Origin of the sequence: Kribbella sandramycini (genome assembly GCF_013131805.1) — a bacterium.
Taxonomy (GTDB): domain Bacteria; phylum Actinomycetota; class Actinomycetes; order Propionibacteriales; family Kribbellaceae; genus Kribbella; species Kribbella sandramycini.
Genome location: NZ_JABJRC010000006.1, coordinates 230687 through 461372 on the forward strand (window position 1 = coordinate 230687; position 230686 = coordinate 461372).

Consider the following 230686-nt stretch of genomic DNA (forward strand, 5'->3'; position numbering starts at 1 on the left):
GGACACTGGAGCGGGGCGTTCAACTTAGGTTAGGCTACCCATATGAATCGAATTGCTGTGGTGGGGTCCGCCGGGCGCATGGGCGTGGCGTCGGTCCGTGCCATTGAGGCCAGCTCCGATTTGACCGTCGTCGCCGAGATCGACATCGACGACGACGTCCAGGACATCGTCGACGCCAATGCCGATGTCGTGCTCGTGTTCTCGCCGCCGGATGTCGCCCACGAGCAGGTGCAGTGGTGCATCAAGCAGGGCAAGCACGTCGTGGTCGGGTCGTCCGGTTTCGACGAGCGGTCGGTGGAGCAGATCGGCGCCGCGCTGGTCGACCACCCCGAGGTCAGCGTGTTCGTCGTGCCGAACTTCTCCGTCAGCGCGGTGCTGATGGCCAAGTTCGCCGCTCAGGCCGCGCCGTACTTCGAGTCCGTCGAGATCATCGAGATGCATCACCCCGGCAAGGTCGACGCGCCGTCGGGGACGGCGCAGCACACGGCCGAGATGATCGGCCGGGCGCGGGCCGAAGCGGGGTGCGCCCAGTCGCCCGATGCCACCTACCTCGACCCGCACGGCGTGCGCGGCGGGCGGATCGAGGGCGTGTCCGTACACGCGGTCCGCGTTCGTGGGTTCATGTCGTCCCAAGAGGTGCTGTTCGGCGTCGACGGCGAGATCCTGCGGCTGCGCTACGACTCGGTCACCCGGGAGTCGCTGATGCCCGGCGTGCTCACTTCGCTGCGCGCCGTCCCGACTCTCACCGGCGTGACGGTCGGCCTCGATGCGGTGCTGAAGCTGGGCTGATGCCGGTCCTGGCACTGGCCGACCTGGAGTTGCGATACGACGTCGCCGGCGACGGTGACCTCGTCGTCCTCGTGATGGGGACCGGCGCGAAGGGCAACGTCTGGACCTTGCATCAGGTCCCGGCCCTGGTCCGCGCCGGTTACCGGGTGGCGACCTTCGATGCCCGCGGGATCAGCCCGATGCAGGTGACCGAAGGCTTTCCCCGGATGACGATCGACGACCTGGTCGACGATCTCGCCCAACTCATCGAGCACCTCGGCGCCCCCGCGCATGTGGTCGGTACGTCGCTGGGCGCCCGCGTCGTCCAGGAGTTGGCGTTGGGCCGCCCAGAGCTCGTTCGGCGCGTGGTCGCGATGGCTGCGCACGGGCGACTCGACGAGGTGAACCGGCGGCTGACGGCCGGAGAGCGGCTGCTCTTCGATACGTCCGTGGTGTTGCCGATCGAGTACAAGGCCGCGCTCGACGCGATCCTGAACCTGTCGCCCGCGACCTTGAACGATGCGGGCAAAGCGCGGGACTGGCTCGACATCCTCGCCTACTCGTCAGGTCCGATGGACGCCGGTCGGCGCGGTCAGCTGGAGCTCTCCGCCCAGCTGGAGAACCGGCTGCCGGCGTACGGCGCGATCGCGAAGCCGTTGCTGGTCATCGGGTTCGCGGACGACCGAGTCATTCCGACCTATCTGGCCCGTGAGGTCGCCGACGTCGTACCGGGCGCGCAGTACGTCGAGATTCCCGATGCCGGCCATTTCGGCTACTTGGAGCAGCCGGCGAAGGTCAATCAGGTTGTCATCGACTTCCTGGCTGATGAACCGCCGTCAGCACATGGCCACCCGTGACCGACCAGCGCCCGTCGAACCCGGCGATCGCCGTACCGGGGAGCAGGATCCGCCCGGTGAAGGTGCCGTGCTCCGGGTCGATGACGAGCTCGCAGTCGGTGAAGTCCAACCACGCCTGCGTCAGCGGATACCAGGCCTTGTAGATGCTCTCCTTGGCGCTGAACAACACCCGTCCCCAGTGGATCGCGGGGTACTCGGCCGCGAGCCGGCGCAACATCGGGACCTCCGCGGCCACGGTGACGCCCTGGTCGACCCCATCGGGGAGTGGCTGGTGGACTTCGGCGTCGATGCCGATCGACGCGATCCGCGGAGAGCTCGTGACCGCCGCGGCGCGATACCCCTCGCAGTGTGTGAGGCTGCCCACCACACCGTCGGGCCAGAGCGGCTCGCGGTCTTTCCCGTTGCCGATCGGTGCCGCCGGATGACCGAGCCGGGCCAGGGCTTCGCGGGCGCAATGGCGGACCGTCGCGAACTCCGCACGCCGCTTCGGTACGGCGCGCGCGATCGCCGCGTACTCCGCCGGTAACAGCGTGTGGAGGGGGACGTCGCTGGTCTGCTCGACGACCTCGACGTCGTCCGGTAGCAGCGCCGAGATCCCAGTGCGGCCGCGCATTTCGTTAGGGTAGCCTACCCTTTGCGGGTTGGGAGGCAGCCCGTCGAAGGGAATCCCATGAGCATCGAACCGCTGGCCCTTGACGGGGTCGTTCCGTTCCCGCCGGAGACGGCAGCCGAGTACGTCGCCGCCGGGCACTGGCGCGATCAGACGCTGCCGGAGCTCCTGTTCGCGACCGCGGAGCGCCTTCCCGACAAGCTCGCCGTCATCGACCGCAAGGCCGAGCTGACCTACGCGCAGCTCACCGAGGAGGTGCTGCGCCTCGCGGCCGGTCTGCAGGAGCTGGGGCTGCAGCGCGGTGATCGCGTCGTGGTGCACCTGCCGAACATCTACGAGTACATCGCCTTCGTCTTCGCGCTGTGGGAGATCGGGGCGGTGCCCATCGTCGCTCCCGTCGCGCACCGCCGGGCCGAGATCGAGCACTTCATCGAGATCGGCGAGGCGCGCGCCTACATCACGGTCGCGTCGGACAGCGGCACCGACCTCGGCGCGATGGCTGCCGAGCTGAAGGAGCGGTGGCCGCACCTGGAGCACACCGTCGTCCTCGAACGGGACGGCGGCGGCGCCGAGTACGAGGCGCTGCAGTCGAAGGGATCGCTGCCGCACGCGCGCCGGGGCAACCCGCAGGACGTCGCGCTGTTGCAGATGTCCGGCGGTACGACGGGCGTGCCGAAGCTGATGCCGCACACCCACCAGACCTACGGCTACGCGCTGCGCCGCAGCGTCGGCGAACGCGGTATCACCGAGCGCACCGTGCATCTGCTGGTGATCCCGATCTGCCACAGCATGTCGACGCGGTCGCCCGGCTTCCTCGGTGCGTTCAGCGTCGGCGCGACCATCGTGATCGCGCCGAACGGCAGCCCCGACACGGCGTTCCCGCTGATCGCGAAACACGGCGTGACCCGCGTCTCGCTGGTCCCGCCGATCCTGCTGGCCTGGCTGAACTCCTCGCTGCGCAAGTCCTACGACCTGTCCAGCCTGCAGGTGCTCATGTGCGGCGGCGCGAAGCTGGTCGAAGCGGTGGCGAGCCGGGTCGAGCCGGAGTTCGGCGTCCAGCTGTCGCAGAGCTTCGGGATGGGGGAGGGCCTGGTGGTCAGCAACCCGGCCGACGTCGACCGGGCCACCAGCGTGCGCTACCAGGGCCGGCCGGCCTCGGCGGCCGACGAGATCCAGGTGATCGATGACGAAGGCAACGAAGTGCCGCCCGGCGCGCCCGGCCACCTGCTGACTCGCGGACCGTCGGTGATCCGCGGCTACTACCGCAACCCCGAGCAGAACGCGCTGGCGTTCACCAGCGACGGTTTCTACCGCACCGGCGACATCGTCGAGCGCGACGAGCGCGGCTTCATCCGGGTCGTCGGCCGGTCGAAGGACCAGATCAACCGGGGCGGGGAGAAGATCGCGCCCGAGGAGCTGGAGAACGCGCTGCTCACCCATGACGGCGTCCACAACGTCTCCGTCGTCGGTATCGACGACGACGTACTCGGCGAGCGCGTCAAGGCGTACCTGATTCCCCGGACGCCGGAGAGCGCGGCCGACCTCACATTGGGCAAGCTGCGCCAGTTCCTGCGCGACAAGGGCCTCGCGACGTTCAAGCTCCCGGATGTCGTGGAGGTCGTCGACGAGTTCCCGTACACGGCGGTCGGCAAGGTCAGCAAGCGGCTGCAGCGCGAGCTGAACCAGGCGCATGGCGGCTGAGACCCGTCGTGTTGTCATCGCGGGCGCCGGCCCGGTGGGAATGGTCTGCGCGCTGGCGCTGAATCGGTGCGGTGTGCCGGTGACCGTCTTCGAATCGGAGGCGGCGCCGGTACCGGACCAGCGCGCGGCGACCATCCATCCGAGCACGCTGGAGATGCTCGACGAGTTGGGCGTCACCGAGCAGATCCGGGAGCACAGCCTGCTCTCGAGCACCTACCGCTTCCACGACCGGCCGACCGGAGAGGTCGTGGCGGAGTTCGATCTCGGCCGGCTGAAGGACGAGATCCGGTTCCCGTACGTCCTGCAGTACGAGCAGTACAAGCTGACCGCCGCCATCGCCGCGGCCTACGCGAACGAATCCGACTTCGATGTCCGGTTCTCGCACACGCTGACCGGTCTGACCGATACCGCGAGCGGTATCGAAGTGGAGTACACCTCGCCGGCCGGCCCCGAACGCATCGCGGCCGCCTATGTGGTCGGTTGCGACGGCGGCCGCTCGACCGTCCGCAAGCTCGCCGGGATCGAGTTCGAGGGATTCACCTATCCCGAGCGGTTCATCAAGATCGCGACCAGCTTCGACCTGCAGACCATCAAGCCGGAGCTGTCGTACCGCAACTACTTCTCCGACCCCAACGAGTGGGCCAACGTGTTCAAGGTGCGCGGAGAGGCGCCGGAAGGGCTCTGGCGGGTGATCCTGCCGATCGGCCCCGAGGAGGACGACACCACGGCGTTGTCACCGGCGCGCGTCGAGCAGCGGCTGCAGAAGTTCCTGCCGCAGGACGGCGAGTACCACGTCGAGTACCGCAACGTGTACGGCGTCAATCAGCGCGTGGCCGCGACCTTCCGCCGCGGGCGCATCCTGCTGGCCGGTGACAGCGCGCACGTCAACAACCCGATCGGCGGCATGGGGATGAACGGCGGTATCCATGACGCGATCAACCTGACGGAGAAGCTCGCGAAGGTGCTCGCCGGTGCGAGTGCCGACCTGCTCGACCTCTACAGCCGGCAGCGCCGGCACGCCGCGGTGAACTACGTGCAGGCTCAGACGATCGCGAACAAGCGGTTACTGGAGGAGCGCGACCCCGAGGTCCGCCGGCGCAACTTCGACCAGCTGCGCCGGACGGCGGAGAAATTCGAGACCGCGCGCGCATACATGCGACGCGCGGCCCTCTTCGACAGCCTTCAGGACGCCGCTGCCATCACCTGAGCAGGAGCTCGGTGAGCAGCGGGCCCCACTTCGGGATCCCGGAATCGGGCTCGAGGATGGACTGGTGGTCTTCGTCCGCGGCGACGAAGAACGAGTAGTTCGTCAGGTAACCCTCCCAGCCCAGCGCGTCCTCGCGACCCAGCTCCGCCACTCGGGCCCCGTGCGTCGCGGACGACGCGACCACGAGGGTCCGGATGGCGAGCGTGCCCCGCGTGGGCTCCGCGGTCAGCACGTCGCACCGGAGACCGGCCGTCTCGACCGCCTTGAGCTGCCGCGCGTCGGCGAGCAAGGCGTCGTACGCCTCCTGGCCGAAGGCCTTCAGCATCTCGTCGCGCATCGACTCGGCGGTGCCCGGCCGTTCGAGGCGCTCCGCCTCGTTCTCCGCGCCGGCGGGCATGGCGTCCACGATCACCAGGGATTCGACGCGCTCGCCCCGGCCGAGGAGCTGACGGGCCACGGCGTACATGATGTGCGCGCCGTACGACCAGCCCACCAGCTCGTACGGGCCGTCCGGCTGCAACCCCTGGATGACGTCGGCGTAGGTCGACGCGAGGTCGTCGAGGTCGTCGAACTCGATCTCCAGGCCGGCGATCGCCGGATCGTCGATCCCGACCAGGCCGACACCGTCCGGGAGGTACTTCGCCAGTTCCCCGTACATGAACGAGGCGCCGAACTTCGGGTGGGCGCAGAACACCGTCCGGCCGTTCAGGGACGGGACCAGCCGGGTCGCGATCGCGGAGATGGCGACGTCCGGATCCGCATCCGGGTGCAGCTTCCGGTCGATGACCGAGCTCAGCTCGCCGATCGTGGAGGCGGTGATGACGTCGCGCATCGCGATATTCGCCGGGAAGGTGCGGTTCAGCTGGGAAGCGAGCCGCATGGCCGCGAGCGAATGGCCGCCGAGCCGGAAGAAGTCGTTCCCGGCTCCGAGCTCCAGGCCCTCGTCCAGGTCGAGTACGGCCCGGAAGATCGCGGCCACCGCGAGCTCGGTCTCCGACTCGAGCGCCCGGCCCGCGCTGACTCCGGACGCGGCCACATCCGGCGCCGGCAACGCCCGGCGATCCAGCTTGCCGGTCGGCGTGAGCGGGAAGGAGTCCACGACGACCAGCGCGGCCGGGACCATGTAATCCGGCAGGAACTTGGCCAGGTGGTTCCGCAACGGCTCGGTGAGATCGGCGTCCGTGGCGGTGCTGTAGTAGGCCGCCAGTTGCAGACCGGTCGAATGCTCGAAGGCGACCACCTCGGCCCGCGTGACCCCGGGGAACTCCTGGACGACGTCCCGGATCTCGTCCGGCTCGATGCGGTACCCGCGGATCTTGATCTGCTCGTCGGCGCGACCGAGGTAGTCGATCATGCCGTCGTCGTTCCACCGGGCGAGATCCCCGGTGCGGTACATCCGTTCCGCCGGCTCCCACGGGCAGGCGACGAACCGCTCGGCGGTCATCGCTGCCTGCCCCCAGTAACCGCGCGCGGTTCCCTCACCGGCCAGGTAGAGCTCGCCGGCGACTCCGGGGAGAGCGGGCTGCAGGTTCTCGTCGAGGATGTAGGCCCGGGTGTTGAAGATCGGCGTACCGACACTCGACGCCGTGCTGTCGGCCAGGTCGGCGCCGAGGGCGTTGATCGTGTACTCGGTCGGTCCGTAGAGGTTGTACGACTCGACGCCGGGGGCGTCGCGCAGCTGTTGCCAGAGCCGGTCGGGGACGGCCTCGCCGCCGAGGGAGACGAAGACGACCCCAGGCGCGTCCGAGGCCACCGACCGCCCGGCCGGCCGATCGCGGTCCAGGAGCCCTTCTTCGACGAGCAGTTGCCCGTACGACGGGGTCACGTCGAACCCGTCCATACAGACCTCGTCGTAGTGCGCCAGCAGCCGCTGGTGGTCGCGCCGCATCTCCTCGTCGATGACATGCACCTCGTGCCCGTTCAGCAGCCAGAACAGCTGCTCCCAGGAGGCGTCGAAGGAGAACGACGTCGTGTGCGCGATCTTCATCCGGCGGCCGAGCTGGTGATCCACCACCCGATCGAAGATCTTCTCGACGTGGTTGACGTACATGTTCGTCAGCCCGCGGTAGCCGACGGCGACGCCCTTGGGCCGTCCCGTGGTGCCCGAGGTGAAGATGATGTACGCGAGATTGTCGAGCGCGACCGGCCCGCCGCGTTCGGCGTCCGTGATCGGATCCGCAGCGGTCTGCGCCAGGCGATCCAGGATGGTCGCGGTGTCCAGGTTGAGCACCTGGCCGGCTGCGCCGGTGATCCGGTCGACGTCACGGTCGGTCGTCAGCGTGACCGTCGGTTCGGCGACCTCGACCATGTAGTTGATCCGCTCGTCCGGCAGTTCGCAGTCCACCGGGACGTAGGCTGCGCCGAGGGCGAACACCGCGAACATCGCGATGACCGTGCGCTCGTCGCGCGGTAGCAGCAGGGCGACCCGGTGCTCGGGGCGCACGCCCTCCTCCAGAAGCAGGCGAGCGTAGCGGTTCACCTCGGCGGCGAACTCGCTGAAGGTGAACCGGCGGTCTCCGGCGACCAGCGCCGTCTCCGACGCGGACACCTGCACCTGCCGGTGCAGCAACTCGGCAACCGTGACCGGTTCGATCTCGCGGACGAGATCAGCGGGGATACCCGTGTGCGGATCGGTCTCGTCCGGCAACAGTGCCGACAGCATGCCGACCGGCTCGTCGAGCCGGCCGGTGAGACCGACCAGCACCTGCACGTACCGCTGGAGCAGCAGTTCCGCGGCCGACGGCTCGAACACGTCGCGGCGATAGGACAAGCGCACATGCACGGTTGCCGCGCCGTCGCGCTCCTCGGGGTCGACGGCGAACGTCACGGGGTAGTGAGTCGCGTCGTCGACCTTGGCGCCGACGACCTCCAACCCGCCCGTCTCCTTACCGCCGGTCTTGGCCAACGGCATGTTCTGCACCACGAACAGCGTGTCGAACAGCACCGGAACGCCCGCGTTGGTCTGGATCTGGGTCAGTGTGGCCTGCGGATGATCGATGACGCCCAAGAGCTCGGACTGGACCTGGGCGAGCAGCTCCCGATTCGTGGCGAACGGCGGCAGGCTCACCCGCATCGGGACGGTGTTGAACAGCAGCCCGATGATGCGGTCGGCGTCGGCCAACGCCGGCGGGCGGCCGGAGACGGTGTTGCCGAAGACCACGTCATTGCTACCGACGAGCCGGCTGAGTGTGATCCCCCAGGCGGTCTGCAGCAGGGTGCCCGCTGTCACCTTGGCGTCGCGGGCGGCCTGGAACACCGTCGCGGCCTCGGCCGGGGTGAGATCGAGGGTGAGCTCACCCATCGCACCCTGGGCGTCACCGCGGTCGACGAAGTCCGGGCACAGCAATGTCGGGCCGGTCAGCTCGGCCAGGTAGTCGTCCCAGGCCCGATAGGCGGCCCGCGGATCCTGGTCGTCGACCCAGTCCAGGTAGGAGCGGAAGGAGGCCGGTGGCACCCGATCGCCGTACCCCGGATCGCCGTAGCTGTTGAGGATCTCGGCGAGCAGCGAGTTGATGGACCAGCCGTCCAGCAAGATGTGCTCGAAACTCATCACCAGCGTCCACGTTTCGTGGCCGTGTTCGAGCAGCGTGAAGCGGATCAGCGGCGGGGTCTCGAAGTCGAACGGCTCGCCTCGCTCGGCCGCCAGGAACTGCTCCGTGTCCCCGCCCCACTCGTCACTGCGGACGACCCGCACCGGGACCACGACGCCGGCCGGGATCACCTGCACGTCCCCAGGCGGGACGAACGCGGCCCGGAGGTTGGGGTACCTGTTCATCACGCCGGTGATGGCGGCTGTCATCCGCTCGGGGTCGAGAGCTCCCGCAAGCCGCCGGGTGATCTGCGAGACGTAGGTGTTGTGGTCGTCGGACTCCTGGGAGCGCAGCAGGTGATAGAACAATCCGCGCTGCAGCGGAGCCAGCGGGAGGATCTGGGCATCGCGCCCGTACCGGGCCCGGATGGACTCTTCTTCGCCGGGCGTCAGCGTGACGCGGTCGGCGCGCCGCAGCGTGAACGCGGCGCGCCGCTCGCGGCCGGGCGCCGGGACGCCGGCCTCGCTGATCTCCTCGGCGATCGCGGCGGCCAGCGCGCTCGCGTCGACGTCGACAGTGGACGCCGATGCCACCCCGACGCGGACGGCGTTCGCGGCGATGAGGACCTGGACGTCGAGCCCGTCGTCAGCAGGTTCAGGGAGCAGCTCAGCTTCGCTCCGGAAGATGCCGACGCGGATCCGGGGCGCCGGAACGTCATCGAAGAAGCGGCTGAACCGGGCGTGTCCGGCCAGTACGGCGTACTCGGTCGCGCGCTCCGGGCTCAGCCCGAGGACGTCGCCATCGTCAAGCAGGACAGGGAATCCGGGACTGTCGGACTCGTAGAGCTCGACCAGCAGATCACCGTCGGCGATCTCGGCCAAAGCCTTGGCCACGGCTGTCAGTACGACGGAGCGCAGCGAAGTTCCGGCCACGGTCGCAGCGGCTCGGTCGGCCGTACCACTCGAAGCAGCCGCGTCGCCGCGCTGCCGCAGTACCGTGTCGGTCGCGTCCGCGAGCTCGTCGACCCAGTCCTCCCAGAACGGGTCGTCGACGATGGCGGTCAGTTCGTCGTCGCTGTACTCGGTCGCGGTCCGGGCTGCGGTGACGACCATCGGGATGTTCGCCTGATAGGCCGTGACCAGCTCGGTGAGCTTCTCCCGGACCGCGTCCAGCAGTTCCGGATTGCTGGTCTCGCCGACCAGTTCACCGGTGCCGTCGTCGCGGATTGCCAGCTGCAAGTTGCCTGACAGGGCGCGGCTGACGTGGTCGATCGCGGCTCGCCAGACCGGCGCTGCGCTGATGTCGAAATCTGCGAGCGGGAGCTGGAAACGGCGGCCCCCACCTGCGTGGTCGAGACCGTCCCCGGCCCGAACGATCTGAGCGAGCTGCTTGACCGTCACGTCCGGGTGCTGGGCGCCGAGGACCAGGAAGCGTGCGGTGTTCCGCAGCAACCGTGTGGTGGTCTCCGCCGAGAACAGTTCGCGGGCCGCGTTCAGGTTCATCCCGAAGGCGCCGCTGCCCAGTCGCTCGATACTCGACACGAGATCGAACAGTGCGGGCTGAGCCGCGAGCGGCCCGCCCGCGGTGGTCGAAACGTAGTTGCTGAGCGGCGATGCCGCGTCGCCACCGCGATCGACGTACGCGGCCATCACCTGGAACAACGGACTGATCCCCACCTGTCGCGGCGGGTTCACCGCCTCGACGACGTGCTCGAACGGAACGAGCTTGTGGTCAGCGGCTTCGAGCATCCGATCGCGGCAGCGGAGCAGCGTCTGGGCGAACCCGGCGTCGGCGTCGATGTCGGCGCGCACCACGACCGTGTTCACGAAGTAGCCGATCAGGTCCTGCAGTTCGGGCACGTCGCGCAGACTGGCCGGCGTGCCGATCGGCACGGCATCGCCCGCGCCTTCGTCCCAGAGCGCCAAGGAGAACGCCGCAATCAAGGCCTGCAGCGGGGTGGCCTTGTGTTCGACCAGGAACTCGTCGACCGCGGCGGTCTCATCGCTGGTGAGGGACGTCGCAGCGGGCCGGATGGTTCGCTCGTCGGTCCGGTCCCGGGGCTGGTCGAGCGGCAGGACGGTCTCCGTCGGGAGCTCCGACAGCGTGTCCCGCCAGTACCGCAGGTCCGACTGGTAGCGAGATTCGGGATCTTTGCGGCTGCCCAGCACGTGGCGCTGCCAGAGCGCGAAGTCGGCGTACTGCGTCGGCAATGGCGCGAGCGCACTGGGATTGCCGGTGGCCGCTTCGACGTAGAACTTGTTCAGCTCCTGAATCAACGTCCCGAAGGAGTCCGCGTCGGTCACGATGTGATGCCCGTAGGCGATCAGCACATCGCCATCGGCGTGGCGCAGCAGGTGAAACTTCAGCCCGAACTCGGAGGTGAAGTCCAGGGGCAGCGCGGCGACCTGGGCGATCTTGTCGGTGAGGGTCCCGGACTCGACGTTCTCGACTTCCAGCACCTTGGCGTCGGCGTCGGGTTCCGGATGGATGACCTGGCGGAGTGACGAGCTCTCCTCGTCCGGGACGAGGATCGTGCGCAGGATCTCGTGCCGGGTGACGACCCGGCGGACCGCGGTGGCCAGTGCATCCAGGTCGAGCTGCTCGGCTGCTTGCAACACGATCTCGGTCCGGTAGATCGACCGTCCGGCGATCTGCTCGGTGAACCAGAGCGATTGCTGGCCGTAGGAGACCGGGAGGACGCCGGGGCGCGGCAGCTCGCCGATCCGGGGGCCGGAAACCTCGGCGGCTCCGGAGCCGGTGTCGGCGATGCGGGCGAGTGCGCTGATCCGGGGATGGTCGAAGACGTCGCGCAAGGTCAGCGCGGAGCCAAGTAGGGCGTTGGCGCGGGCGACCACGCGGGCGGCCAGCAGGGAGTGTCCGCCGAGACGGAAGAAGTCGCTGTCGACGCTGAGGTCGGCGTCGAGGTGGAGGACGTCGCGGAAGATGCCGGCGAGGGTGAGCTCGGCCTGGGTTTGCGGTGCCCGGCCGGCGGTGATGCCTGCGGTGAGATCCGGTTCCGGGAGTGCGCGGCGGTCCAGTTTTCCGTTGGGGGTAACGGGGAATCGGTCCAGCTGGGTGTAGGTGGTCGGGACCATGTAGTCCGGCAGCGACTGGGCGACGTGCGTCCGCAGCTCGTCGGTCGGCACGGCGTCGCCGGTCACGTAGGCGGCGAGGAACTTGCCGCCGGCCGGGTGCTCCAACGCGACGACTGCCGCGCCCGATACCGCTCGGTGCTGTTCGAGGACGGCGCGGATCTCGGCGGGCTCGATGCGGTAGCCGCGGATCTTCACCTGATCGTCGCTGCGGCCGAGGTACTCGAGTTGTCCTTCGGAGCCCCAGCGCGCGAGGTCGCCGGTGCGGTAGAGCCGCATTCCGTTGTCATTGGCAACGAAGCGCTGGGCGGTGAGGGCCGGGTCGGCGACGTATCCGTCGGCGAGCTGGACGCCGCCGAGGTAGAGCTCTCCGGTGGTTCCGGCCGGTACTGGGCGCAGCCAGCTGTCGAGGACGTGCGCCGTGGTGTTGGCGACCGGTGCGCCGATCTGAAGCTGCCCGGCGGTGGCGTCGCCGGTGACTTCGGTGGAGCCGTAGAAGTTGTGCAATTCTGCTTGTGGTGCAGCCGATTGCATGCTGTTCGCGGTGGCCGGTGTGAGCGGTTCGCCGGAGGAGATCCAATGCTTGAGCGTCGGCAACGGAGCGTCGTGCCGGACGAGGACGTCGGCGAGGCTGGGCACGGTGAGCAGGTGGGTGACGCCATGCCGGCTGATGGTCTCGAGGAGGTCGGCCGGATCCTGGGCGGTTTCGGTCGGGACCACGACGATTCGGGTGCCGGCGATGAGCGGGCCGAAGAGTTCGGTGACGGCGTCGACGAAGCCGAGGCCGCTCTTGGCGAGCGCGACGTCGTCCGGTCCGTAGCCGAGTAGTTGCCGGCCCCAGGTGAGGCGGTTGACGAGGGCGCGATGAGAGAGGGTGACACCTTTGGGGTTGCCGGTGGTGCCGGAGGTGAAGATGACGACGGCTGCGTCGAGGTCGTTCAGTGGCCGCTTCAGCATCGGTGCCGTTTCCGCGCTGGCGTCCGGTACTTCGGTGATCACGACGGCGGGTGCGGCGACGTCGAGGATGTGCTGGATGCGATCTGCGGGGTAGGCCGGATCGATCGGCACGTAGGCCGCTCCGGCGCGCAGGACGCCGGCCAGCGCGACGACCAGGTCGGCCGAACGCGGCATGGTGATCGCGACCCGGTCCCCGACCTGAACGCCCCGCTCGACGAGGTCGGTGGCGAACGCGTTGACCCGGGCGTCGAACTCGGCGTACGTGAGAGCGCCGTCCGCGGTGACGATCGCGACCGCGTCCGGGCTTGCCGCAATCTGTCGGCGGAGCAACTCGTCAACAGTCGCTCTGGGCACCTCGACGGTTTCGCCTTGAGGCTGCGACGAGGTGTCCGGGGTGATCAGCTCGTACAGGGTTTTGGAGCCGTCGAGGACGGTGTCGAGGAAGCGGCCGAACTGATCTGCATGGACGGCGGGCTCGCCGGTGGCCGATCCCGTGGACAGCTCCAGCCGGATTCCGGTGGACGGGGTGCGGTAGATCGCGAGGTCGAGCGAACCGACGGGCCCGGTGCTGATCGTCTCGCTGGCGCCGAGGCTCGCGGTCGAGTCGAAGAGCCGGATGTTGATCGTCGGCAAGGTGAGGTACGACGCCTGGCCGCCCGGCCAGGATCGGGCGATCTGGTGGTCTTCGACCGCGGTGTGCCGCCGCGAAGTCTTCAGCTGGTCTGCGACCACCCGGAGCACGCCTTCGACGGTGTCGTACGGACTGATCGTGGTGACGACGGGGATCGCGCGAGAGATCGCGCTGGGCGTCTTCAGCGCTTCGCGATCGTCACGCAGCATCAGCGGAACCCGGACCGCGACATAGTCACGGCTCTCGGCGAGCGCGGTGTAGACGCCCCACAAGGCGATCAGGGCATCGGTCCAGGTGACGCGGGCGGTGCGGGCGAGCTGCTGGATCCGCGGATAGGCGTCGTCCGGGATCGGGACGGCGACCGGCCGGCTGGACGAGACGAAGACCTCGGACAGGTCGTCGGCCGGGCCGGCGGTTTCGATGCCGAGAATCTCGTTCCAGTACGTGAGATCTGCTGCGGTGCCGGCTTCGTGGGTGAGGTCCTGCAGGCTGCCGAACCAGCGGTCCGGCGCGGGGTCGCCGGAGTAGAGCTCGGCGACCCGGCGGATGAACAGGGAAATGCTGTAGCCGTCGACGAGCAGGATGTTGGTGATCAGGATCCAGGCCCAGCCCTCGTCGCTGCGGCGGACCAGCGTCGATGACGTGGCCGGCTCCGCGGTGGTGGCCGGTGCGGTCACGAGTTGACCGCGGGCCAGGGCCCGGATCCGGTCGTCGCCGTAGCTGGTGTCGACGATCTCGGTCGCGAGCGTCGCCGCCGGATCGACGTACTGGAACGGGACGCCGTCCTCGTCGCCGAAGCGGACCCGCAGGGCGTCGGTCTCGGCGAACGCGGCGCTGACGGCGGCGGCGAACGCGACCGGGTCGATCGGGCCGTTCAGCCAGATCAGCTGGCCCGCGCAGAAGACCGAAGACTCGGGCGCGAGGTTTCGTGCCACCCAGTTGCCCCGCTGGCTCGTACTCAACTGCACACGATCAAAAGCCGTCAACGGACGCACACCCACTTCTCTTGGGACGAGGTGACGATCACTGCCACAGCAATGAAGGTTAGGCTAACCTTGCGCCGTGCCGCCATCCATCCCTGCGATCCCGTGGGCGCCCGCCGATCCACCCGCCGTCCAGCCGTTCGCGGCCGATCCGGGGACCACAGCCGGCCGCTTTCTGCTGCGCGTAATCCTCTCCGTACGGCGGGTGACCGTCCCGGCCGCGCTGGCCGCGACCCTGTGGCAGGTCGGTGAGGCGGCGGTCCCGGTAGTGATGGGACTCGCAATCGACCGAGCGCTGTCCACCGGGGACGCGGGGCAGTTGGTGTTGTGGATCGGCGCATTGGTGGCCTTGTACGTCGGGCTGACGACAGCTGCGAAGTTCGCCGTCCAACTGACCGCGTACGCGATTCAGCTGCTGCAGCACCGCCTTCGGAGCACTCTGTCGACCGGCGTCCTGCATCCGGTCGCCGGCGGTGCCCACGCGCCGGACGGCGGCGTCGTCTCGCTGATGACCAACGACGTCGGCCGCATGGCCAACGGGGTCCAGTTGGTGATCATGCCGATCGCACGCGTTGTGACGATCGGATTCATCGCCGTCTCGCTGCTGACGACGCACTGGGTGCTCGGCCTTGCGGTGCTGGTCGGTGCGCCGGTGGCGGTGTGGTTGATGGGCGTGCTGAGTGAGCGGCTGTCGCGGGACACCCGCGAGTACCAGGGATTGCTGGCCACCACGGTCGGGATGGCCACGGATGTCGTGGCCGGCTATCGGGTGGTCAAGGGGATTCGCGCCGAGACGGAGGCGACCCGCAGGTACCAGCAGGCCAGCCAGGAGACGCTCGTCGGGGCCAAGCGCAACGCGGGTCTGCTGGGGCGGTTTCTGATGGGCTCCGGGGTGGTCACCGGCGTCTTCGTCGCAGCGGTGATGGGGCTGGCGGGCTGGTTCGCCGTGGACGGGCAGTTGAGTATCGGTGAGCTGATTGCCGCCGTCGGGCTGGCGCAGGCGTTGCTGCCGCAGATCCAGTCGATCGCGAACGACTCCATCCCCAACCTCGCCGGTTCGCGCGCGTCGTCCGCACGCATCCTGGATGCGCTACAGACGGAGGTTGTCGTGGCGCCTGAGGGGGACGACACGCCATCGGTGACGCAGCGGCCGGTGCTGGAGGTTTCCACGTCGAGCACGACGATTCGGGTCGAGCCCGGTGAGCTGGTCGGAGTGCGCACCGACGACGTGACCGCGGCCCGTGTCGCGGAGGCGCTGCTCGATCCGCGCGAATCCGGCAGCGAGGTCGTGGTGCGGCTGGATGGCATCGCGGCAGGTGACTTGAGTGCGCGGGACTATCGCGCCCGGGTCACCTTCACACCGCATCGGGTGACGCTGTTCAGCGGAACGATTCGCGACAATCTCACCGTCACCGCGGCCGCACCCGAGCTGGTGACCGCGGCGGTACGAGCGGCGGCCTGCGACGACTTCGCCGCCGATCTCGACCTCCCGGTCGGCGAGGACGGCAACCGTTTCTCCGGCGGTCAGCTCCAACGACTTGCGCTTGCCCGCGCCTTGGCGAGTGATGCACCGGTGCTGGTGCTGCACGACCCGACCACGGCGGTCGACTCGGTCACCGAGCACACGATCGCGGAGCGGCTGCGCGCCGTCCGCACAGGTCGCTCGACTTTGCTGATCACCTCGTCCCCGGCCTTGCTGAACAGCTGCGATCGGGTTGTCGACGTACCGGTCCGGGTTGGGGGAGTCGCGTGAGCCAGGTATCAGCAGCCCTGCCGGTCGCGAGCGGCCGGGAGACGGCCAGAGAGGTCTGGCGGCTCAGCCGTGGGCATCGCCTCCGGCTCGTCACCGTCGGAGTGCTGGGAGTCGCCAGCACTGCCGTCAACCTGATCCCGCCGATCATCATCGGATTCCTCGTCGACCGGGTGCGGGCCGGGACCGCCGACGCCGGCACCGTCCTGGTGGTCGCGGCCGCGATGGTGCTCTCGGCGATTCTCGGTGCGGCCGGGACCGCGGTGACGATCGTGCTCGCCACCCGCGTCTACCACACCATCCTGGCCGGGCTCCGCGAACAACTCGTCCGTCGCGCGATGACGCTCCCGCAGCATCTCGTCGAACGTGCCGGGACGGGCGATCTGATCTCCCGGACCAGCGACGACGTGACCGCCGTCGCCGATGCCGCGCCCGCGGTGATCCCCGCACTCACCGTCACGGCGTTCACCATCGTCGTGTCGCTGGGCGGGCTCGCGGCGCTGGAATGGCCGTACGCCGTCGCGTTCGCCGTCGTCCTGCCCGTCTACGTCCTCGTCATGCGCTGGTATCTGCGTATCGGCCCGCGGGTCTACGGCGCCGAGCGGGCGGCGATGAGCGCCCGCGCCCAGCAGATCCTCGAATCCCAGCGGGGCTACGCGACCGTGCTCGGGCTGGGGCTCACCGAGCAGCGGCACCGCAGCGTGCTGGACGCATCCTGGGGGGTCGCGGTGTGGACGCTTCGGGCGCGCGTCGTCCAGGCGATGCTCAGCCTGCGCCTGAACTTCGGCGAGTGTCTGAGCCTGGCCACCGTTCTCGTCATCGGCTTCGTCCTGATCGATTCCGGTGCATCCACCGTCGGCGCCGCGACCGCCGCGATGCTGCTCGTCCTGCGTCTGCTCGGTCCGATCAACGAACTGGTGTTCGTCGTCGACGACCTGCAGTCGGCCCTGGCATCGCTCAGCCGGATGATCGGAGTCGCCACGATTCCGGCGGAAGCAGACGAGCCGGCAGCGACCGCGGGGGCGGGCGTCGCGGTGCGGCTCAACGACGTCGCCTTCCGCTACGGCGACGGCCCCCGCCTGTTCGACAACCTCGTCCTCGACATTCCGGCCGGTCAGCGCACTGCTGTGGTCGGTTCGTCCGGGGCCGGTAAGACGACGCTGGCCGCCGTCATCGCCGGCATCCATCTCCCCGAGGACGGGACGGTGGCCCGGCCCGGCCGGACGACGTTGATCACCCAGGAGACGCACGTGTTCGCGGGCTCCCTGCGGGACAACCTCACGCTCGGCGCCCCGGCGGCCAGCGACGACGACATCCAGGCCGCGCTGGACGCGACCGGGGCGGCCGGTCTGCTCGACCTGCTGCCGGACGGCCTGAACACGACGATCGGTACCGGCGGATATCCGCTGACCGATGCGCAGGCTCAACAGCTTGCCCTCACCCGGCTCCTGCTCGCCGACCCGGAACTGGCGATCCTCGACGAGGCGACCGCCGAGGCGGGCTCCACCCACGCCGGGTTGCTGGACCGGGCCGCCGACGCGGTGCTCGACGGGCGCACCGGGCTGGTGATCGCACACCGCCTCTCCCAAGCCGCGACCTGCGACCGGATCGTCGTCATGGAGCACGGCCGGATCATCGAGAACGGCACCCATGACGAGTTGGTCGCCGCCGGTGGCGTGTACGGCGAGCTGTGGAGCGCCTGGGAAGCCGGACGAAACATGAACAACAAGGCAGGAAGGACTGGCTCATGACCGCAGACGTTGTCGGTACGCCGGACAACACGGCAGTACGGACCGCGTTGTGGCGCGCCCTGCACACGCAGGTGGACGAGCCGCCGCACGTCCTCGAAGACGTGCTGGGCGCGCGGCTGGCGCAGGACGACGACGGCTGGCGGGAGCGCGGGGACATGGTCCCCGGCGACTCACGGGGTAAGCGAGCCACGATCGTCGGCCGGGCGCGGCTGACCGAGGACCTGGTGGCGGAGGCCGCGAGCCGCGGCGTGGATCAGTACGTCGTCCTGGGCGCGGGTCTGGACACCTACGCGCAGCGGCACCCTGATTCGGGTGTGACGGTCTTCGAGATCGACCAGCCGGAGACGCAGGAGTGGAAGCGCGGCCGGTTGGTCGAACTCGGCTACGGGATCCCGGAGTCGCTGCGCCTGGTCCCGGTCGACTTCGAGGCGCACGACGACTGGTGGGAGCGGCTGCAGGCGGCGGGTTTCGACGCCTCCCGTCCCGCGGTGGTGTCCTGGCTGGGCGTCACGATGTACCTGACCGAAGAGGCTACGTCGGCGACGCTCAAGCAGGTGGCGAGTCTGCCGTCCGGTTCCGCGCTGATCCTGACGTACTTCCGGCATCTCGAGGATCTCCGGCCCGAGGACGTCCACATCCGCCGGATCTCCCGGGAGGGTGCTCGGCGGGCCGGTACGCCGTTCGTCAGCTTCTACAAGCCCGACGCGATGGCCGAGCTCGCGCGTCAGGCGGGTTTCGCGGACACCGAACACGTCTCGGCCGCCGGGCTGGCCGACCGCTACTTCGCCGGCCGCTCCGACGGCCTGCGGCCGTACAGCGGCGAGGAAATCCTGATCGCCACCGTTTGACAGTCATCGACACAGCAAGGAAACAAGGAGTTCTGATGAGTCTCACCACCGAGCAGTTGATCGCCGACGTCGCCGACGTGCTGTACATCCAGCCCACGGAGCTCGACTACGAGCTGAGCCTCCGCGACCAGGGGATGGACTCGGTCCGGCTGATGGACCTGGTGGAGCGGTGGCGGACCGCGGGCGTGGACCGGATCGACTTCATCACCCTGGCCGAGGACTCGCGCCTGGGGCACTGGATCGAGGTCATCGAGAAGCTCCAGACGGGCGAAGAAGTAGCTTCCTGACCCGGGGACAGGTGGGTGGTGCGGTCCCGAGGACCGCACCACACCCTCACGGGGCCAGTACGCGCAACGTGTTGCCCCAGCCCACGAGCGATGTCTCGACCACGGTCAGGCCGGCGTCGGCGATGACTGCCTCGAGTTCGTCCTTGGTGCGGTAGCCGGATCCGTGCAGTGTCAGCCGCAGGAGGTCGAGCTCCGCGTCGTGTTCGTCCAGCTCGCTGGGATCGAAGGTCGCCTCCACCAGCAGGAGCCGGCCTTCGGGGCCCAGGCTCGCGGCGGCCCGCTGCAGAATCAGCCGCGCCTCGGCGTCCGGGTGCTGTCCGAGCGTCTCGACGATCAGTACGGCGTCCGCGGGCTCGGTCTGCTCGAACACCGACTGCTCGACGATGCGGATCCGGTCGCGCCGGGTCTCGTCCGCGATGCTGGTCGGCAGGTCCTTGCGGAACCACGCCGCCGCGGTGGGGAGCGCCACGATCGTGACCGTTGCCTCGGGATGTGTCGCGGTCAGGTTGTCGGCGTGGATCCCGGCGCCGGTCGCATGGACGACGACCGTGCGGACGCCCGTGAGCGCGGGTGACTTCGCGAGCGGTTCGGCGAGGATCTGCACGAATTGGGACTTGTTCTCCAGCCGTTTGTGCTCGAACGACTGGTCGCGGCGGAGGGCGTCCCAGTCCTGGCCGGTCACCGACGCCAGCACCGGACGGTCGTGGCGAACGGCTTCTTCGAGGCCGTGGAAGGCCTGCGACATCCGGAAGTCGACGCCGTCGGCGACCAGGTGATCGAGGACGGCCTCGTTGGTGAGGAACTCGCCGGTCTCGGTCAGCTTGAATTCGTCGCCGTCGCGGTCCACGAGATCGATCGCCTGCAGGTACCGCAGGAACTTCGCGAGCGAACGCTCGTTCGCGCCGGTGTGCTCGGCGAGCGCCGCGACGGTGCGGACACCGCGGCTGATGCAGTCGCCGATGCCGAGGTTCGCGGCTGCCCGGATCGCCAGCGGCGGCAGCAACTCCGACATCTCGTGGAACTTGTCGAAGGCCTTTTCGTTGCGTTCCGGGTCCGGCAGGGCGGGGTCCTCGTCCAGCGCCACGACCTCGGCGCGCCGCCAGTAGCCGGTGAAGTCGATATCGGCCTTGTCGACACCGCGCTCCTCGATGAGGTACCGCCGCAGATCACGGACGATCGACTGTTCCCCGGCGAGCCAGGCGAACATCGAGCCGTCGCGCTGGGCACCCGCGCGGACCGCCTGCAGCAGCAGGGGCTCGGTACCCGCCGGGGCGCCGTTCCGCGCCACCCAGGTCACCTGGACGCCGGGGCGGGCCGGGAAGTCGAGCCGGTGCGCCTCCTCGGCCACCTCGATGTAGACCTCGGCCTGCGCCTCGCCGGGCAGCTCCGCGAGTAACCGGTCGATCGCCGGGATGGCCGTGTCGTCACCGACGACGAGGTGCCAGTCGTACCCTTCGGCCGAACCGTTCGAGACCGATGGCCCACCGACGTGCAGACGATCACCCGGGTTCGCCCGGTACGCCCAGGTCGTGGCGACGCCGACGCCGTGTTTCACGAAATCGATGTCGAGCTCCCGCATCTGCGCGTCGTACCGCCGGACCGTGTAGACCCGCCAGAGCGCCGGCGGGTCGGACGGCCACCGGTACTTGCCGTCCTGGTACGCCGGGAGTACCGGCTCGCTCTCGCCGGGGTACGGGAAGATCAAGCGGACGTTGTCGTCGAACCCGTCGCTCGCGAACGCGGGGAACGCCGTACCGTCGGCTGCGGTGAACGCGCCCAGCTGATCACCGGTCAGCGTGATCCGGCGCAGCCCGGGAGTGACGTCGACGACCCGGGCCACCTCCAGCTCGCGCAGGACGATGGCGTGGACGACGGTTGGGCGGGCGCGACGCGGCACGGCGACTCCTCAGACCTGAACTTGAGATTGGCGACCTAGAGCGTCGCACAGAGCGGTGGCTGCTTCTTCCGCGAAGCCCAGAAGGGTGATCGTCGTCGCTTCCGGGGTGAGGTGATATCGGATCACCGCGCGATACAGCTGCTCGGTGCCCTCGGGGCTTGGTGAGCCGGCCGGTCCGTAGATCCGCGTGACCAGGGCCGCGGGAGAGGGTGCCCGGCGCAAGGCTCGGCGTCCGGCCTTGTTGTGGTAGCGCAGTAGCGCCAGCTCGGTGGTTCGGGTCGGCTCCGCCGCGTCGAGCGCGACGGTGGCGGCCGCGGTGAACGGACCCACCGGACTGTCGAGAGCCAGCGGCACATCTTCATCGACCACCCCGCCGATCCGCTCGGCAATCCCGGTCGAGTGGAGCGCCACGCGGATCGCTGTGGTGATGGCTTCTTCGGTCCGGTAGCTGTCGCACTGGAAGGAAGAGATGTTGCCCGAAGCAAAGACGTCTTCGTCGACCGCCTGTGCTCGGGTGAGCAAGCTCTTCCACTGGTCGAGGCCGTCGGTGGTGGTCGCCTCGCCGGCTGCTTCGAGGGCTTCGAGCGCGGGAACGAGCCGCAGTGGGGGAGACCCGGGGTGTTGCAGCGCCGTCGCCAGTTGGTGCAGCGATGACCGGTCGACGACGGCCGCGTGGACGGCGAGTACGGCGACCGTCCGCGTGTGCGCGAGCGCTACCGGCTGACCGGCCGTGAGGTCGATGAGCTCGACGGCGGCCGGCCTGAGGGCGTCGATGTCCGCCAACTCCACGATCTGAGGCTGGACTGTCTCGGCGGGGAGGAGATGGGTGAACCACAGCCGCCGGCTGGACGCGTCCACCGAGAGCCGCAGCGCGTCCGTGATGGCGACGAGTGCGCGGAAGGCCGCGTCGATCGACTCACTCGTCGAATCCGGCGGCAGGTCGATGAACTCGGTGAAGACGTACTCGGCGGGCGCCGGGTCGGCTTCGCGAAGACGCTCCAGAGCAGCGGAGGTCGGAACCAGCACCGGCTCAGCCGGCCCGGCGTCGAGCGTCAAGAGCGCAGCGAGGGCGCCGATGGTGCGCTGCGCGAAGACGTCGGACAGTTTCAGCGTCAGATCGTGCTCCCGCGCGGCGGCGACGATCCGGGCCGCGGAGATACTGTCGCCGCCCAGGCGGAAGAAGTCGTCGTCCACGCCGAACTCGGTGTCGAGGTGGAGTACCTCGCGGAAGACCCCGGCGAGAGCGATCTCGGTGTCGGTTTCGGGTGGCCGGCCGGCGGTTGCCCCGGCTGCCAGGTTCGGTTCCGGTAACGCGCGACGGTCCAGCTTTCCGTTGGCGGTCACGGGGAATCGGTCCAGCGGCGTGAAGGTGGTGGGGACCATGTACTCCGGCAGCGACTGGGCGACGTAGTCACGCAGTGCTTCGGTGTCTTCGGTGCCGGTGATGTAGGCCGCGAGGTACTTGCCGCCGGCTGGGTTGTCCAGCGCGACGACGGCCGCACCTGATACGGCGGAATGCTGTTCGAGGACGGCGCGGATCTCGTCGAGCTCGATCCGGTTGCCGCGGATCTTCACCTGGTCGTCGCTCCGACCGAGGTACTCCAGCTGTCCCTGGGCGTTCCACTGCACGACGTCGCCGGTGCGATACAGCCGGGCGCCGTCGGCGCTGAACGGGTCAGCCACGAATCGGTCCGCGGTCAGGCCCGCACGGGCGACGTACCCATCGGCGAGTTGGACGCCGCCCAGGTAGAGCTCACCGGCCACACCGACCGGCACCGGACGCAACCAGCTGTCCAGGACCTGCGTGGTCGTGTTCGCGACCGGTACGCCGATCGGCACTCCGGTCGCATCAGCAAGCTGAACCGCCTGGTGCGCCGTCACGTCCACGGCAGCTTCGGTCGGTCCGTAGAGGTTGTGCAGTTCGGCGTTGTCGAACAGCTCAACGGCGCCGGCAGCGGTCGACCCGGGCAGCGCCTCGCCGGAGCAGAACACCCGGCGGACCGAACGCACCGACGTCCGGTCCGGGGCGGAGGCGAGGAAGGCAGCCAACATCGAGGGCACGAAGTGCGTGACGGTCACGGCGCGCCGAGCGATCACTTCGAGCAGGTACTGCGGATCCTTGTGGCCGCCGTCCTGCGCCACGACCAGGACCGCGCCGGTGATCAGCGGGAGGAAGAACTCCCACACCGACACGTCGAAGGTGAACGGGGTCTTCAGCAGCACGCGATCCGTCGCGCCGATCTGGTAGTCGTCGCGCATCCAGTGCAGGCGATTGACGATGGCCTGGTGGTTGACCTGAACGCCTTTGGGGCGGCCGGTGGTGCCGGAGGTGAAGATCACGTACGCGGCGTCCGTCGGGAGCAGCGGACGGGTGAGCTGTGGTGGGTCGACCAGCTCGGCGCCGAATTCGTCGAGGTGCTGGTCGGTGAGCACCACGCGTGGCTCGGCGTCCGCAAGGATGTGCTTGACACGCTCGGCGGGATAGTCGGGGTCGATCGGCACGTACGCGGCGCCGGCCCGAATCACCCCGGCCAGCGCGATCACCAACTCGGGCGAGCGTGGCAAGGCGACCGCGACCCGATCCCCGACCTGCACGCCCTGCTCGATGAGCCGGTGGGCGAGCGCGTTGACCCGCGCGTCGAACTGGCGGAACGTGAGATCGGCGCCGTCGTCGGCCAGGACCGCGACGGCGTCCGGGCTCGCTGCGGCTTGCCGGCGGACCAGCTCGTCGAGTGTCGCGGCCGGGACCTTGACCGGCGCACCGTGTGACCAGCCGTCGATCTGCTGCGATTCCTCGGCAGGTAGCAGATCCAGCTCGCCGACGCGCTGCGCCGGATCCGAAGTGATTGCCGCCAGCACCGACTTGAAGACGGCGACGAACCGCTCCGCGGTGGTGTCGTCGAACAGGTCGGTCGCGTACGCGAGCCGCCCGCTCAGCCCGGCGTCCGCATCGAAGATATCGAGGTCGAGATCGGTCTTGACCGCGCCCACCGACACCGGAGTCGAGGTGGTCTCGATCCCGGCGAGGCGCAGGCCGCTCGCCCGGCCGCCGCTGACGACGCGGTGGGTGAGCATCGTCTGGAACAGCGGGTTCCGGCCGACGGAACGGCCGGTGCCCAGCGTGCGGGTGATCTCCTCGAAAGGCGCGGCCTGGTGCTCGAACCCGCCGAGCACCGATCGTCTGGTGTGCTGCAGGACGTCGGCGATCGTGTCCCCGGCCTGGAATCGATGGCGGATCGGCAGCGTGTTCACGAAGTACCCGACCAGCGCCTCCAGGCCGTCCTCGGTGCGTCCGCCGACCGGTGAGCCGATCAGCACATCCGGACCGGCGCCCAGCGCCGAGACGGTCAACGCGGTCGCGGCCTGGAGCGTCATGAACATGCTCACGCCCTGCGCATCCGCAACCTGGCGCAAACCGGTCGCCACCTGCGGATCGATGCTGAAGCGCAGATCCGTACCGCGGTAGGTCGGATTGACCGGCCGGGGCCGGTCCAGCGTGATCGTCGACTCCTCGGGCGCATCCGCGAGGACTTCACGCCAATAGGCGAGATGTCCGGAAAGTGGCGACTGCGGATCCGAGGCCGCACCCAGGACATCGCGTTGCCAGATCGCGTAGTCCGCGTACTGCGCCGGGAGCGGCGTCCAGCCCGGCTCGTGCCCGGCGGCCCGCGCCTGGTACGCAGTCGACAGATCGCCCAGCAGGGACGGGAACGACCATTCGTCCACCGCGTGGTGATGGACCGCGACCACGAACACCCATTCGTCATCGCCTGCGCGGAGCAGCGCGACCCGGATCGGGAGGTCGACCGCCAGATCGAAACCGGCGCGCACCACCGCGCGCACTCGGGCCTCAACGCCCGTGGCGTCGTCCTCGACCAGCAGCGAGAGCCGGTCGGCCGCTTCCTGTGCCGGTACGACGACCTGGGTGAGCGTGCCGCCGTTCTCGACCAGGAGCGTGCGCAGCGCCTCGTGCCGAGCCACCACGTCGCGGGCCGCCAGGACCAGGGCGTCAGGATCCAGTTCGCCGCGCAAGCGCAGGACCACCGGCACGACGTACCGCGCACCCGCTGCACCCAGCTGATCGATCAGCCAGAGTGCCTGTTGCCCGTAGGAGACCGGAAGGACGGCTGGGCGGGGTAGCTCGCCGACTCGCGTTGAGGGTGTCGCGGTGCTGGTGTCGGCGAGCTGGGCGAGTTCGCTGATCCGCGGGTGATCGAAGACGTCGCGCAAGGTCAGTGCGGTGCCCAGGACCGCGTTGGCGCGGGCGACTACTCGGGCGGCGAGTAGTGAGTGCCCGCCGATGCGGAAGAAGTCGGTGCCGACGCCGAGTTCGGTGTCGAGGCGCAGGACGTCGCGGAAGATGTCGGCGAGGGCGAGCTCGGTGGCGGTCTCCGGTGCGCGGCTGTCGGTGGCTCCCGCGGTCAGGTCCGGTTGCGGGAGTGCGCGGCGGTCCAGTTTTCCGTTGGGGGTAACGGGGAATCGGTCCAGGTGGGTGTAGGTCGTGGGGACCATGTAGTCCGGGAGCGATTGTTCGAGGTGCGCGCGCAGTTCGTCGGTCGGCACGGCGTCGCCGGTCACGTAGGCGGCGAGGTACTTGCCGCCCGCGGGGTGGTCGAGGGCGACGACTGCCGCGCCCGATACCGCTCGGTGTTGTTCGAGGGTGGCGCGGATCTCGGCGGGCTCGATGCGGTTTCCGCGGATCTTGACCTGGTCGTCGCTGCGGCCGAGGCATTCGAGCTGTCCTTCAGCGTTCCAGCGCGCGAGGTCACCGGTGCGGTAGAGCCGGGTTCCGTTGTCGCCGGCAACGAACCGTTGCGCGGTGAGGGCTGGGTTGCCCAGGTATCCGTCGGCGAGCTGGACGCCGCCGAGGTAGAGCTCTCCGGTCACTCCGGCAGGCACCGGGCGCAACCAGGCGTCGAGGATGTGCGCGGTGGTGTTGGCGACCGGGGCGCCGATCTCGAGGCGTCCGGTGGTGGCGTCGCCGGTGACTTCGGTGGAGCCGTAGAAGTTGTGCAGCTCGGCTTGTGGTGCGGCGAGGTGCATGGCGTCGGCGCTGGCTCGGGTGAGTGCTTCGCCGGAGGAGATCCAATGCTTGAGCGTCGGCAACGGAGCGTCGTGCCGGACGAGGACGTCGGCGAGGCTGGGCACGGTGAGCAGGTGGGTGACGCCGTGCCGGCCGATGGTGTCGAGCAGCGCAGTCGGGTCCTGCGCGGTCTCGGTCGGTACGACGATGACCTGGGAGCCGGCGGTCAGCGGGCCGAAGAGTTCGGTGACGGCGTCGACGAAGCCGAGGCCGCTCTTGGCGAGGGCGACGTCGTCCGGTCCGTAGCCGAGTAGTTGCCGGCCCCAGGTGAGGCGGTTGACGAGGGCGCGGTGGGAGAGCGTGGCGCCTTTGGGGTTGCCGGTGGTGCCGGAGGTGAAGATGACGACGGCTGCGTCGAGGTCGTTCAGTGGCCGCTTCAGCATCGGTGCCGTTTCCGCGCTGGCGTCCGGTACTTCGGTGATGACTGCTGCGGGTGCGGCGACGTCGAGGATGTGTTCGATGCGATCTGCGGGGTACTCCGGATCGATCGGCACGTAGGCCGCTCCGGCGCGCAGGACGCCGGCCAGCGCGACGACCAGATCGACCGAGCGGGTCATCGCGACGGCGACCCGGTCCCCGACCTGCACGCCCTGATCGACCAGGAGGTGGGCCATCGCGTTCACGCGGGAGTCGAACTCGCCGTACGTCAGCCGAATGCTGTCATCAGCGGCGACGAGAGCGATCCGGTCCAGGTTCGCCGCGCTCTGTCGGCGCAGCAGCTCATCGACGGTGGTGCCGGAAACCTCGAGCGCTTCGCCGCGCGTCCAGGACGGATCCGGGCCTTCGGCGTCCGGCGCGAATTCGGCGCGCACTTGGTACAGGGTTCGGGTGGGAGAGCCGTCGACGACTGCGTCGAGGAAGCGGCCGAGTCGGTCGGCGTGCACGAGCGGATCGCCGGCGGCGGCGCCGGAGGACAGCTCCAGCCGGATCCCCGCGTCGCGGTTGCGGTGGATGACGAGGTCGAGGGATCCGACCGGGCCGCTGCTGACTCGTTCGGTGATCACGCCGGTTTCGCCCAGGCGCGGCGCCGACTCGAAGAGTTTGATGTTGATCGTCGGCAGCGCGAGATAGGAGGCCTGGCCGCCGGGCCAGGAGCGGGCGATCTGGTGGTCCTCGGCCGCGATGTGCCGGCGGGAGGTCTTCAGCTGCCCGGCGACGATCTCGAGCACGTCCGCGACCGTGTGGTGTGGGCTGAGCTCGGTGACGATCGGCATCGATCGGGAGATCGCGCTCGGCGTTTTCAGCGCCTCGCGATCGTCGCGCAGCATCAGCGGGACCCGGACCGCGACGAAGTCCCGGCCGTCGGCGAGGGCGGTGTAGACGCCCCACAGCGCGATCAGGGCGTCGGTCCAGGAAACCCGCGCGGCGCGGGCGAACTGCTGAACTCGCGGATAGAGGTCGTCCGGGACCGGGACGGACACCGGCCGGCTGGAGGAGGCGAAGAGATCGGCGACGTCCTCCGCCGCCAGGCTCTCGTGGCCGGCGCTCTCGATCTCCAGGACGCCGCTCCAGTAGGCGACGTCGGCCGCGGCCGCCTCCTGCTGTTCGGCGCCCAGGACGTTCTTCAACTCGCCGAACCAGCGCACCGGGACCGGCTCACCGGCTTGGGCGGCAGAGTAGACGTCGGCGACGCGGCGGATGAAGAGAAAGATGCTGTAGCCGTCGACGAGCAGAATGCTGGTGACCAGGATCCAGGCCCAGGTCCCGTCCGCGCGGCGGACCAGCGTCGAGCTCGTCGCGGGCTCCCCGGCAGCCGCCGTCCCAGCGAGCTGTTCGCGGGCCAGCGCCCGGACCTGATCGTCGTCCTGACCGGCGTCGACGATCTCGGTCGAGAGCGTCGCGGTGGCGTCGACGTACTGGAACGGGACGCCGTCGTCGGCGCCGAACCGGGCCCGGAGGGTGTCGGTCTCGGCGAAGACGGTGCTGATCGAGGACGCGAGCAGAACCGGGTCGATCGGGCCGTCCAGCCAGACCAGACGGCCCGCACAGAACACCGAGGACTCCGGAGCGAGGCTGCGCGCTCCCCAGTTGCCGCGCTGGCTCGCGGTCAGCGGCAGACGATCAAGAGCCGTCAACGGAAGCACCCTCACCCTTCTTGAGCTTCGCCGGGCGGTCCCGGCCCAGCGGTACGACGGACGGCGTACCGGCGACCGGATCGGGGACGACGAGGCAACGCAGTCCGAAGACCTCGTGGACGAGGTCGGCGGTGACGATCTCGGCCGGCGCGCCTTCGGCGACGACCTGGCCGTCCTTCATCGCGATCAGGTGCGTGGCGTAGCGAGCGGCGTGGTTCAGGTCGTGCAGGACGGCTACCAGGGTGTGGCCGACGTGGTGCAGGTCGGTGAACAGCTCCATCAGCTCGATCTGATGGGTGATGTCGAGGAAGGTGGTCGGCTCGTCGAGCAGCATGATGTCGGTGTGCTGCGCGAGCGCCATGGCCACCCAGACCCGCTGGCGCTGGCCGCCGGACAACTCGTCCACCAGCCGGGCGGACAGGTCGGTGACCGAGGTTTGGCGCATCGCCCTCAGCACGGCCTGCTCGTCGGCCTCGGTCCACTGCCGCACGAACCCCTGATGCGGATACCGGCCCCGCGCCACCAGATCGCCCACGGTGATGCCGTCGGGGGCGATCGAGCTCTGCGGCAACAGCCCGACCCGCCGCGCCACCTCCTTGGTCTTGAAGGAGTTGATGTCGGCGCCGTCCAGAACGACCTGCCCGGCCGAGGGTTTCAGCAGCCGGGACAGGCCGCGGAGCAGGGTGGACTTACCGCACGCGTTCGGGCCGACGATCACCGTGAACGACTCGTCGGGGATCGCCACCGACAGCTCCCGGGAGATGACGCGTTTGTCGTAGCCGATCGTCGCCGACTCCACGTGCAGCCGGGAGTCGCTCGGGGACGGAGTTGACATGGCTGTGTCTCCCGCTGCCGCAAGGCCGTTGATGCTGGTGGGGGTGCTCACAGGCGTCTCCTGGCTTCGGTGATCAGCAACCAGCCGAGGTAGCCGCCGCCGAGTATGACGGTGACGATGCCGACCGGCAACGGAGTTGGTGCGACGTGCTGGGCGAGGTAGTCCGCTGCCAGACAGAGCAGTGCGCCGATCAGGGCGGCCGGAGCGAGCGTGATTCCGGCGCTGCGGGTGAGCCGGCGTCCGATCTGCGGGGCGACCAGCGAGATGAACGCGATCGGGCCGGACGCGGCGGTCACCGTCGCCATCAGCGCCACTCCCAGCACCATCAGCCCGAGCCGAACCGCGGAGACCCGGATGCCGTGGGCGGCGGCCGCGTCGTCCCCCAGCTCCAGTTGCCGCATCGGCCGGCTCGACAGCGCGGCCAGCAGCAGGAGGACGGCGATACAAGCGCCGCCGAAGGCGACCTGGCCCCAGGAGACGCCGTTCAGCGACCCGGCGCCCCAGGTCGCGGCGGCCATCGCCTGATCCAGGTCGGCTTTGAGGATCAGCCAGGTGTTGGCCGAGGCGAGCATCGCCGAGATGGCGATGCCGACGACGATCAGGCGGAACCCCTGCACACCCCGCCGGTAGGCGAGCAGATACACGGCGAGGGCGGTCGCGACACCGCCGATCAGCGCGCCGCCGACCAGCTGCCAGTAGGTGCCGTTGACAACGAGGATCACGATCAGGGCGCCGGTGTAGGAGCCCTGGGAGAACCCGATGACGCCGGGGTCGGCGAGCGGGTTGCGCAGCGTCGACTGGAAGACTGCCCCGCTCACGCCCAGCGCGGCGCCGAACACCAGCGCCGCGGCTACTCGCGGGAGCCGCCACTCGACCACGATGTCCCGGACGAGCCCGGTCGTCTCGCCGGTCAGCGCGGAGATCACCTGGCCCGGACCGAGCTGGAACGATCCGGTCATCAGAGCGAGCACCGCCGTACCGGCGATTGCCAGCACGAGGACGGCGCAGACGACGACTGAGCGCCACTCGACCCGTACGGCGACGTTGCGGCGCCGCAGCACCATGACCCGCCGTCCGAAGTCCACCCGCGTGCTCATAGCCCGCTCGCTTTCTTCTGCCGCACGAGCGCGATGAGCACCGGGGCGCCGACGAAGGCGGTGACGATGCCGACGGGGAGCTCGCCGGGCCGCATCACGACCCGCCCGAGAATGTCGGAGACGAGCAGCAGGCTCGGGGCGAGCAGCACGCTGTAGGCGAAGATCCAGCGCTGGTGCGGGCCGACGATCCAGCGGGCGACGTGCGGGACCATCAGCCCGATGAAGCTGATCGGACCGGCGATCGCGGTGGCGCCGCCGGAGAGCAGGGTCAGTGCGATGATCGCGAGGATTCGGGTGCGCACCAGCTGGACGCCCTGAGCGGCGGCCACCTCGTCGCCGAGGGCCATCGCGTTCAGCGGGCCGGACACCAGGAAGGCCAGGACGAGCCCGATCGCGAAGAACGGCAGGATCGGCCAGATCAGCTCGAGTGGGCGGCTGACGACCGAACCGGCGTTCCAGGAGCGCATTGCGTCGAAGGCATCCGGATTGGTCAGCTCGAGGGCCGAACCGGCGCCGCCGAGCACCGAGCCGACGCAGAGACCGGCAAGCACCATCATGACCGGTGATTGGCCGCGCCGGGTCGACCCGAGCGCGAGCACCATCAGCGTGACGATCAGCGTCCCGCCGAACGCGAACCACATGTAGCTCTGGATGTCGCGGATGCCGAGCAGCGCGATGGCGACCGACACCGCGAAGGAGGCGCCCGCGTTCAGCCCCAGGATGCCCGGATCGGCCAGCGGGTTCCGGGTCAGTGCCTGGATCAGCGCCCCGGCGACACCGAGCGCGATCCCGACGACCAGCCCGGCGACGGTGCGCGGCAGCCGGAAGTCCCGGATCGCGAACTGATCGATGTCGGCCGTCGGATCGAACAGCGCCTTCCACACCACGGCGGGGCTGATGGAGGTCGACCCGATCAGCACGCTAGCCACCAGCAACACCAGGAGCAGCACGAGCGCGAGGAGCAGGCCGATCAGCCGACGCCGCGATCCGGACACCGTGACGGCGCCCGGATCGACGGGTCGGCGCAGGGTGAGAGCTGTCACTTCTTGGCGGGCAGGGTCGCCAGCGCCTTGTCGAGCGAGTCGAGGTACCGCAGAACGGCGCCGTAGGAGTTGTTACCCGGGCAGAAGACGCCGAGCGCGCGACCCGACGTCACGGTCGGCAGCGCCTTCCAGGTGTTCGTCGCGACCACCGGCGCGAAGACCTGGGTCGCCTGGCCCTTGTCGTCGGCGGGGTAGGTGATCACGTCGTACTGCGACAGCTTCGAGAGCTGCTCGAACGGCAGCGACTCGTAGGCCAGCGGGTCCTTGCCGGCCGGCGCCTTGGGGAAGTTCAGGCCGACGTCGTCCTGGGCGATCTCGACACAGCCGATGTCCCCGATGACGTACGTCCCGGGGTCGGAGTTCGAGTAGCGGTCCAGGTTGACGAACTTGGTGTTCTTGATGACGTCGGCGTACGTCTGCTTCATCTTGGCGACGTCACCCTCGAACTCCGCCTTCTGCTTGCCTAGGGCATCCTTCACGTTCCCGGCTTCGCCGAGCCCCTCGGCGAGTGCCTTCCACTCGGTGTCGAGCCCCCAGAAGACGGTCGGCGCGATCGTGGTGAGCTGCTTCTCCATCTTCTTGAACTCGGCGTCGGGGATCTGCACCAGGATCAGGTCCGGCTTCAGCGCAGCCACCTTCTCCAGGTCGACCTCGTCGCCGAGGTTCTCGGCCTTCTCCCAGGTCGCGCGCTGCTCCGGCGGCAACAGGGCGAGATCCGAGTCGGGCACCCCGGTGACGCCCACCGGCTTGCCGCCCATGTCGATGAACGGCAGGTCCGTGTTGCCGATCGTGACGACGCGCTGCGGCGCGGCGGGGATCGTGACGGCGCCGTTGGCGGCCGTGACGGTTCGGGTCTCGGCGGCCTTGTCGCCGGTCGCGGCGCCGGACTTGTCGTCGCCTCCGCCGCAGGCCGTCAGGACGAGCGCGAGGCTCAGGACCGCGGCGGCCGCGGCTGCGCCGCGTCGCTTCAGGGGTGTCGTGGTCATGGGTGTGCTCTTTCTTTCTGTTTCAGGGGATCGGGAGCTCAGCGGATGCCGGCGGGTACGAGTTCGTGGACTGTGGTGCCCCACCCGACGGTGTGGGTGGTGGTGCGGACCAGACCGGCGCGGGTGATCACCGCGCCGAGTTCGGCCGCGGTGCGCAGGCCGGAGCCGTGCACGGTCAGGCCGATCAGGTCGGCTTCGCCGTCGTGCTCGTCCAGGTCGTCGGTGTTGAGGACCTCCTCGATCAACAGCACCCGGCCGTCCGGGAGCAGGTTCTCGGCTGCCCGGCGCAGTGCGTGGGCGGCGTCCGGGTCGGGCAGAGCCTTGAGCGCGCGGCTGATGAACACCACATCGGCGGCCGGGCCGGCCTCGAAGACGGATTGCTCGACGACGCCGACTCGCGCACGCTGCTGGTCGTCGGGGATGCTGTCGGGCAGATCCCGGCGCAGCCAGTCGGCCTGGGCGGGCAGCGCGCAGATCGTCACGCGCAGATCGTTGTGGACGGCAACGAACTCACGGGCCTGGGCGGCCGCTCCACCAGAGTGGATCACCACGTGCCGCACGCCGGCGAGCAGCTCGGACTCGGCGATCGACATGGCCAGCGCGGACTGGAACTTCGCCAGGCGCTCCAGATAGCGGTCCTCGTAGCCCTGCTCGGCTCGCACGTCCGCAAAGGTCCGGCCGGTCACAGCCGCGTAGGAGGCGCGGCCTGTACGGATCGACTCGGTCAGGCCCTGGATGCCGAGCATCTCCCGGCCGGCCACTCCAGCCGGGTGCAGAGTGTCGGCCACGAACTCGTTGGTCAGGACCTCGCCGACCGCCGTCAGCCCGTAGTGGCCCGGCTCGGGCGTAGTCACGATGCCGACGGCGTCCAGATAGCGCAGCAGCTTGCCCAAGGCCCGCTCGTCGCTTCCGCTCTTGGCTGCCAGCTCCGCGACGCTGGTGACGCCACGGGAGATCAGCTCCGGCACATCCAGTTCGACGGCGGTGCGGATCGCGATCGGCCGAATCAGCTCGGTCAGCTCATGGAGCTGCTCGAACGGCGTCTTGGACTTCTCCGGGTCGGGTATCGCTCCATCGCTGTCCAGGACGACGACCTCGCCGCGACGCCAGTACCCGGTGAACTCGATGTCCGCCTTCGGCACTGCCCGGTCTTCGACCAGATGGCGGCGTAGGTTCCGTACTGTCGTCTGCTCGCCGGCAACCCAGGCGAACGCGCGACCCGACCACCAGTCGGCCTTGCCGACCGCATCGCGCAGCAGGGTGCTCGTACCTGCCTCGGCGCCGTCGCGGACCAGCCAGGTCACCTCGACATTCGGCAGCGCCCGCAGCTCCAGCCGGTGCGCCTCCTCGGCGACCTCGACGAACACCTGTGCCCGCGTGTCCTCTGCCAGTTCATCGAGCAGCCGGGCGATCGCGGGGATCGCTGTGTCGTCACCGGCGACCAGCAACCAGTCCGCGTCGTTCGGGAGCGCACGAGACGCACTCGGGCCGTAGAAGGAGATGCGGTCGCCGACCTGCGCGCGGTACGCCCACGTGGTGCCGACGCCGACGCCGTGCCGGACGAAGTCCACATCCAGCTCGCCTGCGTCGGCGTCCCACCGACGCACGGTGTAGATCTTCGACAGCGGGCGCGGGCTCCTCGGCAGATCCAAGCCCTTCTCCTGCTGCACCGGCAGCACCGGCTCGGTCTGGCCCGGGTAACAGAACAGCAGCCGGATGTCGTCGTCGAAGCCGGCAGACTCGAAGGCCGGCTGCGCGAACCCGTTCGCCGAAGTGAACTCCCGCAGCTGCGCGCCGCTCAGCGTGACCCTGCGCATACCCGGCGTCAGGTCCAGTACCCGAACGACCTCGACTTCCCGCAGGGTCAGGGGATGCACCGTGAGCCGGCGCGAGGTCTTCGGCATGCTGAGAGCGGGCCTTTCCGATCTTCCAGGATCCAACCGGGTGCAATATTAGGTAACCCTTACCTTAAAAGCCAGTGGTGAACACCACTCGCCCGCCCCCTGCGGCCGGATTTGGTTGCGCACCGGCCATCCCCTAGACTTACCGGCGTAAGACAGCGGCGCGGGGTGGAGCAGCTCGGTAGCTCGCTGGGCTCATAACCCAGAGGTCGCAGGTTCAAATCCTGCCCCCGCTACTGAAGAAGGCCCGGACCATAACGGTCCGGGCCTTCGTCGTTGGCGGGGCGCGGTAAAGCGGTCGCGGTGGGTGGGTTTCGGGTGGTGGAGTGGTGCGGTGACCAGCCGTGCGGTGCGACCGCGGACACTGCAGTGGGTTCGGGAGTTCTTGAGCGACGGTGAGTGGGTCGCCGGCGTCGAGGTTCTGCATGGTGGGCTGACCGCGGAGATGCGCCGGCTGGTCATCGGCTCGCCGGAGGGTGGTCGTTCGCTCGTACTGCGCACTGTGGTCGGCGTGGAGCACGCCGAGGAGTGGCTGACTGCTGAGGCCGGCACGATGCGGTTGCTGACGTCGACCGGCGTACCGGCGCCTGAGCTGGTCGCTTTCGATGCCACCGGCAAGTACTGCGAGTACCCGTCGCTGTTGATGACGCATCTGCCCGGTCGGACGGTTCTGGGCGATGAGGGGTTGGCTGAGCGGGTTCCGTTGCTGGCGCGCCAGTTGGTGGAGATCAACGCGCTGCGTCCCGCGGAGCCGATCCGGGACTTTGTGACGGAGTCGACTGCTGACAGTGCTGTGGTGCCGCCCGGCGCTGATCCTTCGGTTTGGGCTGCGGCGATCGAGGTCCTCCGCAAGCCGCCGGCGTACGAGGGCCGGTTCCTGCACCGGGACTTCCAGCCAGGCAACGTGCTGTTCGACGACGGTCGGTTGACCGGGGTGGTGGACTGGGCGGGTACTTGTTGGGGGCCGACGGACCTCGATGTTGCGCACTGCTCCACCAACCTCGCGCTACTACACGGCCCGGAGTGGGGGCTGCGGTTTGCTGACGCGTATCAGGAGGCGGGTGGCGTGCTGGCCGCCACCGCAGCAGAGCAGCTCTACTGGCGGCTGCGGGACGCCTGCGCGTTGTCGGAGGAGTTGGAGGCGATCCCGCAGCCGTGGCGCGAGGCAGGCCGGTCTGACCTGACGACGGCAGTAGTGCAGCGCCGGATGCACGCTTACGTCACTTTGCTACTGGAGACGTTCGGCGGAGGGCGAGCGTGAACGCGAGCCCGTTCGGAGTGCCGAGGCCGGTGCTGGTGTCGTAGCCCTTGGCGGTGCGTTGAGTGGTTTGGGTGGGGTCGTAGGAGTCGAAGACGTCGAAGCCTGCGGAGTAGGTGTCGTCGGGCGGAATGTAGGCGGCTCGGTTCTGCGGGGGAGTCGACGCCGGGAGCGGCAGTACGTCGTGGAACGCGCGGCTGCCGTGCAGTCGGTAGAGGATTGGGTTGATGAAGCCGTAGCTGGTTTGTTTGCCTTGCTGGGCGCCGGCGATGAGGCCTGCGACCAGTGGGGCCGAAAGGCTGGTCCCCGCGGTGGACTGCGTCCGGTACTGCAGTTTGCCGTTGTCGTCGGCTTCCAGGTGGCCTACGAGCATTCCGGTGTCCGGGTCGCCGACCGCGGCGATGTCGGGGACTGCACGGTTGACGAGCGTTTTGTCGCCGACTCGGATGTGTGACATCGACGGCGGTACGACGCCCTTCTGGTACGCCGGTTGGGCGTCGACCTCGCTGGTGCCGCCACCGCCGCTGCTGATACCTGTGTAGTTCCACTTGCCGTCTTCGAGTGATGCACTGGCGCTGGACCAGCCGGTCTCGAAGATGCGTTGGCCGCGTTTGCCGAGGCCCAGTGTCGTGCCGCCGACTGCCACCACGAAGGGGTCTTGCGCAGTCGCTGTGACACCAGGGGTGTCGCCGGACGAGAAGTACAGGCCAACGCCCTCTGCCGCAGCCCGGACGGTCAGTGCACGGATGATCTTCGGGGCGACGGTGCCGATCGGGATCTGCCAGGAGTTGGAGATGATCGAGGCGCTCGGCCGGTGGCCATCGCCGACCAGCACGGTGTGGACGGCGTTCAGCAGCGCCTGGTCCTCGTCACAGCCGGCGCCGACCACCATCAGCTGGTTCGCATGCGGAGCCATCGCGTAGACGGCCTCGGAGTCCATTTCCGCTTCGTCGTCGTACCGGCTCGCGCTGCGCAGGCTCGCTCGGGCGCAGGGCCGGCCGGCGGTGATCTCGCGGTACTGGCTCGGCTTCGGTGCGGGGAGCTGGTTCTGCTTGGCGTACTCGCGCAGCGCCTGGAACATGTTCGTCGGCGCGAGGGCCTCGGTCAGCGCAACGGTCTGGCCCTTGCCGGTGAATGCCCAGGATGCGCCGTACGCCGCGCGCAACTGCCGGGCGGAGTACCCGCAGATCGGTAGTGAGCCCTTGGTGAGCCCTCGGAACGCCGGCTTGATGGTCTGAACGTGTTCTGCCCAATGGTTGGAGCACGTCGGTCGTTTGGCTGTTTCGACCGCTGCTGATCCAGAGCTCCCCAGCCCGGTCACGCCGAGGATGTCATCGCGACTGCGCAGCGACCGCACTGTCGACTCCGGGCCGGTGGCGGCGATGTAGTCGCGGCCCTTGCCGATCTGGACGTCGGACAGCCCACGTCCGGTCAGCCACTTGGACACCGCCGCGGCTTGGGCAGCTGTCGGACCGAAGCGAGCTGTGTAGGCATCTGGGCTCAGGTAGCGGTGGAACTGCGGATTGCCCGGTGTGGCGACCGCAGTCGCGTACGCCGCCGCCCCGGCCAGGTCCGGCGTCAGCCAGACCTGGACCGACACCTCCTCCACCGCCTCGCTCGGTGTCGCACCGGCGACCATCAGGAACGCACAGCTCGACAGTGCGACCGCAGTCCTGAACACAAGCCCTCCACGCACACTCGGTGACAAAAGGTGGCGGTTCGCTCACCCTACGCTGTCAACGTGGATGCGAACCTCTAACCCGAGATGGTCCGACGGAAGGCTTTGGTTGAGTCGCGCGACGTCCACGGTCATTGAGCTCGTCACGAATGCGTAGTCGATGCAGTGCGGCGTCCGGCCCGGTGGGAGGTACGCCGCATGGAACGTCGGCGGACAGTCGGCTCCGAAGGCGTCGACGAGCCCGACTGCGCGTACTAGCTGGCCGTACAGCGAGCTGTCTCGGGCGAGGTTGAAATCACCGGACAGGACCAGGGGTGGCTCGAGAGCCGGCAGTACTCGACTGAGCGCGGCCAGCTGTGCCTGGTGCTTGGAGTAGTAGCGGTTGCTCTCGGACCAGTCGCCGTCCCGGTTCGCGAGCAGGTGCGTGTTGGCCACCGTGACTCCGGGCAGAGCGGTCGCCAGCACGCCCTTCAGAGCTGACAGGCGGTGGTAGCGAGTCCGGACGACCGGCAGCCGGGACAGCGTGAGGAGGCCGCCGGCCGGCCCGGCCAGCGACCGGCGGAAGCTGGTGAAGCGGTACGACGGCATCGCCCGGATCAGCTGCCAGAGGTGGTAGTGGGTCCACACCTCTTGGAGATTGACGACGTCGACCTCAGCGGCCTCGAAGGCCGCGCCGAGAGCGGCGTACCGGCTGCTCAGCTGTGAGCTGAGCAGCGGCGTCCCGCGAGTGTTGAGCGATGCGACGGTCAGCCGCACGGGCGACTACTTGACCGCGAGCTCGCCGAGTTCGGACCAGTCGTCCTGCGGGACCTTGAAGTTGACGATGCGGGGTGTCTCGGCCAGGTGCGGCGGGAGATGCGACTGGGCGGTCTTGAAGTGCTCGGAGGTGACATGGGCGACGGCGGCGTCGTCGTCGGCGAAGGCCTCGACGAGGACGTACTCGTTCGGGTCTTCGAGGGAGCGGGACCAGTCGTACCAGAGGCAGCCGGGCTCGGCGCGGGTCGCCGCGGTGAAGTCGGCGGTGATGGCGGGCCAGGTCTCGGCGTACTCGGGCTTCACGCGGAACTTCGCGGTGATGAAGATCATGAGCCGACGTTAGCGCAGGGTGAAGCCGGTGCCGAGGGGGTCGCGGGGGTCGAGGGAGAACGTAGCGGCGCCGGTGCGGTAGGCCATCGCGGAGATCTCGGTGACGACCCCTTCCGGCGTTTCCAGCACGACTCGACCGCCGAAGGTGCTGCCGACGATGGAGTCGTGGCGCAGGGTCTGGTCAGCGGCCAGCAGGCCGTCTGCATGGAGCAATGCGAGCCGCGCGGAGGTGCCGGAGCCGCAGGGGGAGCGGTCCGCCTGACCGTCGGCGAAGATCGCGATGTTGCGCTGGTGCGGCCCGTCGGCGGCCGAACCGAGATCGTCGTACAGGATGGTGCCGTAGAGGCCGTTCAGGCGCGGATCGGTCGGGTGGACGGCGACGTCGTTCAGCGCCCACTTGATCTCGCGGCCGATGGCAACCAAGGCCGAGTAGTGCTCCGGAGTGACGGACAGGCCGACCGAGGCAGCCGGGAGCGATGCGTAGAAGGCGCCGCCGTAACTGATGTCTGCGACCGCACCGGCCACTGGTAGCGAGCGCGCCAGCACGTACGACGGAACGTTCCGGAAGGCGACGTCGGACACGCTGCCGCCGGAGCATCTCACCAGGGCACTCACTCGCCCGGACGGTACGTCGACGACTACCTCTGTCACGCCGTCCGGCGCAGCGGGCACCAGCCCGCTTTCCACGGCCCACACGCCCAGTGCGATTGTTCCGTGCCCGCATGCGGTCGAGTACCCGTCCTTGTGCCAGAACAGCGCACCGAAGTGCGCACCGGCATCGTCCGGCGGTACGACGAAGCACCCGTACATGTCCGCATGTCCGCGCGGCTCGTTCACGAGCAACCGGCGTACGGCGTCGATCGCTGCGCTGGACTGCGCGGCGACCCGTCGGGCGGCCACTGTGGCGCCCGGAATCTCCGGACCGCCCTCGGTGACGATCCGAAACGGCTCACCGGCGGTGTGGTAGTCGACAACACTGACTGGCTGCACGCTCCGACCCTATGCGGCCTGACGAGCCGCCAGCAGCGCACAGCGAAGCTTCGCCTTGTCCGGATAGCCGGCGGCCAGCCCGATCACGTAGACATCGTGACTGCGCATGTTGACCATCGCCGCCACGTACCAGACCGGGTTTCCCTCGGCGAGCATCGTGACGATCATCGTGGTGGTGGCGTTCATCCTGACCCTCTCCTTCGGTCGCTCTTACCCCTACGTCGGATCAGAACCGCCAAAATCGACATTGCGTCAGGACATCAGTGGAGGTTGGGTAAAACGAAGCGCCCCGGTCGATGACCGGGGCGCTTGTCCGTGTGAGTCCCGGGGGGAGTGGGACCTCCACACGTTGGGGGGGACTTAGACAGTAGCGCGCGCAGGGGGTCATGTCCGAACCAGACGGCGCTCAGACCGCAATCTGTCCGCTGAGCGGTGCGTTTCGTGCGATCAACGGCGAGTCCGCTGCCGATACAGCGAACTCGCCAATGCCACCGAGAACACCAGCAGACCGACGCACCAGGCAAGGGCAAAGGTTGCGCTGTTTCCAACCGGCACACCGGTCAGAAACCCGCGCACTGCTTCTACAACGTAAGTGATCGGTTGGTGCGCACTTATCGGTTGTAGCCACGACGGCATCGTGCCGGGCTGGACGAACGCACTGCTCAGATACGGCAGGAACAACATGAAGAAGCTGAGCGTGCTGGCCGATTCGACCGACCGCGCGACGACTCCGAGTCCGGCGGCGAGCCACGACAGCGCAACGACGTACAGCAGCAGGAGACCGATGGCGGCCAGCCAGTCGCCGGCAGTGGCGTTCGGGCGGAAGCCCATCGCGAACGAAGCCAGAATGACCAGCGTCGTCGACAGTGCGTTCCGCGCGACACTGGCCGCGACGTGGCCGGTCAGGACAGCGAAGCTGCGAATCGGCAGCGACCTGAGTCGGTCGATCATTCCGCTGTTCATGTCGTCGGCCACCGCCATCGCGGTCGTTGCAGCGCCGTACCCGGTAGTGAGCAGCAAGATGCCCGGTACGACGTAGTTGATGTACGCCGTGCCGGTGTTGATCGCACCGCCGAAGACGTACACGAACAGTGCCATCATCAGCACCGGGAGCAGAATCGAGACGAACACCGTGTCCACGTTCCGCCGGGCCAGGCGGACGCTGCGGTCGATCATCGTCGCTGTGTCCGACAGCGCGGCGGCAACACTGTGGTGTGACATGAGCAGCCTCCTAAGCCGTCAGTGCGAGGAAGACGTCGTCCAGAGTCGGACGGTGTGCGGATACCCGCTCGGGAACGGTGCCGTTGTCGCGCAGTAGGTCCAACAGGTGATGCAGGTGCACCGCCGTACCGTCTGATGGCACGCTGAGCCGCAGTGGGCCGACGACCGCGACGGCGCCCAGTACGTCGGTCGCTTTGCGCACCTCCGGCTCAGAGGCGAACTGCAGCTCGACGCGCTCGCCACCGACCTGCGCCTTCAGTGCGTCGGCAGTTCCGTCGGCGACGATGCGACCGTGGTCGAGCAGCACGATCCGGTCGGCCAGTCGATCCGCCTCTTCCAGGTACTGCGTGGTGAGCAGAATCGTCGTACCGTCCCGGACCAGCTCCCCGATGGCCTCCCACATCGTCGATCGGCTTGCCGGGTCCAGACCGGTGGTCGGCTCGTCCAGAAAGATCACCTGCGGTCGTGCGACCAGGCTCATCGCCAGATCGAGCCGTCGGCGCATTCCGCCGGAGTACGTCTTCACCCGACGGTGCATCGCATCCGTCAGCCCGAACTGCTCCAGCAGCTCCCCGGTACGCCGATCCGCGCCCCGCCGTCCCAGATGCATCAGCCGGCCGACCATGGCCAGGTTCTCCCGGCCGGTCTGGTTCTCGTCGACCGCGGCGTACTGCCCGGTCAGGCTGATCACCCCGCGCACCTGGGCCGCTTGCCGGACGACGTCATACCCGGCGATGGTCGCCGACCCGGCGTTGGGCCGGATCAGTGTGCTCAGGATGCGCACGGTCGTGGTCTTGCCGGCTCCGTTGGGACCGAGCAGCGCCAGCACCGAGCCCTCCGGCAGAGCCAGGTCGATCCCGCTCAGCACCTCGGTCGCGCCGTACGACTTCCGGAGCGCGGTCGCCTCGACGATCATGATCCTCTCCTTACTGCGTATTGAATACGCTAATTAGCGTAGCAGGTACGCAGTATGGCTGCGCAAGCTCTAAACTGAGGCGATGGACGAGCTGCCGGCCGAAGTGGCCCTGATGTGGCGCCTGCGGGACACTCCGCGGCGTGGGCCGAAGCCGACCCTGACGCTGGACGAGATCGTCCGGGCGGCGATCGAGCTCGCCGATGAGGAGAACGACCTCGCCGCGGTGTCGATGGCCCGGGTCGCCGAGCGGCTCGGCAACTCGACGATGGCGCTCTACCGGCACGTGAAGAGCAAGGACGAGCTGCTCGTGCTGATGTCGGATGCCGCGCTGGAGCAGCCGGAGCCGCTCCCCGCCGACGTCGACTGGCGGACCGGTCTGACGTTCTGGGCCGACGGCGTGCTGGCCGCGATCCGCAAACACCGCTGGTACGCGAAGCTGCCGATCTCCGGCCCGCCGGCCGGGCCGAACAACCTCGCCTGGTTCGACTCCGCCCTCGGCGCGCTGGCCGGCACCGGTCTCCCGGAGGAGGCCAAGGTCGGCATCGTGATGGGCCTGATCACCTACGTCCAGGGCGAGATCCGGATGGCGCTCGACCTGTCGGCCGGCTTCGCCGACAACCCGGATGCCTTCCGGTTGTACGGCGCGACGCTGACGCGCGTCGTCGACCCGCGGCAGCTACCCGCGCTCGCCAAGGTGCTGGACGCCGGCGTCTTCGACGAGGTGAACAATTTCGAGGACGACGCCGAGCAGGACTTCGACTTCGGATTGCAGCTCTACCTGGACGGCGTCGCCGCCTTCATCGAACGGCTCGCTCAGGCCAAATGAACGATCGCGTCGGCCGCCGGCGCGGTCGCGGCGATCAGCCGGGCGTTGCGCTCGTCACTCCCGAACGTCCGCTCGTGCGCCTCTTCGGCCGACCGCCCGAACTGCCGGTGCCGAGCCTCGAGTCGCGTGTGCCGCAGCTCCTCGGGGACGTCGACGTACCAGCACTGGTCGAGTAGCGTCCGGACCGTTGCCCACGGCATCTCGTCGAACAGCAGGTAGTTGCCCTCGGTCACGACCAGGCCGACCTCCGGCGCGACGCCGATACTGGCGGCGATCGAATCTTCGATACCGCGGTCGAAACGCGGCGCCCAGATCGGCTCGCCCGGCGCCTCCTTCAGCCTTCTGAGCAAGGCAACGAACCCGTAGCCGTCAAAGGTGTGCGGGGCGCCTTTCACATCGGCGAGGCCGAGCTCGTCGAGCACCGACTGCGCCAGGTGATATCCGTCCATCGGTACCAGCGCCACCTGGTGCCCGGCCGCGGTCAGCTGAGCGACGAGCTGCTCCGCGAATGTCGACTTCCCGGCCGCCGGCGCGCCGGTGATGCCGAGCATCCGGCGGGCCGGATCGGTCGCGAGGCCGACGGCAACCTCGAAAGCCGCTGCTGAGTCGAGAGTGCGCACCCGGCGATCCTATGCCGCTGGCCTACCAGGCGGCTCAGTCCTCCGGTGGTTCTTCGGCACCGTCTCGTTCATCGCGGGCGGCCCACTCCAGCAGCGGGGTGAGGTCGTGGGACTTGTCGTCGATGGTCTCGTGCAGGTCGCCGAGGTCGGCGTACCGCTGCGGGACGGTGGCGATCGTGAAGGCCTTGGGGTCGACGTCGTCGATCTCGTCCCAGCGGATCGGGGTGGAGACGGTGGCCTCGGGGTTGCCGCGGACGGAGTACGCGCTGGCGATGGTGTGGTCGCGGGCGTTCTGGTTGTAGTCGACGAAGAGTTTCTTCGGGTCGCGGTCCTTGCGCCACCAGGTCGTCGTGACGTCGTCGGGTGCGCGCCGCTCGACCTCACGAGCGAAGGCGAGCGCGGCCCGGCGTACGTCGGCGAACCCGTACGCCGGCTCGACGCGGACATAGATGTGGATCCCGGAGCCGCCCGACGTCTTCGGGTAGCCGGTCATCCCGAGTTCGTCGAGGACTTCGTGGACGACGTGCGCCACCCGGCGGACCCGGTCGAACGGGCAGTCGGGCATCGGGTCGAGGTCGATCCGCCACTCGTCGGGCTGCTCGGTGTCGGCGCGCCGCGAGTTCCACGGGTGGAACTCGACGGTCGACATCTGCACGGCCCAGGCGACCTGGGCGATCTCGGTGACGCACAGCTCGTCGGCGGTCCGGTTGTAGCGCGGGAACTTCACCCGGACGGTCTCCATCCACGACGGCGCGCCGTGCGGCAGCCGCTTCTGGTGGACCTTCTCGCCGGCGACGCCTTCGGGGAAGCGATGCATCATGCACGGCCGCTCGCGCAACGCGCGCACGATGCCCTCGCTCACCGACAGGTAGTACCGCACCAGGTCGAGCTTGGTCTCGCCGCGCGCGGGGAAGTACACCCGGTCCGGGTTCGAGACCCGGACCGTTCGTCCCTCCACGTCCAGCTCAACCGCCGGAGACTTCGCCTTGGAGTCGGCCATAGGTGCAACCTAACCGGCCCCGGCGACAAAAGTCAGGTACTACGCCAGCCTGGTCAGCCAGCCGCGAGTGTCGGGGACGCGGCCGTACTGCAGGTCGAGCAGGGCCGAGCGGATCTGTCGCGTGACCGGACCGACGCCGTGATCGACCGAGTGGTCGCCGATGGTGAGGTCTCCCTCCGGCCAGGCCAGCCGGCCGATCGGGGTGATGACCGCGGCCGTGCCGGAGGCGAACACCTCGGTGATCTCTCCGCTGCGGACGCCGTCCTTCCACTCGTCGGCGGAGATCTGGCGCTCTTCGACCGGATGACCGAGCTCGGCGGCCAGCTCCAGCACGGAGGCGCGGGTGACACCGGCCAGGATCGAGCCGGACAGCTCTGGGGTGACGACGCGACCATCGGCGTACACGAAGAACATGTTCATGCTGCCGATCTCTTCGAGCCACTTGTGCTCGACGGCCTCGACGAACGCCACCTGTTCGCAGCCGTTGGCGACAGCCTCGGCCAGCCCGGCCAGGCTGGCTGCGTAGTTGCCGCCGCACTTGGCTGCGCCTGTCCCGCCCGGGGTGGCGCGGATGGTCGAAGTGGTCAGCCAGATCGACACTGGGCGCGGGCCGGTGTCGAAGTACGGGCCGGCGGGTGAGGCGATCACACCGAAGAGCACCTCATGTGACGGGCGCACGCTGAGAGCTGCTTCGGTGGCGATCATGTAGGGCCGCAGATACAGGCTGGTCTCGCCGTCGGCGGCCGACGGCACCCAGGGCTCATCGGCTGTCACCAGCGCGCGCAGCGCGGCGACGAACGCGCCTTCGGGCAGCTGCGGCAGCGCGAGCCGCTGCGCGCTCGCGGCGAAGCGGGCAGCGTTCCGCTCCGGGCGGAAGGCCCACACCGAACCGTCAGCATGCCGGTAGGCCTTCAAGCCTTCGAAGATCTCCTGCGCGTAGTGCAGTACGGCGGCGGCCGGGCTCACTCGCAGTGGTGCGTAGGCGGTCACCTTCTGGTCGAACCAGCCCTGCTCGACCGACCAGTTGGCCACCACCATGTGATCGGTGAACGCCTGCCCGAAGGCCGGATCGGCCAGGATGGCCGCTCGCGCCTCGGCGCTCGCCGGATCACTCCGTCGTTCTACTGCGAAGCTCCACACGTCACTCGCTGTCGTCTCTGCTGTCACCTTCGGCACGCTACCCCCAACCTCCGCCGGGCGACGAGCTGACGCCCACACTTCGGCCCTGGTAGGCGCGACGCTCCAGCAATGCGTGGAGACTCCAGACCGCGGTCAGCTGTGGCTCTTGGGTGCGGACCGTGCTGAGGACGCGCTCGGCGGCGGCATACAGGGAGGCGGTGTGCCACTCGTCCGGCAGCTCGACCAGCGACCGCATGGCCTGGGCAAGCGCTGCTGCGCCGTCGCCGCTGAGCGCAAGACACTCGGCGATCGACATCTGCAGACCGGCCTGCTCCGCGAGCCAACCGGCCGGGCAGAGTGTCAGCGCGCGCTGCAGGAACAGACAGCCCGCATCCCAGTAGCCGAGCGCTACGCAGGCTCGCCCCTCCACTGCGAGCGCATCGGACGGCGCATGCTCGTCAGTAGTTGCTGACGGCAACGCGCTGCCGGCGCGCAGCGCCGCCTGCAAGCTGAGGTGAGCAGCCGCCGGCCGGCCCATAGCGACCAGCAGCTCGGCCTGGACGGCGTGGGCTCGCAAGAGGAGCTCTGGCCGCGCCGGATCGGCCAGCGTCAGCGCTGCCGCCGTCAGCTCCAGCAAGGCGGCCGGTGGTCGCTGCTCGACGAGACCGCTGATCGCCTCCCGAACCAGCATCAGGCCCTCCAGCCGGCCCGCACCGGACGCCGCGGCCAGGCTGCGCGCGGCCCGCCACCACCGCTGCGTTTCAGTGGCGCGACCGAGGTCGGTCAGCGTCTCGGCGATCAACGCGCACAGCTCGGCCGCATGGGGCTCGGAGCCGCTCGCCGACGGATCGACCCGGCGCAGCTCGCTCAGCAGCTCAGGCAGCAGCCGCGCCGGCGGGATCGTACGCCGGTCGGGGAACGGAACCGGCTCGACGAGGCCGGCCAAGGAACCGGCGACCCACTCCCAAGTGGCCTGCATCAGGTCAGGTGCGCCACCCGGGCGCGGGGCGGGCGCGGGCTTCGCGCGGGACCGGGCGGGGCTGCTCGCGAAGGCCGTCGCCAGCCGGTCGGCCGTGCCGAGCTCGCGATCGCAGCGGCGAGCCAGGTCGGCCGACCCCGGCCGCTGGCCCCGCTCCACCTGAGACAGATAACTGTGGTCGTACCCGACCCGCCCAGCGAGCCGCCGCAAGCTCAGCCCAGCCGCCTGCCGACTCCGCCGCAGCTCGGCGCCGAACCCCCCAGCCGGCTCTCCACCCCCGCCAACTGTTCTGTCGGCAGGTTGGTCGGCGAGGCGGCTGGTCCGGGTCGTGGTTTCGGTCCGGGTCTCGGCCACAGGATCACCCCCGTCGGTGCTGCGAGCCCTCCGGCTCGCTCGCTGGTACGCCTGGTGGTTGCGGTGCGTGGGAAGGAAGTTACAAGGTCCCTCCGACAAAACCGGCGGCACTGACCGGCAGCCGGTGTGGGCTTTTGGGTGGGCAGTTCGGTGGCGGTGTGGGCTGTTCGGGGAGCCCACTGCTCACACCTGGTGGGGCAGGGCGCAGGTGGGCGAATCTTCAACGCATGAACACGATGCGGCGACAGGCCCGGCTCTTCCGGCTGGTGCGCCATGCCGACGCGTCCGGTCTGCGGGGCACCGGCACGCTGGCCGAGGGAGTGGAGTGGGCCGACGGCTCGGTCGCGCTGCGCTGGCGTGGTCCCTGGCCGAGCACCTCCACCTGGGACGGCCTCGACCCGCTGCTGGCCGCTCATGCCGCGGACGGCCGGACTCAGCTGCACTGGTCGGCCGGGCCCGGCCCGGCGCCCGAAGCGCGGCCGGGAGCAGCCGAGCGGCGAGCCGTACCCGCCGCGGTGTGGTTGCCGGCCCCCGGGATCGACGGTTCGTGTGTTCGGTGCGGTCAGGTGTGGCCGTGTCTGAGTTGCGGTCCCTGAGCGCCCGCCGCCGATGGCGGTGATCGGACAGCGGCGGCAATCCGACAGCTGTCACGCATTGACCACCTAGTTACGGAGCCTCTCTACTTAATCCACCCCAACCGCCCCGGAGGTCCACCATGCGTTCCCGGTGCCTTGCTGTCGTCCTCGGCCTGCTGTTACTCGTGGTCGGCGGCGCCCAAACCGCGCAGGCCGCGAACATCCTGACCAACCCGGGTTTCGAGACCGGCTCGCTGAGCGGCTGGAGTTGCTCCGGCGGCTCGGTCGTCACGAGCCCGGTCCGCAGCGGCGGGTACGCGCTCAACGGCGCGGTCTCCAGCTCGGATTTCGCGCAGTGCAGTCAGACCGTGGCCGTCCAGCCGAACACGGCCTACACGCTGTCCGGCTGGGTCCGCGGCTCCTACGTCTACCTGGGCGTCACCGGCGGCTCGTCGACGTGGACGCCGTCCGCCGCGAGTTTCACGCAGCTGAGCGTCTCCTTCACCACCGGCGCCAGTCAGACCTCGGCCCAGATCTTCGTCCACGGCTGGTACGGCCAACCGGCGTACCAGGCCGATGACATCAGTCTGGACGGGCCGGGCGGCAATCCGAACCCGGGGACGCCGGGCGTACCGGGCACGCCGTCCGTGACCGGTACGACGAACAGCGCGATCTCGCTGAGCTGGGGCGCGTCGAGTGGCACGGTCACCGGCTATCGGGTCTACGAAGGAGCGTCCGTTGTCCAGACCGGCACCGGGACGACGGCGACCATCAGCGGGCTGGCCGCGTGCACGAGTCACTCGTACACGGTGGCGGCGTACAACAGCGCCGGGGAGTCGGCCAAGTCGGCTCCGGTGTCAGCGACGACGACCGGCTGCACGAACACCGGGCTGCCGAAACACGCCCTGATCGGGTACCTGCACGCCAGTTTCGCCAACGGCTCCGGGTACGTGCGGATGGCCGATGTGCCGAGTGAGTGGAACATCATCAACCTGTCGTTCGGTGAGCCGACCACGCCGACGTCCGGCGACATCCGGTTCAACCGCTGCCCGGTGGCCGAGTGCCCGAACGTGGAGAGCGATGCGGACTTCCTGGCCGCGATCAAGGCCAAACAGGCCGCCGGTAAGAAGGTGCTGCTCTCGATCGGCGGCCAGAACGGACAGGTCTCGCTGACCACCGCAGCGGCCCGGGACGCGTTCGTGAACTCGGTCGGCGCCATCATCGACCGCTGGGGCCTGGACGGTCTGGATGTCGATTTCGAGGGCCACTCCCTCTACCTGGATCCGAACGACACCGACTTCCGCAACCCGACCACTCCGGTCGTGGTGAACCTGATCTCGGCGCTCAAGTCGCTGAAGACGAAGTACGGGTCGAAGTTCGTGCTGACGATGGCGCCGGAGACGTTCTTCGTCCAGATCGGCTACCAGTTCTACGGCCCGGGGACGAACGGCGGCGACAACCGCCGCGGCTCCTACCTGCCGGTGATCCATGCGATGCGGGACGCGCTGACCGTGCTGCACGTCCAGGACTACAACTCCGGCCCGGTGATGGGGCTGGACAACCAGTACCACACGATGGGCGGCGCGGACTTCCACATCGCGATGACCGACATGATCAAGGCCGGCTTCCCGGTCGGCACCACCGGACACACCTTCCCGGGGCTCCGGGAGGACCAGATCGCGTTCGGCGTCCCGGCCGCGACCAGCGCCGGGAACGGGTACACCCCGCCGGCACAGGTGCAGGCCGCGGTGAACTGCCTGGTCAAGGGCCAGAGCTGCGGCGGCTACACGCTGCGGGGCGGCGTCTCACCGGCGTTCCGCGGCCTGATGACGTGGTCGATCAACTGGGACAAGTACTACAACTGGGAGTTCCGCAACAGTCACGCCCCATTCCTCGCCGCCCTCCCGTAACCAGGCGGTTGCAGGCCCGAGGCCGAGGTTCGGTCCGTACCCGCCCCTGCGGACCGAACCGAGGCCTGTGGACCACCGATCCCTCTTTGTAGGTTTTCGCTGGTATGAAGGAGGCATGACTGCGTCGACTTCCCGCCCGGTGATCCTCACCGTGGACGACGATCCGGGCGTTTCCCGGTCCATCGCCCGTGACCTGCGCCGGCGGTACGCCGAGGACCACCGGATCGTCCGGGCGGAGACCCCGGCCCAGGCGCTGGACGCCCTCAAGGAGCTCAAGCTCCGGGGCGAGCCGGTGGCCCTGCTCCTGGCCGACTACCGCATGCCCCAGATGTCCGGTATCGAGTTCCTCGAGGCCGCGATGGACCTGTACCCGCTCGCCCGGCGCGTGCTGCTGACGGCGTACGCCGACACCGACGCCGCGATCCAGGCGATCAACGTGGTCGACCTCGACCACTACCTGCTCAAACCGTGGAACCCGCCGGAGGAGAAGCTCTACCCGGTGGTCGATTCGATGCTCGACCTCTGGAAGTCGACGCCGGTGGCGCCCTCCGACGAGACCAGGGTGATCGGCCACCGCTGGTCGGCCCCCTCGTTCGCCGCTCGGGACTTCCTCGCCCGGAACGCCGTCCCCTACCAGTGGCTCGGTGTCGACGACGACGAGAGCAAGCGGCTGCTCGAAGCGGCCGGTATCGACGGTGCGACGCTGCCTGTCGTCATCACCCCGGACGGCTCGGTGCTGGTGGCGCCGTCCGAGGCAGAGCTGGCCGACAAGGTCGGTCTGGCGACGCATCCGGCCGAGGAGTTCTACGACCTTGTAGTGGTCGGTGGCGGCCCGGCTGGGCTCGGTGCGGCCGTTTACGGCGCCAGTGAGGGGCTGCGGACGGTTCTGGTCGAGCAGGTTGCGACTGGCGGCCAGGCCGGCCAGTCCAGCCGCATCGAGAACTACCTGGGCTTCCCGGATGGCGTGTCCGGCGCACAGCTCACCGACCGGGCCCGGCGGCAGGCGGTGCGGTTCGGCGCCGAGCTGCTGACGGCCCGGCAGGTAGTAGGGCTGGAGACGCTCGGTTCGGCGCGCAGACTGAAGTTCTCCGACGGGAGCGAGATCTCCGCGCACTCGGTCATCCTGGCGACCGGTGTTGCGTACCGGCAGCTCGATGCGCCCGGCATGGACGACCTGTGCGGCCGCGGGATCTACTACGGCGCCGCCACCACCGAGGGGCCCAGCTGCGCCGGCCAGGAGGTCTACATCGTCGGCGGGGCGAACTCCGCCGGTCAGGCCGCGGTCTATTTCTCGAAACACGCTGCCCGCGTGCATATGCTGGTAAGAGGTCCCTCACTCGAGGCGACCATGTCGTCGTACCTGATCGATCAGATCGCCGGCATCGACAACATCGAGGTGCACACCTGTACGCAGGTGGTCTCCTGCAAGGGTTCGGAACACTTGGAGCGCGTGACGCTGGTGAACAGCGCCTCCGGGGAGAGCCGGGAGGTGGACACGGAGTGGATGTTCGTGTTCATCGGCGCGGCACCGCGGACGGACTGGCTGCCCGGCGACCTGCTCCGCGACGAGCGCGGTTTCGTGCTCACCGGGCCGGATCTGCGCGGGCGGCCGCCGGGCTGGGCCCTGGACCGCGATCCCTACCACCTGGAGACGAGCATGCCCGGCGTCTTCGCCGCGGGGGATGTGCGGGCGGAGTCCGTCAAGCGGGTCGCCTCGGCGGTCGGTGACGGCGCGATGGCCGTGACCTTGGTGCACCGATACCTGGAGATGCTCTGATGACTGTGGCCGATACTGACGCCGGCGAGCTGCGCCGGATGACGCGGGACGAGCTGCGCACGCTCTTCCTGTTCGAGGCGCTGAACGACGAGCAGCTCGACTGGATCGCGCGCGAGGGCTACATCATCCACGTCGAGGAGGGGCGGGTCTTCCAGGAGGGCGCGGAGGCGACCTGCTGCTACATGCTGCTCTCCGGGTCGCTCCGGATGTGCAAGCTGCTGCAGGGTGAGGAGGTCGAGACCAACCGCAGCTCGCAGCGCGGCGTCTACTCCGGCGCTTTCGGCGCCTTCTTCGGGGACGACGACCACAGCAACACCTACAACGCCTCGATGTACGTGCTGGAGCCGTCGGACTTCTACGTGATCGACGCCCGCACCATGGCGACCATGATCAGCACGTGGTTCCCGATGGCGGTGCACCTGATCGAGGGCTTCGTGATGGGCACGCGGCGCAGCAACGAGACCGTCGGTCAGCGGGAACGCCTGCTGGCCCTGGGCTCGCTGTCGGCCGGCCTGACCCACGAGCTGAACAACCCGGCCGCCGCGGCGGTGCGGGCGGCCGCGACGCTGCGACAGCGCGTGGCCGGTATGCGGCACAAGCTGGCGATGCTTGCCGACGGCACCCTCGATGCGACCAAGTTGCACAAGATCGTCGCCATCCAGGAGGACGCCGTCGAACGCGTCGCCAAGGCGCGGGACCTGTCCGCCATGGAGCAGAGCGACGCCGAGGACGAGTTGTCCGACTGGCTCGACGACCACGGCGTCCGCGACAGCTGGGACGTCGCTCCGGTGCTCGCCGCCGTCGGCCTGGATGCCTCCTGGATGGAGGGCGTCCGCGCGGCAGTCGGCGACGAGTACCTCGAAGGCGCCGTCCGCTGGCTGATGTACACGATCGACACCGAGTCGCTGATGAACGAGATCGACGACTCCGTGACCCGCATCTCGACGCTGGTCGGCGCCGCCAAGCAGTACTCGCAGATCGACCGCGCGCCCTACCAGGTCGTCAGCCTGCGCGAGCTGCTGAAGTCGACGCTGGTGATGATGTCGGGCAAACTCGAAGGCCTGACGATCGTCAAGGATTTCGACCCCGACCTGCCGCAGATCCCGGCGTACGCCGCCGAGCTCAACCAGGTCTGGACGAATATCATCGACAACGCCGTCCAGGCCATGCACGGCTCCGGCACCCTCACCCTGCGGACCCGCCGCGACGGCCAGTACGCCGTCGTCGAGATCGGCGACACCGGCCCCGGTATCCCCGCCGAGATCCGCACCCGCATCTTCGAGCCCTTCTTCACCACCAAACCCATCGGCGAAGGCACCGGCCTCGGCCTTGACATCTCCTGGCGCATCGTGGTCAAGAAACACCACGGCGACCTCCGCGTCCACTCCGAACCCGGTAACACGGTCTTCACGATCGTCCTCCCCATCAACCCCGAAGCCGAGATCCAGGCCCAAGCCGACCTCGTCTCCTGATATCGCGTGGACAGCCGGTCCAGCGGGCCGGATGATCGGCGGCATGGGGTCGCAGAGCGTTCGGTTCGTGGGGTTGCCGCCGCCGGTGCTGACCGCCTTGCTGGCGGGTGAGCTGGCGGCGGCTCGGGAGCTGGTTGGGGTCGAGTTGGGGGAGCTGTTCGTCAGCGACGCCGCGAAGTGGCTTTGGGACTTTCGGTTGCGGCAGCTGGCGAGCGATCCCGCGGCTGCCGCCTGGATCGTGCGGGCGGTGGTGGCCGAGCCGCGTGGCGAGGTGATCGGGTACGCCGGGTTCCACGGGCCACCTGATGAGCAGGGGATGGTCGAGGTCGGGTACACCGTCGATCCGGCGTACCGGCGGCGGGGGTTCGCGACGGCGATCCTGGGCGCGCTGCTGGAGCGGGCCGCCGGGGAGCCCGGCGTCCAGGTGGTGCGGGCGTCGATCAGCCCGGAGAACGTGGCCTCACTGGCGACCGTGGCGAAGTACGGGTTCGTGCAGGTTGGCGATCAGTGGGACGACGAGGACGGGCTGGAGCTGTTGTTCGAGCGGCCGGCCGGGTTCACCTTGGCGCAGGTCGAGGAGATCCATGAGCGGTTGGGGAGTGCATCGACGCCGGCGGCGTACTTGGGGGCGTTGCGGGCGGTGGGGGTGTGGAGTAGCGATTCGTATTTGGCTGATGGGCGGACGACGTACTTCGGCGCGGATGGGCTCGCGGTGACGACGGAGCCGGCGCATGAGGTGTTCGAGGTCGCGGCGACGAGTGATCAGGTGGCTGTGGTCGAGTTGCTCGAGCAGGTGGCGGCCGGCGGGGTTTCGTACGTCGACATGTCGCGCGGGCTGGCTGAGCTCGGGGTCGAGAAGTGGACGTTCGACACCGAGGCGTTGACGATCACCTACTACGACCGGGCCGGGCGCGCGTTGTTGGCGGAGCAGGTCTAGCTACCGGACTGGTTGGGTGGCCTCGACGTCGGCGATGGCTGCTCGGGTGGCGTTGGTGAAGGCCCAGAAGATCGCGAGCGTGGTGTTCTTGCGTTCGGGGCGGGTGTTGGTGCCGAACATAGCTTGGCGCAGGGGAGACCGGCCTGGTCGGGTTTGCAGCCGTGCAGGCCGATGGCGTTGAGTGCGCCGGCCGCGAGGGAGCGGGCGGTGTGATCGTCGCAGTTGGTGGACTTGACGTGCAGGTCACCGTTGCCGGAGGCAAGTAAGCCTTCGAACATCCAGTAGTCGTGGAGTGGGCCGCTCGGGGTCAGGTCGGCGGGGTGGTAGCCGGCGATCGCGAGGCAGAGCTCGGAGGTGCCGGTTTCGCTCACGCTGAAGGCGAACGGCAACCAGCTCCCGTCGTACCAGCTGATGCCGCCGCCGTGTGGCGCGAGGATCACCGTGCGCTGCACGCCGTCCACTCTGGAGTCGGTGGCCGTGGTGCGTGCGGTGCGGCGGCGTGTCGGTAGATTGGCGGTGTGAGCTTCGAAGTCGAGGTACGGGCGGCATTTCGGCGTGGCGACAGTGCTGAGGTGATGCGGACGGCCGGCGCGGAGCTGGAGCGCGCGCGGGCCGCGGGGGATGCTGCGGGTGAGGTGGAGGCGCTGTACGCGATGTCGCGGGTTTCGATTCGTGGTGAGGATCTGCCGCGGGCGGCTGAGTTGGCGAGCGAGGCGCTTGCGGTAGCCGAGCGATCTGGCGATCGGCGGCTGGAGGAGCGGCCGCGGCATGTGCTGGCGGGGGTGACCCGGATGGCTGGGGACTTCGAGCGGGCGCGCGAGCTGTACTTGGCGAGCATCGCGCTGAACGAAGAACTTGGGCAGGCGGAGATGGTCAACTCCGAGTACCACAACCTCGCTTTCACCGAGCTGAACCTGGGCAATCTGGCCCGTGCGAGAGAGCTGTTCCTGGCCGGTCGCGAGCGGGTCTTCCGCGAAGGCTATGACTCCTTCGTCCCGTACGTCTGCGTAGCCGCCGCAGCTCTCGCCTCCGCCGAAGGCGACCACCCGTACGCCGCTCGCATGGTCGGCCTCACCGACACCGCGTACGCCGCGATCGGTCAAGTACCCGATCCCGACGACGGGCTCGAGTTGGACGCCGTCCGCACGCGAGCGCTGGCTGCCGTCGGCGAAGTGCAGTTTCAGGCCGAGTACGCCGTCGGCGCCGCCCAGACCCCGGCGCAGGCATTCGGGTAGGCCTAGCGGAGGGCCGTGCCTTGGGCGTGTGTCAGCAGGGTCAGGTCTTGGCGGGTGGGGAGGGACTCCCAGTCGCCTAGGGCGGTGACGCAGAAGGCGCCGGAGGTGGTGGCTCGGTCGAGGCGGGCCTCGGGGGTGAGGTGGTCGAGGGTGGCGGAGAGGTAGCCCGAGACGAAGGCGTCGCCGGCGCCGATGCTGTCGACCACGGTGACGGGGAGGGCCGGGCGGTGGAGGGTGCCGCTGGTGGTATGGGACCAGGCGCCTTTGCCGCCCGCCGTGACGACTACCTCGGCGGCGGTGGTGAGGAGGGCGGCGACAGGGTCTTCGGCGTCGGTGAGGATGTCGAGTTCGTCGTCCGAGGCGAAGACGGTGTGGATGTGGGGGAGGAGTTCGCGGAGGGCGGTGGCGGCGTCGGCGCGGGACCACAGGCGGGCGCGGTAGTTGACGTCGAGTGAGACCTGGACGCCGGCGGCCCGGGCTGCCCGGACGGCGGTGAGCGTTGCGGCTCGGGTCGTCGGGGAGAGGGCGGGGGTGATGCCGGTGACGTGCAGGAGGCGCGGGGTGGTGGTTTCGAGGGCTCGGGTGCAGTCGGCGTCGGTGAGGGTGGAGCCGGCGGAGCCGCGGCGGTGGTAGCTGACCCGGGTGATGTCGTGGGAGGGCTGGTCGAACGCGATGAACCCGGTGAAGTTGTCGTCGTCGAAACGCATCTGGGTGGTGTCGACGCCTTCTGCTCTGAGGGTGCGCTGGATCAGCCGGCCGGGCTCGTCGTTGCCGACCGCGCCCAACCAGGCCGCCTGGTGGCCGAGTCGCGCGACGCCGATCGCGACGTTCGTCTCGGAGCCGGCGATCGACAGGTGCGCGCCGCCGCCCAGCCGCATGGCGCGAGGCGTGCGGAGGGACACCATCGTCTCGCCGATGGTCAGCAGATCAGTCATCGTTCGTCACTCCGGGGTCGCGGTGGTCGGGTCGGTGGAGGCGGCCGGGCCGTTGGGCGGTGGTCGGGTTGGTCGGCGGCCGCGGAGAGGGGCGGGTGTTCGTGTGCGGGGGTTGGGGGCGGGCGGGGTGGGGTTAGAGGCCGAGGGTTTGGCGGAAGGTGGTGGCTCGGGTGGTTAGGTCGGGGAGGGGGCCGCCGGTGGCGGCGGGGCCTAGGAGGGGGGAGCCGACGCCTACGGCTAGGGCGCCGGCTTCCAGGTAGAGGGGGGCGGTGGTGGCGTCTATGCCGCCTACGGCGATGAGGGGGGCTTGGGGGAGGGGGGCGGCCAGTTCGCGGAGGTAGGCGGGGCCGTGGGTTTTGGCGGGGAAGATTTTGACGGCGGTGGCGCCGAGGTCGAGGGCTGCTACTACTTCGGTGGGGGTGAGGGCGCCGCAGAGGAGGGGGAGGCCGAGGTGGACGGCGCGGTGGGCGCCTTGCGTGATGGCGGGGGTGACGGCGAAGGTGGCGCCGGCGGCGGCTACCTGGTCGGCCTGAGCGGGGGTGAGGACGGTGCCGGCGCCGATCAGGATGGTGGGGTTGTGGGTGGCGCGGGCCTGGGCGATGGCGGCTACCGCGTCGGGGGTGGTGAGGGAGATCTCGAGGGCGGTGACGCCGGCTTCGACCAGGGTGTCGACACAGGCCAGCGCGGTGGCGGCGGAGTCGGCGCGGATGATCGCGAGAAGTTTGCGGGTGCGGAGCTCGGCGAGTAGGTCCATGGGTTCTCCTGGGGTTTCACGTTAAGACATAGGACGTCTGATGTTCTCTGGATTACCGGCGGCTCAGGCGATAAGTTACCCACCGAACAGTCCGTGGGGTTGTTCACTTTCCGTTCCCTTGGAGGCATCCGCCCATGCCCACACGACGACTCACGCTGCTGCTGGCCACCACGCTGCTGGTGCCGGCCGTCAGCGCCGAAGCCGATCTGCAACCGGCCGCGATCACCCAGACCGTGCTCTTCAACAAGGGGGACGCCGGCTACGGCTGCTACCGCATCCCCGCGATCGTGAAGACGAAGACCGGCGCGTTGCTCGCGTTCGCCGAGGCCCGGCGGACGTGGTGCGACGACTCGCAGGAGATCGACCTGGTGCTGAAACGCTCCGACGACGACGGCCGCACCTGGTCGGCCGCGAAGACCGTGCTGTCCGGCTCCGACACCGACCCGAACGCTCCGGCCACCCGCGGCAACCCCGCGCCGATCGTCGACCTGGAGACCGGCCGGGTGGTGCTGCTGACCACGATGGATCCCGGCACGACGAGCCGGCCGCGGACGCCGTACGTCCAGTTCAGCGATGACGACGGGAAGACCTGGAGCAAGGCGAAGAACATCGCCGACCAGATCGACGACCCGGCATGGGGCTGGTATGCGACCGGCCCGGTGCACGGCATCCAGCTCACCCGCGGCGCGCACGCCGGCCGGCTGGTCGCCGGGACCAACTACGACGTCGGGGGCAAGGACGCCGCGCAGCTCGTCTACAGCGACGACAGCGGCGAGACCTGGCACAAGGGCGCCACGGATCTGCGGACGGACGGCGCCACGCCCCAGGAGATCAGCGTCGTCGAGAAGGTGAACGGCGGCGTCCTGGCCATGGCCCGGAACAACGCCGGCGGCCCAGGCGCGAACCGGATGACGGCGGTCAGCAACGACGGTGGCCAGACGTACGCCGCGCCGTACGCGACGGTCGCCGGGCTGACCACACCCGTCGTGCAGACGTCGCTCCAGCGGTTGCGGGCGGTCGATCGGGGCGACAAGTACAACCGGATCCTGTTCGCGGGGCCGGCCGATCCGGAGCGCCGCCGGTACCTGACGATCCGCTCCAGTTTCGACGAGGGCAAGACCTGGCAATCCGTTGCCGACGGCACCCGAATCACCAGCGACTGGTCCGGCTACTCCGACATGGCGATCCTCGACACCGGCGAGATCGGCCTGTTGTACGAAGGCGGCTCGGTCGACGCGCGCGATCAGATCCGCTTTGCCCGCTTCACCGAGAACGACATCGGGCACCCGGACGCCCCGCTCGGTACGACGACGCCCGACGTCTCGGGTCTCGGCAACCACAGCTACCTGCGCGGTGGTACGACGTCCGTCGCCGGGAAGTTCGGCCAAGCACGCGATCTCGACGGCGTCGACGACGCGATCCAGCTCCCGTTCGCCGAGCCGCTTGCGGTTGGGGCCGGTGACTTCACGGCGATGACGTGGATCAAGTACGGCGCGAGCACCGGCCCGCAGGCGATCTTCTGGGGCTACAACATCAACGAGTACTCGCAGTTCTGGCTGCGCGCCGAGCCCGGCGACAGCCGCATCCGCGGGCTGATCACGACGGGCGGCAACACGGCCGCCGTCCAGACGACCAAGGCCTACAACGACAACGCCTGGCATCACGTCGCGCTGCAGCGCAAGGCCGGCACGCTCGCGATCTGGGTGGACGGCGCGCAGGCCGCCTCCGTCGCCGCGCCCGCGGGCTCGGTCAGCCCCGGGCGTCCGTTCAAGATGTACGTCGGGCAGCGGATCGACGGCGCGCATCACTTCGACGGCTCGTTCGACGAGGTGCGGCTCTACAAACGGGCGTTGACCGCGGCCGAGATCGGCAGCATCCGGACGACCAACAGCACCACCGTGCCGAACGCCGTCCTGGACCTCCCACTCGGCTGACATCAGACCGGCCTGGCGGTGAGTGTCAGCCGCCAGGCCAGCTCGCCGCTCGGGGGGACGACGGCGGCGTCGCCCGGCCCGGCCTCCGCCAGGTCGAACACCCGCCCCAGCATCGGCTCGACCCCCAAACTCCGGTACGGCGCCGCGGTCGGAAAACCGCCCAGATTGCGCCACAGCGCCGTCGAGATCGGTTGTCCAGGGCAACTCAAGGTCAGTGTGAGCTCCGCCCCGCGGTCGCGGACAGTCGCCGTCGGGCAGTCGACCAGCACCGCCCCGACCGCCGTCCCATCAGTCGGCGCATAGGTGCCGAGATCGATGGAAGTCGGCCAGGGGCTGGAAACCCAAGGCGCTCCCGCGGGCCAGTCGTCCAGTAGTGGCGCCGCTTCGGGGTAGAGGCGGCATTGGGTGCCGTCAGCAACGGAGATGGTTGCGCCCACCTCGCAGTCCAGCAAGGCATGGGCTGCCCAGGTGAATGCGTAGCCAGGTGGGGCCGTCAGGTGGTAGTCGGCGACGACTGTGTCGGTCGTGGTGGTGAAGGTGCGGATGAGCTGCGTGTCTTGATAGGTGACCGACTCCGACCAGGGCTGGTTCCAGAGGCCGCCGTGGTCGGGTGTGCCGCGGACGGTCGGGAAGCACTCGTCGAGACCGCCGGCGTCGGTGAAGACGGTGTGGCCGGTGCGGGGGCCGGCGACCAGGCCGGGACCGGCCCAGAGCCACTCCCGGCCGGCCAGGTGGAGTGAGGTCCACCGGCCGCCGTCGAGGGAGTCGATGGTCACCATTCGGCGAAGGTGCCGTCCGGCTGGGTCCAGACCGGGTTGCGCCAGGTGTGGCCCTGTTTGTCGGCCGCGCGGACGGCGGTCTCGTCGACGGTGATCCCCAGCCCGGGCAACGGGTTGTACTCCGCGTGCCCGTTCACCCAAGTGAACGGCGTGGGGTCGACGACGTACGACGTCAGGTCGTTGGCGATGTTGTAGTGGATCCCGCGGCTCTGCTCCTGGATGAGGAAGTTGGGGGTCGCGAAGGAGACCTGCAGGCTGGCGGCCAGGGAGATCGGGCCGAGCGGGCAGTGCGGCGCGAGCATGGCGCCATGGGTATCGGCCAGCGAGGCGATCCGCCGCAGCTCGGAGATACCCCCGGCGTGCGAGACGTCGGGCTGGACAACGGCGATCCCGGCGTTCAGCGGCCCGGCGAAATCGGTCCGGTGGTAGAGCCGTTCGCCCAGCGCGACCGGGACCGTCGAACTGCTGACGACATCCGCAAGATGCAACATGTGCTCCGGCAGCACCGGCTCCTCGACGAACATCGGCGCCAGCTCCTCGACTGCGTGCAGGATCCGCCGCGCCCCGGCGACACCGACCCGGCCGTGCAGATCGATGGCGACGTCCCTGGTATCGCCGAGCGCCGTGCGCGCCGCGCTCAGCCTGGCGACGATGTCGTTGATCTCGGCAACCGATGGGGACGGCGAGATCCGGCCGCTGCCGTTCATCTTCACCGCGGTCATCCCGGCCGCGACCTGCTCGGCGACCTGGTCGGCCACGGCCGCCGGCTCGTCACCGCCGACCCACGCGTACACCCGCGCCCGGTCCCGGACGCGGCCCCCGAGCAGCGACGACACCGGAGCGCCGTACACCTTGCCGGCGATGTCCCACAGGGCGTGGTCCAGACCCGCGACGGCGCTGCTCAGCACCGGCCCGCCGCGGTAGAAGCCGCCCTTGGTGAGGATCTGCCAGTGCCGCTCGATCTGCAGCGGGTCCTGCCCGATCAGGTACTCCGAGAGCACGTCGATCGCCGTCCGGACCACCTCGGCGCGGCCTTCGACCACCGGCTCGCCCCAGCCGACGACGCCGTCGCTGGTCTCGATCCGGCAGAACAGCCAGCGCGGCGGGACGAGGAACGTCTCGATCCGTTCGATCTTCATCCGCGCCGCCCGCGGCGGGTGCCCCGCACCTCGGTGAGGTCCTCGGCGGCCTTGGCGAGCAGCTCGCGCATCGCCTGCTCGGCGGCGACCGGGTCGTGCGCCCGGATCGCGTCCAGGACCCGGCGGTGGCTCGGCACCGGGTCGTCGGACGGTTTCACCTTGTGCACCAGGCGATCGCGATCGGCCAGGCCGGTCTCCATGATCACTTCCATCTTGGTCAGCAGCTCGTTACCCGTTGCCGCGAGCAACGCGCGATGGAAGGCGAGGTCGGCGGCCACGGCGGCGTGGTCGTCGGACGCCGACTCCATCGCGGCCATCGCCAGGTCGAGCGCTTCCAGGTGCGCGTCCTCGGCGCGCACGGCGGCCAGCCGGGCCGCGGCCGGCTCGACGATCCCGCGCACCTCGTGCAGCTCCTCGAGCAGCTCGGGCCGGACGTCGGAGTCGCTGAAGTGCCAGCGGATCATGTCGGGGTCGAGGAGGTTCCAGTCCGTCCGCGGGCGGACGAATGTGCCGCGCTTCTGGCGCGCGTCGACCAGCCCCTTCGCGGTCAGCACCTTCAGCGCCTCCCGGACCGCGGTCAGGCTGACCCCGAGATCGGCCTGCAGGTCAGGCACGTTGATGGTCGCGCCCTCGGCGATCTGCCCGGAGAGGATGCGCTGCGCCATCACCTCCACGATCTGGCCGTGCAGACCCCGCTGAATCCCCGCCACACTGCTCTCCCTCATGCCGAATCCTTGACCGCGGACCAACCGCCGTCGACCACCAGGCTGGCGGCGGTGACGTACGACGCCTCCGCCGACAACAGGAATGCCACTGCCTGCGCCACTTCGTCCGGCTGCCCGAGCCGGTTCGCGGCGGTCGCCTTCGCGCTCCGCTCCAGATCCTCCGGGCCGTACCGGTCCCAGGCCTGGGTCTTGATCGGGCCGGGCAGCACCGAGTTCACCCGGATCGAGCCGCCGTACTCGACGCCCAGCTCGCGGGCGAGCGCGACCAGCGCGCCCTTGCTCGCCGAGTACGCCGCGTGCCCCGGGATACCGGCCAGCGCGTGCACCGACGACACCAGGACGACGGAGCCCTGCTGGGCGGCGAGATCCTCGTGCAGGGCGCGGAAGCCGAGGAACGCGGCGCTGAGGTTGACGTCGAGCTGTCGCTGCCAGGACTCCGGTGTCATCTCATGAGCCGGCCGGACGTCGGAGACGTAGGCGTTGCTGACGAAACCGTCGATCGGGCCCAGCTCGGCGCGGCCGCGGCCGACCACCTCGGCCCAGGTGCCGGGCGACGTCACGTCGCCGACGACGCTGAGCGCCTGGCCCGGCAGCTCACGGCACGGCTGGATGTCGACCTGCACCACCCCGGCGCCCTCGGTCAGGGCGCGCTCGGCGCAGGCCGCGCCGATCCCCGACGCGGCACCGGTCACCACGATCACCCGCCCAGCCAGCCGCACGCATGCCTCCTTCGAAGTCTCTCCTACCCAAGCACGTGGGCAGGGCCCTTACAACGATTGACCAACCTGCGGCGAACGCCGGATCAGTTGATCGTGATCAGCTGATCACGTCAAGCTATTTGCTCGTAATTTACGAATTAATATTGACACTCGGGATCGCTCGCCGCAAGATCGTCGGCAACACACCACTCACTCGACTGGCACGCTGGTCGAGCAGATCTCAGGAGTTCTGGCATGACGGGTCTGGCAGCGGATCGGCGTACTTTCCTCAAGGGGCTCGGGGTGCTCGGGGCGGCCGCCCTGGTGCCCGGATGCGCCACCTCGACGTCGAGTCCGGGGAGCGGGGGCAGCGCGGCAACTGGTGAGCTCTCGCTGCAGTCGAACCTGTCGGCCGAGCAGGCCAAGGGCGCGATGGAGAAGCTCGTCGCCGCCTACAACAAGACCGGCGGCGCCCAGGTCGAACTCAACACCGTCGCGTCCGAGATCTACCGGACACAGCTGCCGACGTACCTGACCTCGGCCAACCCGCCGGACGTCTACACCTGGTACGCCGGCTCGGTCGCCGACTCGTATGCGAAGAAGGACCTGCTGCTCGACGTGTCGAGCGTGTGGGAGGGCATGGGCAACTACTCGAAGGCGATGCAGACGCTGTCGACGAGCAGCGCCGGGCAGAAGATCTTCGTGCCGACCAGCTACTACTGGTGGGGCATGTTCTACCGCAAGTCGAATTTCGCGAAGTGGGGCGTCACCCCGCCGAAGACCTGGGAGGAGTTCCTCGCGGTCTGCAAGACCATTCAGAGCAAGGGCGTTCCGCCGATCGGTATCGGTCTCGGGGACACCCCGTGGGTGGCGTCGGCCTGGTTCGACTATCTGAACATCCGGATCAACGGCGCGCCGTTCCACCGCGACCTGCTGGCCGGGCGCGGGCGGTTCGACGACCCGAAGGTGAAGGCGGTCTTCACGAAGTGGCAGGAGGTGCTGCCGTACTTCGACCCGAAGGGGAAGTCGTTCCCGTTCCAGGAGGCGACCTCCGCGCTGCTCGGCGGGAAGACCGGCATGTTCCTGATCGGCACGTTCTTCGCCGACTCCGCGCCCAAGGACGCGCTGGACGACATCGACTTCTTCCAGTTCCCGATCATCGACCCCGCGGTGCCGGTCGCCGAGGAGGCGCCGACCGACGGGTACTTCGCGTCGAAGAAGGTCAAGGACCCCGAGGGCGTGAAGAAGTTCATGGCCTGGCTGGCGACCGCCGAGGCGCAGGAGATCTACGTCCAGAGCTCGTCCGGGACGGCGATCCCGGCGAACCCGGACGGCAAGTCCGCGGACACCCCGCTGGTGCAGAAGGGCAAGGCGATGATCGAGAGCGCCGCCGAGCTCACCCAGTTCTTCAACCGCGACTCCAGTGACGCCCTCCAGCCCACCGCCGACGCCGCCCTCACCAAGTTCCTCGACAAGCCCGACCAGATCGACGACATCCTCAAGACCTGGCAGGCGGCCGCCGAAAAGGTCTTCAAGGCGTGAGCAGGTTCGACGCAGCCGTCGCCCGCGCGCCCCGCCTGCGGCGGGACACGCGGGAAGGGAAAGACGGAGGGGGAGCAAGGCGCCCCGCTCCGTGGGCTGGGGTAGCCGCTGAGGAGGTGGTCGTGTGACTTCGACTGTTGTGGAGCCGGCGGCTCCGGCTCGGCGAGGCGGCGCCGGGGGCGCCTCACCTCGTCCCAAGCGTTCGAAGCTCCATCGGGTCTCGCCGCTGATTTTGGTGTTCGTGTTCGTGCCGTTCGTGGTTGAGGCGGTGTGGGTGTTCTGGCCGGCGTTGCAGGGGTTCTGGCTGGCGCTGACGAAGTGGGACGGGTTGTCGGCGCCGACGTTCGTTGGACTGGGCAACTTCCGGGAGATGCTGTCGGACCCGATCTTCGGGACGGCGCTGAAGAACACCGCGATCTGGCTGGTGCTGTTCGGCGGGCTCAGTGTGCTCGGCGGGTTCGGGATGGCGTTGCTGTTGCAGCGCGAGCGGCGCGGGGTCGGGATCTACCGGGCCGCGTTGTTCACGCCGGTGGTGTTCTCGCTGGTGGTGACCGCGCTGATCTGGCGGGTCTTCTACCAGCCGGACGGTCTGGTCGACTCGATCCTGCGGACGATCGGCCTGGGTGAGCTGATCCGGCCCTGGCTGGCCGATCCCGACACCGCCCTGTACGCCGTGATCGTGCCGGCCCTGTGGCGGCAGATCGGGTATGTCATGGTGCTGTACCTGGCCGGTCTGAAGGCGGTCGACCCGGCGCTCTACGAGGCGGCTCGCGTCGACGGCGCCAACGCCTGGCAGCGCACGCTGTACGTGACGATCCCGCAGCTCAAGGGCGTGAACTCCGTCGTCCTGTCGGTGATCGTGATCGACTCGCTCAGATCGTTCGACATCGTCTGGTCGATGACCAAGGGCGGTCCGTACCACTCCAGCGAGCTGCTCAGCACCTACATGTACTCGACGGCGTTCCAGTCCACGCAACTCGGGTACGCCTCCGCGCTGGCCGTGGTGATCTTCCTGCTCGCCCTGGCCGTCATCCTCGGCTACCTGATCCGCGCCTTCCGGGAGGAAGCATGAACCGGCTGAAGACGACCGGGTACCACCTGTCGATGGGGCTGATCTCGTTCCTGTGGATCGCGCCGATCCTCTGGGTGATCGTGATCTCGTTCCGCAGCTTCGACGACGTCGCGGCGAACGGGCTCGGATCGCTGCCGCGTTCGTTCACGTTCTCGACCTACGTGCAGGCCTGGCAGGACGCCGACGAGTTCCGCGCGCTGATCAACAGCCTGCTGGTGACGATCCCGGCGGTGCTGCTGAGTCTCGGGCTCGCGTCGATCGCGGCGTACGGGCTGGCGCGGTACAACATCCCGTTCCGGCGCACGGTGTTGCTGCTGATGCTGATGGGCAACCTGCTGCCGCCGCAGATCCTGCTGATCCCGATCTCGCGGTTCGTCGAGCTGATCGGGTACTACGACACGCTGATCGCGCTGATCGCGGTCCATGTCGGGTTCGGCCTCGGGTTCTACACGTTCGTCCTGCACGGCTTCATGCGGGATCTGCCCAAGGAGATCCAGGAGGCCGCGACGATCGACGGCGCCGGCCCGGGGAAGATCTACGCGAGTGTGATCCTGCCGCTGACCCGGCCGGCGATGGCCGCGCTCGGCGCGCTCTCGTTCACCTGGATCTTCAACGACCTGCTCTGGTCGATCACCGTCATCCGCTCCGGCGAGAAGATGCCGGTGACGCCCGCGCTGCTGGGCCTGCAAGGGCTGTTCGTGTCATCGTGGAACGTGATTGCCGCCGGCACCGTGATCGCCGCGGTCCCGACGGTGGCGGTGTTCCTGCGGTTCCAGAAGCACTTCGTCGGCGGCCTGGCGATCGGAGCGGTCAAGTGAAGACCTGGACGTTGCGTGGCGCAACCACCTCGTACGTCGTCGGCGTCCCCGACCACGGTCAGTGGGCACAGCTCGTTGCCTGGGGCCCACATGCGGTCGCCGGCGGCCCGTCCGTGGTCGCCCCGGTCGGTACCGAGCACTTCCTCCCGCGCGCCGACGTCGAACCCCTCGAGTACGCCGTCCGCGGCGTCCGCTACGCGGCCCCGGTCGACCTGGTCGTCAGCGGCCCCGACGGCTCGGACGAGCTGCGCCCGCTGTTCGTAGCGGCAGTTGAAGAAGCTGGTTTGGAGCTGGTGTTCGCCGATGCGGTGCGGGGTGTGCGGCTCTCGCTTCACTACCGCGTCGAGGGGGACGTGGTGGAGCGGTGGGTTGCTGTCGGCAACGACGGCGCCGATGCGCTGGTGCTGCATCAGCATGACTCGGCTGGGTTCACCGTACCCAGCGGCAACACGGTCAAGTACTTGTGGGGTGAGTGGAACAGCGAGTTCCAGCAGTCGTCGGTCGAGCTGAAGCGCGGGCGGTTCACCGTCAACAGCGCGCAGGGAATCACCGGGCATTCGTACTCACCGTTCCTTGCTGTCGGCGGGTACGGCGTCCAGCTCGCGTGGAGCGGTTCGTGGGAGCTGAGCGCGGACGCGGATACCACCGGCCAGATCCGGATTCAGGCCGGCCGGGTGTCGTCCAGCCAGGGGATCGAGTTGCCGCCGGGCGCGACCTGGACGTCGCCCAAGGCGGTCGGGGCGTGTAGCGCCGAGGGGGCCGACGGGCTGGCGCGGGTGTTCCACGAGTACGAGCGCGCGCGATCGCGGCGGCGGACGCCGAAGGTGCTGTACAACTCCTGGTTCGCGACCGAGTTCGACATCCGGGCCGAGCACCAGCTGGAGCTGGCGAAGCGGGCCGCCGGGATCGGCGTCGAGACCTTCGTGGTCGACGACGGCTGGTTCACCGGGCGGGTGGACGACGCGGGCGGCCTGGGCGACTGGGACGTCGACCCGGCGAAATTCCCGAACGGCCTCGACGGATTCATCGGGCAGCTGAAGGAGCTCGGGCTGGACTTCGGGTTGTGGGTGGAGCCGGAGTCGGTCAACCCCCGGTCGAAGCTGGCCGCCGAGCACCCGGAGTGGATTCTGCGGACGCCGGGCCGCGATCCGATCCTGGTCCGCAACCAGCTCCTGCTCGACCTCAGCCGCGACGACGTCGCCGAGTTCGTCTGGTCGACCCTGGATCGGCTGTTGTCGACGTACGACATCAGCTACCTCAAGTGGGATGCGAACCGGCCGCGCCTCGACGCCGGCGACCAGCGCCGCGATCTCGACGGCCGGGTCGTCACGAATCTGTACGGCGTCCTCGATCGGCTCCGCGCGGAGCACCCCGACGTGATCGTCGAGGGTTGCGCGGGCGGCGGGGCCCGGGTCGATCTCGGGATGGCGCAGCGCGTCGACACCCTCTGGCCGAGTGACAACACGGCGCCGCTCGATCGGCTGCAGATCCAGGAAGGCTTCCGGACCGGGTTCGCGCCGCATCTGATGAGCTCGTGGGTGACGGATGCCGAAGGCACCCATGACGGCCGGGAGCGATCGCTCGACTTCCGCTTCCATGTCGCGATGGCCGGCGTCCTCGGTATCGGCGCGGATCTGTCCCGCTGGACCGATGCTCAGCTGAAGACAGCGGCTCGGCATATCGAGCAGTACAAGGACATCCGCGACCTGGTTGTCAATGGCAAGGTTTACGGGTTGCCGAGCGGCGTCCAGTACGTCGGCGACCGGCGCTCCGTGGTGTTTCGGTGGGAGACCGGTGACGGCAACGTGCGCGGCACGCTGCCGCGCCGGGTACGGCGGCTCCCGCTGGCCGGGCTGGACCCGGCCACGAACTACCGGGTGGGGGCGGAGACCCTCCCGGGCAGCTATCTGCTGCAGGTCGGGGTCGAGCTCGACTCTGCCGACTCGCACTGCCTGGTCGTCGAGGCACTCGACGGACCACCGTTCCGCTCAACGGAAAAGGATGAGAGATGAAGCGACTCATGGGTGGGGTGATCGCGGCGGCCCTGGTGGCCGGCGCGTTCGCGGCCACCACGACGACCGCAGCTGTGGCGGCTCAGGCCACAGCTCCGGTCCTCAGCCCGACGCCCTACCAGGGCTGGAACACCTACTACGGTCTCGGTGGCGACTTCACCGAGGAGTCGATCAAGTCGGTCGCCGACTCGCTGGTCAGCCGTGGGCTGGCCAAGGCGGGGTACGACATCGTCTGGCTGGACGGCGGCTGGCAGGCCGACCAGTCGCGCAGCGCCGCTGGTGACCTGGTGCCGCACCCGGCCAAGTTCCCGAACGGGCTGAAGCCGCTGGTCGACTACATCCACGGCAAGGGCCTGAAGGCCGGGATCTACACCGACGCCGGTCCGTACATCCCGGGTAAGTGCGGTCTCGGCTCCGGCGGCTACTACCAGCGCGACGCGGACCAGTTCGCGGCCTGGGGTTTCGACGCGGTCAAGGTCGACTACCTGTGCGGTATCGCCGCCGACCTGGACCCGAAGACCGTGTTCACCGAGTTCGCCCAGGCGCTGCGCAACAACGCGAGCAAGCGGCCGATGATCTTCAACCTCTGCAACCCGGTCACCTCGCCGGACTGGGGCAACTACCCCGAGTCGCAGCAGTCGATCAACTCCTGGTCGTACGCGCCGGGGATCGCGCAGTCGTGGCGGACCTACACCGATGTCGGTTTCATGGGCGACATCAAGTTCAAGGACGTCCTGCGCAACTACGACGCCAACGCGCGGCACCCGGAGGTCGTGAAGCCGGGCGCGTTCTCCGACCCGGATTACCTGGCCCCCGAGCTCGGCATGTCGGACGAGGAGTTCAAGACCCAGCTGACGCTGTGGGCCGCGGCCGCCGCGCCGCTGGTGATCGGCAGCGACGTGCGCAAGCTGAGCGCGACGACGATCTCGATGCTGACCGACCCCGACGTCCTGGCGATCAACCAGGACAAGGCGGCGGTCCAGGCGGTTCGCGTCGGTGCGGCCGGGACGACGGAGACCTGGGTGAAGCGGCTGGCGGACGGCGGGCGTGCCGTCGTCCTGCTGAACCGGGGTGACAGCGCGAAGACGATCACGACGACCGCGAAGGCGGTCGGGCTGCACGGCGCCCGGTTCACGCTGAAGAACGCTTGGACCAACAAGGTCACCGAGAGCGCGGGCACGATCAGCGCAGCGGTTCCGGCGCACGGTACGGCGCTCATTCGCGTCGAGCCCGCGCGCGGTCTGCCCGGTGTCTCCCACGTCACGGCGGGTATTCCGCAGGTGACCAAGGTCGGCACGGATGCGCAGCCTGAGGGCTCCGCGCCGGTGGTTGCCGGTGGCGACGAGCTCACCGTGCAGGTGAACGTCCGCAACGACGGCCTGCTGCCGGTGCTGAAGCCGGCCGTCACCATTGCTGGTGGCAACGAATGGCGGGTCAAGCCGCTGACGAAGGCGCCGGTGCTGTTGGCCGGCGGCAAGCAGGCGACCTTCGCCTTCACGGTCCAACTGCCCGCCGGAGCCGCTCCGGGTAATGCGAGCCTGACCGCGACGACGGCGTACGAGGCGATCGGGTACGGCGTCCAGAAGCAGGCGACCGTCCTCGCGCCGGTCGTGGTCGCCCCGGCTCCGCCGGACGGGACCGTCCCGCTGTCGCACCACAAGTGGATCACCGCGACCAGCGGCTGGATGACCCCGGCCATCGACGAGAGCGTCGGCGGCGGCAACCCGATCAAGCTGACCGGTACGACGTACGCCACCGGCATCGGCGTCGCCTCGCCGTCCCTCGTCCGCTACTACCTCGGCAAGTCCTGCACCCGTCTGGCCGGCACCGTCGGCATCGACGACGTCGTCAACAACGTCGGCCCTGACGGCGGCACAGCGACCTTCCAGGTCGTCGGCGACGGCAAGGTCCTCTTCGACAGCGGCACCGTCGACCGCCACACCCCCAAGCCCTTCGACGTCGACCTCACCAACGTCCGGGTCCTCGACCTCGTCGTCGGCGACGCCGGCGACGGCGGCTACAACGACCGCGCCGACTGGGCCGCCCCCACCGCAACCTGCTGATTCACCCGAGGTGAAGGGGCGGCCCGTCCAGGGCCGCCCCTTTCTCGTCATGAGCCGGCGTCGCCATCAGCGAGCCAGCCGGTCGAGCAGTTCGGCCAGCAGCGCGTGTTCTCCCGATGTGAGGTCACCTGGGTCGTCGCCGAGCATCGCGCTCAGGGTGAGCGCGGCACTCGCGCGGGTCGCCGGGGCGTCTTGTGCGGTGGAGTTCAGCGCGCCGGCCAGCGCGGCCTCGCGGACGCGTTCGGACAGCCCGAAGTCCGGGACGGGTTGGGTGATCAACATCAGCGTGACGCCGATGTTCGCGGCGAAGAGCTGCTGGGCAGCGTCTTCCGCGGGCACCTTCAGCAGACCTTTCGTCGCCGCTTCGCTGAACCGCTCGCGTAACGCGGCATGGGCCGGAGCGGTGACGGCACAGGGCTTCCCCGGCTCGGCCCGGCCGTAGAGCAGGGCGTAGAACGACGGGTGCTCCAGCCCGAACCGCACATGCTTGTCCCACCCCTCGCGCAGGTCGCCGAGCGGGTCGCCCGAGCTCTCGACGGCCGTGTACTGGGTGAAGCCGTGGTTCGCCACGGCGTCGATCAGGCCCTGCTTACTGCCGAAATGGTGGTACAGCGTCGGCGCCTGCACGCCGGCCCGTTCGCACACGGCCCTGGTGGACACCGTGCCGGTGCTCTGCAGCAACTCCGCTGCGGCGAGGAGGAGTCGATCCCGTGCGTTCTGCATGTTGCTATATTAACTCATGTATCGCTATATTCAATACTATAGCGATACATGAGCATCTATAGCGCAGGGAGTGGTCCATGAAAACTTGGTTCATCACGGGTGGGACGCCGGGCGGATTCGGCCTGACCTACGCCGAGGCCGCGCTGCACCAGGGCGATCAGGTGGTGGTGACCGCGCGCCGGCCGGCTGAGCTGCAGGAGTGGGCTGCTCGCCACGGCGACCGCGCGCTGGTCCTCGAGCTCGACGTGACCGATGCGGAGCAGGTGCGAGCGGCGGTCCGGACGGCGGAGGAGCGGTTCGGCGGGATCGACGTACTCGTCAACAATGCGGGTCGCGGTTGGTTCGGCTCGGTCGAGGGCGCTCAGGACGAGATGATCCGCCGGACCTTCGACCTGAACCTGTTCGGGGTGGTCGAGGTGGTCCGGGCGGTACTGCCCGGGATGCGGGCCCGGGGCAACGGCTGGATCGTGAACATGTCGTCGGTGGCGGGCCTCGTCAGCGCCCCCGGGTTCGGCTACTACGCGGCGGCGAAGTTCGCTCTCGAAGGGCTGTCGGAGACTTTGCGTCACGAGGTCGAGCCGTTCGGGGTGCGGGTGCTCGTCGTGGAGCCGGGAGGGTTCCGTACCAAGGCCTACGCCGGCTTCCGGAGTGAGCCCGTCGACGAAACCGTTGCCGCCTACCTGCCGCTGGTCGAAAGTGTCAAGGCAGCGTTCGTCGGCCTGAACGGCAAGCAGGACGGCGATCCCGTGCGCGGTGTGCAGGCCGTGATCAGCGCGATGAACGCACCTGTTCCGCCGCAGCGACTCGTCCTCGGCAATTCTGGGTACGACGTCGTGGTCGCCATGCACGAGAACGCGCTCACCGAACTGCGCGCGAACGAGAAGCTCTCGCGGAGCGCGGACTTCGACACCGGCCTGAGCGCCGTCGCCGTCCCGAAGGCCGTCGAGAACTTCGTCGAAGCCACCAATTCCCATGACGTGGAGGCGCTGTTCGCGGTCTTCGGAGACGGCGCCGCCGTCCTCGACGACGGGAACACCTACCGCGGCGAGACCGAGATTCGCGCGTGGATCCGAACGCACCTGATCGAGCCCAAGATCGTGATCACGCCGACCTCGTTCGAGAACGACCGGCTGATCGCCTCGAACGCAGGCCGGTTCCCGGGGAGCCCGTTGACGTTCGCGTTCACCTTCGCGACGAAGGACGGCCTGGTCACCGGCCTGTCGATCGAACCCGTCTGATCGCCGCCGGGCTACTTCCAGCCGATCGCCGCGGACTTGAAGTATTCCCAGCCGTGGGCGCGCCAGAGGGGCGCTTGGCGGGCCAGGCGGTCGGCGTAGCCGGGCCAGGTGTCGGGGGTGTGGGACCAGGCCTTCTCCGCGGCGGCCGGGAGGCGGGGGAGCAGTAAGAACTCCAGGTCGGACCGGGTGGTGACGGTTTCGCACCAGATGGCGGCTTCGACCCCGGCCAGTTGGGTGTCGGAGGTTGCGCCGGGAGTTGCGTCGAGGGGATCCCAGTCGTAGCCGTCCTGGATGGTGGTCGGCGGGTAGTGGGGGAGACCGACCCGGCGGCGTTGTTCCTCTTGGCCGGGGTCGGTCGACGAGTCGCCGTGGGGGCGGTCGAAGTACAGCCACTTGTGGGCCGAGACGAGGATGGGGGTTCCTTGGGCGTGGGCCTTGGGGAGGTCTTGCTGGGCCTTCTGCAGGTGCTCCACCAGGATCGGTAGCAGATCTGCGGGGACCTCGACACTGGTGGTTGATGCCAGCAGTTCGGTGGTTTCGATCCAGTACTGGACGACGTCGGCCGGGTCGAGGTCGGCGCGAGCGATCTCCTGCCAGCCGATGACTCGTTTGCCACGGGCGCGGATGCGGGCCGCGGCCTGTTCGACGAAGGCGGCGTGGGCGGCGTCCGGCATCCCCCAAGCCTCGTCGCCGCCGAGGTGGACGTAGGCGCTCTGCGGGAACTGGGCGATCACGGCGTCCAGGACGTCGTCGACGAAGGACCAGGTCGCGGGCCGGTCGGGATCAAGGGTGCCGAGTTGCAGCTGGATGTCGTCGCCGACGTCGATGGTCCGGATCTCGGTCGGGGCGAGCTCGGGGATGCTGCGGAAGACGGCCTGGCTGTGGCCGGGCATGTCGACCTCGGGGACGAGCGTGACGAACCGCTCGGCGGCGTACTGGACGAGGTTCGCGACATCCGCCCGGGTGTAGTGGCCGCCCGGACGATCGCCGATCGCGCCCGTCGAGCCGAACTTGACCAGCTCCGGCCGCGACGGCACCTCGAATCGCCAGCCCTGGTCGTCGGTGAGGTGCAGATGCAGGACGTTCAGCTTGTAGAGCGCGCATATGTCGATCACCCGCCGCACGGTCTCCGGCGGATGGAACGTCCGGACGACGTCGAACGACAACCCCCGCCACGCGAACCGCGGCCCGTCCACGATCCGCTGACACGGCACGGCGTCCCCGTGCAGCGCGACGAGTTGCCGCAACGTCGTCAGCCCGCGGAAGACGGCCTCGTCCGACGGCCCCCACACCCGAACCCCGTCCGCGGTGATCTCCACCCCGTACCGCTCGTCGACGTCCACCCCATCCGCCCGCAACCCCGCCGCGGCCGGCACCCCCTCCAGCCCGCCCGCCTCGATCGTCACCTGCACGGCGTCCAGATCAACCGTCGTCGTGCCATCGCCGAGGCTGACCTCGAACGGCTTGGGAATCATGTCGGGCTCCAACGGCTAGGGGGAAGCGGACCGCCAACACTCACCAACTTAAGCGCGGGAAGGTTCCCCACGCTCAGCCGCGGCGGGATTGGTGCTCCGAATTGGAGTTGGTGAGTGGGGGCGGTCCGGGGCCGTCAGGTAATGCTCCGGCAGTAGAGGGCGTCGGGGGTGCCGGAGGCGCCTACTCGGGTGGTGAAGGCGATGCCGGCGACGTGTTCGTTGTCGGCGCATTGGCCTTTGTAGTGGCCGGAGGCGAAGTCGGCGCCGCGGGCGGCGCCGCGGTTGTCGGAGCGGTCGAACCAGAGGGTGCGGCCGGTGGGGGAGAGGGATTGGGAGGTGGCGGTGCAGAGGAGGGAGGAGACGCGGGCGCCGCGGACGGCGTAGCCGGTGGCGAAGTGGCCGGGTGGGCATTGGAACTTGGTGTAGCCGGAGGCCCAGTCGGGGGAGACGTGGCGTTCGTCCCTGACGACCTCGTAGGTGCTGACGGCAACTGGGCCGCCGGAGGTGCAGAGGCCGCGGTTGCCGGTGTGGGAGAGACCGACGAGGCGGAGGCCGTCGGGGCAGGCGGCTTTGCGGGCGCCGTTGTCCCAGTCGCCGGCGGCGCGCATGCGGAGCGACTGGACGAAATCGCCGTGGTCGGGGCTGAGCATCTTCCAGACCGTCGATGTCGGTACGGCGCCGGTGCGGGACGGCGCGTTGATCAGACGGCTCCAGGCCGAGGCGCGCCAGTCGTCACCGTCGTACAGGCCCATCCGTTGGCCGGCGGAGTCCCAGTGCAGGAGGGCCCAGCCGTTGCCGGTGCGGTTCTGGTGCCAGCCGACGAGCGGCCAGTAGGCGAAGTCGGCGTCGCTGCGGATGAGGTGGTCGACGAACCGCTCGAACCACGCGCGCGGTTTGGCGCCGGTCTCCTCGCGGCCGCCGACGCCGAACTCGCTGATCCAGACCGGCGCGGTGAAGTGGCCCTCCTCGCCGCTGACGAAGAGCGCCTGCCGGTTCACCTCGCTGATCAGCTCCTCCGGGGAGAGGTCCTGGTACCGCGGGTCGCTGGTCTCGCCCGTCCCGGTCGCGCCGCTGTGCCGTGGGCCGGTGTAGCCGTAGAAGTGTGCGGCGTACACGAGTTTGTTGGAGGCGACCAGTGTGTGCGAGAGCGTCCGGGCTGGGGTGAGCGTCGGCCGGTCGTGCGGGAAGCCGTCGACCGGGATGCCGGTCCAGTTGATGCCCTCGACAACGATCAGCAGCTTCGGGTTGGCCTCGGTGAGGATCCGGTCGCCGAGCCGCTGGGTGGCCGCGAACCAGTCGTGATCGTTGCCCCAGCCCCAGTTCGGGTCGTCCAGGATGTTCCGCCGGACCTCGTTGTAGAGATCGGCGCCGACGACCCGCGGATTGGTCCGGTAGCGATTGACCATCAACAGCCAGTCGCTCTCCCAGGTCGCGGCCGACTGACTGGTGTTCCAGCGCTCGTTGCCGTCGACCCCGCAACACCAGCGGGTCGTGTTCGTGTGATTGTTCAGGACGACCGCGAAGCCGGCCGCGGTGAGCTCCTGGACGACGACGTCGTACACCTGGAGCGGTGTCTTGCCGCGCAGGCCCGGGTTGGCCGCGACGGCCGCGTCGGTGACCGGGCGGCTGTCGTGGACCATCTCGTTCGAAAACGGCAGCCGGATGCTGTTCAGGCCGAGCTCGGCGAAACCGCCGATGATCGAGCCCATCGACGCGCGGTCGAGACCGAGCGGGATCCGGTTGCCGTTCTCACCGGCGTGATGGCTGGCGTTGTCGTTCTGATCGCCGGAGCCGTTCCAGGTGCCGCTGGCGCCGTGCCAGTTGCCGGACTTCAGCCGGAAACGATTCCCGTCGGCGTCGACGATCCAGCGGCCGCGGGTGCTGAGTGGCGCACTCCAGGCCGGCACCAGCTCCACCGCCGCGGACGCCGAAGCGGGCGAGGACGGCGCGGCGGCGGCCGGGGTGACGGGGAGGAGTAGAAGGGCGAGAGTGACGAGAGTCCGGACGGCGGTGCTTCCGCGCATGGCTCACCTGTCCCCAGGTCGTGGTGGGCGGGGTGATGGCCGGAAGCTTCGCGGGACCGCCGGCCACCACGCAGTCATTGGACCAGATCCGGCCGGGCGTGGGGAGACCGATGTCCACGGCGAATTCTTTCCATGTTCCTTTGTGTGCGGTTAGATAATTTCCCATGCAGCTACGAACACTGACAGCGCTCCTCGGAATCGCCGTCGCCGGGCTCGTCCCGGCGCCCGCGGCCGCCGCCCCCGACCCGGTCGACGTTCAGCTTCTCTCGATCACCGACTTCCACGGCTACCTCCGCCCGCCGTCCCCCGCGGACGGCGGCACGATCGCCGGCCCCGGTGGCACCCAGGTGGTCGGCGGCGCCGCCTACCTGGCCACCCACCTCAAGAACCTCCGGCAACCGAACTCGATCCGGTTCGCGAACGGCGACAGCTTCTCCGGCTGGCCGTTCGAGGTCGACGCGCACGCCGACGAGCCGACGATCGAGGCGCTGAACGCGCTCGGGATCGAGTTCTCCAGCGTCGGCAACCATGAACTGGACGTCTCGAAGAGCTTCCTCGTCGACCACATGGCGCGCGGCAAGTGCTTCGGCCGGCCCGGCGTCGACAGTTGTTTCACCGACTCCACCGGACGCCGGTTCCACGGCGCGGACTTCGGATTCCAGTCGGCCAACATCGTCGATGCGAAGGGCCGTCCGATCGTGGCGCCGTACACGATTCGCTGGGTGCGCGATCATGGGCGCAGCTACCCGGTCGGCTTCATCGGGCTGACCGTCCCCGACACGCCGGTCGGATCGACGTCGTACCAGCCGGAGCTCAAGGCGCTCGACCCGCTCGATGCGGCGAACCGGGCGGCGGCCGAGCTGACCCGGCGCGGCGTGAAAGCGATCGTGCTGAACATGCACGACGGCGGGACGGACGCGTCGCCGACGTACAACGACTGCGTGAACCCGACCGGCCCGGCGATCGAGCTGGCCCGCAAGGTGACACCGCAGATCGACGCGATCGTCACCGGGCACTGGCACGCCGCGTTCAACTGCAGCATCCCGGACCCGGCCGGCAACCCGCGCCCCGTCGTCGAGGCCGCCAATCACGGCCGGCTGATCAGCGAGATCAACCTGCGCCTCGACCGGCGGACGGGTGAGGTCTTGCGCGATCGGACGACATCCACCAACCACCCGGTCACCCGCGACGTCACACCGGATCCGAAACTGCAGCGGATCGTCGACCACTGGACCGCGGCAGGTGACCGCAAGTACGCCGAACCGGTCGCGACCATCACCGGCGACTTCACCCGGACGCCGAACGCGGTCGGCGAGAGCACCATGGCTGACCTGGCCGCCGACGTCCATCTGTGGACCGCCCGCGGCCAGGCCGACCTGGGGATCGTGGCCGCCAAGCCCGCGGCCGGTAGTACTGCGTTGCGTGGCGACCTGCTGGTTGCCAACAGCGGCAAGCCGGGTGATGTGGACGGACGGGTGCTGCTGGGGGAGTCGTGGGAGGCCTACGGCTATGGCAACCCAGTGCTGACAGTGGGGCTGACCGGCGCGCAGCTGGACGCCGTACTGGAGCAGCAGTGGCAGACGCAGACGAACGGCACAGTGAAGTTCGCACCGCTCGCAGCTTCGGCCAATGTCACCTACAGCTTCGATGCGAGCCGTCCGGTCGGTGATCGGGTCGCACCGGCCGACGTCCGAGTCAATGGCGCGCAGTTGGACCCGACGCGCACCTACCGGGTGGCGGCGCTGGCGTACACGGTGCTCGGCGCTGACGGCTACTCGGCGTTCAAAGCCGCGACCGGCCCCGTACGCACCGACACTGATCACGAGACCTTCGCGGCGTACCTGCGCGCCCACGAGGTCCTCACACCGGCACCTCTGACGAGAGTCACGCAAAAGGGCTGACAACCCTTTCCCCACGCGCTCCGTACTGATCGGTGACGGAACGAGTGAGGGGAAGCGAATGGCAGCACGGGACGAGGAGTTCAGCGAGTACGTCGCCCAGCGGCGTACTCAGCTGCGCCGCATCGCCTATCTGCTCTGCGGCGACGTGCACAAGGCCGAGGATCTGGTCCAGACGGCCCTGATGAAGCTGTACGTCGCCTGGAACCGCGTGCAGCGCAGTGGCAACGTAGATGCCTACGTACGCCGGATCCTGGTCAACTCCGGGATCGACGAGAGCCGCCGTCCGTGGCGCCGTGAGAACGCCGGCCTGGACGGTCTCGACCCGGTGGCCACCGAAGGCCTCGCGTTCGAGGACCGCGGCGCCCTACTAGCGGCGCTGAACACCCTGCCGTCCGGCCAACGCCGTGTCGTCGTACTGCGCTTCTTCGTCGGTCTGACCATCGAAGAGACCGCCACCGACCTGCACTGCTCCACCGGCACGGTGAAGAGCCAGAGCTCCCGTGCCCTCGCTCGACTGAACGAACTACTGACCCCGGACTTCCGGGCCGTAGGAGGCCCCCGATGATCGACGAGAAGACCCTTCAGGAACACCTCCTGGCCACCGCAGCCGAGCAGGACGACCTGCTCCCGCGCGACCTCGCCGACGACCTCGCCGCCGGCCGCCGCCGCCTACTCCGCCACCGCCTCGCCACCGGAGCCGCCGCCCTCCTCACCACAGGCGCGGTCCTCGCCGCAACACTCGGCGTCACCGGTGCCCTGCACCAGGCAAAGCCGGAGGAGGTCGCGCCCGCCAAGCCGCAGCAGGTTCAGGCCACCACTGACCTCGACACGGTCATCACCGGCCTACTGACCAAGCACTTCGACCCGGGTGAGCAACATCTCGGCTACGGCCTGCGCCCCTTCAAGCTCGTGACCCGCACCGGGTACCGCGGCACCCTGCGGGAGGTGCACTGGGGAGCGAAAGGCGACTGGCGGGCGGGAGCCCTGAAGGTCGGTCTGTTCAACTCGACCAAGCCCGACGAGCAGCGCTGCGGCAGCTACTACGAGCGCTTCCCAAAGCCGCTGATCTGCAAGCCGGTCACGCTCCCCAACGGCCGAACGGCGGAGCTGGGCCGCCAGGGCGGCAAGGCCGAGCTCAGGTACGTCCAGCCCAGCGGGGACATCGTCTACGTCGCCGTGGACCCCAGCACCTTCGGCGACGGCTCCAGGATGGGCATCACTGACGCCAAGCTCTTCGCCTTCGCGACCGACCCGGCCCTCGTACTTCCTGAGGTCACTTCCGCCCAGCGCGAAGCCGCTGACCTGCTCACCGGTCACCTGCCCGTGGCGTCCCAGATCGATGCCGCCGCCCTCAAGATCCTCGGCGGCGATCTCCGGCCTCTCGACATCCTTCGTGACTACCCGGGCGAGTGCTCCTTCCGCATGGACTGGCTCAAGGCCGGCGTGAAATCCCGCATCGAGTTCGGCGTGACCCCCCGACCGATCGCCGGAACCTGTTCAGACTTGTTCAGAACCCCGACCTGCACCAAGATCGCCGACGCCGAGCTCTACGAACGCACCACCAGCGCCTTCGGCATCAGATTCACCGAGTACGGCGCCACCCGCCGCACCCCGGACGGTCACCGCGTCTGGGTCCTGGTCACCTACACCGCCGCCAAGCGCCCACCCACCGGAATCACCCAGCAGCAACTCCTGGCCGTACTCGCCCGCCCCGAACTCGAGTTGAGGTAGCCCGTGCGCTACCCCGGAGCGGGCGTGGTGCCGAGCGACCGCGCGCCTAGCCGGGCCTAGCGTCGCAGTATGTGGAAACTCGCGGTGGTGGTGGGTCTGGTGGCGGGTGGGATGACGCCGGTCGTTGCTAAGGGCATCGATTGGGAGCCGTGTCCGGAGTTGCGGGGGATGGAGTGCGCGACGGTTCGGGTGCCGCTGGATCATCTGAAGCCGGACGGCCGGACGGTCGGGATCGCGATCTCGCGGTTACCCGCGGAGCCGGGGCGGCGGCGTGGCGTCCTGCTGACGAATCCGGGCGGGCCGGGCGCTCCGGGGATCGGGTACCCGCGCGACCTCCAGCACCTCCTCGGGGACGTGGCGAAGCAGTACGACGTGATCGGGATCGACCCGCGATTCATGGGGGCGAGCGAGCCGGCGGACTGCGGCCCGGTGCGGATCGCCGACGTTTTCCGGTCCGCGCGGAGCCGGGCCGAGTTCGATCGGGCCGCGCGGCTCGCGAAGGGGTTCGTCGGGCGGTGCCGGGACGACCGCCTGGAGTACGCGGGGATTCGGGACGTCGCGCGGGATCTGGATCTCGTTCGGCAGGCCTTGGGCGTGGCGAAGATCTCGTACTACGGGGTCTCGTGGGGCGCCGATCTCGGCGTCGTCTACAGCCAGCTGTTCCCGGGGCGGGTGGATCGGATGGTTGTCGACAGCGTGACGGATGTCGAGGGCTCGGAGTACCGGCATCTGGCGACCGGGGAGCGGGCCGAGGCAGCGTTCGACGAGTGGGCAGCGTGGGCGGCCTGGCGGGATGACGAGTACCGGCTGGGGCGGACGGGGACGCAGGTGCGGAAGACCGTCACCCGGTTGATCGAGCAGGCGGCGCGGAGGCCGGTCGGGGTTGGCGGGTATCGGCTGGACGGCGCGGCGATGCCCTGGGTGGTGCAGCTGGGAATGGGCGACGAGAGCGAGCGGGAGTTGGCGGCGCGCAACGTGCGCCAGTTGCTCGACGCGGCCCAGGGCAAGCCGGTGACGCCGTCGGCGGAGTTGGCCGGGTGGTTGCGGCAGTACTTCGAGGTCGATCCGGCCGTCTCCCGGTTCGCGGCGGCGTCGGTGGCGTTCACCTGTAACGACAACGGCTGGCCGCGGGGGCCCGCGCAGTACTGGCGGGACGTGCAGCGGACGAAAGAGCGTGAGCCGCTGTTCCACACGACGTTCCTGCCGTGCGCCTACTGGACGCAACGGACGGCGGAGCCGGAGCTGCAGATCGGCACCGACGTACCGATGCTGATCGTGCAGGCCGAGCGGGACAACATTCCGCTGCGCTGGGCCCAGGAGCTGCACGCGAAGCTGCCGAAGTCGACCCTGAAAACAGTCGACCGCCGTGCGCATGGTGTCTATGAACACCTGCGCACGACGGTCAACGAGTACCTCGGCTCTTAGCGGTTCGAGCGGTGCCGCTCGGCGATCTCCTTGAGGTAGAGCGCGCTCTGCTTCGGGGTGCGGACCTGGGTGTCGTAGTCGACGCGGACGATGCCGAAGCGCTTGACGTAGCCGTAGGCCCACTCGAAGTTGTCGAGGAGGGACCAGGCCAGGTAGCCGCGGATGTCGGCGCCCTGGTTGATCGCTTCGGCGACGGCGGCCAGGTGCGAGGTGAAGTACGCCGTCCGGCCCTCGTCGGCGACGAAGCCGTTCTCGTCGGGGGTGTCCTCGAAGGCGGAGCCGTTCTCGGTGATCACCATCGGCAGGCCCGGGTAGTCCTTGGCGATGCTGACCAGGAGGTCGGTGAAGCCTTCGGGGACGATCTCCCAGTCCATCGCGGTGCGCGGCTTGTTCAGCGGGATGGTCCGGCTGACCGGCAGGCCGTCGTCCGTGGTGGTCTTGCCGTCCTCGTCGAACCCGCTGAACTTCTGGCTGAAGTAGTAGTTCACGCCGAGGACGTCGATCGGGGCCGCGATCAGCTCGAGGTCGCCCTTCTGGATCGGGAGCTCGGCGCCTTCGGCGGCGAGGTCGGCGACCACGTCGGCCGGGTAGTGGCCGTGGACGAGCGGGTCGAGGTAGATCCGGCGGCCCATGCCGTCGGCGCGGCGGGCGGCGTCGACGTCCGGCGCGGCGTCACTGGCCGGGTATGCCGTGGCGACGTTCAGCGTGATGCCGATGTCGAGTTTGCGCGGCGAGGCCTCCCGCATCCGGGTGGTGGCCAGACCGTGCCCGAGCAGCAGGTGGTGGACGGCCTCGATCGCGCGCGGGAACTCGCGACGGCCGGGCGCGTGCGCGCCGTAGGCGTAGCCGAGCATCGCCGAGCACCACGGCTCGTTCAGCGTGGTCCAGGTGTTCACCCGGTCCTTGAGCGCGTCGAACACCATCATCGAGTAGTCCGCGAACCGGTACGCCGTGTCCCGGTTCGGCCAGCCGCCGGCGTCCTCGAGCTCCTGCGGCAGGTCCCAGTGGTACAGCGTCACCCAGGGGTCGATGCCCTGGGCAAGCAGCTCGTCGACCAGTTTGTCGTAGAAGGCCAGGCCGGCCGGGTTGACCGGGCCCTTGCCGTGCGGCTGCACCCGCGGCCAGGCCACCGAGAACCGGTAGGTGTCCATGCCGAGGCTCTTGATCAGCGCGACGTCCTCGGGCATCCGGTGGTAGTGGTCGCAGGCGACGTCGCCGACGTCGCCGTTGTCGATCGCGCCCGGGGTGTCGCAGTAGGTGTCCCAGATCGACGGCGTGCGGCCGTCCTCGGCGATCGCGCCCTCGATCTGGTACGCCGAGGTCGCGACGCCCCAGCGGAAGTCGGCCGGCAGACCCGCGATCAGATCAGCCGCCCCCGAGACGGAAGTCGTACTCATATTTGCCTTTCGCAGAACAGTAGGAGGGAGATCAGCCGACCGGCACGCGGCCGGGCAGCCAGCACGCGACGGACCGGCTGGGGTCGTTACGGGCCGACGGGATCCCGAGCAGCGGGACCTCTTCGGAGCAACGGTCGAACGCGTGCGGGCAGCGCGGGTGGAACGAGCAGCCGGTCGGCATCCCGCGCAGGTCGGGCGGCGAGCCGGGGATCCCGGCCAGCTCCTTGCGCGGGCCGCGCAGCGCCGGGAAGGACTTCAGCAGCCCTTCGCTGTAAGGGTGCAGCGAGTCCTTGTACAGATCCGCGGACTTCGCCTCCTCGACGATCCGGCCGCCGTACATGATCGCGATCCGGTCCGAGAACTCGACCAGCAGCGACAGGTCGTGGGTGATGAACAGCACCGAGAAGCCGAGCCGCTCGCGCAGCTCGACCAGCTGCGCCAGGATCTGGCGCTGCATCACCACGTCGAGCGCGGTGGTCGGCTCGTCCATGATCACGATCTGCGGCTCGAGCACGAGCGCCATCCCGATCATCACCCGCTGGCGCATACCGCCGGAGAGCTGATGCGGGTAGGCGTCCATCCGGTCCGCGGAGATGCCGACCAGTTTGAGCATGTCCTTGGCCCGGGCGATCCGCGCCTCCGGCGACAGATCCGGCTCGTGCGCCTTGATCACGTCGAGCATCTGGGTGGAGACCTTGTGCACCGGGTTCAGCGAGTTCATCGCGCCCTGGAACACGATCGACGTCTCGGCCCAGCGGAACGCGCGCAGCTCGGCGTTGGTCAGGCTCATCACGTCGTACGGGTCGCCGCCCGGCGGGTGGTAGATCACCTCGCCGCCGCTGATCACACCCGGCGGCGGGAGCAGCCGGGTGACGCCGTACGCCAGGGTCGACTTCCCACTGCCGCTCTCGCCGGCCAGGCCGAGCACCTCACCGCGGTGCAGGGTCAGCGTGACGTCGCGGACCGCCTGGACGCCCTCGTCGCCGAGACCGTAGTCGACGCTGAAGTCCTTGATCTCGAGGACCGGCTCTTTCCCGCTCATGCGGCCGCCTCCTTCTTCTTGCGGACGACGGGCGTCGCGTTCTGCTCCGGCTTCGGCAGGATCGGCGTGAAGCCGACGCGCATCCGGATCGGCTGGCCGTCCTTGGTCTTGTGGTGGTGACCGCTGCTGCGCAGCCGCGGGCTGACGAACTCGTCGATCCCGAAGTTGATCAGCGACAGCGCCGTGCCGAGGATCGCGATCGCCAGACCGGCCGGGACGAACCACCACCACGCGCCCTGGGCGAGCGCCTGCTGGCTCTGCGCCCAGAACAGGATCGTTCCCCAGTTCCACTCCGAGATCGTCGAGATCCCGATGAAGGCCAGCGTGATCTCGGACATGATCGCGAAGATCACCGTGCCGACGAAGCTGGAGGCGATGATCGCGGTCAGGTTCGGCATGATCTCGGCGGTGATGATCCGCCAGGTGCTCTCACCGGTCGCCCGCGCGGCCTCGACGTAGTCGCGCCGGCGCAGCGACAGGGTCTGCGCGCGCAGCACCCGCGCACCCCAGGCCCACGAGGTGAAACCGATGACGAGGGCAACCATCAGGTCACCCGCGCCCGGGATGGTCGAGGCGACGATGATGATCAGCGGCAGCGCCGGGATGACCAGGAAGACGTTCGACAGCGCGGACAGGCCCTCGTCGGCGGCGCCGCCGAGGAAGCCCGAGCTGACGCCGATCAGGATCGACAGCGCGGTCGCGACCAGGCCGGCCAGCAGGCCGACGAACATCACGCCGCGGGTGCCGACGAGCATCTGGCTGAAGATGTCCTGACCGAGGTGCGTCGTCCCGAACCAGTGCTCGGACGACGGCGGCTGGATCAGGTCGCTGCTGCGCGCCGACGGGTCGTACGGCGCGATCCACGGGCCGATGATCGCGATCAGGCAGAAGAAGCCGAGCACGATCAGGCCGGTGGCGGCCTTGCCGTTGGCAACGAACCGCAACCGGCGGCGTTTGGCCGGCTTGGCCTCGACCGCGGGGCCTTCCGGGCTCACCGTGGTGACGGTGCTGGTGGGTGCGGACATCTCAGCCCTCCTTCCGGGTGCGGGGATCGAGCAACAGGTAGGCGACGTCGGCGATCAGGTTCGCGACCAGGACCGACAGCGTGATGACCAGGAAGACGCCCTGCATCAGCGGGTAGTCCTTGGAACCGACGGCCTGGAACAGGTTGTAGCCGATGCCGGGGTAGGAGAAGACGATCTCGACCAGCAGCGTGCCGCCGACGATGAACCCCAGCGACAGCGCGAAACCGGAGACGTTCGGCAGCAGCGCGTTGCGCGCGGCGTAGCTCATCATCACGCGCTTCTCGGGCAGGCCCTTGGCGTGCGCGACGGTGATGTAGTCCTCGGAGGCGACCGTCACCATCATGTTCCGCATGCTGAGGATCCAGCCGCTGACCGACGAGATCAGGATCGTGATCGCCGGCAGCAGGCTGTGCTGGATCGCGCTGCCGATGAACGCGCCGTCCCAGGACGGCACCAGGCCGGGCTCGTAACCGCCCGACGACGGGAAGATGCTGTCCGGACCGGCCAGCAGCGTGATCGCCAGCAGACCGAGCCAGAAGTACGGGATCGACGACAGGAACGTCGTCACCGGCAACAGGCCGTCGAGCCAGGAGCCGCGCCGCCAGCCGGCCAGGATGCCGAGACCGGTGCCGATCGCGAAGCTGGCCAGGGTGGTCAGGCCGACGAGTGCGATCGTCCACGGCAGGCTCTGGTTCAGGACGTCGGCGACCGGGGTCGGGAAGAACGTGAACGACAACCCGAGGTCGCCGCGGAACACCTGGCCCCAGTAGTCGACGTACTGGCTCCACAGGCTGGCGTCCTTGTCCAGACCGAACAGGACGTACAGCGACTGGATGGCCTCGGTGCTGATCTGCCCCTGGTACTTGTTGATCAGCGAGGTGACCGGGTCGCCCGGGATCAGCCGCGGGATGAAGAAGTTGATCGTCAGCGCGGCCCAGGCGGTGAAGAGGTAGAACGCGACGCGTTGCAGAAGGAACTTCACTTGGCTGCTCCTTCCTCGTAGAGCCAGCAGGCGGCCCAGTGGCTCTGACCGCTCTCGACGATCGGCAACTCGAATCGCGGCGGCAGTTCGGTCGAGCACTTCGGCATCGCGTGCACGCAGCGCGGGTGGAACCGGCAGCCGGTCGGCGGCGCGATCAGGCTCGGCGGCTCACCGCTGCCCTGGTCCTCCGGCGCGCGCAGATCGCCGACGCGGTCCAGCCGGTCGGGGTCGGGCGCGCTCTCGATCAGCAGCCGGGTGTACGGGTGCGCCGGGTGCTGGGTGACGGTCTCGGAGTCGCCGCCCTCGACCATCCGGCCGGCGTACATCACCATCGTCTCGTCGGCGAAGTACCGGGCCGAGGCGATGTCGTGGGTGATGTAGAGGATGGCCAGGTTCAGCCGTTCCTTCAGATCGCGGAGCAGGTTCAGGACGCCGAGCCGGATCGAGACGTCGAGCATCGACACCGGCTCGTCGGCGAGCAGGGCCTGCGGATCGGCGCCGAGGGCGCGGGCGATCGAGACGCGCTGGCGCTGACCGCCGGACAGCTCGTGCGGGAACTTGTCCAGGTAGCGCTCCGGGGGAGTCAGCTGGACGCGCAGCAGCAGGTCGCGCAGGTTGGTCTCGAGCTCGGCCTTGGAGTTGCCGGCCCGGCCGTGGATCTTCAGCGCGCGGGTCAGGTGGTAGCGCACGGTGTGCGTCGGGTTCAGCGACGCGAACGGGTCCTGGAAGATCATCTGCACCTGGCGGCAGTACGCCCGGAACTTCCGGCCGCCGCGGACCGTCACGGACTCGCCGTGCAGGCGGATGTCGCCGTCGGTGCGGTGGTGGAGCTGCGCGAGCAGCCGGGCCACCGTGGACTTGCCCGAGCCGGACTCGCCGACCAGGGCGGTCACGCGGCCGCGGCGTAACGTCAGGTTCAGGTCGTCGACCGCGTGCACGACCTTGCGTTCACGGGTCAACAGGTCCCGGATACCGCGCCGTACCGGGAAGTGCTTGGTGAGGCCGTCGGCCTCGAGAACTACTTCAGGGACCACCGCTGGGGCCACCGCTGGGTCGGTCACCGTCATGGTTGCAAGACTCCTCGAATCGTGGCGCCGCGGCGCCGGGGAAGCACTTGAGAGCACCCTCCCCGGCGCCGCGGCCCGGCCTCACTGCGAGCCGGCGGGCTTCAGCTTCAGGACGATTTCCAGGGCGTTCTGCTGGGTCGGCTGACCCGGCGCGTACGAGTTCTGCTCGTCCGGCCACCCGGTCCAGTTCTTGGTGCTGTACAGACCGCCGACGTTCGAGGCGGACGTCGGGATCACCGGCATCTGCTCGACCATGATCTTCTGCAGGCCGTTCAGCGCCGTGGTCCGGGTCGCGTCGTCGGTGGCGTTGGCGTAGGTGTCGAGCAGCTGGGTCGCCTCCGGGCTGGAGAAGCGCCCGTAGTTACCGCTGATCCCGCCCTTGCCGACCGGCTTCAGGATCTTGCCGTCCATGATGTTCTGGTAGATGTCGTACGGCGTCGCGCCGCCGTTGGTCCAGTGCATCCCGGCCTCGAAGGTGCCCTCGTCGAAGGCCTTGAACCACGCGTCCTGGTTGGCCTTGTCGACGGTCGCCTTGATGCCGATCGTGGACAGGTTGTCCTTGATGATCTCGAGGTCGGTGATGTAGTCCGACCAGCCGGCCGGGTTGGTCAGCGTGATCTCGACCGGCTTACCGGTCTTGTCCTTGAGGACGTCGCCCTCGAGCTTGTACCCGGCGGCGGCGAGGTCGGCCTTGGCGCCCTCGACGTCGACGGCGTGCTTCTTGTCCTTGAACTCCGGCGCGATGAACGACTCACCGGCCGGGGTCGGGATGCCGGTGATGGACTCGACCTTCGGGTAGAAGTAGCCGGCCTCACCCTGCATGAAGATGTCGTCGCGGTTGATCACCTTGTCCATCGCGCGACGCAGCGCCGGGTCGTCGAACGGCTTGTTCGTGGTGTTGATCCACAGGCCGTGGATGCCCAGGTTGGCCGGGAAGTACAGCTTGTGGTTCTTCGGGTCCTTGTCCTGGTAGACGGCCTTCACGTTCGGGACGAAGACGAAGCTCCACTCCGAGGCGCCGTTGGCCAGCGCGGTGGTCTGCGCGTTGTTGTCGTTGTACGACGTGTACCGCAGCTCCTTGACCTTCGGGAGCTCCTGCCAGTACGAGTCGCGCAGCTCCAGCGTGGTGGTCTGCGGGGTGAACGACTTCAGCTTGTACGGGCCGGTGCCGATCGGCTGCTTGAGCGTGTCCTGGCTCGGGTCCTTCAGCGTCGACCACTGGTGCTTCGGGATCACGAAGACCGTCAGCAGCTTGTTCTGGTTGACGAACTGGGACCGCTCGAAGGTCAGGTCGACCTTGTTCCCGGTCTGGGTGATCGTCTTGTACGGGATGGCGTCGGAGTTCAGCCCGTCGTTGTCCTTGCGGAGCTGGAAGGTGTAGGCGACGTCCTCGGCGGTCATCGGCTTGCCGTCGGACCACTTCACGCCGTCGCGGATGGTGAACGACAGCTTGGTGAAGTTCGCCTCCCACTTCCACTCGGTGGCCAGCCACGGCTTACCCGCCTCGGTGGGCTTGATGCCGTTGATCATCACCAGCGGCTCGAAGATCATCCACCGGTACCCGAGCGAGGCGCCCGAGGAGGAGCCGAGGAACGGGTTGTGGTTCTCGGTCTGGGGTCCGTTCGGCATGCCGACGTTCAGCACGGTCGCCCCGCCGGCCGCGCCGGTGTTGGTCTTCCCGTCCCCGTTACTACAGGCAGCCAGTGCAGCTGCCGCGAGCAAGCCCGTCAGGGCCAGCGCGACGCTCCGTCGTGCTCGCATCGGTTCCTCCTGTGTATCTGTGTTTGGCGGATGGTCCACACCTGAGCCGTGTGGGCCAGTGCATGGTGGCGTGAAAGCGCTCTCATGGGAAGAGCGGGCGCCTTAACGGATCGGTATCGAGAGTGTTCACCGGCGGCGGAGCAGGGGCAGCTGCCCCGCCGCCGGAGCCTGTGACAGCGATCCGGTGGGACCGTCAGTGGGACCGGATTCTCGGGGCGGGTTTGGTCCTCGGGGTGGATTTGGGAGCGGTTGAGCTGCGGACGATCAGCGTCGTCGGCAACACTTGGGGTTCGTCCGGTAACGGAGTGCCACCGAAATAGCCCATCAGCATCCGGGCCGCGGCCTGACCCATCTGGCGCATCGGCTGATGCACCGTGGTCAGCGGCGGCTCGGTGTGTTCGGCGTACGGGATGTCGTCGAAACCGACGACCGACACGTCGTTCGGCACGTTCCGCCCGGTCTCCCGGACGGCCTGGACGGCGCCGCCGGCGGACAGATCGTTGTGCGCGAAGATCGCGTCGAAGTCGAGGCGCTGCTCCAGCGCGTGCTGGACGCCGAGGCGCCCGCTCTCGTGGGTGAAATCGCCCTCGAACACGAGTCTCGGGTCGAGCTCGATCCCGGCTTCGGCGTAGGTGTCGCGGAAGCCGTCCAGTCGTTCGTGGGTGCAGCCGAACCGCTCGACGCCGGTGATCACCAGCGGCTGGGTGCGGCCGAGTTCGATCAGGTGCCGGGCTGCGGACTGCCCGCCGGCGTAGTTCGTGGTGGCGACCGAGGGGAACTGCGGACGCTTGTCCCGGTCGTCGATCAGGACCACCGGCAGACCGCGGGCATGCAGCTGCTCGATATAGGTGAGCGTTCCTTCCGGCTCGATCACCAGCAGGCCGTCGAACGACTGCGCCGAGACCTGGGAGGCGAACTGGTGCATGGATTCCTCACCCCGGTTGAAGGTGAAGAGCAGCAGTCCGTAGCCCTCGCTCTCGACGATGTCGACCGCGCCCTGCAGGACCTCGCCCATCCAGGGCCAGGTCAGTGAGGGGACAAGCATCCCGACGACCCTGGTCCGGCCGCGGGCCAGACCGACCGCGCGGGCGCTCGGCACGTAGCCGAGCTCGGCGATCACGGCCCGGACGCGCTCCGCGGTGCGGAGATCGAGCTCGCCCTTGCCGTTCAGGACGCGTGACACGGTCGTCTTGCTGACGCCGGCACGTGCCGCGACATCGGCGATGGTGATCGACACGGTGGAACTCCCCTCGGGCGGTTGGGGGCTTGCGTTGCTGACGTGTTGCGGTGATGTTGCGGAACCGGTTTCGGAAGCGGTTCCGTAGAGTGAAGCCGAGTGAGCCAGGTCTCGTCAATCACGGGTCGGTAACGAATCACGACTTAATTCACGAGTTAGAAAAAGCCAGCTCTTCCTGGGTGACGCTCCGGCGTGATGGACTTCGGGGAGCGGTCTGCGAGGGACCGGGGCAGCTAGGGGCTTGGTTTCATGGAGGTACGCCGGACGACGGTGCGCGACATGCGCCGGTCCAACCGCTCGGTCATTCTGACCGGCATCTACCGCGACGGACCGCTCAGCCGGCAAGAGCTGAGCATGCGGACGTCGCTGAGCCCCGCCAGCGTCAGCAATCTGGTCACCGAGTTGATCGCCGAGGGCGTCGTCGAGGAGGCCGGATCGGTCGAGTCCGAGGGCGGCCGGCCGCGCGTCCTGCTCCGCGTCGCGCGGGAGTTCCGGTATGTCGTCGGCGCCGAAGTCGGTGAGACGCGGGTCCGGGTCGAGCTGTTCGATCTGGCCATGAACGTCCTCGCCACGGTCGACCATTCGATCGACGCGCCCGAGCCCGCGATGGTCGTGAAACACGTGCTGGAAGGGCTTTCGAGTGTCGTCGCGACCTCCGGCGTCCGGTCCGAGCTGATCCTCGGGGTCGGCGTCGCGGTCTTCGGGATCGTCGACGCGGACGGCGTCGTCCATGCCCAGACCTTGGGCTGGGACGCCGTCCCGCTCGGGCAGATGCTTGCCGAGGGCACCGATATTCCGATCCTCGTCGACAACGGCGCGAACACCCTCGGTCAGGCCGAGATGTGGTTCGGCGCGGGCCGCGGCGCGACCGACGCCGTCGTCGCGCTGGTCGGCTCTGGGGTCGGCGCGGCGCTGGTCGCCGGCGGCTCCAGCTACCGCGGGACGCGGAGCAGCGCGGGCGAGTGGGGCCACACGACGATCGTGTACGGCGGGCGCAGCTGCCGCTGCGGCGCGGCCGGCTGTCTGGAGGCGTACGTCGGGGCCGAGGACGTGCTGAATCGGTACCGGGAGACCGGGGCGACGCTGAAGGCGATCGACGAGGAGGCGGCGTTCGCCGAGCTGCTCGAGCTGGCCGTAGCGCCCGGGCCGGCGGCGGCGATCGTGGACGACACGATCGGCTATCTCGCGGCCGGCTTCGCCAATCTGGTCAACCTGGTCAACCCCGAGCGGATCGTGCTCGGCGGCTGGGCCGGTCTGTTGCTGGGGGAGCGCTACCTGCCGCGGTTGCGCGAGGAGGTCGGGCGGCACGCGCTTCGCCAGCCCTATGCTCAGGTTTCGATCGAGGTCTGCGAGCTGGGCCGCGACGCCGTTGCACTCGGCGCCGCGACCCTGCCCGTCCTGCGTCTGCTCCGGGACGGCGGAGCCTTACCTTCTTAGGTGATGGTCCACTTCTGGTTCGCGCCGCCGCCGCAGGTCCAGATCTGGGTCGGGGTGGCGTTCGCCGAATTGTTGCCGGTGACATCGAGACACTTGCCGCGGTTCACGATGTCGTTGTTGCTGTAGCTCCATTGCTGGGCCGCATTGCCGTTACAGGTCGCGATCTGGACCCTGGTCCCGTCGGCGGTGCCGGCGTTGGCGACGTCCAGGCACTTGCCGAGGGCGCGGATCGTGCCGTCACCCGGGCGGCTCCACGACTGCGCCGACGTACCGTTGCAGTCGTACAGCTGGACGGTGGTGCCGTCGGCGGGGTTGGCGCCGGCGATGTCCAGGCACTTACCGGCCAGGCCCTTGATCTGGCCGTTGGTGCTGCCGCCGTCGATCGTCGAGACCCGGACGTAGTCGACCAGCATCTGCTGCGGCATCACGGTGGAGGCGTCCGGGTAGCCCGGCCAGTTTCCGCCGACCGCGACGTTCAGGATCATGAAGTGGTTGCGGTTGAAGACCCACTGGTCGCCGCCGAGGTCGGCCGGCGTCCGGCGCTGGTACTGGACGCCGTCGACGTACCAGACGATCGAGTTCGGGGTCCAGTCGACGCGGTAGGTGTGGAAGTCGTTGCGGAACGGCTGGCCGTTGGGCGACTGGTACGCCGCGCCGATGCCCTCGGCGCCGGAGTAGCCCGGGCCGTGGATCGTGCCGTGCACGGTGTTCGGCTCCCGGCCGATGTTCTCCAGGATGTCGATCTCGCCGTTGTGCGGCCAGTTGCCGCCCTGGCCGAGCATCCAGAAGGCCGGCCAGACGCCTTGGGTGCCGGGGATCTTGATCCGGGCCTCGAAGCGGCCGTAGGTCTGGCTGAAGGTGGCCGCGGTGAGCAGCCGGGCCGAGGTGTACTCGCAGGTGCCGTAGTGGCACTGGAAGCCGCCGCTCTCCCGCCGAGCGGTGATCACCAGGTTTCCGTTGCCGTCCTTGGCCGAGTTGCGGGTGCTGTTGGTGTAGTACTGGCGCTCGTTGTTGCCCCAGCCGCCACCGCCGATGTCGTAGCGCCACTTGTTGGCGTCCGGCGCCTGGCCGGCCGGGCCGTCGAAGTTGTCCTCGAAGGTGACGGCCTGGACGGCCGCCTCGGCCTGCGGGGCCTGCACGGCTTGCGGAACGGCTTGGGCTGGTGCTTGCAGAAGGCTGGCGCCGACAAGGGTGGCGCCGATCGCGAACAGCGCCGCGACACGGGAACGTTGCAGTTTCATACGTGCCTCAAATCTCCACGAGGGGGCGGTCGGGACGAGACAGGGATTTGGTCCCGCAGCGTGCCGTGAGAACGCTTTCACGTCAAGGTCGGGACTAAATAAAAGCCGTGAAAAAAGTCCTGGCCGCGGCGTTGACAAGGCCCGCCACCGATGGTTCCCTCGTGCTGACACACCGTTGCGGCGCGGGCAGACGCCTCGACACGCCCCTGTTGATTTTCCTTTGCGCACAAGGGAGTTCGCCCATGCCCGCGACCGGGTCACTTCGTCATGCCCGCAGGCGACGCCTCCTACCGGCCGCCGTCGCCGCCTTGCTGGTGGCCGCCGCCGGAGTCGGTTACGGCACCGCGACCGCCCCGACGGCCCAGGCCGCCGGTGAGCAGGTCAACATCTTCCTGACCACCACGAACGACGCCGCCGGCCAGAACGTCACCCGCGGTCTGCAGCAGCAGACGCCGATCAACTTCGGCCCGGCCGGCGGTACGGCCAATCAGACGATCACGGTCAACGAGAACACGACGTACCAGAGCTGGGAGGGCGGCGGCGCGTCGTTCGCGGACAGCTCGGCCTGGCTGCTGAACAGCAGCAACACGATCTCGGCCGCGACCCGCAACCAGGTGATGAAGGACCTGTTCGACCCGGTCAACGGGATCGGGCTGTCGTTCATCCGGAACCCGATGGGCGCCTCCGACCTGGCCCGGTTCAACTACTCCTACGACGACACCTGCTGCGACCTGAACGACTTCAGCATCAACCACGACCTGGCGGACGTGGTCCCGCTGACCAAGCAGGCCCGGCAGCTGAACCCGGCCACCAAGGTGATGGGCTCGCCGTGGAGCGCGCCGGCCTGGATGAAGGACAACAACAAGTTCACCAACCGCGGGTGGCTGAAGGCGGAGTACTACCCGATGTACGCGCAGTACTTCGTGAAGTACATCCAGCAGAACGCCGCGCAGGGCAACCCGATCGACTACGTCACCGTGCAGAACGAGCCGACCTGTTGCGGCTCGGACAACACCGGCTACGCGTCGATGAACTGGAACGGAGCGGGGCTGCTGAACTTCACCAAGAACCACCTGTTCCCGGCGTTCCGGGCGGCCGGGATCACCACCAAGGTGATGGTGCTGGACTACAACTGGGGCAACTACAACGACCTCGGCTCGGTCCCGCTGGCCGACGCCGGGCTGCGCAACGACCCGCTGTTCGGCGGGATCGCCTGGCACGGGTACGGCGGGGACGTGAACCTGCAGACGCAGATCCACAACCAGTACCCGTCGGTGAACGCGTACATGACCGAGCACTCGGGCGGCACCTGGATCCCGAACCAGCAGGTCGAGGACATGAACAACCTGATCGACTACACCCGCAACTGGGACAAGTCCTGGGTCAAGTGGGGGATCGCGCTCGACGAGGACCACCTGCCGTTCGTCGGCGCGGGCTGCAACGTGTGCACGGGTCTGGTGACGGTACACCGTAACGACAGCCTCCGCGGGCAGGTCACCAAGAACGTCGAGTACTACACGATGGGCCACCTGACCAAGTACGTCCGGCCGGGCGCGCTGCGGATCGACTCGACCGCGAACACCTCGGTCAAGAACGTCGCCTGGAAGAACCCGGACGGCTCCAAGGCCCTGATCGCCTTCAACAGCACCGGCAGCACGCAGTCCGTCCGGGTCAACTGGGGTTCGCAGTCCTTCACCTACTCGCTGCCGACCAAGACCTCCGCCACCTTCACCTGGAGCGGCACCCAGAGCGGCGGCGGCACGGGCGGCCAGATCACCGGCCTGGCCGGCAAGTGCATCGACGTCGCCGGCGCCAACCCCGCCGACGGCACCGCCGTCCAGCTCTACGACTGCAACGGCTCCAACGCCCAGCAGTGGACCCGCTCCGGCAACACCCTCCAAGCCCTCGGCAAATGCCTCGACGTCACCGGCGGCGGAACCGCCGACGGCACCCGCGTCCAACTCTGGACCTGCTTCCCCGGCAGCCCCAACCAGCAATGGACCTACTCCAACAACACCCTGGTCAACCCCCAGGCCAACAAGTGCCTCGACGTCACCGGCAACAACTCGGCGAACTCCACCCCCCTCCAACTCTGGACCTGCGCCGGTAGCGCCAACCAGCGCTGGACCATTTCCTGAACCAACCGCCCCGCCCAGTGCCCGCCCGGCCGCCCCCGGGCGGGCACAGGCGTCTCCCGCCCCCGACGCCACACGGCTCCCGCCCCGGCAGCACCTCTCCCGCCTAACAGCCGGACGCAGCCACCAGCCGCCGCACCCCATGAGCCTCGCTACCTCGTGTGCCACCTCGCGCCGCCAGCTCCTACCGCCACCTCCTGCTGCCGCCCCCGGGCTCACCTTCCTCGTGCGGCGCCGCCACTCAGCCCGGCTCAAGCAGCCTGGGCGCCGTGCTGGTGGTGGTCGAGCCTGCGACCAGCCAGCGGTTGTTTGGTCGCCTGCCGCCTGCCGCCTGCCGCCTGCCGCCTGCCGCCTGCCGCCTACTGCTGCCGCCTGCCGCCTACTGCTGCCGGCTGCCTGCTGCTCGCCCCGTCCTCCGGTCTCGCCTTGCCCCTGCCGTCCGCCGGGCTCAGGTGTTCGTGCCGCTCCACTCCAGCTAGCAGCTGGTCGGTTGCTTTGGCGGTTTCAGCTGGCTGTTCGTGTGCGGTGGCGGGTGGTGTTGACTCTCCGGTTACCGGAGGGTGGAAGCTCTTCTCATGACGGCAACGGTGTCGGTGGGGGAGTTCTCCCGGATGACGAACCTCAGTGTGAAGACGTTGCACCACTATCACGAGATCGGGTTGCTGGCTCCGGTGGCGGTGGACGCTTCGTCGGGGTATCGGCGGTACGGGACGGAGCAGGTGGGGGTGGCGCTGCTGATCCGGCGGTTGCGGGATCTGCGGATGCCGATCCCGGATGTGCGGGCCGTGGTGCTTGCGGGGGACGAGGGGGCGCGGGAGGAGACGTTGCGCGCGCACCTGGAGCGGATGGAGCGCGAGTTGCAGGTGACGCGCGAGGTGGTCACCTCGTTGCGCGGGCTGCTGACGGATGCGAGCGAGCCGTTGCAGGTCGAGTACCGGTACATCCCGCCGTTCCGGGCGTACGGCGTCCGCGATCACGTCGAACGGGAGCAGATCGGGCCGTGGTGCGTGGATGCGTTCGGCCGGTTGAACGGCGTGGCGGCGGCGTACGACATTCGGGCGACGTCGGGAGCGACGTACGGCGACGAGTTCTTCACCGAGGACGCCGGTGCGGTGGTCGCGTTCCTGCCGGTCGCGCCGACGCAGGAGCCGGCTGACGGGTTCGAGCTGGTCGACCTGCCTGGCGGGTACTTCGCGATCGGCGTCCACGCGGGCCCGATGGCCGACTTCGACCGCACGTACGGCGCCCTCGGCGCCCACGTCGCCGAACACTGCACCGTCGCGCCCGGCCCGATCCGCGAGCTGTACGTCGTCGCCCCGGGAGACACCCCGGACGAGTCGAGCTACCGAACCGAAGTCTGCTGGCCGATCCAGCAACTCCCTGTACCGAAAGGCTGAACCATGTCCATCACCCTCGAGAACATCACCTTCGACTGCGCCGACGCGGCCACCCTGGCCGCCTTCTGGGCCGGCGTCCTCGCAACAGAAGTCGACCCCGACGCCAGCCCCTTCTTCGCCACCGTCAACCGCACCGCCGACACCCCCACCTTCATGTTCCTCCAGGTCCCCGAACCGCGCACCACCAAGAACCGCCTCCACGTAGACCTCGCCACCCCCAACTGGCCCGCCGAAGTAGACCGCCTCATCTCCCTCGGCGCCAAACGCCACGACGAACACAACGAATACGGCACCCACTGGATCACCCTCGCCGACCCCGAAGGCAACCTCTTCGACCTAGCCGAGGTTCACGCCTAGAACCGCTCCTCGATCCAGCCCACCACGTACTCGACCAGCTCCCGCCCTGGAAACAGGTGACACTCGGCGCCGAACGGCTCGAACCGCCGGATCGAACGCCGGCAACCGCCCGAATCGGCGTACCGACGAACGGGTAGTAGCAGCCGCCCACGCCACCATCAGCCCCGCGTCACGAGGCACACCCCGCCACGGCGCCAACCTCTACCCGTTCATCGGCCCGGCGACCCATTTCCTGGGCCGGCCCGCGAACCTGCGCTCGCCCCGCGTCGCCGCGTGGGTGGACCCGGCAACCAATGGGTGGGCCAGCCGCAGGCAGTTGGCCCACCCGCCCGCTGCCTGGCCGGCCCAGCAAACGGTGGTGTGGGCGGGCCCAGGAGACGGTGGTGTGGGCGGGCCCAGGAGACGGTGGTGTGGGCGGGCCCAGGAGACGGTGGTGTGGGCGGGCCCGGCAGACGGTGGTGTGGGTCGGACCAGTAGGCGGTGGCGGCTGCGGACCCGGGGAGGTGGGGTGAGGGTTGTTGGCCGGCTTGAGGGACAGGAGGTGGTCGTCGGGATGGGGGCTGCTGGGTGGCGGTCGACGCTTGGGTGGGTGACTGGAGGGGGAGTACCTCCTGTCCTACGTGCTGGGGCGAGAGGCGACCAGGGACTGGTTGTGGGCGTCGCCGCCTTCGGTGTAAGTCGAGCGCCAGACCGGGGTTTGGTGGTTGGTGGTGTGGAGGTGGGTTAGGGCGGTGGTGAGGAGGGCGTGGAGGGTGAAGGAGTTGAGGATGGTGGAGGCGCCGGCGGTGGGGGTGGGGCCTACTTGGAGGAGGGCGTCGGCGGTGGGGACGTGGGTGTTGATGTGGATGTCGGCGAGGTCGGCCAGGTGGGTGGTGGTGGCTCGGGCGGGGTGGGTGGCGGGGAGGTGGGCGGTTGCGGCGGGGGAGGTCAGGGCGATGACGGTCGCGCCGAGGGAGTGGGCGGTGCGGGCGGCGGTGATGGTTGCCGCGTTGATACCGAAGGCGTTGATGATGATGAGCGGGTCGCCGGGGGAGAGGCCGGAGGCGGTGATGAGGTCGGCGCCGTGGTTGGGGGTGCGTTCGGCGGCGGTGGAGTTGAGGGCGCCGGCGGCGAGGGTGGTGCTGGGGTCGGTGATCGGGACGAGGTTGGCCGGGCAGCCGGCGCGGTAGACGACATCCTGGACGGCGATGGCCGAGTGCGCACCGGGGCCGTAGAGGTAGACCTGGCCGCCGCGGCGGAACTGATCGGCGACGACGGCCGCGGCTCGCTCGATCGCGGCCGCTTCGTCGCGCGCCAGATCGGTGATTGCCTGGGTGAGGCGGACGGCGTACTCGGTCAGTGCGGTCATCGGTGGATCCATTCCCCCGCGCGCAGGGTGGCGGCAACGGTGAGCGCGGGAGTAAGCACGGTGAGATCGGCGTCGTACGCCGCCGCCAGGCGACCCTTGCGATCACCGAGGCCGAGGACTCGGGCCGGGCGGGTGCTGGTGGCGGCGACGGCTTCGGGGAGTGGCCAGCCGAGGGTTTGGTGCAGGTGGCGGAGCATGCCGTCGAGCGGTGTCGTGCTGCCGCCGAAGGCGTCCTGGCCGACGACCATACCGACGCCGGAGGCGACCTCGCAGTCGATGACGCCGAGCCGGTAGCGGTACCCCTCGGGCATCCCCGCGCCGGCGGTGGCGTCGGAGACGACGACGAGCCGATCGCCCAGGCAGCGACGGGCGATCTCGATCAGCGCCGGTGGGAGATGGTGGCCGTCAGCAATGATCTCGCCGATCAAGTGGTTGGAGGCGAGCGACTCCTCAAGCAGGCCAGGGACGCGCCATGGACCTTCCCGAACGAGGGCCGACTGACAGCTCCAGAGATGTGTCAGATGGGACAGCCCGCTGGCGACGGCCGCGGCGAGCTCGGGGCCACGCGCCTCGCTGTGGCCCGCCGCGACGACCACACCGGCGTCGGTGAGTCGGCGGACGAAAGCCGGTATGCCGTCGAGCTCGGGCGCGACGGTGACCATCCGGACCAAGTTGCCACGGGCAAGTAGTCGATCGGCCTCGCCCGCGCTGGGCGGACGGAGGGCGGCCGGATCGTGGGCGCCGCACTGCGAGACGGCCAGGTAGGGCCCTTCGAGGTGGACGCCGAACAGCCCGGCGCCGACGCTGTCGGACAACGCATCCAGCTGTCGATCGAGCTCCTCGGGGTGGGCCGAGACCAGGGAGGCCTGCATCGTGGTGACGCCGTGCCGGGCATGGAAGGCGAGGATCTCCCGGTGCGCGGCGGGGTCGGGGGTGTCGAAGGAGTGGCCGCCGCCACCGTGGACATGCAGGTCGATCAGGCCGGGGACGACGATGTGGCCGGTCAGATCGACGACATCCGCGGCTGGGCGGACGGCGTCCGTCGAGACGATCGCCTCGATCCGGCCATCGCGGACGACGAGCGCGGCGCCGTCGACGAGCTGGTCGTCGACGACGAGGCTCGCGCCGGTGAGGGTCGTCATCCGCGCGGGTCGGATTCGGTGTCGAGGAAGAGGCGGACGCGGGCGTGGGTGCGGAGCGCCGTACCGGGGTGGTGCGGGCCGATCGGTTGGGTCAGCGTGTCCCGGACGGCTTGGCGTTTCGGCGCGCCGGGGACGGAGGCGATCACGTCGCGGGTGTTCAGCAGGCGGGGGATGGTGACGGTGACGGCGTGCGTCGGGACGTCGTCGAAGTGGGCGAAGTGCCCCTCGTCGACCTGCTGGCGACGGCTGGTGTCGTCGAGGGCGACCACCTTCGCGGCGCGCGGGTCGGCGAGGTCGGCGGGCGGGTCGTTGAACGCGAGGTGGCCGTTGACGCCGAGGCCGAGCAGGACGACGTCGAACGGAGCGTCACCCATCAGCTGCTCGTACTTCCGGGCCGCGGTTTCGGGGTCGTTGCCGGGGGCCACGGGGTGGAAGGTTGCCTGGGGCACCTGGTCGAGGAAGGTGCGGTGCAGCCAGGCGCCGAAGGCCTGGGGTGCGGTCGGTGCCAGACCGACGTACTCGTCCATGTGGAAGAACTCGACGCGGCTCCAGTCGAGGTCGGGCTGGGCCGCGAGCGCGGTCAGCGTCTCGGCCTGACTCGGCGCGGCGGCCAGCATCACCCGCGCGCCCGACGTCCATTCGATCGCCTCGCGGATCCGCTCGCCGGCCCAGGCCGCGGCCGCCCGGCCGAGCGCGGCCCGGGTCGGGTAGGTGCTGATCTGCGGGGCGTGGTCGATGCCGACGGTCATGCGTTCTCCTCTGCGGTCTTCGGGCACAGTACGTCGAGGGCCGCGTGGACGGCGGCGTCGGTGACGATCTCGAAGGCGTCCATCGCGGGGACGCTCACCACCCGCTCACCCACATCACCGAAGCTCTCCGCGGCCAGCGTCGAGTTCACCACCACCGCGGCGCACCGCACACCGGCCGTCACCGCGGCCACCTCCTTCCACTGCTGCCCCGCGGACGTCGGGCCCCACCCGAACACCGGAATCACCCGAGCCGCCGGGTGCTCGGCCTGCACCCGCTCCAACAACCCTTCCGCGAGTTGCTCGGTTACCAGCTCCAACCGCAACCCCCGCTCCACCCCAACCGCGTGGATCCGCCTGGCCAACGCCGAATCCCCAACCACCACATACCTCTCGGCTGGCTCCAGCACTGCAGTACCCAAGACATCAACCGTCTTGGCTCGGGCGGGGTCCTGCCACGGGGTGGGGGTGTCGAGGGGGGTGGGGTCTGGTTGGTGCAGGCCTACTGCGGTGCGGGCTTGGAGTAGGCGGCGGGTGGTGGGGGTCAGGGAGGTGGGGGTGAGGGTGGTGAGGAGGGAATTGAGGATGGGTTCCAGGGCGGCGGCGGGGGTTTTGATGTTGGCTACGTCGGCGCCGGCGGCGAGGGCTTGGTGGGCGGCGGCGGTGGGGGTGTGGTGGCGGGCGATGGCTTTCATGTGGAGGGCGTCGGTGATGATGAGGCCGGTGAAGCCCAGGTGGTCGCGGAGCCAGGTGCGGTTGACGAGGGGGGAGAGGCTGGCGGGGGTGTCGACGCCGAGGGTGGGGTAGGCGATGTGGGCGACCATGATGGTGGCGACGCCGGCGGCCACGGCGTCGGCGAACGGGGGGAGGTGGGTGGCGTCGTGGTCGGCTTGGGTGCGGTTGATGACCGGCTGGTCGAGGTGGCTGTCGATGCTGCTGTCGCCGTGGCCGGGGAAGTGCTTGGCCGTGGCCAGTACGCCGTTGTCCTGGTAGCCGCGGATCTGGGCGGCGCCTAGTAAGCCGGTCTCACGCGCCGGGACGCCGTACGCGCGGACGCCGAGAATCGGGTCGTCGGGGACGCTGACCACGTCGATACAGGGGCTGAACGTCCAGTGGTAGCCCGCCGCGCGCGCTTCGAGCGCGGTGGCCGCGGCGACGCGGTAGGCCAGCTCGGAGTCCCCGGAGATGCCGATCCCGCGGGGGTAGGGGAAGTGCGTGCCGCTGCGGCGCAGCGAGTACATGATGCCCGCCTCGAGATTCCCGCTGATCAGCGCGGGCGGGACGCCGGCGTCCGCGCAGATCTCCACCACAGCGTCGTGGTACCGCCGCGCGGCCGAGGCCGTCATCCCGGTGACGCTGTGCAGGGTGCCGACGCCGAGCTCCAGCGCCCGGCGCGTCGCCGCGTCGGGGAGACCGTCCGGACCGACGCCGGGCAGCACCAGCAAGCTCTGCGCGATCTGCTGGGCCGGGGTCAGCCGACCGAGCCAGTCGTCCACCCAGCGGTCGGCGGCGGGATCGCTCAGCGGTGCGGGCATTCGATCACCTCGTGTCAAAGGTTTGCACGGAATCGCGATCACGGAATGAATTCATCAGCAAGTTTCCGTTGACCACCGGGGATCACGAGCCTACTGTACGGCTACGGTTTGTCAAAGGTTTGCACAGACCGGTCGTCCGAGAGGAGCTGCCATGGCAGTGCGGAACATAACCAACCGGTTGGTTGCGAGTGCGCTCGGCGCGGCTCTGCTGCTCACCGGGTGCGGTCTGGGGAGTGGAGCGGCGCCGGAGCAGGCCGATACGTCCGGCGAGGTGAAGGGCGCCATCACCTTCCAGACCGTCCAGCTGTCGCCGACCTTCGACGACTACCTGAAGGGCGTCATCGCCGCCTTCGAGAAGGCGTACCCGGGCACGAAGGTCGAGTGGACCGACATCCCGAGTGACGCCGCCGCCCGCAAGGTCAGCGCGGACTCCGTCACCGGCAAGCTGCCCGACGTGATGGACCTCGACACCGTCACACTCGCACCGCTAGGGCGCCGCGAGCTGGTCGTCGACATGGCCGCCGCCGCGAGCGACGTCAAGAGCAACTACGTCCCCTCCGCCTGGGACTCGTTCGCCTTCACCGGCAGCGCGATCGCGGCGCTCCCGTGGTACCTGAACACTCCGGTCCTGATGTCGAACCAGAGCCTCCTGAAGAAGGCAGGTCTGGACAGTCAGCCCGCTCCGGCGAGCTACGACGAACTGTTCGAGCGAGCAGCCCGGATCGCCGAGAAGGCCAAGGTGGCCGGCTACCAGCCCACTGAAACCGGTCTGACCAGCGCTCTCCTGACAGTCGGCGTCCCGCTGGTGAACGGCGACTCCACCCAGGCAGTGGTCAACACGCCCGACGCACAGAAGTTCGTCACGAAGCTCGCCGAGCTCTACAAGTCCGGCGGCATTCCGCAGGACAGCGTGACCGCCAAGGAGCGCAGCGAGATCGAGACGTTCTCCGACGGCAAGACGGCGTACCTGGAGGCAGGCGGCTCCCGGCTGAAGATCATCAAGCAGAACTCCCCGGCCGTGTACGGCGAGGTCGCCATCGGCAAGCCGCTCGGTGACGCGACCAAACGGACCTGGGTCGTCGCCCACGGCCTGGCGGTGCCGAAGAAGTCCGGCAACGTCGCCACCGCGGTCGCCTTCGCGAAGTTCCTCTCCGCGGCGGAGAACCAGCTTGCGCTCGGCAAGCAGTCCAGCGTCTTCCCGAGCACGCTGGCCTCGCTGAACGACCCGTTCTTCACCACCGGTGACGACAAGGACCTGACCGTCGCGGCACGCAAGATCGCCGCCGCCAGCCTGCACGACGGCCGCACGATGGTGAAGCCGGCAGCTGCCGATTCGGAGTACGCAGCGACGCTCTGGTCGGCGGTGCAGCCCGCGATCCTCGGTAAGACCAGCCCAGCCGACGCACTGGCGGACGCCGAGACGAAACTGACCAAGATCCTCAAGGACCGTCGGCAGTGACCACCGTGGCCATCCCCGTCCAGACAGCACGCCGGAAAGCGCGCACGTTGCGCCGGCATCGCTGGTGGGTGCCGCTGTTCTTCATCGGTCCGGCACTGGTTCTCCAGGTGACGTTCCTGTTCGTCCCACTGGCCAACACGTTCATCCTGGCGTTCACCAACGCCAGCACGATCGGCGGCGGTACCTTCACCGGTCTGGCCAACTTCAAGGAGCTGGCGGCGGACGGCGCGTTCTGGCACGCCGTCGGCCGCACGTTCCTTTACATGCTGATCGCTGTCCCGATTCTGACCGTGCTGTCGACAGCGCTGGCCGTCCTGGTCAACACGCGGCTGCGTGGCTCAGGCGTCGTCCGGTCGCTGCTGTTCTCGCCGATGGTGCTCCCGCTGGCTGTGATCGCTGTCGTCTTCCAGTACCTGCTGAACTCCGACGGCCTGGTCAACCAGATCCTCCAGGGTCTGCACATCGTCAGCGGGCCAGTGCCGTTCCTGAACGACCCGACCCTCGCACTGCTCAGCCTGACGATGGTGACGGTCTGGAAAGGCTGCGCGCTCTACACCCTCATCACCGTCGCCGCACTGCAGAACGTGTCACCCGAGCTGGACGAGGCCGGTCAGCTGGACGGCGCCGGCTGGCTCCGCCGGACGCTCAGCGTCACCCTGCCGCAGATCCGCGGGACGACGATCATGATCACCATCCTGGCGTCGATCGCGACGCTGCGGGTGTTCACCGAGCCGTTCGTGATCACCGGCGGCGGTCCAGGGGATGCGACCGAGACCATCGTCGTCTACCTGTTCCAGAAGGGCATCGCGCCCGGCACCGACGCTGGTTACGCCTCGGCGATCAGCTTGGTGCTGTTCGCGTTCGTACTGTCGGTGTCCGCTGTCAGCTGGCTCCTCTCGCGGAAGGCGCGCTCATGAGAGAGAAACTGATCCGCTGGCCGCTGATGGTCATTGCGGCCGCCACGGTGCTCGCACCGCTGCTGTGGCAGGTCACCATGGCGCTGAAGAGCTCTTCCGAGTCAGCAGTCGGTTTCCCGGGCACTCTGCTGCCGAAGCACCCGACTCTGGACAACTTCGCCACGGCGTTCACCGAGATCCCACTACTACGGTACGTCGGTAACTCGCTCGCGATCGCCGGGCTGGGAATGGTTCTGAACCTGGTGCTCGCGACCCTGACCGGGTACGCGCTGGCGCGGATCGCCTTTCGCGGACGTGCGGCGTACACGACCATCCTGCTGGCCACTGCGGTGCTGCCGTTCGAGGTCATCCTGGTGTCGACGCTGCTGGTGTCACGGGGGTTGCAGCTCAACGACACGCTGATTGGCGTCGTACTGCCGCAAGCGGTCTCGATCGTGTCCATCTTCGTGATGCGACAGGCCTTCGTCCGCATCCCCGGTGAGCTGGCCGAAGCGGCCGACATGGACGGCGCTGGGCCACTGCAGGTGTTCTGGCACATCATGTTGCCGTCGGTACGCGGTTCGCTCGCAGTGGTCGCCGTACTGGGATTCCTGGACTCATGGGACCACTTCATCTGGCCGCTGGTCTCATTGAGTGACCCGTCGAAGTATCCGGTCAACGTCGGTGTGCAGTACCTGTCCGGCACGTTCTCGGCGGACCAGCGAGTGATCTCGGCAGCTGCGATCGTAGTGATGCTGCCACCGCTGCTCGTCTACTTCCTGATGCAAAAGCAGGTCTTCCGCGGTCTGGCCGAGGGAGCGCTGAAAGGATGACGCCCGCGGTCGCACTAGTCGGTACGTCGGGCTACGGCCGGCAGCATCTGTATCAGCTACTCGCCTGGCACCGCGACGGCCTGCTCCGCCTGGCCGCGCTGGTTGACCTGCGATTCGACGACGAGACTCGGGCTGTGGTTGCAGCGGCCGGTGCCGAGCCGCAGTGGCTCCATGACCTCGATCTGGCCGGTATCGACCTGGTAGTGGTTGCCACGCCACCGCACACGCATTTCGCGTTGGCAGACCAAGTACTGCGCGGCGGGTGCGCGCTTTACCTGGAGAAACCGCCAGTCCCGCTGCTGTCGCAGCTGAACGAGCTACGGGCGATCACACCACGACGCCGCGCCGAGGTCGGCTTCCAGTACGCGCGGTCGACGATCGAGGCTGTTGAAGCAGCGCTACCGACCGTTGGTGAGGTCACCCGGATCACCGCGCATGGCTGCCTCTACCGGCCGGACTCCTACTACACACGCAGTCCCTGGGCCGGCACCTGGTTTCACGACGGTGTGGCGGTTTTCGACGGCGCTCTGTTCAATCCGCTGGCGCATGTCGTGCACACCGCGCTGATGCTCGCCCAGCGGATCGACAACACCTGGTGGCCGTCTCAGGTCGAGGCTGAGCTGTACGCCGTCCACGACATCACTGGTGACGACACCGGCGTACTGCGGATCCGGTCGGCCAAGGGCCCGGTGGTGGTCGCAGTGGGCACGACAGCAGCTGATGTCGTGCAGGATCCGGCCATCACAGTGCACGGCACCAGCGGTCAGGTCACTGTCCGGCATGGCGACCACGGCGGTCCGCATCCGTTGCTGGCGGCATTGAAGGACCTCGACGGGACGCCGGACCCGCTGCTCGATCTGGATGCGATGGAGCCCTTCGTCACCGTGGTGAACCAGGCGGTCGAGCTCGTCGGCGCCCCGACCCGGATCGCTGCGCCGGAACGACTGTCGGGGCTCATCGACCGCGTCGTGCGCACTGGTAGCCTCTTCGCCGAGCTGGAGGCGAGAGATGACTGAGCGAACGAGACCTGCGACCCTCAAGGACGTTGCGAAGGGAGCGGGGGTTTCGATCTCGACAGTGTCCCGGGTCTTCTCCAACCCCGGCCGCATCTCCCCGGAAACCTCGGAGCGGGTCCGGGAAGTGGCCAGGAAGCTGCGGTTCACGCCGAATGTGATGGCGCGCTCGCTGATCACCGGCCGGTCGCCGAATATCGGCCTGGTGGTTCCCGACATCACCAATCCGTACATGACCACACTGCTCAAGGCTGCGCAGAAAGTGTCCCGCCTGCACGCCACTGGGGTGTTCGTGGCCGACACCGACGACAGTGCGGACATCGAGCGCGAGGTGTGTGAGCAGTTCGCCCAGCAGAGCCGCGGTGTGATCCTCTGCGCGCCGCGAATGACCGCATCGCATATCCGCGAGTTGAGTGGGATCGTGCCGCTCGTTCTGGTGAACCGAGTGGTCGAGGGCATCCCCAGCGTCTTCACCGACTCCCGGGCCGCGCTGCGCGAGCTGGTCGAAGAGCTGGTCGAGCTCGGGCACCGGAGGCTGGCTTACCTGCCCGGACCGGCCGGTTCGTGGTCGAACACCCAGCGCGGACGGACAGTCGCCGACCGAGCGCGTGCTCTGGACGTCGAGATGATCCGCCTGGACCCAACCGATGGGACGCACGCCGACGGCGTCGCCGCAGCGGAGCAGGTGCTCGAGTTGGGGGTCACCGCGGTGATGGCGTTCGACGACGTCCTGGCTGCCGGTCTGGTCGAGGGGCTGCGCAGAAGTGGGAAGTCCGTCCCCGATGACGTCAGCGTGACCGGGCACGACGACATCCTTTCCGAGCTCGTGCACCCCGGGCTCACCACCGTCACCGGGCAGAGCGCCCGCGTCGGTCAACTGGCCATCTCTCGGCTGCTCGACGGATCGGGGCCCGCCTCGGGGCCGGGCCCGGAGTCGGGTACGCACCAGGCGGAGTCAGTGGGTGTGAAGGCCACCGTCGTCCGCCGGAACTCGACGGCCGCGCCGCCGCGTTCCGGCTGACCATCTCCTGCAAGGAGGCACCATGTACCGAGTTGTGGCATTTCTGGTTGGGCTCTTGATCCTCCCGGCTGCAGTGCTGCCGGCTACCGCGACTGCGTGCAGCGGGTACGACGCCGCCGTCCAGCAAGACGGTCCGAAGGCGTACTGGCGAATGGCCCGGGCCGGGTTCAGCAGCGAGGCCTCTGTGGTCGGTGGCTCCCAACTGACCGGGACGTACGCCGGTACGCGGTCCGCGACCACTCTGCCGAACGGTGAGGCCGCTGCCGCGTTCGACGGCGCCACCGGCTACTTCCAGGTGCCGGACAACGCCGTGCTCAGCCCAGCGACGGCTGGTGTGCTCACACTGGAGGCGTGGGTGCGGCCGGACACGCTGCAATTTCCGCACGCACAGAGCAGTGGCTATGTGCACTGGATGGGCAAGGGCGAGGCCGGGCAGCACGAGTACGTCTCGCGGATGTACTCGCTGACCAACACCGAGAACCGGCCGAACCGGATCTCCGGCTATCTGTTCAACAACACCGGCGGGCTCGGCGCCGGCTCCTACTTCCAGGACTCGCTGACCGCCGGTACGTGGATCCACTACGTGCTGGTGATCAACGCGAACGCGAAGAGCGCGACCTACCCGAACGGCTACACCAAGATCTACCGCGACGGCGTGCTCCGCGACCAGGACGACCTGAGTATCAGCGGCCAGATCATCGTGCCCAGCGACGGGACGGCGCCGTTCCGCGTCGGCACCCGGGACTTCGGCTCCTGGTTCCAGGGCGCGGTCGGCAAGGTGGCCGTCTACGGCAAGGAACTCTCGGCGGCCCGGATCGCCGCGCACCACACCGCTATGCTCACGCCGGCGCCGCGGTGGCGGCGCTGACCCGCGGATTCGGTGGGGATTCCCCTAGGTGGGTACCGTGGGATAGGCCCCGGGAAAGACGGGGGTTGACCTCAAGGCGCGAGAGGGTGTCTCGCGACTAGCGTTCCCGACATGACGGATCAGGTGATGATGACCGCGTTGCAGGCCACACAAGAGCCAACCGGAGGTGTGGCCGGGTGGGCCATCGAGTTGATGGAGAAGCTGGGCGCTCCGGGCGCCGGTCTCGCCGTCGCTCTGGAGAACCTGTTCCCCCCGCTGCCCAGCGAGGTGATCCTGCCGCTGGCGGGTTTCGCGGCCAGCCGCGGTGACCTCGGGCTGGTCGCGGCCATCCTGTTCACCACCCTCGGCTCGGTGGTCGGCGCCCTCGCGCTGTACGGCGTGGGCGCCGTCCTCGGCCGGGAGCGGACGCGCGCGATCGCCGCGAAGCTGCCGCTGGTCAAGGTCGAGGACATCGACAAGGCCGAGGACTGGTTCAACCGGCACGGCCCGAAGGCGGTGCTGATCGGGCGGGTGGTGCCGATCGTCCGCAGCATGATCTCGGTACCGGCGGGTGTCGAGCGGATGTCGATCCCGCTGTTCCTGCTGCTGACCACCTTCGGCAGCGCCGTCTGGAACTCGCTGCTGATCGTCGCCGGTTACCAGCTCGGCGAGCGGTGGCATGTGGTGGAGTCGTCGGTCGGCGTCTTCCAGTACGTCGTGCTCGGCGGCGCCGTGCTGGCGGTGACCTGGTTCATCGTTGTCAAGCTCCGGGCGAAACGTTCGCCATCTGAGAAAGTCCAGTAGCAAGCTCGACTTTGACTAGGCTCGACCCATCACTTCCCGAGCACAGGAGTTGGGTCAGATGCCGTCAACCGCGTTCGAGCCGCAGAGCTGGCCGCAGTCGGTCGTCACCGTGGTGGGTAACCCGAGAGCCGGGTCGCGGACGGCGGCCGCCGCGGCCGGCGTCGCGGAGCTGCTGGCTTCCGAGCTGGGGGCGCCGTACCGGATCGACGAGCTGATCGACCTGGTCACGGTCGCCCCGGCGATCTTCGCGAGTGACGCCGAGCCGGACCGGGCCGCGCTGGAGAGCGCGATCGACCTGGTCTCGTCGGCCTCGGTGATCGTCGTCGCGACTCCGGTCTACAAGGGCAGTTACACCGGGTTGCTGAAGAGCTTCCTCGACGTTCTGCCCGCGCGGGCCCTGGCCGGCGCGGTCGTCGTGCCGGTGACGGTCTCGGCTGCGCCCAGCCACAAGCTGCTCGCCGACCAGCACCTGCGGCCGGTGCTGGCCGAGCTGGGCGCGAGCGTCCCGGTCCCCGGTGTCATCCTCGAGGAGCGTGACCTGGAGGACCTGCAGGTGGTCCTGGCCAGCTGGCTGCGCGCCAACGCCTCCATCATTCAGGCCACCGCCATCGCCCTCCAGCCGGTCCCGGAGCCCACTCCCGTCCGCTGACTCAGGCCAGCAGGTACTGGCGCATCCCAGCGAACAGCTCAGCCACCAGAGGCTGGTTCCAATCCGTCCCGTCGCCGCTGAAGTGTCCAGTCAGCACCTGATCGGCGGAAGGCCGGAGCCGGATCGCCAACGCGTCGGCGAGCCCGGTGTCCTTGGGCCCGGCGACAGCGTGCACCGTGCCGCGAGACGGGCCGAAGTCGTATCCGGACGGCCATTGCTGCGGGACGTACTCGAAGAAGGGAGTGCGGGCGGGGGCGGGGACTTCCAGAATCGGGAAGCGGGCGTACTTGACGCAGCCGAGCACGGCCTCGCGGATCGTGGGGACGTCAGCGGCGAGAGAGCCGGTCGGGAGCGGGACGGCCAGAACCGACGGAATGATGCACGGGCCGAGGACCCGTTGCCACTGCGGCCGGTCGCGTTTGCTGAGCAGGGTGTTGAGGACCAGCGCATCGCCAGGGCCGACGTACGGCGCCATACCGGCGGCTAGCCCGGCCAGGAGGGTCACGAGCGGGGTGCTGCGGCAGGACTGGCTGCGCTGCTCGACGCTGGTGAGTTCATCGGCATTGAGCAACTCACCGCGATACGCGAAGTCGGCACCACCAGTGGTTGACGGCTGCGGGCACGCTTTGGCGTCCGTGATGCGGTTCTGCCACCACTCCGAGGCCGCACCATGCTGTCGCTCAACCAGCTCAGCTTCGTTCCGCGTGTAGTCGGCGTACTGGGCGGCCGGCGGCGGTACGTCGACGCCGGACAGCTGAGCGCTGTACAGCAGTGCCAGCTCGTCCAGCGCCGTCCACAGCGTCACCGGATCGGACACCAGGTGGTGCAGATGCAACGCCAGCCGCCGATCAGCCACTCGCAATCGCACCGGTGCCGCCACCGGCACCTCAGCATGGAGCTCAACCGAATCGACCACCTCCAACTCCGCAGTCGGCAGCGGATGCAAGTACTGCGCCGGCCCAGCCACGATCTCGGTCCGCAGTACGTCGTGCCGACGCTGCAGCTCGGTGAACGCCGCAGCCAACGCACTGTGGTCCAGCGGGCGGTCGAACTCCAGGACGGCGTTCATCGTGAACCACGGCCCAAGGACGAATCCAGGCCGCATCGCATCCAGGTGTAGCGCGAACGTCTGCCACAACGAGGTCGGCACAGTCACAGCAGTGCCTTCGAGTAGTCCGGCACGTCAGCCTTCAGCAGCGACTCGTGCAGCTCCTGCAGCACCTCGATGGCGAAGTCCTTGCGGGCCCAGTCCTCGAATGAGATGCCGTAGCCGAGTGAGATCCACAGGTCTGCGTTCCGCTGCTCGTGCGCGCCGAACGGCTCCAACAGGACCAGCGGCGTAGCTGACCACAACGAGTCGAGCAGTGTGCCGCCTCCGGGCTTGCTGACGGTTGCGAGTGCCTGCCGACAGAGGTCGAACGAACCGTGGTTGCCAGTGCGCTGCTCGAACGGCTCTCCAGCCAGGCCGAACGGCGGGTAGCCGTCGTCCAGCCACGGATGCCACTCCGGATCGATCATGAAGTACCGGACGCCGTCCGTCGTCAGGTCCTGCTGTTCGTAGGCCACTACGTCCAGGGCGAAGCCCGCGCTGAGGAGCTCATCGGCGTAGTCGCGGTAGGTACCCATTCCCCAGCCGCCGCCGTGTACGAGCAACCGACGGTCCCGGTCGGCCCAGGGGACTGGTTCGTCCCGGCTGACCGGGATGCTCCACGGCACAGCGCCCGCGTCCGCGTCGCCCAGCCAGATGCGCCGGACTGGGATGGACGGCGTCCCGACCTTGTCGAACGACGGCGACGACACCGAATCCACGTGACAGATGTCCACATCGACCGGACCGTACTGCTCGACGTACTCGGTCAGCAGGGTGAGCCAGAAACCGGACAGGACGACGAAGCGGGTCACGCCACGCGCATGCCAGTCCGCGAAGAGCGCAGCGACGGCCGCCGGATCAGCAGCCCGCGAGGCGTTCCCTGCGATCTTCTGCCCGGCCATCGCGACCCGAAAGTCCCGGTGGAAGGCCAGCTTGGACTGTGCGGTCGTGGCAAGGGTCTTCGCCGGCATCAGCCGTTCCAGTACTGAGACGGACACCTGTCCGCCTTGCTCGCGAATCCGGTCGGCCAACAGCAGACCGGGGACGTGGACGCCCAGTGCGACACCGGACGTCAGCACCTCGATCACAGCTCCGCCAGCGCCTTGTCGAGGTGGCGCTCGATCAGCTTCTGGAAACCGACATCGGTCGAGCCACGCGGCGTCGCCTCGATCAACATGATCAGGTAGAGGTAGACGCGATACAGCGCGAGGCGTTCGCGGTCGATGTCGGCGCCGTACCCGGCCAGCAGTTCGGCGTCCACCTCGGCGAAGAGGGTCAGCGAGACGAACTCCGCCACCGGGTCGCCCCAGAACGCCCGCTCGCCGTCGATCAGCCCGGTCACGCGCCCGTCCTCGACCAGGATGTTGCCGTCCCACAGATCGAAGTGGATCAGCCGCGGGACCGACACCGAGTCCAGTAATGCTTTCCGGTCGGTGACCAGCTCTCGGCGGACAGCAGCAGGCAGAGCGACGTCGTAGCGCTTCGCATCCGCCAGCAGGTCGTCGAACATGCCCAGGAACGCAGAACTCCAGCTGGCTGTCAGCCCGCGTTGTGGGTAGCCGAAGCCGTCCGACCCGGTTACCTCGTGCAGACTCGAGACGATCCCACCCAGCTCGCGCCGGTACTGCGCCCGCGTCTCGGAGACGCTGTGCAGGGTGACCCCGGGCAAGGCTGTCATCAGCAAGAAGCCTGGGCCGGAGTGGACCACTTCCGGCACCGGCGCCTTGCCCAGAGCCGCGCGGTAGAAGGCGGTCTCGGTCCCGATCAGGTCCTGCTCGTAGGTGAGCCCGGGACCGGTCGGCGCGATCTTCAGCACCAGGTCGCCGTCGGTCAGGCTCAACCGCTGCACCTGGTTGTAGGTGCCGTCGGCAAGCTCGGTGACCGCGGTGAGCGCACCGGGGTCGCGGCCGGCGGCGGCCAGCAGGTCGTTGACGTTCATTCGGCGGCCTTTCGGGCGGACTGGTAGATGGCGTCCATCAGCTCGATCCGCGGGACGGCGTCCGCGAGGTCGGAGCGGCCGTCGACGAGCCGCGCGAGCTGGCTTTCGTAGTACGAGACCGGTGCGAAGCCGATGACTTCACGGTCGCCGCCGGCCGGGGTGACGACCAGGTTCAGCGGTAGGGCGGCGATGACCGGCCGGAGGAAGTTGCGCAGTTTGACCGTTGCGCCCTCGAACTCGAAGACGTGCTCGCTGACGTGATTCGGTCCCACACCGCATTCCAGAGTCGCTGTGGTCTCCGGCCAGCGCAGAGTGGCCAGAAACTCCCGGTCCACGCCGTTCGGGCCGTCGAACGTCGACTCGCCGGCGTACTCGGTCACCTCCAGCCCGACCGTTGCCTGGAGCGCCTGCAGCCAGTAGCTGGCGCAGTCGAAGAAGATGCCGCCGCCCAGCTCGGGGCGGTCGCGGTACCCACCTGGCTCGGGCTCGGCGAACGTCATCCGGGTGTGCACCGAGCGCAGTACGCCGTACCGGCCGTCCACGATGAACGAACGGACGACCTGCTGCCATTCGTGGTGTGCGGTGGCCACTGCCTCGGTTACGTGCACAGCGCCGTCCGCAGCGAACTCCAGCTCGGCCACCTCATCCGCAGTGAGGCACAGCGGCTTCTCGACGATCACATGCTTGCCCGCTACTGCTGCGCGGACCGCCCAGCGGTGGTGGGCCGAGTTGTGCAGCGAAACATAGACGGCGTCGATTTGCGGGTCTGCGAGCAGCGCTGCGTAGTTGTCGTGCACAACCTCGATGCGGTGCTGGTTCGCGTACTCCTTGGCCCGCACCGGATCGCTGGCGGCGACTGCGCGGACATGGGCATTCACGGCATCCGCGGGGCCGAGCATGGTGCGTGCTGCGATCCCGGTGGCTCCGATCAGTCCGATCTCAAGCGGCATCGGTCATCCCTCGTGGTGTCAGGCCGGCAGCGTTGACCGCGGCGACCAGGCGGCGTCGCCATTGGTCGAGGTCATCGGTGCGGCAGAAGATCGCCAGGTAGACGCGGCCACCGGGCGCGGCGAGCGTGCTGCCGTTCAGCACGAGGACGCCGGGCTGGTCGCCGGTGCTGAGCAGACCGTCGAAGGCGGTCAGCACATCGGTGATTCCCTCACCAGGAGCAAGGTTCAGTTCGAGTTGCCACAGATGTGCGGTCAGCGCGGACCGCTGGTCCAGCTGCAGGGTCAGGAGCCCGAGTGACTGCCGTGCGTTGATCTCCAGGACCGGTACGACGCTGCCGTCGGTCAGCAGCATCGCATCGATCCCGACCGGTCCCCAGTAGCCTGCAGCCGCCAGAGCCTCCGTCACGCCGGCCAGAGAGTCGGCGTACCAGCCTGCGTCAACGAGCGCTGGCGGCGGCCGGTGCGAGCCCAGATGCCGGAAGCCCTTGTTCGTCATCTGCTGCAGCCCGAGAAACTCCGCAGTGCCGTCCGGGGCGAGCTCGAAGTGCCCGGAGAAGTCATGCAGCTTCGGCAGCTTCTCCTGCACCAGGAGCTCGACCCGGCGGCCGGCGTCCGCCTGCTTACGCAGAACGCGTTCGACCGCGCGCAGTACGCCGGGGGTCGTGACCTCCAGCAGCGCGCGACCGGACACGCCGTACGGGTCCTTCACCAGCGCTCGGAACTCGAGCGCGGTGACGGCGTCGACCAACTCGTCAGGTGTGCGAACGACTCGGCCTGCGCCGGGTAGGCCGAGTTCGAGCACCAACTCGTTGGACCACGTCTTGGAGTTCACCTGAGCAACTACCTCGGCCGATGGGAGGCTCTGACCGACCAGCCGCGCAGTGTCGGGCAGAACGGCGAACGGAGTGACGGTGGCTGCGCCGAGCACCGCATCCCGGAGGCGGTCGTCAGCCGCGATCGATCGCTCCACCGGACCTGCCTCTGGTTTGCCGACCGCCTGATGGCGGATCGGGTGGCCGAGGTTCGCGAGCAGCTCCGGATGGATGGGGTACCGGGTGATGAGCAGATCGCCCGGTGCGCAGAAGCCCAGCAGCAGCTCGTCCATCGCGTCGACTGCCGAGTCCCGTCCGCCGACGGACGGCAGCTCGGCGAGGTCGTCGGGCCGCCACCACGCCTCCGCGCCGAACGTGCCGAAGCGGATCGTCATTGCACAGGCGTGGCCAGCCGCGCCACGAACGCGCTGAATTGGCTCACCTTGCGCAGATCGTCCAGCTGCAGCGACGGGTAGTCGAGCTCGAGATCGAACTCGTCCTCGATCGCCAGCAGGAAGGTGATCGTCTGCAGCGAGTCCAGCCCGTACTGCTCGACGAGGTCGGCGTCCGACCCGATCTCCTCGGCGGTCGTGCCGTTGTCGAGCACCTTGGCCAGCACGATCTTCACGCGATCTTCGATATCCACCTCAGACTCCGTTCAGGTAGAGAAGGATGCATTTCGAGCAGACCGGCATCATTCCGTTCTCGGACATGATCCGGCGCACCTCGCGGAACGACTGGCTCTGCCACAGGTCGTTGACCGACTGCTCGTAGAGGTTGCCGACGACGAACTCCGGGAAGAACTTGCACGAGCTGACGGCGCCGTCCGCGTGCACCTCCATCCGGTTCGATACCGCGAGGCACTTGCTGCGGTGCTGGGCCGGCCGCGAGGTGCCGAGGATGAAGTCGGTGACCTCGTCGTCCTCCAGTTGCGGCTGGTAGCGCAGCCGGACGTTCCACGGGCGGGACGCCAGCCGGGCCATCGACTCACGCAGCGCGGGCAGCTCCTCCTCGGGCAGCTGGTAGGTGTAGCTGTGCCAGGTCGGCTTCTTGGTGTCGGTGCTCGGATTCAGCCAGGAGAAGGTCTTCTCGTACAGGCGGTCCATCGACTCGGCCACTTCCGGGCTGATGTACCAGGGGAACTGGAAGTAGACGGTGTTGACGCCCAGCTCCTCGGCCCACTCCATGAACTCGTACATCTTGTGCACGGTCACGTGCGAGACCATGCAGGACAGCGACAGCTCGCCGTCCCATTTCCCGTCCCGTTTGAGGTCCAGCATCATCTGGATGTTCTCCATGGTCCGCTTGAACGTGCCGCGGCCACGCAGCGCCTCGTGGTCCGCGCCGAGGCCGTCCAGACTGACCAGGAGGTTCAGGTTCTCGCCGATCCGGAGCAGGTCGTCGACCTTGCGCTTGAACAGCAGACCGTTGGTGCACATGTTCACCGTGCGGGGGTACTTCTCCAGCAATGCGGCGACCTGGTCGAACTTCGTGTGCATCAAGGGCTCACCGCCCCACAGGAACAGCTTGGACCGCGTTTCGGCGGTCGTCCGCAGGACATCCTCAATGACCGACAGGTCCAGCTCGGTGCGCTGCCGCTCGGAGCTGAAATCGCGGAAGAAGCCCTGTTCGTTCCACTGGTAGCAGTGGGTGCAGCGCAGGTTGCAGCGGTACGTCAGCTGCAGGCTGACCTCCTGCGGCAGCGGTGCGGCGTACGACGGGTCGATCAGCAGGTTCTTCCGGGCTTTCGACCGGATCGAGACCGTGTGCAGGATGTCGGCGAATTCTTTGTTGTTCAGCGTGCGGGTCGTTGTCGGGCGCATCAGACCTCCGATGAAGTGGTGGCTCGGGCGACGAGGAGAGCGCTGGCTCCGGCGATCACACCTCCTGTCGCGAGGATGAGGACAAGGCCGGTCGCGGCCCCGAGCTGATGGCTCAGCACGCCGCCGGCAAAGCCGCCAGTGAGCGCACCGAGGGGAACGGTGGATGAGGTGAGCGTGCGGGCCGCTGCGTGCACGGTGCTCTGCAACGTGACCGGTGTGACCTGTTGGCGCACGCTGGTGGTGACGACGTTCCACACCGGCAGCCAGACGCCCGCCAGCACCCGGATCAGCACCAGAGTGAGCGCAGGCGCGGTCACCAGACAGAGCGGAATCGCCAACCAGCACAGGGCTTCCGTACCGGTCAGGACGAGCGTACGACGGGTGCCCAGCGCCGCAGCGAGCTTGTTGGCCACGAATGCGCCCAGCAGCCCGCCGACCGAACCGGCCGCGATCAGCAGCCCACCAGCCAGGCTCGACAACCCCAGCACGCGATACGCGAACAGCAGCAGGACGGCGTCCACCATCCCGGTTCCGAAGCTCCGAACTGCGGCTGCGCCCACCTGCTGTCGCAGCACTGGATGCTGGCGGACAAAGCCGATGCCGGTCCGGATGCGCTGCACCAGCGGCTCAGTCGCTGGTGCAGCCGTTTGTTCGATCGCAGTGATCCGAGTGCGCCCGTACGCCGAAGCGAGGAACGGCAGCGCGCTCAGCAGCATCCCGATCGTCGATCCGGTTGTCCGCAGCAGCAGACCGGCGAGTGCGGGCCCGACCAGCTTCGATGCGCTGTCAGAGCTCTGCAGCTTCGCGTTGGCGCCAACCAGCGCACGCTGGTCGACCAGAGCCGGTAGGTACGACTGACCGGCGACGTCCACGAAGACCATCGCCACCCCGGCAACAGCGACCACCAGGAACAGCTGTGGAATCCCGACTCCGCCGAGGACCGCGGCCAACGGGATCGTCGCGAACGCGGCGAACCGGACCAGCTCGCCGCCGATCAAGACCCGGCGGCGCGGAACGTGGGGGAGTGCGGCGCCGGCCAGCAGCCCGAACGCCGGATAGGCGAACCAGCCCAGCGCCGACAGCACGCCGACCTCGGCGCCGGACGCGTCCAGCGTCAGGATCGCGATACTCGGCACCGCGAAACCGGTCAGCCGGTCGCCGACGAAACTCGCCGTCTGACTGCTCCAGTACCACGACAGATCGGCGTTCGAGCGTGTCGCAGTGTCCGTGGTAGATCGTCCGCGCACCAGTCGACTCCCCAGCGTCGGTTGGCTGAACCGGGCCTGGCACTGCCCCTTTCTTCAAGCTCTGAAAGAAGACCTCGGACAACTTAACCGGGCAAGTGCTGCGACTCAACCCCTCAGTCATGAATTGCTCGCTGAGGGTAGGGAAGTGGTACGGACTCTCAGTTTCGGGATGTCTGATGACTTAGCCGCGGAGGACCGCGCGCAACCCTGCCGTGTAGGTCTCCGGGGTGGTGTCGCCGAGGATGAGCCGCTGCAGGACGAAGCCGGGGAGCAGGCCGAAGAGCACCTGGGCGATGTGTCGCGGGTCGGCGTCCGGGTCGAGGATGCCGGCGGCCTGGGCGCGGCGGGCGACGAGCTCGAAGCGGCCGCGGATATCGGTGTACTTGGCGCCGGCGATCGCCATCACGGCCGGGTTGTGCAGGGCCTCGGCCCAGGCCTGCAGAGCGATCCGGGTGACGTCGCCGCCGGGCCGCTCGGCCAGGCTGACGACGTGCTGCAGCAGCCGCTCGAGGGCGTCGATCGGGCTCATCGGCTGCTGCGGGTCGACGAAATCGTCGAAGAGGTTCTCGACCGTGCCCAGCGCCTCCTCGGCGATCGCGGCGACGATCTCCTCCTTGCTCTTGAAGTAGCCGTAGACCGCGCCGGCGGACAGCCCGGAGACCTCGATCAGATCGGCCATCGTCGTCTTGTGGAAACCCTGCTCGGCGACCAGGGTGCGGGCGGCGGCGACGATCTGGGCGCGGCGGGCGAGCCGGTGCTCGGCTGTGACCTTCGGCATGTCGGCAACCTAAAACGAATGTCCGTTCTTGACAAGTCAGGCCGGCTGGGAGCACTCTCGATCTAATAAAGAACGGTCATTCGGTTTTATCGAGAGAGGTCCCCAGCATGACTGCCCATCGACGCCCGCCCCTGATCGCCGTCGTCACCCTGCTCACCGCCGTGCTGACGGTGCTGCTGATCGCGTTCGCCTGGCCGGCGGCGCGCTCCGAACCCCGCGACCTCCCGATCGCGGTCGCCGGTCCGAGTCAGCTCGCCGGGCAGGTCGGCGCGGGGCTCGACCAGGCGATGCCTGGCGGCTTCGAGGTCACCACGGTCGCCGACCGGGCCAGCGCCGTCCAGAAGATCCAGGATCGGGAGGTGTACGGCGCGGTCGTGCTCGACGCTCAGCAGCCGGAGGTGCTGACGGCGTCCGCCGGTGGGCCCGCGGTTGCGCAGATCCTCACCCAGTTGGGTACCCGGCTGTCGCCGGATCATCCGGCCAAGGTGACGGACGTCGTACCGCTGCCGAAGGATGACCCGCGGGGCGCTGGGCTCGCTGCGGGTGCGTTGCCGTTGGTGCTTGGCGGCATCCTCAGTGCGGTCGCTCTGACCCGGCTGGTGCCGTCCGGTGCGCAGCGGATGGTTGGCGCGGTCAGCCTCGCGGTTGCCGGCGGGCTGGCGTTGACCGCCGTACTGCAGTTCTGGCTGGGGTCCTTTGCGGGCAACTACCTTGCGAACGCCGGAGTGGTCGCGCTGGCGATCGCAGCGATCAGTCTGACGCTGCTGGGGCTGGAGTGGCTCGGTGGCGCGGCCGGACTCGGTATTGGCGCCGCAGTGATGATGCTGCTCGGCAACCCGCTGTCCGGGCTGGCTAGTGCGCCCGAGATGCTCCCGGCGGGGTGGGGCACGCTCGGTCAATTGCTGCCGCCGGGTGCAGCCGGCACGGCGTTGCGGTCGGTGAGCTTCTTCGACGGCGCCGGGTCGGGGACGGCGTTCGTCGTACTGAGTGCCTGGCTCGCACTTGGTCTGGCGCTCTGCGGCCTGGGCGCGATGCGGTCGCAACATGTTGTTCATGGTCGTCATGAGGCTTCGCCCGTTACCGTCTGAATCAGGTTTCGACGCGGTGACCTGATTGTTATGACAAGGTCACCGCGTTATCACCTGACAGCGGGGACAACGTTGTCTGTCACCCATTGACTTCCTCGCCTTCAGCCTCCTAAGTTCGCCAAAAGCCCGCTCTGTTTGGGTCGTGGTACCGGGATGACAACGATTGCCCGAAGGTGGACCTGATGGTGACAAGAAAGCGTTTCAAGGCAGCCGGTGCGCTGGCCGCGTCCGCGCTGCTGCTGGCGGTCGCGGCCTGTAGCCAGGGCTCGACGACCAAACAGCCCGAGGCCGGCGGCGGCCAGAGCAGCGGTCCGGCGAATATCAAGATCGCCTACCAGCAGTGGGGCCCCGGCACCACGATGAAAAACTTCCTGGCCGGCGTGAAGACCGAGTACGAGGCGGCCAACCCCGGCTCGACCGTCGAGGTGCTGCCGATCGTCGCGAGCGAGAACGACTACTACACCAAGCTGCAGCTGATGATGCGGTCGCCGAACACCGCGCCGGACGTCGTCTACGAGGACACGTTCCTGATCAACTCCGACATCACCGCGGGCTACCTGCGACCGCTCGACGACTACCTCAAGGACTGGGACCAGTGGGGCCAGTTCGAGGAGAGCGCCAAGGGCGCCGCGAAGGCGCTGGACGGTAAGACGTACGGCGTCCCGGACGGTACCGACACCCGCGCGCTCTGGTACAACAAGCAGATCTTCGCCAAGGCGGGCCTCCCGGCCGACTGGCAGCCGAAGACCTGGGACGACGTGCTCAGCGCGGCCCGGACCATCAAGGAGAAGGTCCCCGGCGTCATCCCGTTCAACATGTACTCCGGAAAGCCGATGGGTGAGGCCTCGGCCATGCAGGGTTTCGAGATGCTCCTGTACGGCACGAAGGACTCGCTCTACAACAGCGACCAGCAGAAGTGGGTCGTCGGCAGCCAGGGCTTCAAGGACTCGCTGAACTTCGTCAAGACCGTCTTCAGTGAAGGGATCGGCCCGACGCCGAAACAGGCGCTGGACCCGAACATGGGCAGCAAGGTCGGCACCGAGCTGATCCCCGAGGGCAAACTCGGGATCGCGCTCGACGGCTCCTGGATCTACGGCAACTGGCAGAAGACCGGCGCCAAGCCGTGGCCGCAGTGGACCGAGGTGATGGGCCAGACCGCGATGCCGAGCCAGGACGGCGGCGGCAAGGGCAAGGTCAGCCTCTCCGGCGGCTGGACCTGGGCGATCCCGGCGAAGTCCAAGAACCCGGACGCCGCCTGGAACCTGATCAAGACCCTGCAGGCGCCGAAGAACGCGGCCAAGTACGCCACCGACGGCGCGCAGATCGCCGTCCGCAAGGACGTCGCCGCCGACGAGGGCTACAAGAGCTCCGCGAAGAGCACGCAGTTCTTCACCGACCTGGTCTCGGTCACCGTCTACCGCCCGGCGTACGCCGAGTACCCGAAGGTGTCCAACGAGATCATCACCGCGATGGAAGCGGTGATGACCGGCCAGTCCACGGTCGACGAGGCCGCGAAGAACTACGACGAAGCGGTCGAGAGCATCGTCGGCAAGGACAAGACGACCTCCGGCCAGTAACCCACCGGCGAAGGAACCTCCCCTGTGACGACCTCAGTCGCCGCCGCTACCGCTCCGTCCGGGAAACCCGGGCGGAGCGGCAAGCCGCGGGCAGCCAACCTCCTGAAGATGCTGCCGCTCTCCCCGGCCATCGGACTCATGCTGGTCTTCCTGGCCGGCCCGATCATCTACTGCATCTACGCCGCGTTCACGAATATGGCGCTGACCGGTACCGGCGCCGCGAACGTGACGTTCGTCGGGCTGGACAACTTCCGCAAGGCGTTCGGCAGCAGCGCGTTCTCGAACGCGATCTGGCTGACGCTGCTCTTCACGCTGTTGTCCGCGATCATCGGCCAGAACACCCTCGGTCTCGGCCTCGCGCTGCTGATGCGGCGGGCCAACAAACTGGTCCGCAACTTCGTCGGCACCGCGGTGATCGGCGCCTGGGTGCTGCCCGAGGTGGTCGCGGCGTACCTGCTCTCGGCGTTCTTCAACGACGAGGGCACGCTGAACGTGATGCTGCACGCGGTCGGCCTGCCCGGCCAGGACTGGCTGTACGCCGCGCCGATCATCGCGGTCTCGCTGGCCAACATCTGGCGCGGTACGGCGTTCTCGATGCTGGTCTACTCGGCGGCGCTCAGCGAGATCCCCAAGGAGATCGAGGAGTCGGCCGAGATGGACGGCGCGGCCGGCAGCAAACGGCTGGTCTGGGTCACGCTACCGATGATCAGCCGCGCCGTGCTGACCAACCTGATGCTGATCACGCTGCAGACGCTCAGCGTGTTCGGCCTGATCTACGCGATGACCCGCGGCGGCCCGGGCACCAAGTCGCAGACGTTGCCGCTGTACATGTACGAGCAGGCGTTCAGCTTCTCCCAGATCGGCTACGGCACCGCGATCGCCCTGGTGATGCTCGCGATCGGCGCGGTCTTCTCGCTGATCTACCTGCGTGGACTCAACTCGGAGGCAGCGTGATTGCCCGCGACCGCTTGAGCAAGCTGACGTCGAACCTGGTTCTGCTTGCCATCGGCATCTTGTTCGTGCTGCCGTTGCTCTGGGTGCTGTTCGCCTCGATCAACCGGACGGCGGGGCTGCGGGTCGAGTTCCCGACCGATCCGACGCTGGGCAACTTCAAGGCCGTGCTGAACACCGACACGACGTACCGGCCGGTCCTGAACGGGATCGTGCTCTGTGGCGGCTCGGCGTTGCTGACGATGGTCTGCGCGGTGCTGGCGGCGTACCCGCTGTCGCGGTTCAAGTCGCGGTTCAACCGGCCCTTCCTGCTGACCGTGCTGTTCTGCACCGGTCTGCCGATCACCGCGGTGATGGTCCCCGTCTACGGCCTGTTCGTCCAGCTCAACCTGGTCGACACCATCGGCGGCACGATCATGTTCATGGCCACCAGCTCGCTCCCGTTCGCGATCTGGCTGACCAAGACCTTCATGGACGGCGTCCCGATCTCCCTGGAGGAGGCCGCCTGGGTCGACGGGGCCACCAACATGCGGGCGCTGAAGAGCATCGTGCTACCGCTGATGTGGCCCGGGATCGCCGTCGTCCTGATCTTCACCTTCATCGGGATGTGGGGCAACTTCTTCGTCCCGTTCATGCTGCTGCTGTCCCCCGAGCGGCTGCCCGCCTCGGTCTCGATCTTCACCTTCTTCGGCCAGTACGGCGAACCCAACTACGGCCAGCTGGCCGCCTACTCGCTGATCTACACCACGCCGGTCCTGTTGCTGTACCTGCTCCTGAGCAAGAAACTCGGTGGTGCGTTCGCACTCGGAGGCGCGATCAAGGGCTGACGGAGGTCAGATGAAGGGAATACTGCTCGCCGGCGGGTCGGGGACGCGGTTGTACCCGATGGCGCGGGGGATCTCGAAACACCTGATGCCGATCTACGACAAGCCGATGGTCTACTACCCGCTCGCGACGCTGATGGGGGCCGGGATCAACGAGATCCTGATCATCACCACCGCCGAGGACCGGGCGGCGTTCGAGCGGTTGCTCGGTGACGGCGCGCAGTTCGGGTGCCGGTTCGAGTACGCCGTCCAGGCGCAGCCGAACGGGATCGCGGAGGCGTTCGTGGTGGGCGAGGAGTTCATCGGGGACGACGCGGTGGCGCTGATCCTCGGGGACAACCTGTTCTACGGCGACGACTTCGGCGGCGTCGCGCGGCCCGACGGCGGGGTGGTGTTCGCCTACCCGGTGGCGGATGCGCGGCGGTACGGCGTGGTGGAGTTCGACGCCGGCCAGCAGGTGCTGGGGATCGAGGAGAAGCCGGTCGAGCCGCGGTCGAACTTCGCGGTGGTCGGGTTGTACTTCTACGACAACGACGTGGTGGAGATCGCGAAGGCGCTGACGCCGAGCCCGCGTGGCGAGGTCGAGATCACCGATGTGAACCGCGAGTACCTGCGCCGCGGGAAGCTGCGGGCGGAGAAGGTGGCGCAGGGCGCGGTGTGGCTCGACACCGGGACGATCGAGTCGCTGGCGGATGCTTCGGATTTCGTGCGGGTGCTGGAGAACCGGACCGGGCTGAAGGTCGGCTGCGTGGAGGAGGTGGCCTGGCGGCAGGGGTTCATCAGCGACGACGACCTGCGGCTGCTGGCCGAACCGTTACGCAACTCCGGGTACGGCGAGTATCTGCTCGCGCTCCTCGATCGGCCGAGCATGGTCCGCCGATGAGCCGGCTGCTGGTCACCGGGGGAGCGGGGTTCATCGGGGCGAACTTCGTCCAGCGCGCCGTCCGGGATCATCGGGTGACCGTGCTCGACGCGCTCACGTACGCCGGGGATCGGCGGAATCTGGCGCCGGTTGCCGATGACATCGAGTTCGTGCACGGCGATATCGGGGACGCCGAGCTGGTCGACCGGTTGGTGAAACAGGCCGACGTCGTCGTGCACTTCGCGGCCGAATCCCATGTGGACAACTCGCTCGGCGACCCCGCGCCGTTCATCTGGACGAACGTCGTCGGCACCTTCCACGTCCTCGAGGCCGTGCGCCGGTACGACGTCCGGCTGCATCACATCTCGACCGACGAGGTGTTCGGCGCGCTGCCGCTCGACACGACGAGCCGGTTCACCGAGGAGACGCGGTACGACCCGTCGTCGCCGTACTCGGCCAGCAAGGCCAGCTCCGATCATCTGGTCCGGGCGTGGACCAGGTCGTACGGGATCGCCGCGACGATCTCCAACTGCGCCAACAACTACGGGCCGTATCAGCATGTCGAGAAGCTGATCCCGCGCGGGATCACGACCGTGCTGACCGGCGGCCGGCCCAAGGTCTACGGGACCGGCGTCAACGTCCGCGAGTGGACGCATGTGGACGACCACAACGACGCCGTCCGCCGGATCCTGCGGGACGGGCGGATTGGCGAGACCTACCTGATCGGCTCCGGGCAGGAGCGATCGAACAAGCAGGTCACCGAGACGATCCTTCGGCTGCTGGGAAAACCCGCCGACGGATACGACCAGGTCGCCGACCGGCCCGGGCACGATCTGCGCTACGCGACGAGCTCGGACAAGCTGCGCACCGAGCTCGGCTGGTCACCACGGCATGTGGACTTCGACTCCGGCCTGGCGGACACGATCGCCTGGTACCGCGAGCACGAGCCGTGGTGGGCCGAGGCGAAAGTCGCCACCGAGCAGAAGTACGCCGCGGATCAGTCGGCCAGATCCTCGTAGGTCTCCTGCCAGAACTCGAGCTTCTCGGCGAAGCTCTCCTCCCACTGCGGATCCGGCAGGCCTTCGGCGAAGTGGTCGAGAGCGGCCGGGATCAGCGCCGCGGCTGCCGGCGCCTGCTCGAGGATGAGCGCGAGGCGGACGACGAACGTCACCTGGCGGGTGAGTTTGGCGTGGTCGACCGGGATCGGCTTGGCCAGCGGATCGAGGCGGATCTCGATCGACTTGAGCTGGTCCCGGATCGATTTGATCGTGCGCGCGGCGTCGCGGTGCTCCGAGCGGCCGGGGGGCGCCTCGACGGCGTCGGTCGGCAGGCCGAGCAACTCGGCGAGGACAGCGGACGGCGCCTCGGCGGTGGAGCCCTTGCGCAACAGGCCCGGCTTGGTCGCCTGCAGGTGCTTGTCGATCTGGTCGAGCAGTTCGAGCAGCCCGGTCACCAGGTCGGGGACGTGCTTGTCGGCCGTCCGCCGGCGCCCGGTGTCGAGCGCGGTGTTGCGCTCGTAGTCGGCCTCGACGGTCGCGCGCAACGCGTCGGGCCAGTCCTCCAGGCCGGTCAAAGCGGTGTGCTTCGGCGCCGTCGGGCTCAGATCGCCCGCGGACAACGCCTTCTCACCCGCCCGCGCGGCCTCCATCTCCTGCTCGAGCTTCTTCTGCGGCCCGGGAACGATCGAACTCATCCCCGTCCTCGCTTCGCTGCGGGCGTGGATAAGGGGACGCTGTGTCTGATGATGAACTCACTCCGTTCGTTCATGCGGTCAGCCTACGCAGTTTCCAGACCGAGGGGACGACGAGCGTGGCGATGACGATCAGGATGTACAGGGCGGCGCCGTACAGCTCGACCGCGGTGACCGAGATCGCGGCGGCGACGTAGCCGACCGTCAACTGGCCGATCGGGTTCGCGATGAACGAGCCGAGCATGTCGTACGACGAGACCCGGGACAGTTTGTCGAGCGGGACGTGCTGCCCGAGCGCGGTCTCCCAGCCGATCCCGAAGATCTCGAAGCCGAGGCCCAGCACGAAACCGGCCAGCGCGACCGCGACGACGTTCGGGAAGAGCGCGAGGCAGAGCAGGACCGGCGCACCGAGCAGCATGCCGGCCATCCCGGCGCGCAGCGGGTACCGGGGTTTGATCCGCAACATCAGAACGCCGCCGAGCACCAGGCCCGCGCCGAAGCAGGCGCTCACCGCGCCCCAGCCGGCCCGGCCGAAGGTGCGGTCGGCGATCACCGGGCCGAGGGTCTGGTAGCAGGCGGTGAACAGCACGTTGAGCAAGCCGAACGCGAGCACGATCACCCAGAGCCACTGCCGGGAGACGAACTCGCCCCAGCCCTCGCGCAGATCGGTCAGCATCGAGCTCGCCCGGCGCCTCATCGGTGGCAGCGTGAGCCGCGAGATCAGCAGCGCCGCGAGCAGGAACGTCGCCGCGTCGACCGCCAGGCCGACGCCCGGCCCGGTCAGCCCGACGATCACCCCCGCGATCGCGCCGCCGCCGATCATCGCGACCGAGCGGGCGAAACCGGAGATCGCCGTCGCCTGCGGCAGGTCGGCCTTCTCGACGAGCGACGGCAGGACGCCGGTCGTCGCCGGCATCACGAAGGCGGCCGCGACGCCGTTCAGCGCTTCGATCGCGGCGAGCTGCCAGATGGTCGCGTGCCCGGAGAGCACCAGCGCGGCGGCGGCCGCCTGGGTGAGACCGCTGACCGTGTTCGCGGTCATCATCACCAGCCGGCGCGGCAGCCGGTCCGAGATGACACCGCCGACCAGTAGAAACACGATGTTCGGGATGCTGCGGGCGGCCAGCACGATCCCGACCGCGCCGGCCGCGTGCGACACGTCGAGCACCGCGAACACCAGCGCCACCGGCGCGATCGTCGAGCCGAGCATCGTGACGAACCGGGCCGAGATGAAGATCCGCACATCCCGCTGCCGCAACACGGTCAGATCCTGCCGCCAGCTCACCCGCAACCCCCTAGCTCGACCCAAACCCGGCGATCCTACGGGGCGTTGACCTGCCCGTCGCCCGGTTTAACCGGGGCGAGTGCTTGTGAACGGATTCACTTCGGAAGGTGACCAATTGATCACCGCTCGTCACTGAAATGAGACCTGCCGCTTCGCTGGTCTTTTCGCTACCTTGGTGTATTGGTCCCCCCTCGACATCGCAGGAGGCTCCGTGAAGATCAACGACGTACTGCGCGGCAAGGGCAACGAGGTCGTCACCATTTCGCCCCAGGCCACCGTGACCGAGCTCCTCACACTGCTCGCCGAACACAACATCGGCGCCGTCGTCGTCAGCGCGGACGGCAGCTCGGTGGCCGGCATCGTGTCCGAGCGCGACATCGTCCGGCTCTGGAACGGCACTCCTGATGCCGGCGAGGTCCGGGTCAGCGCGATCATGACGACCGAGGTCCGCACCTGTACGCCGGACGATCTGATCGACAGCCTGATGCTGCTGATGACCGAGCACCGGATCCGGCACGTCCCGGTCGTCGTCGACGGCGCCCTGACCGGCCTGGTCAGCATCGGCGACGTCGTCAAGTCCCGGATCGGCGAGCTCGAGTTCGAGAAGGAGCAACTCTCCAACTACATCGCCGGATAATTCCGGCCAGGACCGGTCCGCGGGGTCTACAGTCCGACCATGAGCCAGACTCCACCCCCGGCCGGCCCTCCCGACCAGCCGTATCCAGGCCCGCAGCCGGGCCAGCCGTACGCCGGCATGCCGCCGCTGGCGGGTAACCCGGGGCCGGACTACGGCCCGCCGTACGGCGCCGGTCCGCAGCACTGGGGTGCGCCGGTGCCACAGCGGAAGTACAGCCTGCTGGCGATCTTCTCGCTGGTGCTGGCGATCCTCGGCACGACGGTGATCGCGCTGGTGATGGGAATCGCCGCGCTGCTCCGGATCCCGTCGCGCAACCAGCGGGGCAAGGGGTTCGCGATCGCGGGCATCGTGATCTCCTCGCTGTGGATCGTGGCGATCGCGATCGCGGTGGCGATCCCCGGCGGCGGTGAGCCCACCCGCGACGCCGGCGGGCAGGTCACGACGACTCAGACCGCCCGGCCGACGGCGCTGCGGGTCGGCGACTGCGTGGCCGAGATCATCGAGGTCACCGAGGTCAACAAGGTCGAGATCGTCCCGTGCTCCGGGCCGAACGGCGGCGAGGTCTACGCCGTGTTCGAGCAGCCGGCCGGCGACTGGCCGGGGACAGCCGCCGTGGTCGCCGCGGCCGAGAAGGGTTGTACCGATCGGTGGATCCAGACCAAGCGCAAACTCGCGCCTACCTCGGACATCCTGTACCTGCACCCGATCGAGTCGGGCTGGCGGCTCGGTGACCGCGGCTTCACCTGCCTCGTCGTGCCGAAGTGATCAGACGGTGCCGAAGACGACGATGGCGATCATGCCGAGCAGGAAGATGACGCCGAGGATCAGCAGGACGGTGCCGATGATGCCGAGGATCTTGCCGGCTTGGGCCATGCCGCGGTTGTTGTAGACGCCGGGGCTGGCGTCGATCTCGCGGACGGCCTGGTTGCCCAGCCACCAGGCCACCGGCGCGAGAACGATGATGCCTGCGCAGAGCGCGACCAGGCCGAGCACCAGGGAGACGGTGGCTCGGCTGTGGTCCTGGAGGACGCCGTACGCCGGGCGGTCCGGGAAACCGGGCTGGACCGGGTAGAACTGCTGGGGCCGGTCCGTGGGCCGCTCGGGGGTCGACATCGTGCGCTCCTAGGTCAGTTCGATCGGGTCACCCAGCCCGAGGTCGGCGAGCTGCGGGCGGACGTCCTTGGCTTCCCCTACGACGACGACCAGCAGCCCGTTGGTTCCCACCCACTGGCGGTAGGCCTCGGTTGCCTCCGCCGCGGTGGTGGCCGCGATCCGCTGCATGTAGGTGTCCGCGAAATCGACCGGTACGCCGTTCGCGAGGTTGCTACCCACCTGCTGCACGATCGAGTCGGCCTGTTCGTAGCGTAGCGGAGCAGTGAGGGTCAGACTGTCCTTCGCCTCGCGCACCTCCTGCTCGGTCAGGCCGTCGCGGGCCTCCCGGAGGATCCGCAGCGCGTCGGTGATGGCCGCCCCGGTCACCTCGGTGCGGACCGAGCCGCCGAGTGTGAACGTGCCGCCCTTGCGCGGTGCGGTGAAGCTGCTGCGCGTTCCGTACGTATAGCCCTTCTCCTCGCGCAGCACGGTGTCCACGCGGGAGGTGATCGTTCCGCCGACCACATGGTTGGCCACGGCCGCCGTACCCCAGGTCGGATCCCTGCGGTCCGGACCGGCGCAGCCGATCACCAGCTGGCTCTGCACCGAGCCCGGGCGGTCCACCAGGACCAGCCGGTCGCCGGGCAGGTACAGCGGCTCCGGAGCCTCCAGCGCGGGCCCGGCGGACGACGTCCAGTCGCCGAACGCGTCGTCCACGATCGCAGCGACGTCCACACCGGTGGCGTCACCGGCGAACAGGATGTGCGCCCGCTCCGGGCCGATGTTGTTCCGGTAGTACTCCGCGACCTGCACGTTGGTCAGCGGACGGATCGTGTCCGGCGTACCGGCGGTCGGACGGGAGCGCCGGGTCGAGGCGTCGAACAGATGCGCCGCGAACGCCTCCCGCGCGCGGTAGCCCGCGTTCGCCTTCTCCTGGTTGATCTCGCCGAGGCGGATCGTCACGTGCCGACCGACGTCCGCCACGTTGAACGCGGGCCGGGTGACGGCCTCGGCGAGCAGCTTGACGGCCGGCGCCAGCTGCGACACCGGGACCGAGATCTCCACGTGCAGCGCGTCCGAGCTGACGTCGACGCCGTACGCCGCGCCGTGCCGCTCCAGAGCCGCGGCGAAGTCGTTGGCCGAGTGCAGCTCGGTGCCCTCGTCGAGCGTGCGGGACATGATCGTGGCGACGCCTTCGAGCTCACGCGGCTCGGAGAACAGCGGCATGGCGATCGTCACCCGGACGGTCGCGACGTACTGGCCGGGGCGGTCGAAGACGTGGACGGGCGTCCCGGCGCGGGTCGCCGTGGTGGTCGACTCGGGGAACTTCCACGGCCGGGGCGCGCCGACCGCGGGCGGGGTGGTCAGAATCTGGCTCATTCCTGCTCTCCAGCCTCTTCAGCCGTGCCGTTCTCGTTCTGGCGGTACGTCACCTGGGCGCGCCCGGTGGCGCGGATCCACTCCCGGGCGGCGGCCTGGACCTGCTCGACCGTCACCGCGCGGACCTGGTCGATCCGGGTGTTGATCCGGTTCGGGTCGCCGAACAGCAGCGCGTGGTGGGAGATCTCGTCGGCCCGGCCGGCGCAGGTCGACAGCTGCTCCAGCCAGTCCCGCTCGGCCTGGGCTTGGACCGTCGCCAGCTCGTCGGCGGTGATACCGCCCTCGGCCAGCTTCTCCACCTCTTCGAGCAGCGCGTCCTCGACCAGCTGCAGGTCAACGCCGTCGGAGGCGATACCGGTCAGCGTGCCGAACGAGACGCCGCCGATCAGCGGCAGCGCGCCACCGGAGACCGACTGCGCGATCTGCTCGTCGCGGACCAGCCGCCGGTTCAGCCGGCCGCTCTGCCCGGCTGCTAGGACGTCGAGGGCCAGACCGGCTGCGTCGAGCTCCGGCGTCCCGTCCGGCGGGAGGCGGAACATCATCGTGACCAGATCGGACGGTACGTCGTCCAGAACGTCGTCGCGGAGCACCTCGGTCAGCGGGCCGATCGTGCCGTCCGGAGCGGGCGGCGGCGTCGGAATGGCCGGGAGATGCCCGAAGTACCGCTTGGCCGCGTCGAAGGCGTCCTCGACCGATACGTCGCCGACGATGGTCAGGACGGCGTTGTTCGGGCCGTAGTAGGTGCGGAAGAACTGGTGCACGTCCTCCAGGGAGGCGGCGTCCAGGTCGGCCATCGAGCCGATCGTCATGTGCGCGTACGGGTGGCCCTCGGGGAAGGCCAGCTTGACCAGCCGCTCGTAGGAGTCGCCGTACGGGCGGTTGTCGTAGCTCTGCCGCTTCTCCTCCTTCACCACGTCCCGCTGGTTGTCCAGGTTCTCCAGGGTGAGGGCGTCGAGCAGGTAGCCCATCCGGTCGGCCTCCAGCCAGAGGGCCAGATCCAGCCCGCCGCTGGGCAGCGACTCGAAGTAGTTGGTGCGGTCGAAGAAGGTGCTCGCGTTCAGGCTGCCGCCGGCGGTCTCGAGCAGGCTGAAGTGCTGGCCTGAGGTGACGTTGCGCGAGCCCTGGAACATGAGGTGCTCGAACAGGTGCGCGAAACCGGTCAGCCCCGGCGGCTCGTGCCGCGAGCCCACGTCGTACCAGAGATTGACAGCGACGATCGGGACCGCGCGGTCCGAGCTCACGACGACCCGCAGGCCGTTGTCCAGCGTCTGCTCCGCGAGGGGGTAGTTCAGGGGCATGCCGCCACCCTACGTGGTCGGATCAGGCCAGGCGCTTGAGCACCTCGTCGTGCAGCCGGCCGTTGGTGGCCAGGGCGTTCGGGCCGTTCGGCCCGGGGACGCCGTCGACGGAGGTGAACTTGCCGCCGGCCTCGTCGACGATGATCGCCAGCGCGGCCATGTCGTACAGGTTCAGCTCCGGTTCGGCGGCGATGTCGACCGCGCCCTCGGCGACCAGCATGTACGACCAGAAATCGCCGTACGCGCGGGTGCGCCAGCAGTCGTCCATCAGACCGGCCCACTGGTCCTTCTTGTCCAGCTTGTCCCAGCCCTTGAGGGAGGAGTAGGACAGCGACGCGTCCTCGATGTTGCTCACGTCGCTGACCCGGCAGGGCTGTGAGGAATGCAGCGCGCGGCCGGTCCAGGCACCGTCGCCGTACGAGGCCCACCAGCGCTTGCCGAGCGCCGGAGCCGAGACGACGCCGACTACTACCTGGTCTTCGATCATCAGACTGATCAGAGTGGCCCAGACGGGGACGCCGCGGACGTAGTTGGCGGTGCCGTCGATCGGGTCGACGACCCAGCGCCGTACGCCCCAGCCGGTGGTGCCCTCCTCCTCGCCGACGAACGCGTCCCGCGGGCGGGCCCGGGAGAGCGTCTTGCGCATCACGTCTTCGACCTTCTTGTCCGACTCGCTCACGTGCGTCATGTCCGGCTTCATGGCCACGTGCAGGTCGAGCGCCTTGTAGCGGTCCATCGTGGTCGAGTCCGCATCGTCGGCCAGGATGTGGGCGAGCCGCAGGTCATCCGTGTGCGAGGGCATGGCGGAAGGCTAGCCTGTAGGTGAGGTGAACCGAATGCGGGTTCAGATCGTGCAGTGGGTATCAGAACTTCACGACTGCCTGGAGGCGTCATGTTCGAGCGCTTCGGAGACCTGCCGATGCACGTGCTGGTCATTCACGCCGCTGTGCTGGTGCTACCGGTGTCCGCCCTGACTGCGATCGTTTTCGCGCTCGTGCCGCGCTGGCGGTGGCTGCTGCGCTGGCCGGTGCTGCTGCTCGGTCTGGGCTCCCTGGTGCTGGCGTACGTCGCCAAGGCCAGCGGAGAGGCCTTCGTCGCCGCGGTGCCTACTCTGGCCAAGGCGGTCGAGGTGCACAAGGAGCACGGCGACCTGCTGTTCATCTTCTGCCTGATCTTCGCAGCGGTGGCCGTTGCGGCCTTCCTGATCCTGGGCGGCCCGTCGGCCCTTGCCAGCGGCAAGGGCGCCAAGGAGGGCCGTGGCCGCCCGCTGGAGCTGGTGACGAGCGCAGCTGTGGTCGTGATCGGCGTCCTGGTGATCTACCAGACCATTCGCACCGGTGACGCCGGTGCGAGGGCGGTCTGGGACGGGCAGCTGCCTAAGTAGTCGGCTCCGGGTCGCGCTGCTCCCGCCCTTCGCGGCTGGCGAGCAGCCGGCGGAACGACGACACCCGGTCGGCTTCGGTGCGCCCCTCGGCGACAGCCTCGTCGAGGGCGCAGTCCGGCGCCGTCTCGGTGTGGGTGCAGCCGCGGGGGCAGTCGGCCGTGATGTCGGCCAGGTCCGGGAAGGCGTCGATGAGCTTGTCGGGCTCGACGTGCGCCAGCCCGAAGGATCGGATACCCGGGGTGTCGATGATCCAGCCGCCCTCGGGCAGCCGCAGTACGACGGTGCTGGTGGAGGTGTGCCGGCCGCGGCCGGTGACCTCGTTGACGATGCCGATCGCCCGGTTCGCGTCCGGGATCAGCCCGTTGACCAGGGTGGACTTTCCGACGCCGGAGTGCCCGACCAGCACGCTGGTGCGGCCATCCAGCTGCTCGCGGAGCGCGTCCAGGTCGCCGCCCTGCTGAGTGGCCACGGACTCGACCCCGAGCGGGCGGTAGATGTCCAGCAGCGGAGTCGGGTCGGCCAGGTCGGTTTTGGTCAGACAGAGCAGCGGACGCATGCCGGCGTCGTACGCCGCGACCAGGAAGCGGTCGATCAGGCCGGTGCGCGGCTCCGGGTTCGCCACCGCGACCACGATGACCAGCTGGTCGGCGTTGGCGACGAGCGGACGCTCGACCGGGTCGTCGTCATCGGCCGACCGGCGCAGCAGCGTCGTCCGCGGGACGACCTCGACGATGCGGGCCAGCGTGCCCTCCTCGCCGCTGGAGTCGCCGTCGAGTTTGACCTGGTCGCCGACGATCACGCCCTTGCGGCCGAGCTGCCGGGCCTTCATCGCGGTCACCTGGCGGTCGTCGACCCAACAGGTGTAGCGGCCGCGGTCCCGGGTGGTGACGAAGCCGATGACGGCGTCGTCGTACGAGGGGCGGTCCTTGGTCCGCGGCCGGGTGCGGCGCTTGGGGCGGTCGTACTTGGCCTCCTCGTCGTACCGCGACATCAGCCGACGAGCCCCGACCAGAGTTCGGGGAATTCCGGCAGTGTCTTCGCCGTCGTCCCGATGTTCTCGATCAGCACGCCGTCGACGAGCAGCCCGAGCACTGCGGCCGCATGCGCCATCCGGTGGTCGTGGTAGGTCGCGAACAGGCCGCCGTGCAGCGGCTTCGGGCGGATCTCGAGCCCGTCGGCGGTCTGGGTCACGTCGCCGCCCAGCGCGTTGATCTCGCGCTCCAGCGCGGCCAGCCGGTCGGTCTCGTGGTTGCGCAGGTGCGCGATCCCGCGCAGGTACGACGGCCCGTCCGCAAGCGCGGCCACCGCGGCGATGACCGGGCTCAGCTCACCGACCTCGCTCAGGTCCAGATCGGCGCCGACGACGCGGCCGGTGCCGCGGACGGTCAGCCCGTCGGCGGTCCGACTCGCCTCCGCGCCGAGACGGCTGAAGATCTCGGGCAGGTGTCCGCCGGGCTGGGTGGTGTGCTCCGGCCAGCCGGTGACGGTCACCTCTCCGCCGGTCAGGACGGCGGTGGCCAGGAACGGCGCCGCGTTCGACAGGTCGGGCTCGATGGCGGTGTCCAGCGCGCGAATGGGGCCGGGGGCAACCACCCAGCGGTTCGGCTCGGCGTCGTCGACCTGGACGCCGCGCTCGCGCAGCATCGCGACCGACATGTCCAGGTGTGGCTGCGAGGGCACGGGCTTACCGTCGTGCCGGATGTCGACGCCCTCGTCGTACCGGGCGCCGGCCAGCAGCAGCGCGGACACGAACTGGCTCGAACCGGAGGCGTCCAGCGTGACCTGGCCGCCGCGCACGGAGCCGGTGCCCGACACCGTGTACGGCATCCGGCCGGTCCCGCCGTCGTCGATCCGGACGCCGAGGGCGCGCAGCGCGTCCAGGATCACGCCCATCGGCCGCTCGCGCGCGTACGCGTCGCCGTCGAAGGCGACCAGGCCGTCGGCCAGTGCGGCCACTGGCGGCACGAAGCGCATCACAGTGCCGGCCAGGCCGCAGTCCACGCTCGCCGGGCCCTTGAGGGAGCCGGGCGTCACGGTGACCGTACTACCGCTCTCTGTGATGCCCACGCCCAGCGAGGTGAGCGCCGTTCGCATCAGAGTGGTGTCGCGCGCGCTGAGGAGGCCCGTCAGGTGCGACGGGCCGTCAGCGATGGCTGCGAGGACCAGAGCCCGGTTGCTGATCGATTTCGACCCCGGCACCGTCACCCGGCCACTGACCGCTCCGGTGGCCCGCGGCGCCGCCCAGCCCTGCTCCTGGCTCATCCCACTCCCTCAGCTCGTCTACCCCTTGAGCCTAGGGCATCCGCTGCTACTGGAGCTTCCAGCCTTCCGGCAGGGTGAGGCTCGGCGTCCCCGCGTTCTTCGGCAGCTTCGCCACCGGGAGGGCGTCCGGGTAGGAGTAGTTGACGACCTGGATGCCGTCCGCGTCGTCCGGCATCCCAGGGCCCTCGGTGCCACGCTGGAAGGCCGCAGCGGGCCGGAGCGTCGCGGTGTCCACGTAGTAGACCATGTGGATACCTTCCTTCGGGCCGAACGGGTTCGACCACGGCAGCACGCTCGGATCGAGCCCCGCGTCCCGGTAGGACCACAGCGGGATCTGAGAGCCCCACGACTGTCCGTCGCTCAGCACTGCCGGTTTGAAGTCGACCACCTGACGGATGTAGGTCTTGCCGTTCGCCGAGAGCAGCGTCGGCTGCGCAGCGTTCACGAAACCCTTCGCCGCCCGCATGTACGCGATCGCCTTGTCCGCCTGCTCGGCGGTCATGCCACTGCCGGCCACACCGTCGTTCGCGCCCAGGTAGTACTTCTGAGTGCACTTCTTGCTCGGACTCCGAGCCGGCCGCCACTGCTGGAAGACGTTCGACCACTCCATCTCTTTGCCGTCGACGCACATCATGTTGTACGGCGACTTGTCCTGTTCGATCGGTGCGTCGAGCAGGCTCTCGAAGTAGTAGTACTTGTCGCTCTTCAGGTCGACGGCGTAGTCGCGGACGGCGTACAGCTTGCGTGACTCGAAGGCCTCTTCGCTCGGGAAGGTCGTGGAAATGACCCGCTCGATCGGTGCGACCATCTGGCGCTTCATGACGCCTTCGTGGAACGCCTGGGGGTTCACCTCGGCCAGCGCCTCGGCGGTGACGGGCTGACCGGGCTCGAGGTTCTTGGCGTTCTTCGGCGGCGCGCCGCCCGTGGCCGCGTCTTGGTCGCCAGAGGTGGCGCGCCAGGCGACCACACCGCCGACGGCAACGACCAGCACGAGCGCAACGGCGCCGGCGATGATCAGCGGCGTGCGGTTCTTCTTGGGCGGCTGTTGCGGCTGGTAGAAGCCCTGCGGACCACCGGGGTGCTGCTGACCCGGGTACGGCTGCTGGCCGGGGTAGGGCTGCTGAGGAGCGCCGTACGGTTGCTGCGGCTGCGGTGGGTACTGCTGTTGGGGAGCCGGCTGCTGCTGGTTGACGGGCTGCCAGGCACGGCCGTCCCACCACCACTGGCCGTCGTCGCTGTAGGTAGGCATTATCGAGTCTTCCAGCCTTCGGGCAGATTGAAGGTGAGCGTGCCGGGCCCCTTGGGCTGCTTGACCTGGGGGACCGCGGCCGGGAACGCGTAGTTGACCAACTGGACGGTCTTGTCCGGGTACGACCCCGCGGCCGGTACCGACGCCTGGTACGCCGCGACCGGCAGCAGCGTCTTGGTGTCGAGGTAGTAGACCATGTGCAGACCCGCCGCCAGGTTGAAGGGCGTTGCCCAGAACCAGCGCGCGGAGTCCCGGTTGTGCCCGCAGTCGCGGAAGGCGAACTGGGAGACCGCGGTCCCGTAGGGCTGGTCGTCGCGGATGATGGTCTTGAAGTCGACCACTTGGCGGATGTAGGTCCGGCCGCCGGTCGTCAGCAAGGTCGGCTGCGCCGCGTTCAGATAGCCGTCGCCCTCCTGGTGGAAGTAGGCGAGCACCCTGTCGGCCTGTTCGGCGGTGAGTCCGCTCGAGACGATTCCGTCCACGGTGAAGAACGGCTGGCGGGTGCAGTCGTCGTCGCCCTTGTCCTCCTGCCAGCCCAGCCCTTCGCCGTCGATGTACATCATCGACTTGCCGTCGATGCACTTGCGATCGGTGGTGCCGGTGCCGCTGAAGCCGGTGTACTCCAGGGAGAACTTGTTGGTTCGGTGGTCGACGGCGTAGTCGGTGATCGAGTAGTCCTTCTTCTCCAGGAACTTCTCCGGGTTCTCGAACCGGATCGTCTTCAATTGGCCGATCGGGGCCACCATCTGCCGCTTGAGGAAGCTCTCCACGAAGGCCTGTGGATGCACCTCGCTCAGCGTCTGCGCGGTGACCGGCTGACCGGGCTCGATGATCTTCGCACCCGCCGGCGGCGCGCCGGTCGCGGCGGGCTCATCGCCGGACAGGTTCTTCCAGACCAGCGCGCCGCCGACCGAGGCGACCAGGACGAGCGCCACAGCGCCCGCAACGATCATCAGCGTGCGGCTCTTCCGCCGGGGCGGCTGCGGTGCCTGCTGGTGGAATGCCGGCGGCGGACCGGGGTAGGGCTGCTGCTGCGGCATGGGGTGCTGCTGGGGCTGCTGGGTGACGGGCTGCCAGGCTCGGCCGTCCCACCACCACTGGCCGTCGTCACTGTACGTAGGCACGGCCTACAGAGTAGAGGTGAGTCAGGTCAGCCGAGGTGCAACTCGGCTTTGGCGAGTCGAGCGGCTGCCTTCGCTTCGCGGGCCAGCTGGCGCGCTTCACGCTTGGCTGCCTTGACGCCGCGCTTGGTCTCGCGCTTCGTCGCCTTCGCGCCGTGCGACGCCCGCCAGGCCACACCAGGCTTGCCCTCGGTGTCGACGATGGCGAGCAGCAGCCCACCCATCAGACCGAGGTTCTTCATGAACTGGACCCGCTGCTGGGCCTTGGCGGCCTTGGAGTCCTCCTGCCAGAACGCATGCCCGGCCAGCGTGGTCGGCACCAGCGAAGCGGCCAGCAGCGTCGCACCGAGGCGACGGCCGCGGCCGGTTGCCAGTGCGAGCCCGCCGACGACCTGGGCGGCGCCGTTCAGCCGGACCAGGTTCGCAGTCGTGTCGGGGATCCGGTCGCCGATCTGGGGCGGCGCGGCCTTCCGCAGTACCGGTACGAGCCGGTCGGTCACCGGCTGCGCCTTGGCCACCAGCGGCTCCGGGTTGCGGACCGAGTTCGCACCCTGAACGACGAAAATGACGGACAGCAACGGCCTGGCCAGTGCACGCACGACAGTCATGCCTCCTTCATACACCACGTCACGAGGTCATCCCGGTACCCAGGGCCAACCGTCAGATGGCGCAGCCGTCCGGCCCGCAGGTCGTGTCGTCCGAGTTCGGGGCGGTGATCAGCGTGACCGGCTTGCGGTCGGCGTTCGCCCGCCGGAGCGCCTCCTGGAACACCTCCAGCGGCTGGGCGCCGCTCACGCCGTACTTCTGGTCGATGACGAAGAAGGGGACGCCGTTGGCGCCGTACGCGAGTGCCTGCGCCTGATCGGCGGCGACGTCGTCCGCGTAGTCCGTACCGGCGAGCACCTCGGCCACGCGGTCGGCCGGCAGACCGACCTCTACCGCCAGCGTCGTCAGCGTGTCGGCGTCACCGACCGGGAGGCCATCAACGAAGTATGCCTTCAGCAACCGCTCCTTGAGCTGGCTCTGCGTGCCGGCCGGCAGTTCACCGCTGGTCTGCACCTCCAGCGCCAGGTGCAGCAGCCGGTGCGCATCCAGGGTGTTGGCCGACTTCGCGTCCTCCAGGTGGTACTCCAGCCCGACCTCGGCGGCGGCCAGTGTCACCTGCTCGTTGGCCTGCACACCCCACGCTCGATCCCGGCCGTACTTCTCGCCCAGGCGAGTCGGCAGGTCCCGCGGGTCGTCGTTCGAGGACGACGGGTCCAGCTGGAAGCTGTGCCAGACGATCTCCGCGCTGTCGCCGCTCTCCGCCAGCGCCTGCTCGAGGCGGCGCTTACCGATGTAGCAGAACGGGCAGACGACATCGGACCAGACATCAATACGCATGACACTGCAAACAACACCGATATCGAACCAATTCCAGATGTGACGCGTCTGACGCGCGTGGAGCTCACCGAAAGCCTCATCCGGACCCTGCTCACCGAACAACACCCCGATCTGGCCCACCTGCCGCTCCGTGAGGTGGTCGGCGGCTGGGACAACCAGATGTGGCGCCTCGGCGAAGACCTGGCCGTCCGCCTGCCCCGCACGCCGCGTGCACCCGAGCTCCTCCAGCGGGAGCGGAACTGGCTGCCGACTCTGGCCGAGCGACTGCCGCTGCCGATTCCGACTCCGGTGCGGCTCGGCGAGCCATCGGAGCGGTTTCCGTCGCCGTGGCTGATCACGCAGTGGGTGCCGGGCGAACCCGCCGACCGCGAGTTCATTACTGCGGACGAGTCCGGCACAGCGCTGGCCGACTTCCTGCGGGCGCTGCATGTCCCCGCCCCCGCCGACGTGCCGCAGGAGGCCCGCGGCGGGCTGATGCGGCAGGAGAGCATCGAGCACTTTGCCGGGAGCATTGAGCCCTCGACGGCGGTCCGCGACATCTGGGCGGATGCTGTGGCCGCGCCTGCGTGGGACGGACCTGCGGTATGGGTGCACTCTGACCTGCACCCGGCGAACCTAGTAGTCGCTGACGGGCGGCTGGCTGGCGTCATCGACTTCGGTGACGTGGGTGCCGGCGACCCGGCGGTGGACATCTCGGCCGCGTGGGTACTGCTGCCGGACGGTGCGGCCAAGCGATTCTTTGCGGCCTATCCGATGGATGAGGCCACCTTCCGGCGGGCTCGGGGGTGGGCCGCGTTCCGGGCGCTGTTCGTGCTGGCGATGGCTGTGAACGGGGAGAGGGGGCTTGCTGGGGGTAAGCCGACCTGGCGGCCTGCGGGGGAGGCCGCCATGGAACGGGTGCTCGGCCGGTCCACCCGGTGAGGGGTGGACCGGCCGAGCGGTGGTTCAGCGAGCGGCCTGCTCGATGGTGCGGGTGACGAGCGACGGCTCGGACAGCATCACCAGGTGCGAGGCACCCGGCGCTTCGACGATCTTGGCGTTGGCGCGCTTGGCCATGAAGCGCTCCCCGGCCGGTGCGATCGCCCGGTCCTTGCCGGCGATGACGGCGTACTTCGGCAGGGCGGCCGGAGCGCTGTTCGGCACGGTCTCGGTGAAGACCGAGGCGGAGACCGGGCGCTGCGCGGCACCGAGGACGTCGGCCTGCCGGGTCGGCAGGTCGGCGGCGAAGACCCAGCGGAAGGCGTCCGGCTTCATCACCAGGTCCACGCCACCCGGGTAGCTGATCGCGTTGGTGGTCTTCTCGTTGATCTCACTGCCGGGGAACTGTGCGTTGAGTGCACCGATCGTCTCGCCCTTCTGCGGGACGAACGCGGCTACGTAGACCAGCGACTTCACACCGGGCGTTCCGGCGAGCTGAGTGATCAGTGCGCCGCCGTACGAGTGTCCGACCAGCACCTTGGGGCCAGGGATGCCGGCCAGGACTCCGGTCAGGTACTCCGTGTCGGTAGCGATGCTCCGGAGCGGAACAGCCGGTGCGACGACGGTGTAGCCGTCACGCTGCAGCTTCTTGGTCACCTCGGACCAGCTGCCGCCGTCCGCGAACGCACCGTGGATCAGGACGACGGTCGGCTTCGGCTCCGGCTTGTGCGTGGCGACCGCGGTGGTGGCTCCGGTCAGCGTGATGAGGACACTGGCAGCAGCGGCGAGGACGCGACGGATCTTCATCAGTTCGCGCCACCCTCGACCGCAGTCGCGATGAAGGCGGCGACGGCCTTCGGCTGCGAGACGGCGACGGCGTGCGAGCCGTCGACCTCGATCGTGGTGGCCTTGGCACGGGCCGCCATGGTCCGCTGGCCCTCCGGGTGGATGGCTTCGTCACCGGTCGCGACCAGCTGGTAGACCGGCAGCCGCTTCCAGCTGGCGGGGCCGGACTTCTCCTCGAAGGCCGCGGCGGCGATCGGCCGCTGCGTGCGGCCCAGCAGGTCGGCGTCCGCGACGTCCGCGGCGAACAGATGCTGGAACTTGGCCAGGTCGATGCTGAGGAAGGTCTCCTCGCCGCCGTCGCCGGTCGGCAGCTGGTGCGGGACCAGACCGGAGCCGAAGTCGTTGGCGGGGAAGCTGCCGAGCAGGTCCTGCAGGCTCTCGCCCTCGTCCGGGACGAACGCGGCGACGTAGACCAGCGCGGTCACGTTGTCGGCGAGGTTCGCGGTGTTCGTGATGACCGCGCCGCCGTACGAGTGGCCGACCAGCACGACCGGGCCGTCGATCTCCCGGACCTGGGCGGCGATCCGGCCGGCGTCGTACGCCGGGCCGTGCAGCTCGTTGGACAGCGCCACCGCGGGGATGCCGCGGCTCTGCAGCTCGGCGATCACGCCGGTCCAGGACGAGTTCTCGGCGAACGCGCCGTGCACCAGGACCACGGTGGGGGTCTTGTCGGTCATTGTTCTCGCTCTCCTTCAGTAGGTGATGCATGAAGGATTGCTCGATCACCTGCTCCGGCGGATCGACCGATCACCCGAACTTGTCAGGGCCGAACGAGGGGACGCCGGACGTCGGTGCACCCGAATCTCATGCGTTCGGGGGAGGGGCGAACCGCTCCAGCACCAGACGGGTGAGCTGGACCCTGGAGTTGACCCCCAGCTTGCCGAAAACCGACCGCAGGTGGGTGCCGACCGTGCTGGCCGAAACGACCAGTTGTTCGGCCGCAGTCCGGTTGGTGTGGCCCTCCGCGACCAGCAGCGCGACTCGGCGTTCCATCGGCGTCAGCGCCTCCCAACCAGCCTCGGCTCGGGCCGGCACGGCCGCCCAGCGCCGTCTACGCACACCGGCCGCCTGCAAGGTGGCTTGGATCCGCCCGGCCGGCGCTGTCGCACCGAGCGCGGTCAGAGCGTCGAGGGCGTGCTCCAGTGTGGCCACACCGACGCTGCGGTCACCGGACTCCAGCTCGGTCCGGCCGTACCGTTCCTCGGCCAGCGCGAGGAGCAGCGGCCGGTCTGCGCGCCTGAGCTGTTCGCAGGCGGCAGCCAGCCGTTTGAGGTCGGTACCGGCTGACACGAGCTCCAGCGCGCCGAGCGCGGCCAGGCAGGGGCTGGCTTCAACCTGTGCGCTGATGAGGTCCGCTGCGTCGGCCCGGGCGAGCATCTCGATCCGCTCCGGGAAACCGTGCGGTACGTCGCGCAGACGCACTACGGCCTGGTCGTCGCCGTCCACGATTGCCAGCAGCGCACGAATCGTCGGATCGGTGCCGGCTATCTCACGGGCCTGGGTGCTCTGGTTGCGGAGGAGAGCAACCAGAGCCAACAGCTGGTGAACCGACGGCAGCAGGCGGATGTCGTGGAAGTCCTGCATCCAGCGCATACAGGTCTGCGCGACCGTCTCGGCGATGTCCAGGTTTCCGGAGGCGTATTCGAGTCGCGCGTGCAGAACACCCAGCTGGGCAGCAGACTGCCAGTCGCCGGCGGTCATCAGCTCACGGATCCGCTTCAGCGCGGCGGGCAGCTCGTCGGTCTCGGCGCGGCAGTACAGCTCGCCGACCTCGAGCAGGGTGTCCGGCAGACTGCCGACATCGGCCGGGGCCCGTCGTGCGTCGGCGTAGTGATCGCGGGCTGTCGCGTAGCGGCCTTCGGACTGGGCCACCTCGGCCGCGGCGACCGACAGGATCGCGCGCGCGACCGGGTCGGTGGCAGTGGGGAGCATCTCCGTCGGCGACACCTCGCCGGGGGTGACGAGCGTGCGGTACGCCGTCAGCCGCTCGGTCAGGTGGGCAGCGGCACCTGGAGCGAAGAGGTCTTCGCGGCTGAGCCGGCCGACAGCCCACTGCCTCGGTGCCAGCTGGAGTCGCACCGATGCGCGCAGGTCGGGGGTGATCGGGCCCTGATAGAGCGGCGTACCACCGAGCAGGTCGTCGGCGAACGCTACGGCGCGGTCGTACTGGAAGGCGGCGAGCAGGATGGTGATCACGTCCGCGCCGACCTCCGCCCGCAGCGGGTCGTCGGGAGCGGTGAGGTCGAAGGCTTGCTGGATGACCTCTGCCGCGGTGGTCGACATGGTCGTGAGCAGCTCTTGGGCGGCTTGACGAAGCGTGGCTACCGCGGCGGTGTCACCTTGCTGGGCGACTGCCAGCACGTGCGGAGCCGCGACGGCAGCGCCGCGCCCGGTGGCCAGCAACTGGTCGGCAATCGCGCCGTGCAGTGCACGCTGCGCGGACGGCGGCACGTCGGCGAGCACCGCTGAGCGCAGGAGCTCGTGCTGGAATCGCAGCGCTGACCCTGCATCGATCAACAGCCCGGCGCGAATCGCCTCATCCAGCGCGGCCGCCAGCTTGGCCACCGGGTCGGACATGAGCGCAGCGACGTCCTCCAGCCGGAACTCACTGCCGAAGACAGCAGCAGTGCGGACCAGCATCCGCGCCTGTTCGGACAGACCGCTCTGGCGGCGACGGACACCTTCGACGAGCCCGGAGGGGAGTGCGCCGGTGGTCACGGACGCCGCCAGTAGCGGACCGGTGACTCGGGCCGAGGTGGGCTCGGCCTTCGCACCGTCCAGGTACAGCCCGGCGATCAGTTGCTCGGCCAGAAACGGGCTGCCCTGGACTCCTGCCAGCTGGACGGCGAGATTCGGGTCGACGGGGGCGTTCAGCCGGTCCTTGGCCAGGTCCTGGATCGCATCCGCGCTGAGCGGCCGGAGCTCGATCGTCTCGACCGGGACCTGGGCGCCGACCGCATTGACGAGCTGATCGGTGACACCGCCCGGAGCGGGCCGGGCCGCGACCAGCCAGAGCAGTTGGTGGCTGGAGAGTCGAGCGATCAGCACGCGCAGCGAGAACGCGGTCAGCGGGTCGGACCACTGCGCGTCGTCCAGGACGATCAGCGCTTTGGTGCCGTCCAGCCGACGTCCGACCAGCTCGGCCAACCGTTCGGCGAGCCAGAGCGGCGACGCGTTGAGTGCGGCCAACTCCATGAAGTGGCCGGTGTCGATCAGCGGCTGCTTACCGGCGCGCAGTGCGGGCGCCAGCGAGGACAGTGGGCTGATGTCGTCGGTCTGCTGCGCGGTGGCGCTGGCGACGAGGAAGCCCTGCCGCTCAGCCTGCTCGGCCGCAGCGGCGAGCAGCGCCGACTTACCCAGCCCGGGCTCACCGGTGACGACGGCCAGCGAGGCCTGGCCACCCTCAGCTGCCCGGAGCGCCTCCAACAGCCGCCCGAGCTCCTCCGAACGACCACGCAACGGCCCCATAGCGCCGTTTCTATCAGCTCAGGCGCAACGGCGGACGGCAAGGAGGGCGTACGCGCGGGTAGCGTGCAGCACTTCGGACAGTACGACGTGCTCATCGCTGGCATGTGCGTAGCGGACGTCGCCTGGGCCGTACTGCAGTGTCGGGATGCCCACGGCGGCGTACTGACGCAGGTCGGAGCCGTACGGCGCGCCCTTCACCTCAGGGGTCGGAACACCCGCGTCGACCGCCGCCTGCAGTGTGTCGGGCAGCAGCGGATCGCCGTCCGGCAGCAGGCCCGAGGCGAACTCACCGCCGGGCCACGTCACCGTCACCGGGTGGTCGCGTAGCCAGTCGTCCTGGACACAGGCAGCCGCGACGGCCGCCTCGAACGCGGCCCGTGCGGTGTCGACGGACTCACCGAGGCGGACGCCGTACCGGCCCTCGGCGACCAGCAGATCGGGGACAGTGCTCGCCCAGTCACCGGCCTGGAGCGTGCCGACCGACAGCGGGTTCGCCAGGTCGAGGTGGGCCAGTAGCGGGTGCGGGTCGAGGTTGCGCTCGACCTCGAAGGCTTGGAGCGCACTCTGCAGCACGGCGAACTTCTCGATCGCGCTGACGCCGCGGCTGCGCGTCGAGCCGTGTGTCGCCAGACCAGGCACCTCCAGGCGGAAGGTGAGCGAGCCGGCGTTTGCTGGGATGACCGCGCCCGCAGTCGGCTCCGCGATCAGACACGCCTCTCCGGTGTGGCCACGGCGCAGCGTCGCGAACGCACCCGCACCGCCGTCCTCCTCACCGAACACTGTGTGCACCGCCAGCGGCTTCCGCAGCTCCACACCGGCGGCAGCAATCGCAGCCACCGCTCCGAAGATCGCAGCGACGCCGCCCTTCATGTCACACGTGCCACGCCCCCACATCACGCCGTCCTCGACCCGAGCCGCAAACGGATCGCGATCCGGCCACTGCGCAAGGTCACCGGGCGGCACCACGTCCACATGCCCGTTGAAGATCAGCCCCGGCGTACCGTCACCACCCAGCACGCCAACACACCCCCACGCCCGCTCCCGAGCCACCTCCCATCCGGGGAACGCCGCATCATTAGTGAGCGCCGGCAGGTCGATATCCCAGTGGTCAACGCGCAGACCGAGCCCCCGCAGCCGCTCCGCACACCACCCCTGGATCTCCCCCTCAGCTGCGCTGCCATCCACACTCGGAATCCGCACCAGCTCCCGCAGCTCCGCGACCACCCGCTCGTCGTCAACAGCCGCCAGCACCTTCTGCTCGACCGCACTCACCATGCGCCCATCATCCATCCAGCAGCTCAAGCACCCGCCGCGCGCCCACAGCCACCTGCTCTTCGGACTCCGGCCACACTTCTCGCGCAAACGCGGCAATACTCGCCCACGCCGACCCAGCGCAGACCGCCACCGTCGCCCGGCCCGCAGCCTGCAGCGCTGCCTCCAGGAACAGCGCGTCGACTCCTGCGGGGGCGCCGTCCCGCGCGGCCGAGGTAGCCAACGCCACCAGGTCGTAGGCCCGGGAGCCACCGCTGGCAGCTTCGACATCGACGATGCCGCTCAGCTGCCCATCCACCACCAGTAGGTTGCCGACGTTCAGATCCCCGTGCACCAGGTCGTCCGCCGGTAACTCCACCTCCCGGTACGGCCGGCACAACACCTCATACCGCTCGATCAGCTCGGCCGCTTCGCCGCCGTACGAGCGGAGCCGCTCCCACATCCCGTCCCAGCCCTCGAAGACGATGCCGTGCACGTAGTCCGACCAGTTGGCCTCCCGATCCGACACCAGCCCGCGCTGTAGCTCGCACACCGTGATCAGCTGCTGCGCCAGCGACTCGTCGATGACGGACGCGTCGCGCACCGGCGTCCCAACGGCGAATTCCTGAAGCTGGTAAGGCGATCCGGCCGCAGTAGTACCGACGGCCAGCCACTCCGGTGTCGGGTAGCCGACCGCCCGGGCCCGGCGGACGAGTTCGTCCGCACGCCGTACCCGCGGTGCCCAGCCCGGGTCGTCACTCCACTTGAGGACGACCCGGGACTGGTGGTCGGTGAGCTCGAAGGCTCCGGTTTGGAGGCCACCGGTCAGTCGTCGAGCGAGCTGGTAGGTGGTGCCCAGGGAAAGGTTCAGCTCGGCGACGACTGACTCGGTGGTGTCCATCAGGGCGTCAGGCGGTGGAGGTCGCGGGGGAAGAGGGTTACCTCGCGGACGTTTTCGGCTCCGGTGAGGCGGGCTACGAAGCGTTCCAGGCCGATGGCGAAGCCGCCGTGGGGTGGCATGCCGTGTTTGAAGGCCTGGAGGTAGCTGCTGTACGCCGGTGCGTCGGCTGACTCGCCACGGGCGGCCAGCGCGGCGACGTAGTCGCTGTAGCGGTGCAGACGTTGACCACCGGTGACCAGCTCGACGCCTCGGAAGAGGAGGTCGAACGAGTTGGACCAACGAGGGTCGGACGGCTGCGGGTGGGTGTAGAAGGGCCGCTTGACCATGGGGTAGCCCTCGACCGCCACGAACGCGCTGCCGTGCTCACGGAGCGCCCACTCGCCGATGGCGCGTTCGTCTGCCGGTGCGAGGTCCGGCTCGTCCGGGTTGGCGCCGGCGATCTTCAACGCCTCGGTGAAGTGCACGACCGGTACGTCGACCGGAATCTCCGGGAGGGTGATGCCCAGCCGCTCCACGGCGCCGGCTGCGCGCTCGCCCACCGCTGCCAACATGCCGGCGATGACAGAGCGCAGTACGGCGAGTACGTCGCGGTGGTCGGTGATGAAGCCGAACTCGGCGTCCAGTGAGACGTACTCGGCCAGATGGCGCACTGTGTCGTGCGGCTCGGCCCGGAAGACCGGACCGACCTCGTAGACACGTTCGAAGACGCCAACCATCGTCTGCTTGTAGAACTGCGGCGACTGGGCCAGGTACGCCGGACCGCCGAAGTAGTCCAGTGCGAACACGTTGGCGCCGGACTCCGTTGCCGTACCGACGATCTTCGGCGTCTGGATCTCCGTGAAGCCCTGTGCGTCCGTGCTGGCTCGGAAACCGTGCAGCGCCGCCGCAGCGATCTCCCACCCGGCCCGAACCGCCGGATGCCGCAGGGCGACCGGTGCGTTGTCCAGTACAACGGGCAGCCCAGCACCGACCGACGGACGCCACAGCTCGATCGGCGGGGTGACGGCCGGTTCGGTCAGCGGCTCGATCACCGGGTCGATCAGCTCGGCGCCACCGGGCGCCTGCGGGTTCGCGGCGACCGTACCGGTCACCTGCACGACTGTCTCCTCACCGAGCCCGTCCAGCTGGGCTTGGGCCTCCGGCCCCTTGACGACGATCTGGCTGAGGCCGGACCGGTCGCGCAGGATCAGGAAGCTGACGGCGGCGAGCCGTCGTCTTCGGTGCACCCAGCCGGCCACCGTGACGGTCTGGCCCACTGCTGAGGGGATCTCATGGCTGAGAATGCGCATTGCTGTTTCACCTCCAGGTCTGTTCTCGAACCCCGGAGGTGTGGGCGAAGGGGAATCTCGCGGTGCCACCACACCTTCGCCGGATCGCAATGACCCGGCCTCTTGCCGTGCATTCGCTCAGGAGTGTCTTCGACACCGCTCCACGTGCCGCCTTCACAGCAACCGGCGACTCTCTCGGACGTGGCGTACGGCGCTACTCGGTTCCGTCAGCGCGAACAGTCCCAGCCTAGAGCAACCGGCAACCCCATTTACTGACGGCTCTGCTCAGCGACTGCCCTTGGCCGGCGGGATCTGCACCGAATCGGTGTCCTCCCGGCCGCCGACGCGCGCGTAGACGGTGATGGCGTTCGCGGAGCCCTTGCCCGGCAGCCAAGCGTTCCACTCCGAGTTGAACGGCCTGCGGTAGCTGTCCGTCCAGCAGGTCGCACGCCGGATGTCGGTGGACCGCGAACACGTCCAGCCGCGGTCCAGCGCGGACAGGAACTGCAGGTTCCGGCCCCACGAGATCTCCAGGGTCACTCGGCGGTCGGTGACGCCGTTGACCTTGAGGAAGCGGTTGTAAACGAAGGGGTTCGGGTCCTGCCCGGGGGACGGCGTCAGGATCTGCAGCAGCGACTCGTCCGTCCGGACGCCGGGCAACGTCTCGGAGTCGACGTCGCTGACCAGCCCCGCGGTCGCGCTGACCGTGTACGTGCGCGCCGCCGCCGAACCATCCTCGGGCACCTCGAACACGGCCTTCAGCGGCACGGGCTTCAGCGGGGTCAGCGACGTACAGGTCTTGGTGCTGGCCGAGCACCTCCAGCCCAGCGGGCTCTTGCCGATCGGCCACGACAGACTGGCGCCGTAGCTGATCTTCAGCGTGACTGCGGACCGGTCCAGCCCGGGTGCGACGACCAGGACGCGGTGGTGCACGTCGGAGTCCTTCGGGCCGTTCAGGATCCGCAGCAGGTTCTCGTCGGTCCGCGGCGGCGCCACCAGGGTGCGGGAGTCGTCGTCGTAGAGACGCCCGGACTTGGCCGAGACGGTGAACGTCCGGTCCGCCGCCGAGCCGCCGGTCGGGTTCGCGAACTCGACCGTCATCGGCTCGGGTTTGGCCGGGTTGTTCGCCGTACAGCTCCCGGCGGCCTGGTCACAGCTCCAGCCGCGCGGATTGCCGCTGAGGGGCCATTTGAGCGCCTTGCCGTACTTGAAACCGATCACCACCGGGTTGGTGTTCGCAGCAGGCGTCTTGATCGTGATGACGAACCGCATCCCGTCAGCGGCCGCCACGGCCGGAGCGCTGCCGCCGCCGGTACTGCGCTGCCCTGGCGGGATGCTGATCGTCAGCAGCCCCTCGTCCAGGATCGGAGTGGTCGGCAGCGGGGGAGTCGGCGTCGGTGTGGGCGTGGGCGTCGGTACCGGGGGAGTGGTCGGCGCAGTCGTGGGCGCAGTGGTCGGTGCGGTCGTCGGAGCCGTTGTCGGCTTCGGGGGCGGCGGCTGAGTCACCGGCGGCTTCACCGGGGGGACGACGGGCGGCTTGGCCGGCGGCTGGGTCGGCTGGGGCACGGACGGCTTGTCGATGGCTGCTGGTGGCGTCTCGTTACCGGTGAGGGCCATTGCGGCCACGACGGCGGCCACTGCGACGACCACGACCGCTCCGCCGCCCACCGCCGTCCGCGTGCTGTTCTCGGTGGCCTTGCGCCAGAGGCCGACGAAGAAGCCGACCAGACCGATCTTCGTACCGGACGCGGCGGCCAGGTAGCCGATGCCGGCGGCGCCCAGCAGCGCCGGAGCGAGCAGCGCGGGCAGCGCACTGTTGACCTCGACCAGCTCCAGGTAGACGGCCGTGCACTTGGCGCAGTCGTCCAGATGCTCGCGGACGTTCCGGTTCTCGCGTTTGGTCAGGCCGCCGCGGACGTACGCGCCCAGGCGCTCCGTCGTCCAGCGGCAGCGGTCCCCAGCGACGTCGGCCAGGTGCTGCTGCAGGTAGGCCTGCCGGAGGCCCTCCCGAGCCCGGTAGGCCAGCGCGGAGACGCCGTTCGCCGTCAGACCCAGCAGCGGAGCGATCGCGGCCGGCTTCTCACCCTCGACCTCGGTGTGCCACAGCACGGCCTGCCAGCGCTCCGGCAGGCTGGCGAACGCCTTCGCCGCGGCGCCGCTCTCGAACCCGGTGACCGTCGGGTCGTCGAACGTCTCCGGCTCTCGCTCGTATGCCGCGATGTCGTCGGTCGTCTGCACCTTCTTACCGGAGCGGATCCGGTCGACGTGCACGCGGCGGACAGTGGTCAGCAGATAGGCGCGGAAGGAGATGTCGGGGCCGCCGCCGGCCCGGAGCGCGTCCAGCACCTTGGCGAACGCGTCACTGGCCAGGTCGTCGGCGTCGTTGGTCGGGACCAGCTGGCGGGCCATCCGCTCCGCGGCGTGGTGGTGGCGGCCGAACAGCTCGCCGTACGCCTCCAGATCGCCGTTGCGAACGCGCGCAATCAGCTCGGCGTCGCTCGGCCCTTCCGGCGTCTCCATCGTTCTCCCCCGCGGTCCCTTCACTCTATCGGCACATCGGCGTCACCCTGCGTCACAAAGTTGCCGGAGACAAGGCTCCCACGTGAGACGCCCGTCCGCACCTGTTTCTGACGCGGAACTGTGCCTCATTTCCTGACGAGATGACCACCCCTGAAGTTACGGAAAAAAAACTTCTGCGAATCCGCGTCATGATCCGCGCCGCCGCCTGTCTCACCCCTGGAACGACGCTTCCGGCCGCCCGGTCGGGAGACTGTAGGGACCTTCGAGGAGGGCCATGTCGCTGTTCGCGGACATCCGCCGACGGTTCGACCTGCGTCCGTCGAAGTCCCTCAACCTGGCGGGGTCGCCCGCCCGGGTGATGCCGGAGGCGTCGTCCCCTGATCTGGGGTCATCAGGGCGTCCGCGCGGTCGGAGGGAGCCGCACGGAGCACAAGTACACGGGGGAAGTCACGGGGGACCTGGCACCGACCACAGCGCCTATCTCGCGATTGCCGAGGCGCTGCAGGACGGGGCCGACGTCGTGCCTGCATCGGACGAGGTCGGCCGCCGCTTGGCGGCCGACGGAGTCTCGCTGGTGGAGGCACTCGATGGGCTGAGTGCGCTGTACCGCTCGATCGCCGGGGGCGAGCCGGCTTTCGCCGCGGTACGCGCACTCAGTTCCAGCTGGGCCGAGGCCTCGCTGATCTATCTCCACACGCTGTCCTGCGAGGACCCGCTGACCGGGCTGTCCAGCCTGGCGCACCTGCGGTCCCGCCTGGGAGAGCTCTACCGAGAGGCGGAGTTCCGTGGAACTTCCGTACCGCAGACCCACGCACTGGTGGTTGTCGAGCCGCTCAATCCCCCGGGCACCTCGCCGTTCGAGCGCGAACTCCGCCTCGTCGACGTCGCGGAGTGCCTGCGCATCGTCTTCTGCGGCGGTGACGTACTGGGCCGCGTCGGCTCACGGCGCGCGGCGGCGCTCGTCGGCCGCGAGCCGAACCTGCCGGAGCAGGTCGAGACGGTCCGAGCCCTGATCACCCAGTGGCGGCTGGACACCGACGTGCCGCAGCTGGCCCGGGTCTGGATCGAGGGCCTGCCCGCGTCCGACGCGATGGCCGCCCGGGTCCTGGACGAACTGGCCAGGCCGTAGTACCCGCGGCCGGGCGTCAACAGGGGGATGCCCGGCCGCCTCGAGCCGGCGGCGGAGCGCTCATCACGGGGTGAGCGCTCCGCCGTCGCTGTGCGGTTCTGTCGGCGGGCCTGTCTAGGCTGTCGGTATGTGCGGTAGGTACGCGTCGAGCAGGTCGCCGTCCGATCTCGTCGAGGAGTTCGAGATCGAGGCGGGGAACGTCCGCGAATCCGTTCAGGAGGTCGGGCAGAACTTCAACGTCGCCCCGACCAACGAGGTGCTCGCGGTCGTCGAGCGGAAGAACCGCGAGGTTCCCGACGAGACGGTCCGCAAGCTGACGACGGTCCGGTGGGGGCTGGTGCCTTCCTGGGCCAAGGACACCTCGATCGGCTCCCGGCTGATCAACGCCCGGATGGAGACGGTCGCGGAGAAACCCGCTTTCAAGAAGGCCTTCGCCGCCCGGCGCTGCATCCTGCCCGCCGACGGGTACTACGAGTGGTACACGGCCGAGGAGAAGAAGGACGGCAAACCGGTCAAACAGCCGTACTTCATCCATCCGGCCGATGGCGGCGTTCTCGCGATGGCCGGTTTGTACGAGATCTGGCGGGACAAATCCGTCGCGGACGCCGAGTCCGACGAGGCCTGGCTGTGGACGTGCACGGTGCTGACCACCTCCAGCACCGACGACCTCGGCCGCATCCACGACCGGATGCCGCTGCTCGTCGAGCGCGATCGGTACGACGCCTGGCTCGACCCGCGCTCCTCCGACCCCGACGACCTGCTCCAGCTCCTCGTCCCCGCGGCCCCCGGCCGCCTCGAGGCGTACGCCGTCTCCACTGCGGTCGGCTCGGTTCGCAACAACGGCCCGCATCTGCTCGACCCGCTGCCCCCCGACGGCAGTCCGCCGACCGGCGGCGAAGACGGCAGCACGCTGTTCTGAGCCTGAGCGCGGGCGGTTCGGTCTGCGGCGAACCTGCCCGTGGATGACAGGATGGGGCGGGTGACCGACGAACGGATTGTGGGGACGCCGCACGGGGAGGCCCGGATCGTGGCGTATCGGGCCCGGCGGCCGGTGGCGACGCTGGCGCTGGGGCACGGAGCCGGCGGCGGGATCGACTCGGGGGACCTGGCGGCGCTGGCGGCGCGGTTGCCGAAACAGGACATCAACGTGTTCCTGATCGAGCAGCCGTGGCGGCGGGCCGGTAAGAAGCTGGCGCCGGCGCCGAAGGTGCTCGACGAGGCGTGGATCGCGATCATCGGGCAGTTGCGGGTGCGGACGCCGCTGGTGATCGGCGGGCGCAGCGCGGGCGCGCGGGTGGCCTGCCGGACGGCGAGCAGTCTGGGGGCGTCCGGCGTACTGGCGCTGGCCTTCCCGCTGCACGCGCCGGGGAAGCCGGAGAAGTCGCGGGTGGCCGAGTTGCAGGGCGCCGGGCTGCCGACGCTCGTCGTCCAGGGGGAGCGGGACACCTTCGGCACGCCGGAGGAGTTCCCGCCGCTGACCGAGATGGCCGTCGTCCCGGATGCCGATCACGCGTTCAAGGTGCCGAAGAAGGCCGTGCTCACCCAGGAGGAGAGCTACGAGCTGCTCGTCGAGGCCGTCCTGGAGTGGGTCGTCCGCGAAGTGTCCGGATAGTGGTCACGCGCTGAGCCCCGGAACGGCCGGGAATTACCCCGCGCCCGGGCGTGTTGTGACCAGCATGACGGCAACGAGTGTGGCTCCGGCGCGGAAGGCTGGAAAGGTCCCGGTATTCTCGATCACGATGCCGACACCGACCACCACCGAGACACCCGAGCAGCGGACCGAGCGCTTCGAGCGCGAGGCGCTGCCGTTCCTCGACCAGATGTACGCCGCCGCGATGCGGATGACCAGGAACCCGGCCGACGCCGAGGACCTGGTCCAGGACACGTTCGCGAAGGCGTACAGCTCGTTCCACCAGTTCACGCCGGGGACGAACCTGAAGGCGTGGCTGTACCGGATCCTGACCAACACGTTCATCAACGGCTACCGCAAGCGGCAGCGCCAGCCCACGCAGTCGCCGACCGAGGAGATCGAGGACTGGCAGCTCACCGCCGCCGAGTCCCACACCCCCGGCGGCCTCAAGTCGGCCGAGGCGGTCGCCCTCGAGCACCTGCCCGACTCCGACGTGAAGTCGGCCCTGCAGGCCATCCCGGAGGACTTCCGGCTGGCCGTCTACCTGGCCGACGTCGAGGGCTTTGCCTACAAGGAGATCGCCGACATCATGGGTACGCCGGTCGGCACCGTGATGTCCCGGCTGCACCGCGGCCGCCGTCAGCTCCGCGAGCTACTGTCCGACTACGCCCGCGACCGCGGCCTGATCGGCGCCCCGGACGACGACGCGACCGCGAAGAAGGAGGAGTCGTGAGCTGCGGCGAGCCCCACGACAAGGACTGCAGCGAGATCCTGCAGCGCGTCTACGTCTTCATCGACAACGAGCTCGAAGACGCCAGCACCGACGAGATTCGCCAGCACCTCGAGGAATGCGCCCCCTGCCTCGACGAGTACGACCTCGAACGCTGCATCAAGAAACTCGTCCACCGCTCCTGCGGCTCCGACCACGCCCCCGACGCCCTCCGCCAGAAAATCCTCCTCCGCCTCACCCAGGTCCAGATAGAAACCACCATCACCACCACCGACTGAACCGCTCCGCCAGACCGGTTCAGCACCGCCCGCCTCAGAACGAGTGCGGCGAGACCTCGTACGCATACGGCTCGCCGCGCCGCAGACTGTCGAGCAGTTCTTCGGCGTTGCTTCCGTGCAGCGGTGAAATACCGGTCAGGACGGCGACGGCTTCGGTCGCCGAGTTGATGGCCGCACTGCGATTCCCGGCAGCGGCCTGAATGCGCGCGAGCTCGAGGTAGAAACGCCCCTGGCGGATCGAGTTCTTGGTCTGCCGGGTCAGCTCAAGGGCTTGCTGGGCGTATTTCTCCGCAGCGGTGAAGTCGTTCATGGACGCGTAGATGACGGCAAGCATGCCGCTGGCCTCCATCCGGGACACATCGTCACCGAACCGGCTGGCTGCTTCATGAGCGCTCAGGGTGCGCGCGAGGGCTGCTTCGTGCCGGCCCGCCAGCAGATGTGAGAAGGCCGCGTTGGTCTGCCGTTTGAGCTCCGAGCGCAGGTCGCCCAGCTCGCGCGCCAGCGCGATCCCGCGGTCGAACCCGTCGTCCGCGGTCGCGTAGTCGCCGGCCCGCTCGTAGAGCAGACCGAGCGCGGTGTACGCAACGCCTTCGAGTGTCCGGTCGCCGATCTCCTGACTGATGTCGAGCGACTGGTAGCCGTAGCCCAGGGCCTCGTCGATGCGGCCGAGGTTGCTGAGGACGAAGGTCAAGGACGACGCGCACCGCGCCTGACCCGGCAGATCCGCGAGCTCGCGGAACATGGTCAGCGCACGCTCCAGCGGTTGCACCGCGGCGGCCAGATCGCCGTTCTCCACCTCGGGAATCGCCCGGTCGTGGAACAGCCAGGCGGCGACCCCCAGCCGGCCGACCGACGTCGCGAGCTCGGCCAGGCCACGGCTCAGCTCACGCATCTCGAACCAGGCCTGCCGCGGTTCGTGGTAGCCGAACATCGCGAGGACGAGCTCGGGGAGGAGCGGTGATCGAGCCAGCGACGACGTCGTTGCCTGCGCCAGACGGTCGCTGATGCTGCGGTACTCGTCGCTGAACCACTGCAGCGCGGACTCGCGGGTGGCGAGGGCGCTCAGCTGTTCGATCTTGACGGTCGCGAACTCCAGCCGCGGACTGCGCGGATGCGTCAGCGCGTGACATTGCCAGGCGGCGCCGACGTAGAAACGCAGGACGTTCTCCTGGCTGGCATTGCGCACGGACTCGGCGACGTCCTGCTCGGCGAGCTCACGGGCGTAGACGCGAATCAGGTCGTGGAAGCGGTAGTGGTCCGGGGCAACGGACTCCAGCAGGTTGAGATCGACGAGCCGCTCGAGGATCTCACCGGCCCGGCGGATCGGGCGGTCGAGCAGATGCGCGGCGACCACGAGCAGCAGATCCGGACCGTCGGGAATGCTGAGCAGCGGCAGGGCGGCCGCGGCCTCCCGGTCGAGGGCGCGGTCGCTCGTCCGCAGGAAGTCGACCGAGCTGGCGATGTTGGCCCGGACGCCGGAGTCGTCGGAGCCCAAGGTGTCGAGCCGGCGCTCCTCGTCCTCGAGGAGCTCGACGAGGTGATGGATCGGCCAGCTCGGGCGGGCCGCCAGCCGCCCGCCGATCAGGCGCACCGCCAATGGCAACCGGCCGGTGAACGACGCGAGCGCGGCGGCGGCCGCGGGCTCGGCGGCGATGCGATCGTGACCGACGACACCGGACAGCAGCTCGACGGACTCCGACTGCGACAACGCGTCGAGCCGGATCTGCCGTGCGCCAGGTAGACCGGCCAGCGACTCGCGGCTGGTGATGATCGCTGCCGAGCCTGCGCTGCCGGGCAGCAACGGCAACACATGCGCCGCGTCGGCCGCGTTGTCCAGCAGGAGCAGGACCCGGCGGCCGGCGAGCTGCGAGCGCAGCAGCCCGGACGCCGCTTCGACGTCGTCCGGAATCAGCTGCAGGTCGAGCCCCAGCGAACGCAGCAGTTGGCGCAGCGCATCCGCGGTGGAGATCGGCTTGCCCGGGCCGTAGCCGCGCAGGTTGAGGTAGAGGTGGCCGTCCGGGTACGTCTCGGCCAGGCTGTGCGCCGCATGGATGGCGAGGGTCGTCTTGCCGATACCGCCCATCCCGGTGACCGCCACCAGACCGACGGTGTGACCGACACTCAGCGGATTTCGCAGTACATCGAGAATTGCCTCGATCTGGGCAGCGCGGCCGGTGAAATCCGGTACCGAAGGCGGTAATTGCCAGGGCAACGGCATTCTCTCGACCGGCGCCGTTTCCGGCCCGGCCGGTACGTTCTTGCCGCGCGCAACAGCCAGAAACTGCTCGGCCTCGGCTTTGTCAAGACGAAGTACGGAGATGAGGGCCCGGACGGTGTCGATCCGGGGCCGGCGGCGGGTGCCGCGCTCGAGCACGCTGATGGCCTGGTCGCTCAATCCGGCCTTGGCCGCAAGTGCGGCCTGGGTCAGCCCGGCCCGGCTGCGGTAGCGCCGTAACAGATCGCTCAGGCTCTCGTCGGCCAACTGACCCACCTCCTCCCGTGGTCGACCCCGGGCGACGGCCGGGGCGGGTGTCCGGGGCTAACAATAGGAGGCCGCGCCGACGGACGGCGGAAGTTATCCACACCCACCGGACGCCGCGAGCCGCCGCCTGGCGCTGTGGATCGTTACACGGTTCAGCCCGGAATGCCCAACACCTGTTTGAAAAATCGCATTCAGTATGCGTTCGAAGACGCTCCGAATACGGGACCTGTGTTCCGGCTGGTCTGCCCGGCGTTGTGACCAAATTGCAAAGACCCCGGCTTTCGGCCGGGGTCCTTGCTTTGCGTAATCGCCTGATGTCACGCGTTGGGGCGCTTACCGTGGTTAGCGCCCTTCTTCTTGCGTGCGCGGCGCTTGCGGCCGGTCTTGCCCATTCCTAAGCCTCCTTGAAACAACTGCAAAGAGTCACAGTCTCTCATATCACGGCCGTGTCCTCGCAGTCGGCGCTGGGTCACGGTCTGGCCTACAGTGTTTCGGCGCGGCCTTGATGCGTAAAACTTCAAGAGAGTCAGCGTTGTGCTGTCTAGCCCCCCTACGTCTCGCACAACCGTACGGACGTAAGACCGCGACCGCTGAATGGAGGTACGGCATGATCACCGACGGCTGGGACTGGTAGTGGTGTGGCGGCTGTGCAGGTAGCGTTGCGCGCGTGAACCGGCGGGTGCTGCTTCGGTTGGTGGTGGTGGCGACCACCGCTATGGCCGTTGTCGTTCTCGGGTTCGCTGCTGTGCATGCGTCGTTTGACGCGCCCACCGCATGCCTTGGACTGCTGATGCTCGCCGGGTCGGTAATGCGCCCGCGCGTCGGCCAGGTCTATCGGACCTCGCTCGACTACGTACTCGTGATCGCGCTCTACCTGCTCTCCGGGGTCGGATCGGCGATCCTCGTCTGCGCAGTCGGAGCGCTTTCCCAAGACCGGCGGCATCCGCTGGTCAAGAAGATCTTCAACGGCGCACAGTCCGTGCTGTGCGCCGCCGCCGGGGGGCTGGTCTTTCATTACACGGGCGGCCCGCGGGCCGGTGAAGTACTTTCGGAGCCCTGGGACGCGATCTGGACGACGACAGCCGCGAATGCGACCTGGCTGGTCGTCAACGCGGTGCTGCTCTGTCTGGTGCTCTTCCTCGAAGGCGGCCAGCCGAGCCCGACGACGTTCATCCGCAAGGTCGCGCTGCCGACCTCGCCGTCCTTGCTGGGCTACGGCCTGCTCGGGATGCTGCTCGCGGTGGCCTGGCTCTCCGGCCTGGGTTTCCTCTCGATCCTGCTGATCTTCGTCCCGCTGTACGTGAGTCGCTGGGCGCTGTCGCAGTACGAGGCCGAACGGCGCGCCCAGGCCGCGACCATGCGCGCCTTCATCCAGGTGATCGAGACCAAGGACCTCTACACCCGCGGCCATTCCGAGCGGGTCAGCGAGGGCGTCGGCCTGCTCGGCCGGCATCTCGGGTTGTCCGACGACCGCCAGACCGCGCTCGAGCACGCCGGCCTGCTGCACGACGTCGGCAAGGTCGGGGTGCCGACCAGCATCATCCAGAAGCCGGGCCGGCTGGACGACTCCGAGATGGACGCGATCCGGCTGCACCCGGCGCGCGGCGTCGAGCTGATCGGCAACATCCCGTTCCTCGAAGAGGTCAAGTCCGCCGTGCTGCACCATCACGAGAAGTACGACGGCACCGGCTATCCGGCCGGGCTGGGCGGCGAGAACATCCCGTACTTCGCCCGCATCATCGGCATCGTCGACGCTTTCGACAGCTTGACGTCGACCCGGTCCTATCGGCCGGCGCGCGGCGTTGAGGAGACGCTCGACATCCTGCTGCAGGACCGCAACACCCATTTCGATCCGCTGCTGGTGGACGCGTTCGTCGAGGTGATCAGACGGCACGGCTGGAAGACGCTCGACCAGCCGGCGCCCGACGGCTCGAAGGTCGTCGCGATCGACCATGACGACCTCAGCCTGGGCAGCGGCGGCGGCGCCACCGGGAACGCGGCAGGTGTCGAGTGAACCCCGGGCAGCCGATCGAAGGGCTCGACCTGCGCCGGATGGGCAGCGGCGTGGTGATTCTGGTCGTCGGCGGCATCCTGGCGGCCGTCGCCTTGGTGGCGACCCTGCGTCATGGCGTGACCGAATGGTCGTATGCGCTGGTCTTCGGTGCGCTGATCGCGATCGGCGAAACCGTGCAATTCCGAGTCGATCGCAGCCGGAACCGGGCGCCGATCGCCACCAGCGCCGCGCTGGGGTACGCGATGCTGCGCGGGCCCTCGGTCGGGATGCCGCCTGAGCTGGCCCAGGTCATCGCCGTGACCGCGGTGGCGACGGCGGCGGGGATCGTGCCGCGCGCGATAGCGGGGCTGCGCTGGGACATCGTCGTCTCGTGCCGGCGCGGGATCTCCGTCGCCTGCGCCGCGGCTGTCTTCGAGGCGCTGACCCGGCGTGACCTCGCCTGGAACGGCGAATGGGTCGAGGCGCTCTGGATCGCCGGCGCCATGATGGCCGGGGTGCTGAGCGCGGGGCTGAGCGATGCGGTGATCGGCGCGGGGCAGGCGACCGAGCGGTACAACCGGCCGTTCCCGGCCGCGCTGCGAGACGAGCTCGTCGTGATGACCCGGATCGGGATGGCGATGGGCATCACGGCCATCCTGCTCGCGACCGGCACCTCGCTGATCGGTCACTGGGCGCCGCCCGTGGTGATCGTGCCGTTGTTGTTGACGCAGTTTGCGTTTCGGCGGTTTGCTTCGGCGCAGCGGACGTACCGGGCGACGGTGCGGTCGATGGCTCGGAGTACGGAGATTGCGGGGTTCAGTAGTCCTGGGCAGAATGCGCGGACGGCGCAGCTGGCGGTGGCTATTGGGAACGATCTGGGGTTGACGCCGGCGCGGATGGAGGCGCTGGAGTATGCGGCGCTGTTGTCGGGGGTGGGGCAGTTGGCGCTGGCGGATCCGAGTCCGGGTGGGGCGAGTTTGTTGCGGACCCGGGAGGAGCGGCAGCGGGCGGCGGAGATCGGGGCATCGGTGATCGAGCGGTCGGGGGTGCTGGATCATGTGGCGGAGATCGTGCGGCACTCGAACGATCCGTACCGGATGGGGCGGGCGAACAATCCGGGGATCCCGGTGGAGAGCGGGATCGTGAACGTCGCGCTGGCCTACGAGCAGTTGGTGGGTGAGGGGACGGGGCAGTCGCCGGACAAGGCGATGGAGTCGATCGGGCTGGGGATCGGTGCGGAGTACGACCCGGTCGTCGTGGAGTCACTCCGGCGCGTGATCGGGCGCGGCTTCCGGTTCTGAGGGACGACGCAGGACGACGGGGTCGGCGGCGGACGGCTCGAGGTCGTCCCAGGCCGGTGCGGTCGCGGCCGGGACGCGGCCGGAGCCGCCCATCCCGGCGTACAGGAGGAGACCGGCGCCGGCGGCGATCAGGACGTCGCCAGGGCTGACGGCCTGGCCGATGCCGGGGAGGGCGACCGGGACGACGTCGCCCAGCCAGGGCCAGGTGGTTGCGGCAGTGGAGAGCTCGTGGCGCTGGTCGGAGACGACTGTGGTGGACAGGCCCGCGCGGGCCAGCGCGGCCGCGGAGACCGGCATGGCGCCGTTGAGGGCGACCACGGCGGCGTTGGAGAAGAAGCCTAGGGCGAGTAGGCCGACGCCCGGGTGGCGGAGGTTCTCGCGGAGGAAGACGGCGATGCAGACCGCGGAGCCGATCAGGCCGACCGGGTACGCCGTACCGCCGAACAGCGAGCCGAGGAGCTGGCCGATGGCGGCCGCGGCCAGCCAGTGCAGGCCGGTCAGGGTGTTGTCGGCCAGACGTCCGAGGCGTCCGCCCGTGGCGAGCGCCGCGAGGGCGGCGAGCGCCATGACGAGGAGGACCAGCAACACGTTCGCGATTCTGCCGGTCCGACAGCCCGATATCGGGCAAGCTGACCGCGCAGCGTGTCGACATGGTGGCAAAATGTAACGTCAGGACAAGTGAAACGGGTGGTCCCGCAACAATCGCGGAACCACCCGTTCGGTGCACCGCTAGGACTTCGCCGGTGCGGCGCCGCCCTCGTCGAGCAGGTCGGGCAGGTCGTGGACGCCGGGGTCGCCCCGGTCGGCCGTGTAGTCCGACGCGTGGGTGGTGTCGTCGCCGTCGGCAACCTTCAGCGCCCGCAGGATCAGCGTCAGCACGATCACGATCACCAGGTTCAGCGCGAACGCGATCAGGCCGATGTACGCCGTCGTGTCGGTGAACGGGATGTTCGCCACCGATCCGCCGAAGTGCTTACCGGTGGCCGGGTTGACCACGTTGTAGGCCTCGATCGTGCCGTAGATCATCGCGATCGCCCAGCCGGCCAGCAGCGCCCACTTGTGGAACCAGCGGGTGAACAGGCCGACCACGATCGCCGGGAAGGTCTGCAGGATCCAGATCCCGCCCAGCAGTTGCAGGTTGAGCGAGATCGTCTTGTCCATCCCGAGGACGAAGACCAGCGCCCCGAACTTCACCAGCAGCGACGACAGCTTGGAGACCTTGGCCTCCTGGGCCGGCGAGGCGTCCTTCTTCAGGAACTCCTTGTAGATGTTGCGGGTGAACAGGTTCGCCGCCGCGATCGACATGATGGCGGCCGGCACCAGCGCGCCGACCGCGATCGCCGCGAACGCGATCCCCGCGAACCAGGACGGGAACTCCTGGTCGAACAGCCGCGGGATCGCCAGCTGCGGGTTCGGCAGCCCGTCGAGACCCTTGATGTCGACGTTCGCCTTGATCGCCATGAAGCCGAGCAGCGCGAGCAGCCCCAGCAGCAGCGAGTACGCCGGCAGGATCGCCGCGTTCCGCCGGACGACGTTGCGGGTCTTGGTCGACAGCACCGCGGTCACCGAGTGCGGATACATGAACAGCGCGAGCGCGGAGCCGAGCGCCAGCGTCCAGTACGCCGAGTACCCCGTCGCGCCCGGGATGAACGAGCCGACCGGCTTACCGGTGGCCGGGTTCTCGGTGGTCAGCTTCTGCTCCGCGGCCCCGAAGATCGCGTCCCAGCCGCCGAGCGCACTCGGCAGGTAGAGGATCGCGACGGCGATCACCAGGTAGATCAGGCCGTCCTTGACGAACGCGATCATCGCCGGCGCGCGCAGGCCGGAGGAGTAGGTGTACGCCGCCAGCACCGCGAACGCGATCAGCAGCGGGAGGTCCTTGGCGAGCAGGTTGTCGCCGCCGAGACCCATCGTCTCGAAGACCGCCTGCATACCGACCAGCTGCAGCGCGATGTACGGCATGGTGGCCAGGATGCCGGTCAGCGCCACCGCGAGGGACAGCCAGCGGCTGCCGTAGCGGCCGCGGACGAAGTCGGCCGGGGTGACGTAGCCGTGCCGGTGCGAGACCGACCAGAGCCGCGCCATGAAGACGAAGATCAGCGGGTAGACGACGATCGTGTACGGCACCGCGAAGAAGCCGGTGACGGCGCCGGTGGCGTACATCGCGGCCGGTACGGCGATGAACGTGTACGCCGTGTAGAGGTCGCCGCCGAGCAGGAACCAGGTGATGAAGGTGCCGAAGCCCCGGCCGCCCAGGCCCCACTCGTCCAGGTTGTCCAGGTCGCCCGTGGAGCGCCAGCGGGCGGCCATGAAGCCCATCACCGTCACCGCGGCGAAGATCACCACGACGACGGACAACTGCACCCAGTCGACTGTGTGGTTCACCGGTCGGCCTCCTTCGCCGGCTTGTCCGGGTCACCCAGACCCTGCGCCGCCCGTCGTTTGCGCTCCTCGCCCATCACCAGCTTGTAGGCGATACCGACCGTGAACACGGACAGCACGACCCACAGCAGCTGGTACCAGTAGAAGAACGGGAATCCCCACAGCCGGGGCTCGGCCTTGGCGTAGGTCGAGACAATGAGTGGAGCGATGACTGTGGCCGCCAGTAGTACACCGGCGATCCAGTACGCGGGTTTGACCGCGGACAATCGGGACACTGCGGACCTCCTCGGGACGGTGTGGGCGCAACCGAGCACGCTACCGTTTCGTCCGGACAAGCGACTAGACCTTCAAGGTGCAGCGTGGATAACGAAAAGGCATGGTTCGTCCGGCGGATCGTGCTGTCGGTGCTCTTCCTGGTGTTAGTTGCCGTTCCGCTCTATCCGGAGCTGTTCGGGCTGGACGAGCTGCCGCCGTTCACCCAGTTGGTCGCCTTCCGGCCACAGGGGCTCGTGCTGGTCTTCGCGCTCGCGCTGCTGATGCTGATCCGCAAGGGCTGGCGCATCGCGGCCGGTCTGGTCGTGCTGCTCGTTCTGACCGGCGCCGGGCTCACACTGCCCCGGCTGACCAACGACCCGCAGCCACCCCTGTCGGACACCCGTGAGCTGACCATCATGGTCGCCAACGTGCTGGGCGGCGGTGCGAACGCCGGTGCGGTCGCAGAGCTGATCCGGCAGCGCAAACCAGACCTGGTGTCGTTGCCCGAGGCACAGGTCGACGTCCGGGAGGAGATCCGCGCCCAGCTCCAGGGCCTCCAGTACGCCGGTTACACCGACCAGCCGACCAGCGCCGTCGAGAGCGCCACCAGCGTCCTCGTTTCGTCGACACTCGGCGCGGTCCAGGTCAAACGCGACCTACCGACCGAGTTCGGCCACCTGCTCGTGACCGGCGGCAGTCTGGGCGAGGTCCGGCTGATCGCCTACCACGGCTTCCCGCCGCTACCGGACGCCGTACCGGCCTGGAAACACGACCTGCAACAGTTGCGCCGCTGGTGTGCCGCAGACCCGCCCACCGTGATCGCAGGCGACTTCAATGCCACCCTCGACCACTCCGACTTCCGCTGGGCGATGGCATCCAACTGCCAGAGCGTCGCGCCGGAGGTAGGCCGCGGCTTCGTCGGCACCTGGCCCACCGACCAGCCGCCCCTGCTGCGCACCCAGATCGACCACGTGCTGGCAACCCGGCCGATCGTCCCCGGCAGCTTCGCGGCCTACGAGGTCGAGGGCACCGACCACCTGGCCGTCGTCGTCCGCATCGCCGTCCCTAAGGGGTCGTGAACAGGTTGACCAGGTTGCCGTCCGGGTCGCGGAGCAGCACCGAACGATTGCCCCACGGCATCGTGGTCGGCTCCTGAACGAACTCCAGCCCGGTCAGGCGATCGAACTCGGCATCGGCGTCCGCGACCTGGAACTCGAGGAACGCCGTCCGGTTCGCGGCCGGCCGGACGACGTCCGCGCCGTACAACCGGTCGGTCAGTTGACTGCTGGAGATCGCCAGCGTGCCGGCGGCCGTGTGGAACTCGGCGAACAGCGGCGTGGGGCGGCTTGCGGTGAGGCCGGTGACGTGTTCGTAGAAGGCGGTCAGCCGGTCGACGTCGTCGGTCACGATGCGGGTGGAGGCGAAAGTCGTCATGGCCCGAGCGTAGGACCGATACCGGGCAGGATCCGCCCGGTATTCTCGAGAATGTGACGCGGCCGACCGCACGGGTGCTGGCATTGCTGGAGTTACTGCAATCCGGCGGCGTCCGGCGCGTTGCCGACCTGGCGGAGCGGCTCGGCGTCGACGAACGGACGGCACGGCGGTACGCCGAGCACCTGGCCGACCTCGGCATCCCGGTCCGCTCGGTTCGCGGCCGGTACGGCGGCTATCAGCTCGCACCGGGGTATCGGATGCCGCCGCTGATGCTCACCGACGAGGAGGCCGTCGCAGTCGCTCTCGCACTGCACGCCGGGCCCCAGGCCCTGTCCGCCGACAGCGCCCTCGCCAAACTGCGCCGAGTGCTCCCCGCCCGATCAGGCGACCGCCTCGACGCCTTGCTCAGTACGTCGTCGTTCACCGCGCCTCAGCGCGCAGCCGCGCCGGCCGACACCGGAGTCCTGCTCACGATCGCTGAAGCCGCCCGGGAGCATCGACTGGTCGAAATCACCTACACCGACCGGCACGGGCAGCACAGCACGCGCGCAATCGCGCCGTACGGCGTTGTCGGCCACGGCGAGCGCTGGTACGTCGCCACCGCCGACCGAACCTTCCGGCTGGACCGGATCGCCGCAGCCAAGTTGCTAGCAGCAACCACCGAGCGGAGCGAGCTCGATCCGGCCGGCACCGTGCTGGAGTCGTTGGCCAGCACGCCATGGGCACATGTGGTCTCGGTCCGCGTACAAGGCACTGTCGAAGAGGTCAACCGCAGACTGCCTCCCGGCCTCGCAGTACTCACTCAGAACGGCACGGAAGTACGCATGAAGCTGCGGGCCGAGCGACTGGACTGGGTGCCCGCAACCCTCGCCGGCCTCGACCTGCCGTTCGTCGTCGAGGAGCCGGCCGAGCTCCGAGAACTGGTGCGAGAGCTGGGGGAGCGCCTCGTCGAGTGGGCTAGGACGGATTAGCGGCCGGGCGGTAGATGTAGGGCTGAGAGCCCTGCACAGCCTCGGTCAGCATCAGCAGCAGATCTGCGCGCGCTTCGATCGGCCGACCGAAGAGCTCGTCGTCGCCGGGGATGGGGAAGCCCTTCACACCGATCGCCAGCTGGCTCAGCAGGACGTGCAGGACGCCGCGGGCGTTGAAGACGGACGGCGTCGGCCACTCGGGCAAGGTGTCGTGCATGAGCGGCTGCTGGGCGGCGGTGGCGGCGATCGGCTTCAGCCAGCGCTCCAGCTCGTCGCTGGTCAGCATGTTCCGGTGCAGGATCGTCATGACGGCGTGGGCGACGCGGTCGTGCTCTTCGTGCACCCAGCGGTACTGCGTCTCCTTGACGATCCGGTCGGCGAGGACGTCGAGCAGCGCGCGCAGCACTCCGATGTCGCAGTGCCGCGAGCGGGCCAGCGCGCCGATCGCATCCGCGCCGTGCGCCACCGCATGGGCCCAGCCGCAGTCGGGCACGTAGCCGCGCAGATCGCGCTCGCGGAGCAGCCAGGTGGCCAGGCGGTCGCCCCAGCGCATCACCACCTCGTCGTGGACGAGGAACTCGGCATTGTCGCGGTGGATGACCTCAGCGAGCGTCAGTGCGGTGAAGGAGCGCCGGAAGACGCTGTCGGTACCGTCTTCACCCAGGCCGTACGAAAGGCCCGCACAGAGGCCGTCGCCGAAGCCGGGCAGCAGGTCGTCGTAGATGCCGCGTTCGAGCCAGGTGGCCAAAGTGGGATAGGCCAGTGCGTCGCGGACCTGCGGGTTGGTCGACGCGAGACCGCGGACCAGCTCTTCGGTGAGGTCCGTCAGCGCACGATCGTGGGGTACCGCGTAGTCCGCGGCCATCACGTCCTGCCAGTACGTCGACTCCACCAATTCCATCCTTCCGCCCGTCTCAGATCAAACACCTGTCTACACCCAAATGTCGAGCTCGCTAGCATCAGCTTTGTGCCGTCTTTGAGTGATGTGGCCAAGAACCACACGACACTGGACCAGGCCGACCTGGATCGGCTGCAGCTGCTCGTCTCGGACTGGCAGATGCTGGCCGACCTGTCCTTCGCCGATCTGGTCCTCTGGCTGCCCGACACCGAGGGCCTCGGCTTCTGGGCCGGCGCCCAGATGCGGCCGACCACCGGGCCGACGGCGTACCTCGACGACATCGTCGGGAGCTTCATCCCGCGCGGCCGCCGGCATCTGCTCGACCAGGCCTACGACGGCGGCCGGATCTGCCGCGAGGGCGATCCGGAGTGGCGCGACGATGTCCCCGTCCGGGTGGAGACGATCCCCGTCCGCCGGGGCTCCCGGGTGATCGCCGTGATCGCCCGCAACACCAACCTGCTCGGCGTCCGGACGCCGTCCCGGCTGGAGATCGCCTACCTGCAGAGCGCCACCGACCTGGCCCGGATGATCACCGACGGCATCTTCCCGTACGGCGGCGAGCGGCTGCTCTCGACGTCGCCCCGGGTCGGGGACGGCTGTATCCGCGTCGATCGGCACGCCATGGTGACGTTCGCGAGCCCGAACGCGTTGTCGGCGTACCGGCGGATGGGCCTGGTCACCGACCTGGTCGGCAGCCGGCTGAAGGACGTCACCGCCGAGCTGCTGCACACCGGCGCCAAGGTGGACGACGTCCTCGCGACCGTGCTGACCGGACGCGCGGCGCAGGAGATCGAGATCGAGAACGCCGATGCGACGCTGTTCCTGCGGGCGATCCCGCTGCGCGCCGACGGGCAGCACGTGGGCGCGCTGATCCTGCTCCGCGACGTCACGGAGCTGCGCAGCCGGGAGCGCGAGCTGGTCACCAAAGAGGCGACCATTCGGGAGATTCATCATCGCGTCAAGAACAACTTGCAGACCGTCGCCGCGTTACTGCGGATGCAGGGCCGGCGGATCACCGTGCCGGAAGCCCAGGAGGCGCTGGCCGAGGCGGTCCGCCGGGTCGGCTCGATCGCGATCGTCCACGAGACGCTGTCGGAGTCGTTCGACGAGCACGTCGACTTCGACGACGTCGCCGATCGGGTCGCCGCGATGGTGGCCGACGTGTCGACGGTGGCGACCGCGGTGGAGATCCGGCGCAGCGGGAGTTTCGGCGTCCTGGACTCGGATCAGGCGACGCCGCTGGCGATGGTGCTGACCGAACTCATGCAGAACTCGGTGGAGCACGCGTTCGGAACCCGGGACGGCGGTGCGTCGAGTGGCGTGATCGAGCTGTCCGGAGAGCGGGCGGTCGGCAGATTACGCGTCACCGTCGTCGACGACGGTCAGGGATTACCGGCGAATTTCGATTCCGAGCTGTCCGGAAATCTGGGGCTGTCGATCGTCCGCACCCTGGTGCTGGGGGAGCTGGACGGGACGCTGGAGTTCGGCCCGCGACCGGACGGAAAGTCCGGAACCCAGGTCACGCTGGATTTCGGCGTCGCGGAATAGCAAAGGCCCCGCGGAACCCGCGGGGCCTCGACAAGTTCTTTTGCTCAGGCGGTGCGGATGCGCTGGCGGGCGTTACGGCGCTTCAGCGCACGTCGCTCGTCCTCGCTCAGGCCACCCCAGACACCGTGGTCCTGGCCGGCTTCCAGTGCCCACGCAAGGCACTGCTCACGCACGTCACACCGGCGGCACACCTGCTTGGCCTCCTCGATCTGCATGATCGCGGGCCCGGTGTTGCCGATGGGGAAGAACAGTTCCGGGTCCTCATCGAGGCAAATGGCCCGGTGGCGCCAATCCATGGCGAATCCCATCTCTCTCAGTAGTGGAAGTACGCTGTCAGGTGGTCTGTGCCCGATCAGCGGATGCTGTACTCGTCGTACTTCTCGCGACGGAAGGGGTCCGTCCTGCGAGGGTCTCGATGTTCGTGGCTAGTTGTGAACGCTTTCACGAACGACTCCATGTTCCCAATCTCAGGCGTGTGAAACAAGGGTTCTGGAGTTGTCGATCAGATCACAACACTTCCTTAACACTACGAACCGGTGCGTGACGGCACAGCCCGTCCGTTAACCGGACAGGAGCGCTGGTTCGCAATCACCCGTTCACTGCAAGTAACCGATGGAACAACGCTTTGGTTACGCACAACCTCGAATCCCTGTAGGGCTGGGGTTCACGCACCCGAAACCTCGGCACACAACCACTAGGCTGGCGGAGTGCCGACCGACTCCCCAGCTGCCGTAGTACCGAGAGCGCTCAAGTTAGCCGCGGCGGTGGTCGCAGCGGAAGGCCTGGTGCTCGTCGTTCTCGGAATTGCCGAAGCATTTACGATTCAGAGCTCGCGCCTGTTGCTCGGCGCGACCACGACGATCTTCTTCGTGCTCTACGGCGCCGGCCTCGGCGTGGTCGCCCGCGGGCTGTCCCGGGCCGCGACCTGGAGCCGCGGGCCGGCCGTGTTCGCCCAGCTCATCCAGCTGCTGATCGCCTACAGCTTCTGGGGCGGCGGGACGAAGGGCGTCGCCGCGGCGCTCGCGCTGACCGCGGCCGGCGTCCTGTTCGCGATCCTCCGCAAGGAGTCCCGGGAGGCCCTTGCCGACAACCCCGAAAAGGACCACCCGGTCTTGTAGGCAACGGGGTTCTATTCCTTCAGCAGGCCCGCGCGCAGCTCGGTCAGCGTGCGGGCCAGCAGCCGGGAGACATGCATCTGCGAGATGCCGATCTCCTCGGCGATCTGGGACTGCGTCATCCCCCGGAAGAAGCGCAGGGTCAGGATCCGCTTCTCGCGGGTGTCCAGCTGCGCCAGCAGGGGTTTCAGCGATTCGCGGTACTCGACGCTCTCCAGCGCCTCGTCCTCGCCGCCCAGCCCGTCCAGCACCGTCGTCGCGTCGGACTCGTTCTGATCGGGCGCGTCCAGGGACAAGGTGTTGTACGCGTTCGCCGACTCCAGGCCCTCGATCACCAGATCGGTCGGCAGGCTGAGCCGGACCGACAACTCCGCGACGGTCGGCGCGCGACCGAGCTCCTGGGTCAGCTCCGCGGTCGCGGCGGTCAGCGACAACCGCAGCTCCTGCAGGCGCCGCGGCACCCGGATCGCCCAGCCCTTGTCCCGGAAGTAGCGTTTGATCTCGCCGAGAATCGTCGGGGTCGCGTACGTCGAGAACTCCACCCCACGCTCGGAGTCGAACCGGTCGATCGCCTTGATCAGGCCGATCGTGGCCACCTGGACCAGATCGTCGTACGGTTCGCCGCGGTTGCGGAACCGGCGGGCGAGATGCTCGACGAGCGGCATGTGCAGCGCGACCAGCCCCTCGCGAGCCGCCGTGTGCCCCGCTGTCCCAGCGGTGTTGGCCTCCATGGCCGCGAAGAACGTAGCTGTTCGCGTGCGGAGGTCAGGGGACTCCTGGCCCGTTCCCAGTTCGTCGTCGGTCACGCCTCCGCCTCGCTGGCGCTCGGCTCCGGCATGACCATGGGTGCTCTGCCTTTGGTTCGCTCGCTGCGCTCGTTCACAGGATCTCCGCGGCGGTGGCGGTGGCCGTCACGGTGATGGTGAGCTTGCCGTCGATCGTCTGCACGCCCGCGGTCTCCACCAGGGCGGTCAGCACGGTCCAGCCGAAGGACGTCGTGTCCGGCGTCCAGCCGGCCGGTACGACGGCGCTCGTGCGCACCGTCAGCTGCGGCGGCTCGATCTCGAAGACGCACTCCAGGACGCCGTCCGTCGCGTGCGGGAGCAGCAGTGAGCAGGCCTCGTCGACGGCGATCCGCAGATCGTCGATCGCGTCCACCGTGAAGTCGTTGCGGGCCGCAAGGTTGCCCACCACCGACCGTGGGACGGCGATGTAGGCGCCGTCGGCCGGAATGCTCAGGCGGACCTCGGCCGATTTCCCCGTGCTGCTCACTTCGTCTCCTTCAGTAGGGCTGACGCCGTACATCTACCACTCTCAGCGCATTTGATGCACGGCGCCAGCCACTCCGAAGGATCAGCCTCAGGACGGCTCGACGTGGGTCGGGTCGAGGACGCGGCGGAGGAAGAGTTTCGTCCGCTCCTCGCGGGGGTTCCCGATCACCTCGGCGGGCGGGCCCTGCTCGACGATGACGCCGCCGTCCATGAACACGACGCGGTCGGCGACCTCGCGGGCGAACGCCATCTCGTGGGTGACGACGAGCATCGTCATCCCCTCCAGCGCGAGTTTGCGCATCACGGTCAGGACGTCGCCGACCAGCTCCGGGTCGAGCGCCGAGGTGGGCTCGTCGAAAAGCATCAGCGCCGGGTCCATCGACAGGGCCCGGGCGATCGCGACCCGCTGCTGCTGCCCGCCGGACAGCTGCGCCGGGAACGCCTCCACCTTCTCGCTCAGGCCGACCCGCTCCAGGTTCGCGCGGGCGACCTTGTCGGCCTCCTCCGGTTTGCGCCGCAGGACGGTCGTCTGGGCGACCGTGCAGTTCTTCAGCACGTTCAGGTGCGGGAACAGGTTGAACTGCTGGAACACCATGCCGATCCCCGCGCGGGCGGCGTCCAGGTGGACGTCGGGGTCGGTGATCTCCTCACCGCGGACGAACACCTGTCCTTCCTGCGGCACCTCGAGCAGGTTGACGCAGCGCAGCAGCGTCGACTTGCCCGAGCCGGACGGGCCGATCACGCAGACCACCTCGCCCTGCTCGACGGTGAAGTCGATCCCGCGCAGGACGTGGTTGCCGCCGAAGGACTTGTGCAGGTTCTTGATTTCTACCAGTGCCATCTCAGCGGGCCCTCGCAGCCTTGGCCTCGAGCCGGCGGACCAGGAGGCCCAGCGGCAGGGTGATGATCAGGTAGCAGAAACCGCAGACCACGATCGGGGTCAGGTTCGAGTACGTGTTGGCCAGGTCCCGGCCGAAACCGGTCAGCTCGTACGCGTCGGCCGCGACGCCGATCATGAACACCAGCGACGAGTCCTTGACCAGCAGGATCAGGTCGTTGGTCAGCGGCGGCAGCACGATCCGGAACGCCTGCGGCAGCACGATCTTGCGCAGCGCCAGCCCCGGCGGCATGCCCAGCGAGCGGGCCGCCTCGATCTGCCCCTTCGGCACCGCCTGGATCCCGGCCCGGATCACCTCGGCCATGTAGGCCGCGGCGACGATACCGAGCGCGAGCCAGACCACGCCGTACGGGTCCCAGGGGATGGTCATCCCCTCGAAGGCCAGCGGCAGCAGGCTGAACGCGATGAAGACGACGATCGCCGGCAGGCCGCGGAAGAACTCGATGTAGGCGGTCGCGAGCCAGCGGTACGGGCCGACGCTGGACAACCGCATCAGCGCCAGCACCGTGCCGCCGGCCAGACCGATCACGAACGCGCCGGCGGTGTACTCGAGCGTCTTGACGAGCGCCTGGAGGACGCCGTCCTGGAACGTCGACTTGATGAACTCCGGCTTGAAGAACACCGAGCCGATCTGGCCCCAGTCCGCGCTGAACAGCGCGACCAGGACCAGCACGACCAGGACGGCGTACTGGATCAGGCGGGAGCGCTGGGCCCGCTTACGCGGGCTCAGCCCCTTCCGTACGACGGTGTCGGTCGGAGTACTCACTTCTTCGGCTCAACCCCGAACCAGGTCTTGTAGATCTCGTTGTACTTGCCGTCGGACTTCGCCTTGGTCAGCAGCTCGTTGAACTTGGCCACGATCTTCGGGCCGGAGCCGTCCTTCAGCGCGGCGAAACCGTACTGCTCGCCGGTGTCGAACTCGGCGACCACGGCCATCTCCGGGTTGTCCTTGACGAAGTCGTACAGGACGCCGTTGTCGTTGATCCCGGCGTCGACGCGGCCGGACTTGACGTTGTTCACCTGCAGGGCCAGGTCGTTGAACGGGATCACCGTGTAGCCGTTGGCCGCGGCGTTGTCATCGGCGTACTTCTTACCGGTGGTGTCGGCCTGGGCGCCGATCTTCTTGCCCTTCAGGTCGGCCAGGCCCTTGATCCCGGAGTCCTTCTTGGCCATCAGCACCTGGGTGGCGTCCATGTACGGGTCGGTGATGCTGAGCGCGGCCTGGCGCTCCGGCGTGATCGTCATCGCGCCCATCCCGATATCGCACTTCTTCGCCTGGAAGGCGGCGCCGGAGGTGACCTGGGCCCACTCGATGTTGACCACGTCGACCTTCAGGCCGAGGTCGTCGGACAGCAGTTTCAGCAGGTCGACGTCGAACCCGACCACGTCGGTGCCGTCCTTGTACTGGAACGGCTTGTACGGCAGGTGCGTGCAGATCGTCAGCTGACCGGACTTCACCAGGTCGATCCCGGCGGCCTTGGCCTTGTCCTCGGACCCGCCCCCGCTACCCGACTCGCCGCCGCCGCAGGCGGCCAGCGAGAGCGCGAGGACGGCGGCGGAGGTGACCGCCACAGTCCGGCGATGCTTACGGAAGGTGCGGACGATGTTCATCGCGAATACTCCTCGACAGGGGTCTGAATTCCCGCATCCTGGCACAGCAGGGAGTTCCCGGCCCGGAGATGGCCGGGATCGTTATCTGTGTGGGGCCGCTCACAGCAGACCAGTGGGCGCTGTGGTTTACTCGATGAGTACGGGCGACCCCCTGGAAACACTGCCGATCGACGCACCTTTGTCGAGGCGCTCACATTCTGCTCACACGTTTGTTCGAGGGGTTCTCACATGGTCGCCCAGCCTGTTTCTGCTGCTCTCACCGATGCGTACGCCGGTGATCCGGTCTTCGATCTGCATGTCGGGGGCAAGATCGAGGTCACGTCCTCGGTGCACGTCACCGATGCCGCCGAGCTGTCCAAGGCCTACACGCCGGGTGTCGCCCGGGTCTGTACGGCGATCGCGGCGGACCCGTCGCTCGCCCGCCGTTACACCTGGCGGTCGAATGTGGTCGCGGTCGTCACCGACGGTACTGCTGTGCTCGGTCTGGGTGACATCGGGCCGACGGCCTCGCTGCCGGTGATGGAGGGTAAGGCGCTGCTGTTCAAGGAGTTCGGCGGCGTCGACTCGGTGCCGATCGCGCTGGACTGCACCGACGTCGACGAGTTCGTCGAGACCGTCGTCCGGATGGCGCCGTCGTTCGGCGGGATCAACCTCGAGGACATCTCCGCCCCGCGCTGTTTCGAGATCGAGCGCCGGCTCAAGGAGCGGCTCGACATCCCGGTCTTCCACGACGACCAGCACGGGACGGCGGTCGTCGTCCTGGCCGCGCTGCAGAACGCGCTCCGGGTGACCGGTAAGTCGATCTCCGACATCCGCGTCGTGATCTCCGGCGCCGGGGCCGCCGGGGTCGCCTGCGCCCGGATCCTGCTCCAGGCCGGCGTCGGCGACCTGGCCGTCGTCGACTCCAAGGGCGTTCTGCACGAGGACCGCCCGGACCTGAACCCGGTCAAACTCTCGCTGGCCCGCGACACCAACACCGGCGGCCTGTCCGGCCGGCTCGTCGACGCCCTCGACGGCGCCGACGTCTTCCTCGGCGTCTCCGGCGGCACCGTGCCCGAAGAAGCCATCGCCCGGATGGCCCCCGGCGCGATGATCTTCGCCCTCGCCAACCCCAACCCCGAGGTCCACCCCGACCTGGCCCACCGGCACGCCGCCGTCGTCGCCACCGGCCGCTCCGACTTCCCCAACCAGATCAACAACGTCCTGGCCTTTCCCGGCATCTTCCGCGGCGCCTTCGACGCCGGCGCCACCCGCATCACCGAAGGCATGAAACTCGCCGCCGCCCAAGCCCTGGCCGCCCTCATCACCCCCACCGACCTCCGCCCCGACTACATCATCCCCTCCCCCTTCGACCCCCGAGTAGCCCCCGCGGTCGCCACCGCAGTAGCCCAAGCCGCCCGCCAAGAAGCCGTAACCCGCCCCTGACCCCCGCCCAACCCGCCCCTGCCCCGCCCAGCCCTTCCTGGGCCAACCCACCCCAGGAAGAGGGCTCACAGACCTCCCTTCCACAGTTCTCGGCCGCTGACCAGCCCGGCCCGCAGGAAGCTTCCGGCCGCCTGCGGAGGAGGTGGGTGAAGTTGGTTACTGATGGGTTCGGGCCGGCGGCTTATGGTGACTGCATGCTTGCTGCTTATGCTGCGCGGTTCGATGGGGACGACCCGGTGGGGGCGCTCGAGGTGGGGGAGCGGCCGGAGCCGGAGGCGCGGGAGGGGTGGGTGGTGGTGGAGGTGCGAGCTTCGGCGTTGAACCACCATGACTTGTGGTCGTTGAAGGGGGTTGGGCTCAGGGAGCAGAACCTGCCGATGATCTTGGGGTGTGATGCGGCGGGGGTGGATCCGGATGGCAACGAGGTGGTTGTGCATGCGGTGGTGTCGGATCCGGGGTGGAAGGGCGACGAGACACTCGATCCGAAGCGGTCGTTGCTGAGTGAGCGGTATCAGGGGACGCTGGCGCAGAAGGTCGCGGTGCCGGCGGGGAACGTGGTGCCGAAGCCGGCTGGGCTGAGTTTCGAGCAGGCCGCATGTCTGCCGACGGCGTGGCTGACGGCGTACCGGATGTTGTTCACGCAGTCCGACCTGAAGCCGGGGGACACCGTGCTCGTACAGGGCGCCGGCGGGGGTGTGGCGACGGCGCTGATCACGCTCGCCCGGCATGCGGGGATCCGGGTCTGGGCGACCAGCCGCGACGAGGCGAAGCGGGCGCGGGCGGTCGAGATCGGGGCGCACGAAGCCTTCGAGTCCGGCGCGCGGCTGCCCGAGCGGGTCGACGCGGTGATGGAGACGGTCGGTCAGGCGACGTGGTCGCACTCGCTGAAGTCGCTCAAACAGGGCGGCACCGTGGTGATCTCCGGCGCGACGAGCGGCCAGGCGCCGCCGTCCGCCGAGCTGAACCGGATCTTCTTCCTGCAGCTCCGCGTCCAGGGCTCCACGATGGGCACCCGGACGGAGCTGGCCGAGCTCGTCCAGTTCATGGCCAACGCGGGGATCGAGCCGCATATCGACTCCGTTCTCCCACTCGCCGACGCCCGCGAAGGGTTCGCGAAGATGCACGAGGGCGACGTCTTCGGCAAGATCGTTTTCACCGTCTGAGTGAACATCCGCAAAGCCACCGTCGCGGACGCCGAGGCCGCTGCCTGGTGCCATCTGCTGTGCTGGCAAGAGGCGTACGCCGGGCTGGCGCCGGCCGACCTCCTCGCCCAACGGACGGCGGACGTCGGCAAACGCGTCGATCGCTGGCGCCAAGCACTTCACGACGGCCAGACCCGCTGGCTGGCGATCGGCCCCGAGACGACCGTCCAGGATCGGGTCGCCGGCTTCGCGATCGCCGGGCCCAACCGGGACGACGACGCGCCGACGGAGCTTGAGCTGCAGTCGATCTATGTGCGGCGGGCGAGCTGGGGGAGCGGCCTGGCCGACCGCCTGATGGAGGTTGCCGTCGGCAAGGAGCCGGCCAGCCTGTGGGTCTTCGAGGAGAACGCCCGCGCGCTCAGGTTCTATCGACGGCACGGGTTCGCGGCCGACGGCGTCCGTAAGTTCGACGACTTCTTCGGCCTGCACGAGATCCGCCTGGTCCGCGGCTGACGTTTCCTGCCGGAAACATGGGCGTCGCACGGGGGCAACGCGCGTGGCGCACGCTGGTCCTACCGCCGGGAAACCCCCGGCGTACTCGATCCGCCCGATCGATGAGGGAGCAGGAGTGCCCATGAGGCCGCTTTTGACGGTGATCGTCGACCCCGCCGACAACTGGATGAGCCGGGCCGCGTGTATCGGCCAGGCCCCGTCGTACGACGAGAGCGCCAGCCAGTGGGAGCAGCGCAAGGCGCAGGCGATCTGCCTGACCTCGTGCCCGGTCCTCGAGGAATGCCGCGATTGGGCCCGCCGCACCAAGTTCACCGGCACCGCCGCCGGCGAGAAGTTCCTCTCCGGACGCCGCCGCGGCCGCCCCGGTCCGCAGGAGCGCCGCAACCGCGTCCCCGCCGCCCAGCAGGAGCAGCAGGCCAGCTAGACGTTGACGAGCTCGCGCTCCGCGGCCGCGGGCTCGGTCACCTTCCGGAACGGCGCCTGCAGCGTGATCCACAGGTACTTCCGGTTCCGCACGGCGGCGATCACGGCGAGCGCGAAGTAGATCCCGCAGAGCACGTACCGCCCGGTCTGCCCCGGGACGGCGAACTGGATCGCGAACAGCCCGAGCAGCGTCCACGCGGCCCACCGCGGGAAGCGCAGGCTGAGCAGGACGGCGATCCCGAGCAGGGTCTGCGTCGCGGTCAGCAGGAACTCCTCGACCTGCCGGCCGTCCAGCTGCAGCGCGGCCGGGCCGCCGCCGAGGCCGTAGGCGATCGGCAGGCTGCCGATCAGCAGCGTCCACTGGTTCACCTTGGCCGAGATCAGCAGGCCGAGCGCGGCCGCGCCCTTGCCACGCCAGGCGAACAGCAACGCGATGATGAACTCCGGCGCCTCGGACGCGAGCGGCGCGAGCCACTGCACGAGCAGGAACTGGTCGATCCCGAGCGCCTGCCCGCCGTCGACGAGCGAGTCGGCGAACGGCTCGGCCGCCGCCAGGATGACCCCGGCCGCGACGGCGAACATGCCGACCACGGTGATCCGGCGCTGCAGTTTTGGCAGCCCGCCGATGGTGGCGGCCGGCCCGATCAGCTCCGGCTCGTCGTCATGCCCGGACAGGGCCGCGCGGTACAGGTAGTAGCCGAAGAACGCGAGCAACAGCAGCCCGAGAATCAGGTGGATCTGACCGGTCGCCGGGATCACGAACGCGACCACCCCGGCGATCGCCAGGAACCCGAGCTCGCGCCGGTACCCCGACTCCAGCACGAGCTCCCGCACCGTGCGGCCGCTGCGCCGGGAGGCGACGTACAGGCTGATCAGGACGACGCTGGACCAGCCGAGGCCGAGCAGCAGCCGGTTCGAGCCGGTCATGTTGGCGGCGGCGTACTGCACGTAGTCGGGGTTGCTCCCCGCGGTGTGCGCGAAGTAGAGATCGACGGCGTACTCCGGCAGGACGGCGATGACCGCGAGCAGCGCGATCGCCAGACCGCCCGAGATGTCCACCTCCGCGGCCTCGGCCGCCCAGGCGAGCACGAACGACGCGGCGACCACTGCCAGCCCGAACACCAGCATCGACACCAGGGCCGGCGGGTGGACGCCGACCAGCCGCAGGACGACCGCCGGGACGGCGACCGTCAGCAACATCAGCACGGGGCGCAGTGCTCTGACCATGGCTCCAGCGTCGCATCGTTTCGACACTTTCGCAATTGCGAAAGTATGAGACTGTCATCACCCCGGCCCGGCGTGGCGACTTGCGGGCCGTTCAGCGGTCACAATGACTGCGCGATGACGACGTTCCCCGAACCGACGAAGGCCCAGCTGGACTCCGCCGCCGGCACCTTCGCGATGCTCTCCGCCCCGGTCCGGCTGCACCTGGTCTCCCTGGCCGCCCAGGGCGAGTACGACGTCGGCACGCTCGCCGACCGCGTCGGCGTCAGCATCGCCACCGCCAGCCAGCACCTCGGCAAACTCCGCCTGGCCGGCATCATCACCGCCCGCCGCGAGGGCCGCCGGCACATCTACACCGTCGACGACCCGCACGTCCTCAACCTCGTCGACCAGATCTTCGAGCACATCGCCCCCGACGGCTCCCTGGCCCCCGACCCACCCCGCCGCACCAGGCCCCCGCACACCGACTAGAGCACGTGCCGCAGGTACCGCTCCGGCGTCTCCAGATACGCCTTCCAGTTCTGCACGAGCTGTAGCTCCGCCCACGCCGTACGCCGAATCCCCCACTCGCCGACTTCGAGAATCGTCGCCCCAGGCAGGGCGGCAATCACCGGTGAATGCGTAGCGCACAAGACTTGGGCTCCGCCGGTAGCCAGCTCCGCGAGGACGCCGACGAGGGCAAGGCTGCTCGAGAACGAGAGCGCCGACTCGGGCTCGTCGAGGCAGTACAGACCTGGGCTGTTGAACCGGCTGCGGAGCACCTCGAGAAAACTCTCGCCGTGGCTGAGCTCGTGGAACCGCGGATCGCGGGAAGCGCCCGGGTTCTGTTCGAGGTAGGTGTAGTAGCCGTGCATCGTCTCCGCCCGCAGGAAGAACCCCCAGCGCGGTGCGCCCGCGCCGCGGGTGAGCTGGAGCTGCCCCGCGAGCGGCGACTCGGACTCGCGGGTGCTGACCCGGGCTCCGGTGGAGCCGCCCTCGGGTGACATCCCGAACGCCATCGCGATCGCCTCGACGAGGGTCGACTTGCCGGCGCCGTTCTCGCCGACCAGGAAGGTGACGCCGGGGTCGAGGTCGAGACCGTCGGTCAGCAGCTGGCGGACGGCGGGAATCGTGTGCGGCCAGGCGCCGGACAGCGACATGCCCTCCGCCGCGGCAACCCGGCGTACGGGGTGATCGGCGAAGGGCATGTCGGCAAAGCTAACAACTGGCTCCGACAGAACTCAGTCGTCTTCGTCGTCGAGGCGGGCGAGCCAGGTGGCGAAGCGTTCCATCGGAGTTTCGAACTCGGGGTTCAGGTCGACGAACTCGCGGAGGCGTTCGGCCACCCAGGCCAGCGAGACATCCTCCTCGCCGCGCCGGCCTTCGAGCTCTTCGATCCCTCGGTCGGTGAAGTACACGTCAGCTGAACGCCTGCTTCAGCAGCGTCTGCTGCTCGGCCGTGTGCGCGCCCATCGAGCCGACCGAGGTGGCCGACATCGGCGGGCGGGAGACCCGGTAGAAGGGCTTGCCGCCGAGGTGCTCGGTCAGGTTGAGGGCCATGAAGGGCCACGGGCCCTGGTTGGCGGGCTCGTCCTGGACCCAGCGGATCTCGGTCGCGTTCGGGTACTTGGCCAGCTCCGCGGCGATCTCCTCGGCGGGCAGCGGGTAGAGCTGCTCGACGCGGACGACCGCGGTGCTGATCTTGTCCGGCTCGGCCTTCTTGCGCTCGGCGAACAGGTCGTACGAGATCCGGCCCGAGGACAGGATGACCCGCTCGACGGTGGCCGCGGTGGCCTCGGCCTCGGCGTCGCCGAGAACCGGCCGGAAGGTGCCGTGGGTGAGCTCCTCCGGCTGCGACACCGCCTCCTTGCGCCGGAGCAGCTGCTTCGGCGTGAAGACGATCATCGGGTTGTGCTCCTCGCCGAGCGTGTGCCGGCGCAGCAGGTGGAAGTACGACGCCGGCGTCGACGGCTGCGCGACGGTCATCGCGTTCTCCGCGCAGAGCGACAGGAAGCGCTCGATCCGGGCCGAGGAGTGGTCCGGGCCCTGGCCCTCGTAACCGTGCGGCAGCAGCAGCACGACGCCGGACTTCTGGCCCCACTTCGCCTCACCGGCCGAGATGTACTCGTCGATGATCGACTGGGCGCCGTTCACGAAGTCGCCGAACTGCGCCTCCCAGAGCGTCAGCGCATCCGGCCGTGCCACCGAGTAGCCGTACTCGAACCCGAGCGCGGCGTACTCGCTGAGCAGCGAGTCGTAGACGTAGAAGTTCGCCTGCTCCTCGCTCAGCGCCTGCAGCGGGACGTAGTCCTGACCGGTGACCCGGTCGATGATCGCGGCGAACCGCTGGACGAACGTGCCGCGCCGGCTGTCCTGCCCGGCGAGCCGGACCGGGCGACCGGCCAGCAGCAGCGAGCCGAAGGCCGTGATCTCCGCGGAGGCCCAGTCGATCGGGCCCTGGGTGATGGCGGCCGCCCGGCGCTGCAGCTGCGGCAGCACCTTCGGGTGCACGGTGAAGCCGTCGGGCAGCGTGGTGTACGCGTCGGCGATCTTCTTCAGCACCTCGGGCGTGGTCGCGGTCGCGTCCGGGCCCTGCGGCTTGTCCGGGTAGTCCGGGACGGTGACGTACGGCGCCGGGGTGTCCGGCTGGCTCTTCGCCTCGCGGACCTCGGTGAAGACCCGCTCCAGGCGCTGCTGGAAGTCCCGCATCGCCTGCTCGGCCTCTTCGACCGTGATGTCGCCACGGCCGATCAGGGCCTCGGTGTAGAGCTTGCGCACCGAGCGCTTCTGCTCGATCAGGTCGTACATCAGCGGCTGGGTGAACGACGGGTCGTCACCCTCGTTGTGACCGCGGCGGCGGTAGCAGACCAGGTCGATGACGACGTCCTTGTTGAACGCCTGGCGGTACTCGAAGGCCAGGTCGGCGACCCGGACGCAGGCCTCGGGGTCGTCGCCGTTCACGTGGAAGATCGGCGCCTGGACCATCCGCGCGACGTCGGTGCAGTACATCGACGACCGCGAGGACGCCGGGGAGGTGGTGAAACCGACCTGGTTGTTGACGATCACGTGCACGGTGCCGCCGGTGCGGTAACCGCGCAGCTGGGACAGGTTCAGCGTCTCGGCCACGACGCCCTGACCGGCGAAGGCCGCGTCGCCGTGGACCAGGATCGGCAGCACCGGGAAGGCGGCGCCGCGGTCCAGGATGTCCTGCTTGGCGCGGACGATGCCCTCGAGGACCGGGTCGACGGTCTCCAGGTGCGACGGGTTGGCCGCCACCGACACCTTGATCTTGTCGCCGAACTCGGAGACGAACTCGCCCTCGGCGCCCAGGTGGTACTTGACGTCACCGGAGCCCTGGACGGTCCGCGGGTCGATGTTGCCGTCGAACTCGCGGAAGATCTGGCCGTACGACTTGCCGACGATGTTCGCCAGCACGTTCAGCCGGCCGCGGTGGGCCATGCCGATGACGACCTCGTCCAGCCCGGCGCCGGCCGCCTCCTCGCAGAGCTCGTCGAGCAGCGGGATGGTGGTCTCGCCGCCCTCCAGCGAGAAGCGCTTCTGGCCGACGTACTTGGTCTGCAGGAAGGTCTCGAACGCCTCGGCCTCGTTCAGCTTGGCCAGGATCCGGAGCTGCTCCTCGCGCGGCGGCTTGGTGTGCGGCCGCTCGATCCGCTCCTGCAGCCACTTGCGCTGCTCGGGGTCCTGGATGTGCATGTACTCGACGCCGGTGGTGCGGCAGTAGGAGTCGCGCAGGATGCCGAGGATCTCGCGCAGCTTCATGAACCGCCGGTCGCCGCCGAACGACCCGGTCGCGAACTCGCGGTCCAGGTCCCACAGGGTGAGGCCGTGGGTGGCGACGTCCAGGTCGGGGTGGCTGCGCTGCTTGTACTCCAGCGGGTCGGTGTCGGCCATGATGTGGCCGCGCACCCGGAAGGCGTGGATCAGCTCGAGGATCCGGGCCTGCTTGTTGATGTCCTCTTCGTGGCTGTGCGGCAGGTCGGTGGCCCAGCGGATCGGCTCGTACGGGATCCGCAGGCTCTGGAAGATCTCGTCGTAGAAACCCTCCTGGCCGAGCAGCAGCTGGTGGATCCGGCGCAGGAACTCACCCGACTGGGCGCCCTGGATGATCCGGTGGTCGTACGTCGAGGTCAGCGTCATCACCTTGGAGACGGCCAGCTTGGCCATCGTCTCCTCGGCCGCGCCCTGGTACTCCGGCGGGTACTCCATCGCGCCGACGCCGATGATCGCGCCCTGACCGGTCATCAGCCGCGGCACCGAGTGCTGGGTGCCGATCGTGCCGGGGTTGGTCAGGCTGATCGTGGTGCCCTGGAAGTCCGGGAGCGCGAGCTTGTTGTCGCGGGCCCGGCGGACGACGTCCTCGTAGGCCATCCAGAAGTCGGCGAACGCCATGTTCTCGGTCGCCTTGATCGACGGCACCAGCAGCTGCCGGGTGCCGTCCGGCTTGGCCATGTCGATGGCCAGACCCAGGTTGATGTGGGCCGGCTGGACGTGCGTCGGCTTGCCGTCGGTCTCGTCGTACGACGCGTTCATCTCGGGCAGCGTCTTGAGCGCCTTGACCAGCGCCCACCCGATCAGGTGGGTGAAGGAGATCTTGCCGCCGCGGGCGCGCTTGAGGTGGTTGTTGATGACGATGCGGTTGTCGATCAGCAGCTTGACCGGCACCTGGCGGACGCTGGTCGCGGTCGGGACCTGGAGGCTGGTCTCCATGTTCTGCGCCGTCCGCGCGGGCGCGCCGCGCAGGATCTTGCGCTCGTCCTCGTCGCTCGGCGCGGCGGTCGCCGGCTTCGGCTGGGCCTGCGGCGGCTGGTTCACCGTTCCTCCGGTCGGGGCGGCGGCCGGGACGGCGGCCTTCGGGGGCTGCGCGGCCGGCTGGGCCTGCGGCGGGGACGCCTGCGCGGCGGCGGCCGCGGGCGCGTTACTGGCCGGCGCCGTCGGCGCGGAGCCGCGGCTCGGCGCCTCGGGGGTCTTGTTGTCCGACACGGCGTCGGGCCGCGGAGCGTCGGCCGGGGTGGTCGTCACCGGCTTCGCGTCACCATCAGGCGTATAGGTCTTGAAGAAGTCGAGCCACGCGGGATCCACCGATTTCGGGTCCTGCAGGTACTTCTCGTACAGCTCGTCGACCAGCCATTCGTTCGCACCGAAGGCTGCAAGGGGATTTGAGTCTGATGGCTCGGTGGCCACTGGGCAGTTCGCCTCTTCCGATCTCGGGTCAGATACCGCGGGTTATGACCTGTGCAGTTATGGGTTGGTTCCCGAGGCAAGGCTAATAGCACGGCGGTGACTTCCACAGCCCGGGATCACCGGACCAGTGTGCCAAGTGGTCGGCAGCCGTCGTTGCGATCGTTCGAACGCTGGAACACCGTGCTGGCAGGTGTTTCAGGTACTTCGTTGCCGGGCCCCCTCTGGACGCCCGGGGTGAACGTGTGGTCAACTGCGGGACTCGTTGCCCACGTGGGATTCCGGCCTCGCCGCCGGTCACCTGCAGTGACTCCGGCAGGCGGGAATGCCCACTGTATGCAGTCGGTTCCGCGCCGTCGGTGACTGTTGCGCGTTCATTGAAATGTGGCGAACCTCACGCTCTGGATCAGTCCAGTTGCGGGCAACTGGTCTTCCCCCGCAGAGCCGGCCGATCGGGTTCGGCATACTGACGCAATGGCGCTGACGGACGAGGCGATCGTCAAGATCAAAGGGATGATCACCTCCGGGGAGCTCGGGCCCGGTGACCGGTTGCCCAAGGAGGCGGATCTGGCCGCCCGGCTCGGCCTGTCGCGGAACTCGCTGCGCGAGGCGGTCAAGGCGCTGACGCTGGTGAACGTGCTCGACGTCCGGCACGGCGACGGCACCTACGTGACGAGTCTGGACTCGGGTCATCTGCTGGACGCGCTGAACTTCATGGTCGACCTGCACCGCGACGACTCGGTGCTGCAGTTCTTCGAGGTCCGGCGGCTGCTCGAACCCGGCGTCGCCGCGCTCGCGACGGCGCGGATCCAGCCGGCCCAGCTGGCCGGCCTGCGGGAGCTCTGCGCCGACCTGGCCGCCGACGCCGACGTCGAGGATCTGGTCGCCAACGACCTGCGCTTCCATCGCGGGATCGCCGAGGCGACCGGTAACCAGGTCGTCTGCTCGCTGCTCGACGGCATCTCCGGCGCCACCCAGCGGGCGCGGATCTGGCGCGGCGTCACCCAGGCCGGCGCCGTCGAGCGGACGCTCGCCGAGCACACCGCGATCCTGGATGCGATCGAGGCCGGGGACGCCGAGGCCGCCCGGGCCTGGATGACCGCGCATATCGCCGGCGTCGAGACCTGGCTGCGACAGGCGCCCTGAAAATGATTGGCCGCGGTGTGGGGCGCGACGTACAGTAGCTACGTCACATTGCCTACGTCAGGGGTGCGGGTTGCTCGTCTGAGGTCTTTCTTCTGCAGTCGCTGACCGCTGCCCGGTTCTCGGGATCGTGCGGTCTCCTCGAAGACCTCTTGGAGTACACCTGATGAGTCATTCCCTGACCTGTACCGACCTCTTTTTCGCCTGGCCGGACGGCGACGTCGTCTTCGACGGGCTCAGCTTCGTCGCCGGGCCGGTGCGCTCGGGCCTGGTCGGCCGCAACGGCACGGGGAAGTCCACGCTGCTCCGGCTGATCGCCGGTCGCCTGAAGGCGCAGCGCGGCACGATCCGCGTCAACGGCGAGCTCGGCTACCTCCCGCAAGACCTCACACTGGACACGTCGCTGCGCGTCGACCAGGCGCTCGGGATCGACGCGATCCGGCGCGCCATCGTCGCGATCGAGTCCGGTGACGCCGCCGAGGAGAACTTCGCGGCCGTCGGCGACGAGTGGGACGCCGAGGAGCGCGCCGAAGCCCTGCTCGGCAAACTCGGCCTGGGCTCGATCGGTCTGGATCGCAGCGTCGGCGAGCTGTCCGGCGGCGAGACGATCCTGCTCGGGCTCGCGGCCGAGCTGTTGCGGCGGCCCGACGTCCTGCTGCTGGACGAGCCGACCAACAACCTCGACCTGCGGGCGCGGCAGCAGCTGTACGACGCCGTCGACCAGTTCCGCGGTGCGTTGCTGGTGGTCAGCCACGATCGCGATCTGCTCGATCGGGTCGACCAGATCGGTGATCTGCGCAAGGGCGAGATCAGCTGGTACGGCGGCAACCTGACGGCGTACGAGGAGGCGGTCGCGGTCGAGCAGGAGGCGGCTGAGCGGATGGTGCGCGCGGCGGAGTCCGATCTGCGCAAGCAGAAGAAGGATCTGATCGAGGCGCGGATGAAATCCGACCAGCGGATGGCGCGGGGGCAGCGGGCCTTCGAGAAGGGCGGTATCCCGAAGATCGTCGCGGGCAACCTGAAACGCAATGCCCAGGTCTCCGCGGCCAAACATGTCGGTATGCACTCGGATCGGCTGGAGTCGGCGCAGGATGCGCTGGCCGACGCCGAGGCCAAGGTGCACGACGACGAGTCGATCAAGGTCGACCTGCCGAAGACCGCCGTACCGGCCGGCCGGGTCGTGCTCCGCCTGGAGCAGCACGAGCTCCGCACCGGGGCGTTCGTCGACCTCGACATCCGCGGGCCGGAGCGGATCGCGCTCACCGGGCCGAACGGCGCCGGTAAGACGACGCTCCTGCAGGCGATCACCAGCGGATCGTTGCCCGAGGTCCCGTTCCGGTACCTGCCGCAACGGCTCGACCTGCTGCGGGACGACCTCTCCGTCGCCGACAACCTGGCGATCCTTGCCCCCGGCACCGAGAACCAGGACCGCCGCTCCCGGCTGGCCCGGTTCCTCTTCCGAGGGCGCGCGGCGGATCAGCTGGTCAGCACGCTGTCCGGCGGTGAACGCTTCCGCGCGACGCTGGCCGCACTGTTGTTCGCCGAGCCACCGCCGCAGTTGCTGATGCTCGACGAGCCCACCAACAACCTGGACCTGTCGAGTGTCGCCCAGCTGAAGGACGCGCTGGCCTCGTACCAAGGCGCGCTCCTGATCGCCAGTCACGACCTGCCGTTCCTGCGCGACATCGGCATCACCCGCTGGGTGCAGCTGACCCCCGAGTCCCTGGAAACCATCGAGCCGCTGTAGTCCGGAAAGAAAGCGTCTCCAGGGAGCCCTTTGTTTCCAGCTAACGCGTCACCGGACACGAAGGGCCGCACGGGCGCGCCGCGAGGGCGGGCTGCCTGCGGCGCAGAACCTGCAGGACCTGGACGGCGGCCGCGCGCGGGCGGCTCGTGACATCGAGCCACCCGTGGTGCTGAGAGCGTCGAGCAGGTCGCACGAGCCGACTCGGCCGCTCTGGCAGGCTTCGGCGATGACCGCGGCGGCGTCGTCGAGGGAGCGACTGCTGCCGACGATGTCGAGGACCGCGTGCGCCGGCGTACGGCGAGGCGGCGCGGCGCGGGCGAGCCGGTGGGCCCAGTGGGCGTCGCGGTGGACGACGAGACCCGGCTGGGACCGGACACGACGCTGGTCGGGAATCACGATGTGGACCGGCCGATTGGGGTCGGGTTTGCGGAGGCCGAGCTGTTCGGCGGCGGTGTGGTGGCTCCAGGCTGCTGCGGGCCCGGCGTACAGGAGGGCCGCGACGAGGCGTTCGTCGTACCGGATCGGGCCGGTATGCGTCGCGTAGACGCCGGGGTGGACGACCTGCCAGCGGCGGCCGCGGAGCGGTTGCCGGATCCGTGGGATCGACCAACCGGCCGCGAGCAGCTGAGACCGCGCGACGACGCCGTGCCGGCTCCGAATCACCTCGTCAACCCCAGCGTCGGCCAGTTGCCGCTCCCACCACCACTCCACCCGCTCCAGCATGACCGCTGCCGCTCGCCTCTGCAGAGCACCCTGTGGATAACCCGATGGCCGGAAACAAAGTGTCGCTCAGCGGCACTTTCATTCCGGACTTGTTGGCTGGGATACCCCATGGGGGTATAGTCGCGAGTATGGAGCACGGGCACGGTGGGCATGCGGATCATGTGGCGCAGTTCAAGGATCGGTTCTGGGTGAGCTTGGGGCTTGCTGTGCCGGTCGTGGTCTTCAGTGCGATGTTCGCGGATCTGCTGGGGTATACGCGGCCGGAGTTCCCGGGCGCGGAGTGGATCGCGCCGGTGCTGGGGACGGCGATCTTCCTGTACGGCGGGCGCCCGTTCCTGAGTGGCGGCTGGGGTGAGCTGCGGTCGCGGCGACCGGGGATGATGCTGCTGATCTCGATGGCGATCACGGTCGCGTTCGTGGCGTCGTGGGTGACGACGCTGGGGATAGGCGGGTTCGATCTCGACTTCTGGTGGGAGCTGGCGCTGCTGGTCGTGATCATGTTGCTCGGGCATTGGCTGGAGATGCGGGCGCTCGGGGCGGCGTCCGGCGCGCTCGATGCGCTGGCCGCGCTGCTGCCCGATTCCGCCGAGAAGGTGACGGCGGACGGCGTCGTCGAGGTGGCCCTGCATGAGCTGCGCGTCGGGGACGTCGTACTCGTTCGGTCGGGTGGGCGGGTGCCGGCTGACGGGACCGTGGTCGAGGGGCGGGCCGAAGTCGACGAGGCGATGATCACCGGGGAGTCACGGCCGGTCGCGCGCGGCGTCGGGGATGCGGTGGTGGCTGGGACGGTTGCCACCGACAACGCGTTGCGGGTCGAGATCAGCGCGGTGGGCGACGAGACCGCGCTTGCGGGTATTCAGCGGTTGGTCGCCGAGGCGCAGGCGTCGTCGTCCCGCGCGCAGGCGCTCGCCGATCGGGCTGCTGCTTTCCTGTTCTACTTCGCGGCCGGCGTCGGCGTACTCACCTTCGTGGTCTGGGCCTTGCTGGGTGACCTCGACCAAGCAGTCACCCGCACGGTGACCGTCCTGGTGATCGCCTGCCCGCACGCCCTCGGCCTCGCGATCCCGCTGGTGATCGCCATCTCCACCGAACGCGCGGCCCGCGCCGGCGTCCTCGTCAAGAACCGCCTGGCCCTCGAACGCATGCGCACCATCGACGTCGTCCTCTTCGACAAAACCGGCACCCTGACCAAAGGCGAACCCACCGTCATCGGCATCGCACCCGTCGAGGGGATCACCGAGGCGGAGCTCCTGGAGCTCGCGGCTGCGGTGGAAGCCGACAGCGAACACCCGTTGGCCAAAGCAATCGTTCGTGCCCAGGGCGGTGCTCAGCTGGTTGCGTCCGAGTTCGCGTCGCTTACTGGGCGTGGGGTGCGGGCTGTTGTTGGGGGCGACGAGGTGGCGGTCGGTGGGCCGGCTTTGTTGCGGGAGCTGGGTTTGCGGGAGTTGGAGGGGAAGGTGGGGGAGTGGAAGGGGCAGGGGGCGGCTGTGTTGCGTGTGGTGCGGGATGGTGTTGTGGTTGGGGCGCTGGGGTTGGCGGATGGGGTGCGGGAGGAGTCTCGGCAGGCGGTGGATGCGTTGCACAAGCGGGGTGTGCGGGTGGCGATGGTGACTGGGGATGCGCATCAGGTGGCTGATGCGGTCGCGAAGGAGTTGGGGATCGACGAGGTGTTCGCGGAGGTGTTGCCGGGGGACAAGGACGCCAAGGTGAGTGAGTTGCAGGGGCGTGGGTTGAAGGTGGCGATGGTGGGGGACGGGGTGAACGACGCGCCGGCGCTGGCGCGGGCCGAGGTGGGGATCGCGATCGGCGCCGGGACGGATGTCGCGATCGAGTCGGCCGGCGTGGTGCTGGCCGCGGACGACCCGCGGGCGGTGCTGTCGGTGATCGATCTGTCGAAGGCGAGCTACCGCAAGATGTGGCAGAACCTCGTCTGGGCGACCGGGTACAACGTGATCACCGTCCCGCTGGCCGCGGGTGTGCTCGCGTTCGCCGGCATCCTGGTCTCGCCGGCCGTCGGCGCGCTGCTGATGTCGATCTCGACCATCGTGGTCGCGCTCAACGCCCAGCTGCTGCGCCGCCTCGACCTCAGGCCGGATCGGCTGACCCGCTGAGCCGCGCGAACTGCACCGGGTCGTGCGCGCAGAAGACGGACGACGTCCCCAGCTGATGGAGTTCGGCCAGCCGCGCGTGGTTGTCCCGAACGAGCGCGGCGTCGAACGCGACGCCGCGCTCGTTCAGCCGGACCTGCCACGGGCTCGCGCTCCCATCCAGCGTCCCGCGGTGGAAGAAGGCATCGCCCGCGTGCAACAACCGGCCGTTGTCGACGGCAACGGCTGCGTGGCCGCGGGTATGACCGGGCAGCGGGACGAGCGCCACCCCGGGCAGAATCTCCCGCGCAGTGAACCCGTTCCACGGCTCCCCATCCGCCGGATGCTCGACCAGCCGCGGCCCATGCGCCCACTGCGCCGACCGGTACCGCTGCCGCTCCTGCAACGACGGCGCATGGACGGCGCCGCGCGCCTCGGCCGCCGTCAGATGAACCGCCGCCTCCGGGAAATCGGCCAGCCCGCCGGCATGATCGAGATCGAAATGCGTCAGCACGACATGCCGTACGTCGGACGCCGCGAACCCCAGCGCCCCGACCTGACGACGTGCCGTCTCGGCCTCCACCAGAGCCGGCCGGATCAACCACCGGGCCGGCCCCAGCCGCGCCGGGTTCGCGATATCGGCCAGCCCGAACCCGGTGTCGACCAGCACGAGCCCATCGGCGTCCGTCTCGATCAGCAGCACATGACAGACGAGCGGCGTACCGAGCAGGCGGAGCGATCCGCAGTTGAGGTGATGGACCCGCATCAGCGCGGCGCGGTCAGCAGCTCGGGCCGGCCGATCTGCAGCAGCAGCGACGCGGTGTCGAAGTACACCCGCTCGAGTGTGATCCGGTCGTCGGTGAAGAAGAACACCGCGATCACCGGCACCCGGAACGCCTTACCCGTCGGCGGCAACCCGTAGAACTCGCCGAGGTTCGTCCCGAGCAGGTCGAACTCGACGATCACCGAGTCCGCGGCCGCGTGGAAGCGCGCGTTCTCGTGCCGCTGGTCGGGGAACGCCGTCCGGGTCAGCGTGTAGTACGCCATCACCTGCTCGGCGCCGTCGAAGGTCTGCCCGGTCGGCACGATCTCGTACAGCGGGTGCCCGTCGAAGGTCGCGAGCGTCAGCTCGAACTCCTGCGTCACCTCGGTGTCCATGTGCTCCTGGATCACCGCGATCCGCCGGGCGGCCAGGTCAGCGTCCACACTCAGTCCCATGCCCGGCAACCTACCGATTGCCGGGCCCAGCCGGTTCAGGCGGTCGGCGCGTCTGTCCGAAGCAGGCCGGCTGATTTCAGGTCCGGCCACAGCGCGGCCGGTACGTCGGACGTGTACAGCTCGTGGTTCACCCGGACCTCGTGCGCGCTCCGGCAGCCGACCGCGATCCCGGCGACCGCCGGGTGGAACTGCGGGAACGCCAGCGCGGCCGCGGGCAGCGTCACGCCGTGCGCTTCGCAGACATCCGCGAGCTGGTCGGCCTTGGCGATCAGCGCGGCATCCGCCTGCGCGTAGTTGAACGTCGTGTCGGCCGCGGGCCGCGGCTGCGACAGCAGGCCGGAGTTGAAGACGCCGACGGCAACCACCTGGACGTCGTTCGCCAGGCAGGCCGGGAGGACGTCGTCCAGCCCGTCCGGGTCGATCAGCGAGTACCGGCCGGCCAGCATGATCACGTCGACGTCGACCTCCTCGACGAACCGGGTCAGCATCGCCGACTGGTTCATCCCGGACCCGATCGCCCCGATCACGCCCTGCTCGCGCAACTCGATCAACGTCGGGAACGCCGTCGCCACGGCCTCGTCGTAATGGTCGTCCGGGTCGTGCACGAAGACGATGTCGAGCCGATCGGTGCCGATCCGCCGTAACGAGTCCTCGATACTGCGCAGAACGCCGTCCCGGCTGAAGTCCCAGCGGCGACGGCGTTTGGTCACCACCGCGAAGCCCTGCCCGTCCGGCGCCTCGGTGTCGGCCTCGTAGATCACCCGGCCGACCTTCGAGGACAGCACGTACTCCGACCGCGGTTTGTCCGCGAGACCAAGGCCGAGCCGCTCCTCGGCCAGCCCGAGCCCGTAGTGCGGCGCGGTGTCGAAGAAACGCCAGCCCGCTTCCCAGGCGGCGTTCACGGTGGCGACGGCGTCCGCCTCGGTGACCGGGGTCAGCAGGCCCGCCAGCGGCGCGCCGCCGAGGCCGATCTTCAGGTCGCCGAAGATGTTCACGACCGGGCCGCCGGGAGGCGCAGGTTCTGCATGCCGCCGTCGACGGCGATCGCCGTACCGGTGGTGGAGCCGGACAGCGGGCTGGCCAGGTAGGCGATCGCGTGCGCGACCTCGTCGGCCGAGACCAGCCGGCCCATCGGCTGCCGGGCCTCCAGGGCCGCGCGCTCGGCCTCCGGGTCGTCGGCGGCGTCGAGCAGGCGGCCGACCCAGGGGGTGTCCGCGGTCCCCGGGTTCACGCAGTTCACCCGGATGCCTTCGCGGACGTGGTCGGCGGCCATCGCCATTGTCAGCGCGAGCACAGCGCCCTTGCTCGCCGAGTAGAGCGCGCGGTTCGGCAGGCCCGCGGTCGCAGCGATCGAGCAGGTGTTGACGATCGCGGCCGCGGCCGACTTGCGCAGGTAGGGCAGCGCGGCCCGGGTGACGCGGGCGATCCCGACCACGTTCACGTCGAGAACGCGATGCCACTCGTCGTCGCTGTTCGCGGTGACGTTGCCCTGGGCGCCGATCCCGGCGTTGTTCACCACGATGTCGATGCCGCCGAGCTGCAGCGCGGCCGCGGCGACCGCGGAGCGGACCGAGCTGTCGTCGGTGACGTCGGCGGCGATCCCGGTCAGCGGCTCGGCGACGTCCGGCTTGAGGTCGAACACGACCACCTGCGCGCCGCGGCTCGCGAGCAGCTGCGCGGCGGCGAGCCCGAGGCCCGACGCGCCGCCGGTCACCACGGCCCGCAGGCCGCTGAAGTCCGTCACTGGTTCTCCTTCGTCAGGTCGTTCCAGATCTTGCCACCCGGGAACCGGAAGTCGGTCAGCGTCTCGACATCCATCTCGGCGCCGAAACCGGGTTTCACCGGGGCGACGTAGTGCCCGGCCCGGATCACGACCGGGTCGAGGAAGTGCTCGTGCAGATGGTCGACGTACTCGATCACGCGGTCCTCGACCGAGCCGCTGACGGCCAGGTAGTCGAACATCGACAGGTGCTGGACCAGCTCGCAGAGCCCGACCCCGCCCGCGTGCGGGCAGACCGGGACGCCGAACTTCGCCGCCAGCAGCAGGATCGCGACGTTCTCGTTCACCCCGGCGACGCGGGCGCTGTCCAGCTGCAGCACGGCCAGTGCGCCTGCCTGCAACATCTGCTTGAAGACGACCCGGTTCTGCACGTGCTCACCGGTCGCGACGCGGGTCGGCGCGATCGCCTTCGCGATGGTCGCGTGGCCGAGTACGTCGTCCGGGCTGGTCGGCTCCTCGACCCACCAGACGTCGTACGGCGCGAGCGCCTCGATCCAGCGGATCGCGTCCGGGACGTCCCAGCGCTGGTTGGCGTCGATCGCGATCCGGATGTCCGGGCCGACGGCCTCGCGGGCCAGCCGCATCCGGCGGATGTCGTCGTCCAGGTCGGCGCCGACCTTGAGCTTGATCTGGGTGAACCCCTCGGCGACGGCCTCGTGGCAGAGCCGGACGAGCTTGGCGTCGTCGTAGCCGAGCCAGCCGGGAGTGGTCGTGTACGCCGGGTAGCCGCGCTCCAGCAGCAGCGCCTCGCGCTCGGCGCGGCCGGGCTCGGCCTTGCGCAGGATGGCGAGCGCCTCGTCCGGCGTGAGCGCGTCGGTCAGGTAGCGGAAGTCGATCAGGCCGACGATCTGCTCGGGGGTCATGTCGGCGAGCAGTTTCCAGACCGGGACGCCGGCGCGTTTGGCGGCCAGATCCCAGACGGCGTTCACGACGGCGCCGATCGCCATGTGCATGACGCCCTTCTCGGGCCCGAGCCAGCGCAGCTGCGAGTCGTGCACGAGCGATTTCCAGAACCCGCCCAGGTCGCCGAGGGTGGCCTCCAGGTCGAGCCCGACGACGTGGTCGCGGAGCGCCTCGATGGCCGCGGTCTGGACGTCGTTGCCGCGCCCGATCGTGAACGCGAACCCGTGGCCCTCCAGCCCGTCGCCGGCGTCGGTGCGCAGGATCAGGTACGCCGCGGAGTAGTCCGGGTCGGTGTTCATCGCGTCGGAGCCGTCCAGGTCCAGCGAGGTGGGGAAGCGGACGTCGTACGTCTCTAACTCGGTGAAACGTGCCATGGAGGACCCGATCTGGTGCGGTGGGCGGTCTGTCGAGACGAATCCTATAGGATATGTGGCAGCTTGGGCAGGGGGTTCCGGAGCCGCGCCCCGTAGAGTCGCGGTGTGACGGATCTGCGGCTGGGCCAGCGGTTGTTCGGGGCCGGTGAGTTCGCGGTGATGGCGATCGTGAACCGGACGCCGGACTCGTTCTTCGACCGGGGCGCGACGTACGCGACCGACGCGGCGTACGCGGCGATCGACCAGGCCGTCGCGGACGGCGCCGATCTGGTCGACATCGGCGGCGTGAAGGCCGGGTACGGCGAGCCGGTCAGCGAGGACGAGGAGCTGCGCCGGACGGTCGACTTCGTGGCCGGGATCCGGGAGCGGCATCCGTCGCTGGTGATCAGCGTCGACACCTATCGCAGCGGCGTCGCCCGGCGGGTGGCCGAGGCCGGAGCCGACCTGCTGAACGACACCTGGGCCGGCTCCGACCCCGATCTGGTGCACGCGGCCGCGGAGTACGGGACGGGGCTGGTCTGCAGCCACGTCGGCGGCCTCTCCCCGCGCACGGACCCGCACCGGATGGCGTACGACGACGTCGTCGCCGATGTGATCCGGACGACGACCGGGCTGGCGGAGCGCGCGGTCGCGGCCGGTGTCCGGCGGGACGGGATCCTGATCGACCCGACACACGACTTCGGCAAGAACACCTTGCAGTCACTGGAGCTGACCCGGCGGCTCGACGAGCTGGCCGCGACCGGCTGGCCGGTGCTGGTCGCCGTCTCGAACAAGGACTTCATCGGCGAGACGCTCGAACTGCCGCCCGGCCGGCGCGGGAACGGGACGCTGGCCGCGTTGTCGATCTCGGCCTGGCTCGGGGCGCGGGTGTTCCGGGTCCACGACGTCCCTGCCGCCCGGCAGGCGCTCGACCTGATCGCCGTCCTGCGTGGCACCGCGCAGCCGGCCGGAACCCGAAGGAGCTTGGCCTGATGCGCCGACTCGACGAACTGTCCGACGACGAGCTGCTCGAGGTCTACCGGATCGCCGACCGTACGACGCCGCATCTGCGCGCCAACTTCGTCAGCAGCCTGGACGGCGCGGTCGAGATCGACGGTCAGTCGAAGGCGCTCTCGTCGGAGTCCGACAGCCGCGTCTTCAGCATGATCCGGCGGCTGGCGGACGTCGTCCTGGTCGGCGCGGGCACCATCCGCGACGAGGGCTACACCCCGCTCAAACTCTCCGCCGCCGGCCGCTCGTGGCGCAGCGCGGCCGGTCTGCCCGAGAACCCGACGCTCGCCGTCGTCTCCGCCCGCCTCGACCTGAGCCCGGTCAACCCGATCTTCCGCTCTGCCGTCCGGCCGCTGGTCATCACCCACGAGGCCTCCCCGCCCGACCGGCGCGAAGCCCTCGGCGAGGTGGCCGACGTGCTGGTCCTGGGAGCCGCCGAGGTAGACCTTCCTGCAGTGGTCATAGCCCTGGCCGACCGCGGCCTCCCGCAGATCCTCTGCGAAGGCGGCCCCCATCTCCTGGGCGCCATGACCACTGCTGATCTGGTCGACGAGCTCGACCTCGCCTTGGCCCCGTTGTTGGCGGGTCCGGGCTCTGGCCGCATCACCGCGGGCCCGCCAACCCCGCTCACCCGCCAGCTCCGACTGGCCACCGCTCTGGTCGCTCCGGACGACTACCTCTTCTTCCGCTACGTCCGAGAGTCCTGACATGCCCGTAGTAGCCGCTGCAGTCTGCCCACACCCGCCGCTCCTCGTCCCCGAGGTGGCCACCGGCGCCGCCTCCGAACTGGACGACCTCCGAGCTGCCTGCCTGACCGCGGTGGACGGGTTGGCAGGTGCAGACAGTGTGTTGGTGGTCGGTACCGGTCGCACCGGGGCGTACGACGGCGCGACGGGTGGCGGCTTCGGTGCGTACGGCGCTCCGTCGGTGCGGTTCGGTTCCGGCGCTCCGGTCCTGCCGCTCTCGTTGGCCGTCGGCGGCTGGCTGCTCGAACAGTCGAAGGCCGCCGCCCTACCGCGGAGCTACCTCGCGGTGGACGCTGTCACCACACCTGGTGACGCACTCGCCTCCGGGCGCAAGCTGGCCGCGGGGGAGGAGCGGGTGGGCTTGTTGGTGATGGGGGATGGGGCGCCGCGGCGGAGTGAGCATTCGCCGGTGCACCTGCATCCGCGGGCTGAGGTGTTCGACCGGACAGTGGCGGAGGCGCTGCGAACGGCGGACGCTGAGGTGTTGGCTGCTCTGGATCCGGGGCTGGCTGGTGAGCTGCAGGCTGCGGGGCGGGCGCCTTGGCAGGTGCTGGCGGGGGCGCTGGGCGCACTGCAGGGTGAGCTGTTGTACGACGCGGCGCCGTACGGGGTCGGCTACTTCGTTGCGCGGTTCAGCTGACGGGGACGGCGGGCCAGCGCGGTGCGGTGGCGGCCAGCTCGTCGCGGCCGGCGCTGCGGAGCTGTTCGACCAGTTCGGCGCGGGCGGCGGTGACTACGGCTACTGCGGCTTCGGCGCTCTCATGCGGGCCGGACCAGTTGCAGACCGCGTCCCCTGCGTACCAGCCCGGGTAGGAGTGGTGGACGTGTGCGGTGGCCAGTCGAGCGACTGAGCGCGTGACGGCAGCTCCAGCGAGTTGGACGACGGCGTCAACGGCTACTACCTCGGCGTCCAGCTCCAGCAGCGGGCGCAGCTCGACGGCGTCGGTCCGGACGAACTCGTAGCCCGCTGGGGCACGCTCGGCGAGCCAGGCGAACGCTTCGGCGGCTGCTGCGCGCAGCGGCTCCGGGTCAGTGAGAGTCTGGACGCCGCACTGCCGGGTGTGAGTTGGCCGCAGCTCGTTCTGCCAGAGGCGGACCTGGAGCTCCTCGGCCCCGGACAACCGGCGGCCGAGGATGCGGGACAGGCCGACGACGTCGAAGTTCAGCTCGTCCGGTGTGCGTTTCTGCCCCGGAGCGAACGGTGCACCGACAGCGGTCCCGCGAGTTGTCCACGGGCCGACGTGCCAACGCTCCAGAGCAGTCACACCGTCGACACTACTTCGCCGGAGCCTCGACTCCGAAGGACTTCGCCAGGTCGCCGAGGATCACCCAGGCGCCCTGCAGCCCGACGGCGGTCATCCAGGTCAGGTCCGGCACCTCGTGCACCTTCGGCGCCAGCGGCTTCCACAGCGGGTTCGCCTTGAACTGCCCGGCGGTCTTCGCGCTCAGCCCCTTGTCGTCGGCGAACTCGGTGACGAAGATCGCGTCCGCGTCGGCGTCCTTGATCCGCTCCGGACCGATCTCCAGCGCGAACCCGTCGACGTCCTGCGATTTCGGCCGCGCCAGCCCGGCGTCCTTCAGGACGATCCCGGAGAAACTCGACTTCTGGTAGAGCCGGGTCGGCCCGTCGACGAACCGGACCACCGAGATCGTCGGGTTCTTCGCCTTCGCGTTGATCGCGGCGCCGACGGTCCTGGCCGCGGTCTCGTACGCCGTCAGCTCCTGCTCGGCCAGCTCCTCGGCGCCGAGCGCCTTCGCCTCGAGCCGGATGTTGTCCTTCCAGGTCGGACCGGTGGTCTCCGACATGATCGTCGGCGCGATCGCGGACAGCTGGTCGTAGAGCTTCTCGTGCCGGACCTTCGCGGTGATGATCAGATCCGGGTCGAGCTCGGCGATCTTCTCCAGGTTCGGCTCGGCGAGCGTGCCGACCGCCTGGGCGTCCTTGCCGAGCGTGTTCCGGTCGTCGCCGAGGTACTCCGGCAGCTTGTCCTTGATGCTGCGGTAGTCGGTGTAGCCGACGACCGGGGTGTCCAGGATCAGCGTCGCGTCCACGAAACTCGCGTCCAGCGCGACGACCCGCTGCGGCTTGGTCTTCAGCTCGGTCTTACCCATCGCGTGCTCGATCGTGCGCGGGAAGCCGGCGGCCGCGGGCGCGTCCGGGGACGTCGGCTCGTCCGCCGAGCCGCAGCCGGCCAGCGCCACGGCCGTGACGGCGATCAGAGCGGTGATGCGATGCAGACGCACGGGTCTCTCCAGGGGTTAAAGTGGCACCTGACCACTGACAAGTAAGGCAACCCTAACCTATGCATCCCTCCGCGCGGCGGGCCACATCCCTTGTGGTGCTGGTGATTCTGCTCGCACTGGCCTTCGTCGCGAGCCTGGTCTTCGGGTCGCGCTGGCTCGGGCCGGGCGCGGTCTGGCACGCCATCACGGCCGACAACGGGTCGGACGCCGATGTGATCGTGCGCAGCCTCCGAGCGCCACGCAGCGTGGTTGCGGTGCTGATCGGCCTCTGTCTGGGTGTTGCGGGCGCGTTGATGCAGGGCCACACCCGCAACGCGCTGGCTGAGCCGGGCATCTTCGGTGTCAGCTCGGGTGCGGCGTTTGCGGTGGTCCTGGGGCTGCAGGTCGGTCTGGTCGAATCGGTGGCGTCGACGGTCTGGGTGGCGCTGGTGGGCGCGCTGATAGCGACGTACGGCGTCCAGCGGCTGGCCTCGCGGGGGAGTGGCGCCAGCCCGGTCGGTCTGGCGCTGACTGGCGCCGCAGTGGCCGCAATGCTCGGTGCGTTCACTTCAGCGATCGTGCTGCTCGACAACAACACTCTGGATGGCTACCGGTTCTGGGCGGTCGGTTCGGTCTCCGGGCGCGGCCTGGACGTCGCAGTCCAGGTGCTGCCGTTCGCTGTGATCGGTCTGACCCTTGCCGCCTTCAACGCTCGCGACCTCGACCTGCTGTCACTGGGCGACGACGTCGCGGCTGGTCTGGGGCTTTCGATCCGGCGGGCGCGGTTGGTCGGGTTGGTTGCGATCGGTCTGCTGACTGCGGCCGGAGTGGCCGCCTGTGGGCCGATTGGCTTCCTCGGTCTGCTGGGCGGGCATCTGGCCCGGCAGGTCTTCGGTGCGCGCAACACCTGGCTCATTCCGGCCGCAGGGGTGATCGGTGCGATCGCGTTGCTGCTTGCGGACCTGATCGGCCGGTTGGTCGGCGGTGCGGGTGAGGTGCAGGCCGGTGTGATCCTTGGCGTCGTCGGTGCACCGCTGTTCGTACTGGTGGTACGCCGTCGGGCGGTGGTGCTGTGAAGTCGCGGACCGTTGTCCTGAGTCTCGTCTTCGCCGCTTTGGCCGTTGGGATCGCTCTGCTGTCGTTGAGCATCGGTACATCGAAAGTCCCGGTCGGGGACGTTGTCGAGGTGCTACTCGGCGGCGGCCGGCGTGGGCAGCGGCTGATCGTGCTGGAGTTGCGGCTGCCGCGGGTGGCGACCGGTCTGCTGGTCGGGATCGCTTTCGCGGTCTCTGGGGCCTTGCTGCAGACGCTGTCCCGGAACGCGTTGGCCAGCCCGGACGTCGTCGGTGTCAACTCGGGCGCATCCGCAGGTGCGGTCGCCGTGATCGTGCTGGCTGGGACCGGCGGTGGCAACATCTCCGGCTTTGCCGGCAAGGTCGGCATCCCACTGGCCGCCATCCTGGGCGGTCTGCTCGCGACGGTGATCGTCGGCGTGCTGTCGATCCAGCGCGGCCAGGTGGACGGCGGCAAGGTCGTGCTGATCGGCGTCGGGATCGCGGCCGCGGCGAACTCGCTCGTCGCCTGGATGCTGGTGATCGGCGATGTGAATGACGCCGGCCGGGCTGCGGCCTGGCTGGCCGGTTCACTCAACGCCCGGGCCTGGAGTGACGCCGTCCCGGTGTTGATCGCTGTAGTCGTGCTGTTGCCAGTGGCAATCTTGTTCAACCGGGATCTGTCGGCGATGGTGCTCGGTGACGATGTGGCGTCGTCGCTCGGCGTTCGGGTGGCGCGGATTCGGCTGCTCTTGCTGATCGTGGCGACATTGCTGGCCGCCATGGCGACCGCGGGCGCCGGTCCGATCGCGTTCGTCGCTCTGGTTGCGCCACAGGTCGCGCTGCGGCTGACGAGGATGGAGCGGCCACCGCTGGTCACGACAGCGCTGCTCGGTGCGGTCTTCGTCGTACTGGCCGATCTGGTCGCGCGGAACGGGCTGGGCTGGCTGCACGTGGGACCGTACGAGTTGCCGGTCGGTGTGATCACCGCCGCGGCCGGAGCGCCGTACTTGCTGCATTTGATCGGCCGTCAGCAGAGAGGACGCTGAAGTGCACGTCGAGAATCTCACCCTGGCTTATGGCCCGGATTCCCCCGTGGTGGCTGGGCTGACGCTGGAGGTCCCGTCCGGGCGGCTGACTGCGATCGTCGGGCCGAACGGCTCCGGTAAGTCGACGCTGCTGCGCGGTATGAGCCGGTTGCTCACCCCGCAGAGCGGTCAGGTCGTGCTGGATGGACAGGACATCCACAAGCTGCCCGCACGGGAGCTGGCCCGCAAGCTCGGCGTCCTTCCGCAAGGCCCAGTGACACCGGAGGGCATCACTGCTGCGGAGCTGGTGTCGCGTGGCAGGCATCCGCATCGCGGGCTGTTCGGCCGGCTGACGGCCGCGGACGACGCTGCGATCGACGAGGCCCTCGCGGCGGTTGAGCTGACCGAGCTGCGGGACCGTCCGGTCGAGCAGCTGTCCGGTGGGCAGCGGCAGCGGGTCTGGATCGCGATGGTGCTCGCGCAAGGCACTCCGCATCTGCTGCTCGACGAGCCGACGACGTACCTCGACTTGGCGCATGCGGTCGATGTGATGAACGTCGTCCATGCTGCCGCGCACACTGCGGCGCGTACGGTCGTCGTCGTCCTGCATGACCTGACGCTGGCGGCGCAGTACGCCGATCACCTGGTGGTGATGGGGGAGGGACGCATTGCGGCGCAGGGGCGCCCGGTCGACGTCCTGACCGAGCAGCTGCTGGACGCCGTATTCGGGCTGCAGGCAACCGTGGTCGACGTCGGTGGCGCGCCGGTCGTCGTACCGGACCGTAGGCTGGCTGGGTGACGCCTTCCTTCGAGTCCCTGGTGGACACCCTGGCCGGCTCGGTCAGCTGGCTGTCCGTTCGGACGGCGGACGCCGTACCGGGGCCGGAGTGGGTGTCGTGCGCGGCGGTCGTTGCCGCCCAGCAAGCTGGTCAGGATCCGACTGCGGATTGGCGGCGTCGGGTGGCGAACGACTACGCACTGGAGTATGCGATCGATCCGCCGGTGCAGGTCGCGGCCATGTTCACGCTGATGTGGTACGTCCAGGTGCCGGCTCTGATGGCTGCGGTCAGTGGGGCTGCGCTCGGCGTCGCTCCGGACGTTTCACCCGGCGCACTGGCCTTTCGAGTGCACCCGAAGGCGCACTACCCGGTTGAGGTCGCGCTGCTCTCCGATGCGGTTGTTCCGGTGGAAGCGGCCGCTGCGCAGCTGAAGGCCCACACAGCAGCGTTTCTGGACTCGTTTCGCCCTGGTGTGAAGCTCAGCTCGCTACAGCGGTTCGGAGCGGTCGACGACGAGGTCCGGTCTGCGATCAGGTCGGTGGAGTTCGCGCCGTACGCCGATCGGGCTGCTGCCGCCTTCGGTGTCTCACTGGAGCAGAAGCTCCGCACCTCGTGCTGCTACTTCTACGTGCTGCCGCGGGTGAACGCCTGCACCACTTGCCCCAGATTCCGCCGAGTGGTCCAGACGGGCTCCATCTGAAGGATTGCCGGGTCTCGCGGCGGCGCTGAGGCTGACTGGCATGCGTTGGACACGTGTGGTGATGGCAGGCGTACTTCTGGTGACGTCGACGGCCCTGGCGCCGATGGCACGTGCACGGGAGGCCGCCGGTGCGACTCCGGGAGTGTGGACCGAAACGGCGTACAACTCTGTCTTCAAGGACAGCGGGCGCTCGCCCGAGGCCCGTGACGACATTCGGCTCGACACCGCCAAGAACGATCACGAGGGCGCGCAGATCGTGTTGCGCGGCCCAGCGGCGTTCACGGTGCAAAGTGTCGATTTTTCGACACTGACCGGGCCGACGGACACCCTCCCGGCCAGCGCGTTCAGCTATCACCCGGTGGGCTACGAGTACCTGGACCGCAACTCGTACAACGGCTGGGAACCCGACAACTTCGTCGTACCGACGATCCGGAAGGGCGCCGGCGACTACCCGGACCGGCTGCTGAACACGAAGACCATCAGTGTGCCGGCCAACCAGACCCAGGCGATCTGGGTTCGGGTGCACGTGCCCGCGACGGCTGCCGGTGGTGTCTACACCGGTAGGGCGACAGTGCGGACGACGAACGGTGACCTGTCGGTGCCGATCACTGTGAACGCACGCAACGTGGTGATCCCGCCGGCGAACCAGAGTGAGTTCACCAACGTGCTCTGGCACAACTTCCTCGGTCTGACGTCGTGGGATCCCGGTAAGGGCGACACTGTCGAGCTGTACTACGGCTACAAGCGCTACACGGCCGACTGGTGGCGGCTGATGGACAACTGGACCGAGAACATGAAGCGCTACCGGCAGAACAGTCTGCAGTTGCCGCTGATCGCCCTGCTGCGGGACGGCGGCAGCACGGTCGATGCGGCCGGCAAGTACACGTTCAACTGGAGGCGGTTCGACGAGGTTGCGCAGCGGTTCCTGGACAAAGGCGCTGTGCACACGCTTGAGCTGTTCATCGGCGCCGGTCCGAAGAACAGGGAGAACAATCCGCAGTTCCCGCGGTACCTGATGGAGGTACTCCCGAAGAACACCAACCAGGTTCTGCCGGACTTCCTGTACTGGGATTCGCCCGAGGCGGAGAACTGGTACAAGCAGTTCTACCCGGCCCTGCGGCAGCACCTGGTCGACAAGGGCTGGCACGACCAGAGCTGGATCCACGTGGCCGACGAGCCAGGTGAAGGGTCGGAGGGCTGGTACGGGATCGAGAAGCGGCTGCGGCACTACTGGCCGGACTCGAAGATCGGTGACGCGATCGTCAACGCGACGGCGCCCGGTGTGGCTGACAAGGCCGACATCGTGATCCCCAACCTGCACACGTACACGGTGATGACCGGTGCCGACGGCAGCAGCCCGTTCGACGTGGACCGGCGTGCTGGCAAACCGCTCTGGTTCTACAACTGCAACATCCCGGCTGGGAATCACCTGAACAGGTTCATCGACCAGCCGCAGTGGCATCAGCGGCAGACCATGTGGCTGGCCTACAACAAGGGCGCCACCGGGTATCTGCACTGGGCGTACGGCAACTGGCAGTTCGAGATGAAAAACCAGACGGTCAAGGGCGACGGATACATCGTGCGGCCGGACAAGGACAACCACACGGTCGAGTCGTCGCCGCGCTACGAGTCGCTGCGGGACGGGATGGAGGACTGGGAGGTTCTGAACTACCTGGGCAAGACCAACCCCGGTCTGGCACATGACCTGGCCAACAGTGTCGTACAGGCCAGTGACACGTACTCACCGGATGTGGAGTACATGCAGCGGGTACGGCGGATCGCGCTGGATGCTGCGGCCGGGCTGCCGGTGGTGGCGAAGAACCTGGCCCGGAACCGGGTTTCGAAGGCGTCGAGCGGTGACTCCAACAAGGCTGTCGACGGCGACAGTGCGACGGGGTGGCAGCCCGCCTCGGGTAACGGGACCAACTGGGTGCAGGTCGACCTCGGCCGGCAGGCGCAGGTGGACGGCGTCCGGCTGAAGTGGGGTGCGACGCATGCGAGTAAGTACCGGGTGCTGACGTCGTTCGACGGGGTCAAATGGGCCGAGGCGGGTGTTCGGGCCGACAACCCGGTGGATGATCTGGCGAAGCCTGGTGGGGACGACTTCGTCGGGCTGAACACGAAGGCCCGGCACATCCGGGTCGAGGCGACTGCGTCGAGTGGCGGGGCGACGCCGTACCAGCTGCTCGATCTGGAGGTCGCAGGGAACCTTCTGTTGCAGCAGAACCTGCTGGGTGGGAAGTCGTACGCCAAGACGGCGCCTGCTGCGCGGTTCGGGGACTCCGGCAACGAAGCGACCGACGGTGTGCTCAGTGACAACTGGGGTGACGGTAAGAGCTTCGGCTACGAGCTGTCGGGGATCGGCGCGACGACGCGGCCGTCGGTCACGGTCGATCTCGGCTACCAGCAGGTGGTCGGTACGGTGCGGGTGCATGCCTACCAGGAGTACCCGGACTACCGGCCGGACCTGGTGACGGTCTCGACCAGTTCGGACGGGTTGAACTTCGGGGAGCGGGCGAAGCTGAGTTTCGTCAACGGGGCTTCGAGTATCTGGTACGACCTCGGGTTCGCGCCGACGCCGGCGCGGTGGGTGCGGGTGACGTTCGACAAGCGGATGGGCAACAAGTACCAGAGCGGGATGTTCATCGACGAGATCGAGGCGTACGGCGCCGGTCAGGCAGCCGATGTCACACCTGGGTCGACGGCGTACCAGTGGAACGACGCCGGCGGCGCTGGACATGAGGTGGTCTTTGCGCCGACTGCCAACGGGACGCTGGGGCGTTGGGACTGGAGTGCTGCGGCCGGGCTCCGACGTGACGATCTGGGCGGCGGTCCGATCGCGGGGAAGACCAGTGGGTATGCCTGGAACAACCAGCAGCATGCGGTCGCCCGCGGGTTGAACGGGAAGCTGCTGCACTGGTGGTGGATCGAAGGCGAAGCCGCGCCGCATCGGGCGGACTGGGGTGGTGACGCTGCTGGAGACCCCGCGGCGGTTGTCTGGTCCGGCCAGCAGCACATCTTCGCGAGGTCGTCGTCCGGCGATCTGCAGCACTGGTGGTGGGATCCGGCTGACGGTGAGCTGCGGTTGGACCGGTGGGGCGGTGCGCCGGGGCCGATCGTTGGGACGCCGTCGACGTACGTGTCGGGGAATCAGTTGCATGTGGTTGCGCGTGGCGCGAACAATCACCTCTACCACTGGTGGTGGGTGAGCGGTGAGTTCGAGCCGCAGTTCGCGGACTGGGGCGGGGAGGCGCACTCCGACCCGACGACGTTTGTCTGGCGTGGACAGCAGCACGTTTACGCGCGAGCTGCGGACGGTCAGCTTTACCACTGGTTCTGGGACGCCGGTAGCGGACTCAACCGGGTGAAGTGGACCGGTGCGCCGGGCAAGTTCGTCGGTGCGCCGTCGGCGTTCAAGACCGACAACCAGCAGCACGTCGTCGCACGTGGTCCGAACAACACGCTCTACCACTGGTGGTGGACCGAAGGCGGTGGTGTGCGCTGGGAGGATCTGGGTGGACAGGTGTACGCCGACCCGGTTGCCTTCGCCTTCGCCGACCAGCATCAGTTCTTCGCCCAGAGTGCCACCAACACCCTGTACCACTGGTGGTGGACCCCGCAGGACGGCTGGCACCAGAACGACTGGGGTGGCAGCGTCCGCTACCCCGCGCCCTGACTGCTCCGGGGGCACGGCTGCAGTAGCCTGCGGCCGTGTCCCCAGAACGCCTGACCGCACGCCAAGCCGCCGCCGAACAGACCCGGCAGAAGCTGCTCGCCGCCGCCATCACGGAGTTCTCCCAACGCCCGTACGACGAAGTCACCGTCGCCGGCATCGCCCGTACCGCCGGCGTCGCCCATGGCCTGGTCTCGCACCACTTCAACGGCAAACAAGGCGCCTACACCGCGGCCGTCGACGCCGTCTACGAACAGCTACGCGCCGCCGAGGACACCGAGACCGCAGGTACCCCACGCGAACAACTCCGCGCCCGCTTCCGCACCTTTCTCACCTTCGTCGCCGCCAACCCCGACGCCGCCCTCAACCTCATCCTCGCCCCCACCCGCGACGCCGCCTTCGTCGACCGCCGCGCCCACGGCCTGGAAGTCATCGCCACCCTCCTCGACCTGACCCCCACCCCACCCCTCACCGCCGCCCTCCAAGCCTTCGCCGACGCCGCCGAAGGCCTCACCACCACCTGGCTCCGCCAAAACCAGCCCTACCCCCTCCCCGCCATGGTCGCCGCCTTCACCACCCTCCTCGCCGGCGCCCTCCACACCGCCCAAGCCCTGGACCCCACCCTCAACCTCACCCCCGCCCACACCCACCTCTGAGATCGATCATTTGATCTTCGAGGGGGTTGGCGTAGGCTTTTGGTTGATTGGGAATCAATGACTTTGGGTCAAGGGGAGCGATATGAAGTTGGGCGTGATGTTGCCGCAGACGTGGAAGTTCGCGGCGGGGGATGTGGTGCGGGGGGCTCGGGAGGCGGAGGAGGTGGGGTACGACAGCGTTTGGGCGTCGGAGCGGCTGTTGTATCCGGTGGATCAGACGGGAGTTCATCGGTTGACGGAGTACGGCGACGGGGCCTGGCCGGATGTTTATCGGAAGGTGCTGGATCCGCTGGTGGCGATGAGTTTGGCGGCGGCGGTGACGACGCGGGTGCGGGTGGGGAGTTCGGTGATCGTGCCGCCGTTGCATGTGCCGTTCCGGCTGGCGAGTTCGCTGGCTTCGATCGGGGCGGCGAGTGGCGGGCGGGTGGTGGCCGGGCTGGGGACGGGGTGGTCGGTGGACGAGTTCGCGGCGGCGGCGCCGCGGCCGATGAAGGAGCGGGGTGCCGCGCTGGACGAGTTCCTGGATATCGCGGAGGCGATCTGGCGGCCGGATCCGGTGGAGTTCGAGAACGATCGGTACAAGTTGTGGCTGGCCGAGATCGGGCCGAAGCCGGCGGAGCCGATTCCGGTCTACCTCGGCGGGTGGGGGCCGAAGGCGCTGGCGCGGGTGGCCAAGCGGGCCGACGGGTGGTTGCCGGTGATGGTGCCGCCGCGGCAGCTGGGGGAGACGCTCGCCGACCTCCGGAAGCAGGCCGAGCAGTTCGGTCGTGACCCGCAGTCACTGCGGGCGACCGCGATCGTGGCTCTCGGCGGGGAGTTCACCCGGGTCGACTCCGGTGAACGCGCGGCGTACCAGGGCAGTGTTGAGCAGATCATGGGCGATCTCGCGGAGCTGGCCGAGGTAGGGGTCGACGAGGCGGTGCTGACCCTGCACACCGTGGCCCGCGACATCGAGGAGTACAGCGACCTATTGAAGCGCTTCCACCAGGAATTTCTAGTCCTGTAAGGGAAATGTCGGTGGCGCCGTGCAGGATGCGGGGCATGACGAAGACAGGCAAGGCGTCACCGACGGGTAATCCGGTCTTGGTTGTCCAGGGCCGACTCCGGGGCTACGGTCGCTGACGTGACCTCGTCCGGTGGTTCTCCGGCGACGACTCCGATCGGCTCCCGGGCCGAGGCGGAGGGCTACGTCGCGATGGTCTGTTTCAAACACGGTCCGCCACGGCTGCACGGCGTCGAGCTGGAGTGGACCGTGCATCACGCGGATGATCCGCGCCGGTCTCTCGACGCCGATCGGCTCGCCAAAGCCCTGGGCGTCCATGCGCCCGCCACCCTGGTCCCCGGCAGTCCGCAGCTGCCGCTCGGCCGGGGTGCTCTGGTCACCGTGGAGCCGGGTGGCCAGGTGGAGATCTCCGGCCCCGCCTCGGCCTCCATCCCGGAGCTGATCGACGACACGACCGCCGACGCGGCCGAGCTAGCGAAGCTCCTCGACGCCGCCGGCCTCGTTCTCGGCGACCACGGCCTCGACGCGTTCCGCAGTCCGCGCCGCATCCTCACCGTCCCGCGCTATGCCGCGATGGAGCATGCCTTCGCGCGCCTCGGCCCGCACGGCCCGCGGATGATGTGCAGCACGGCCGGCCTGCAGATCTGCCTGGACGCCGGGGAGGCCGGCCAGACCGCGCTGCGCTGGCGAGCTCTCCACGACCTCGGCCCGGCCCTGATCGCTCTCTTCGCCAACTCAACCCACCGCGAGGGCGCCCCGACCGGTTGGGCCTCCGCGCGCACCGAGGCGACGTTCGGCACCTGTGCGCCGTTCACCGAGCCCCCGCCGCTGGAGGGGGACCCGGCCGCGGCCTGGGCACGGATGGCGATGGAGGCGCCGGTCCTGTGCCTCCGTCGCGGCGACAGCTGGGACGCGCCCGACGGGCTGACCTTCGGCGCCTGGGCCGACGGCCGGCTCCCCGGCGACAGACCGACGTACGACGACCTCGAATACCACCTGTCGACGCTGTTCCCACCAGTCCGCCCACGGGGCTATCTGGAGGTCAGGTACCTCGACACCCAGCCCGGCGACGGCTGGATCGCCCCGACGCTGTTGCTCAGCGCGCTGATGGCCGACCCCGGCGTGCTGGATGCGGTGCTGGCCGCGGCCGAGCCGGCGGCCGGGCGCTGGTTCCCCGCCGCGCGGGAGGGGCTGGGCGATGACCTCGTCCGCCAGGCCGCGCGCGGCGTGGTCGAGCTGGGCACCGGCCTGCTGGAGCGCACCGGCGTCCCGGCAGAGCTTCGGACTGCGGTCGCGATCCGGCTGCAGCGCATCGTCGACGACACCCACGGAAGGCGAGCTTCATGACCCACCAACTGTCCGACCTGTCCGACGAGGGGCTGCGGTCGTACGTCGCCGAACAGCTCGGCAAGTCCCGGCGGCGGACGGCGCAGCTCGCCGACTCGGTCGACGTCGACGACCTGATCAAACAGCACTCGAAGCTGATGTCGCCCCTGGTCTGGGACTACGCCCACATCGGCAACCAGGAGGAGCTCTGGCTGGTCCGCGACGTCGGCGGCCGCGAGCCGCTGCGCCAGGACATCGACGAGCTGTACGACGCGTTCATGCACCCGCGGGCGGATCGCCCGGCGCTGCCGCTGCTCAACCCGGTGCAGACCCGCGCGTACGTCGAGGAGGTGCGTGACAAGGTGCTCGACGTCCTCGACCACGTGAAGTTCGACAACGGGCGCGAGCTGGTCGGCAACGGGTTCGCCTTCGGCATGATCGTGCAGCACGAGCAGCAGCACGACGAGACCATGCTGGCTACACACCAGCTGCGGAGCGGCGTCCCGGTCCTGGATGCGCCGCCGCCACCGGCTGGGCGGCGGTTGCCGGCGGCTGAGGTGTTCGTGCCCGGCGGCGTCTTCGAGATGGGTACGTCGGTGGAGCCGTGGGCGCTCGACAACGAGCGGCCCGCGCACGCCGTCCGGGTCGCGCCGTACGTGATCGACACCGTCCCGGTCAGCAACGGCGATTACCTGCGCTTCGTGACGAGCGGCGGTTATCAGGAGCAGCAGTGGTGGTCCGAGGCCGGCTGGGCGCATGTGCAGAAGGGCTCGCTGGTCGGGCCGCGGTTCTGGGAGCAGGCCGACGGTGAGTGGTGGCGGGTCCGCTTCGGGCACCGCGAGCAGCTCCCGCTCGACGAGCCGGTCATGCATGTCTGCTTCTACGAGGCCGAGGCCTACGCGAAATGGGCCGGGAAGCGGCTGCCGACCGAGGAGGAGTGGGAGTACGCCGCCCGCTTCGACCCGGCCACCGGCCGGACGCGGCGCTTCCCCTGGGGTGACGAGAGCCCCGGCCCGCAGCATGCCAACCTCGGCCAGCGCCATCTGAGCCCCGCTCCGGTCGGCGCGTACCCGGCCGGCGCGTCACCGCTCGGCGTCGAGCAGCTGATCGGCGACGTCTGGGAGTGGACGTCGAGTGACTTCCGCCCGTACCCGGGCTTCCGCGCGTTCCCCTACGACGAGTACTCGCTCGTCTTCTTCGGCCCCGACTACAAGATCCTCCGCGGCGGCTCCTTCGGCACCGACGACGTCGTCGCCCGCAGCACCTTCCGCAACTGGGACTACCCCATCCGCCGCCAGATCTTCGCCGGCTTCCGCTGCGCCCGCGACCCGCGCCCCGAAGAGCTCTGATGTGCCGCCACCTCGCCTACCTGGGCCCACCCGTGGCCCTGGCTGAGCTCGTCCTCGACCCCGAGCACTCCCTCTACCAACAGTCCTGGGCCCCCACCGACATGCGCGGCGGCGGCAGCGTCAACGCCGACGGTTTCGGCCTGGCCTGGTACGCCGACGGTCAGCTGGTCCGGTACCGGCGCAACGTGCCGATCTGGACCGACGACAACCTCCCCGGTCTCGCGCGGTCGATCAGCTCGGGCGCCGTCCTCGCCGCCGTCCGCAACGGGACGGACGACATGCCGCATGACGAGTCCGCGGTCGCACCGTTCGTGAGCGGCAGTTGGTGCTTCAGCCACAACGGGAAGATCCCGGGCTGGCCAGGGTCGGTGCTGAAGCTGGCAGAGGGGTTGCCGGTGGCCGAGCTGCTGGGCGCGGGTGTCGACTCGGCGTTCCTGTTCGCGTTGATCCGAGCCCGGATGGGCGAGCCGGTGGCCGCGGTGGAGTCCGCCGTCCGGGAGGTCGCGGAGGCCGCGCCGGGGGCGCGGTTGAACGTATTGCTGACGGACGGCGAGCAGCTGGTCGCGACAGCCTGGACGCACTCGCTGTGGGTACGCCGAACCGACGACTCCACCACCGTCAGTTCGGAACCGTTCGGAGCCGGGCACTGGGTGGAGGTCCCCGACCACTCGTTGCTCGTGGCCACCGCCACCACGGTGCGCATCACCTCGATGGAAGGACCGCAGTGACCCAGATCGACGTACACCTCACGCCGGACTACGCCGCCCGCGCGCTTCGTGAAGACGTCCGCGCCGGGCTGACGGCCGAGCCGAAGTGGCTGCCGCCGAAATGGTTCTACGACGCCCGGGGGAGTGAGCTGTTCGAGGAGATCACCCGCCTGCCCGAGTACTACCCGACCCGCGCCGAGCGCGAGATCCTGCAGGCCCGCGCCGGGGAGATCGCCAGGCTGACCAAGGCGCACACCCTCGTCGAGCTCGGCTCCGGCTCCTCGGAGAAGACGCGGCTGCTGCTCGACGGCCTGCGGGACCACGGCACGCTGACGACGTTCGTCCCGCTGGACGTCTCGGAGTCCGCGCTGCGCGAGGCGTCGGACGCGATCAACGCCGACTACCCGAGTATCGACGTCCACGGCGTCGTCGGCGATTTCACCGCGCATCTCGACAAGCTCCCCGGTGACGCCCCACGCCTGGTCGCCTTCCTCGGTGGCACCATCGGCAACCTGCTCCCGGCCGAGCGCGCCGTCTTCTACCGCTCGATCCGCGATGTCCTCGAGCCTGGCGAGTGGCTCCTGCTCGGCACCGACCTGGTCAAGGATCCGGCCACGCTGGTCGCCGCCTACGACGACGCCCAGGGCGTCACCGCCGAGTTCAACCGCAACGTTCTCCGGGTCATCAACCGCCAGCTCGGCGCCGACTTCGACGTCGAGGCCTTCGAACACGTCGCTGCCTGGGATGCCGACAACGAGTGGATCGAGATGCGGCTTCGTGCCACCGCCGCGCAACGCGTCCTGATCCCCGAGGTCCATCTCGAAGTCGATTTCGCCGCCGGGGAGGAGCTGCACACCGAGATCTCCGCCAAGTTCCGTCCCGAGAAGGTCGCCGACGAGCTGGCCGCCGCCGACTTCACCCGCACCGCCTGGTGGACCGATACCCAAGCCCGCTTCGCGCTGTCGCTCTGGCAGGCCGCCTGATCGGCGGGTGTGCTCGGACACCTCAGCGCCGAGCACACCCCCCGCGGGTGACTCAGCCGCCGGACTTGATCAGCCCGTTGATCTTCTCGATGTACGCCGGGAGGTCGGTGACCGGCTTCTTACCGGCCAGGATGGGCTGGTAGTCGGCGGTGGTGAGGTCGCCGACCTGCTGGGCCCACTGGGTGGTGAAGCGGACGCCGACGGTCTTCTCCATCGCGAGGTCGGCCTTCACGGTGTCGACGACGGTCGGCTGCTCGGCCAGCGCGCCGAAGTACTTGGCCTGCGCCGGGGTGTACGCCGGGGGCGCGACCGGGGACTCGGGCAGGACGGCGTCCCAGACCTTGGTGTTGATGTACTCGAGGACCTTGAAGGTGGCGTCCTGGTTCTTGGTGTACTGCGGGGTGCAGATACCTACCGAGTCGTACAAGGTGGCCGGGGTGGTGACCTGCGGGAAGGGCGCGAAACCGTACTTGACCTTCGGTTTGTCGACCTGGAAACCGGCCGCCAGCCACTGCCCGCCGAACATCATCGGCACCTTGCCGGCCGCGAACAGCGACTGCGCGTTCGAGGCGTCGTACCCGGGCGGCGCGACCGAGCCGTTCTTGACGGCGTCGACCAGCTTCTGCACGCCTTCGGTGTACTTCGCGTCGGCCTCGGCCTTGGTCGGGTGGTTGACGTCGTCCGTGAACGGAGCGCCGCCGGCCGAGACGGCGTACATGCTCATCGTGAACGGGCCGTCCGGGCCGGTGAGCTGATCGGCGACGAGGCCGTACTTCGCGCCGCCCTTCCCGGTCAGCTTCTGGGCGGCGGCGTACATCTCGTCCCAGGTCCAGCCGCTCTTCGGGATCGGTACGCCGGCCGCGGTGAAGGCGTCGGCGTTGTACCAGACGCCGTACGTGTTCATCAGCGACGGCAGCCCGCCCAGCTGGCCGTCCGCGGTGGTCCAGTTCTTGATCGCGGACGCGACGAACTTGTCCGCCCCGAACTCGCCGGAGAGCTTCGGGCTCCAGTCGACGAGCAGGCCCTGCTGGGTGTACTGCTGCTCGGTGTCGTTACCGCACCAGAACAGGTCCGGCAACTTCTTCGCCTGGGTGAGCGACGACAGCTTGTCGCCGTACTGACCGCTCGGGGTGTCGAGCAATTCGACCGTGATGTTCGGTTCCTTGAACTCGGCCAGCGCCTTCTTGATCACGGCGTTGGTCTGGGTCGACTCCCACGTCATGACCGTGACGGTGACCGGGCCGTCCGCCGCGCCGGAGTCCGAACCGCCGCAGGCCGTCAGCAACCCGGCGCAGGCCAGCGCGGCGCCGATGAGCTTCGTCTTCACAGTGATGCCCTCATTTCTGGGTGGTGCTGCCGAGTGAGCCGAGGCCCTGGATGAAGTAGCGCTGCGCGGCGAAGAAGAGGATCAGCGGTGGCAGCATGTAGAGCAGGTTGGTGGCCATGTAGTAGCTCCAGTCCGGCGTCTTGCCGGCGAACGGCGAGATGAACGCCGCCATACCGACCGACAGCGGCCACTTGCCGGAGGAGTAGAGGTAGACCAGCGGGTTCAGGTAGTCGTTCCAGGAGGCCTGGAAGGCGAGGATCGCCATCGTGATCCAGGCCGGCCGGGTCAGCGGCAGCATCACCTGGGTGAAGATCCGCAGGTGCCCGGCGCCGTCGATCTTGGCCGCCTCGTCGATCGAGTACGGGATCGCGAGGAAGTACTGCCGGGCCAGGAAGATGAACAGCGGATTCCCGCCGAGGAACGCCGGCACGATCAGCGGCAGCCAGGTGTCGTACCAGCCGATGCTCTTGTAGAGCTGGAAGAGCGGGATCAGCCCGACGACGCCGGGGAGCAGCATGCTGCCGACGAACAGGTAGAACCAGAGCTTCCGGCCCGGGAAGCGCAGCCGGGCCAGCGCGTAGCCGGTCATCATCGCGGTCATCACACCGCCGAGCACGCTGAGCGCCGTGATGATGGTCGAGTTCAGCAGCAGCCGCGGGAAGTTGATCGCCTGCGGGCCGTCGATGAAGTTCCGCCAGGTCCATTCCCGCGGGAGCAGCCGCGGCGGGATCTCGAAGACCGCCGAGCCGCTCTTCAGGCCGATCGTGATCATCCACAGCAGCGGGACGATCATCACGGCGGCGATGAACAACGCGGTCGCGTACCAGGCCGTCGTCCCGATCAGGCGGCGCGGACGGCGTTCAGTCGGGAGTGTTGTCACTGTACGTCCAAAGGGAAGTGAACTTCGCGGCCAGCGCGATGACGGCGATGATGACGATGAACAGCACCCACACCTGCGCCGAGGCGTAGCCGAGCTGCGGGACGCGGCCGAGGTTCGGGAAGCCGTTGTTGTAGATCGACAGCATCAGCACGTTGGTGCTGAACCCGGGCCCGCCGTTGGTCAGGATCTTCGGCTGGTTGAACGTCTGCAGGGCGGCCGTGGTCTGCAGGATCACCTGCAGCAGGATGATCGGGCTGATGGTCGGGATCGTGATCCGCAGGAACGCCGACCAGGGCCCGGCGCCGTCCACCTTGGCGGCCTCGTACAACTCGGTCGGGACGGCCTGGAGCGCGGCGAGGAAGATGATCATCGTGCCGCCGACTCCCCACAGCATCATCAGCACGACCGACGGCATCGCCATCGTCGGGCTCTGCAGCCACAGACTGGTCGGCAGGCCGAGCCGCTCCAGGATCGTGTTCAGCAGGCCGACCTGGGGGTTCAGGATGAACTTCCAGAGCGTGATCGTCGCGACGGCCGGCAGCACCACCGGGAGGTAGGACAGCGTCCGGACGATCCGCACCCCGCGGAAGCGCTGGTTGCAGAACATCGCCAGCGCGAGACCGAGGATCAGCGAGAGCGGGACGTACAGCACCACCAGGTAGCCGGTCGCCCGCAGCGCCGGCCAGAACGCCGGATCGGTCGTGAACAGCCGCCGGAAGTTGCCCAGGCCAACGAAGACCGGGTCGGTCAGACCGTTGTACTTCGTCAGCGCCAGGTAGAACGACCGGATCAGCGGGTAGCCGACGAAGACCGTGAACCCGATGATCGCCGGGGCGATGAACAAGTACGCCGCCAGGGTGTCCGAGCCGGCGCCGCGAGACAGCGTATTCCGGCTCCTCCCACCATTCTCACGTTGGAACGGCAGCCTCCATCGATTCACCCGCTCAACCGCCGCATCTGAGTCCTCGATTCATCCGATCTCCTGGTCGATTTCCTGGACGGTAACGTTTCCAAGTTTTAGTGTGGGGTGGACGATGCCGTGCCGCGAAAAGGAAGTCAACCCCGTGCCCGAAACGTTTCCAAACACTCCCGAGGCCGCTCGGCCGACGATGATCGACGTGGCCCGGCGGGCGGGGGTCGGGCTGGGCACGGTGTCGCGGGTGGTGAACGGCGGGCACGGCGTCCGGGACGAGACCGCGCAGCGGGTCCGGACGGCGATCGATCAGCTCGGCTTCCAGCGCAACGAGGTCGCCCGGGCGCTGCGGCCGGGGAAGAAGTCGTCGAGTCTGGCGCTGGTGCTGGGGGACCTGACCAACCCGTTCTACGCGACGATCGCGAAGGCGTCGCTCGAGGTCGCCGGGCAGTCCGGGTTCGCCGTCGTCCTGGGCAGTGTGGACGAGGATCCGGAGGGTGAGAAGCGCGCCATCCGGGAGCTGGTCAGCCGGCAGGTGGCCGGGCTGATGATCGTCCCGGACCAGGGCGACCACGCGTTCCTGCAGGGCGCCGGCGTTCCGGTCGTGTTCGTCGACCGGCCGGCCACCGGGATCGACGCCGATATCGTCATGGTCGACAACGAGGGCGGCGGCCGGCTCGCCGCCGAGCATCTGCTCGGCCAGGGCCACGAGCGGATCGCGATCCTGCTCGCCCCGTCGTACTACACCACCGGACGCCGCCTGCGCGGCTTCCGCCGGGCGCACCGCAGCGCGGGTCTCGACGTCGACGAATCGCTCGTCGTCCAGCTCCCTGAGGGCAACGCGGAGTCCGCCGAGAAGGCGACCCGTGAGCTGATGCTCCGCCCCGACCCGCCGACCGCGATCTTCGCCTCCACCAACTTCCTCACCGAAGGCGTCCTGCGCGCCCTCGGCGAACTCCGCCGCGACCCCGCCGTCGTCGGCTTCGACGACTTCCGCCTCGCCGACATGCTCCCCACCCCCGTCACCGTCGTCGCCTCCGACATCGCCGAACTGGGCCGCAGCGCCGCCCGCCTCCTCCTCGACCGAGCCGCCGGCGCCGACACCCGCCCACCCCAACGCATAGTCCTCCCCTGCGCCCTCATCCCCCGAGGCTCCGGCGAACGCCCACCGAAGAAGAAGCGCTGAAAGGCGGGACCGGAAATGGGTGGAGGCCGGCGCTGGGTGCGCCGGCCTCCGGTGGGTCAGGTGATCAGCTGGCGTTGCCGATCAGTTTCCAGGGCTCGTGGTCGGGGTCGGGGCCCGTGCCGGGAGCGCTGTTCTGGGTTTGCCACTTGGCTTTCCAGATCTTGTTGTTGTACTTGACGGTGACCTGTTCGACCGGCTGGGTGGCCGGGTCGTAGATCTTGGTCGCGTCCCAGTTGCCGGCGCTGCAGCCGCCGGCGGGCGGGGTGGCGCCGGGGAGGCCCTTGAGGTTGTCGGTGATCGGTGCGTAGGACGCACTGCCGATCGACAGACTCGTGTTGACCGGGCCGGTGATGGGCAGGAAGTAGATGATCGGGAGATCGAGCGACTTCCCGGCCGGGATGATCTGGCAGTAGTCCAGCGTCGTGGAGATCCGGTGGAAGGTCGAGCCGGCGGTGAGTTTCCACTGCCCGCCCTGGTCGCCGGTCTGCCAGTTCACGTCCTTGACCAGCGGGGACGTCGACGCCGGGATGTCGAACGACAACTTGGTGTCCTTGCCGCCGCCGAGCGTCCGGCCGGTGTTGTTGGTGATCCGGACGGTCGGCTGCAACGGCCACAGGTTCGCCGTCGCGGTCGGGTAGTTCACCATGTCGACGCTGATGTTCGCGGTCGCCGTCGGCGCCGCCCCGGTGCTCCCGGCGCGCAGGCTGTTGTTGTACGCCCCGGCCCCGTTCAGCTTGTCGTTCAGCCGGGTCGTGAGCGTGTAGCCCATCCCGCAGGAGCGCTGAGCGTCGACCACCGCCGGGCAGGCGAAGTCACCGCCGAGCTCCCACATCATCACGCCGCCCGCGCCGGTCGACTTCACCAGGTCGGTGATCGCGTCGATCCCTTGCTCGTCCTCGGTGGACAGGAACACCTTCTTGTCGTTGTTCCACAGCCACGAGGTCTTGGTGACGTTGTCCCAGTGCCGCGTGTAGGTGCCGGTCAGCTTGTCCTCCGGCTTGGCCGGGTCGAGCCCGACGTTCGGCGCGTACCTGGGAAGGATGTTCTTCTCCAGGTTCTTCGTGTGCCACAGCGGGTTCGTGCCGGAGCCGAGCTCGCCGCCGTTCGACGTGTTGTCGTGCCAGATGTTGTCGATCCCCACCGCGCCGTCACCACAGGGCCGCTTGATCCCCGTGCCGGGCTCGCACCCGTCCGGCTTGGCCGACTTGCCCCACAGGCCGTTCGTCCCGCCGGTGACGTTCTTCCAGCCGCGCGTGTAGTACGGCACGCCCAGGTTCACCCGGCCGGCCTGCAAAGCGCCGCGCATGTACTTCATCGCCCAGTTGGTGTTGAAGTACCCGATCCCGCCGTACTCCGGGGTCGCGTACTGCTCGGCCAGCTCCGGGTCCTTGCCGTCGTCGAACAGCGCCGCATTCGGCCCGACGACGTCGTTCCAGGTGCCGTGGTAGTCGTACGACATCAGGTTCGTGAAGTCCTGGTAGTCCAGCGCGGTCTGGTTCGCCATCCCGCGGACGAGATACCCGGACGCCGACGAGGCCGACGTCAGCAGGTAGTACTTGTTGTCCGCCACCGACGCCCGGTTCAGCGCATCGCGCAGCGTCTTCATCAACGCCGTGTACGACGTCGGCAACCCCTTGCGCCGCGGATTCGCCGTGGCCCAGTCGCTCGGGTTCCCGGTGTCGTCCAGCACCGTCGGGTACTCGAAGTCGATGTCGAGCCCGTCGAAGCCGTACGTCCGCAAGAACTCCACCGCGGACGCCGAGAAGGTGTCGATCCCGGCCTGGTTGACCGAGCCGTCGGCGTTCGTCGTCATCGCGTAGAACCCGCCGGACCCGGCCCAGCCGCCGACCGAGATCAGCGTCTTCACCCGCGGGTGCAGCCGCTTGTACTTCGTCAGCAGGTTGAAGTGCCCCTTGTACGGCAGCCCTGGGTCCATCTCGGCGCCGAACTTACCCGGCCACTCCATCTGGGTGGCCGCGGCGTCGACCGACATCCGGTTGTTCGCCACCGTCGCGAAGGCGTAGTTGATATGCGTCACCTTCGACCACGGGATGTTCTTCACCAGGTAGTGCGGCGTCCCGTCGGCGCCCGTGCGGGCCCCGTTGAAGTACGCCACCACCCGGCGGTCCCGGCCCTGGCCGAGCCACTCGCGGCCGTCGCCCTGGTAGACCTTGCAGTACGGCGTCGCCACCCCGGGCGTCGTCGCCAGACCGTCCGGCCGGCAGTCGCCGCTCGGCGTCGGACGCGCGCCGCCGTCGTCACCGCCCGGATGCGCCTCCATCGGGTCGCCGACGCCCCCGTTGGCGCCTGCGGCCACCTCACTTGGCAGCAACCAGCCGTCGACGCCCTTGGACGTCGAGTTGAACAGCAGGAAGTCCGACACCTTGTCGGCGTCCAGGTCGCCGAAGTCGCCGACCGTCCCGCCGAACGCGTTGCCGGAGCGGATCACGCCGAGCGACTTCCACGGATCGGCCGCTGCGGCCTTGCTCGACTTGGCTTCCTCCCAGCCGGTGCCGAGGTTCTGCCAGGCCTCCACGTCGCCGGTCATGTACTTGACCACGACGACGTCGGCGCGCAGATCGCCGTTGATGTCGGGGTAGGAGACGGTGCCGACGCGGCCCTCGGCCGGGTGGGTGAATCCGGTGATCCGGCGCCAGTCACCGGGCTTGGGCAGCCCGGCGGACTTGCGGTTCTCCCAGGCGATGACGAAGCCCATCCGGTCCGGGATGATCAGGTCGTCGTCCTTGTCGCCGTCCAGGTCGGCGAAGACCGGGATCCCGACGTAGCTGAGGTCGTTGGCGACGATGACCGGGTTGGCCCAGCGCACCGTCGAGCCGCTGGACTCGTTGCGCCACACCCGCATCGCGGCGAAACCGGTCGGGGACTCGGCGGCGGTCAGGAAGTTGACCAGGTCGTCCTTGCCGTCGCCGTCCAGGTCGCCGAAGTAGGCGACGTTGGACACGCCGCCCGGCGCGGTGTTGCCGCGCGGGATCCAGACCCGGCTGCCGTCCAGACCGCACCCGGCGTTGTGCCAGGTGTACAGGCGGCCGTTCACCGAGATGGCGCGGTCGACGTCGAGGTCGCCGTCGACGTCCATGAACCGGGTCTGCGCGCCGTCGGCGGCGAAGACGATCTGGCCGAGCGGGGTCCAGCCGCCGCCGGGCTCGGGCTCGCCGACCGGCTCGCGGCAGACGCCCGTGGCGGACGCCGAGTTCCGCAGGTAGCTGGGCAGGTAGCGCTCGAGGGCGTCGAGCATGCTCGCCAGCGTGTCACCGGCGGTGGTGCCGCCGAAGAACGCCTCGACCGTCCGGACGAAGCGGACCAGGGACGCGCTCGTCGCCTTGTACCAGGCCAGCGCCTCGGCGGTGCCGGCGAACGCGATCAGGAACCCGGTCAGACCGGCCGCGATCGACTTGGCCATCGTCTTGGCCCACTCGTCGGCGTTACCGAGCTCGCCGTTGGCCCATTGGGTCAGGGCGCCGTTGACGAACTCGCCGATGAAGCCGCCGAGCCCGGCGCACAGCGGCACGCCGCCGCCGTAGGTCAGGCACAGCGCGGTGGCGCCGGCGCCGACCAGCATCGCTCCGGAGACGATCAGCGCGCCCTGCCACCAGGACTCGTCGACGACGACTCCCGGATCCTTGATGACGATGACCGCGACCGTGCCCTCGACCCGCAGCTCGGCGTCGAACTCGACGAAACGCAGCTTGGGCATGACGTCGTGCAGCTGGCCCTTGGTCCGCTCGTCCACGACCTGGCTGAGCTTCTTGCCGCTGGCGCGGATCTCGTCGAACTGCTGGACGTAGTGCGCGGCCAGCGCCGGGTCCTGGAAGTCGTGGCGGACGGTGTGGTCCTGGCCGGCGGCTGGGACGAACACGGCGTCCGGCGCGGCCGTGGCGGGCTGGATGCCGGTGCTGGAGACCAGCACGGCGATCGCCGTCACGATGGCGATCAGAAAGGCCGGCGGTTTGCGCCGGCGCAAGGTTCGGGAGCGTGGTGAGCCCATGCGAAGTCCTTCTGTAGGGGCGGAGAGCACTGCGTTTGGGAGCGCTTCCAGTTAAGTATGGGAGCGCTCCCACGGCACCGTACAGAAAGCTGCTGCGGAAGGCATCGAGAGCAAGCGCTATCCGTGATCGAGTTAACACGGACGGCGACGTTTGAGCGTTCGAAAGTCTCGGACCCCCGGGGCGGCGGGGGTCCGAGACTTTGCGACGGGCTCAGAAGTTCGGCCAGGCCCAGCCGAGGTAGTTCGAGAAGTAGGGCAGTTTCGCCAGGCCGATCTTGCCGCCGACGCTGGTGGCCCAGAAGTAGCCGTCGCCGCGGGCGACGCCGACGTGGCCGTAGGGGGCAGCAAGATCCCAGAAGACCAGGGCGCCCTTCGGCGGGTTCAGGTCGCCGCGGTGCGCGACGCCGCGAGCGACGGCGTCGTTCCAGTCCGCTTTGGCCGACGGCCAGACGCCGGTCTTGCCGTACGAGTTCTCCGCGGCCATCTCGCAGTACCCCTGGAACGCGGTCGAGCCGTTGCGGGCGGCGTACCAGGCGATGGCCTTGTCAGCCCGCGGGTTGCTGGTGCACAGCGGCGCTACGAGCCCAGTACTGCCGGTGTTGACGTAGGCGTCGGAGATGAAGCCCTTACCGGGGATGTGGTCCCAGATCAGGCTGCGGCCGAACTTGCCGGTCACCGGCTCGCCGTAGATCTGGCAGTCGATCTGAACCGTTCCGTTGGGCTGGGTGCCGACTGAACCGAAGCTGGTCGCGTTACCGGACCGAATGGTCACACCGGCGCCGCTGTCGGTCACAACGGTGCCAGTGGCGGCGTGGGCGGGCAGTACGCCGGTACCGAGGACGGCGCCGGCGGTGAGCAGGGACAGGGCGGACAGGCGGGCGGTGATGCGCAGGAGGGCGGTACGCATGAGAATGTCCTTTCCGGAAGGCGCTGACTTTCAGACAATCAGAGCGTTACGGTGTTGTCGCAGTGGGCAACAGACGACTGGGGAGTGCGCAGTGAGGCCAGCGCAGGCTCGCTTTGTGATCGGCTGCCGGATGCGTGAGCTCCGGGAGGCTGCTGGAGTGCCGTTGTCCCGGGCAGCCACCCTGTCCGGTTGGGACAAGGGGCACCTGTCGCGCGTGGAGCGCGGCCATACCAAGCCCAGCCGCGAGCTGATCGAGTGGTACGACGGCTCGTTCGGCGCGGGCCAGGCGCTGGTCAACCAGCTGATGGAGCTGGACGCCGCCGTCCGGGCCGGCCGGGACACGTCCCAGCGGGACTTGCGGCGGGCCGTTGTGCCGACGTCCCTCGGCGGATCGGTCCCGACCGACCATCACCCGGAGGACCGGGCCGAGCTGGTGGGGGAGACCGTTCCGGACGGGACACGGGTCAGCCGGGAGCAGTCCTTCGAGAAGAGCTGGGAGATCCGCAACAGCGGTGAGCGGCCGTGGCGGGACCGCTGGCTGACCCGGCAGGGCGCCGCCGGTACGCCGGGGTGGTTGCGTTCGCCGGTCCGGGAGCGGGTGCCGGATGCGGAGCCGGGTGACGTGGTGACGGTCACGATGGCGCTGCAGGCTCCGTCCCAGGTCGGGGCGTCGACGGCGTACTTCAAAATCACCGACGACGCGGGCCGTTTGTACTACCCCGGGCTGGAATCACCGCCGGTCTACTGCACGATTTTCACCGTTTACGAGCTTTAGGGAATGCCCTTGTCGTAGCTGTAGTACCTGGTCATCCGGCGCGGATCCGGCATACGTTGCAGTTTTCCTGCAACCCCGCCCGGATCCAGGAGTATCAGCGTGAGAAGACTTCGCAGTACGGCCGTCGTGCTGGCGGCGGCCCTCGTCGTGCCGATGGTGACCGCCGGTACAGCCGCGGCCCGCCCGGCCCGTGGGCCGGTCGACCCGAAGACGCCGTCCATCCCGCAGCGCTACCTGGACCAGCAGATCAGCTGGGCCCCGTGCGCGTTCGATGCCGCGATCAAGGCGTCGTACCCGCAGGCGCCGACCACCAACTGCGCCAAGGTGAAGGTCCCGATGGACTGGGCCAACCCGAACGCGCACCCCGACGTCGAGGTCGCGATCGCCTACAGCAAGGCGACCGGCACGTCGAAGGGCCTGATGACCACCAACCCAGGTGGGCCGGGCGGCGCAGGCCTGCGGCTGTCGGCCGCGCTCGGCACCGAGAAGCCCCAGCTGTTCAGCGACTTCGACCTGCTCGGCTTCGACCCGCGGGGGTTCGGAGCCAGTACGCCGCTGCGCTGCGTCACCACCGCCGAGAAGCTGAACGCGCTGCCGACGACGCCGGACTACAAGGAGCGCACGGCGCAGACCCACAAGGTCGAGGTCGCCGAGGCCAAGCTGTACGCCGAGGCCTGCGCGGCCGAGGAGTTCGGCCAGTTCGTCAGCAGCCAGCAGACCGTTTATGACATGGAGTTCCTGCGGGCGCTGTTCAAGGCCCGCCAGCTGAACTTCATCGGCTACAGCTACGGCACCTGGCTCGGCGGCTGGTACGCCGACGCCTACCCGCAGCGGGTCGGCCGGTTCGTGATCGACTCGAACATGGACTGGACCCACACCCAGTGGGAGAACGTGAACTTCGACCCGTTCTCCGGCCAGCGCCGCCGCGACACCCAGTTCTTCCCGTGGATCGGCCGGCACGCCGACCAGATCCAGGGGCTCGGCGCGACCCCGGCCCAGGTGAAGGCGAAGTACAACCAGATCCGCGCCGGTGTGATCAAGCTGGTCAAGGCGAACCGGTCCGACGTCCAGGGCGTTGATCTGGACGGCAAGATCTACAGCGTCATCTACGGCAACGTCCGCTTCATCCGCGGCACGATGGACGTCCTGGTGCACGACGAGTTCGTGAAGGACCCGCCCGCCTCGAAGAAGATCGAGGCCAAGCACATCGACCGCGCCTGGGCCCGCCTCGCGCCGGAGCTGCAGGCCTTCGACACCATCGCCGCCATCCGCGCCCGCTACAACGTGACCGTCGCCGCAACCGCCGTCGAGACCATGGCCGCCAGCTCGGACTCGGTCCGCACCCTGCTCGCCGACGCCCGCGCCGACGCCCGCACGATGGCCGCCGGCGAGCCGCTCCTGCTACCCCCGGTCGGCACCACGGTCCGCTGTAACGACACCGCCTGGAACAAGGACCCGCGGTTCTACCTCAAGGAAGCCGACAAGATGGCCAAGAAGTACGACTTCTTCGGCTACATGAACGGCGTCCCCATGTGCGCCTTCTGGCCCTACAAACCCCAGGACCGCAAACTCGACCTGACCGGCTCCCCCCGCCTCCTGATGGTCCAGGGCGAACTCGACCCCGCCACGGCGTACGAAGGCGCCCTCCGCACCCACCGCGACACCTCCAAGGCCACCCGCTTCGTCGCCATCGACGACGAAGGCCAGCACGGCCAGTACGTCGGCTCCGCCTCGGCCTGCGCCGAAGCCATCGGCGACACCTTCGTCTTCACCGGCGAACTCCCCGCCCGCAACAAGATCTGCGGCACCACCCCCCTCCCCGCCGAACTCACCGTCTACCCCGTCAACGGCCCCCTCGACGGCAACGCCGTCCACCTCCCCAAATCCCGCTCCACCCCCCAGAAAGTCACCCCCTTCCTCCAGCAAGTCCTCGACACCGTAGCCGCCGGCACCCTCCGCTGACCCCATTGCAACAACCTGCAAAACCCTCCTTCCCTGTACTCACCCCCTGCTAGGCTCCCGCCGCTCGGGGTGAGCACAGGGGAGGACCTTTTCCATGAACAAGCACGGCCGCCGCACGCGCCGATCCATCATCACCAGGCTGATCGCACCGGCGCTCACAGCCCTGCTGACCCTCACATTGCTCCCCACCACCCCAGCAACTGCGGCCCCAACCCCGCCACCCAGCACCGAGACGGCGCGCCCCGAGTCCAATCCCTCGGTGCGGGCCAGGGCCGCGAAGCCCTCGGCCAAGGTCGTTTTCGACGGCCCTTGTGAAGGCACGCTGCTCCTGGACAAGCCGGCGTCATGTGCCGCGCTCGACTCCGACCAGTCGCACACCTACACGCTGACGACGTCGCGACCTGACGAAGCCGTCCTCATCAAGTACTACGTTCCGGACAGCCCGAGCTTCACCGCGTCTCTGACCGGTTCAGGCGTCACCTGTGACTTCGCGGGCGCCACCCGGTGTGTGCTGCCCGAGATCGGCGCCTACACGGTCACCGTCACCAACTCGAGTCCCTACTCGACCAGCTATGCGTTGTCCGCGACCTCGATTCGGAACGGGCCGTGTACGACGTTGTCAGCAGCCGACCTTTCGCCGGCAGCGCCTCCGCGCCCAACCGAACAGCCCGCTGAGCGCGTCGCGAACTGCTTCGAGATTCCGGGGGCCGCGGACGATGTGATCCGCTTCGGTCAAGAGCTCAAATACGTGCTGGTGTTCGACTCCGTGGGAGCGGAGGTTTGTCAGGGTTGGTCATCGACTCTGTGCACACTCACGGGCAGCGGACCCTATCGGCTGTTCACCGTAGGCCGGGATGCCTGGGACCGTCCGGACTTCCGATTTGGGGTGGCTCGGATGAGCAACCCGGACGGGTGCCTTTCGCTCGCGATAGCGCCGTTCGGTGACCCCCACGGCGCCATCGCGTCGGGTCCGCTGGCAGGTGGTGCGACCGACTGCCGCTCGATCACGGTCGCTGCAGGTCGGTACTCCGTCCGTGAAGGAGGCCACAACCAGGCGGGGTGGCAGGTCTACACCCGTGCCGGAGAGCCTGTCGGCTGCGGCAGCGACGACTGCGAGTTGCCGGCAGGTGCTTACACACTGCTGGTCGAGAACAGTCCTGAAGCGGAGAAGGACGGTACCTTCAATCTGGCGGTCACCGACCTGAGTTCGACCGAGGGATGTGCACCCCAGATCAACACCCGATGGGACACGCCCGCACCGCTCCGGACGCAGTCCGCCCCGATCCAGCTCGACTGCCAGCCGATCGACGGCAAGGCCGGCGAGCGGCTTCTTACAGAGATCCGAGGAGTGGACGGCGCACCTGGTGAGGGCGACAGTTGGATCGTTGACCCGACCGGTGCCGAAGCCTGCACCGAGGACTCCCGCCACGACGGATGCGTACTGCAGGGCGACGGACCGTTCCGCGTGTTGTCGACCCGAGATCACCCGGATCCGGGCAGTTATGTACTGGACCTCGGTCGGCTGTCAGATCCCGTCGGATGTGAACCGGCCGTCCTGAGCACATTCGGTACGCCGGGCGCAGCCGCCGCGAGCAGCCGGTGCCGGGAACTCACGGTGACCACAGCGACGACGTACACGATCGACTCGCGCACGCTGGCAGACCAGAGTGTCGGTCGTGGCGCATATGGCATCGATGGTCTTGAGAGATGCGCGGATATGCGGCGCTGCCGGCTGGAGCCCGGCAAGTACACGGTGATTGCTCCGGTGGGGCGGCGCGTGGCACTCTTTACAACGACCGCGACGGCCGGCTGCGAAGTACAGCCCGCAGACACCCTGGCCGCGCGCAATGGCAACTTGGCGTCAGAAACGCAGTACGACTGCTTGCAGCTGCAGGCGCCGGCCGGGGCGAGGATCGCGTTGACCGAGCCAGTCGGGAGCGCAGTGACCGACGGATACGTCGTCGACTCCACCGGGCGCGACCAGTGTGGCTGGAACTCACGGACTTACGAGCACGTCGTCATCTGTGAGCTCACAGGAACGGCGCCGTTCCGGGTCGTGGTTCATCAGCGGCTCGATGAACCGGATGGCTCGCAGTACCACCTGACTGTGACCCGGCTCGACCAAGCGACGGGATGCCCGGCCTTTCCCCAGAGCGACTTTGCTGCGCCCGGTGGGGTGACTGTCGCACTGCGCCCGGAGCGGTTCGTCGCTTGCCTCGCGATCCCCGCCGACGGTCACGCGGCGAAGGAGACGTTGGAGCATGTCCGGACGGGATCGATCGGTTCGGCCACGACGCTCGCCGTGACGGCAGACTCCGACCAAACCTGCGTGGGCCGTGAAGGCATGGCCTGGTTCGAATTCTGCGACTACGAAACAGGGAAAGCAGTCACGATCTTCGTCATCGGATCGGCCGACACAGCTAGCCACCGCATCTCGCGGCGGGACATGACGTCGACCGCTCGGGGCTGCACGGCCGTGACGGCGACAGCCGTCGGCGGAATCTCGGGATCGGGCACCGTGCCGGACGCCTCGGTCATCAGATGCTTCAAGATCACCGGAGCCACGAGCGACCGTTTCTCCATCAATGCGCGCGATGCCAAGGGGAGCATCGTGGCCTCGGTCTTCGCGCCGAACGGTGACTATGTGTGCAAGACCTATTCCGAGACACGCTGTCTGGCGACGGGATCGACGGGTTACCAGGTGATGGTGTTCAACGATCCTGGCACCGGTACGGCTGGGGCCTTCACCCTGGAGGCCTACCGAATCGGTGGCGCTGCCGGGCCCGCGCCCGACTGTACGAAGCTGGATTCGGCGTACGGGTTCGGGCCGTTGACCGGCGAGCTGACGAACAGCAAGCGCACCGTGTGCGTAGCCTTTCCGATGAAGCAGGACAAGAAGTTGGTTGGCCAGGCGCGCAACCAGGTCCCCAACAGCCTGTTGCCGATCTTTACGCCGTACGGCACGGATTCGAACGACAACTGCACGTCGTATGCAGGCGAGGACGGGAGATTCGACTGCGAAGGCTCCCGCACGGACTTTTGGATGCAGTCGATTCTGTTGAGCCTCCCGGAGTCAGGCGAGACGTCGTTGAAGTACCTGTTGAAGGCTGAGTGCGAGACCCCGTTGTGTGGCGGGGCGACGTTCGGTGTCACGGGGGCCGCGCCGACGAGCGCTGCGGCCGGTGTGCCAGTGGCGGTGAGCCTCAACGGGAAGTCGCTGCATCTCAAGGATGTGGTGAGGTTCAAGGCCGCTGGTAAGCCGGATGTGGTCGGCGTGGTGAAGTCGGTTTCGGCGGACCGGACTGCGGCGTCTGTGACGGTTGATCTGGCTGGTGCTGCCGTCGGGCCGCGGAGCCTGGTGGTCGAGTCGTTCGCGGGTGGATCGGCGACGTTGGCGAATGCGTTCACTGTGACGCCGCCGGCCTTGGTGAACACCAAGGCGCCGACGGTGGTTGCGCCGGTGCGGGTGGGGGATGTGGTGAAGGTGAATGTGGGGGCTTGGTCGCCGGCGGCTAGTTCGTACACGTATCAGTGGCGGGACAACGGGGCTGCTATTCGGGGGGCTGGGGCGGCGACGTATACGCCGGCGGCTGGGATGGTGGGGCGGTCGTTGAGTGTGACGGTGACTGCGGTTCGCTCGGGGTACGCGAGTAAGGCCGTGACTACGGCGGGGGTTGTAGTGGGGGTGGGGGCGGCACCGAAGGCGAGTAAGGGGCCGGTGGTTACGGGGGCCTACAAGGTGGGGAAGACGGTTTCGGCTTCGACTGGGACGTGGGCGCCGGCTTGTACGTCAGTGAAGTTCCAGTGGTATCTCGCGGGCAAGGCGATCTCGGGCGGGACGAAGGCTTCGCTTGCGTTGACTGCTGCGATGGGGAAGAAGGCGGTGCACGTGGGGGTGACCTGTGCGCGGGCGGGGCACGCTTCGGGGGTTGCGTCGACGCGGCCGGTGACGGTCGCGGTGTGAGCTGTCTGCCCCGCCCGGTGGGCGGGCGGGGCAGGCTGTTTACGATCGCTGGGTGTTCAGTGAGCGGTTGGTGGAGTTCTGGGGTGAGCGGCATCTGTGTGTGTTGAGCACGGTGCGGCGGGATGGGACTGTGCATGCGACGCCGGTGGGGGCGACGTTGGATGCGGCGGCTGGGGTGGTTCGGGTGATCTGCTCGGGGGCGTCGTACAAGGCTCGGGCCATCCGGCGGCTGGGGGAGGCCGCGGTGGCGGTGACGCAGGTGGATGGGCGGCGGTGGAGCACGATCGAGGGCCGGGCGGTGGTGGTGGACGCGCCGGAGCGGGTTCGGGACGCGGAGCGGCGGTACGCGGCGCGGTACAAGGAGCCGCGGGTGAATCCGCAGCGGGTGGTCATCGAGATCACGGTGACGAAGGTGCTCGGCAATGGCGGCTGAGGTGACGGTCGTCGGGATCGGGGCCGACGGTTGGCAGGGGCTGTCGCCGGCCGCGCAAGAGGCGATCGGTGCGGCTGAGGTGTTGTTGGGGAGCAGCCGGCAGCTCAGTCTGGTGCCGGAGGGGACGGCGGAGCGCCGCGCCTGGCCGTCACCGTTGTCGGAGGCGCTGCCCGGTTTGCTGAATGAGTACGCCGGACGCCGGTTGTGCGTGCTGGCGAGTGGGGACCCGACTTTCCACGGGATCGGTACGACGCTGACGAGGTTGCTGGGGGCAAGCGCCGTCCGCGTGATCCCGCATCCGTCGAGCGTTTCGCTGGCCTGTGCGCGGCTCGGCTGGCCGCAGGACCAGGTGCAGGTCGTGAGCCTCGTCGGTCACCCGACCGAGCGCGTCCACCCGCACGTACAGCCGGGACGCCGCCTCGTCGTCCTGAGCTGGGGTGCGCAGACGCCGGCCGAGGTCGCCGAGCTGTTGGTTGCCCGCGGCTACGGTGCGAGCGCGTTCACAGTCCTCGAACAGCTTGGCGGGCCGGACGAACGGGTGACGAGTACGACGGCCGACAGTTGGTCCGGCGAGGTCGATGCGCTCAACGTCATCGGCGTGCTCTGCCAAGGGAGCCAGGTGTTGTCGACTGTGCCCGGCCTGCCGGACGACGCGTACGAGAGTGACGGCCAGCTGACCAAACGCGAGGTCCGCGCGGTGACGCTGTCGCGGCTGGCGCCGGTGCCGGGGCAACTGCTCTGGGACGTCGGCGGCGGTGCGGGCAGTATCGCGATCGAGTGGTCGCGTCATCACCCGAGCTGCCGGGCGATCGCCGTCGAGCGCGACGCCGAGCGGTCCGACCGGTTGCAAAGAAATGTTGCCGCGCTCGGCGCCAGCGTCACCACGGTTCTCGGCGCGGCGCCAGAAGCCCTTACAGGGCTAGAAGAGCCGGATGCCGTCTTCGTCGGCGGCGGTGCGACCGCGCCCGGCATGATCGAGACCTGCTGGAACGCCCTGCGCCCCGGCGGCCGGCTCGTCGTCAACGGTGTGACGCTGGAGACCGAAGTCCTGATCGCCGAGTGGTACCAGAAACTCGGCGGCGACCTCGTGCGGCTGGATGTGCAGCGCGCGTCGGCGGTCGGCGGGATGACCGGCTGGCGCCCGGCGATGCCAGTGACGATCTGGAGCGTGACCAAATGACCGTGCACTTCATCGGCGCCGGCCCCGGCGCCGCGGATCTGATCACCGTCCGCGGCCGCGACCTGATCGCCACGTCACCCGTCTGCCTGTACGCCGGAGCGCTCGTACCGGTCGAACTCCTCGACCACTGCCCGCCCGGCGCGCGCACGGTCGACACGGCGAATCTCGACCTTGACCAGATCGTCGCCGAGCTCACCGAGGCGCACGCCGCCGGTCACGACGTCGCCCGGCTGCACTCCGGTGACCCATCGGTGTTCAGTGCGATGGCCGAGCAGATGCGCCGGCTCGACGCGCTCGGCATCCCGTACGACGTGACGCCCGGCGTCCCGGCGTACGCCGCCGCGGCCGCCACTCTGCAACGGGAGCTGACCGTCCCGGAGGTCGGGCAGACCGTCGTGCTGACCCGGATCGGCGGCCGGGCCTCGGCGATGCCGGCCGGTGAGGATCTCGCCACCCTGGGCGCGAGCGGCGCCACCCTCGTGCTGCATCTGGCCGTGCAGCAGATCGACCGCGTCGTCGCCGAACTCCTCCCGAACTACGGCCCCGACTGCCCGGTCGCCGTCGTGGCCAAGGCGTCCCGCCCCGACGAGGAGATCCTGCGCGGAACGCTGGCCGATATCGCCGGCCAGGTCGAGCGGGCCGGTATCCGGCGGACGGCCGTGATCATCGTCGGAAAGGTGCTGGCGGCAACCGAGTTCCGCGACAGCCATCTGTACTCGACGACCCGCGACCGATGAGGATCCTGCTCCTCGGCGGCACCGGCGAGGCCCGTGAGCTGGCCCACCAGCTCGACGACCACGAGGTGGTGTCCTCGCTGGCCGGCCGGACGAAGGACTTGCGGCTCCCCGACGGCGACGTCCGGGTCGGCGGATTCGGCGGCGTCGAGGGCCTGGCCAGCTGGCTCCGCCAGCGGGCGATCGACGCGGTGATCGACGCCACGCACCCGTTCGCCGCGGCGATGACCGAGCACGCCGTCGCCGCAAGCCGCGCGGCCGGCGTACCGCTGCTGATCCTGCGCCGCCCCGGCTGGACCGAGCAACCGGGTGACGACTGGCACTGGGTGGACGACGCACAGGCAGCAGCCGCCGCGCTCCCGGCCCTCGGCAGCAGAGTCTTCCTGACCATCGGACGCCAGGGCCTCAACCACTTCGCCGCCACCGGCCTCTGGACCCTCGCCCGCTGCGTCGACCCGCCCGACCCGGCCCCCGCCTGGTGCACCCTCCTCCTCGACCGCGGCCCGTACGCCGTCCCCGGCGAACTCGAGCTCCTGCGCCGCCACCGCATCGACGTCCTCGTCACCAAGGACAGCGGCGGCCCGCAGACCGAAGCCAAACTCACCGCCGCCCGCGAGCTCCAGCTCCCGGTCGTGCTGATCCGGCGCCCGGAACTGCCCACCGGGGTCGAGGCGGTCGGCAGCGTGGCGGCCGTTGCCGCGTGGGTGCGATCCGCCAGGCCATCACAATCGGACGCGAGGCGGGTCGTCCCGCGTGCGGTGCCGCCGGACCGGCGGTTGTGATGGCCTAGGGGGCCGCGACCGATAGATTGACGCCCATGGGCATTCAGATCGCACCCAGCATCCTGTCCGCGGATTTCGCCAGGCTCGCGGACGAGGCCCGGGCGGTGTCGAACGCGGACTGGTTGCACGTCGACGTGATGGACAACCACTTCGTGCCGAACCTGACGCTCGGGATGCCGATCGTCGAGTCGCTGGCCAAGGCGACCGACACGCCGCTCGACCTGCACCTGATGATCGAGGACCCGGACCGCTGGGCGCCGGGGTACGTCGAGGCGGGCGCGTCGAGTGTGACGTTCCACGTGGAGGCCTGCCGGGCCCCGATCCGGACCGCGCGGGAGATCCGGGCCAAGGGCGCCCGCGCGGCGATGGCGCTCAAACCGGCCACCCCGATCGAGCCCTACGAGGACCTGCTGTCCGAGCTGGACATGATCCTGATCATGACCGTCGAGCCCGGTTTCGGCGGCCAGAAGTTCCTCGACGTCTGCGTCCCGAAGATCCGCCGCACCAAGCAGCTCCTCGACAAGCACGGCCTCGACCTGTGGATCGAGATCGACGGCGGCGTCTCCACCGAGACGATCGAGCGCTGCGCCGACGCCGGCGCCGACGTGTTCGTGGCCGGCTCGGCCGTGTACGCCGCCGACGACCCGAACGCGATGGTCGAGAAGCTCCGCGCCCTGGCCGAAGGAGCGGCGCAATGAGCGACCACAAGCCGGTCGAGAGCTGGCTGACCGACATGGACGGCGTCCTGGTCCACGAGGAGCGGGCGATCCCGGGGGCCGCGGAGTTCATCGCGAACCTGCAGCGGTCGGGCAAGAAGTTCCTGGTCCTCACCAACAACTCGATCTTCACGCCGCGCGACCTGCGCGCCCGGCTGCTGGCCGCGGGGATCGACATCCCCGAGACGGCGATCTGGACGAGCGCCCTGGCCACGGCCCAGTTCCTCGAGGACCAGCGCCCCGGCGGGACGGCGTACGTGATCGGCGAGGCCGGCCTGACCACCGCGCTGCACGAGGTCGGCTACGTGCTGACCGAGCGCGCGCCGGACTACGTCGTCCTCGGCGAGACCCGGACGTACTCGTTCGAGGCGATCACCAAGGCGATCCGGCTGATCGCGGACGGCGCCCGCTTCCTCGCGACCAACCCGGATCCGACCGGCCCGTCCCAGGAGGGCCCGCTGCCCGCGACCGGGTCGGTGGCCGCGCTGATCACCCGGGCAACCGGCGTCGCGCCGTACTTCGTCGGCAAGCCGAACCCGCTGATGATGCGCAGCGCGCTGAACCGGATCGAGGCGCATTCGGAGACCGCCGTGATGATCGGCGACCGGATGGACACCGACATCATCAGCGGCCTGGAGGCGGGCCTGCGCAGCGTGCTCGTGCTGACCGGCTCGACCAGCGAGCACGAGGTCGACCGCTTCCCCTACCGCCCGACGCGGATCGTCGAGTCGATCGCGGACGTCGTCCCCCTGATCGACTCGCTGTCCTAGCAGGTCAGCGTGCGGAAGCCGTAGCCCTGGGCCTTGAGCGTCGCCAGGATCTGCGGCAGCGCGGCGACCGTCTGACTCCGATTGCCGCCGCCGTCGTGCAACAGAATCACCGAGCCGTTCCGGACGCCGGTCAGCACCCGCTGCACGATCGCCGGCGACCCCGGTTTCGACCAGTCGCGGGAGTCGATCGTCCAGAGCACCAGCTCCTTGCCGAGCGCTTTCGCCCGCTGCCGGACGGTCGCGCTCACCCCGCCGTACGGCGGCCGCAAGCACGTCGGCACCACACCGCCGGCCGCGCGGATCGCCTCGTCCGTCGACTGGACCTGCTGCCGGAACGCCGAAGCCGTCTGGTGTCGCAGATCCTGATGCGCCCAGGTGTGGTTCTGGATGCTGTGCCCGGCCGCGTGGATCGCCTTGGTCAGCTCCGGATGCTTGGCGACGTTCTTCCCGACCTCGAAGAACGTCGCCGTTGCGTCGTACTTCTTCAGCACCTCGAGCACCTTCGGCGTGTACGCCGGATCCGGCCCGTCGTCGAAGGTCAGCACGACGTACTTGGCCGGTAACGGAGTCTTACTCGGCGTCACCACGACCGGCGCGGCCGGTGGCGGCGCCGTCCGCGGGCGCGCCGCGACCACCACGACGGTCCCGATGACCGCGCTGACCACGATCATCATCGCCAGCCCGACCAACCGCTGACCGGCCCGCGTCAACTGCATAAGTCCCCCATGGCGGTGGGTGCCTCACGACCTCACCCCGCTCACGCTAGAGCACTTGGGACAGAAATTGCCGCAGGCGAGGGGACTCGGCGGCGGTGAAGATCTGATCCGGGACGCCGGACTCGACGACCACGCCCTGATCCATGAACGCGACCTGGTCGGCGACCTCGCGGGCGAACCCCATCTCGTGGGTGACCACGACCATCGTCATCCCGCTCTGGGCGAGGTCGGCCATCAGGCCGAGGACGCCCTTCACCAGCTCCGGGTCGAGCGCCGAGGTCGCCTCGTCGAACAGCATCACCTCGGGTTTCATCGCCAGCGCCCGGGCGATCGCGACCCGCTGCTGCTGACCGCCGGACAAGTTCCCCGGGCGGGAGTCGGCCTTCTCGACCAGGCCGACCAGCTCCAGCTGTTCGATCGCGGCGGCGCGCGCGGCCCCGGTATCCAGCTTCTTGAGCTTGCGGAGCGGGAGCGTGATGTTCTCGACGACCGTCTTGTGCGGGAACAGGTTGAAGTGCTGGAACACCATCCCGATCCGGCGGCGCAGGACGTCCGGGCTCCCGGGCAGCACCGATGAGCCGCCGAGCAGCACGTCGCCGGCGTCCGGCTCGATCAGGCGGTTGATGGTCCGCAGCAGCGTCGACTTCCCCGATCCGGACGGTCCGATGACGCACGCCGTCCGCCCGGCCGGTACGGCGAGGTCGACGCCGCGCAGCACCTTGTTCGCGCCGAAGGCCAGCTCGACGCCGCGGACCTCCAGGCTGGCGGCGTCCTCAACGGTGGTCGGCATACGCGGGCTCCTCCAGGACGTCGGGCGCGGGCCGGCCTTCGCGCAACCGCTTGTCGAAGTAGTTGACCAGGTGGGTCAGCGGGATCGTGATGACCAAGTAGAAGATGCCGGCCAATAGCAGCGGCGACAGGTTGCCGTTGGTCGCGGCGGCGTCCTGCCCGATCCGGAACAGCTCCCGCTGGCTGGCCAGCAGCCCGAGGAAGTAGACCAGACTCGACTCCTTCACCAGCGCGATGAACTGGTTGACCAGCGCGGGCAGCACCCGGCGGACGCCCTGCGGGATGACGACCAGCCGCATCCCGCTGGTATAGCTGAAGCCGAGCGCCCGCGCCGCCTCCAATTGGCCCTTCTCCACACTCTGGATGCCGGACCGGAAGATCTCACCGATGTACGCCGAAGCGATCAGCGACAGCGCCAGGATCCCCAGCGGGTACGGGTTCGGCCCCCACCAGTGCCGGGTGATGGGGGAGAGGCCCTGACCGATCAGCAGGATGGTCAGGATCGCCGGCAGGCCGCGGAAGATGTCGGTGTAGATCTTGGCCGGCCAGCGCAGCCAGCGCTTCTTGGACAGGGCGAAGACCGCCACGACCATGCCGAGCACAGTGCCCAGTACGACCGAGGCGGCCGCCAGAATCAGGGTGTTGACCAGGCCTACCTTGAGCATCTCCGGCAGGACCGCCTTCATCGACTCCCAGTCGAGGAAGGTGTCGTTCAGGGTGGACCAGACGTCCATCAGGCTTTGGGCGCGGTGAACTTGACCGTGCCGCTACCCGGCTTGAACGACTCCGGCACCGCGCGGCCCGGGTAGTACTGCTCGACGAGCTTCGTCCAGGTGCCGTCGGCAATGACCTCGTCAAGGGCCTTGTTGACGGCCTCGCGCAGCTTGTCGTTGCTCTTGGCCACCGCGTACGCCGTCGGCGCGGAGCTGAGCTCCTTCGCGGCCAGGACCACCACGCCGCCGCCCTGCTCCTTGGCCATCTTCTCGCCGATCTCGGCCGGTGAGATCCAGGCGTCCGCCGTCCCGGCCTTCAGCTGGCCGACGGCGGCGTTGTAGTTCGGCACGCGGACCGGGTCGAGGTTCTTGCCGGTCGCGTAGTCGTCCTGGACGGTGCCCTGGACAACGACCACGCGCTGACCGGCCAGCTGGTCGAACTTGGTGATCCCGGAGTTCTTGGTGGTGTTCAGGCCGAGGTAGCCGAAGTCGTAGCCATTGCTGAAGGCAACCGTCTTCTTCCGGGCCTCGGTGATCGTGATCGACGAGCTGCCCAGGTCGAACTGGCCGCCGTTCACCTGCGAGAGCAGCGCGGAGAAGTCGGTGCCGACGAACTCGGGCTTCAGGTTCAGCTTGGCCGCGACCGCGGTGATCAGGTCGTTGTCGAAGCCGGTGAACTTGCCGTCCTTGACGTACACGTTCGGCGGGGCGTCGGTGAGCGTGCCGATCCGCAGCGTGCCGGCCTCGAGCAGGCCGAGGTCCGGCCCGTCGGCGGCCTTGTCGTCATTGCTGCCGCAGGCAACCATCGAGAGGGCCAGCGTGACGGCGGCGCCGGCGGCGGCGATCCGGCGGAAGGGAGCGCTGAAGGCGCGCACGAGTGTCTCCTTAGAACGAACAAGTGGTACGCAGGGCGAACCACCCCGCAGACAGAGCCAACACCACCCGCCGGTCGCCGATTCCCGTCCGACACCCGGTGAGACGGCCCCGCAATGTCGACCGGATTCGTGTTATATGAGCCGCCCGCCGCGGCGTCCCGGGATGTGATCCAGGTCGTTGCGGCCCTTGGCACCCGGTGCATACTGGAGGTACGAGTGAACCCACTCGCGTGCTCCGGGGTCGGTGAAATTCCGAGCCGGCGGTGACAGTCCGCGACCCGGCTGCTGCAGGTTGGCAGCCGGTTGACCTGGTGGAATTCCAGGACCGACGGTGAAAGTCCGGATGGGAGGCAGCACGCGATCGGCGGGAGAGCTCCGGCGTCCGTGACGGGCGTCGCGTGGGCAGGTGTGCTCGCGCGACGGCGCTGACCGGGTTCCGGAGTCCGAGCTGCCGGTCGTCAACGGCCCCGGTGTGCGTCCGTGACGACGAGGGACCGTACGTGACAAACGCATCGCCGATCGACGTCGCCTGGATGCGGCGAGCGATCGAGCTGGCCGCTCGCGGCGTCGGCAGCACCCACCCGAACCCGGTGGTCGGCTGCGTGATCACCGCCGCCGACGGCACCCCGGTCGGCGAGGGCTTCCACGCCGTTGCCGGCGGCCCGCACGCCGAGGTCGAAGCGCTGCGGATGGCCGGTCCGCGAGCCCGCGGCGGTACGGCGTACGTCACACTGGAGCCCTGTAACCACACCGGCCGGACGGGCCCGTGCGCCGATGCGCTGATCGAGGCCGGGGTGGCCCGGGTGGTCTTCGCCGTCCCGGATCCGAACCGGCAGGCGGCCGGCGGTGGCGAGAAGCTGCGGGCCAAGGACATCCGGGTCGAGCAGGGTCTGCTGCAGGCCGAAGCCGAAGCGGGTAACCAGATCTGGCTGCACAGCGTGCGCGCCGGGCGACCCTTCGTGACCTGGAAGTTCGCCACCACGCTCGACGGCCGCTCGGCCGCGCCGGATCGGACCAGCAAGTGGATCACCGGGCCGGCTGCGCGCGCCGACGTGCACCGGAAGCGGGCCGAGTGCGACGCGATCGCCGTCGGGACGCAGACCGTGCTGTCCGACGACCCCGAGCTGACCGTGCGCGACGCGGACGACGTCCCGGCGGCGCGGCAGCCGTTGCGGGTGGTGGTCGGCGATCGCGAGATCCCGGCGTCCGCGCGGGTCCGCAACGACCGGGCGGCGACGCTGCTGCTGCCCACCCACGACCCCGCCGAGGTGCTCCGGCAGCTGGACGACCGGCAGATCCGGCACCTCTGGCTCGAAGGCGGCCCGACGCTGGCCGCCGCCTTCCTGCGCGCCGGTCTGGTCGACCAGATCGTCGCGTACGTCGCTCCCGCCGTCCTCGGCTCGGGCTTCGCCGCGCTCGGCGACCTGGGCGCGGAATCGATCGGCGACCTGCGGCGCTTCAACCTCACGGACGTGACGCGACTGGGCGACGACGTCCGCCTCACCCTGGAACCCCTGGGAGGGAACTAGATGTTCACCGGAATCATCGAGGAGCTCGGCACCGTCGAGGCGCTCGACCTGCTGGACGGCGACGCGGCGCGGCTCACGATCCGCGGCCCGAAGGTGACCGCGGACGCCGGCCACGGCGACTCGATCGCGGTCAACGGCTGCTGCCTGACCGTGGTCTCGTACGGCGATGGTCTGTTCACCGCCGACGTGATGCGCGAGACTCTGCAGCGGACCAGCCTGGGCGCGGTCGAGAAGGGCTCCAAGGTCAACCTGGAGCGGGCCGTCACGGCGCACTCGCGGCTCGGCGGGCACATCGTCCAGGGGCATGTCGACGGCACCGGGACGATCGCGAGCCGGACGCCGTCCGAGCACTGGGAGGACGTCCGGATCGCGGCCGGGCCGGAGATCCTGAAGTACATCGCCGAGAAGGGATC

198 protein-coding genes, 1 tRNA gene and 1 riboswitch (1 of these 200 only partly in view) are annotated in these 230686 nt (G+C 68.9%); of the genes, 95 read left to right on the forward strand and 104 right to left on the reverse strand.

Features of this window, described 5'->3' with window-relative positions:
* The first annotated feature begins 42 nt into the window (after positions 1 to 42).
* Both dapB and HPO96_RS24335 read left to right on the forward strand, forming a co-directional pair.
* Complete coding sequence (gene dapB, locus HPO96_RS24330; RefSeq protein ID WP_171676325.1) at positions 43 to 789, forward strand: 4-hydroxy-tetrahydrodipicolinate reductase; 747 nt, start codon at positions 43 to 45, stop codon at positions 787 to 789.
* A complete protein-coding gene (locus HPO96_RS24335; RefSeq protein ID WP_171676327.1) occupies positions 789 to 1625 on the forward strand; it encodes an alpha/beta fold hydrolase in 837 nt (278 codons plus the stop codon). Before dapB ends, HPO96_RS24335 begins: the two co-directional genes overlap by 1 nt.
* Here HPO96_RS24335 and HPO96_RS24340 read toward each other — a convergent pair.
* Complete coding sequence (locus HPO96_RS24340; protein ID WP_171676329.1) at positions 1576 to 2238, reverse strand: 4'-phosphopantetheinyl transferase family protein; 663 nt, start codon at positions 2236 to 2238, stop codon at positions 1576 to 1578. The two genes, HPO96_RS24335 and HPO96_RS24340, sit on opposite strands and share 50 nt — an antisense overlap.
* A gap of 57 nt (positions 2239 to 2295) precedes the next feature.
* On the opposite strand from HPO96_RS24340, the gene HPO96_RS24345 reads away from it, so the two are divergent.
* Together HPO96_RS24345 and HPO96_RS24350 are read left to right on the forward strand one after the other, a co-directional pair.
* Complete coding sequence (locus HPO96_RS24345) at positions 2296 to 3936, forward strand: (2,3-dihydroxybenzoyl)adenylate synthase (RefSeq protein ID WP_171676331.1); 1641 nt, start codon at positions 2296 to 2298, stop codon at positions 3934 to 3936.
* Positions 3926 to 5143, forward strand: a complete 1218-nt coding sequence (locus HPO96_RS24350; protein WP_171676333.1) for an FAD-dependent oxidoreductase — start codon at positions 3926 to 3928, stop codon at positions 5141 to 5143. The genes HPO96_RS24345 and HPO96_RS24350 overlap by 11 nt, the downstream gene beginning before the upstream one ends.
* On the opposite strand, the gene HPO96_RS24355 is transcribed toward HPO96_RS24350, so the two are convergent.
* Positions 5136 to 14315, reverse strand: coding sequence for a non-ribosomal peptide synthetase (locus HPO96_RS24355; protein ID WP_171676335.1), 9180 nt, complete (start codon positions 14313 to 14315; stop codon positions 5136 to 5138). The two genes, HPO96_RS24350 and HPO96_RS24355, sit on opposite strands and share 8 nt — an antisense overlap.
* 100 nt (positions 14316 to 14415) lie before the next feature.
* Here HPO96_RS24355 and HPO96_RS24360 point away from each other — a divergent pair, with 100 nt between their 5' ends.
* The 4 genes from HPO96_RS24360 to HPO96_RS24375 are packed head-to-tail and all read left to right on the forward strand — an operon-like array spanning position 14416 to position 18972.
* Entirely contained in the window at positions 14416 to 16089 is a 1674-nt protein-coding gene (locus HPO96_RS24360) for an ABC transporter transmembrane domain-containing protein (RefSeq protein WP_202886349.1), read from the forward strand.
* Positions 16086 to 17837, forward strand: a complete 1752-nt coding sequence (locus HPO96_RS24365; protein WP_171676337.1) for an ABC transporter transmembrane domain-containing protein — start codon at positions 16086 to 16088, stop codon at positions 17835 to 17837. Before HPO96_RS24360 ends, HPO96_RS24365 begins: the two co-directional genes overlap by 4 nt.
* A complete protein-coding gene (locus HPO96_RS24370) occupies positions 17834 to 18685 on the forward strand; it encodes a class I SAM-dependent methyltransferase (RefSeq protein ID WP_171676339.1) in 852 nt (283 codons plus the stop codon). Before HPO96_RS24365 ends, HPO96_RS24370 begins: the two co-directional genes overlap by 4 nt.
* Before the next feature lie 35 nt (positions 18686 to 18720).
* On the forward strand, positions 18721 to 18972 hold the full coding sequence (locus HPO96_RS24375; protein ID WP_171676341.1) for a phosphopantetheine-binding protein: 252 nt from the start codon (positions 18721 to 18723) through the stop codon (positions 18970 to 18972).
* Between the two features lie 46 nt (positions 18973 to 19018).
* Here HPO96_RS24375 and HPO96_RS24380 read toward each other — a convergent pair whose 3' ends face one another.
* Genes HPO96_RS24380 through HPO96_RS24410 form a run of 7 tightly spaced genes read right to left on the reverse strand, consistent with a single transcriptional unit; the run spans position 19019 to position 33892 of the window.
* A complete protein-coding gene (locus HPO96_RS24380) occupies positions 19019 to 20869 on the reverse strand; it encodes an SIP domain-containing protein (protein ID WP_171676343.1) in 1851 nt (616 codons plus the stop codon).
* Between the two features lie 9 nt (positions 20870 to 20878).
* Complete coding sequence (locus tag HPO96_RS24385) at positions 20879 to 28027, reverse strand: non-ribosomal peptide synthetase (RefSeq protein ID WP_171676346.1); 7149 nt, start codon at positions 28025 to 28027, stop codon at positions 20879 to 20881.
* Positions 28014 to 28862 (reverse strand): ABC transporter ATP-binding protein, encoded by an 849-nt coding sequence (locus tag HPO96_RS24390; RefSeq protein WP_171676348.1) that lies wholly within the window; start codon positions 28860 to 28862, stop codon positions 28014 to 28016. The genes HPO96_RS24385 and HPO96_RS24390 overlap by 14 nt, the downstream gene beginning before the upstream one ends.
* A 47-nt stretch (positions 28863 to 28909) precedes the next feature.
* Entirely contained in the window at positions 28910 to 29959 is a 1050-nt protein-coding gene (locus tag HPO96_RS24395) for a FecCD family ABC transporter permease (protein WP_171676350.1), read from the reverse strand.
* Positions 29956 to 31002 carry a FecCD family ABC transporter permease gene (locus HPO96_RS24400; RefSeq protein ID WP_337796789.1) on the reverse strand — a complete coding sequence of 349 codons (1047 nt, stop codon included), beginning with the start codon at positions 31000 to 31002 and terminating at the stop codon, positions 29956 to 29958. Before HPO96_RS24400 ends, HPO96_RS24395 begins: the two co-directional genes overlap by 4 nt.
* Positions 30999 to 31988 carry an ABC transporter substrate-binding protein gene (locus HPO96_RS24405; RefSeq protein ID WP_171676352.1) on the reverse strand — a complete coding sequence of 330 codons (990 nt, stop codon included), beginning with the start codon at positions 31986 to 31988 and terminating at the stop codon, positions 30999 to 31001. The genes HPO96_RS24400 and HPO96_RS24405 overlap by 4 nt, the downstream gene beginning before the upstream one ends.
* Positions 31989 to 32026: 38 nt before the next feature.
* Positions 32027 to 33892, reverse strand: a complete 1866-nt coding sequence (locus tag HPO96_RS24410) for a siderophore-interacting protein (RefSeq protein WP_171676354.1) — start codon at positions 33890 to 33892, stop codon at positions 32027 to 32029.
* A 159-nt stretch (positions 33893 to 34051) separates the two neighbouring features.
* Between HPO96_RS24410 and HPO96_RS24415 the strand changes: the two genes are divergently transcribed.
* Positions 34052 to 34125: transfer RNA gene (locus HPO96_RS24415), tRNA-Met, on the forward strand.
* A gap of 98 nt (positions 34126 to 34223) precedes the next feature.
* Positions 34224 to 35150 carry a phosphotransferase gene (locus HPO96_RS24420; protein ID WP_171676356.1) on the forward strand — a complete coding sequence of 309 codons (927 nt, stop codon included), beginning with the start codon at positions 34224 to 34226 and terminating at the stop codon, positions 35148 to 35150.
* On the opposite strand, the gene HPO96_RS24425 is transcribed toward HPO96_RS24420, so the two are convergent.
* From HPO96_RS24425 to HPO96_RS24455, 7 genes are all read right to left on the reverse strand, one after another.
* Positions 35110 to 36828 (reverse strand): protease pro-enzyme activation domain-containing protein, encoded by a 1719-nt coding sequence (locus tag HPO96_RS24425; protein WP_202886350.1) that lies wholly within the window; start codon positions 36826 to 36828, stop codon positions 35110 to 35112. The genes HPO96_RS24420 and HPO96_RS24425 overlap by 41 nt on opposite strands.
* A gap of 42 nt (positions 36829 to 36870) precedes the next feature.
* On the reverse strand, positions 36871 to 37581 hold the full coding sequence (locus tag HPO96_RS24430) for an endonuclease/exonuclease/phosphatase family protein (RefSeq protein WP_171676358.1): 711 nt from the start codon (positions 37579 to 37581) through the stop codon (positions 36871 to 36873).
* 6 nt (positions 37582 to 37587) lie between these two features.
* Complete coding sequence (locus HPO96_RS24435; RefSeq protein WP_171676361.1) at positions 37588 to 37911, reverse strand: putative quinol monooxygenase; 324 nt, start codon at positions 37909 to 37911, stop codon at positions 37588 to 37590.
* A 9-nt stretch (positions 37912 to 37920) separates the two neighbouring features.
* Entirely contained in the window at positions 37921 to 38901 is a 981-nt protein-coding gene (locus tag HPO96_RS24440) for a proline racemase family protein (RefSeq protein WP_171676364.1), read from the reverse strand.
* A 9-nt stretch (positions 38902 to 38910) separates the two neighbouring features.
* Positions 38911 to 39087 (reverse strand): hypothetical protein, encoded by a 177-nt coding sequence (locus HPO96_RS24445; protein WP_171676367.1) that lies wholly within the window; start codon positions 39085 to 39087, stop codon positions 38911 to 38913.
* A gap of 261 nt (positions 39088 to 39348) precedes the next feature.
* On the reverse strand, positions 39349 to 40122 hold the full coding sequence (locus tag HPO96_RS24450) for an ABC transporter permease (RefSeq protein WP_171676370.1): 774 nt from the start codon (positions 40120 to 40122) through the stop codon (positions 39349 to 39351).
* A 10-nt stretch (positions 40123 to 40132) separates the two neighbouring features.
* Entirely contained in the window at positions 40133 to 41038 is a 906-nt protein-coding gene (locus HPO96_RS24455) for an ATP-binding cassette domain-containing protein (RefSeq protein WP_171676373.1), read from the reverse strand.
* Between the two features lie 82 nt (positions 41039 to 41120).
* On the opposite strand from HPO96_RS24455, the gene HPO96_RS24460 reads away from it, so the two are divergent.
* A complete protein-coding gene (locus HPO96_RS24460) occupies positions 41121 to 41864 on the forward strand; it encodes a TetR/AcrR family transcriptional regulator (RefSeq protein WP_171676376.1) in 744 nt (247 codons plus the stop codon).
* Here HPO96_RS24460 and HPO96_RS24465 read toward each other — a convergent pair.
* The 4 genes from HPO96_RS24465 to HPO96_RS24480 are packed head-to-tail and all read right to left on the reverse strand — an operon-like array spanning position 41852 to position 45936.
* The gene (locus HPO96_RS24465) at positions 41852 to 42484 is read right to left on the reverse strand and encodes a nucleoside/nucleotide kinase family protein (protein WP_171676379.1); all 633 of its coding nucleotides are present in this window, start codon (positions 42482 to 42484) and stop codon (positions 41852 to 41854) included. The two genes, HPO96_RS24460 and HPO96_RS24465, sit on opposite strands and share 13 nt — an antisense overlap.
* A gap of 34 nt (positions 42485 to 42518) precedes the next feature.
* The gene (ligD, locus tag HPO96_RS24470; RefSeq protein ID WP_171676381.1) at positions 42519 to 43484 is read right to left on the reverse strand and encodes a non-homologous end-joining DNA ligase; all 966 of its coding nucleotides are present in this window, start codon (positions 43482 to 43484) and stop codon (positions 42519 to 42521) included.
* Positions 43485 to 43523: 39 nt separating this feature from the next.
* Positions 43524 to 44651 carry a branched-chain amino acid aminotransferase gene (locus tag HPO96_RS24475; protein ID WP_171676384.1) on the reverse strand — a complete coding sequence of 376 codons (1128 nt, stop codon included), beginning with the start codon at positions 44649 to 44651 and terminating at the stop codon, positions 43524 to 43526.
* Between the two features lie 10 nt (positions 44652 to 44661).
* Positions 44662 to 45936, reverse strand: coding sequence for a helix-turn-helix domain-containing protein (locus tag HPO96_RS24480; protein ID WP_171676387.1), 1275 nt, complete (start codon positions 45934 to 45936; stop codon positions 44662 to 44664).
* A 227-nt stretch (positions 45937 to 46163) separates the two neighbouring features.
* Here HPO96_RS24480 and HPO96_RS24485 point away from each other — a divergent pair, with 227 nt between their 5' ends.
* The 5 genes from HPO96_RS24485 to HPO96_RS24505 all read left to right on the forward strand — a co-directional run bounded on the left by HPO96_RS24485 (position 46164) and on the right by HPO96_RS24505 (position 52607).
* Positions 46164 to 46532, forward strand: coding sequence for a hypothetical protein (locus HPO96_RS24485; RefSeq protein ID WP_171676390.1), 369 nt, complete (start codon positions 46164 to 46166; stop codon positions 46530 to 46532).
* A gap of 119 nt (positions 46533 to 46651) precedes the next feature.
* A complete protein-coding gene (locus tag HPO96_RS24490) occupies positions 46652 to 48421 on the forward strand; it encodes a chitinase (RefSeq protein WP_171676392.1) in 1770 nt (589 codons plus the stop codon).
* 115 nt (positions 48422 to 48536) lie between these two features.
* Entirely contained in the window at positions 48537 to 50198 is a 1662-nt protein-coding gene (locus HPO96_RS24495) for an NAD(P)/FAD-dependent oxidoreductase (protein ID WP_171676393.1), read from the forward strand.
* Positions 50198 to 51670, forward strand: a complete 1473-nt coding sequence (locus HPO96_RS24500) for an ATP-binding protein (RefSeq protein WP_171676395.1) — start codon at positions 50198 to 50200, stop codon at positions 51668 to 51670. Before HPO96_RS24495 ends, HPO96_RS24500 begins: the two co-directional genes overlap by 1 nt.
* 43 nt (positions 51671 to 51713) lie before the next feature.
* On the forward strand, positions 51714 to 52607 hold the full coding sequence (locus HPO96_RS24505; RefSeq protein WP_171676397.1) for a GNAT family N-acetyltransferase: 894 nt from the start codon (positions 51714 to 51716) through the stop codon (positions 52605 to 52607).
* Here HPO96_RS24505 and HPO96_RS39715 read toward each other — a convergent pair.
* Positions 52604 to 53059: a poly-gamma-glutamate hydrolase family protein gene (locus tag HPO96_RS39715; RefSeq protein WP_202886351.1), complete on the reverse strand. Its 456-nt coding sequence runs from the start codon at positions 53057 to 53059 to the stop codon at positions 52604 to 52606. The two genes, HPO96_RS24505 and HPO96_RS39715, sit on opposite strands and share 4 nt — an antisense overlap.
* Before the next feature lie 66 nt (positions 53060 to 53125).
* On the opposite strand from HPO96_RS39715, the gene HPO96_RS39720 reads away from it, so the two are divergent.
* Positions 53126 to 53842, forward strand: coding sequence for a hypothetical protein (locus HPO96_RS39720; protein WP_202886352.1), 717 nt, complete (start codon positions 53126 to 53128; stop codon positions 53840 to 53842).
* Between the two features lie 2 nt (positions 53843 to 53844).
* Here HPO96_RS39720 and HPO96_RS24520 read toward each other — a convergent pair whose 3' ends face one another.
* Positions 53845 to 54777 (reverse strand): sugar kinase, encoded by a 933-nt coding sequence (locus HPO96_RS24520; protein ID WP_171676404.1) that lies wholly within the window; start codon positions 54775 to 54777, stop codon positions 53845 to 53847.
* Positions 54778 to 54910: 133 nt separating this feature from the next.
* Positions 54911 to 55531 (reverse strand): bifunctional 4-hydroxy-2-oxoglutarate aldolase/2-dehydro-3-deoxy-phosphogluconate aldolase, encoded by a 621-nt coding sequence (locus HPO96_RS24525; RefSeq protein WP_171676406.1) that lies wholly within the window; start codon positions 55529 to 55531, stop codon positions 54911 to 54913.
* 134 nt (positions 55532 to 55665) lie between these two features.
* Between HPO96_RS24525 and HPO96_RS24530 the strand changes: the two genes are divergently transcribed.
* Complete coding sequence (locus tag HPO96_RS24530) at positions 55666 to 57465, forward strand: sialidase family protein (RefSeq protein ID WP_171676408.1); 1800 nt, start codon at positions 55666 to 55668, stop codon at positions 57463 to 57465.
* Between the two features lie 2 nt (positions 57466 to 57467).
* On the opposite strand, the gene HPO96_RS24535 is transcribed toward HPO96_RS24530, so the two are convergent.
* From HPO96_RS24535 to HPO96_RS24550, 4 genes are read right to left on the reverse strand one after another with little or no spacing between them, the layout of a single operon-like run.
* Positions 57468 to 58244, reverse strand: a complete 777-nt coding sequence (locus HPO96_RS24535; protein ID WP_171676410.1) for a hypothetical protein — start codon at positions 58242 to 58244, stop codon at positions 57468 to 57470.
* Entirely contained in the window at positions 58238 to 59383 is a 1146-nt protein-coding gene (dgoD, locus tag HPO96_RS24540; RefSeq protein WP_171676413.1) for a galactonate dehydratase, read from the reverse strand. The genes HPO96_RS24535 and dgoD overlap by 7 nt, the downstream gene beginning before the upstream one ends.
* Complete coding sequence (locus HPO96_RS24545) at positions 59380 to 60108, reverse strand: FadR/GntR family transcriptional regulator (RefSeq protein WP_171676415.1); 729 nt, start codon at positions 60106 to 60108, stop codon at positions 59380 to 59382. The genes dgoD and HPO96_RS24545 overlap by 4 nt, the downstream gene beginning before the upstream one ends.
* Positions 60105 to 60827, reverse strand: a complete 723-nt coding sequence (locus tag HPO96_RS24550; protein ID WP_171676417.1) for an SDR family oxidoreductase — start codon at positions 60825 to 60827, stop codon at positions 60105 to 60107. Before HPO96_RS24550 ends, HPO96_RS24545 begins: the two co-directional genes overlap by 4 nt.
* A gap of 234 nt (positions 60828 to 61061) precedes the next feature.
* On the opposite strand from HPO96_RS24550, the gene HPO96_RS24555 reads away from it, so the two are divergent.
* From HPO96_RS24555 to HPO96_RS24575, 5 genes are all read left to right on the forward strand, one after another.
* On the forward strand, positions 61062 to 62348 hold the full coding sequence (locus tag HPO96_RS24555) for an ABC transporter substrate-binding protein (RefSeq protein ID WP_171676419.1): 1287 nt from the start codon (positions 61062 to 61064) through the stop codon (positions 62346 to 62348).
* Positions 62349 to 62589: 241 nt separating this feature from the next.
* The gene (locus tag HPO96_RS24560) at positions 62590 to 63420 is read left to right on the forward strand and encodes a carbohydrate ABC transporter permease (RefSeq protein ID WP_337796790.1); all 831 of its coding nucleotides are present in this window, start codon (positions 62590 to 62592) and stop codon (positions 63418 to 63420) included.
* Positions 63417 to 64238 carry a carbohydrate ABC transporter permease gene (locus HPO96_RS24565; protein ID WP_171676421.1) on the forward strand — a complete coding sequence of 274 codons (822 nt, stop codon included), beginning with the start codon at positions 63417 to 63419 and terminating at the stop codon, positions 64236 to 64238. Before HPO96_RS24560 ends, HPO96_RS24565 begins: the two co-directional genes overlap by 4 nt.
* Positions 64235 to 66250, forward strand: coding sequence for an alpha-galactosidase (locus tag HPO96_RS24570; RefSeq protein ID WP_171676423.1), 2016 nt, complete (start codon positions 64235 to 64237; stop codon positions 66248 to 66250). Before HPO96_RS24565 ends, HPO96_RS24570 begins: the two co-directional genes overlap by 4 nt.
* Positions 66247 to 68313, forward strand: coding sequence for an NPCBM/NEW2 domain-containing protein (locus tag HPO96_RS24575; RefSeq protein ID WP_171676425.1), 2067 nt, complete (start codon positions 66247 to 66249; stop codon positions 68311 to 68313). Before HPO96_RS24570 ends, HPO96_RS24575 begins: the two co-directional genes overlap by 4 nt.
* A 66-nt stretch (positions 68314 to 68379) precedes the next feature.
* Here HPO96_RS24575 and HPO96_RS24580 read toward each other — a convergent pair whose 3' ends face one another.
* Positions 68380 to 69036 (reverse strand): TetR/AcrR family transcriptional regulator, encoded by a 657-nt coding sequence (locus tag HPO96_RS24580; RefSeq protein ID WP_171676427.1) that lies wholly within the window; start codon positions 69034 to 69036, stop codon positions 68380 to 68382.
* A gap of 77 nt (positions 69037 to 69113) precedes the next feature.
* Between HPO96_RS24580 and HPO96_RS24585 the strand changes: the two genes are divergently transcribed.
* Entirely contained in the window at positions 69114 to 70274 is a 1161-nt protein-coding gene (locus HPO96_RS24585) for an oxidoreductase (RefSeq protein ID WP_171676429.1), read from the forward strand.
* Positions 70275 to 70285: 11 nt separating this feature from the next.
* On the opposite strand, the gene HPO96_RS24590 is transcribed toward HPO96_RS24585, so the two are convergent.
* On the reverse strand, positions 70286 to 71749 hold the full coding sequence (locus HPO96_RS24590) for a beta-N-acetylhexosaminidase (protein WP_171676431.1): 1464 nt from the start codon (positions 71747 to 71749) through the stop codon (positions 70286 to 70288).
* Positions 71750 to 71883: 134 nt separating this feature from the next.
* The gene (locus HPO96_RS24595) at positions 71884 to 73773 is read right to left on the reverse strand and encodes a glycoside hydrolase family 5 protein (RefSeq protein WP_171676433.1); all 1890 of its coding nucleotides are present in this window, start codon (positions 73771 to 73773) and stop codon (positions 71884 to 71886) included.
* A 164-nt stretch (positions 73774 to 73937) separates the two neighbouring features.
* On the opposite strand from HPO96_RS24595, the gene HPO96_RS24600 reads away from it, so the two are divergent.
* From HPO96_RS24600 to HPO96_RS24615, 4 genes are all read left to right on the forward strand, one after another.
* On the forward strand, positions 73938 to 75674 hold the full coding sequence (locus HPO96_RS24600) for a bifunctional metallophosphatase/5'-nucleotidase (RefSeq protein ID WP_171676435.1): 1737 nt from the start codon (positions 73938 to 73940) through the stop codon (positions 75672 to 75674).
* Positions 75675 to 75732: 58 nt separating this feature from the next.
* The gene (locus HPO96_RS24605; RefSeq protein WP_171676437.1) at positions 75733 to 76239 is read left to right on the forward strand and encodes a SigE family RNA polymerase sigma factor; all 507 of its coding nucleotides are present in this window, start codon (positions 75733 to 75735) and stop codon (positions 76237 to 76239) included.
* Positions 76236 to 77405, forward strand: a complete 1170-nt coding sequence (locus HPO96_RS24610; RefSeq protein ID WP_171676439.1) for a hypothetical protein — start codon at positions 76236 to 76238, stop codon at positions 77403 to 77405. Before HPO96_RS24605 ends, HPO96_RS24610 begins: the two co-directional genes overlap by 4 nt.
* A gap of 69 nt (positions 77406 to 77474) precedes the next feature.
* Positions 77475 to 78830 carry an alpha/beta fold hydrolase gene (locus tag HPO96_RS24615; protein WP_238355456.1) on the forward strand — a complete coding sequence of 452 codons (1356 nt, stop codon included), beginning with the start codon at positions 77475 to 77477 and terminating at the stop codon, positions 78828 to 78830.
* Here the strand turns inward: HPO96_RS24615 and HPO96_RS24620 are convergent.
* The 7 genes from HPO96_RS24620 to HPO96_RS24650 all read right to left on the reverse strand — a co-directional run bounded on the left by HPO96_RS24620 (position 78827) and on the right by HPO96_RS24650 (position 87341).
* Complete coding sequence (locus tag HPO96_RS24620) at positions 78827 to 80227, reverse strand: GH1 family beta-glucosidase (RefSeq protein ID WP_171676441.1); 1401 nt, start codon at positions 80225 to 80227, stop codon at positions 78827 to 78829. The two genes, HPO96_RS24615 and HPO96_RS24620, sit on opposite strands and share 4 nt — an antisense overlap.
* 31 nt (positions 80228 to 80258) lie before the next feature.
* Positions 80259 to 81269 carry an ABC transporter ATP-binding protein gene (locus tag HPO96_RS24625; RefSeq protein WP_171676443.1) on the reverse strand — a complete coding sequence of 337 codons (1011 nt, stop codon included), beginning with the start codon at positions 81267 to 81269 and terminating at the stop codon, positions 80259 to 80261.
* The gene (locus HPO96_RS24630) at positions 81266 to 82294 is read right to left on the reverse strand and encodes an ABC transporter permease (RefSeq protein WP_171676445.1); all 1029 of its coding nucleotides are present in this window, start codon (positions 82292 to 82294) and stop codon (positions 81266 to 81268) included. The genes HPO96_RS24625 and HPO96_RS24630 overlap by 4 nt, the downstream gene beginning before the upstream one ends.
* Position 82295: 1 nt before the next feature.
* Positions 82296 to 83276: an ABC transporter permease subunit gene (locus tag HPO96_RS24635; protein WP_171676447.1), complete on the reverse strand. Its 981-nt coding sequence runs from the start codon at positions 83274 to 83276 to the stop codon at positions 82296 to 82298.
* Positions 83273 to 84343, reverse strand: a complete 1071-nt coding sequence (locus tag HPO96_RS24640; RefSeq protein WP_171676449.1) for an ABC transporter ATP-binding protein — start codon at positions 84341 to 84343, stop codon at positions 83273 to 83275. Before HPO96_RS24640 ends, HPO96_RS24635 begins: the two co-directional genes overlap by 4 nt.
* An 81-nt stretch (positions 84344 to 84424) precedes the next feature.
* Positions 84425 to 86104, reverse strand: a complete 1680-nt coding sequence (locus HPO96_RS24645; protein WP_171676451.1) for an ABC transporter substrate-binding protein — start codon at positions 86102 to 86104, stop codon at positions 84425 to 84427.
* Between the two features lie 193 nt (positions 86105 to 86297).
* Positions 86298 to 87341 carry a substrate-binding domain-containing protein gene (locus tag HPO96_RS24650; RefSeq protein WP_171676453.1) on the reverse strand — a complete coding sequence of 348 codons (1044 nt, stop codon included), beginning with the start codon at positions 87339 to 87341 and terminating at the stop codon, positions 86298 to 86300.
* Positions 87342 to 87590: 249 nt separating this feature from the next.
* Between HPO96_RS24650 and HPO96_RS24655 the strand changes: the two genes are divergently transcribed.
* Positions 87591 to 88778 carry an ROK family transcriptional regulator gene (locus HPO96_RS24655; protein WP_171676455.1) on the forward strand — a complete coding sequence of 396 codons (1188 nt, stop codon included), beginning with the start codon at positions 87591 to 87593 and terminating at the stop codon, positions 88776 to 88778.
* Here the strand turns inward: HPO96_RS24655 and HPO96_RS24660 are convergent.
* Entirely contained in the window at positions 88775 to 90019 is a 1245-nt protein-coding gene (locus tag HPO96_RS24660) for a glycoside hydrolase family 16 protein (RefSeq protein ID WP_171676457.1), read from the reverse strand. The two genes, HPO96_RS24655 and HPO96_RS24660, sit on opposite strands and share 4 nt — an antisense overlap.
* A gap of 242 nt (positions 90020 to 90261) precedes the next feature.
* Between HPO96_RS24660 and HPO96_RS24665 the strand changes: the two genes are divergently transcribed.
* The 3 genes from HPO96_RS24665 (at position 90262) to HPO96_RS24675 (ending at position 93908) form a co-directional block, all read left to right on the forward strand.
* A complete protein-coding gene (locus HPO96_RS24665) occupies positions 90262 to 92157 on the forward strand; it encodes a ricin-type beta-trefoil lectin domain protein (RefSeq protein WP_171676459.1) in 1896 nt (631 codons plus the stop codon).
* 572 nt (positions 92158 to 92729) lie between these two features.
* Positions 92730 to 93551 (forward strand): MerR family transcriptional regulator, encoded by an 822-nt coding sequence (locus HPO96_RS24670; RefSeq protein WP_171676461.1) that lies wholly within the window; start codon positions 92730 to 92732, stop codon positions 93549 to 93551.
* Between the two features lie 3 nt (positions 93552 to 93554).
* On the forward strand, positions 93555 to 93908 hold the full coding sequence (locus HPO96_RS24675) for a VOC family protein (protein WP_171676463.1): 354 nt from the start codon (positions 93555 to 93557) through the stop codon (positions 93906 to 93908).
* Between the two features lie 616 nt (positions 93909 to 94524).
* Here HPO96_RS24675 and HPO96_RS24680 read toward each other — a convergent pair.
* Genes HPO96_RS24680 through HPO96_RS24695 form a run of 4 tightly spaced genes read right to left on the reverse strand, consistent with a single transcriptional unit; the run spans position 94525 to position 98679 of the window.
* Entirely contained in the window at positions 94525 to 95256 is a 732-nt protein-coding gene (locus tag HPO96_RS24680) for a sugar isomerase domain-containing protein (RefSeq protein WP_171676465.1), read from the reverse strand.
* Positions 95253 to 96398 (reverse strand): N-acetylglucosamine-6-phosphate deacetylase, encoded by a 1146-nt coding sequence (locus HPO96_RS24685; RefSeq protein WP_171676468.1) that lies wholly within the window; start codon positions 96396 to 96398, stop codon positions 95253 to 95255. The genes HPO96_RS24680 and HPO96_RS24685 overlap by 4 nt, the downstream gene beginning before the upstream one ends.
* The gene (locus HPO96_RS24690) at positions 96395 to 97147 is read right to left on the reverse strand and encodes a 6-phosphogluconolactonase (protein WP_171676470.1); all 753 of its coding nucleotides are present in this window, start codon (positions 97145 to 97147) and stop codon (positions 96395 to 96397) included. The genes HPO96_RS24685 and HPO96_RS24690 overlap by 4 nt, the downstream gene beginning before the upstream one ends.
* The gene (locus HPO96_RS24695; RefSeq protein ID WP_171676472.1) at positions 97144 to 98679 is read right to left on the reverse strand and encodes a glycoside hydrolase family 3 N-terminal domain-containing protein; all 1536 of its coding nucleotides are present in this window, start codon (positions 98677 to 98679) and stop codon (positions 97144 to 97146) included. Before HPO96_RS24695 ends, HPO96_RS24690 begins: the two co-directional genes overlap by 4 nt.
* Before the next feature lie 151 nt (positions 98680 to 98830).
* Between HPO96_RS24695 and HPO96_RS24700 the strand changes: the two genes are divergently transcribed.
* From HPO96_RS24700 to HPO96_RS24735, 8 genes are all read left to right on the forward strand, one after another.
* Positions 98831 to 100138 (forward strand): extracellular solute-binding protein, encoded by a 1308-nt coding sequence (locus HPO96_RS24700; protein WP_171676474.1) that lies wholly within the window; start codon positions 98831 to 98833, stop codon positions 100136 to 100138.
* Positions 100135 to 101055, forward strand: a complete 921-nt coding sequence (locus HPO96_RS24705) for an ABC transporter permease subunit (RefSeq protein ID WP_171676476.1) — start codon at positions 100135 to 100137, stop codon at positions 101053 to 101055. The genes HPO96_RS24700 and HPO96_RS24705 overlap by 4 nt, the downstream gene beginning before the upstream one ends.
* The gene (locus HPO96_RS24710) at positions 101052 to 101867 is read left to right on the forward strand and encodes a carbohydrate ABC transporter permease (RefSeq protein ID WP_171676478.1); all 816 of its coding nucleotides are present in this window, start codon (positions 101052 to 101054) and stop codon (positions 101865 to 101867) included. The genes HPO96_RS24705 and HPO96_RS24710 overlap by 4 nt, the downstream gene beginning before the upstream one ends.
* Positions 101864 to 102883, forward strand: coding sequence for a Gfo/Idh/MocA family protein (locus tag HPO96_RS24715; protein ID WP_171676480.1), 1020 nt, complete (start codon positions 101864 to 101866; stop codon positions 102881 to 102883). The genes HPO96_RS24710 and HPO96_RS24715 overlap by 4 nt, the downstream gene beginning before the upstream one ends.
* The gene (locus HPO96_RS24720) at positions 102876 to 103901 is read left to right on the forward strand and encodes a LacI family DNA-binding transcriptional regulator (protein ID WP_171676482.1); all 1026 of its coding nucleotides are present in this window, start codon (positions 102876 to 102878) and stop codon (positions 103899 to 103901) included. The genes HPO96_RS24715 and HPO96_RS24720 overlap by 8 nt, the downstream gene beginning before the upstream one ends.
* Positions 103902 to 103923: 22 nt before the next feature.
* Positions 103924 to 104769, forward strand: coding sequence for a LamG-like jellyroll fold domain-containing protein (locus HPO96_RS24725; protein WP_171676484.1), 846 nt, complete (start codon positions 103924 to 103926; stop codon positions 104767 to 104769).
* A 111-nt stretch (positions 104770 to 104880) separates the two neighbouring features.
* Positions 104881 to 105552, forward strand: a complete 672-nt coding sequence (locus HPO96_RS24730) for a DedA family protein (protein WP_202886353.1) — start codon at positions 104881 to 104883, stop codon at positions 105550 to 105552.
* 58 nt (positions 105553 to 105610) lie between these two features.
* Positions 105611 to 106201 carry an NADPH-dependent FMN reductase gene (locus tag HPO96_RS24735; protein ID WP_171676486.1) on the forward strand — a complete coding sequence of 197 codons (591 nt, stop codon included), beginning with the start codon at positions 105611 to 105613 and terminating at the stop codon, positions 106199 to 106201.
* 1 nt (position 106202) lies between these two features.
* On the opposite strand, the gene HPO96_RS24740 is transcribed toward HPO96_RS24735, so the two are convergent.
* From HPO96_RS24740 to HPO96_RS24780, 9 genes are all read right to left on the reverse strand, one after another.
* A complete protein-coding gene (locus HPO96_RS24740; RefSeq protein WP_171676488.1) occupies positions 106203 to 107357 on the reverse strand; it encodes a condensation domain-containing protein in 1155 nt (384 codons plus the stop codon).
* Positions 107354 to 108379 (reverse strand): glycosyltransferase family protein, encoded by a 1026-nt coding sequence (locus tag HPO96_RS24745; RefSeq protein WP_171676490.1) that lies wholly within the window; start codon positions 108377 to 108379, stop codon positions 107354 to 107356. The genes HPO96_RS24740 and HPO96_RS24745 overlap by 4 nt, the downstream gene beginning before the upstream one ends.
* Positions 108376 to 109230 (reverse strand): aminoglycoside phosphotransferase family protein, encoded by an 855-nt coding sequence (locus HPO96_RS24750; protein WP_171676492.1) that lies wholly within the window; start codon positions 109228 to 109230, stop codon positions 108376 to 108378. Before HPO96_RS24750 ends, HPO96_RS24745 begins: the two co-directional genes overlap by 4 nt.
* The gene (locus HPO96_RS24755; protein ID WP_171676494.1) at positions 109227 to 110180 is read right to left on the reverse strand and encodes a Gfo/Idh/MocA family protein; all 954 of its coding nucleotides are present in this window, start codon (positions 110178 to 110180) and stop codon (positions 109227 to 109229) included. The genes HPO96_RS24750 and HPO96_RS24755 overlap by 4 nt, the downstream gene beginning before the upstream one ends.
* Positions 110170 to 111387 carry a hypothetical protein gene (locus HPO96_RS24760; RefSeq protein WP_171676496.1) on the reverse strand — a complete coding sequence of 406 codons (1218 nt, stop codon included), beginning with the start codon at positions 111385 to 111387 and terminating at the stop codon, positions 110170 to 110172. Before HPO96_RS24760 ends, HPO96_RS24755 begins: the two co-directional genes overlap by 11 nt.
* Complete coding sequence (locus HPO96_RS24765; RefSeq protein WP_171676498.1) at positions 111384 to 111638, reverse strand: phosphopantetheine-binding protein; 255 nt, start codon at positions 111636 to 111638, stop codon at positions 111384 to 111386. The genes HPO96_RS24760 and HPO96_RS24765 overlap by 4 nt, the downstream gene beginning before the upstream one ends.
* Position 111639: 1 nt before the next feature.
* A complete protein-coding gene (locus tag HPO96_RS24770; protein ID WP_171676500.1) occupies positions 111640 to 112815 on the reverse strand; it encodes a radical SAM protein in 1176 nt (391 codons plus the stop codon).
* Positions 112815 to 114062, reverse strand: coding sequence for an MFS transporter (locus tag HPO96_RS24775; RefSeq protein WP_171676502.1), 1248 nt, complete (start codon positions 114060 to 114062; stop codon positions 112815 to 112817). Before HPO96_RS24775 ends, HPO96_RS24770 begins: the two co-directional genes overlap by 1 nt.
* Positions 114063 to 114243: 181 nt before the next feature.
* Positions 114244 to 114840, reverse strand: coding sequence for a TetR/AcrR family transcriptional regulator (locus HPO96_RS24780; protein WP_171676505.1), 597 nt, complete (start codon positions 114838 to 114840; stop codon positions 114244 to 114246).
* A 107-nt stretch (positions 114841 to 114947) separates the two neighbouring features.
* Between HPO96_RS24780 and HPO96_RS24785 the strand changes: the two genes are divergently transcribed.
* The 6 genes from HPO96_RS24785 (at position 114948) to rfbB (ending at position 121161) form a co-directional block, all read left to right on the forward strand.
* On the forward strand, positions 114948 to 115928 hold the full coding sequence (locus tag HPO96_RS24785; protein WP_171676506.1) for a hypothetical protein: 981 nt from the start codon (positions 114948 to 114950) through the stop codon (positions 115926 to 115928).
* A gap of 182 nt (positions 115929 to 116110) precedes the next feature.
* Positions 116111 to 117505: an extracellular solute-binding protein gene (locus HPO96_RS24790; RefSeq protein WP_171676508.1), complete on the forward strand. Its 1395-nt coding sequence runs from the start codon at positions 116111 to 116113 to the stop codon at positions 117503 to 117505.
* Positions 117506 to 117529: 24 nt separating this feature from the next.
* Entirely contained in the window at positions 117530 to 118459 is a 930-nt protein-coding gene (locus HPO96_RS24795; protein ID WP_171676510.1) for an ABC transporter permease subunit, read from the forward strand.
* Positions 118456 to 119283, forward strand: coding sequence for an ABC transporter permease subunit (locus HPO96_RS24800; protein ID WP_171676512.1), 828 nt, complete (start codon positions 118456 to 118458; stop codon positions 119281 to 119283). Before HPO96_RS24795 ends, HPO96_RS24800 begins: the two co-directional genes overlap by 4 nt.
* Positions 119284 to 119293: 10 nt before the next feature.
* The gene (rfbA, locus tag HPO96_RS24805; protein WP_171676514.1) at positions 119294 to 120163 is read left to right on the forward strand and encodes a glucose-1-phosphate thymidylyltransferase RfbA; all 870 of its coding nucleotides are present in this window, start codon (positions 119294 to 119296) and stop codon (positions 120161 to 120163) included.
* On the forward strand, positions 120160 to 121161 hold the full coding sequence (gene rfbB, locus HPO96_RS24810; protein WP_171676516.1) for a dTDP-glucose 4,6-dehydratase: 1002 nt from the start codon (positions 120160 to 120162) through the stop codon (positions 121159 to 121161). Before rfbA ends, rfbB begins: the two co-directional genes overlap by 4 nt.
* Here rfbB and HPO96_RS24815 read toward each other — a convergent pair.
* Complete coding sequence (locus HPO96_RS24815; RefSeq protein WP_171676518.1) at positions 121140 to 121835, reverse strand: hypothetical protein; 696 nt, start codon at positions 121833 to 121835, stop codon at positions 121140 to 121142. The genes rfbB and HPO96_RS24815 overlap by 22 nt on opposite strands.
* A gap of 70 nt (positions 121836 to 121905) precedes the next feature.
* Positions 121906 to 123117, reverse strand: a complete 1212-nt coding sequence (locus tag HPO96_RS24820; protein ID WP_171676537.1) for an MFS transporter — start codon at positions 123115 to 123117, stop codon at positions 121906 to 121908.
* Positions 123118 to 123328: 211 nt separating this feature from the next.
* Between HPO96_RS24820 and HPO96_RS24825 the strand changes: the two genes are divergently transcribed.
* The gene (locus HPO96_RS24825; RefSeq protein ID WP_171676539.1) at positions 123329 to 123754 is read left to right on the forward strand and encodes a CBS domain-containing protein; all 426 of its coding nucleotides are present in this window, start codon (positions 123329 to 123331) and stop codon (positions 123752 to 123754) included.
* Positions 123755 to 123793: 39 nt separating this feature from the next.
* Positions 123794 to 124519 (forward strand): DUF4190 domain-containing protein, encoded by a 726-nt coding sequence (locus HPO96_RS24830; RefSeq protein WP_171676541.1) that lies wholly within the window; start codon positions 123794 to 123796, stop codon positions 124517 to 124519.
* Here the strand turns inward: HPO96_RS24830 and HPO96_RS24835 are convergent, their stop codons facing one another.
* The 4 genes from HPO96_RS24835 to HPO96_RS24850 are packed head-to-tail and all read right to left on the reverse strand — an operon-like array spanning position 124520 to position 128326.
* Complete coding sequence (locus tag HPO96_RS24835; protein WP_171676543.1) at positions 124520 to 124867, reverse strand: DUF4190 domain-containing protein; 348 nt, start codon at positions 124865 to 124867, stop codon at positions 124520 to 124522. It lies immediately after the preceding gene.
* Between the two features lie 9 nt (positions 124868 to 124876).
* A complete protein-coding gene (locus HPO96_RS24840) occupies positions 124877 to 126226 on the reverse strand; it encodes a M16 family metallopeptidase (RefSeq protein ID WP_171676545.1) in 1350 nt (449 codons plus the stop codon).
* A complete protein-coding gene (locus HPO96_RS24845; protein ID WP_171676547.1) occupies positions 126223 to 127524 on the reverse strand; it encodes a M16 family metallopeptidase in 1302 nt (433 codons plus the stop codon). The genes HPO96_RS24840 and HPO96_RS24845 overlap by 4 nt, the downstream gene beginning before the upstream one ends.
* A 22-nt stretch (positions 127525 to 127546) precedes the next feature.
* Positions 127547 to 128326 (reverse strand): inositol monophosphatase family protein, encoded by a 780-nt coding sequence (locus HPO96_RS24850; protein ID WP_171676549.1) that lies wholly within the window; start codon positions 128324 to 128326, stop codon positions 127547 to 127549.
* A gap of 90 nt (positions 128327 to 128416) precedes the next feature.
* Here HPO96_RS24850 and HPO96_RS24855 point away from each other — a divergent pair, with 90 nt between their 5' ends.
* Positions 128417 to 128908 (forward strand): DUF2231 domain-containing protein, encoded by a 492-nt coding sequence (locus HPO96_RS24855; RefSeq protein ID WP_171676551.1) that lies wholly within the window; start codon positions 128417 to 128419, stop codon positions 128906 to 128908.
* On the opposite strand, the gene rsgA is transcribed toward HPO96_RS24855, so the two are convergent.
* Genes rsgA through HPO96_RS24885 form a run of 6 tightly spaced genes read right to left on the reverse strand, consistent with a single transcriptional unit; the run spans position 128901 to position 134923 of the window.
* Positions 128901 to 129899, reverse strand: a complete 999-nt coding sequence (gene rsgA, locus HPO96_RS24860; RefSeq protein WP_171676553.1) for a ribosome small subunit-dependent GTPase A — start codon at positions 129897 to 129899, stop codon at positions 128901 to 128903. The genes HPO96_RS24855 and rsgA overlap by 8 nt on opposite strands.
* Positions 129899 to 131170, reverse strand: coding sequence for a 3-phosphoshikimate 1-carboxyvinyltransferase (gene aroA, locus HPO96_RS24865; RefSeq protein ID WP_171676555.1), 1272 nt, complete (start codon positions 131168 to 131170; stop codon positions 129899 to 129901). Before aroA ends, rsgA begins: the two co-directional genes overlap by 1 nt.
* Positions 131171 to 131216: 46 nt before the next feature.
* Positions 131217 to 132419 (reverse strand): hypothetical protein, encoded by a 1203-nt coding sequence (locus HPO96_RS37660; protein ID WP_184999650.1) that lies wholly within the window; start codon positions 132417 to 132419, stop codon positions 131217 to 131219.
* On the reverse strand, positions 132419 to 133543 hold the full coding sequence (locus tag HPO96_RS24875; protein WP_171676557.1) for a hypothetical protein: 1125 nt from the start codon (positions 133541 to 133543) through the stop codon (positions 132419 to 132421). Before HPO96_RS24875 ends, HPO96_RS37660 begins: the two co-directional genes overlap by 1 nt.
* Positions 133544 to 133569: 26 nt before the next feature.
* On the reverse strand, positions 133570 to 134148 hold the full coding sequence (locus HPO96_RS24880; RefSeq protein WP_171676559.1) for a DoxX family protein: 579 nt from the start codon (positions 134146 to 134148) through the stop codon (positions 133570 to 133572).
* A 52-nt stretch (positions 134149 to 134200) separates the two neighbouring features.
* Entirely contained in the window at positions 134201 to 134923 is a 723-nt protein-coding gene (locus HPO96_RS24885; protein ID WP_171676562.1) for a DsbA family oxidoreductase, read from the reverse strand.
* Between the two features lie 39 nt (positions 134924 to 134962).
* Here HPO96_RS24885 and HPO96_RS24890 point away from each other — a divergent pair, with 39 nt between their 5' ends.
* The gene (locus HPO96_RS24890) at positions 134963 to 135844 is read left to right on the forward strand and encodes a phosphotransferase (RefSeq protein ID WP_202886355.1); all 882 of its coding nucleotides are present in this window, start codon (positions 134963 to 134965) and stop codon (positions 135842 to 135844) included.
* 24 nt (positions 135845 to 135868) lie between these two features.
* Here the strand turns inward: HPO96_RS24890 and HPO96_RS24895 are convergent, their stop codons facing one another.
* The 7 genes from HPO96_RS24895 to HPO96_RS24925 all read right to left on the reverse strand — a co-directional run bounded on the left by HPO96_RS24895 (position 135869) and on the right by HPO96_RS24925 (position 146095).
* The gene (locus HPO96_RS24895) at positions 135869 to 136648 is read right to left on the reverse strand and encodes an alpha/beta fold hydrolase (RefSeq protein WP_171676564.1); all 780 of its coding nucleotides are present in this window, start codon (positions 136646 to 136648) and stop codon (positions 135869 to 135871) included.
* A complete protein-coding gene (locus tag HPO96_RS24900) occupies positions 136648 to 137364 on the reverse strand; it encodes an alpha/beta hydrolase (protein ID WP_171676566.1) in 717 nt (238 codons plus the stop codon). The genes HPO96_RS24895 and HPO96_RS24900 overlap by 1 nt, the downstream gene beginning before the upstream one ends.
* Positions 137365 to 137491: 127 nt before the next feature.
* Positions 137492 to 140155, reverse strand: coding sequence for an ATP-binding protein (locus HPO96_RS24905; RefSeq protein ID WP_171676568.1), 2664 nt, complete (start codon positions 140153 to 140155; stop codon positions 137492 to 137494).
* Between the two features lie 18 nt (positions 140156 to 140173).
* Positions 140174 to 141430 (reverse strand): ArgE/DapE family deacylase, encoded by a 1257-nt coding sequence (locus HPO96_RS24910; protein ID WP_171676570.1) that lies wholly within the window; start codon positions 141428 to 141430, stop codon positions 140174 to 140176.
* 7 nt (positions 141431 to 141437) lie between these two features.
* Positions 141438 to 142307, reverse strand: coding sequence for a phosphotransferase family protein (locus HPO96_RS24915; protein ID WP_171676572.1), 870 nt, complete (start codon positions 142305 to 142307; stop codon positions 141438 to 141440).
* Complete coding sequence (gene aspS, locus HPO96_RS24920) at positions 142307 to 143596, reverse strand: aspartate--tRNA(Asn) ligase (RefSeq protein WP_171676574.1); 1290 nt, start codon at positions 143594 to 143596, stop codon at positions 142307 to 142309. The genes HPO96_RS24915 and aspS overlap by 1 nt, the downstream gene beginning before the upstream one ends.
* A 264-nt stretch (positions 143597 to 143860) precedes the next feature.
* Entirely contained in the window at positions 143861 to 146095 is a 2235-nt protein-coding gene (locus HPO96_RS24925) for a sigma-70 family RNA polymerase sigma factor (RefSeq protein WP_171676576.1), read from the reverse strand.
* 274 nt (positions 146096 to 146369) lie between these two features.
* On the opposite strand from HPO96_RS24925, the gene HPO96_RS24930 reads away from it, so the two are divergent.
* From HPO96_RS24930 to rsrA, 5 genes are all read left to right on the forward strand, one after another.
* Entirely contained in the window at positions 146370 to 147224 is an 855-nt protein-coding gene (locus tag HPO96_RS24930; RefSeq protein ID WP_171676578.1) for a hypothetical protein, read from the forward strand.
* Between the two features lie 127 nt (positions 147225 to 147351).
* Positions 147352 to 148143 carry an SOS response-associated peptidase gene (locus HPO96_RS24935; RefSeq protein ID WP_171676580.1) on the forward strand — a complete coding sequence of 264 codons (792 nt, stop codon included), beginning with the start codon at positions 147352 to 147354 and terminating at the stop codon, positions 148141 to 148143.
* A gap of 51 nt (positions 148144 to 148194) precedes the next feature.
* On the forward strand, positions 148195 to 148836 hold the full coding sequence (locus HPO96_RS24940) for an alpha/beta hydrolase family protein (RefSeq protein ID WP_171676582.1): 642 nt from the start codon (positions 148195 to 148197) through the stop codon (positions 148834 to 148836).
* 127 nt (positions 148837 to 148963) lie between these two features.
* Complete coding sequence (locus HPO96_RS24945; protein WP_171676585.1) at positions 148964 to 149587, forward strand: sigma-70 family RNA polymerase sigma factor; 624 nt, start codon at positions 148964 to 148966, stop codon at positions 149585 to 149587.
* The gene (rsrA, locus tag HPO96_RS24950; protein ID WP_171676587.1) at positions 149584 to 149862 is read left to right on the forward strand and encodes a mycothiol system anti-sigma-R factor; all 279 of its coding nucleotides are present in this window, start codon (positions 149584 to 149586) and stop codon (positions 149860 to 149862) included. Before HPO96_RS24945 ends, rsrA begins: the two co-directional genes overlap by 4 nt.
* Before the next feature lie 34 nt (positions 149863 to 149896).
* Here rsrA and HPO96_RS24955 read toward each other — a convergent pair whose 3' ends face one another.
* Together HPO96_RS24955 and HPO96_RS39920 are read right to left on the reverse strand one after the other, a co-directional pair.
* Positions 149897 to 152344: a tetratricopeptide repeat protein gene (locus HPO96_RS24955; RefSeq protein WP_171676589.1), complete on the reverse strand. Its 2448-nt coding sequence runs from the start codon at positions 152342 to 152344 to the stop codon at positions 149897 to 149899.
* Between the two features lie 317 nt (positions 152345 to 152661).
* The gene (locus HPO96_RS39920) at positions 152662 to 152736 is read right to left on the reverse strand and encodes a 50S ribosomal protein bL37 (protein WP_369759046.1); all 75 of its coding nucleotides are present in this window, start codon (positions 152734 to 152736) and stop codon (positions 152662 to 152664) included.
* A gap of 275 nt (positions 152737 to 153011) precedes the next feature.
* Between HPO96_RS39920 and HPO96_RS24960 the strand changes: the two genes are divergently transcribed.
* Together HPO96_RS24960 and HPO96_RS24965 are read left to right on the forward strand one after the other, a co-directional pair.
* Positions 153012 to 154358 (forward strand): HD-GYP domain-containing protein, encoded by a 1347-nt coding sequence (locus HPO96_RS24960; RefSeq protein WP_337796791.1) that lies wholly within the window; start codon positions 153012 to 153014, stop codon positions 154356 to 154358.
* On the forward strand, positions 154355 to 155638 hold the full coding sequence (locus HPO96_RS24965; RefSeq protein WP_337796792.1) for an HD-GYP domain-containing protein: 1284 nt from the start codon (positions 154355 to 154357) through the stop codon (positions 155636 to 155638). The genes HPO96_RS24960 and HPO96_RS24965 overlap by 4 nt, the downstream gene beginning before the upstream one ends.
* Here HPO96_RS24965 and HPO96_RS24970 read toward each other — a convergent pair.
* The 3 genes from HPO96_RS24970 to HPO96_RS24980 all read right to left on the reverse strand — a co-directional run bounded on the left by HPO96_RS24970 (position 155600) and on the right by HPO96_RS24980 (position 158295).
* On the reverse strand, positions 155600 to 156226 hold the full coding sequence (locus HPO96_RS24970; protein ID WP_337796793.1) for a DUF5317 domain-containing protein: 627 nt from the start codon (positions 156224 to 156226) through the stop codon (positions 155600 to 155602). The two genes, HPO96_RS24965 and HPO96_RS24970, sit on opposite strands and share 39 nt — an antisense overlap.
* 141 nt (positions 156227 to 156367) lie before the next feature.
* A complete protein-coding gene (mctP, locus tag HPO96_RS24975) occupies positions 156368 to 158023 on the reverse strand; it encodes a monocarboxylate uptake permease MctP (protein ID WP_425551753.1) in 1656 nt (551 codons plus the stop codon).
* Positions 158020 to 158295 (reverse strand): DUF3311 domain-containing protein, encoded by a 276-nt coding sequence (locus tag HPO96_RS24980; protein ID WP_171676591.1) that lies wholly within the window; start codon positions 158293 to 158295, stop codon positions 158020 to 158022. The genes mctP and HPO96_RS24980 overlap by 4 nt, the downstream gene beginning before the upstream one ends.
* Positions 158296 to 158379: 84 nt before the next feature.
* On the opposite strand from HPO96_RS24980, the gene HPO96_RS24985 reads away from it, so the two are divergent.
* Positions 158380 to 159354: an endonuclease/exonuclease/phosphatase family protein gene (locus HPO96_RS24985; RefSeq protein WP_337796794.1), complete on the forward strand. Its 975-nt coding sequence runs from the start codon at positions 158380 to 158382 to the stop codon at positions 159352 to 159354.
* Here HPO96_RS24985 and HPO96_RS24990 read toward each other — a convergent pair.
* Positions 159341 to 159709, reverse strand: a complete 369-nt coding sequence (locus HPO96_RS24990; protein WP_171676593.1) for a VOC family protein — start codon at positions 159707 to 159709, stop codon at positions 159341 to 159343. The two genes, HPO96_RS24985 and HPO96_RS24990, sit on opposite strands and share 14 nt — an antisense overlap.
* A 53-nt stretch (positions 159710 to 159762) precedes the next feature.
* Here HPO96_RS24990 and HPO96_RS24995 point away from each other — a divergent pair, with 53 nt between their 5' ends.
* Complete coding sequence (locus HPO96_RS24995; protein WP_171676595.1) at positions 159763 to 160680, forward strand: WYL domain-containing protein; 918 nt, start codon at positions 159763 to 159765, stop codon at positions 160678 to 160680.
* Here the strand turns inward: HPO96_RS24995 and HPO96_RS25000 are convergent.
* Positions 160667 to 161572: a DUF2785 domain-containing protein gene (locus HPO96_RS25000; protein WP_171676597.1), complete on the reverse strand. Its 906-nt coding sequence runs from the start codon at positions 161570 to 161572 to the stop codon at positions 160667 to 160669. The genes HPO96_RS24995 and HPO96_RS25000 overlap by 14 nt on opposite strands.
* A 75-nt stretch (positions 161573 to 161647) precedes the next feature.
* Between HPO96_RS25000 and HPO96_RS25005 the strand changes: the two genes are divergently transcribed.
* Positions 161648 to 163126, forward strand: coding sequence for a histidine kinase N-terminal domain-containing protein (locus HPO96_RS25005; RefSeq protein WP_171676599.1), 1479 nt, complete (start codon positions 161648 to 161650; stop codon positions 163124 to 163126).
* A gap of 44 nt (positions 163127 to 163170) precedes the next feature.
* Here the strand turns inward: HPO96_RS25005 and HPO96_RS25010 are convergent, their stop codons facing one another.
* A complete protein-coding gene (locus HPO96_RS25010; RefSeq protein WP_132169366.1) occupies positions 163171 to 163422 on the reverse strand; it encodes a WhiB family transcriptional regulator in 252 nt (83 codons plus the stop codon).
* Between the two features lie 411 nt (positions 163423 to 163833).
* Here HPO96_RS25010 and HPO96_RS25015 point away from each other — a divergent pair, with 411 nt between their 5' ends.
* Complete coding sequence (locus HPO96_RS25015; RefSeq protein ID WP_171676601.1) at positions 163834 to 164244, forward strand: hypothetical protein; 411 nt, start codon at positions 163834 to 163836, stop codon at positions 164242 to 164244.
* 11 nt (positions 164245 to 164255) lie between these two features.
* Here the strand turns inward: HPO96_RS25015 and HPO96_RS25020 are convergent, their stop codons facing one another.
* The 5 genes from HPO96_RS25020 to HPO96_RS25040 all read right to left on the reverse strand — a co-directional run bounded on the left by HPO96_RS25020 (position 164256) and on the right by HPO96_RS25040 (position 168021).
* Positions 164256 to 165047: a SigB/SigF/SigG family RNA polymerase sigma factor gene (locus HPO96_RS25020; RefSeq protein WP_171676603.1), complete on the reverse strand. Its 792-nt coding sequence runs from the start codon at positions 165045 to 165047 to the stop codon at positions 164256 to 164258.
* 73 nt (positions 165048 to 165120) lie between these two features.
* Positions 165121 to 165513 (reverse strand): ATP-binding protein, encoded by a 393-nt coding sequence (locus HPO96_RS25025; RefSeq protein WP_171676605.1) that lies wholly within the window; start codon positions 165511 to 165513, stop codon positions 165121 to 165123.
* An 87-nt stretch (positions 165514 to 165600) separates the two neighbouring features.
* A complete protein-coding gene (locus tag HPO96_RS25030; RefSeq protein WP_272954675.1) occupies positions 165601 to 166353 on the reverse strand; it encodes an amino acid ABC transporter ATP-binding protein in 753 nt (250 codons plus the stop codon).
* A gap of 1 nt (position 166354) precedes the next feature.
* Entirely contained in the window at positions 166355 to 167176 is an 822-nt protein-coding gene (locus HPO96_RS25035) for an ABC transporter permease subunit (RefSeq protein ID WP_171676607.1), read from the reverse strand.
* Positions 167173 to 168021 (reverse strand): transporter substrate-binding domain-containing protein, encoded by an 849-nt coding sequence (locus HPO96_RS25040; RefSeq protein WP_171676609.1) that lies wholly within the window; start codon positions 168019 to 168021, stop codon positions 167173 to 167175. The genes HPO96_RS25035 and HPO96_RS25040 overlap by 4 nt, the downstream gene beginning before the upstream one ends.
* A 228-nt stretch (positions 168022 to 168249) precedes the next feature.
* Between HPO96_RS25040 and HPO96_RS25045 the strand changes: the two genes are divergently transcribed.
* From HPO96_RS25045 to HPO96_RS25060, 4 genes are all read left to right on the forward strand, one after another.
* On the forward strand, positions 168250 to 169446 hold the full coding sequence (locus HPO96_RS25045; protein ID WP_171676611.1) for an NAD(P)-dependent malic enzyme: 1197 nt from the start codon (positions 168250 to 168252) through the stop codon (positions 169444 to 169446).
* A gap of 194 nt (positions 169447 to 169640) precedes the next feature.
* Complete coding sequence (locus tag HPO96_RS25050) at positions 169641 to 170609, forward strand: zinc-binding dehydrogenase (protein ID WP_171676613.1); 969 nt, start codon at positions 169641 to 169643, stop codon at positions 170607 to 170609.
* Positions 170610 to 171101, forward strand: coding sequence for a GNAT family N-acetyltransferase (locus HPO96_RS38505; protein WP_171676615.1), 492 nt, complete (start codon positions 170610 to 170612; stop codon positions 171099 to 171101). It begins immediately after the preceding gene.
* A 121-nt stretch (positions 171102 to 171222) separates the two neighbouring features.
* Positions 171223 to 171525, forward strand: a complete 303-nt coding sequence (locus HPO96_RS25060) for a WhiB family transcriptional regulator (RefSeq protein WP_171676617.1) — start codon at positions 171223 to 171225, stop codon at positions 171523 to 171525.
* Here the strand turns inward: HPO96_RS25060 and HPO96_RS25065 are convergent.
* A complete protein-coding gene (locus tag HPO96_RS25065) occupies positions 171522 to 172751 on the reverse strand; it encodes a sodium:proton exchanger (protein WP_171676619.1) in 1230 nt (409 codons plus the stop codon). The two genes, HPO96_RS25060 and HPO96_RS25065, sit on opposite strands and share 4 nt — an antisense overlap.
* Before the next feature lie 114 nt (positions 172752 to 172865).
* On the opposite strand from HPO96_RS25065, the gene HPO96_RS25070 reads away from it, so the two are divergent.
* On the forward strand, positions 172866 to 173219 hold the full coding sequence (locus HPO96_RS25070) for an ArsR/SmtB family transcription factor (protein WP_171676621.1): 354 nt from the start codon (positions 172866 to 172868) through the stop codon (positions 173217 to 173219).
* Here HPO96_RS25070 and HPO96_RS25075 read toward each other — a convergent pair.
* Genes HPO96_RS25075 through HPO96_RS25085 form a run of 3 tightly spaced genes read right to left on the reverse strand, consistent with a single transcriptional unit; the run spans position 173216 to position 177929 of the window.
* On the reverse strand, positions 173216 to 173935 hold the full coding sequence (locus HPO96_RS25075) for an AAA family ATPase (protein ID WP_171676623.1): 720 nt from the start codon (positions 173933 to 173935) through the stop codon (positions 173216 to 173218). The genes HPO96_RS25070 and HPO96_RS25075 overlap by 4 nt on opposite strands.
* 33 nt (positions 173936 to 173968) lie before the next feature.
* Positions 173969 to 174145 carry a DUF6104 family protein gene (locus tag HPO96_RS25080; protein ID WP_171676625.1) on the reverse strand — a complete coding sequence of 59 codons (177 nt, stop codon included), beginning with the start codon at positions 174143 to 174145 and terminating at the stop codon, positions 173969 to 173971.
* A 1-nt stretch (position 174146) separates the two neighbouring features.
* Entirely contained in the window at positions 174147 to 177929 is a 3783-nt protein-coding gene (locus HPO96_RS25085) for a multifunctional oxoglutarate decarboxylase/oxoglutarate dehydrogenase thiamine pyrophosphate-binding subunit/dihydrolipoyllysine-residue succinyltransferase subunit (protein WP_171676627.1), read from the reverse strand.
* A gap of 471 nt (positions 177930 to 178400) precedes the next feature.
* On the opposite strand from HPO96_RS25085, the gene HPO96_RS25090 reads away from it, so the two are divergent.
* Positions 178401 to 179072: a FadR/GntR family transcriptional regulator gene (locus HPO96_RS25090; RefSeq protein ID WP_171676629.1), complete on the forward strand. Its 672-nt coding sequence runs from the start codon at positions 178401 to 178403 to the stop codon at positions 179070 to 179072.
* A gap of 163 nt (positions 179073 to 179235) precedes the next feature.
* Positions 179236 to 180816 carry an ABC-F family ATP-binding cassette domain-containing protein gene (locus HPO96_RS25095; protein ID WP_272954676.1) on the forward strand — a complete coding sequence of 527 codons (1581 nt, stop codon included), beginning with the start codon at positions 179236 to 179238 and terminating at the stop codon, positions 180814 to 180816.
* Positions 180817 to 180864: 48 nt separating this feature from the next.
* On the opposite strand, the gene HPO96_RS25100 is transcribed toward HPO96_RS25095, so the two are convergent.
* The gene (locus HPO96_RS25100; protein ID WP_171676631.1) at positions 180865 to 181539 is read right to left on the reverse strand and encodes a hypothetical protein; all 675 of its coding nucleotides are present in this window, start codon (positions 181537 to 181539) and stop codon (positions 180865 to 180867) included.
* Between the two features lie 128 nt (positions 181540 to 181667).
* On the opposite strand from HPO96_RS25100, the gene HPO96_RS25105 reads away from it, so the two are divergent.
* Positions 181668 to 183650: a copper-translocating P-type ATPase gene (locus HPO96_RS25105; RefSeq protein WP_171676633.1), complete on the forward strand. Its 1983-nt coding sequence runs from the start codon at positions 181668 to 181670 to the stop codon at positions 183648 to 183650.
* On the opposite strand, the gene HPO96_RS25110 is transcribed toward HPO96_RS25105, so the two are convergent.
* The 5 genes from HPO96_RS25110 to HPO96_RS25130 are packed head-to-tail and all read right to left on the reverse strand — an operon-like array spanning position 183625 to position 187901.
* The gene (locus HPO96_RS25110) at positions 183625 to 184392 is read right to left on the reverse strand and encodes an MBL fold metallo-hydrolase (protein ID WP_171676635.1); all 768 of its coding nucleotides are present in this window, start codon (positions 184390 to 184392) and stop codon (positions 183625 to 183627) included. The two genes, HPO96_RS25105 and HPO96_RS25110, sit on opposite strands and share 26 nt — an antisense overlap.
* Positions 184392 to 184844 carry an ester cyclase gene (locus HPO96_RS25115; RefSeq protein WP_171676637.1) on the reverse strand — a complete coding sequence of 151 codons (453 nt, stop codon included), beginning with the start codon at positions 184842 to 184844 and terminating at the stop codon, positions 184392 to 184394. The genes HPO96_RS25110 and HPO96_RS25115 overlap by 1 nt, the downstream gene beginning before the upstream one ends.
* A 35-nt stretch (positions 184845 to 184879) precedes the next feature.
* Positions 184880 to 185839, reverse strand: coding sequence for an aldo/keto reductase (locus HPO96_RS25120; protein ID WP_171676638.1), 960 nt, complete (start codon positions 185837 to 185839; stop codon positions 184880 to 184882).
* Positions 185836 to 186588, reverse strand: coding sequence for an SDR family oxidoreductase (locus tag HPO96_RS25125; protein ID WP_171676640.1), 753 nt, complete (start codon positions 186586 to 186588; stop codon positions 185836 to 185838). Before HPO96_RS25125 ends, HPO96_RS25120 begins: the two co-directional genes overlap by 4 nt.
* Positions 186585 to 187901, reverse strand: a complete 1317-nt coding sequence (locus HPO96_RS25130) for an L-fuconate dehydratase (RefSeq protein WP_171676642.1) — start codon at positions 187899 to 187901, stop codon at positions 186585 to 186587. The genes HPO96_RS25125 and HPO96_RS25130 overlap by 4 nt, the downstream gene beginning before the upstream one ends.
* Before the next feature lie 159 nt (positions 187902 to 188060).
* On the opposite strand from HPO96_RS25130, the gene folP reads away from it, so the two are divergent.
* From folP to HPO96_RS25145, 3 genes are read left to right on the forward strand one after another with little or no spacing between them, the layout of a single operon-like run.
* Positions 188061 to 188873 (forward strand): dihydropteroate synthase, encoded by an 813-nt coding sequence (gene folP / locus HPO96_RS25135; RefSeq protein WP_202886413.1) that lies wholly within the window; start codon positions 188061 to 188063, stop codon positions 188871 to 188873.
* Positions 188873 to 189598, forward strand: a complete 726-nt coding sequence (locus HPO96_RS25140) for a pyrimidine reductase family protein (protein WP_171676646.1) — start codon at positions 188873 to 188875, stop codon at positions 189596 to 189598. The genes folP and HPO96_RS25140 overlap by 1 nt, the downstream gene beginning before the upstream one ends.
* 1 nt (position 189599) lies before the next feature.
* Positions 189600 to 190277, forward strand: a complete 678-nt coding sequence (locus HPO96_RS25145) for a class III extradiol dioxygenase subunit B-like domain-containing protein (RefSeq protein WP_171676648.1) — start codon at positions 189600 to 189602, stop codon at positions 190275 to 190277.
* Here the strand turns inward: HPO96_RS25145 and HPO96_RS25150 are convergent.
* Together HPO96_RS25150 and HPO96_RS25155 are read right to left on the reverse strand one after the other, a co-directional pair.
* Positions 190270 to 190902: a hypothetical protein gene (locus tag HPO96_RS25150; RefSeq protein ID WP_171676650.1), complete on the reverse strand. Its 633-nt coding sequence runs from the start codon at positions 190900 to 190902 to the stop codon at positions 190270 to 190272. The two genes, HPO96_RS25145 and HPO96_RS25150, sit on opposite strands and share 8 nt — an antisense overlap.
* 10 nt (positions 190903 to 190912) lie before the next feature.
* On the reverse strand, positions 190913 to 191881 hold the full coding sequence (locus HPO96_RS25155; protein ID WP_171676652.1) for an ABC transporter substrate-binding protein: 969 nt from the start codon (positions 191879 to 191881) through the stop codon (positions 190913 to 190915).
* Positions 191882 to 191976: 95 nt separating this feature from the next.
* Between HPO96_RS25155 and HPO96_RS25160 the strand changes: the two genes are divergently transcribed.
* The 11 genes from HPO96_RS25160 to egtD all read left to right on the forward strand — a co-directional run bounded on the left by HPO96_RS25160 (position 191977) and on the right by egtD (position 205116).
* A complete protein-coding gene (locus HPO96_RS25160; RefSeq protein WP_337796795.1) occupies positions 191977 to 192936 on the forward strand; it encodes a FecCD family ABC transporter permease in 960 nt (319 codons plus the stop codon).
* Positions 192933 to 193961 (forward strand): iron chelate uptake ABC transporter family permease subunit, encoded by a 1029-nt coding sequence (locus HPO96_RS25165; RefSeq protein WP_171676656.1) that lies wholly within the window; start codon positions 192933 to 192935, stop codon positions 193959 to 193961. Before HPO96_RS25160 ends, HPO96_RS25165 begins: the two co-directional genes overlap by 4 nt.
* A 1-nt stretch (position 193962) precedes the next feature.
* Entirely contained in the window at positions 193963 to 194739 is a 777-nt protein-coding gene (locus tag HPO96_RS25170) for an ATP-binding cassette domain-containing protein (protein ID WP_171676658.1), read from the forward strand.
* The gene (locus HPO96_RS25175; RefSeq protein ID WP_171676660.1) at positions 194736 to 195419 is read left to right on the forward strand and encodes a (2Fe-2S)-binding protein; all 684 of its coding nucleotides are present in this window, start codon (positions 194736 to 194738) and stop codon (positions 195417 to 195419) included. The genes HPO96_RS25170 and HPO96_RS25175 overlap by 4 nt, the downstream gene beginning before the upstream one ends.
* 40 nt (positions 195420 to 195459) lie before the next feature.
* Positions 195460 to 199095: a glycoside hydrolase domain-containing protein gene (locus HPO96_RS25180; RefSeq protein WP_171676662.1), complete on the forward strand. Its 3636-nt coding sequence runs from the start codon at positions 195460 to 195462 to the stop codon at positions 199093 to 199095.
* 35 nt (positions 199096 to 199130) lie between these two features.
* Positions 199131 to 199748 (forward strand): TetR family transcriptional regulator, encoded by a 618-nt coding sequence (locus tag HPO96_RS25185; protein WP_171676664.1) that lies wholly within the window; start codon positions 199131 to 199133, stop codon positions 199746 to 199748.
* Between the two features lie 82 nt (positions 199749 to 199830).
* Positions 199831 to 200754 (forward strand): TIGR03619 family F420-dependent LLM class oxidoreductase, encoded by a 924-nt coding sequence (locus HPO96_RS25190; protein WP_171676666.1) that lies wholly within the window; start codon positions 199831 to 199833, stop codon positions 200752 to 200754.
* Between the two features lie 117 nt (positions 200755 to 200871).
* Positions 200872 to 202098 (forward strand): glutamate-cysteine ligase family protein, encoded by a 1227-nt coding sequence (locus tag HPO96_RS25195; protein WP_171676668.1) that lies wholly within the window; start codon positions 200872 to 200874, stop codon positions 202096 to 202098.
* A complete protein-coding gene (gene egtB, locus HPO96_RS25200; protein WP_171676670.1) occupies positions 202095 to 203426 on the forward strand; it encodes an ergothioneine biosynthesis protein EgtB in 1332 nt (443 codons plus the stop codon). The genes HPO96_RS25195 and egtB overlap by 4 nt, the downstream gene beginning before the upstream one ends.
* Positions 203426 to 204154 carry an ergothioneine biosynthesis protein EgtC gene (gene egtC, locus HPO96_RS25205; RefSeq protein WP_171676672.1) on the forward strand — a complete coding sequence of 243 codons (729 nt, stop codon included), beginning with the start codon at positions 203426 to 203428 and terminating at the stop codon, positions 204152 to 204154. The genes egtB and egtC overlap by 1 nt, the downstream gene beginning before the upstream one ends.
* A complete protein-coding gene (gene egtD / locus HPO96_RS25210; protein ID WP_171676674.1) occupies positions 204151 to 205116 on the forward strand; it encodes an L-histidine N(alpha)-methyltransferase in 966 nt (321 codons plus the stop codon). Before egtC ends, egtD begins: the two co-directional genes overlap by 4 nt.
* Positions 205117 to 205168: 52 nt before the next feature.
* Here the strand turns inward: egtD and HPO96_RS25215 are convergent, their stop codons facing one another.
* The 3 genes from HPO96_RS25215 to HPO96_RS25225 are packed head-to-tail and all read right to left on the reverse strand — an operon-like array spanning position 205169 to position 208167.
* A complete protein-coding gene (locus HPO96_RS25215; protein WP_337796796.1) occupies positions 205169 to 206443 on the reverse strand; it encodes an ABC transporter substrate-binding protein in 1275 nt (424 codons plus the stop codon).
* Positions 206444 to 206453: 10 nt separating this feature from the next.
* On the reverse strand, positions 206454 to 207323 hold the full coding sequence (locus tag HPO96_RS25220) for an ABC transporter permease subunit (protein WP_171676676.1): 870 nt from the start codon (positions 207321 to 207323) through the stop codon (positions 206454 to 206456).
* On the reverse strand, positions 207304 to 208167 hold the full coding sequence (locus HPO96_RS25225) for a carbohydrate ABC transporter permease (protein ID WP_171676678.1): 864 nt from the start codon (positions 208165 to 208167) through the stop codon (positions 207304 to 207306). The genes HPO96_RS25220 and HPO96_RS25225 overlap by 20 nt, the downstream gene beginning before the upstream one ends.
* A gap of 220 nt (positions 208168 to 208387) precedes the next feature.
* Here HPO96_RS25225 and HPO96_RS25230 point away from each other — a divergent pair, with 220 nt between their 5' ends.
* Positions 208388 to 209422 carry a LacI family DNA-binding transcriptional regulator gene (locus HPO96_RS25230; RefSeq protein ID WP_337796797.1) on the forward strand — a complete coding sequence of 345 codons (1035 nt, stop codon included), beginning with the start codon at positions 208388 to 208390 and terminating at the stop codon, positions 209420 to 209422.
* A gap of 64 nt (positions 209423 to 209486) precedes the next feature.
* Here HPO96_RS25230 and HPO96_RS37665 read toward each other — a convergent pair whose 3' ends face one another.
* On the reverse strand, positions 209487 to 213428 hold the full coding sequence (locus tag HPO96_RS37665) for a glycosyl hydrolase family 18 protein (RefSeq protein WP_202886362.1): 3942 nt from the start codon (positions 213426 to 213428) through the stop codon (positions 209487 to 209489).
* A gap of 211 nt (positions 213429 to 213639) precedes the next feature.
* A complete protein-coding gene (locus tag HPO96_RS25240; protein ID WP_171676680.1) occupies positions 213640 to 214335 on the reverse strand; it encodes an SH3 domain-containing protein in 696 nt (231 codons plus the stop codon).
* A 91-nt stretch (positions 214336 to 214426) separates the two neighbouring features.
* Between HPO96_RS25240 and HPO96_RS25245 the strand changes: the two genes are divergently transcribed.
* From HPO96_RS25245 to HPO96_RS25285, 9 genes are all read left to right on the forward strand, one after another.
* Positions 214427 to 215110 (forward strand): NBR1-Ig-like domain-containing protein, encoded by a 684-nt coding sequence (locus HPO96_RS25245; protein ID WP_171676682.1) that lies wholly within the window; start codon positions 214427 to 214429, stop codon positions 215108 to 215110.
* Between the two features lie 99 nt (positions 215111 to 215209).
* Positions 215210 to 217072 (forward strand): alpha/beta hydrolase, encoded by a 1863-nt coding sequence (locus HPO96_RS25250; protein WP_337796798.1) that lies wholly within the window; start codon positions 215210 to 215212, stop codon positions 217070 to 217072.
* A 508-nt stretch (positions 217073 to 217580) separates the two neighbouring features.
* Positions 217581 to 221036, forward strand: a complete 3456-nt coding sequence (locus tag HPO96_RS25255; RefSeq protein ID WP_171676684.1) for a hypothetical protein — start codon at positions 217581 to 217583, stop codon at positions 221034 to 221036.
* A gap of 52 nt (positions 221037 to 221088) precedes the next feature.
* A complete protein-coding gene (locus HPO96_RS25260; protein WP_171676686.1) occupies positions 221089 to 221469 on the forward strand; it encodes a TIGR03618 family F420-dependent PPOX class oxidoreductase in 381 nt (126 codons plus the stop codon).
* Entirely contained in the window at positions 221459 to 222649 is a 1191-nt protein-coding gene (gene cbiE, locus HPO96_RS25265; protein WP_171676688.1) for a precorrin-6y C5,15-methyltransferase (decarboxylating) subunit CbiE, read from the forward strand. Before HPO96_RS25260 ends, cbiE begins: the two co-directional genes overlap by 11 nt.
* On the forward strand, positions 222646 to 223386 hold the full coding sequence (cobM, locus tag HPO96_RS25270) for a precorrin-4 C(11)-methyltransferase (protein WP_171676690.1): 741 nt from the start codon (positions 222646 to 222648) through the stop codon (positions 223384 to 223386). The genes cbiE and cobM overlap by 4 nt, the downstream gene beginning before the upstream one ends.
* Positions 223383 to 224165: a cobalt-precorrin-6A reductase gene (locus HPO96_RS25275; protein ID WP_171676692.1), complete on the forward strand. Its 783-nt coding sequence runs from the start codon at positions 223383 to 223385 to the stop codon at positions 224163 to 224165. Before cobM ends, HPO96_RS25275 begins: the two co-directional genes overlap by 4 nt.
* Positions 224166 to 224200: 35 nt before the next feature.
* On the forward strand, positions 224201 to 224863 hold the full coding sequence (gene rpe, locus HPO96_RS25280) for a ribulose-phosphate 3-epimerase (RefSeq protein ID WP_171676694.1): 663 nt from the start codon (positions 224201 to 224203) through the stop codon (positions 224861 to 224863).
* Positions 224860 to 225651, forward strand: coding sequence for an HAD-IIA family hydrolase (locus HPO96_RS25285; protein ID WP_171676696.1), 792 nt, complete (start codon positions 224860 to 224862; stop codon positions 225649 to 225651). Before rpe ends, HPO96_RS25285 begins: the two co-directional genes overlap by 4 nt.
* On the opposite strand, the gene HPO96_RS25290 is transcribed toward HPO96_RS25285, so the two are convergent.
* From HPO96_RS25290 to HPO96_RS25305, 4 genes are read right to left on the reverse strand one after another with little or no spacing between them, the layout of a single operon-like run.
* A complete protein-coding gene (locus HPO96_RS25290) occupies positions 225648 to 226367 on the reverse strand; it encodes a polysaccharide deacetylase family protein (protein ID WP_238355457.1) in 720 nt (239 codons plus the stop codon). The two genes, HPO96_RS25285 and HPO96_RS25290, sit on opposite strands and share 4 nt — an antisense overlap.
* A gap of 46 nt (positions 226368 to 226413) precedes the next feature.
* Positions 226414 to 227157: an amino acid ABC transporter ATP-binding protein gene (locus HPO96_RS25295; RefSeq protein WP_171676698.1), complete on the reverse strand. Its 744-nt coding sequence runs from the start codon at positions 227155 to 227157 to the stop codon at positions 226414 to 226416.
* Positions 227141 to 227890, reverse strand: coding sequence for an amino acid ABC transporter permease (locus tag HPO96_RS25300; RefSeq protein WP_171676700.1), 750 nt, complete (start codon positions 227888 to 227890; stop codon positions 227141 to 227143). The genes HPO96_RS25295 and HPO96_RS25300 overlap by 17 nt, the downstream gene beginning before the upstream one ends.
* Positions 227890 to 228744 carry a transporter substrate-binding domain-containing protein gene (locus HPO96_RS25305; RefSeq protein ID WP_171676702.1) on the reverse strand — a complete coding sequence of 285 codons (855 nt, stop codon included), beginning with the start codon at positions 228742 to 228744 and terminating at the stop codon, positions 227890 to 227892. The genes HPO96_RS25300 and HPO96_RS25305 overlap by 1 nt, the downstream gene beginning before the upstream one ends.
* Before the next feature lie 226 nt (positions 228745 to 228970).
* Positions 228971 to 229105, forward strand: a riboswitch (FMN riboswitch).
* Between the two features lie 139 nt (positions 229106 to 229244).
* Between HPO96_RS25305 and ribD the strand changes: the two genes are divergently transcribed.
* Positions 229245 to 230273 (forward strand): bifunctional diaminohydroxyphosphoribosylaminopyrimidine deaminase/5-amino-6-(5-phosphoribosylamino)uracil reductase RibD, encoded by a 1029-nt coding sequence (gene ribD, locus HPO96_RS25310; RefSeq protein ID WP_337796799.1) that lies wholly within the window; start codon positions 229245 to 229247, stop codon positions 230271 to 230273.
* On the forward strand, positions 230274 to 230686 hold the 5' portion of the coding sequence (locus tag HPO96_RS25315) for a riboflavin synthase (protein ID WP_171676705.1). It continues 196 nt past the right edge of the window; only the first 413 of its 609 coding nucleotides appear in the window; the start codon lies at positions 230274 to 230276; its stop codon lies off the right edge, out of view.

Excerpts from the sequence above, each read along its gene's own strand:
- dapB (WP_171676325.1), top strand. The coding sequence starts at position 43 with ATGAATCGAATTGCTGTGGTGGGGTCCGCCGGGCGCATGGGCGTGGCG.
- HPO96_RS24335 (WP_171676327.1), top strand. The coding sequence starts at position 789 with ATGCCGGTCCTGGCACTGGCCGACCTGGAGTTGCGATACGACGTCGCC.
- HPO96_RS24340 (WP_171676329.1), bottom strand. The coding sequence starts at position 2,238 with ATGCGCGGCCGCACTGGGATCTCGGCGCTGCTACCGGACGACGTCGAG.
- HPO96_RS24345 (WP_171676331.1), top strand. The coding sequence starts at position 2,296 with ATGAGCATCGAACCGCTGGCCCTTGACGGGGTCGTTCCGTTCCCGCCG.
- HPO96_RS24350 (WP_171676333.1), top strand. The coding sequence starts at position 3,926 with ATGGCGGCTGAGACCCGTCGTGTTGTCATCGCGGGCGCCGGCCCGGTG.
- HPO96_RS24370 (WP_171676339.1), top strand. The coding sequence starts at position 17,834 with ATGACCGCAGACGTTGTCGGTACGCCGGACAACACGGCAGTACGGACC.
- HPO96_RS24375 (WP_171676341.1), top strand. The coding sequence starts at position 18,721 with ATGAGTCTCACCACCGAGCAGTTGATCGCCGACGTCGCCGACGTGCTG.
- HPO96_RS24390 (WP_171676348.1), bottom strand. The coding sequence starts at position 28,862 with ATGTCAACTCCGTCCCCGAGCGACTCCCGGCTGCACGTGGAGTCGGCG.
- HPO96_RS24395 (WP_171676350.1), bottom strand. The coding sequence starts at position 29,959 with ATGAGCACGCGGGTGGACTTCGGACGGCGGGTCATGGTGCTGCGGCGC.
- HPO96_RS24405 (WP_171676352.1), bottom strand. The coding sequence starts at position 31,988 with ATGACCACGACACCCCTGAAGCGACGCGGCGCAGCCGCGGCCGCCGCG.
- HPO96_RS24410 (WP_171676354.1), bottom strand. The coding sequence starts at position 33,892 with ATGCCGAAGACCTCGCGCCGGCTCACGGTGCATCCCCTGACCCTGCGG.
- HPO96_RS24435 (WP_171676361.1), bottom strand. The coding sequence starts at position 37,911 with ATGATCTTCATCACCGCGAAGTTCCGCGTGAAGCCCGAGTACGCCGAG.
- HPO96_RS24445 (WP_171676367.1), bottom strand. The coding sequence starts at position 39,087 with ATGAACGCCACCACCACGATGATCGTCACGATGCTCGCCGAGGGAAAC.
- HPO96_RS24450 (WP_171676370.1), bottom strand. The coding sequence starts at position 40,122 with ATGTCACACCACAGTGTTGCCGCCGCGCTGTCGGACACAGCGACGATG.
- HPO96_RS24455 (WP_171676373.1), bottom strand. The coding sequence starts at position 41,038 with ATGATCGTCGAGGCGACCGCGCTCCGGAAGTCGTACGGCGCGACCGAG.
- HPO96_RS24460 (WP_171676376.1), top strand. The coding sequence starts at position 41,121 with ATGGACGAGCTGCCGGCCGAAGTGGCCCTGATGTGGCGCCTGCGGGAC.
- ligD (WP_171676381.1), bottom strand. The coding sequence starts at position 43,484 with ATGGCCGACTCCAAGGCGAAGTCTCCGGCGGTTGAGCTGGACGTGGAG.
- HPO96_RS24485 (WP_171676390.1), top strand. The coding sequence starts at position 46,164 with ATGAACACGATGCGGCGACAGGCCCGGCTCTTCCGGCTGGTGCGCCAT.
- HPO96_RS24490 (WP_171676392.1), top strand. The coding sequence starts at position 46,652 with ATGCGTTCCCGGTGCCTTGCTGTCGTCCTCGGCCTGCTGTTACTCGTG.
- HPO96_RS24495 (WP_171676393.1), top strand. The coding sequence starts at position 48,537 with ATGACTGCGTCGACTTCCCGCCCGGTGATCCTCACCGTGGACGACGAT.
- HPO96_RS24500 (WP_171676395.1), top strand. The coding sequence starts at position 50,198 with ATGACTGTGGCCGATACTGACGCCGGCGAGCTGCGCCGGATGACGCGG.
- HPO96_RS24505 (WP_171676397.1), top strand. The coding sequence starts at position 51,714 with ATGGGGTCGCAGAGCGTTCGGTTCGTGGGGTTGCCGCCGCCGGTGCTG.
- HPO96_RS24520 (WP_171676404.1), bottom strand. The coding sequence starts at position 54,777 with ATGACTGATCTGCTGACCATCGGCGAGACGATGGTGTCCCTCCGCACG.
- HPO96_RS24525 (WP_171676406.1), bottom strand. The coding sequence starts at position 55,531 with ATGGACCTACTCGCCGAGCTCCGCACCCGCAAACTTCTCGCGATCATC.
- HPO96_RS24530 (WP_171676408.1), top strand. The coding sequence starts at position 55,666 with ATGCCCACACGACGACTCACGCTGCTGCTGGCCACCACGCTGCTGGTG.
- HPO96_RS24535 (WP_171676410.1), bottom strand. The coding sequence starts at position 58,244 with ATGGTGACCATCGACTCCCTCGACGGCGGCCGGTGGACCTCACTCCAC.
- dgoD (WP_171676413.1), bottom strand. The coding sequence starts at position 59,383 with ATGAAGATCGAACGGATCGAGACGTTCCTCGTCCCGCCGCGCTGGCTG.
- HPO96_RS24545 (WP_171676415.1), bottom strand. The coding sequence starts at position 60,108 with ATGAGGGAGAGCAGTGTGGCGGGGATTCAGCGGGGTCTGCACGGCCAG.
- HPO96_RS24555 (WP_171676419.1), top strand. The coding sequence starts at position 61,062 with ATGACGGGTCTGGCAGCGGATCGGCGTACTTTCCTCAAGGGGCTCGGG.
- HPO96_RS24565 (WP_171676421.1), top strand. The coding sequence starts at position 63,417 with ATGAACCGGCTGAAGACGACCGGGTACCACCTGTCGATGGGGCTGATC.
- HPO96_RS24575 (WP_171676425.1), top strand. The coding sequence starts at position 66,247 with ATGAAGCGACTCATGGGTGGGGTGATCGCGGCGGCCCTGGTGGCCGGC.
- HPO96_RS24580 (WP_171676427.1), bottom strand. The coding sequence starts at position 69,036 with ATGCAGAACGCACGGGATCGACTCCTCCTCGCCGCAGCGGAGTTGCTG.
- HPO96_RS24585 (WP_171676429.1), top strand. The coding sequence starts at position 69,114 with ATGAAAACTTGGTTCATCACGGGTGGGACGCCGGGCGGATTCGGCCTG.
- HPO96_RS24590 (WP_171676431.1), bottom strand. The coding sequence starts at position 71,749 with ATGATTCCCAAGCCGTTCGAGGTCAGCCTCGGCGATGGCACGACGACG.
- HPO96_RS24595 (WP_171676433.1), bottom strand. The coding sequence starts at position 73,773 with ATGCGCGGAAGCACCGCCGTCCGGACTCTCGTCACTCTCGCCCTTCTA.
- HPO96_RS24600 (WP_171676435.1), top strand. The coding sequence starts at position 73,938 with ATGCAGCTACGAACACTGACAGCGCTCCTCGGAATCGCCGTCGCCGGG.
- HPO96_RS24605 (WP_171676437.1), top strand. The coding sequence starts at position 75,733 with ATGGCAGCACGGGACGAGGAGTTCAGCGAGTACGTCGCCCAGCGGCGT.
- HPO96_RS24610 (WP_171676439.1), top strand. The coding sequence starts at position 76,236 with ATGATCGACGAGAAGACCCTTCAGGAACACCTCCTGGCCACCGCAGCC.
- HPO96_RS24615 (WP_238355456.1), top strand. The coding sequence starts at position 77,475 with ATGTGGAAACTCGCGGTGGTGGTGGGTCTGGTGGCGGGTGGGATGACG.
- HPO96_RS24620 (WP_171676441.1), bottom strand. The coding sequence starts at position 80,227 with ATGAGTACGACTTCCGTCTCGGGGGCGGCTGATCTGATCGCGGGTCTG.
- HPO96_RS24625 (WP_171676443.1), bottom strand. The coding sequence starts at position 81,269 with ATGAGCGGGAAAGAGCCGGTCCTCGAGATCAAGGACTTCAGCGTCGAC.
- HPO96_RS24630 (WP_171676445.1), bottom strand. The coding sequence starts at position 82,294 with ATGTCCGCACCCACCAGCACCGTCACCACGGTGAGCCCGGAAGGCCCC.
- HPO96_RS24640 (WP_171676449.1), bottom strand. The coding sequence starts at position 84,343 with ATGACGGTGACCGACCCAGCGGTGGCCCCAGCGGTGGTCCCTGAAGTA.
- HPO96_RS24645 (WP_171676451.1), bottom strand. The coding sequence starts at position 86,104 with ATGCGAGCACGACGGAGCGTCGCGCTGGCCCTGACGGGCTTGCTCGCG.
- HPO96_RS24655 (WP_171676455.1), top strand. The coding sequence starts at position 87,591 with ATGGAGGTACGCCGGACGACGGTGCGCGACATGCGCCGGTCCAACCGC.
- HPO96_RS24660 (WP_171676457.1), bottom strand. The coding sequence starts at position 90,019 with ATGAAACTGCAACGTTCCCGTGTCGCGGCGCTGTTCGCGATCGGCGCC.
- HPO96_RS24665 (WP_171676459.1), top strand. The coding sequence starts at position 90,262 with ATGCCCGCGACCGGGTCACTTCGTCATGCCCGCAGGCGACGCCTCCTA.
- HPO96_RS24670 (WP_171676461.1), top strand. The coding sequence starts at position 92,730 with ATGACGGCAACGGTGTCGGTGGGGGAGTTCTCCCGGATGACGAACCTC.
- HPO96_RS24675 (WP_171676463.1), top strand. The coding sequence starts at position 93,555 with ATGTCCATCACCCTCGAGAACATCACCTTCGACTGCGCCGACGCGGCC.
- HPO96_RS24680 (WP_171676465.1), bottom strand. The coding sequence starts at position 95,256 with ATGACCGCACTGACCGAGTACGCCGTCCGCCTCACCCAGGCAATCACC.
- HPO96_RS24685 (WP_171676468.1), bottom strand. The coding sequence starts at position 96,398 with ATGACGACCCTCACCGGCGCGAGCCTCGTCGTCGACGACCAGCTCGTC.
- HPO96_RS24690 (WP_171676470.1), bottom strand. The coding sequence starts at position 97,147 with ATGACCGTCGGCATCGACCACGCCCCGCAGATCAGCACCTACCCGACC.
- HPO96_RS24695 (WP_171676472.1), bottom strand. The coding sequence starts at position 98,679 with ATGCCCGCACCGCTGAGCGATCCCGCCGCCGACCGCTGGGTGGACGAC.
- HPO96_RS24700 (WP_171676474.1), top strand. The coding sequence starts at position 98,831 with ATGGCAGTGCGGAACATAACCAACCGGTTGGTTGCGAGTGCGCTCGGC.
- HPO96_RS24710 (WP_171676478.1), top strand. The coding sequence starts at position 101,052 with ATGAGAGAGAAACTGATCCGCTGGCCGCTGATGGTCATTGCGGCCGCC.
- HPO96_RS24715 (WP_171676480.1), top strand. The coding sequence starts at position 101,864 with ATGACGCCCGCGGTCGCACTAGTCGGTACGTCGGGCTACGGCCGGCAG.
- HPO96_RS24720 (WP_171676482.1), top strand. The coding sequence starts at position 102,876 with ATGACTGAGCGAACGAGACCTGCGACCCTCAAGGACGTTGCGAAGGGA.
- HPO96_RS24725 (WP_171676484.1), top strand. The coding sequence starts at position 103,924 with ATGTACCGAGTTGTGGCATTTCTGGTTGGGCTCTTGATCCTCCCGGCT.
- HPO96_RS24730 (WP_202886353.1), top strand. The coding sequence starts at position 104,881 with ATGACGGATCAGGTGATGATGACCGCGTTGCAGGCCACACAAGAGCCA.
- HPO96_RS24735 (WP_171676486.1), top strand. The coding sequence starts at position 105,611 with ATGCCGTCAACCGCGTTCGAGCCGCAGAGCTGGCCGCAGTCGGTCGTC.
- HPO96_RS24750 (WP_171676492.1), bottom strand. The coding sequence starts at position 109,230 with ATGAACGTCAACGACCTGCTGGCCGCCGCCGGCCGCGACCCCGGTGCG.
- HPO96_RS24755 (WP_171676494.1), bottom strand. The coding sequence starts at position 110,180 with ATGCCGCTTGAGATCGGACTGATCGGAGCCACCGGGATCGCAGCACGC.
- HPO96_RS24760 (WP_171676496.1), bottom strand. The coding sequence starts at position 111,387 with ATGACGATCCGCTTCGGCACGTTCGGCGCGGAGGCGTGGTGGCGGCCC.
- HPO96_RS24770 (WP_171676500.1), bottom strand. The coding sequence starts at position 112,815 with ATGCGCCCGACAACGACCCGCACGCTGAACAACAAAGAATTCGCCGAC.
- HPO96_RS24780 (WP_171676505.1), bottom strand. The coding sequence starts at position 114,840 with ATGCCGAAGGTCACAGCCGAGCACCGGCTCGCCCGCCGCGCCCAGATC.
- HPO96_RS24785 (WP_171676506.1), top strand. The coding sequence starts at position 114,948 with ATGACTGCCCATCGACGCCCGCCCCTGATCGCCGTCGTCACCCTGCTC.
- HPO96_RS24790 (WP_171676508.1), top strand. The coding sequence starts at position 116,111 with ATGGTGACAAGAAAGCGTTTCAAGGCAGCCGGTGCGCTGGCCGCGTCC.
- rfbA (WP_171676514.1), top strand. The coding sequence starts at position 119,294 with ATGAAGGGAATACTGCTCGCCGGCGGGTCGGGGACGCGGTTGTACCCG.
- rfbB (WP_171676516.1), top strand. The coding sequence starts at position 120,160 with ATGAGCCGGCTGCTGGTCACCGGGGGAGCGGGGTTCATCGGGGCGAAC.
- HPO96_RS24815 (WP_171676518.1), bottom strand. The coding sequence starts at position 121,835 with ATGAGTTCGATCGTTCCCGGGCCGCAGAAGAAGCTCGAGCAGGAGATG.
- HPO96_RS24830 (WP_171676541.1), top strand. The coding sequence starts at position 123,794 with ATGAGCCAGACTCCACCCCCGGCCGGCCCTCCCGACCAGCCGTATCCA.
- HPO96_RS24835 (WP_171676543.1), bottom strand. The coding sequence starts at position 124,867 with ATGTCGACCCCCGAGCGGCCCACGGACCGGCCCCAGCAGTTCTACCCG.
- HPO96_RS24840 (WP_171676545.1), bottom strand. The coding sequence starts at position 126,226 with ATGAGCCAGATTCTGACCACCCCGCCCGCGGTCGGCGCGCCCCGGCCG.
- HPO96_RS24845 (WP_171676547.1), bottom strand. The coding sequence starts at position 127,524 with ATGCCCCTGAACTACCCCCTCGCGGAGCAGACGCTGGACAACGGCCTG.
- HPO96_RS24850 (WP_171676549.1), bottom strand. The coding sequence starts at position 128,326 with ATGCCCTCGCACACGGATGACCTGCGGCTCGCCCACATCCTGGCCGAC.
- HPO96_RS24855 (WP_171676551.1), top strand. The coding sequence starts at position 128,417 with ATGTTCGAGCGCTTCGGAGACCTGCCGATGCACGTGCTGGTCATTCAC.
- rsgA (WP_171676553.1), bottom strand. The coding sequence starts at position 129,899 with ATGTCGCGGTACGACGAGGAGGCCAAGTACGACCGCCCCAAGCGCCGC.
- aroA (WP_171676555.1), bottom strand. The coding sequence starts at position 131,170 with ATGAGCCAGGAGCAGGGCTGGGCGGCGCCGCGGGCCACCGGAGCGGTC.
- HPO96_RS37660 (WP_184999650.1), bottom strand. The coding sequence starts at position 132,419 with ATGCCTACCTACAGCGACGACGGCCAGTGGTGGTGGGACGGCCGTGCC.
- HPO96_RS24880 (WP_171676559.1), bottom strand. The coding sequence starts at position 134,148 with ATGACTGTCGTGCGTGCACTGGCCAGGCCGTTGCTGTCCGTCATTTTC.
- HPO96_RS24885 (WP_171676562.1), bottom strand. The coding sequence starts at position 134,923 with ATGCGTATTGATGTCTGGTCCGATGTCGTCTGCCCGTTCTGCTACATC.
- HPO96_RS24895 (WP_171676564.1), bottom strand. The coding sequence starts at position 136,648 with ATGAAGATCCGTCGCGTCCTCGCCGCTGCTGCCAGTGTCCTCATCACG.
- HPO96_RS24900 (WP_171676566.1), bottom strand. The coding sequence starts at position 137,364 with ATGACCGACAAGACCCCCACCGTGGTCCTGGTGCACGGCGCGTTCGCC.
- HPO96_RS24905 (WP_171676568.1), bottom strand. The coding sequence starts at position 140,155 with ATGGGGCCGTTGCGTGGTCGTTCGGAGGAGCTCGGGCGGCTGTTGGAG.
- HPO96_RS24910 (WP_171676570.1), bottom strand. The coding sequence starts at position 141,430 with ATGGTGAGTGCGGTCGAGCAGAAGGTGCTGGCGGCTGTTGACGACGAG.
- HPO96_RS24915 (WP_171676572.1), bottom strand. The coding sequence starts at position 142,307 with ATGGACACCACCGAGTCAGTCGTCGCCGAGCTGAACCTTTCCCTGGGC.
- aspS (WP_171676574.1), bottom strand. The coding sequence starts at position 143,596 with ATGCGCATTCTCAGCCATGAGATCCCCTCAGCAGTGGGCCAGACCGTC.
- HPO96_RS24925 (WP_171676576.1), bottom strand. The coding sequence starts at position 146,095 with ATGGAGACGCCGGAAGGGCCGAGCGACGCCGAGCTGATTGCGCGCGTT.
- HPO96_RS24930 (WP_171676578.1), top strand. The coding sequence starts at position 146,370 with ATGTCGCTGTTCGCGGACATCCGCCGACGGTTCGACCTGCGTCCGTCG.
- HPO96_RS24935 (WP_171676580.1), top strand. The coding sequence starts at position 147,352 with ATGTGCGGTAGGTACGCGTCGAGCAGGTCGCCGTCCGATCTCGTCGAG.
- HPO96_RS24940 (WP_171676582.1), top strand. The coding sequence starts at position 148,195 with ATGGGGCGGGTGACCGACGAACGGATTGTGGGGACGCCGCACGGGGAG.
- HPO96_RS24945 (WP_171676585.1), top strand. The coding sequence starts at position 148,964 with ATGCCGACACCGACCACCACCGAGACACCCGAGCAGCGGACCGAGCGC.
- HPO96_RS24990 (WP_171676593.1), bottom strand. The coding sequence starts at position 159,709 with ATGACGACTTTCGCCTCCACCCGCATCGTGACCGACGACGTCGACCGG.
- HPO96_RS25010 (WP_132169366.1), bottom strand. The coding sequence starts at position 163,422 with ATGGATTGGCGCCACCGGGCCATTTGCCTCGATGAGGACCCGGAACTG.
- HPO96_RS25030 (WP_272954675.1), bottom strand. The coding sequence starts at position 166,353 with ATGGCACTGGTAGAAATCAAGAACCTGCACAAGTCCTTCGGCGGCAAC.
- HPO96_RS25040 (WP_171676609.1), bottom strand. The coding sequence starts at position 168,021 with ATGAACATCGTCCGCACCTTCCGTAAGCATCGCCGGACTGTGGCGGTC.
- HPO96_RS25045 (WP_171676611.1), top strand. The coding sequence starts at position 168,250 with ATGGTCGCCCAGCCTGTTTCTGCTGCTCTCACCGATGCGTACGCCGGT.
- HPO96_RS25050 (WP_171676613.1), top strand. The coding sequence starts at position 169,641 with ATGCTTGCTGCTTATGCTGCGCGGTTCGATGGGGACGACCCGGTGGGG.
- HPO96_RS25060 (WP_171676617.1), top strand. The coding sequence starts at position 171,223 with ATGAGGCCGCTTTTGACGGTGATCGTCGACCCCGCCGACAACTGGATG.
- HPO96_RS25065 (WP_171676619.1), bottom strand. The coding sequence starts at position 172,751 with ATGGTCAGAGCACTGCGCCCCGTGCTGATGTTGCTGACGGTCGCCGTC.
- HPO96_RS25070 (WP_171676621.1), top strand. The coding sequence starts at position 172,866 with ATGACGACGTTCCCCGAACCGACGAAGGCCCAGCTGGACTCCGCCGCC.
- HPO96_RS25075 (WP_171676623.1), bottom strand. The coding sequence starts at position 173,935 with ATGCCCTTCGCCGATCACCCCGTACGCCGGGTTGCCGCGGCGGAGGGC.
- HPO96_RS25090 (WP_171676629.1), top strand. The coding sequence starts at position 178,401 with ATGGCGCTGACGGACGAGGCGATCGTCAAGATCAAAGGGATGATCACC.
- HPO96_RS25095 (WP_272954676.1), top strand. The coding sequence starts at position 179,236 with ATGAGTCATTCCCTGACCTGTACCGACCTCTTTTTCGCCTGGCCGGAC.
- HPO96_RS25100 (WP_171676631.1), bottom strand. The coding sequence starts at position 181,539 with ATGCTGGAGCGGGTGGAGTGGTGGTGGGAGCGGCAACTGGCCGACGCT.
- HPO96_RS25105 (WP_171676633.1), top strand. The coding sequence starts at position 181,668 with ATGGAGCACGGGCACGGTGGGCATGCGGATCATGTGGCGCAGTTCAAG.
- HPO96_RS25110 (WP_171676635.1), bottom strand. The coding sequence starts at position 184,392 with ATGCGGGTCCATCACCTCAACTGCGGATCGCTCCGCCTGCTCGGTACG.
- HPO96_RS25115 (WP_171676637.1), bottom strand. The coding sequence starts at position 184,844 with ATGGGACTGAGTGTGGACGCTGACCTGGCCGCCCGGCGGATCGCGGTG.
- HPO96_RS25130 (WP_171676642.1), bottom strand. The coding sequence starts at position 187,901 with ATGGCACGTTTCACCGAGTTAGAGACGTACGACGTCCGCTTCCCCACC.
- folP (WP_202886413.1), top strand. The coding sequence starts at position 188,061 with ATGGCGATCGTGAACCGGACGCCGGACTCGTTCTTCGACCGGGGCGCG.
- HPO96_RS25140 (WP_171676646.1), top strand. The coding sequence starts at position 188,873 with ATGCGCCGACTCGACGAACTGTCCGACGACGAGCTGCTCGAGGTCTAC.
- HPO96_RS25145 (WP_171676648.1), top strand. The coding sequence starts at position 189,600 with ATGCCCGTAGTAGCCGCTGCAGTCTGCCCACACCCGCCGCTCCTCGTC.
- HPO96_RS25180 (WP_171676662.1), top strand. The coding sequence starts at position 195,460 with ATGCGTTGGACACGTGTGGTGATGGCAGGCGTACTTCTGGTGACGTCG.
- HPO96_RS25190 (WP_171676666.1), top strand. The coding sequence starts at position 199,831 with ATGAAGTTGGGCGTGATGTTGCCGCAGACGTGGAAGTTCGCGGCGGGG.
- egtB (WP_171676670.1), top strand. The coding sequence starts at position 202,095 with ATGACCCACCAACTGTCCGACCTGTCCGACGAGGGGCTGCGGTCGTAC.
- egtC (WP_171676672.1), top strand. The coding sequence starts at position 203,426 with ATGTGCCGCCACCTCGCCTACCTGGGCCCACCCGTGGCCCTGGCTGAG.
- HPO96_RS37665 (WP_202886362.1), bottom strand. The coding sequence starts at position 213,428 with ATGGGCTCACCACGCTCCCGAACCTTGCGCCGGCGCAAACCGCCGGCC.
- HPO96_RS25240 (WP_171676680.1), bottom strand. The coding sequence starts at position 214,335 with ATGCGTACCGCCCTCCTGCGCATCACCGCCCGCCTGTCCGCCCTGTCC.
- cbiE (WP_171676688.1), top strand. The coding sequence starts at position 221,459 with ATGGCGGCTGAGGTGACGGTCGTCGGGATCGGGGCCGACGGTTGGCAG.
- cobM (WP_171676690.1), top strand. The coding sequence starts at position 222,646 with ATGACCGTGCACTTCATCGGCGCCGGCCCCGGCGCCGCGGATCTGATC.
- HPO96_RS25275 (WP_171676692.1), top strand. The coding sequence starts at position 223,383 with ATGAGGATCCTGCTCCTCGGCGGCACCGGCGAGGCCCGTGAGCTGGCC.
- rpe (WP_171676694.1), top strand. The coding sequence starts at position 224,201 with ATGGGCATTCAGATCGCACCCAGCATCCTGTCCGCGGATTTCGCCAGG.
- HPO96_RS25285 (WP_171676696.1), top strand. The coding sequence starts at position 224,860 with ATGAGCGACCACAAGCCGGTCGAGAGCTGGCTGACCGACATGGACGGC.
- HPO96_RS25290 (WP_238355457.1), bottom strand. The coding sequence starts at position 226,367 with ATGCAGTTGACGCGGGCCGGTCAGCGGTTGGTCGGGCTGGCGATGATG.
- HPO96_RS25295 (WP_171676698.1), bottom strand. The coding sequence starts at position 227,157 with ATGCCGACCACCGTTGAGGACGCCGCCAGCCTGGAGGTCCGCGGCGTC.
- HPO96_RS25300 (WP_171676700.1), bottom strand. The coding sequence starts at position 227,890 with ATGGACGTCTGGTCCACCCTGAACGACACCTTCCTCGACTGGGAGTCG.